Genomic DNA, 230,686 nt, shown 5'->3' on the forward strand with positions numbered 1-230,686 from the left:
AGCCGTTGCTGGGGAAGGCGAACTGCGCCGCCTCGTGGCTGGCGCGCTGCGGCCAGCGCTGGGTGATGGCCTTGCGGCGGGTGTAGAAGCGCACGCCGTCCGGGCCGTAGGCGTGGAGGTCGCCGAACAGCGAGCGCTTCCAGCCGCCGAAGCTGTGGTAGGCCACCGGGACCGGCAGCGGCACGTTGACACCGACCATGCCCACTTCGATCTCGTCGCAGAACAGGCGGGCGGCTTCGCCGTCGCGGGTGAAGATGCAGGTGCCGTTGCCGTACTCGTGGTCGTTGATCAGCTGCATGGCGTCTTCCAGGCTGCCGACGCGAACGATGCAGAGCACCGGGCCGAAGATTTCTTCCTGGTAGATGCGCATGTCGGCTTTGACGTGGTCGAACAGGGTGCCGCCAACGAAGTAGCCATCTTCATGGCCGGCCACGCGGTAGCCACGGCCATCCACCACCAGCTTGGCGCCGGCAGCGACGCCGTCGTCGATGTAGCCGACCACCTTGTCGCGGGCAGCGGCGGTGACCAGCGGGCCCATGTCCAGGCCGCAGTTGGTGCCGGCGCCGATCTTCAGGCCCTTGATCTGCGGAACGATCTTGTCCACCAGGGCATCGGCGATCTGGTCGCCTACGCACACGGCTACGGAGATGGCCATGCAGCGCTCACCGCAGGAACCGTAGGCGGCACCCATCAGTGCGCTGACCGCGTTGTCGAGGTCGGCGTCGGGCATCAGCACAGCGTGGTTCTTGGCGCCGCCCAGGGCCTGCACGCGCTTACCGCGCTTGGTGCCTTCGGCGTAGATGTATTCGGCGATGGGGGTAGAGCCGACGAAGCTCAGGGCCTTCACTTCCGGGGCTTCGATCAGCGCGTCCACGGCTTCCTTGTCGCCGTTGACCACGTTCAGCACGCCCTTGGGCAGGCCGGCCTGATGGAACAGCTCGGCGATCAGCAGGGTGGAGCTCGGGTCACGCTCGGAGGGCTTGAGGATGAAGGTGTTGCCGCAGGCGATGGCCAGCGGGTACATCCACAGCGGCACCATGGCCGGGAAGTTGAACGGGGTGATGCCGGCGACCACGCCCAGCGGCTGGAAGTCGCTCCAGGCGTCGATGTTCGGACCGACGTTGCGGGTGTATTCGCCCTTGAGGATTTCCGGGGCGGCGCAGGCGTACTCGACGTTCTCGATGCCGCGCTTCAATTCACCGGCGGCGTCTTCCAGGGTCTTGCCGTGCTCTTCGGCGATCAGCTTGGAGATCACCGCTTCGTTCTGCTCCAGCAGTTGCTTGAAGCGGAACAGCACCTGGGCGCGCTTGGCCGGCGGGGTGTTGCGCCAGGCCGGGAACGCGGCCTTGGCGGCGTCGATGGCCTGCTGGATGGTGGCGCGGCTGGCCAGGCCGACCTTGCGGTGGGCTTCGCCGGTGGACGGGTTGAACACGTCCGCGGTGCGGCCTTGGTCGTCGATGCGTTCGCCGTTGATCAGGTGCGGGATGAGGCTCATGGGCGGGGTCTCTTGTAGGGCTTTTGTCCGGTAGGTCCGCAGGGGAGGTGGCTTCCCTCACCCCAGCCCTCTCCCAGAGGGAGAGGGGGCAGACCGTGCATTACTTGATTTCGGTTTCCACGAAGACGACTTCGTGGTCGCTGGCGTTGATCACGTTGTGTTCGACGCCTGCCTTGCGGAAGTAGCTCTGCCCGGCCACCAGGGGGGCGTGTTTGTCGCCCTCCGGGGTTTCCAGCAGCAGGGTGCCGTTGGTCATCGGCACCACGACGTAGTCATAACCATGGCGGTGGCGACCGGTTTCGGCACCGGGGGCGAAGCGCCACTCGGTGACGATCACTTCGTCGTTATCCACCTGCACAGTGGGTACGGCCTGGGGACGCTGGCTCATCAGTTCACGCCCTGCAGGGCCTGGCCGACGGCATCGAACAGGCGGTCGAGTTCTTCCGGCTTGGCGTTGAAGGTCGGGCCGAACTGCAGGGTGTCGCCACCGAAGCGCACGTAGAAGCCAGCCTTCCACAGAGCCATGCCGGCCTCGAACGGACGGACGATGGCGTCGCCATCACGCGGGGCGATCTGCAGGGCACCGGCCAGGCCGCAGTTGCGGATGTCGATGACGTGCTTGGCACCTTTCAGGCCGTGGATGGCTTTCTCGAAGTGCGGGGCCAGTTCGGCGGATTGCTGCACCAGGTTTTCCTTCTCCAGCAGGTCCAGGGCGGCCAGGCCAGCGGCGCAGGCGACCGGGTGTGCGGAGTAGGTGTAGCCGTGGGTGAACTCGACGGCGTATTCGGGCGTCGCCTGGTTCATGAAGGTCTGGTAGATCTCGCGGCTGGCGATCACCGCGCCCATGGGGATGGCGCCGTTGGTGACCTGCTTGGCCACGTTCATCAGGTCCGGGGTCACGCCGAAGTATTCAGCACCAGTCATGGTGCCCATGCGGCCGAAGGCGGTGATCACTTCGTCGAAGATCAGCAGGATGTTGTTCTGATCACAGATTTCGCGCAGGCGCTGCAGGTAGCCGGCCGGCGGCACGATCACACCAGCGGAGCCGGACATCGGCTCGACGATCACTGCGGCGATGTTGGACGCGTCATGCAGTTCGATCAGTTTCAGCAGTTCATTGGCCAGCTCCACGCCGCCGGTTTCGGCTGCGCCCTTGGTGAAGGCCATGCCCGGCTGCAGGGTATGCGGCAGGTGATCGACGTCCATCAGTTGGCCGAACATCTTGCGGTTGCCGCCGATGCCGCCCAGGGCAGTGCCCGCGACGTTCACACCGTGGTAGCCGCGGGCGCGGCCAATCAGCTTGGTCTTCTGCGGTTGGCCTTTCAGGCGCCAGTAGGCGCGGGCCATCTTGATGGAGGTGTCGGCGCACTCGGAGCCAGAGCCGGTGAAGAACACGTGGTTCAGCTCGCCGGGGGTCAGGTTGGCGATCTTCTCGGCCAGTTGGAAGGACAGCGGATGGCCGTACTGGAAGCCCGGGGAGTAGTCGAGGGTGCCGAGCTGCTTGGCCACGGCTTCCTGAATTTCCTTGCGCGAGTGACCGGCACCGCAGGTCCACAGGCCGGAAAGGCTGTCATAGATGCGGCGGCCTTGGTCGTCGATCAGCCAGCTGCCTTCGGCGGCGACGATCAGGCGCGGGTCGCGCTGGAAGTTGCGGTTGGCGGAAAACGGCATCCAGTGAGCGTCCAGCTTGAGCTGGCTGGCGAGGGGAAGCTGGGCGGTCTGCGGCATGTTCATGTATGGCCTCGAAAGTGTCTTGTTCTGAGGAACGACGCGCTACTTGCTGCCGACATTGCCACGGGCATAAAGTCACGAAAATCCAACTTTACTTATCTTTAGATCAGAGGTTACTAAACCATGAGCAGCCGCCGCCCCGAGCCGCTGGCGCAGGTCAGCGATTTCGACATCCGCCTGCTGCGCATCTTCCGCAGCGTGGTGGAATGCGGCGGTTTCTCCGCTGCCGAGAGCGTGCTGGGCATCGGCCGCTCGGCCATCAGCCAGCAGATGAGCGACCTGGAGCAACGCCTCGGCCTGCGCCTGTGCCAGCGTGGCCGCGCCGGCTTCGCGCTGACCGAGGAAGGTCGCGAGGTGTTCCAGTCGTCGATGCAGTTGCTGGCGGCACTGGAAACCTTCCGCACCGAGGTCAATGGCCTGCACCAGCACCTGCGCGGCGAGCTGAACATCGGCCTCACCGACAACCTGGTGACCCTGCCGCACATGCGCATAACGAACGCCCTCGCCCGCCTCAAGACCCTCGGGCCAGATGTGCAGATCAACATCCGCATGACGCCGCCCAGCGAAGTGGAGCAAGGGGTACTCGACGGGCGCTTGCATGTCGGCGTGGTACCGCAGACCGCCGCCCTCTCCGGCCTGGAGTATCAGCCGCTGTACAGCGAGCGTTCGCTGCTCTACTGCGCCGTCGGCCACCCGCTGTTCTATGCCGACGACGCGCAACTGAGCGACGAACGCCTGAACCAGCAGGACGCCATCGCCCCCACCTTCCGCCTGCCGGCGGATATCCAGTCGCACTACCAGGTGCTCAACAGCACGGCCAGCGCCTCGGACCGCGAGGGCATGGCCTTCCTGATCCTTACCGGGCGCTACATTGGCTACCTGCCGGACCACTACGCCAGCTTCTGGGTGCAACAGGGGCGCCTGCGGGCGCTGAAACCGGCGAGTCGCTTCTATGACCTGTCCCTGGCCTCGGTAACCCGCAAGGGTCGCCGGCCGCACCTGGTGCTGGAGAGTTTCCTCGAAGCGCTGGCCGCAACCAGTTGAGGAACCGGGTCTCGTAGGGTGGATCACGCTTCACCGATCCACCTTCAGCGCCTGGCCTGGCCTCGCTGGTGGATGTAAAAAGCGACATCCACCCTACCGCCTTATGCGGATTCATGTGGGATCCGGCCCTATTTCGGTGCAGCCCCGAAAAATCCGTGGATAACCTGACCGGCGCAACAGTTTTGGCTTGTCGGACAGGCCAGGCTTGGGGTATCTGTGCAGACGCCATTTCCCTATAAGAATCAGGAAGCCTATGACCTCACTGGTGCCCGCCCACAGCCCGAATCCTTCCGCGAAACCCGTCGGACGCATCCGTCAGAAGAACGAAGAACTGATACTTGCGGCTGCCGAGGAAGAGTTCGCCCGCCACGGATTCAAAGGCACCAGCATGAACACCATCGCCGTGCGCGCCGGGCTGCCCAAGGCCAACCTGCATTACTACTTCAGCAACAAGCTGGGGCTGTACATCGCGGTGTTGAGCAACCACCTGGAACTCTGGGACAGCACTTTCAACGCCCTCACCGCCGAAGATGATCCGGCCGAGGCGCTGGCCCGCTACATCCGCGCCAAGATGGAGTTTTCCCGTCGCCATCCACTGGCCTCGAAAATCTTCGCCATGGAGATCATCAGCGGCGGCGGCTGCCTGGCTGAGCACTTCGATCAGGACTATCGCATCTGGTTCAAGGGGCGCGCGGGCGTGTTCGAAGCCTGGATCGCCGCCGGCAAGATGGACCCGGTGGACCCGGTCAACCTGATCTTCCTGCTCTGGGGCAGCACCCAGCATTACGCCGACTTCAACACCCAGATCTGCCGCGTCACCGGCCGCAAGCGCCTGACCAAGGAAGACTTCGAAGCGGCCACGCAGAACCTCATCCAGATCATCCTCAAGGGCTGCGGCCTGACTCCGCCCGCGACCGCCTGATGCCTTACACGCTGTCCGCTCCCGCCGAATACCGCGAGGAGATCAAGAAGAGCCGCTTCATCGCCCACGCCGCTCCAGTGGCGAGCGTCGAGGAAGCGCAGGCCTTCATCGCACGCTTTTCCGAGCCCGGCGCATCGCATAACTGCTGGGCCTGGAAGCTGGGCAACCAGTACCGTTTCAGCGACGACGGCGAACCCGGCGGCACCGCCGGCCGCCCCATCCTCGCGGCCATCGAAGGCCAGGATTGCGACCAGGTGGCCGTACTGGTGATCCGCTATTACGGGGGCATCCAGCTCGGCACCGGCGGCCTCGCCCGCGCCTATGGCGGCAGCGCCGCCAAATGCCTGCAAGGTGGCCAGCGCGTCGAACTGGTGGCGCGCAGCCGCATCAGCTGTCACCCCGGCTTTGCCGAGCTCCCCCTGCTCAAGGCGCGCCTGAGCGAGTTCGAAGCCCTGGTGGAAAGCGAAGCCTTCGATGCCGAAGGCGCGGAACTGGTGCTGGCACTCCCCGAAAGCCAGATCACCAGGCTGGAGCAGGTCCTGCGGGATATCAGCCGGGGCCGGCTTGGCGTGAAGCGCCTGTAGGGGCGAATTCATTCGCCAACCGGACCGAAGGTTCGGCCATTCACCCTCCGAGGAGGCAGCTACGCCGCCCTTGTCGATTGAAATCGACCCCACGGGTGAGCGTGCCCCTATCTGCGCCACCCACATTTTCTGTGGAGCCCGCTGTGGATAACTCGTGGGCTTTTTCCTGGAACGCCGCAGCTGCGCGGCTTAGCGAGAACTGTTCGCTTTTTGCCCAGTAGCCGACTTATCCCCTGCCCCAAACATAAGCATCTGATTTGCGGTGCATTCCTCCGCGCACCAATGCAGAGCGGCAAGCGCTCGGCAGGTCCAACCTTGTCCACCCCCAACGGGGAAAAGACTGTGGATAAGCTTGGGAGTATCCGCCGCAGCCCAAGGCTGGCGAGCCTTGCGGAAGGCTGATCAAAAAACGAACAGAACCAACCAGACGAAGAGTGCCCGTCCCTGGCGAATGAATCTGCCCAAACAACAGGTAAACTTTCCGCCATCCCCGCCTGATGAAGAGAATCCACCATGTACGAATGGCTGAATGCCCTGCCCAAGGCCGAGCTCCACTTGCACCTGGAGGGTTCACTGGAACCCGAACTGCTGTTCGCCCTGGCCGAACGCAACAAGGTGGTGCTGCCCTGGGCCGATGTGGAAACCCTGCGCAAGGCATACGCCTTCAACAACCTGCAGGAGTTCCTCGACCTCTACTACGCCGGCGCCGACGTGCTGCGCACCGAGCAGGATTTCTACGACCTCACCTGGGCCTACCTGCAACGCTGCAAGGCACAGAACGTGATCCACACCGAGCCCTTCTTCGACCCGCAGACCCACACCGATCGCGGCATTCCCTTCGAAGTGGTGCTGTCCGGCATCCGCCAGGCCCTGGAAGACGGTCGCGAACAACTGGGCATCAGCTCCGGGCTGATCCTCAGCTTCCTGCGCCACCTCTCTGAAGACGAGGCACAGAAAACCCTCGACCAGGCGCTGCCGTTCCGCGACGCCTTCATCGCCGTCGGCCTGGACAGTTCGGAAAAGGGGCATCCGCCGAGCAAGTTCCAGCGGGTGTTCGACCGCGCCCGCGCCGAAGGCTTCCTCACCGTTGCCCACGCTGGCGAGGAAGGCCCGCCGGAGTACATCTGGGAAGCCCTGGACCTGCTCAAGATAGAGCGCATCGACCACGGCGTACGCGCCGTCGAGGACGAGCAACTGATGCAGCGCATCATCGACGAACAGATTCCGCTCACCGTCTGCCCGCTGTCCAACATCAAGCTCTGCGTGTTCGACCACATGCGCCAGCACAACATCCTGGACATGCTGGAGCGCGGCGTGAAGGTAACAGTGAACTCCGACGACCCTGCCTACTTCGGCGGCTACGTGACAGAGAACTTCGCCGCCCTGCACGAGCACCTTGGCATGACCGAGGACCAGGCGAAGCGCCTGGCGCAGAACAGCCTGGATGCGCGGCTGATCAAATAAGGCAGCCGCTGAATTCGTAGGGTGCGCACGGCGCACCCTACCGGATCGGCTTCGGCGTTTCCTACAACGAAGCTGCCGGACGCGGCGTCAGCAAACGCAGGATGCTGCCGAGCAACATGCCGTAGAGCGGCACGAAGAACACCAGGCTGATGGCCAGCTTGACGCCATAGTCGACGGTAGCGATCTCCACCCAGTGCTCGGCCATGAAGGGGTTGTCGCTGCGCCAGAAGGCCACGGAGAAGAAGGCGAAGGTATCCAGCAGGTTGCCGGCGATGGTCGAGGCCACCGGGGCTATCCACCACTGGCGCATCTGTCGCAGGCGGTCGAAGACCTGGATATCCAGCACCTGGCCCAGGACATAGGCGAGGAAGCTGGCCAGGGAAATCCGCGCGACGAACAGGTTGAACTCACCGAGAGCGACAAAGCCCTGGAAAGTCGCTTCCTGGAACAGGACCGACACCACATAGGACGCCAGCAGCGCCGGCACCATGACCCGCGCGATGACCCGGCGTGCCGCCACCTTGCCCATCAGGCGCACGGTGAGGTCGGTGGCCAGGAATATGAAGGGAAAGCTGAACGCGCCCCAGGTGGTGTGCCAGCCGAACAGGGTAATGGGCAGCTGCACCAGGTAGTTGCTGGCGATGATGATGAGGATGTGGAAAGCGATCAGGCCGGTCAGGGCCGGGCGCCAGATCGAGGGCGTTGCAGCGGGCATAGTGGTTCGCATCCTTTTTGCCGATGGGGTGAGGGAACCCATGTCGCGGCCCCCTGGCCGACGACGGCGCGCATTCTAACTTGACCCGCGCGTCAGGAAAAGACGCTTCGTCCGAGCCCGCATCCATTTGCGGCAAAAACGCTGTAGGGGCGAATTTATTCGCTGTGTGCATTAGGTGTTGTAAGTGGCTGCAATGCCCGTAGGAGCTGGCTTGCCAGCGATGGCCACTTTTCGCTAGCGAGCTAGCTCCTACAATGGCGAATAAATTCGCCCCTACAAAGGAGAAGGGCCGCGATGCGGCCCTCAGTCGCGAAGCGGCTTGCGTCGCCCCGTCACCATGGACCACGGCAGGTTCTCACGCAGGCGCACGCTTTCCACCAGCGCGGCCAGCACGTGCAGGCAGGCCAGCCAGAACAGGCTATCGGCCATGAAGACATGGATGTCGCGAGGCAGGTCGTCGCCCCAGAAGTAGTCCACTTCTTCCATCAGGAAACCGGTGACGCCGAGGCCGAACATCAGCAGCAGCATGAGGATCATCACCAGCCCGCCCAGGGGCGAGTGCCCCATGCGGTGCAGGTGGCCGCCGCTCAGCAGCGTCCTGGCATGGGCCGCCAGTTGCGAGGGACGCGGCGAGAAATCCGCCCAGCGCGCAGATGCGGGGCCGACGAAGCCCCACACCAGCCGCACCAGCACCACCGCCACGGCGTAATAGCCGAGCCAGCGGTGCCAGCCGTCACCTGCCTCGTTGAGGAAGTAGTCACCGATGAAGGCAGCCACCAGGGACCAGTGGCCAATCCTTATTATCGGGTCCCAGAGGCGAACGGTTTCGGTGCTCACGGATTAGTCCTCGATCTCCTGCTTGACCACCTTGCCGTCAACCGGGTTGAAGTAGATCTCGACTTTGCGCTTGTCCTTGTCCCAACCGTAGATCTCGTAGCAGTTGCCAGCGGTCACCTTGAACTTCTTGATGTCGTAGCCCTGGGCCTTGAGGTCTTCCTGGAACTTGGCCTGGTCTTGCCAGGTGGACTTATCGGCGGTGGTGCACTCGGTCTTGGCGAAGGTCAGGGGGCTGACGAGGGCCAGGGAAAGAAGGAGCAGCTTACGCATGGTAAAGACCTCGATTCGTACGTGGTAATGCGGGGGACATTGCAAGGCGTTCTCATTCACCGCCATGACAATGGAGCGTAGGTCAGGCCCTGCTGGCTGTCATTTGCCGGCCTGCCGATCTCAGCGAAGTTCGACCGCGAATTGACCCCTTCCTGCATGCTTGGCCCGGTAGCAAGCTGTATCAGCCTGTTTCAGGAGCTCCGCCGGCTGCGCGTTGGCACTGTGAATGCAGGCGATGCCAACGCTGGCGCCTACGCGGAATTCCTGGCCTTCCCACTCCAGAACCACGCCCTGGATCTGGGCGATCAGCCGCGCCGCCAGCAGTTCCGCCTGGGACAACGGGCAACTGCGCAGGATCAGTGCGAACTCGTCGCCCCCCAGCCGCGCCAGCTGGTCACCCGCGCGGACCTGGGCCTGCATCAGCCTGGCGAGCTGGCGCAGCAGCTCATCCCCGGCGGCGTGACCGGCGTTGTCGTTGACCTGCTTGAAGCGGTCCAGGTCGATGAAGCAGAGCACGCTGTTGCCATCGTTCTGCACGACCTCGCGACAGCTTTCGGCAAGGGCATCCTCGAAGGCCGAACGATTGAGCAGTCCGGTCAGCGCATCGTGGCTTGCGGCGTAGCGCAGGTGCTTCTGCATGGCGCGGGCTTCGCTGACGTCGGTGAGCACCAGCACACTGCCGAGCATTGTGCCGTCGCCCGCACGCATGGGGGCCGCCTGACCGCGCAGGGCGATGGTACCCCCGGCCGGGTGACGCAGCGAGGCGAGGCCCTGGAGACTGGCCGCGCTGCCACGCTCCAGACAATCGCGCACCGGGTTGGGCACCAGCCGCCCGTCCTCCCCTTCCAGCAGCAACACCTGTTCGATGGGCAGACCCCGGGCCTCGTCGCTGCTCCAGCCACTGAGGCGTTCGGCCACCGGATTAAGGAAGCTGACCCTGCCTTCCAGGTCGGAGGTGATGACGCCGTCGCCAATGGCATCGAGGGTCACCTGCAGGCGCTCGCGTTCATCACGCAGGCGCTCGGCAAGCTGGTGCAGCTCGCTGACGTCCCAGTTGGTGCCGACCATGCGCAGCGGCTGGCCGTTGGCATCGCAGACCAGTCGCGCATGTCCCTTGAGCACGCGATGGTTGCCGTCGCCACGACGAATACGGAACTCGATGTCCAGGCGCCGGCTGCCTTCCCGCGCGGCCAGCACTTCGCGTTCGGCGCGGTTGGCATCGTCCGGGTGCAGATGGGCCCGCCAGTCGGCGAAGGACAGTTCATCACCCAAGCTGCGGCCATACAGGCGATACATGCCCTCGTCCCAGAGCAGGCGATCGTTGACCAGGTCCCATTCCCAGACGCCGACACCGCTGGCCTCGGTCGCCACCGAATAGCGGCGCGCCAGTTCCGCCTCGCGCTCCTCGGCACGCTTGCGCCGGTCGATGTCCTCGATCTGCGCAATGAAGTACAGCGGCTCACCTTCGTGGTCGCGCACCAGGGATACCGCGAGCAATCCCCAGATCTCCCGCCCACTCTTGTGCAGATAGCGCTTTTCCAGGCGGTAACTGTGACGCCGCCCGGCGAGCACCTCGCGCACCAGTTCAAGGTCGCCTTCCAGATCGTCGGGGTGGGTGACGTCCTGGAAGTTCAGGCGGGCGAGTTCCTCTTCCGCATAGCCGAGCATGTCGCAGAGCGCCCGATTGACTCGCTGCCAGCGGCCATCCAGCCCCACCAGCGCCATGCCGATGGCGGAATGGTCCATGGCGTCACGAAAGCGTGATTCGCTGGCCGCCAGTTCGCGCCGGCGCCGACGCAGTTGTTCCAAAGCCGAGGCAAGCAACAGCGCCGGCAACAGCGCCAGCAGCAGCGGCAGGTAGATCAGCAGGTCGCGCCAGCCCTCCTGCGGAACCGGCAGCGCGAGCATGCCCATGGCAATGATCAGGCCGCCGCTCACCGACGCTAGCGCCACCAGCAGTGCGGTGCTGGCGAAGGTCAGGCGCACTGCGGCGATTATCAGCGGCAGGGACAGGTAGACGAAGGGGAACGGCAACAGCAGCAGGGCGAAGGGCGTGCCCAGCACCACCAGCCCCACGTAGAGCAGCAGTTCGTGGTGGCGGCGCTCGCCGATCAGCTCCCAGCCGCTGTGCTGGCGCAACCAGACGGCCAGGGGCAACACCGAGACGGCGCCGAGCATGGCGCCCTCGACCCAGTACATCCAGCCCCGTTCGAAGGAATCCAGCCCCTGCCAGGCGAGGATGCTGGCCCCCAGGCTGGCGCCCATCAATGGCGGTAGCAGGGCACCGAAAAAGATGAACTGGAGGAAGGCCCCGGGGCTTTCGTTCATCCGCAATGCCGCGCCGCTAACCCGCAACAGGGACGCCGCCAGCGCCACTTCCAGCAGGTTGGGCGGAATGAAGCTCGCCGCCCGTAAAAAGCCATCGCCGAAGGTCAGGTTGGCCAGAAGATCGGCGAGCATCGCCACCGCCAGCAAGGGCACCCAGCGGCGCAGTGGCTGGTCCCAGAGCAAGGCCACGGTGAAGGCGTTGGCGTACCAGAGGGTGGCAATGCTGCCGGGCTGGCGAGACAACCAGACAGCCCCCAGGGCCAGCAGCAGGTAACCGCTGAAGACCAGCAGCAAGGTCGGCAGGAAAGCACCGGGCTCGCGGTTACGCAGCATCAGCCGGCACTCCCACGGCAGGCGCCAGGCGCGGGCCCGGCAGGATTCAGGCAGGTCGGATACAAGTCAGCCACGGGAATCTCCACGCAGGCCACGGCTTATCCAGACGATAGCGGAACCTCAGGCCCGAGCAATTCGACGATCAGACGCCGGCATTGCCACGACCGACACTCAACTCCAGGGCGCGCCGACGAGTAGCGTGGCGCAGCGAACCTGGACGAACTCGCGGAGCAGCCGTACCGGCTTGCTGAGCTGGGCACGGTGGGCGCAAATGAGGTTCAGCGGCGTGGCCTGCCCACGGTACTGCGGCAAGGCCAGTTCCAGGCGCCCGGCCTGGATATCCCCGGCCACGTCCAGCCAGGACTTGTAGATGAGCCCCTGCCCGGCCAGTGCCCAACGTCGCACGACGTCGGCATCGTCGCAGATACGGTTGCCGCTCACGGCCACCACTTGCTCGCGCCGCCCTTCGCTGAAGCTCCAGCGATCATGCACGCGCCCGCCCAGCTGGTAGAGCAGGCAGTTGTGCCCCGCCAGGTCCTCAGGTTGCTGCGGCCGGCCATGACGGGCGAAGTAATCGGGGGAGGCGCAAAGCACTCGGCGATTGGCGGCGGCCAGAGGCAACGCCACCAGGCTGGAGTCTTCCGGCTCGCCGTAGCGGATGGCGATGTCCACCGATTGGCGGAACAGATCGGCAACCCGGTCGCTGAGGTGCAGGCGAATGGCCAGGCGCGGGTGCTCACGCTGGAAGTCATCAAGCCAGGGCACCAGCACATTGCGGCCGAAATCCGAGGGCACCGAGAGCTGCAGCACCCCTGCGATATCTTCGCGGCCGCCCGCCAGTTGCCGCTGCCCCTCTTCCAGGCTGGCCAGGGCATTGCGCGCATGGACGAGGAACTGCTCGCCCTCGGGCGTCAGGCGCAGGCTGCGGGTGGAGCGGGCGAACAGGCGCACCTCCAGCTGCTGCTCCAGGCGCTTGAGCGCGGCGCTGGCCACGGCCGGTGAGACATCCAGCTTGCGGGCAGCGGCCGAGAGGCTACCGTGGTCAGCGGTGCTGACGAACAGGGCGAGATCGTCGAGGCGCAGCATTTTCAAATTCTCATTGAAAGACTGTCGCTTTCTAGCCGATTTCTCTCGTCAGCGAAATAACCGACCATGCGGCGCATCAAGCCCCATGCGGAGAATCCCGATGAAAGCCGTCGCCTATTTCCAGAACCTGCCCATCGACAACCCCGAGTCCTTGCAGGACATCCTGTTGCCGGAGCCACAACCCGGACCGCACGACCTGCTGGTGGAGGTCCGTGCCATTTCGGTCAACCCGGTGGACACCAAGGTCCGCCGCAATGCGCCTCCCGAAGCCGGTCAACCCAAGGTGCTGGGCTGGGACGTGGCAGGTGTGGTCAAGGCGGTGGGCAGCGACGTCACCCTGTTCCAGCCGGGCGACCGCGTGTTCTACGCCGGCGACCTGACTCGTCCGGGCGGCAACGCGGAAGTCCATCGGGTGGATGAGCGCATCGTCGGCCACATGCCGGAGAGCCTGGACTTCGCCCAGGCCGCCGCCCTGCCGCTGACCTCCATCACCGCCTGGGAGCTGCTGTTCGACCGTCTGCAGATCGCCGAGGGAGCGGCCGACCAGGGCCAGAGCCTGCTGGTGGTTGGCGCTGCCGGTGGTGTGGGTTCGATCCTGGTACAACTGGCCCGACAACTCACCGGCCTGACCGTGATCGGTACCGCCTCCCGCCCGGAAACCCAAGCCTGGGTCCGCGAACTGGGGGCCCACCATGTGCTGGACCACAGCAAGCCCCTGGCCGAGGAACTGCGCCGCGCCGGCCTCACCCAGGTCACCCACGTGGCCAGCCTGACCCAGACCGATCAGCACCTGGATCAGCTGGTGGAAGCCCTGGCGCCCCAGGGTCGGCTCGGTCTGATCGACGATCCGGCTTCGCTGGACGTGGCCAAGCTCAAGCGCAAGAGCCTGTCCCTGCACTGGGAGTTCATGTACACACGCTCGATGTTCCAGACGCCGGACATCCTCGAACAGCACCGCCTGCTGGAGCGTGTCAGCCAACTGATCGACGCGGGCGTGCTGAAGACCACCGTGGGCGAGCACTTTGGCACCATCAGCGCCACCAACCTGCGCCGCGCCCATGCGCTGCTGGAAAGTGGCAAGGCCAAGGGCAAGATCGTGCTGGAGGGCTTCTGAGCCTGTCCGTGAGGGGACTTCTTTTCTGTAGGAGCGAGCTTGCTCGCGAAAGACCGCGCTCGGGCTGTTCGCGAGCAAGCTCGCTCCTACAAGACAGGCACCGCATCTCTTCTGTGGGAGCGAATTCATTCGCGAATCGCCGGCCCTGACCGGCGAGCCGATGCGCTGGCGAACGGTCCGGTACGCGAGTGCAGAGGGACTATGCTTTTTCTCGTCTCGCCAGCGGCCGGCCACGCCGCATCGCTTCAGCTCCGCCGGGGTTCAGGATGCATCCCACCGTCGTGCGGCCCGCCATTCGCGCAGGCCTTTACCTGTTATGCGCCGGCGCCTGGCTCCTGGTCCTTGGCGCGGGGCCGCTCAGCGTCTTCGTACTGATCCTGTTCAGCGCCCTGCTGATCTTCTTCCTCGAACGCCGCCACCGCCTGGGCCGCGAGCACCTGCGCCAAGGACTGAGGCGCACCAGCCTGCAACTGGAGCAGGCGCAGCGTGACGCGACCCTGGGCAATTGGGAGTTCGATCATCGTTTCGCCTGGAGCCTGGGCGCCCAGCGCATTCTCGGCTGCGGCGGCGAAGACAGCCTTGAAGACCTGCTGAACCGCTTCCACCCGGCCGACCGCGGCAACGTGCAACGCAGCCTCGAAGCGCTGTTCCAGCAAGGCGCGGCCCTTGCGGTGAATGCACGGCTGAACCTCCCCAGCGACCGGCAGACGGTGTGGCTGGCCTTGCGCGGCGAGGTCCAGCCCGATGGCCGCTCATTCGGCACGCTGCAGGACATCAGTACCCAGAAGCGCGACGAGGAGGCCCTGCGCGCCAGCGAACTACGCTTCCGCCAGTTGTTCGAGCAGACGCCCCGCATCGCGGTGCAGGGCTACGACCGTCAGCGCCGGGTGATCTACTGGAACCGCGCCAGTGAGCAGCTCTACGGCTACACGCTGGAGCAAGCCATGGGGCGTCATCTGGAGGAGCTCATCATTCCGCCTGCCATGCGCGAGCAGGTGGTGGCCGATATCAACAACTGGCTGATCGGCGGCCCCGCCGTCCCCGCCAGTGAACTGACCCTGCAACGCAGCGATGGCAGCCCGGTGACGGTGTTCTCCAGCCATCTGGTGCTGCGCAACCTGCACAACCAGTTGGAGCTCTACTGCGTCGACATCGATTTCAGCGCCCTGAAGTCAGCGCGGGACGCTTTGCGGCAGAGCGAGAATCGTTACCAGGAATTGCTGGAAAGCCTTGCCCAGCACGCCCCAGAGCGCCAATCAAGCAGCAGCGAACAGGGCTAGGACGAACGGTATCGACCACCAGTCGGCTGCTTGATACAGGTCATTTTCTGTCATCTGGCCGGGTCTACACTCAGCTTCCCCGCCACTTGATTGGGAGATGACCGAGGTGAAAATTCTTGTCCGTCCGACCGCCACCCCGCAGGGTTCCGGCTGGCAAGTCTGCCTTGACCAGCATGCGGTGAGCTTTCGTAGCGAGGCCGAAGCACGCCGATTCGTCAGCGTCCTCGAAGAGCGCCTGAAGGCGCCCCACGTCTTGCCTGACTGGTCTAGACGGATCGCGAGTTAACCCAGGGGCGCCTGGCCGTTACGGTCGAGGCGCCAGGTCAGCAACGAACAGGCGACTGCCGCGCAGCCGCACAGGCTGATGACCAGGGCCAGGGGCATGGCAGTGCCGTCGTGCAGCCACCCCACAAGCGCGGCAGCTCCCGCCGCCACTCCAAACTGCAGACTGCCCATCAACGCCGAGGCGCTACCCGCGTTCTGACCCTGGCCAGCCATTGCGCAGGCCGAGCCGTTGGGCAGGATGCACCCCAGGCTGGCGATGCAGCCGAACAGCGGTAACAGTAGCGGCCACAGCGATTGCGTTTGCAGGCTGGAAACCGCCAACAGCGCCAGCGCACACACCAGATAGACCCAGACCATCCGCCGCATCCAGAAGGACGGCCCGCGATGACGGAGCAGCACGGCATTGATCTGGGCCACCAGGATGAATCCCGCCGCGTTGGAGCCGAACAGCCAGCCGTAGTGCTCAGGCGGCACGCCATAGAGTTCGATGAAAACGAAGGGCGAGCCGGCGATGTAGGCGAACATCCCGGCGATGGCGAAACCACCGGTCATGCCATAGGCGAGAAACTGCCAGTCGCCGAACAACCGACGGTACTGCCCGAGCGCACCATTCAACGGCGCACGTGGCGTGACGTTGGAAAGCGTCTCCGGCAGCCAGGCGGCGATGCCCAGCAGCACCAGCGCGCTGAATAGCGTCAGGCCCCAGAAGATCGATTGCCAGCCGAACAGCTCCAGCAGAAGTCCTCCGCCCAGGGGCGCCAGGATAGGCGCCAACCCCATCACCAGCATCAACTGCGAGAAGGCCTTGGCCGAGGCGATGGGATCGCAGAGATCACGCACCACCGCCCGCGACACCACCATCCCCGCGCAGCCACCCAGGGCCTGGACGAAGCGCGCGCCAATCAGCCACTCCAGGCTGGGCGCCAGGGCGCAGGCGACCGAAGCCAGGGTGAAGATAGTCACCCCCACCAGCAACGGTGGCCGCCGCCCGAAGCGGTCCGCCAGCGGGCCATAGATCAGTTGGCCGAGCGCCAGGCCAATGAAGTAGGACGCCAAGGTGAGCTGCACATGCTCCACGTCGGTGGCGAAGGCTTTGGCGAGCGCCGGGAAACTGGGCAGGTAGAAGTCGATGGCCATGGGGCCAAAAGCGCTGAGGGCGCCTAGAAGGAGGAGGATGCGGAAAGTCATGGTGTATCGGGCGCCATCCATTGCGGACAAGGCGCCAGATAGTAACAGGGGTGAATGGGACTGCGGCGGAGCAGCTTTTCTGTGGGGGCGAATTCATTCGCTAACCGGACCGGCAGGTTTGGCGCTGCAGTCCGAAAGTGGGCGCTGCGCGCCCATCAGCGAATGAATTCGCCCCCACAATTCTCTATAGCCGACTAGCCCTCGTGGACCTCCTCGGCCTTGGGCGTCTTGGGCGCCTTCCTGCTTTCCAACCAGTCCGAAGCCTTCTCCACCAGCATGAAGAACATGGGGATGAGGAAGGTCGCCAGCATGGTTGCTGCAAGCATCCCGCCGATCACCCCGGTGCCGATGGAGTGGCGGCTCGCCGAGCCCGCACCGGAGCTGATGGCCAACGGCACGCAACCGAGGATGAAGGCCAGGGAGGTCATCACGATCGGACGGAAACGCAGCTTGGCCGCTTCCAGAGCCGCCTGCACCGGCCCCATGCCCTGTTCGCGGCAAAGCACCGCGAACTCGACGATGAGGATGGCGTTCTTCGCCCCGAGGCCGATCAGGGTCACCAGGCCGACCTGGAAGTAAACGTCGTTCTGGATGCCCCGCAACCACACCGCGAGGATGGCGCCGAACACCGCGAAGGGTACGGCGGTGACGACCGCCAGCGGCAGGGTCCAACGTTCGTACTGGGCGGCGAGGATGAGGAACACCATGATCAGGCCGAAGACGAATGCCGTGCTGCCGGAGCCGTGGGACGCGAGCTCCTGGTAGGCGGAACCGATCCAGCCGAGGCTGTAGTCCTCACCCAGCACTTCGTTCGCCACCTCCTGCATCGCCTCCAGTGCCTGGCCCGAGCTGTAGCCCGGTGCCGGCCCGCCGAGCACCTTGGCGGCCGGATAGACGTTGAAGCGCGCGTAGGAGTCCGGGCCGAGGATGCGCTCCACCCGCACCAAGGATGACAGCGGCACCAGATCGTCAGAGGCCGAACGCACATAGACTTGGTTGAGGTCATCCGGCTTGCGGCGGAACTCCGGCTCCGACTGCAGGCTCACCTGCCAGGTCCGCCCGTAGAGGGTGAAGTCGTTGACGTAGTAGCTGCCGAAGGTGGATTGCATGGCGGTGAAGACATCGTTGATCGCCACGCCCAGGGCACGCGCCTTGGTGCGGTCGAGGTCGATGTAGTACTGCGGCACGTTGGCGTTGAAGGTGGTGTTCACCCCCGCCAGTTCAGGACGCTTGGAAGCCGCCGCGACGAACTTCTGCACGACCGCCTGCAGTTGCTGCACGGTGCCGCCGCTGCGGTCCTGGATGTAGGACTCGAAACCGCCGGTGGTACTCATGCCGGTGATCGGCGGCGGGTTGAACGACATCACGATGCCGTCCTTCTGTCCGGCGCCCATCTGCATGAAGGTGTGGGTGAGGTTGCGCGCATCGAGTTCCGGTGTGGTGCGCTCGCTCCAGTCCTTCAGCGGCACGAAGGACACCCCGGCGTTGCTGCGGGTGCCGAAGGTGAGGATGTCGAAGCCGGCGAAGGTGACCACGTCCTGCACCGCCGGGTGCTTCATCAGCTCCTCGGTTACCGTGCTGGTGAGTTCTTCGGTGCGGGTCAGCGATGCCGCCGGCGGCAGGAAGTAGGCGTTGAGCACATAGCCCTGGTCCTCGTCCGGCACCAGCGCGCCAGGCACCCGCCCGAAGAGGATGACCAGCAGCGCGATCATCCCGCCGAACAGCAGCAGGCCAATCAGCGAACGCTTGAGGAAGAACTGCACCCCGGCGCCATAGCCATTGGTCATGCGCTCGAAGAAGGTGTTGAACCAGCGGAACGGCGCCGCCGGCTCACCATGGGTGGGCTTGAGCATCAGGGCGCAGAGCGCTGGCGACAGGGTCAGCGCGACGATGCCGGAAATCACCACGGATACCGCAATGGTGATTGCGAACTGCTGGTACATCTGCCCCGCCAGGCCCCCGAGGAAGCCCACAGGGATGAACACCGCACAGAGCACCAGCACGATGGCGACGATCGGGCCGGTCACCTCTTCCATGGCCTCGATGGCCGCTTCGCGCGGGCCGATCTTCTTGGCCGACATCACCCGTTCGACGTTCTCGATCACCACGATGGCGTCGTCCACCACGATGCCGATGGCCAGCACCATGCCGAACAGCGTCAGCAGGTTGATGGAGAATCCGAGCATGTACATGCCGGCGAAGGTGCCCACCAGGGACACCGGGATCGCCAGCACCGGGATCAGCGTAGCGCGCCAGTTCTGCAGGAAGATGAACACCACCAGCACCACCAGCAACAGCGCTTCGAAGAAGGTCTTGATCACCTCTTCGATGGAGACCTGGACGAACTTGGTGGTGTCGTAAGGGATCTTGTAGGCGATGCCCTCAGGGAAGCGCTTGGCCAGCCGTTCCATGGTCGACTTCACCGCGTCTGCGGTGTCCAGGGCGTTGGCGCCGGGCTGCAGGTAGATACCGAAGGCGGCGTTCTGCTGGCCATTGAGGGAGGTCATCAGGGAGTAGTCCTGGGCCCCCAGTTCCACCCGTGCCACGTCTTTCAGCAGCAGGCTGGCGCCGGTGGCGTCGGAGCGCAGGATGACGCCCTCGAACTCCTTGGGATCGGTGAAACGGCCCTGGGTGGTCACCGTGTAGGTGAAGTCCTGGGCCTGGTTCAGCGGTTGCTGGCCGAAGCTGCCGGCGGCGAACTGGGAGTTCTGCTCGCGGATGGCATTGACCACGTCGGTCGGCGTGAGGTCGTACTGCGCCAGCTTGTCCGGCCGCAGCCAGACGCGCATGGAATAGTCCTTGGAGCCGAACTGGCTGGCGTCGCCCACGCCGGGAATCCGCTTCAGTTCGTCGATCACGTTGATCAGCGCATAGTTGCTGATGAAGATCGGGTCGCGGGAGTTGTCCGGCGAGTAGAGGGTGACTACCTGGAGGATGTCGGATGACTTCTTCTCCACCTTCACGCCCTGCCGGCGCACCTCTTCGGGCAACTTGGCAAGTGCAGCCTGGACCTTGTTGTTGACGTCGATGGTGGCCTGGTCGGGGTCGCGGCCTACTTCGAAATACACGGTCAGGCTCATGGCACCGCTGCTGTCGGAGTTGGACAGCTGGTAGATCATGCCCTCGACGCCGTTGATTTCCTGCTCGAGGGGCGCGGCAACGGTTTCCGCGATCACCTGGGAACTGGCACCTGGATAAACCGCCGTGACCGACACCTGCGGCGGGAGGATTTCCGGGTACTGGGCAATGGGCAGCGCACGCATGGCGGCAAGGCCGGCGAGCACGATCACGATGGAGATGACCGCGGCGAATACCGGTCGGTCGATGAAGAAGCGCGAGATCACGTTAGGCGCTCCTTCAGGATTGCTTGGCAGCTTGCGCGGCAGGAGACTGGCTGGCCTCCACGGCCTTCACCGGCGAGTCAGGACGAACCTTGGGCAGGCCCTCGACTATCACGCGGTCGCCATCGGTGACGCCGGACTCGATCACCCAGCGGCCATCGCGGGTATCGCCGGTCTTCACCTGGCGCACCCGCGCCATGCCGTCCTTGTCCACCACATAGACGAAGGTGCCGCGCGGCCCTTGGGCCAGGGCACGTTCCGGCAGGGTGATGGCCTGGGGACGGGTGAAGCCTTTCACCAGCACGCGTACGAACATGCCGGGCAGCAGCTTCTGCTCCGGATTGGGCACCACGGCCCTCGCACTGACGGTGCCGGTGCCGGTGTTGACGAAACTGTCGGTGAAATCGACCCGGCCGGAGAGCGGGTAGGTGGAACCATCGCCGAACCTCAGATCAGCGCTGAGCAACCCATCTGGCGGCAGCTCGACCTTGCCCGTCTTCACGCCTTCGCGCAGGCGTTCGGCCTCTGTATCCGGGTAGGCGAAATTGACGTAGATCGGATCGAGCTGGGTCAGTTGGGTCAGCAGGCTTCCGTTCGGGTCACCCGCCACGATGAGGCTGCCCTCGGACCGGGTTTCCTTGCTGGTCATGCCGGAAATGGGCGCTTCCACCGTGGTGTAGTCGAGGTCGATCTGACGGGCCTTCACCTCGGCCTGCGCGGCCTCGACGTTGGCCTTGCTCTGCTCGAAGTTGGAAATCGCGTTGTCCAGTTCGCTTTCACTGGCAAAGCCCTTCTTCTGCAGCTCGCGGGTACGCTTCAGGTCGCGTTCCGTCTGCCGGTAGCGCGCCTGTTCCTGGGCGAGCGCACCCTTGGCCCGTGCCAGCGCTGCCTCGTAGGTGCGCGGGTCGATACGGAACAGGATCTGGCCCTGCTTCACGCGGCTGCCTTCTGTGTAAGTACGCTGCTGAAGGATGCCGCTGACTTGCGCCCGCACCTCCACTTCGCGAAAGCCCGCTGTCCGCCCTGCATACTCGAGGACCAGTGGCAGCGGCGCGGCCTTGGCGGTTTCCACTACCACCTCAGGCGCAGGGGGTGCGCCGCCGGGTGCATCAGCAGCGCCGGCGAGACCGGCGAAACTGGCACTTGCGGCGAGAAGTGCGAGGCTGAGGGGAAGGCTGCGGGTAAACGGCATAAGGTGTCTCCATACGGTGCCGAATCGGCAAATGAAGCAGGCGTTAAGCTATACATTCATTTGTGTTTGTAACGGTCATGTCCCGGCAAAATCGGTACACTCCGCTCCCCAAACAAGAAGCCTAGTCACTATTGGCCCAACTGCTATGCGCAGAACGAAAGAAGAAGCAGAGAAAACCCGAGGCGCAATCCTCGACGCCGCCGAACACCTGTTCCTGGAGAACGGCGTGGCGCACACGTCACTGGAACAGATCGCGCGCGCCGCCGGGGTGACCCGTGGGGCAGTCTACTGGCATTTCCAGAACAAGGCCCATCTGTTCCACGAGATGCTGTCCCAGGTGCGCTTGCCCCAGGAGCAGATGACTGAACGGCTGTGCGGCTGCAATGGCCAGGACCCGATGCTGTCGCTGCGCGATCTGTGCCTGGAGGCCATCGTCAACCTGGCGCGGGACGAGCAGCGCAAGCGCATCTTCAACATCCTGCTGCATCGCTGCGAATTCACCGAAGAACTGCGCGAGGCCGAGGAACGCCATTACGCCTTCGTCGACCAGTTCATCCAGCTTTGCGAAGCCTTGTTCGCCCGCCCCGCCTGCCGCGAGCGCCTGCGCCCGGGCATCACCCCGCTACAAGCGTCCCGAGCCGTACATGGACTGGTGATTGGACTCTTCAGTGACTGGACACGCGACCCCGCCCTGTTCGACCCGCTGATCGATGCCGAGCCGATGGTGGATGCGCTGTTCCGGGGACTGGTGAAAGACTGGGACTGAAATCCCGTAGGGGCGAATTCATTCGCCAAGGGCGGCGCAGCCGCCCCGCGAGGCCCGAATGGCGAACCTGCGGTCCGCTTGGCGATTGAAATCGCCCCCACAGGGTACGGACTTCAGGCTGCCTCGGCCTGATAGCCCTCTTCGCGAATCGCTTCCAGGACCTGCTCCTCCGCCAGCCGGCTGGCCACCCGCACTTCACCGGCCGCCAGGTCCACCTGCACTTCGGCGGCCTGGTCGCGGGCCTGCACGGCCTGGGTGATGGCACGGACACAATGTCCGCAAGACATGCCTTGAACCTTGAATACCTGCATGGTCGTTCTCCTTGTGAGTGGAACCTGTCGCCAGTCTCATCCTTTCCACCGTGGCAAGGTCAAGGGCTGGTCCTACACTGGTTGAACGTCCTGTAGGAGACTTCCGCCATGTACGGCTTCCGCCCCGCCCTGCTCGCCTTTCTGGCGGCTCCGCTGCTGGCCCAGGCCCAGCCTCCGGTCGACTATGGCGTGCTGATCGTCTCCCGGGAGCGCCTGGAACTCGCCACGGCCTGCGACGTCGGCCTCTATCTGGAAGACCAGTTGGCCGCGCGGCTGGTGCAGGGCCAGATAGTCTCCTTCAACCTGCCGCCGGGCCCCCTGTCGATCCGCCTGAGCCTGCTCGGTCCCGGGCGCTGCAAACCGGGCATCGAGCAGCTGCGCCAGCAGACCATTACCTTGTCGGCCGGCGAGGTACGCAAATACCGCCTGGCGCAGAGCACCGAAGGTCTCTACCTGGTACCGACTTCCGCCGTGCAATGACCGCTTGACCTTTCCCTTGTGTCAAGGTTGATCCTAGGCCCATGCCAAGGAGGATCGACCCATGACCAACCCAACTGCCTTCGACCTGCCCATAACCGGGATGACCTGCGCCAGCTGCGCCGGCCGCGTGGAGCGCGCCCTGGCCAAGGTGCCGGGCGTTGAGGCCGCCAGCGTCAACCTGGCCACCGAGCAGGCACGCATCCAGGCCTCGGGCGACAGCCTGCCGGCCCTGGTGGCAGCCGTGGAAGCCGCCGGCTACCAGGTGCCCGCTCAACGCCTGGAACTGGCCATCGGCGGCATGACCTGCGCAAGCTGCGTCGGCCGCGTGGAACGCGCCCTGCGCAAGGTGCCGGGGGTGGCCGATGTGACCGTGAACCTGGCCAGTGAACGCGCACACCTGGAATTCTTCGGGCAGCCCGACAACGCCCGCCTGATTCAGGCCGTGGAGGCTGCTGGCTACACCGCCAGCCTGGTGGACGAAGACCGGCCGCCAGCGGACGACGCCGAAGCCCGCTTGCACCGCGAACGCTGGGCCGTCCTGCTGGCCCTCGCACTCGCCCTGCCGCTGGTGGTGCCCATGCTGCTGGAATGGTTCGGCCTGCACTGGATGCTGCCGTCCTGGGTGCAGTTCGCCCTGGCGACGCCCGTGCAGTTCATCCTCGGTGCGCGCTTCTACCGCGCAGCCTGGAAGGCGGTGAAAGCCGGCGCCGGCAACATGGACCTGCTGGTGGCCATCGGCACCAGTGCCGGCTACGGCCTCAGTCTCTACCAGTGGTGGACCGCGCATCCCGGTCATACGCCGCACCTCTATTTCGAAGCCTCGGCAGTCGTCATCGCCCTGGTCCTGCTGGGCAAGTACCTGGAAAGCCGCGCCAAGCGCCAGACCAGCGCGGCCATCCGCGCCCTGGAGGCCCTGCGTCCGGAACGCGCTACCCGTTTGCGGGATGGCGTCGAGGAGGAGGTTGCCATCGCCGCCTTGCTACTGGGTGACTTGCTCGTGGTGAAACCCGGCGAGCGCTTCCCCGCCGATGGTGAAGTGAGCGAGGGCCAAAGCCACGCCGATGAAGCCCTGATCAGCGGAGAAAGCCTGCCCGTGCCCAAACAGCCCGGCGACCGCGTCACCGCAGGTGCCATCAATGGCGAAGGGCGCTTGCTGATACGTACCACGGCGCTCGGCGGCGAGACGGTATTGGCACGGATCATCCGCCTGGTGGAAGACGCCCAGGCGGCCAAGGCGCCGATCCAGAAACTGGTGGACCGCGTCAGCCAGGTATTCGTCCCGGCGGTGCTGCTGATCGCCCTGGCTACCCTCGCCGGCTGGTTGCTGGCGGGTGCGGGCATCGAAACCGCACTGATCAACGCCGTTGCCGTGCTGGTGATCGCCTGCCCCTGCGCCCTCGGCCTGGCCAATCCCACCGCGATCATGGCCGGCACCGGTGTGGCGGCACGCCACGGCATCCTGATCAAGGACGCCGAAGCGCTGGAAGTCGCCCATGCGGTGAAGGCCGTGGCCTTCGACAAGACCGGCACCCTCACCTCCGGTAGCCCTCGCATCGCTCACCTGGTGGCGGCGAATGGCGACGAGAACGAACTGCTGCAACTGGCCGGCGCGCTGCAACGCGGCAGCGAACATCCGCTGGCCAAGGCGGTACTGGATACCTGCGCCGAGCGGGGCCTGGAGGCTCCAGCCGTGGACGACAGCCGCGCGCTGGCCGGCCGCGGCATCGAGGGCCGGGTGAAGGGCCGCCTGCTCGCCCTGGGTAACCGCCGCCTGCTGGACGAACAACGGCTCCCGGCAGGCGACCTGGCCAGCCAGGCCAAGGCATGGGAAGCCGAGGGTCGCACCCTGTCGTGGTTGCTGGAGCTGAACCCCGAGCCACGTGTCCTCGGACTTTTCGCTTTCGGTGACACGCTCAAGGAGGGCGCGGTGCAGGCCGTGACCGCCCTGCGCGAACGGGATATCCACAGCCACCTGATCACCGGCGACAACCGCGGCAGCGCGCGAGTGGTGGCCGAGGCCCTGGGCATCGAGTCGGTGCATGCCGAAGTGCTGCCGGCGGACAAGGCCGCCACGGTGGCGGCGCTCAAGGCCGAGGGAGCGGTTGTGGCGATGGTCGGCGACGGCATCAACGACGCCCCTGCCCTCGCCGCTGCCGACGTCGGCATCGCCATGGGCGGCGGTACGGACGTGGCCATGCATGCCGCCGGCATCACCCTGATGCGCGGCGACCCGCGCCTGGTTCCGGCAGCCCTGGATATCTCCCGGCGGACCTATGCGAAGATCCGCCAGAACCTGTTCTGGGCCTTCATCTACAACCTGATCGGCATCCCCCTGGCCGCCGCCGGCCTGCTCAGCCCCGCGGTGGCGGGCGCGGCCATGGCGCTGTCCAGCGTCAGCGTGGTGAGCAACGCACTGCTGCTGAAAACCTGGAAACCGGACGAATGAAATTGGCACCGTGTTTTGTAGGGTGCGCTCCTGTAGGAGCCAGCTTGCTGGCGAAGGTTCGCGAGCAAGCTCGCTCCTACGGTCGAGAGCGTGCACAAGAGAGGAAATACCCATGAACATCGGCCAAGCCGCAAAGAAGAGCGGGCTGACCGCGAAGATGATTCGTTACTACGAAGGCATCGGTCTGTTGCCCGAAGCCGGGCGTAGCGACAGCGGTTACCGCCAATACAGCAGCCAGGACCTGCACACTCTGGCGTTCATCAAGCGCTCGCGGGACCTGGGGTTCTCACTGGAAGAGGTGGGCCGACTGCTGCAGCTCTGGCAGGACCGCCAACGCGCCAGCGCCGACGTGAAGGAACTGGCCCGCGACCATATCGAGGCGCTGAACCGCAAGATCGCCGAGCTCGCTGGCCTGCGCGACACCCTTCAGGAACTGGTGGACCATTGCCAGGGCGACCACCGCCCGGACTGCCCGATCCTCAAGGATCTGGAGTCAGGCGGCTGCTGCCACTGAAGACACGATCGATCACCGACTTGGGTAGCACCGTGATCGCGAGGCCGGCGAACACCAGTACGCAGGCGAGCCAGCCGCTCGTGCTGAGTTCTTCGCCCAGCAACAGCCAACCGGCCAGCAGGCCGGATACCGGCACCGCGAGGGCGAAGGGCGTCACCAGACTGGCCGGGTAGCGATGCAGCAGGAAACTCCACAAGCCGTAACCGACGGTGGTGGCGAGGAAGGCGACGTTGAGCAGCGCGCCAATCCCGCCCCAGCTGGGATGGGTCAGGGCCGCCACTATGGCCTCCGGCCCCTCCAGCAGATAGGAAAGCGCCAGCAGCGGTAACGGCGGGATCAGGCTGACCCAGCAGATCAGCCGCAGCATGTCCGTCGCACCGCTGCGCTTGGTGGCGATGTTGGAGAAAGCCCAGGCCAGCGCGGCGGCGATCACCATCATGAACGCCACCAGGCTATTCCCCATCGGCCGGTCGAGCCCGATCAGCACCAGGCCAGACGCCGCCAGCACCAGCCCCACCAGGCTCCGAGGGCTGGGACGCTCGCCGAGGAACAGGGCGGCAAGCAGGATGGTGAAGAACACCTGGCTCTGCAGCACCAGCGACGACAGGCCCGCCGGCATCCCCATGTGCATGCCCACGAACAGGATGCCGAACTTGATCACTCCGAGCAGGACGCCAATCTGCACGATGCGCCAGAACGGCGCCGGCATCGGCCCGCGCAGGAACAGCAGCGGCAGCGCCGCGAGGGCGAAGCGCAGGGCGCAGAACAGCAGCGGCGGGAAGTCCTCCAGGCCTACCTTGATGAACACGAAGTTGACGCCCCAGATCAGGGTGACCAGCAGGGCCAGGAGAATGTGCGGGAGAGGCATCGCGAGAGCTCCGGAAGTTCAGGCACACGCTAGCAGCCGGGCGCGGAAATGTATGGATACAGATGGGCGGGAAAATTGTGGTGGGCTGTGTGGGGTCTTGTGTGGGGGCGAATTCATTCGCGGCTGCCCTTCGAGACCGTGCCACTCCCACCTGCCCTCACCCCCGGCCCCTCTCCCGCACGCGGGCGAGGGGTGACTCGCGCCGGCAACTGCGAGCGCACCTGCCGCTCCCTCCCTGTGGGAGCGAATTCATTCGCGAAAGGCGGCGGAACGACGCCCAAAAAGAAAGGGCCGCGTTTGCGGCCCTTTCTTTCAACCTGAAACCCTCACACCTGCGATTGCAGGTAATTCTGCAGGCCGATGCGGTCGATCATGCCGAGCTGCTGTTCCAGCCAGTAGGCGTGATCTTCTTCGGTGTCCTTGAGCTGGGCGGCGAGGATGTCGCGGCTCATGTAGTCCTTGTGCTTCTCGCACAGGGTGATGCCCTTGCTCAGCGCGGCACGGACTTCGTACTCCAGCTTGAGGTCGGCGCGCAGCATGTCCGGCACGGTCTGGCCGGGATGGATGGTGCGCGGGCGCATGTCCGGGGTGGCTTCGAGGAAGAGGATGCGCTGCAGCAGGGCATCGGCGTGCTGGGTCTCTTCTTCCATCTCATGGTTGATGCGCTCGAAGAGCTTGTTGAAGCCCCAGTCCTGGTACATCCGCGAATGCAGGAAGTACTGGTCACGGGCGGCCAGCTCGCCGCGCAACAGGTCCTTGAGGTAGTCAACCACTTCGGCTTGGCCTTGCATCTGCACATCTCCTGAAAAAACCAATGAGCAAGGATCGTGCGGCGATCCTGCCAGGTCAAGTGACGCTCAGCCGCGCATCCAGGGCGGGGTCGGTTCTTCGACCACCTGCGGCGCGTCCAGCTCGGCCAGCGCGGCCTGGCGCCGGGCTTCGTCGGCCAGGGCAGCCTTGATCTCGCGCATCACCGCATCCAGGTCGGCAGCATCCTCGGGTTCGTCGAACTGGCCGGTGAGCGGGCTTTCCGGCGTCAGCTTGCCCTCCTCGAAGAGCGCCCACATTTCCTTGGCATAGCGGGTGAACTTCAACTCGGGGGCGAACTGGCCGAAATACTCGGCCATGTTACCGACATCTCGCTCCAGCATGCGGAAGGCGTGGTTGTTGCCGGCGGCATCCACGGCCTGGGGCAGATCGATGATCACCGGACCATAGGGGTCGAGCAGCACGTTGAACTCGGACAGGTCGCCATGGACCAGGCCGGCGCAGAGCATCTTGACGATCTCGCCGATCATGAAGCCGTGGAATTCGCGCGCGTCTTCAGGCGTCAGGTCGACATCATTCAGGCGCGGCGCGGCATCGCCTTCACCGTCACTGACCAGTTCCATGAGCAACACGCCGTCGAGGAAATCGTAGGGCTTGGGCACCCGCACCCCGGCGTTGGCCAGGCGGAACAGCGCGGCCACCTCGGCGTTCTGCCAGGTTTCCTCGCGTTCGCGACGGCCGTACTTCGAGCCCTTGGCCATGGCCCGGGCATCGCGGCTGTTACGCACCTTGCGGCCTTCCTGGTACTCGGCGGCCTGGCGGAAACCGCGCTTGTTGGCCTCCTTGTAGACCTTGGCGCAACGCAGCTCGCTGCCGCAGCGCACCACGTACACGGAGGCTTCCTTGCCGCTCATGAGCGGGCGCAGGACTTCATCGATCAGGCCATCTTCCAGCAATGGCTCAAGGCGTTTCGGGGTCTTCATGCAGGTGCAGCGAGTGCCTAAAAAGGGACGGAGAGGATGGGCCGACGTTATACGGCATGCGGGCAGCGGCGGCTATCCACGACGCAAAAGACCGCGACGAAGGGCTTCGATGGCGTAACGCACCTTGGCCGGCAGCGCATCACGACGCGGGGTGACGATGTACAGGCCGACGGGCCTCGGCTGCCATTCCGGCAGCAGTGCCAGCAGCCGGCCGCTGGCCAGTTCCTCGCGGACTTCCGGTTCGGGTTGCAACGAAATACCCAGCCCGGCCAGGGTGAAGCTGCGCACTGCGAGGATGTTGTTGCACGCGACGCGCGGTTCCAGGCGCAGCCGCTGCTGCTCGCCAGCGGAGCCGGTGAACGTCACCTGGTGCTGCTGGCGCTCGCCGTTGAGGCTGATCCAGTCCAACTCCAGCAGCCGCTCAGGGCGCTGGATCGGGCCACTCCGGGCCAGGTAGGCCGGTGCGCAACAGAGCACCGCCGGCCAGTCGGCGAGATGCCGGGCCACCAGGCTGGAATCGTCCTGAGGACCGACGCGGATGGCGAGATCGATGCGCTGCTCCACCAGGTCGATCTGCTCGTCGTGGAAGAACAATTGCAGGCTCAGGCCCGGATGGGCTTCCAGCAGTGGCGCCAGCGCCTCGGTCAACATGCCGGTGGAGAAACCCACCGGGGCGGCGATGCGCAGCTCGCCCACCGGCGCATCGCGCAGCTCCGCCAGGCGCTGCTCGGCCTGCTGCGCCAGCTCCAGCACCTGGGCGCAGCTCTTGTAGAACACCGCGCCGGCCTCGGTCAGGGTCAGCTTGCGCGTGGTGCGATGCAGCAGGCTGACCTGGGTTTCGTCTTCCAGCTTGCGTATCTGTTGGCTGACCGCCGAGGCCGTCATGCCCAGCACTTCGGCCGCGCCCACCATGCTGCCGCGTTCCACCACGGTGGCGAACACCGCCATGCGCTTGAGCTGCTCCATTCGTAAGCCCTGCTTAATTGTGAAAGCACCTTTCGGTACTTTTTCCGCCGATTATCCAGCAGCGATTATGCGCCACCTCGCAACCCTGCATGGAGATGCACATGAAAATCGCCCTGATCGGTGCCACCGGTTTCGTCGGCTCCGCCGTCCTCAGCGAAGCCCTGCAGCGCGGCCATGAAGTGACCGCCATCGTCCGCCACCCGGAAAAACTCCCGCAGCACGCCAACCTCGACGCCGTGAAAGGCGACGCCTATGACGCCGCCAACATCGCCCGAGCCGTGAGCGGCCACGACGCCGTGGTGCACGCCTTCAATCCCGGCTGGGGCAAGGCGAAGATTCGTGAGCTGTTCATCGAAGGCACCCAAAGCATTTTCGCGGGCGTCCGTCAGGCCGGCCTGAAGCGCCTGCTGGTGGTCGGCGGAGCCGGCAGCCTCTATGTCGCGCCCGACCTGCAACTGATCGATACCCCGGAGTTCCCTGCCGCGTACAAGGAAGGCGCTGAAGGTGCACGCCAGGCGCTCAACCTGATCCGCGAAGCTCACGACCTTGACTGGACCTTCATTTCCCCGCCTGCCCTGCTGGAGCCGGGCGAGCGTACCGGCCGCTTCCGCGTCGGAGGCGACCAGCTGCTGATGAGCGGCGACCATCCGGCGCGCATCTCGGTGGCTGACCTCGCCGTCGCCATCGTCGACGAGCTGGAGCAACCCCAACACATCCGCCAACGTTTCACCGTTGGCTACTGAGGAACCTGCCCATGACCCTGACCGCATCCGCCCACGTCGCCACCGCCACCCCGGCGCGCTACATCACCCGCCTGTGCAAGCACTTCGCCCACCGCGTGCCGGTGAGCCATGACGACCAGCAGGGCCGCATCGAATTCGACCTAGGCCTCGGCCTGCTGCGCGCCGAAGGCGATGGCCTGACCCTGGCCGTGGAAAGCGAATCCAGCGAAGGCCTGGAACGCCTGAAGGACATCGTCGGCAGCCACTTCGTGCGAGTTGCCTGGCAGGAAGAGCTGACGCTGGAGTGGACCTGATCCCTTCCTGTGGGGGCGAATTCATTCGCTAAGCAGGCCGAAGGACTGCCCTGGAATCTATTGGGGCAGCTACGCCGCCCATAGCGATTGAAATCGTCCCCACAAATGCACAATCCATCGCCTGCACCTACCGAAACAACTCACCCGGGGTCACGCCGAACAACCCCTTGAATGCGGCAATGAAGGCCGACGGTGATTCGTAGCCGCTGGCCAGGGCCACCTCGGTGACGCTGGCGCCGCCCTCCAGGGGCTGCAAGGCAGCCAGCAGGCGCAGGCGTTGGCGCCATTGCCGGAAGCTCAGTCCCGTCTCGCGCTGGAAGGCACGGGTCAGGGTCTTCTCCGATGTATTCAGCCGCAGCGCCCATTCCCCCAGGCTATGGGCAAGATCGGGCTGCGCCACCAGTTCGCTGCACAAGCGCAAGAGGCGCGCCTCGGCCGGCATCGGCAGGGAAAAGCCTGCCTCGGGCAGCGCCTGGAGCTGGTCCAGCAGGACCGCCACCAACCGCGCCTCCGTGCTGTCGCCCTCGGGGTACTCCACCGGCAGCTCACAGAACGACTTGATCAGCTCCCGCGCCAGCGGCGTCACTTCCAGCACCCGGCAGCGCTCCGGCGCCCAGGCACTGGCGTCGCGGCGCACGTAGAGGCTGCGCATTTCGGCGTTCATCGAGCTCACCACCTCATGATCCAGCCCGGCCGGCACCCAGATCGCCCAGTGCGGCGGGGCGTAGAAGCTGCCCGCGGCGGTGTGCACGCCCAGCACGCCGCTGATGGCGTAGGAGAGCTGCACCCAGTCGTGGCTGTGGCGAGCCGTCCAGGAGCCGGCGCGCAGGCTCTCCGCGCGGGCGTACAGAGGCCGCGGCAAATGTTCGAGCCGAGGAATCTGGCGTTGCAGGTCATGTTGTCCGTTTGGCGACATCTGTTGATCCCATGTCGTTAGACGGCCGAATTCTGCGCCCGCTAGTCTCCGGCCTCAAGTTCGCGCGAATCCGGAGGCTCCATGTCGGCACTCAAACCCCTGAAACGCCTGGTCACCGACTGGTTCCTCGGCGGCATGCTGCTGGCGGTCACCCTGGCCTGGTTGTTCCCCAACGTCGGCAAGCATGGCGGCACCCTGCATGCCGGCAGCCTGATCAATGCCGGGGTCTTCCTGGTGTTCTTCCTCCATGGCATCAACCTCTCCACCGAGCAGATCAGGAAAGGCCTGGGCAACTGGCGCCTGCATGTGATGGTGCAGGTCTTCACCTTCGCCATCTTCCCGCTGTTCTGGCTCGCCGCGAACAAGTTGCTGGGAGGCCAGGTACCGCCTGCGCTGATGCTTGGATTCTTCTACCTCTGCGCCCTGCCCTCGACCATTTCCTCGTCCGTGGCACTCACCGGCAGCGCAGGGGGCAATGTCCCGGCGGCCATCCTCAATGCCAGCCTGTCGAGCCTGCTGGGGGTGTTCCTGACGCCCTGGCTGATCAGCCTGGTGGCCGACGCCAACGGCGGCATCGACCTCGGCCAGACCCTGCTCGACCTCAGCCTCCTGCTGCTCTTTCCGCTGGTGCTGGGACAGATACTGCGCCCGCTGTGGGGCAAGTTCTTCGCCCGCTACAAACGCTACACCGGCATCTTCGACAAGCTGGTGATCCTGCTGCTGGTGTTCGCGTCCTTCAGCGATTCGGTGGCCGGTGGCGTGTGGCAGCAGCAAGGCCCGGAAACCCTGGTCGTGGCGTTCGTCGGCTGCGCCCTGCTGCTGGCCCTGATGCTCTGGCTCACCACCCGCTCGGCGCGCAGCCTGGGTTTCAACCATGAAGACGAGATCGCCGCCGTGTTCTGCGCCACCAAGAAATCCCTCGCGGCGGGCGCGCCCATGGCCGCCATCATTTTCGGCGCCAGCCCGGCCCTCGGTCTGATCCTCCTGCCGATCATGCTCTACCACCAGATGCAGCTGATCGTCTGCGCCGTCATGGCCGAACGCTATTCGCTGCGTGGACAGGCCCCGACCGCCGCCGCAGCCTGATCAGCGCCCCCTCACCCCGCCGGGGGGTGAGGGTTGCCCCACTCCTGAGTCCCAATCCCCAGTCCCGGCGCGGCAAAGCGCCCCGCCTCCCCTGCAAGCCCCAGCCCAGAGCGGTGCGGCGCTTGTGGCACAGCCATTGCTCTGCACCTGTTGCAACGGTGATACACCCAGCTCCAGGCCCGGACGGCAACCCGCGTCCAAACGCAATCGTGCAATAGGGAGGTTGTTTCGAAATGACTGACCCCAGGCTGCTGTGCGAACACGAACCAAGCCTTACCGAGTTGCTGTTCCCCGAAGAAACCATCTTCAAGAGCAGCCTGCCGGCCGCGGCCGACCGTAGGGAAATACCCGACGCTCCCTGGATCGAGTACGTCGCCGGTCAGTGGGTGGTGCTCAAGCGCCGCCGCGACGTGCCGCAGGAAAGACGCGGCTTTCACGTCATGCGCAAGCACATCGAAAAGCTGCTCGACCAGGGCTGGAGCATCACCGGCCGCGATCCGGTGCGCCTTGAGCGCCATCAGCAGGTGAAGATCGTCAAGGGCGGCGTGTTGATCGATGGCTGAAAGCCGTCCCACCCGCCCGACAAAAAAAAGGGCGGCCCCGACATTGCGGGCCGCCCTAAATCACGGAGTTGCTTACATCGCGTGGCGGCGATGACTTGCCGCCACGGGTATTGGATTACTTTTCCAGGATCGCGGTCACACCCTGGCCGCCTGCAGCGCAAATCGAGATGAGTCCCCGCCCCTCACCCGCCACCGAAAGCAGCTTGGCCAGGTTGGCGACGATGCGCCCGCCAGTAGCCGCGAAGGGGTGTCCGGCGGCGAGCGAGCTGCCTTTGACGTTCATCTTGCTGCGGTCGATGGACCCCAGCGGATTGTCCAGACCGAGACGGCTCTTGCAGTAGTCGGCGTCCTCCCAGGCCTTGAGGGTGCAAAGCACCTGGGCCGCGAAGGCTTCGTGGATCTCGTAGTAATCGAAGTCCTGCAGGCACAGGTTGTTGCGCGCGAGCAGGCGCGGCACTGCGTAGACCGGTGCCATCAACAGGCCTTCCTCGCCACTGACGAAATCCACCGCCGCCGCTTCGCCGTCGCGGAAGTAGGCCAGGACCGGCAGCCCGCGTGCCTTGGCCCACTCTTCGCTGGCCAGCAGCACCACCGAGGCGCCGTCGGTCAGCGGCGTCGAGTTGGCCGCCGTGAGGGTGCCGCGCGGGCTGGGCTCGAACACCGGCTTTAGGCCCGCCAGCTTTTCGGCATTGATGTCCGGGCGCAGGTTCTGGTCGCGGTTCAGGCCACGGAAGGGGCTCATCAGGTCGTTCTGCCAGCCTTCGGCATAGGCCGCCGCGAGCTTCTGGTGGCTGGCGATGGCCAGTTGGTCCTGCTCATCGCGGGGGATGGCCCAGGTCTGCGCCATCAGCTCGCAATGCTCGCCCATGGACAGCCCGGTACGCGGCTCGCCATTGCGCGGGATGTTCGGCGCCAGGTGACGCGGACGCACCTTCAGCAAGGTCTTGATCTTGTCGCCGGTGGTCTTGCCACGGTTGGCTTCCAGCAGGATCTTGCGCAGCTCCTCATGCACGCCGATGGGCGCGTCGGAGGTGGTGTCCACCCCGCCGGCGATGCCGCATTCGATCTGGCCCAGGGCGATCTTGTTGGCCACCAGGATGGCGGCCTCCAGGCCAGTGCCACAGGCCTGCTGGATATCGTAGGCCGGAGTTTCCGGCGCCAGGCGCGAACCGAGCACGCATTCACGGGCCAGATTGAAATCGCGGGAGTGCTTGAGCACCGCACCGGCGGCGAACTCGCCCACGCGCACGCCGTGCAGGTTGAAGCGTTCCACCAGGCCCTCCAGGGCGCTGGTCAGCATGTCCTGGTTGCTCGCCGTGGCGTAGACGGTGTTGGAGCGGGCGAAGGGGATGCGGTTGCCGCCGACGATGGCGACCCGGCGAAGCTGGGCCATGGTGACTCCTTGCGATGAGGGTTTGCGGGATGCAGTGTCGGGTACAAGACTAGACGGCTGGATTGGCCGCCTCGCCGCTCGGCAGGTCAGCGCGGTCAATTGCGCTCAACGCGTGTCTGCGTAGAGTGAGCCCACTTCCGATTGACCAGCAGGAGCTACCCCATGAACGACCGTTACCTCGCCTTCGCCAACTCCAACACTGGCCGGCGCCTGGTGGGCGCCTTGGGCTTGCCGGCGCCGGATCGCCTGGAGCGCTGGATGGCAGGCCGGGCACGGCCGGTTGACGGAGCCCTGCTGATTGGCGGCCAGGGTGCGCTCGCCGATGCGGCCAGCGGCGTGCTGAACAAGCTCACGGACCAGAATTTCGCCGACGAAGACGGACGTTTCGGCCTGTCGCGCTGGACGGCCGAGCACGGCCCGAAACTCAAGTCGCTGATCTTCGATGCCAGCGGGCTGACCCGGTTCGAGCAACTGATCGAGCTGCGCAACTTCTTCCAAACGGCCATGAAGGGGTTGGGTAAATGCCCGAAAGTGGTGGTCCTGGCCCGCGCCCCCGAAGCGACCGAGGACCTGGTAGCCGCCAGCGTGCAGCGCTCCCTGGAGGGGTTCACCCGCTCCCTCGGCAAGGAAATCCGCCGCGGCGGCAACGTCCAGCTGATCTACGTGGGCACCGGCGCGGAGGACCAGCTCGAAGGCGCTCTGCGCTTCTTCCTTTCGCCCAAGAGCGCCTACGTTTCAGGCCAGGTGCTGCGCCTGACAACCTGCGCCGAGAAGGTCCACGACTGGACCCGACCGCTGGCCGGCAAGCGCGCGCTGGTGACCGGCGCCTCCCGTGGCATCGGCGCCGCCATCGCGGAAACCCTGGCCCGCGACGGCGCCGAGGTGGTGCTGCTGGACGTCCCCCCGGCGAAGGACGCCCTCGACGGCCTGGCCGCACGCCTGGGCGGCCACAGCGTCGTCATCGACATCACCGCCGAGAGCGCTGCCAGCCAACTGGTGGAAGCCCTGCCGGAAGGCGTGGACATCCTCGTGCATAACGCTGGCATCACCCGCGACAAGACCCTCGCAAAGATGAGCGACGACTTCTGGAACTCGGTGCTCAACGTCAATCTGCGAGCCCCGCAGGTGCTCACCCAGGCCCTGCTGGACGCCGGCAAGCTGCACGACAACGGCCGCGTGGTGCTGATCGCCTCCATCAGCGGCATTGCCGGCAACATGGGCCAGACCAACTACGCGACGAGCAAGGCCGGCGTGATTGGCCTGGCGCAGAACTGGGCTCCGCTGCTGGGCCAACGCGGTATCAGCATCAACGCGGTGGCGCCGGGCTTCATCGAAACTCAGATGACTGCCGCCATTCCCCTGACCATCCGCGAAGCGGGCCGCCGCATGAATTCGATGAGCCAGGGTGGCCTGCCCCAGGACGTGGCCGAAGCCGTCGCCTGGTTCGCCCAGCCGGGCTCAGGCGCCCTGACCGGGCAGGTGATGCGGGTGTGCGGGCAGAGTCTGTTAGGGGCTTGAGTCTCGAGGGCGGAACTGACTTGTAGGGGCGAATTCATTCGCGAAAGGGCGGCGCAGCTGCCCCAATAGGTTCTGCTAGGCAGACCTTCGGCCTGCTTGGCGAATGAATTCGCCCCTACAGGAAGAGCATCCACCTGACGCACCAAGTTTCACTTGTGGGAGCGAATTCATTCGCGAAAGGGCGGCGCAGCCGCCCCTATAAGTCCAGCAGGCAGACCTTCGGCCTGCATAGCGATTGAAATCGCCCCCACAAGAAGACCGTCCACCTGAAACACCTGGTTCAGGACAGAACCCTGTGGGGGTGAATTCATTCGCCAAGGGCAACGCAGTTGCCCCAATAAGCCCAGCGAGCAGACCTTCGGCCTGCACAGCGATTGAAATCGCCCCCACAGGAAGATCGCCGACCTGAAACACCTGGTTCAGGACAGAACCCTGTGGGGGTGAATTCATTCGCGAAAGGGCGCGCAGCGTCCCCAATAAACCCAGCAGGCAGACCTTCGGCCTGCACAGCGATTGAAATCGCCCCCACAAGAAGACCGCCCACCTGAAACACCTGGTTCAGGACAGAACCCTGTGGGAGCGAATTCATTCGCGAAAGGGCGGCGCAGCCGCCCCTATAAGTCCAGCAGGCAGACCTTCGGCCTGCATAGCGATTGAAATCGCCCCCACAAGAAGACCGCCCACCTGAAACACCTGGCTCAGGACAGAACCCTGTGGGGGTGAATTCATTCGCCAAGGGCAACGCAGTTGCCCCGATGACCTTCAGCCCTCGCCCTTCCCCTTCCGCCGAAACTCCACCGGCGTCTCGCCCACCCAGCGCTTGAACGCCCGGTAGAAGGTGCTCGGTTCAGAGAAGCCGGTGCGTTCGACGATCACCTCGATGCGTTCGTCGGTCTTCAGCAGCAGTTCCTTGGCCAGTCGGCAACGGTAGTCGGTGACCAGGTCGTTGAAGCGCACGCCGGCCGTGGCCAGCCGTTCGCGCAGGCGGCGGGCCGGCATGTTCAGGCGTGCGGCGACCTGCTCGAGGGTCGCGCCGCCATCCACCAGCAGTTCGCCGATCAACTCGCGCACCTGGCGCACGAGGTCCAGGCGTTCCACCTCCGCCAGTTGGCGACGGGCCAGGGATTCGTGCATGCGCAGCAGGTCAGGCGCAGCGTGGCGCGAGGGCTTATCCAGCACTTCGGCATCGAAGATCAGCGCGTAGCGATCAGCCCCCAGCCGCGCCGGGCAGCCATAGACCGAGTGGTAACGCTCGGCGGGAGCGCCTTCGGCGTGCATCAGTTGCACTTCGTGGGGTTTGAACTGCCCATCGGTCAGGGCATGGAAGAGGCGGATCACCGCACCCGCGAGCATCTCCGGGAAATGCCGGTTGCTGCCCGCGTGCCGGCCAAGGGAGAGCACGGCGCGATCATCTTCGACTTCGAGATGGGCGCTCAGGGTGTCGGAGAGCAGGCGCACATAGCGCAGGGCATGCCGCAGCCCCTCGCCGAAGGTGCCGCTGGAGAGGAACAGATACTCCAGCAGCAGCCCGTGGAAGGCCGGCAAATGACCCGCCAGGTAGAGGCCGACATGCTCCTCACCGCACTCGGCGGCGGCGGCCTTCCAGAACTGGGTTTGTGCAGCATGGGGAAAGCGACCCGCGGGCAGTCCGCCTGGCGGCAGGCCGACGCGCACCAGAACCTTGTCCGGGTCGGTACCGCTGGCACGCAGGGCGTCGATCACCGGGCGCATTAGCGCCACATCGTCGGTCAGATCACGCATCATTTTCGGAGAATTCTTATTGTCTGCGAGGCGCGGCCATCTTATTCGGCTTTTTCATCCCCGCTCAAGGCCGCGATTGACTGCCCTGCCGCACTGCCGAGACGGCCGGCCAATGTGCGACACAATCCGCTGACTATGCTGAGCCCCATTCGCCTCGAGGAGATCACGCATGGCCACCGACTGGCTCGACCTTTCCGCACCTCCCGCCCTTCCTGGCCTGTTCGCCCGCGCCGCCGTGCGCCGTGGCATGCGCGGCAAGGCCCTGCCCGACGTGGGCGTGCGCTGCCAGGTAAGCGTCGACCCTGATCATCTGGCGCGCTACCGCGCCGTCTGCGACTTCAGCGACAAGGGGCTGATGCCAGCGACTTACCCGCACATCCTCGCTTTCCCGCTGCAGATGCGCCTGCTCACCGACCCGCGTTTCCCCTTCCCACTGCTGGGCCTGGTGCACCTGGAGAACCGTATCCGCGTGTTGCGTGCCCTGGGTGGCCTGGGGCCTTTCGTTGCCAGCGTGCAGGTGAGCGATCTCCAGCCCCACGAGAAAGGCGCCACCTTCAGCCTGATCACCCGCCTGGAAGACCAGCTCGGTCTGGTCTGGGAGGGCGATAGCCGCATTCTCTTCCGCGGCCTTCGCCTGCCCGGCCAGCCCGCACCGCGCGCGGCCCTGGAAAGCCTGCCGCTGACGCACCTGGATCAGTGGTACGCAGCCGCGGACATCGGCCGGCGCTATGCCCGCGTGGCCGGCGACTACAACCCCATCCACCTTTCAGCCGCCAGCGCCAGGCTGTTTGGCTTCCCCCGCGCCATCGCCCATGGGCTGTGGAACAAGGCTCGTTGCCTGGCGGCGCTGGAAATCCACCTGCCCAGCGCCGGTTACGAAGTGGAAGTCCGTTTCCAGAAGCCGGTTCTCCTGCCCGCCGAAGTCACCCTGCTGGCCAGCGCGCCGGCCGCCGAAGGCCAACTCGCATTGCTCGGCAAGGGCGACCTCCCGCACATGGCGGGAAGCTGGCGCCCGCTGGGATAACCCTTGCGCGGCCGGGCGGCCAGCGGGACCATAGGCGGCTCAAGGAGAGCCCCATGAACCTCGACGAAATCACCGCCCGCCTGCATGCCATCCGCGATACCAACGACTGGCGGCAATTCCACAGTCCGAAGAACCTGGCCATGGCCGCCAGCGTGGAAATGGCCGAGCTGGTGGAAATCTTCCAGTGGCTGAGCGAAGACCAGTCGCGCCAGCTGCCCCCCGAAAAACTCGCCCACGCCGGCCAGGAAGTGGGCGACATCGTCCTCTACCTCCTGCTGCTCTGTGCCGAACTCGGCCTGGACATGGACGCCGTGGTCCGCGCCAAGCTGGCCGACAGCGAAAGGCGCTTCGCATGAGCGACCGTCACTTCGATGAACTGGCGACGCGCTTCGCCGAAAAGATCTACGGCGGAGCCAAGGGTGCCATCCGCCTCGCCGTGCTGCAGGCCGACCTCGCTGAAGTCCTGCCCGACCGCCCGTTGCGCGTGCTCGATGTGGGTGCCGGTCTGGGCCACATGGCCCTCTGGCTGGCCGAGCGCGGCCACCAGGTCACCCTCGCAGAGCCGGCCGAACCCATGCTCGAAGGCGCCCGCCAGCGCTTTGCCGAGGCCGGCCAGGCTGCCACCTTCATCCAGGCGCCCTGGCAGGAGCTGCTCGGCCAGCTCACCGAGCCCTATGACCTGGTGCTCTGCCACGCCGTGCTGGAATGGCTGGCCGACCCGCACGCCATCCTGCCGGTGCTGCATCAGCTCACCGCCAAGGACGGGATGCTGTCGCTGGCCTTCTACAACAAGGACGCGCTGATCTATCGCAACCTGCTCAAGGGACATTTCCGCAAGCTGCGCAAACACAAGTTCGCCGGCGAAGGGCAAAGCCTGACCCCGCAGCAGCCACTCGACCCGCGTGACCTGGCGGCGCAACTCGAAGGTCACTGGAAAGTCGAAAGCCAGAGCGGCGTGCGGGTGTTCCACGACTACATGCCCCAGGAGTTCCAGGCCAAGGCCGAACTGGTGGACCTGCTGGAAATGGAACTGGCCTACCGTCGCCACCCCAGCTATTCGGGATTAGGACGCTACCTGCACTGGATTTGCCGCCCGCTGTGAACGGAGGCCCCATGAAACAGCCCGCGCTGCTCGCCCTCGCCCTGCTGCTATCGGCCTGCCAGAGCCAAAACCCGTACAAGGCCGAGTCCCGACCGCTGCCGCCCGCCCCGCCAGGCGCGGCGACCACCTTCGACAGCAGCGCCTACCCCGCCGCGCCACGCGACTACGGCCGCTACCGCAGCTGGACCTGGCTCGATGGGCAGCTTCCCGCCGGTAACAACTGGGCGACGCCCGAGCAGATGGCGGACATGGTCAACTCCGGCCTCGACCAGCACGGCCTGCGCCAGGCACGCAATCCCGGCCAGGCCGATCTCAAGGTCAGCGCCAGCCTGCGCTACGAACGGCGCCTGCGGCAGTACGACGACTATGGCGGCGCCTACTACGGCAGCGGACCGTGGCGCGACCAGTACGGGGCATGGGCCACCGTGCCGGTCGTGCGCACCTATGAGGAACAGGTGGCCGTGGTCTACCTGGAGTTCTATGACGCCCGCGACAACCAGCCGGTGTGGAGTGGCAGCGGCGAAACCTACGCCAACGGCAGCCGCTCCGACGGCGTGGCCGCGCTGCGCGAAGCGGTGAAGGAAGCCCTGGACGACTATCCGCCGAATTGAGTGAAAGCCTCGGGATAGAGCGCCCTCAATTTCCCCTTGCCGACTGTCTTGCCTTGCGTTTCGATAATGATTCCGGCAGAGGAGATCTGATCATGACCCGCCTCACGCTACTCCTTTCCACCGTCCTGCTCCTGGCCGCCTGCCAGAACTACAACGTCAATCGCGATTACGACAGCTCTCGCGATTTCGGCGCGTACCGCAGTTGGAGCTGGAAAGAGCCCGCCCTGCAGTACAGCCCCGACGATCCGCGCATCAAGAGTGACCTCACCGAACAGCGCATCCGCGACGCCGTCGGCCAGCAGCTCGACCAGCGCGGCCTGCGCCCGGCCACCAGCGGCAAGGCCGACCTGGACGTGCAATCCTGGCTGATAGTCGATGAGCGCCAGCAGCAGAGCAGCTACAACTACGGCGGTTACTGGGGCGGATATTGGGGAGGTTACTGGGGTGGACCGGCCTACACCGAAACCCGCGTCTACACCTACAAGGTCGCCACCATCCAGGTGGACCTGTATGACACCAAGGACGGCAAGCTGGTCTGGCGCGGAAGTGCAGAACAGATCATGAAAAACTCGCCGCCGACTCCGGCTGAACGTGAAGCCGCCATCCGCGAAACGGTCGCCAAGGTGATCGCCCAGTACCCCCCGCACTGAGGACCTCATGCCCGCTGTTAATCCCCAACTGCAATACCGCCCCGCCAGCGCCGAAGACCTCCACGAAATCGTCCGCTTCCCCCAGGATGCGGACGAACTGTTCTTCGCCTACCCCAAGGCCAGCTGGCCGCTCACCGTCGGCCAACTCGCCGCCGCCATGGCCGAGCGACGCGGTAGTACCGTCGCCCTGCTGGACGGCAAAGTCGCCGGCTTCGCCAACTTCTACCAATGGCAGCACGGCGAGTTCTGCGCCCTCGGCAACATGATGGTGGCGCTCTGGGCACGCGGCCATGGCGTGGCCCAGTACCTGATCGGCGCCATGGAGCGCCAGGCCCGCGAGCAGTACAAGGCCAGGCTGATGAAAGTGTCCTGCTTCAACGCCAATGCTGGCGGCCTGCTCCTCTACTCCCGGCTCGGCTACCAGCCACGCGCCATCGTCGAACGCCTCGCCCCGAATGGAAGGCGCGTCGCCCTGGTGCAGATGGACAAAGCCCTCACGGATTGAGTCCATGACCATGCGCCGCGATCAGCCCTGAACCGGTCGGCACCTTTCGGTCCAACAGCCCAGCCCCTCACTAAACTTATCCACATGGCATCGGCCAGCGCCGATGCCGGGTGGGGAGCGGGAGGCTCCTCCTTGCGTGCCGGCAACGCAGGCTTATCGGGAGCGATGAGCCACCGCCTGGCAGGAGGTGTCCCATGACCATGATCACCCAGCTGCAAAGCAGCCTCATGCAGCACAAGACACGCTTCGACGTGCTCAATCACACCGCATCCATGACTACCCGCGAAGCCGCCCGCCGCGCCGGCGTGCCGCCGCAGCAAATGGCCAAACCGGTAATACTCGACGACTTCCAGGGCCACTGGATGATGGCCGTGGTGCCCGCGTCACGTCATGTCGACCTGGAAAAAGTCCACAAACTCACCCACCGCCATTGGCGCCTGGTGCGCGAACGGGACTTCGGCAAACGCTTCGCCAACTGCGAAACCGGCGCCATCCCCGCTGTGGGTAACCTGTTCGGCCTCGACACCCTCATCGACCAATCCCTGGCGGAACAACCGGACATCTACTTCGAATCCGGTCGCCATGACGAACTGGTGCACATGAGCGGCAAGCAATACATGGCGCTGATGCCGGAAGCCAAGAGCGGGAAACTCTGCGAGTAGCAGCTGCGTTGTGGGAGCGAATTCATTCGCGAAAGAGTTCGCTCCCAAAGCCAGCTCATTTGTGAAGTGGGCTTGCCAGTTTCCTACCGGATATCCCCACAGAAAATGTCGTAATTGCCATCTGCGGGCGTCGTCCGCAGTACGAGTGAGTAATCGCCCGCGCGTAACGCCGAGAATGGAACCGGCGCGGACTTCGACATTCGCCAGACATCACCCCGGAAATGGCGCTCGGTGGTCAGCGTATTGTTCAACTCATATGCGGGCGATGCCCCGGGATGCGCGCAACTTCCCGGGTAGATGAAGGTGTAAAGGCGGACGGGGCGGGTCGTGAAGGAAGGTACGCCGCTGATCACAAACGAAATGCTCGTCTCATCGCCCCGCGGCACCAGCGTCGCCTGGGCGATACGCCCGGCGTTCTTCGGCGTGGCGTTCAGCCTGACTTCGAGCAACTCTTTCCTGGCGTCGCCTGTCGGGCCCGCGCACGCGCACAGTCCGAAAACGGCAAAGATCAGTACCAGATACCTTGCTGCATTCATCGCTGGCCTCCCACGCTGAGAAGCGCCGTTGCTCACTAATCCACTATAAGCGGGCGTTTGGAGGCAGCCGTGCCTCTCGACCCAACGGTCGAGAACGCAAGAAAAGAGCAGAGAAAAGCCCCGCAAATCGGGGCTTCTAGAGAGGTACGGAGGAAGTTGATACCTTCCTCCGCGATCGAGACGAACTCAGGGTTTGTATTGGGTCTGCGCAACGCACCACTTGCTGGCTGGATCCTTGGCCTTGGTGCAAGAGTTGCGGAAGATCACCTGAGCATGCTGCTGGCAATTACGGAACTGCTTGGTGCCTTTCTCGTTCTTGCTGCAGACGGTATCCAGCGCGATGGTGCCGTTTCGTTCCTGCCAGTTCAGGTAATAGTTATCGCTGTCTTTCTTGGCTGCGGGAGCCCCGGCAAATGCCACGCTCGCCATAAGGACCAGCGCGCTGCCGAATGCGAATCGGATAGTCATGTCCAACTCCTGATAATCGCTTGCTTCAGTGCGCCTTCTCAGAGGCGCTGCCTTGGAGCGGTGATACCTGTGTCATTGCGGTGCGTTCAATTGAATGAGCAGCAAACTGCCGGCTGCCCGCTCCCCATGAAGCGACTGCGAGAGAACTGCATTGAATAGTGATGAGCACGACGCAAGCCTGCAAGAACCACACGCACAAGCGGACTGACCGTTTGTCTAAATGTCAGGATCGACACTAAGAAGCGGGCGCAAGCCACGGAAACTCATGAAAAAAACCGAGGGTCGAATTTCGCTCCTGAAAAGCTCAAGCGTTATCCGTATGTGCTTTTCCATATCGACCAGAACGAGAGGTAGATGTTTGGCGGGAAACGGCATGGAATGATCGGTATTCAGGGTGAATCGCTACCGTTGCCAACATGCTTTGGCAAATTTTGACAAAAAGTGAGTACCCATGAGCACCATGAATATCTCCCTGGCCGACGCCCTCAAGAGCTTCGTCGATGAGCAAGTCAGCCAGCGCGGCTATGGCACCAGTTGCGAATATGTCCGCGAGCTGAACCGCAAGAACCAGGATCGCCAGCGTCTGCGCCACCTGCTTCTGGAAGGCGCCGCGTCCTCTCCCGCCGCCCCGGCTAATGACAACTACTTCGAAGCACTGCGCAATCGGGTACGGAGCGCCAAGGCATGAAGGCCAAGCCCATCATCCCCCGGGCACTGGCCAACCAGGATATCGACGACGCCATCAGCCACTACCTGAGCGAAGCAACCGAGCACGCTGCACTTGGTTTCATCGACGCCCAGGAGCGGAGCTACAAGCACATCAGCCGGCATCCAGAGTCGGGCTCATCGCAATACGCCCACGAACTCGATCTGCCGGGATTGCCTTCCTGGAAGTTGAAGCGCTATCCCTACCTGGTCTTCTACATCGAGCGTCACGATCACATCGATGTGTGGCGCGTCTTGCATGGGATGAGCGATATCCCGGCCTGGATGCAGCAGAGCGACAGGAAATACATCTGTTCCCATTCTTCGCTGACAGGCACTGGCTTCAATTGCTAACCAAGCAGGAGCTCGAGGACGGAGGCTCGGGCATAAATACTATGGGATTTAGAGTCGCAACGAATGGTAATGTTGGCACCTTTCAACGAATCGCCAACGGGCATTTAAAGTGGTAAGAGAGTTCGAGTTCGTCAATTTTTTCAGGGCCATTGCGGCACTTTGGGTATTAGTGGCGCACTGCATGATCTGGGGTGGCTGGTACTGGGAAGCACTTCCGGCGGCGAAGATCGCGGTCAACCTGTTCATGCTGATTTCCGGTTTCCTGATGATGGCGAATGCCACAGCTCGGAAGGACTCGGAGCCAATGACGACAGGGAAGAGTTGGGCGCGCTTTTGGGTCCGGCGTTATTTCAGGCTGGCTCCGGCCTATTACCTGTCACTCGCCCTGGCAGTGCTATTCAGTTCTTATTTTCTTCTCGGTTATAAAGAGCTCCAGAACCTCAATCCAGCGTGGGTTGGCAGTGACGGTGGCGTCTACGATCCGATGCGGATCAAATACACTGCCATGAATGTATTTCTACATCTCACGCTGCTGTTCGGACTGCACCCGGAATACTCATTTTCGACATTCTTACCGGACTGGAGCCTCAGCCTGGAAATTCAGTTCTATTTAGTCTTTCCGGCTTTATTCCTAGTATTCCGCCGGATTGGCGTTGCAAAAGCGTCTTTGTTTATCGGCGTCCCCGTGTTTCTCGTCGGAGCGTGGATCTCTTCGAAAGTCCACTATTTCGAGCCAGCGCTCATAGTCCTGAGACTGAACTACTTCCTCGCTGGCATGGTTCTTTTTTCTGCCATGGAGACAGAGGTTTCCAAGAGGCGACGGGCAGGACTCATCGCTTGCGCCATGGCGCTCGTTTATATCGGTTCAAGGGTTGAACCAGACCCCCTCGTGTTGCCGAGTATCTTTCTTTTGATGCTTGTCATCGGTCTTGCCGAGAAGTCTGGCCGGGCACCTTCCTGGTTGTTCAGCTTGATCAACAACAAGGCCGTGCGATTCGCATCGGACACATCCTATGGCGTATATCTCTTTCACGGATTCTACATTGCGGCCTCCGGGCTTATCATAACCCGCGCCCCATTCCTTCTTGATCTGCCTCCACAGCAGCGCGTAGGTGTCATGCTGGTATTTGTTCTGACTGGGGCGTACCTGACCGCTTACTTGGTCTACAAGGCTGTTGAGCTTCCAGGTATTCGGCTTGGCGGCAAGATAAACCGCTCTTTGTTCCCATCAGCGCAGAAGCCAGTAACTGCTTGAATCGAAGAACGCTGAGTGGCCAGCGATCAATCCCACTACTAAAACTGAGCGATGCCGAAACCATCAGGTTCGCCAGTGTAATCGCCTTGCCACTAATGATGTGCGGCTGTAAGTCCTTCTCGACACAGACTCAACCGCTATCTATTCAGTGCAAACCGGTACTACTGCCGCCGGCGTAGTTATGGCGCCGCAAGAGCCCAACTTGATGCAATGCATGCTCAACGAATTGTCGCTATCACCGACGCCGGAGACCACTTCTCGTTCCACACAAGGAGATTTCTGTTCCCCTATGTGGCGCCAAATGCGCTCTCATCGCTGTGCTCTCCTCTCTCAATCGCCCGAGGAGAACCCCATGCAAGCCCACGAAGGTGAGTGTCGGGAGGGTGATGTTCTGTCGCTGAATGTCTTGGAAGGCAGAGCGAGTGAGGAGTTGATGAGGTTGTTGCTCACACCCACGGGATAGAGATCGAGGCTGCGGCGATCCATGGCGACGCGGTGAGTCTGACCATCAAGCGACTGCCTGACGGCCGCTGGAAAGTCGATACCGAACCCATCAAACGCCGCCGCTTCGCAAGACGTTTAAGACCAAGGATGAAGCGCAGCGTTTCGAAGCCACCTGCCGCGCCAAGGTGATTGATTCTCCCGACTGGCTCCCCCGCCCCAAGGACACACGACGGCTCCTAGACCTGATCGATCGCTGGCGACTGCTCCACGGCCACGCCCCGTCGGACATCTACCGCACCGAGCTGGTACTGCGGCGCATGGCCGAAGGCATGGGCAACCCCATCGCTTGCCAATTGAATGGCGCCCAGTACACCGAATACCGCGCGAAACGCCTTGCGGCGGGCATCACCGGCAAGACGGTGAACACCCAACTCGGCCACCTCTGCGCCGTCGTCAACATCCTCCAGGAACTGGGGGAGATCGCCCCCCCCAATCCGCTGGCCAAGGTGAAGCCGCACAAGCTCCATGAACGGGAGCTGTCCTACCTGAGCCGGGAACAGATCGAGGTGCTGTTCAACGCCATCCGCGAGCATTGCCGAACGCCGCATGCCGCGATGGTTGCGACCGTCTGCCTGGCTACCCCGGCCAAGTGCTGCGCCACAGCTTTGCGTCGCACTTCATGATGAACGGCGGCAACATCCTCACGCTGCAGAAGATCCTGGGCCACGCCTCGCTGAACATGACGATGCACTATGCACACCTGGCCCCCGATTACCTGCGCGAAGTGATCAGCCTTGGGCCAATTCGGGATTTTCGACACTTCTTCGACACCCAAGCCGAACCGGCACCGGGCCAATAGCTGAAAGCCCCGTAATACGGGGCCTCTAGCGTGGGGATTGGCGGAAGGCAGTGAGAGTCGAACTCACCCAGGAACGGCTGCCGTCCCCCACCGGGTTTGAAGCCCGGCCACGCCACCGGGCGTGCTTGCCTTCCATAACTCGTGATCAGGGGCTGGGCGCTTGGGCCAGTGCGGAGTCTTCCCTGATCTTGCGTTGGTCGCCGATGCGGCGGGTGTAGCCGATGCGGTCGAAGTATTCGAGTAGCTGGATGCTGCGCTTGCGGCCGATGGCGAGGCGGTCGCGCCAGGCGGCGGCTTTGATGGTGCCGTGTTCGTCTTGCAGTTGCCGGGCCAGTGTAGCCAGTTGGTGGATGGTCGTGTCGAGGTAGAACAGGTCCTTCACGATCTGGTGCAGAAGGCCGAGGCGGGCGAGTTTGCGTTGCAGCAGGCGCATGGCGCCCTCCTCTACTCCCAGCTCCTTGGCCAGGTCGCGAACCCAGGGCGGGTCATATCGGCCGGCCTCCAGGAGCGGCCAGATGCGTTGGCGCAAGGCTTCGTCGGCCTCGTTCAGTTGGACCTGATGATCGGGCAGATGCAGCCACGGCCCGCTGGATTGGACAGTGCCTGCGCTCAGGTGCTGTTCCAGCAGGGTGATGAAGACGGGCCGTTCAAGTTCGGAGAGCGCGTAACGGCGCAGACGGTCGCGGTCGGGGCCGAGTTCGTCGGGGAGTTCGGCGTGGAAGCGTGCCAGGCCGTCGAGCAGTTGCTGTTTCAGTGCCTGCCAGCGTTCCCTGGCGAACAGTCGCTGACCGATACGGGTGGTGATTTCTACCGCCTCAGGAGGCAGCGTCCAGCCGGTGCGAGGTTGGTTGAACTGCCGCTCCAGCAAATGCGGAGCGAGGCCGTTGCTGGCCGTCCCAAGGAGGGCGGGCAAGGCGGCTTCCAGACCTTCGCCGCGCAGCGCTTGCAGTTGCGCCAATCGCTCCGGCGTACGGCGATTACGCGCAGGCGCGAAGGGGTCGAGTACGCGGCCGCCGCCGAGGGTTCGCTGGGCGGACTGGTCGCGCAGAACCAGGCGATCACCGTGCACCGCATGGACAGGCGCATTCAGCAGCAACTGGGCGAACATGCGACGGCCTGGCAGCAGGCTGTTGCCTTCCAGCAAGGCCACGCGGCCGGTGACATCCTGGGCGCCGAGGTGGATATGCACCGGCGTCCAGTGAGCGAAGTCATGGGGCTCGCTGGACAGTAGGCGCAGATCGATGTCCACCCGCGTGGTGGGCGCCAGCAAGGCTGGGGCCAGTAGCCAGTCGCCCCGATGAATCTGGTCCAGGCTCAGGCGGTCGCCCGTGATGTTGAGGGCCACGCGTTGCCCCGCATGGCCCTCTTCGACTTGCTGATTGCGTGCATGCAGGCCGCGCACGCGCACCGTCTTGCCTGAGGGGCTGAGGACCAGTTCATCGCCCACTTTCACCTGCCCCGCGAAGGCGGTGCCGGTGGCCACCACTCCCGCTCCGGAAACGCTGAAAGCGCGGTCGATCGGCAGGCGGAAATACCCGTCCGTGCCGCCCTCGGTGCGGAGCGCGGCTTCCGCCAGCAGTGCCTTGCGAAGGTCTTCGATGCCCTTGCCGCTCAGGCTATCCACAGGAAATATTTCGGCGCCTGCCAAGGGCCCCGGCGCCAATAGCGCAGTGACTTCAGCGCGCACCTGGTCCACACGTTTGGCATCGACACGGTCGAACTTGGTCAACGCGACAACGGCCCTGCGAACCCCCAGCAGCTCGGCGATGGCAAGGTGTTCGCGGGTCTGCGGCATCACGCCGTCATCGGCGGCCACGACCAGCAGCAACAGGTCGATACCGCAGGCACCGGCCAGCATGTTGTGGATAAAGCGTTCGTGACCGGGCACATCGATGAAGGCGGTGGGCTGGCCGTCACCCAGGTCTGCATGCAGGTAGCCGAGGTCGATGGTGATGCCGCGCTCGCGCTCAGCCGGGCGGCGGTCGCCTTCCAGGCCGGTGAGGGCCTTCAGCAATGCCGTCTTGCCGTGATCGATATGGCCTGCGGTGCCGACTATCACTCCACGGCCCCCTGCAATTGCGGCAGTTGGGCGAGGAAGGCGGGTTCGTCGTCGAGTTGGCGCAGGTCGAGCCAGAGGGCGTCATCGTCGAGACGGCCGATCACCGGGATGGGCAAAGTGCGCAGACTTTCTTCCAGCAAGCGCAGGGCGCGACCGCGCAGGCGTTTGGGCTGTTGCGGGCGCAGGCACAGGGCTGCGCTGGGCAGCCGTGCCACCGGCTGCGCGCCACTGCCGATCATGCCGAGTGCCGGCGCCGCGCTCACCAGCCAGCCGGTACCAAGTTGCGCAGCCAACGGTGGCACAAGGCGTTCGGCCTGAGCCTGGATGTCCTGCTGCGGGCGAATGAGCAGGCGCAGGGTGGTGAGGCGTTCAGCGAGGCGTTCCGGGTCGCGATACAGGTCGAGCACGGCCTCCAGTGCAGCAAGGGTCAGTTTATCCACGCGCAGGGCGCGCTTGAGCGGGTTCTTCTTGATCCGGCCGATCAGCTCCTTGTTGCCGAGGATCAGCCCGGCCTGGGGTCCACCCAGCAGTTTGTCGCCGCTGAAGGTGACGATGTCGGCGCCGTCGCGCAGGGCCTCCTGCACAGTGGGTTCCTTGGGCAAGCCCCACCGTGTGAGGTCCACCAGGGTGCCGCTGCCAAGGTCCTCCAATAGCGGCAGGCCATGGGCGTGGGCGATGGCCGCCAGCTCTGCCGTGGGTACGCTGGCGGTGAAGCCCTGCACGCTGTAGTTGCTGGTGTGAACCCGCATCAGCAGGCCGGTGCGCGGGTTGATGACGGCCTGGTAGTCCTTGGCGTGGGTGCGGTTGGTGGTGCCCACTTCAACGAGCTTCACACCGGCTCGGGCCATGATGTCGGGAATGCGAAAGGCGCCGCCGATCTCGATCAGTTCGCCTCGGGAAATCACGCCTTCCTTGCGCGCGCCAAGGCTGTTCAGCGCCAGCAGCACCGCCGCGGCGTTGTTGTTGACCACGGTGACCGCTTCGGCACCGGTCAGCTCGCGGACCAGGCCGGTGATGAGATCGTCGCGGTCGCCGCGCTTGCCGCTGGCGAGGTCGAATTCCAGGTTGAGCGGGAAGCGTGCGGCAAGGGCGATGGCTTCGATGGCTTCATCCGGCAGCAGGGCGCGGCCGAGGTTGGTGTGCAGCACGGTACCGGTGAGGTTGAACACCCGCCGCACCCGACTGGAGTGGGCTGCGGCAAGGCGCTCGCCAGCGCGGCCGGCGAGCACTGCATCAGTCAGTTCGATGGCAGCGAGCTGACCATGGCGCGCCGGCTCGCGCAATTCGTCGAGCAGGTCACGCAGGGTCTTGAGCAGGGCCTCGCGGCCGTAACGCTGTTGCAGTGGGGCGCAGGCCGGGCTGCGCAGCAGGCGGTCGACAGAAGGCAAGCGAGCGGCCGACATGAGCATTCCTTAGCGTGGGGCATTGGGTCCGTGCTTGAGTCTAGGTGCTTATTCCGATCCGGGGGCCAACAGGAGGTTGGGCGCGCGGCGCAGATAGCCCTCCTCGCTCAGGCGTACGTCGAGGTCGAGACTGGCCAGGTCATCGGCCTGGGCTTCGGCCTCGGCATCGAACTCCAGGTAGCACTGTTTGAGGTAGCCCTGGCAGCTTGGGCAGGTCTCGGCGCGGATGGCTGCCTGCTCACCCTTCACGCCGTCGCGTTCGAGGGAGAGGTGAGCGAGGTGTTTGCTTTCCTGGCAATGGCTGCATTTCAGGCGCACGTAGTGCCATTCGCACGAGCACAGCGAACACGCCAGGTAGCGCAGGCCGTTGTGCTTGCCGCGATGACGGATCATGCCGCTGACCGGCGGAGAACCGCAGGCCGGGCAAAGGACCTTGGCTTCGTTCTCGACGATGGCACCATCCGGCAGGGCCAGCATCCAGTGGCTGAAGGCGACTTGCAGCGCGGCGCCGACAAAGGGCGCGATGGCCGGTGGCAGGAGGTCGAACTGGCCGCTGAGCAGGCCCACGCCCCAGGTCTTGCGCTGGGCGGTATCGGCTTCGCCCAGCTGTTGCAAGGCATCGGCGACGGCCGCGTTGCTGGGCACCGGGAAGCACTCCAGCAGGGCATCCAAGACGGCAAGCCAGCCATCGGCGCGCACCAGTGCTTCATAGGCAATGGGCGGCATGCCGTGTTCGCGGCTGCGCGCCAGGGCTTCGGGGGCCGGACCGGGAAGTGGCGGTGGATTGTCCAGCACCTGCTGCTGGGCATCGCAGAGTGCAGCGACCAGCAGCAGGTAGCCGGCAAGCGGATGGCCTTCGGCGAGCTGGCGCAGGCGTGCCGCGCGAATGCGGAACAGATCGGGCCCCGGCAGGTGGAGAAAGGGCGGGATGTTCGCGGCGGCTTCGATCTGGCCGGGTTCGAGAATCTGGGCTGGCACGCAGGACTCCTTCGGTGGATTGGTTGAGGCTTGTGTAGGGTGGGTGGAGCAACGCGATACCCGCCGTTTGCGCCGAATTGATGGGTATCGCTACGCTCGCGGAGCGCCGCCCGACCCACCCTACGAACCTGTGCTTGGGATCGTTGGGCTTCGCGGAGCTCAGCCCAACCTACGGGGCCGCTTCGCGGCCCTTGGCGAATGAATTCGCCCCCACAGAAAAGCGGTCCCGAGGTCCACTGCTCAGCGTTTGCCGCTCTCTTCCTTGCTGATTTCCTTGTACCAGGCGCCGTGGTGTTTGCGTGCCCAGCCCCTGCTGACCCAGCCGTGGAGCATCGCGCTGATGGAGCCCTTGATCCAGATACCGGCATAGATGTGGACGATGATGCTGCAAATGAGCACCCAGGCCGCGACGGCATGCAGCAGGGCGGCAAGGCGGATGATGTCGATGCCGAACAGATGGCTGAAATACTGCCGCCAGATCACCACGCCCGTGGCCAGCAGCACCAGCATGCTGAGCAGCAGGACCCAGAACAGCATCTTCTGCCCGGCGTTGTAGCGCCCCACGTCCGGCAATCGGTCCTCGCGGTTGTTGACCACGTCCTTCCATTGCCTGAGCCATTGGCTATCGGACTTTTCCCAGCGGTTGTGGTGGGCGAAGCGCATCACCAGCCAGATGAAGAAGAGGAACATGGCGACGCCGAGGAAGGGGTGCAGGATGCGTGTCCAGGGACCGCCGCCAAACAGGTTGGTCAGCCAGAACAGGGCCGGATGGAACAACGCCAGGCCGGACAACCCGGCGAGGAAGAACAGGATGGCCACCGCCCAGTGATTGCTGCGCTCGGAGGGGGTGTAGCGTTCGATGTCTTTGTTCATGTCGGGCTCCATGCTCGGGGCAAGCCACCCTCACCCCGGCCCTCTCCCACAGGGAGAGGGAGTAAAAAGCACATCAACTCGGTGCCTTGGGATCGAAGCTGTGCACCGTTGGGTCGACCTTGTGCACGGCCGGGTCAGCGCGCGGGGCTTCGTCTTCCTCCACCTTGTTCGGGCCGACCCGCACGTAGTGGAAGAAACCGAACAGCGCCACCACGCCCATCCCCAACAGGGCCAGGGGCTTGGTCACGCCTTTCCACAGGCTGACCATGGGGCTGATGGCCGGGTCGTTCGGCAGGCCGGCGTAGAGCGACGGCTGGTCGGCGTGGTGCAGCACGTACATGACGTGGGTGCCGCCGACGCCCTGCGGGTCATACAGCCCGGCGTTCTCGAAGCCGCGGGACTTGAGGTCAACGATGCGCTCGGCGGCGTGCTCCTTCATGTCTTCCTTGCTGCCGAAGACGATGGCGCCGGTGGGGCAGGTCTTCACGCAGGCCGGCTCCAGCCCCACGGACACGCGGTCCGAACACAGGGTGCACTTGTAGGCCTTGTGGTCCTTTTGCGAGATACGCGGGATGTTGAAGGGGCAGCCGGTGATGCAGTAGCCGCAGCCGATGCACTTGTCCTGGTTGAAGTCGACGATGCCGTTGGCGTACTTCACGATGGCGCCCGGGCTCGGGCAGGCCGCCAGGCAGCCGGGCTCATCGCAATGCATGCAGCCGTCCTTGCGGATCAGCCACTCCAGGTTGCCAGCCTCGTTCTCATGCTCGGTGAAGCGCATCAGGGTCCAGGTGTTGGCGCTGAGGTCCGCCGGGTTGTCGTAGGTACCGTGGTTCTGGCCGACCTCGTCACGCAGGTCGTTCCATTCCGAGCACGCCACCTGGCAGGCCTTGCAGCCGATGCACTTGGATACGTCGATGAGCTTCGCCACTTCGTCCATCTCGCGAACGGACGGCATGGGCGTCGTGGTGGCGGAGCGGGCGATGATGTCTTGTGATGCCATGGCTCAGCTCCTCATGCCTTTTCCACTTTGACCAGGAACGACTTGAATTCCGGCGTCTGAGTGTTGCCGTCACCCACGAAGGGTGTAAGCGTGTTGGTGATGTAGCCGGCCTTGGCCACGCCGGAGAAGCCCCAGTGCAGCGGGATGCCGACCTGGTGCACGGTCTTGCCGTCGACGGTCAGCGGCTTCAGGCGCTTGGTCACCACCGCCACCGCCTTGATGAAGCCGCGGTTGGAGGAAACCTTGACCCGGTCGCCAGCGGCGATACCCAGTTCCTTGGCCAGGGCCTCGCTGATTTCCACGAACTGCTCGGGCTGGGTGATCGCATTCAACCGGCAGTGCTTGGTCCAGAAGTGGAAGTGCTCGGTGAGCCGATAGGTGGTGGCGGCGATGGGGAACTGGTCCGCCTTGCCGAACATTTCCCAGTCGCCCTTGAACACCCGCGCTGCCGGGTTGCTGGTGACCTTGGCGTTGTCCGGGTGCAGCGGGTTGCGTCCGATCGGGGTTTCGAAGGGCTCGTAGTGCTCGGGGAATGGCCCCTCGTTCATCTTGTCGAGGGCGAAGAAACGCGCCACGCCTTCGGGGTTCATGATGAACGGGCTCATGCCGGCTTCCGGCGCGAGATCGGCCTTGTAGTCGGGCACATCGGTGCCGGTCCAGGCCTTGCCGTTCCACCACACCAGGCGCTTCTTGTCCGGGTTCCACGGTTTGCCGGACGGGTCGGCCGAGGCGCGGTTGTAGAGGATGCGCCGGTTGGCCGGCCAGGCCCACGCCCAGCCCAGCGTCTGGCCCATGCCGTAGGGGTCGGCATTGTCGCGACGGGCCATCTGGTTGCCCGCGGCAGTCCAGCTGCCCGCGAAGATCCAGCAGCCGCTCGCGGTGGTGCCGTCGTCCTTCAGCACGGCGAATCCGGGCACTTGCTCGCCGGCCTTGAGCAGCACCGCGCCGGTTGCCGGATCGGTGAGATCGGCCAGGGCCTTGCCATTGAACTCGCGGGCGATCTCATCGGGCCCCGGCTCGTCCGGGCGCAAGTAGCTCCAGTCCAGGCCCAGGATCGGGTCGGGGAAAGCGCCGCCCTCTTTTGCGTACGCCGCCCGCAGGCGATGGAACAGGCCGCCCATGATGGCGATATCGGTGCGCGCCTGGCCGGGTGGCTCGGCACCCTTCCAGTGCCACTGCAGCCAGCGCCCGCTGTTGACCAGGGAACCGTCTTCCTCCGCGAAGCAGGTGACCGGCAGGCGGAATACCGTGGTTTGGATGCTCGCGGTGTCGACGTCGTTGAATTCGCCGGCGTTACGCCAGAACTCGGAGGTCTCGGTGGCGAGCGGGTCCATGACCACCAGGTACTTCAGCTTGCTGAGACTGTCGGTGACCTTGGCCTTGTTGGGGAACGATCCGATGGGGTTGAAACCCTGGCAGAAGTAACCGTTCACCTTGCCCTGGTACATCAGGTCGAAGTAGCGCAGCACGTCGTAGGCCGGTACATCGAGCTTGGGCAGCCAGTCGTAGCACCAGTTGTTCTCGACGGTGGCCGACTTGCCGAACCAGGACTTCATCAGGCTGACGTGGAACTTGCCGTAGTTCTGCCAGTAGGACATCTGCCCCGGTCGCACCGGCTTGGCGGCGCGCTTGTCGATATAGGCGGCATAGTCCTGCTCGGCGTCGGCCGGCAGGGTCAGGTAACCCGGCAGGGAGTTGGAGAGCAGGCCGAGGTCGGTCAGGCCCTGGATGTTGGAGTGACCACGCAAGGCGTTCATGCCGCCACCGGGCATGCCGATATTGCCGAGCAGAAGTTGCACCATGGCGCCCGTGCGGATCATCTGCGAGCCCACCGAATGCTGGGTCCAGCCCAGGGCATACATGATGGTCATGGTCCTGGTCGGGTCCGATGTCTCGGCGATCAGACTCCAGACCTTCTCCAGCAGCTCCTTCGGCGTGCCGCAGATGCTGCTGACCAGGTCCGGCGTGTAACGGCTGTAGTGCTGCTTCATCAGCTGGAACACGCAGCGCGGGTCTTGCAGGGTCATGTCGGAACTGACGTAGCCGTCCTCGCCCTTGGCGTAGCTCCAGGTGGACTTGTCGGGGTAGGCGCGCTTGGCTTCGTCGTAACCGCTGAACAGGCCGTCCTGGAAGGTGAAGCCTTCGTTCACGATGAAGGGGGCGTCGGTGTAGTTGCGCACGTATTCGTGCTGGATCTTGTCCTGGGTGATCAGGTGGTTGATCAGTCCGCCAAGGAAGGCGATGTCGGTCCCGGTGCGGATCGGCGCGTAGTAGTCGGCGACGGAGGCCGAACGGGTGAAGCGCGGATCGACCACGATCAACCGGGCGTTGTTGTGCGCCTTGGCTTCGGTGACCCATTTGAATCCACAGGGGTGGGCTTCGGCGGCGTTGCCGCCCATGATCAGCACCAGATCGGCATTCTTGATGTCGGTCCAGTGGTTCGTCATGGCTCCTCGGCCAAACGTCGGGGCAAGACCTGCCACCGTCGGGCCATGTCAGACACGCGCTTGGTTATCGAACCCCAGCATGCCCAGGGAACGCACCACCTTGTGGGTGATGTAGCCCGCCTCGTTCGAGGAAGCCGACGCAGCGAGGAAGCCCGTGCTCAGCCAACGATTCACGGTCTGGCCCTGGTCGTTCTGCGTGACGAAGTTGGCGTCGCGGTCGGCCTTCATCAGCTTGGCGATGCGGTCGAGGGCGTCATCCCACTCGATGCGCTTCCATTCGCTGGAGCCGGGCTCGCGAATCTCGGGGTACTTGAGACGGTTGGGGCTGTGGACGAAATCCAGCAGTCCCGCGCCTTTCGGGCAGAGGGTGCCGCGGTTCACCGGGTGATCCGCGTCGCCTTCGATATGGATGATGTTCTGCGCGACGTTCTTCGCGGCATCGCCCTGGCTGTACATGATCAGGCCACAGCCGACCGAGCAGTAAGGGCAGGTGTTACGTGTCTCGATGGTGCGCGCCAGTTTGAAATGACGTACCTGGTCGGCGAAGGCTGCCGGGGGGGCGACCCCCAGAGCCGCCAGGCTCGATCCTCCAAGGCCCACGGCACAGACCTTGAAGAACTGTCGACGGTTCATGTCCATCGTGTTCTCCCTTATCAGGCAGGCGGTACCCGGTACATGCCGGGCATACCTCTTGAAAGGTTAGTCAGGTTCGGGGGTATTGCCAGAATGGGGAGGACCACCCGGGCCCCCTCAGCCCGTACTTCTGCAGCCATGACAGTTCACGCAACAGCCATCGACAATCTTCGACTTGGTAATAACAGTCTGTATAAGGCGCTGTAAGCCCCGATTGGCTCGGGCTTCAGCGGATAGGCAGCATTTCGTCCGGCGATCGACGCGCTAACCGGTAAGGGCCTCGGGCATACTAGGCGCCCCTCGAATTTCCCCCGGAGATCGCCATGCCCAAGGCCTGGTGGCTGCTCGCCCTGCCCTTCGTCGCCGGTGCCTTCCTGCCCCTGCAGGCCGGTATCAATGGCCAGTTGGCCAAACAGATTTCCAGCGTCATGAGCGCTGCCCTGGTGTCCTTCGTGGTGGGCACCCTGGCCTTGCTCACGGTGGTACTGATCCAGCGCGAGTTGCCGACCTTCGATGCACTCAAGGGCGTGAGCTGGTGGCAGTGGAGTGGTGGCCTGCTGGGCGCCGTGTTCATCGCCACCGCCGCCTTTGCCGGCCCGCGTATCGGCGCGCTGCTGTTCATGACGCTGGTGCTGGCTGGCCAACTGAGCATGGCCCTGACGCTGGATCACTTCGGCTGGGCCGGCTTCCGCGAGGCCCCCGTCAGCATCGGCAAACTGGCCGGTCTGGCGCTGATCGTGGGTGGCGTCTGGCTCATTCGTCGGGGATAAACGGCGGCGAGAGGGCTGACCCCGAATTCGCTCGGTTGGAGCTGGGCAGCCCTGCGACTGCCCATTTGCCACTCACAACCTGAACTTGCCCACCTGCTGCGCCAGGTCCCCGGCCAGGCGGCTCAAGGTCTGGCATTCCTCGCGGCAGCCACGTACTTCGCTGGCCGTCGCATGGGCCAGGTCGGCAATGCCCTGGACGTTGCGGTTGATTTCCTCGGTGACCGACGACTGCTCCTCGGTGGCCGCCGCGACCTGATGGTTCATGTCGCTGATGCGCTCCACCTGATCGGTGATGGCGCCCAGGGAGGTGCCGGTACGCTGGCTGGCCTCGACCCCGGTACCGGTCGCCGCCTGGCCGGCGTGCATGGAATGCACAGCGGTTTCGGCGCCGTGCTTGAGGCGCTGGATCATCTGCTGGATTTCATCGGTGGAAGCCTGGGTGCGGCTGGCCAGGGTCCGCACCTCGTCGGCGACCACGGCAAAGCCCCGCCCCATTTCGCCGGCACGCGCGGCCTCGATGGCGGCGTTCAACGCCAGCAGGTTGGTCTGTTCGGAGATGCCACGAATCACCGCCAGTACCTGGTCGATGGAAGCGACCTGGCTGGCCAGCTCGCTCACCGCCGAGGCGGCGACGCCGATTTCGTTGGACATCTTCTCGATGTGTCCGACGGACTCGCCCACCACGTGGCGCGCCTGCAGGGACTCGTCGCGGGCTTGCTGCGAAGCCTGGGCGGCGGTGCCGGCGTTGCGGGCAATCTCCTGCACGGTGAGGCCCATCTCGTGCACGGCGGTGGCGACCATGTCGGTCATTTCCTGTTGCTGGCTGGAGCGGCTGGCCGTGTTGTCCACCACCTGGGCCACCTGGCCTACCACCTTGTGCAGGCGTTGGCTGGTGTCGAGCACTTCGCCGATCAGGCTGCGCTGGCTTTCCAGGAAGCGGTTGAAGCCACGGGCGAGGTCGCCCAGTTCATCGGCACGGGACTCGTCCAGGCGACGGGTGAGATCGCCGCCACCGCCACCGATTTCCACCAGCGCCGCAGTGACCTGGCGAATGGGCCGAACCAGGCCGCGCGCCAGCACCACCACCAGCAGCAGGCAGAGGGCGAGCACACCGAAACCGGCGAAGCTGCTGGTCCACATGGCCTTGCGCGCTTCGGCGTAGATTTCCGCCTCGGGCACTTCGCTCACCAGTTGCCAGCCGAGGCTTTCCAGGGGTCGGGCCAAGGCCAGGTAATCCTCGCCATCGCGGCTGAAGTGAATGGCCTTGCCGCCGGACGCCAGCAGTTGGGCGGCGGAGTCGGCACCGAAGACATCGGCCAGGCGTGCACTGCCATTCAGGGCGGCGTCAGGGTGCACCTTGATGTTGCCTTCGCGGTCCATCAGGAAGACGCGACCGCGCTCACCGAAGCGGAAATCGCGGATCATCTCGGACATGGACTGCAGGCTGTAGCCCAGGCCGGAAACACCCAGCGTCTTGCCGTTGCGGCTGATGCGCTGGTTGATGAACAGGGTCGGCAGGCGGGTGCCCTTGTCGATATCGATCTCCAGCACCCGGCTCCGGTCGCTGTCCACCAGCTTGTAGAACCACTGGTTCTCCGGCTGGCTGCGGGAAATGGTGCGCGCCAGGCCCTGGCCCGTGTAGTAGTGACCACTGTCCAGCACCGCGATGGAGGTGGTGGTGGCGTTCTGCTGAGCGCGCACGCCTTCCAGGTAGCGGGCAAAGGCCTCGGCGCGGGCCGGGTCTTCGCCTTCGGCCAACCAGTCCTGCACCAGCGCGTTCTCGGCGATGCCGGCGTTGGCGGTAATGGGAGCGGCCAGGGTGCGTTCCAGGGAGTTGCCGATCGCCTGCACGCGGGCAGGCAGGGCTTCATCCAGCAGGAAACGTTCGGTCAGGCGGTTCATCAACACCGAGTAGATGCCAATGACGATGAGAATGCCGGCGAGCAGGGCTGCGCCCATGCTGAGGATCAGCTGCCACTGAATACTGCGTTGCCAGAGGCGCATGGAGTTGTCTCCTTGGAGTGCTTGTTGGAGGCGAGACGAGGGCGGGAGATTGTATACAAACTGTTCAACAATATTCCCACTCTTTGCCAACAAGACTTATCGGCGCGCCAGCGAAAACTTGAACGAGTGGTCAGTCCGTAACCGCGAACTCCAGACGAGCGGTTTGCCCGGCCTCGTCGAGCACGCTCAGTTGGTGCCGGCCGCTGCGCCGGAACTCCTGGTTGAAGCTCTCCTCCGGGGCAGTGGCGGTGAGCGGCGCGCCGTCGAGGAACCACCATCGCCGGCCGCTGCCGCCGAGGGTGGAGAGCTGAAGGCGCAAGGGTCCGGCGCTGCCCGATGGGCGGCGCAGCTGGTCGCCTTCACGAACCCCGACGATGGAGAGCGGTGCGGCGGGCGGCGGCAACTGCGGCGGGCAGGCCGGGTCCACCACCGGCAGGCGCGCGGCCCGACGTTCGCGGCGGGGTAACCAAGGCTCCAGAGGTGCGGGCCAGAGCACCAGCTCGCGAGCCTGGGCGCCGCTGCAACCGGGGGCTACCTGACGGCCCCCGGCGTCCACCCAGAGGGGCTGGCGCAGCCCCAGGCCGAGTGGCTGGTCGGCCGCCAGCAGGGTCGGTGGCGTGGTGCCTTCGAGGGTCCAGGCGAAACGCTGGCGACGACAGTTCGGATCACCCTTGGCCATGGGCTGGCCAAGAGGCCAGCAGATGGCGGCGACGCCGACTTCAGGGGGTTGCGGGTCCACCGGCTGGGCGATGCCGCGCTGCGTATCGCGGTTCACCAGTAGGTCATGCACCTGCAACAACAAGGGGGCTGCCGAAGCCAGGCCGAACTGGCCGGGCACCGGTGTGCCATCGGGGCGGCCGATCCAGATGCCGATCAGGTAGCGCGGACCAACGCCAATCGCCCAGGCGTCGCGGAAGCCGTAGCTGGTGCCGGTCTTCCAGGCCAGCACCGGCCGTTGCGTCAATCGTGCGCGCGGGTCGCGGTCCGGACGCGCTTGACCGGCGAGGATGCGGCGGATGATCCAGGCGGCGCCGGGCGACAGCAGGCGGCGTTCCTGCAGCGCATCCTGGGGCTGCAGGCGCAGATGGGCGACGCGCCCCTGGCGGGCGAAGGCGCTGTAACCGCTGACCAGTTCTTCCAGCTTGCTGCCGGCGCCACCGAGGATCAGCGCCAGGTTCGGCTCACTGGCCGCCGGCAGCACCAGCGGCACGCCGACATTGCGCAGCTCACCGGCGAAACGCTTCGGTCCGTAGGCCTCCAGCAGTTGCACTGCCGGCAGGTTGAGGGACATGCCCAGCGCCTCGCTGGCGGACACTGGGCCGATGAAGCCCGCAGCGAAATTGCCGGGGCGGTAGTCGCCGTAGCGCCGGGGCACATCCTGCAACAGGGACTCGGAATGAATCAGCCCGGCATCCAGGGCCATGCCATAGAGGAACGGCTTGAGGGTGGAACCGGGCGAGCGCAGCGACTGGACCATGTCCACGTGACCGAAGCGGCGCTCATCGGCGATATCCACAGAGCCCAGGTAGGCGCGCACGGCCATGTTCTGGTGCTCCACCACCAGGATGGCCGCCGAGGTACGCTCCGGCAGGCGTGCGCGCCAGCCCAGCAGCAGGTCTTCCAGGCGGCGCTGCAACGCGGCATCGAGGGTGGTGCGGATCAGCGGCGGGCTCTTGGGAGTATTCAGCCGCCGCGCCAACAGCGGCGCCAGGCTAGGCTCCTGGCGCGGAGCCAGGAGCACCGGCTCTTCCATGGCTTCCTTCACTGCGCCTTCGGGCCAGACGTCGAACTGCGCCAGGCGCCGCAGCACCTTGTCACGCGCCTTTTGGGCAAGCTCGGGGTGGCGGTCCGGCCGCAACCGGCTGGGCGCCTGGGGCAATACCGCCAACAGTGCGGCCTCGGCACGGGTCAGTTGAGACGGTGGCTTGCCGAGGTAGGCCCAGCTGGCCGCCGCCACGCCTTGCAAGGTGCCGCCGAAGGGCGCGCGGTTGAGGTAGAGCGCGAGGATCTCATCCTTGGACAGGTGCCACTCCAGCTGCGCGGTGCGCCAGAGCTGACGCAACTTGCCGGCGAAGGTCCGCGAATGCGGGTCGAGCAGCCGCGCCACTTGCATCGACAGGGTGCTCCCCCCGGAAAGCACGCGTCCGCCGGTGAGGTTGAGCCAGGCTGCACGTGCCAGGGCCAGAGGATTCACACCGGGGTGCTGATAGAACCAGCGGTCCTCATAGGTCAGCAGCGCCTCGAGGTAAAAGGGCGACACCTCGTCCTGGCTGATCGGGTAGCGCCAGACGCCCTCGGCATCGGCGAAGCGCCAGAGCGGCGTGCCGTCTTCGGCCAGCACCACCCGCGCCAGGTCATCGTCCGGCAGCGGCAACGGGAACAGGCGGTCGGCCGACCAGAGCAGCGCCAGCATCAGCAGCGGTATCAGCAACGAGGGCCGGCGCAGGACGCGCCAGGGGCGGCCAGACCCTATCCACGCCATCCTGGCGGATACCGGGTCGACCTGTGGGTGCCGGGCCATGTCTTCTCCAGGGCAGGGCCGAATCAAGGGGCAGATGGTCGTCCCATCCGGGTTTCACTACAAGTCACCGTTCTCCGCGAGCGGGGCGTCATCACACCGTCAGTCAAATTCCCGACTCCAATTCGCCGTTCGTCGTGATTTTGACCGTCAGTACTCCTCGCCCCAGGCCGTTCCTTTACAGCGGCTCGGGCCCCTCCTAAACGAGTATCAAACTGACATCAGTGCTTTGGCCGTCGCTGTAGTCGGTGCCCTTCTTCTTCACGGTCCCTTACTCAATTCAGGAGTCCCTTGCATGGGTGCTCGCAGCTTCCTGCGCGCTGCCTTCGGGCTTCGTGCGTCCCTTTCGCAGCGGGCGGCTCAGGGTCCGCCTGGCGCCGCTGGATGCCCCTGGTAACGCCCACAAGACCAACAAATTCAGCGAAAGGAAGTCAGCATGGCCATCTCCACCGTCTCATTCAGCAATACCCCCCAAGCGAACGGCGACAGCTTCCTCTACGAGGACCTGGTGCGAGACGGCCTCGACTACATCTGCCTGGATGTCATGGCGAATGACCTCGGTGGCAAGGCCAAGACGCTCTACTCGCTGGACGACGGCGTTACGGCCGATGGCAGCACGGCGACCCGGACGGAGATACAAGCGGATCTGCTGGCCCGTGACCAGGATTGCTGCAGCGCTTTTGGCGCCCGCATCTGGATCGGCCAGGACCAGTCGGACGGGAAGATGAAGGTCCTTTACAACCCCAGCGAGCTTCTCCAGAGCGAGGCATACCGGAGCCTCTCGGTTGGCGAGTACCTGATCGACAGCTTCACCTATGCCATCCGCCTGGGTAATGGCACCCTGAGCTGGACCACAGCGACAGTGCGGATTGCCGGTGTAAACGACGCTCCAGTGGTTAGCAGCCCGGTAACCCTGGCGGCCATTGCCGAAGACAGCGGCGCACGTCTGATCACCCAGGCCGAGCTGCTGGCCCATGCCTCGGATATCGACGGTGACGGGCTCACCGCCAGCAACCTGCAGATCAGCGCTGGCAGCGGCTCCCTGATCAACAATGGCAACGGCACCTGGACGTACACCCCGGCGCTGAACGACGACACTCAGGTGTCCTTCACCTACACCGTCAGCGACGGTTCCCTCAGCGTTGCCGGCAGCGCCACGCTGGACATCACCCCGGTCAACGATGCGCCGACTACTACCCCGGTAACTCTCGCCGCTATCGCCGAGGACAGCGGAGCCCGTCTGATTACCCAGGCCCAGTTGCTGGCCAATGCAGCGGATGTCGACGGCCCTGCGTTGACTGCGACCAATCTGCAGATCAGCGCTGGCAGCGGCTCCCTGGTCAACAACGGCAACGGTACCTGGACCTACACTCCGGCGCTGAACGACGACACTCAGGTGTCCTTCACCTACACCGTCAGCGATGGTTCGCTCACTGCGTCTGGCAGTGCCACGCTGGATATCACCCCGGTCAACGATGCCCCCACCACCACTCCGGTAACTCTGACTGCCATCGCCGAAGACAGTGGCGCTCGTCTGATCACACAAGCCCAGTTGCTGTCCAATGCGGCGGATGTCGACGGCCCTGCGTTGACGGCAGTCAATCTACAGATCAGCGCTGGTAGTGGTTCCCTGGTCGATAACGGCAATGGCACCTGGAGCTATACGCCGGCCCTGAACGACGACACTCAGGTGTCCTTTACCTATACCGTCAGCGACGGTTCACTCAGCGCCGCTGGCACCGCCAGCCTCGACATCACCCCGGTCAACGATGCGCCGACGACCAGCGCCGTGACGTTGGACGCCATCGCCGAGGACAGCGGTGCCCGCCTGATTACCCAGGCCCAGTTGCTGGCCAATGCAGCGGACGTCGACGGCCCTGCCCTGACCGCTACCAACCTGCAAATCAGCGCCGGCAGCGGCACATTGATCGACAACGGCAATGGCACCTGGAGCTACACCCCAGCCCTCAATGACGACACTGCAGTCAGCTTCAGCTACTCGGTTACCGACGGTTTGCTCAGCGCCGCTGGCACGGCCAGCCTCGACATCACCCCGGTCAACGACGCACCGACAACCAGCGAAGTAACCCTTGCGACTATCGCCGAAGACAGCGGCGTCCGCGAGATCACCCAGGCTGAACTGCTGGCCAATGCCGATGACATCGAGGGCGACGAACTCACCGCCGTGGACCTGGCGATTGCGTCGGGCAACGGCAGCCTGGTCGACAACCTCGACGGCACCTGGACCTATACCCCGGCACTGAACGACGACTCCGAAGTGAGCTTCAGCTATACGATTAGCGACGGCGACCTCACCGTCGCCGGCAGCGCCAGCCTCGACATCACCCCGGTCAACGACGCGCCGACGACCAGCGAAGTAACCCTCGCGGCCATCGCCGAAGACAGCGGCGTACGCGTGATTACCCAGTCCGAATTGCTGGCCAACGCTGAGGACATCGAAGGCGACACGCTCACCGCCAGCGGGCTGACGATCAGCAGCGGCGGAGGCACCCTGACCGACAATGGCGACGGCACCTGGAATTACGCCTCGGACGAGAACGACGACTCCGAAGTGAGCTTCAGCTACACGATCAGTGACGGCGATCTTACCGTCGCCGGCAGCGCCAGCCTCGATATCACTCCGGTCAACGATGCGCCGACAACCACGCCGGTAAACCTAGTGGCCATCGCCGAAGACAGCGGCGTCCGCGTGATTACCCAGGCTGAACTGCTGGCCAATGCCGATGACATTGAGGGCGACGAACTCACCGCCAGCGGGCTGACGATCAGCAGCGGTGGCGGCACCCTGACCGATAACGGCGATGGCAGCTGGAGCTACACCCCGGACGAAAACGACGACACGGCGGTGAGCTTCAGCTACACGATCAGCGACGGCGACCTCACCGTCGCTGGCAGCGCCAGCCTCGACATCACCCCGGTCAACGACGCCCCCACCACCGCCCCGGTAACCCTCGCCTCCATCGCCGAAGACAGCGGCGCCCGCCTGATCACCCAGGCCCAGTTGCTGGGCAATGCAGCAGACGTCGACAACCCCGCCCTGACGGCTACCAATCTGCAAATCAGCGCTGGCAGCGGCAGCCTGGTCGACAACGGCGACGGCACCTGGAGCTACACCCCGGCGCAGAACGACGACACGTCCGTCAGCTTCAGCTACTCGGTGACCGACGGCTTGCTCAGCGCCGTTGGCAGCGCCAGCCTGGAGATCACCCCAGTCAACGACGCTCCCACCACCGCCCCGGTAACCCTCGCCTCCATCGCCGAGGACAGCGGAGCCCGCCTGATCACCCAGGCCCAGTTGCTGGGCAATGCAGCAGACGTCGACAGCCCCGCCCTGACCGCTAACAATCTGCAAATCAGCGCTGGCAGCGGCAGCCTGGTCGACAACGGCGACGGCACCTGGAGCTACACCCCGGCGCAGAACGACGACACGTCCGTCAGCTTCAGCTACTCGGTGACCGACGGCTTGCTCAGCGCCGTTGGCAGCGCCAGCCTGGAGATCACCCCAGTCAACGACGCCCCCACCACCGCCCCGGTAACCCTCGCCTCCATCGCCGAAGACAGCGGTGCCCGCCTGATCACCCAGGCCCAGTTGCTGGGCAATGCAGCGGACGTCGACGGTCCTGCCCTGACCGCTAACAATCTGCAAATCAGCGCTGGCAGCGGCAGCCTGGTCGACAACGGCAATGGCACCTGGAGCTATACGCCGGCACTGAACGACGACACGTCCGTCAGCTTCAGCTACTCCGTAACCGACGGTTCGCTCAGTGCAAGCGGCAGCGCCAGCCTCGACCTCACCCCGGTCAACGATGCACCGGTCAACACCCTGCCCGGCCCCCAGACCACCCCGGCAGGAGCCCCCAAGAGCATCAGTGGCCTGAGCATTGCCGATGTGGACGCCGCCTCGAACAACCTGACCGTGACGCTGCAGGTCGCCCACGGCACGCTCTCCGCGCAGTCCATCGTGGGCGGGGCCTCCATTGGGGGGCTCAACACCTCGACACTCACGCTCAACGGAACGCTCGCCCAGATCAACGCGACGCTGGCCGCCAATATCGGCTACCTGTCCGCCGCCAACTTCAGCGGCGACGACACGCTGACCATGACCACCAGCGATGGTGCAGCCAGCGACGTCGACAACCTGGGGATCATGGTCACGGCTACGCAGGTGAACGCTGCCCCCGTTGCGGTCAACGATGTGCTCTACGTGTCCAACAACACGGCGGCCTTCAATACAACCAATGGCACGGGCATCGTCTTCTCGGTCGCCGCCTTGTTGGGCAATGACTCCGATGTCGATGGGGCGTTCCTGTCCATCACCGGTCTTGGCCTGGGAGCAGGCGCGATCTCCGACGTGAAATTCGTCGAAGGCTCGAACAACAGCCTGATCACCTTCGCCAGCGGCAATAACCCGTCCGCCCCTACCGGCACATTCACCTACACCCTTTCGGACAATGCCGGCGGAACGGCCACGGGAACCGTGACGGTAAATCTCGTCTCCACCAATGGCGCGTCCAGCGTCAACCTGTCCGGCAACAGTTATCAGGCAGCCTTTCTCGACGGCGGCAGCAACGTGGACGCCCTGACCGGAGCGGCCGCAAGTGATCTGTTCGTCGGCGGGAATGGGGTGGACACGCTCATTGGCGGTAGTGGCGAAGATCGCCTTCGCGGGGGCGAAGACAACGACACACTCGATGGTGGCAACGGCATCGATATGCTCGATTTCTCCGATGCCACCGGCTCACTCACCTTCACGCTCAACCAGGGCAGCAATCCGGCTGCTGGCACCAACGGTTTCTGGAGCACGGGAGCCCTGGCCGGCATCGGAACAGACACCTACAAGAACATGGAAGGGGTGATCGGCTCTCGCTTCGACGACAACCTGACCGGTAGCAGCGGCAATGACATTCTCCGCGGCGGCGGTGGAAGCGATGTCCTGGATGGCGGTGCAGGTAGCGACCTGCTCGATCTGTCCGACGCCACTGCGGCGCTCAGCCTCACGCTGGTGCAGAGCAGCAGCAACACCACCGTCGACTTGTCCACCGTTGGGCTGGGGTTCGACACCTACAAGAACATGGAGGGGCTGATCGGATCGGCATTCAATGACAGCCTGACCGGCAGCGGCGGCGCCGACGAACTGCGCGGCGGTGCCGGCAATGACACGCTTGATGGCGGTGCCGGCAATGATGTGCTGTACGGGGGCCTGGGTGCGGATGTGCTGATTGGCGGCGGCGGCGCGGACCTGTTCAGGTTCAACAGCCTCAGCGAGGCCGAGGACCGCATCTCCGACTACAGCGCAGCCCAGGGCGACAAGCTCGATTTCTCGGGGCTGCTCGGCAACAGCGTGCTGCCACAGGCGATCGCCAACTACGTCAAGGCGGTGCAGGTAGGCGGCGACATCTCCGTTCAGGTGGATGTCGACGGCAATGGCGCAGGAGCTACCTTCGTTGAGGTGGTCACCATTACCGGAGTCCAGCAGGTAACGGCGATCTTCGGGGGTGGCGACCACATCATTCCGAGCTGACGGCGTTCCCCCTCTCCCCGAAAGGGAGAGGGGGTTCCGGTTCGGTCCTTACTTGCCGCGCACCACCAGGTGCTCCGGCGCATCGCCAAGCGCCTGCCAGTTCGGCCGGTACATGGATTCCACCGTGGGCGGAGGCACGCGGTATTTGCCGGGGGTGACGGCACGGGCCAGGTACAGCAGGTGGGTGGTGCCGTATTCGCCGACATCCAGCGCGGCGACGTAGCGGTCGTCACGGAATTCCTGGTGCTTGATGGCGGCGTTCTGCATGGACTTCTGCCATTCCTTCACAGCGCTGCTGGCGTCGTCGAGGCTGGCGGCGCTCTGGGCGAGGTTCTGGTTTTCCAGCTCCAGGCCCGCAGGCAGCAGGTCTACCACCAGGGCGTCAGGCACACGCTCCTTCGCTTCGATCGTCAGGTGCACCAGCACCAACTCGCCGCTGTCCAGAGCGTTGAGGTCGAGACGCTCGCCATTCGCGCCGAGGAACTCGCGGTGGATGGACAGGTTCTCGCCGCCAGGCGCCGGCGCGGCCAGTGGATAGCCGGACAGGGTGAGTTGCTGGTACAGCGGCTCGCTGCCGGCGGACGCGATGCTCAGCGGTTCGGCCAGCAGGTCACCCTCCAGCTTGAGTCCCGGCTGCTGATTGTTCAGCTCGCGCTGCTGACCGCCCGTGCTGAGCTGCGCGCTCCAGTTCGGCTCGGGCTTGCCCAGCAGGCCACGGCCAGCCAGGTACAGCGCGTTGCGCTCCTGGGTCGACAGCCAGCGCTCGCCGGCCACCAGATCGGCGAGGTCGAACAGGCGATGTTCGCGGGCACCGGTGGCCAGGTCGTGTTCTTCCAGCAGGGCGAGGATCAGTGCCTGATCGCGCAGCGGGCTGCCGTAGTCGGCCAGCCAGTCGTGGCTATCGCGCTGGAAGCGCAGGCCCAACTCCAGAGCCTCGTCGGCGCGCGGCGCATCGCCCATCAACTTGAAGGCCACCGCCAGCTGCACCAGCGGCAGGCCGGAGCGAGCATCGGCACGGCGTTCCCACAGGCTGCGCAGCGCGCCCAGCGGCGCCTGCTGGCTGCGCGCCAGGACGTAGCCGGCGTAGGCCTGCACGGCAAAGCGGGTGTGGTCGGCGTTCTGGCTGTAGCTGACCTCGATCAGGCTGCGCTCCTGCAGGTAACGCAGCAGGCGCTCGCTGGCCTTTTTCAGGGCTTCCGGTGGCACGGCGAAGCCCTGGTCGCGGGCGCGCAGGAGGAAGTCGGTGACGTAGGCGGTCAGCCAGTATTCCTCTTCGCTGTCGGCACTCCACAAGCCAAAGCTGCCGTTGTAGCGCTGCATGCCGAGCAGGCGTTCGATGCCGAGTTCGATGGACTTGCGGCGCGCATCGTCCGGCTCACCTTCCAGGCCGAGGCGCTTGAGCGACGCGGCGTCGGCGTACAGCGACGGGTACAGGCCGCTGGTGGTCTGCTCGGCACAACCGTAGGGATAGGCCTTGAGCGCGCGGATCTGCTCGCCGAGGTTCAGCGGCGGGCGACTGGACAGCTGCAGCAGGCCCTCGCGGCCGTCCGGCTCGTAAGCATCCAGGGTGCCAGCCGGCAGGCTCCAGCTATCGCCCTTGAGCACCGCGCGGAATTGTTTGAGCTGCGCCGGATAGGCCGGACGCACCCCGAGGGTCCATTCGCGGCTGAACGGCGGCAGGTTCTCGCCCGGCAATTCCAGGCCGTTCACTGTCACCTTGAATTGCCCCTGGCCGTAACCACCCACCGCACGCACAGGAATGCGCAGGGTTGTGCGCTGGCCATCCTTGAGCTGGATGGGTGCGGTCTGGCCACCGGCGCTCTGGGCGAGGTCCAGTTGGCCGCTGCTTTCCAGTAGCACGTCCAGGCGCTGGGGCTTGCCGGAGAGGTTGGTCAGGTCCAGCGCCAGGGTGGTCTGGTCGCCACCGGCGAGGAAGCGCGGCGCCGCGAGTTCCGCCACCAGCGGTGCGGCCACCACCGTCTTCGCTTCGGCCATGCCGTAGCGTTCGTCGGTCCAGGCCTGGGCCATCAGGCGCAGCTCACCATTGAAGTCGGGAATGTCGACGCTGATTTCGCCCTGGCCCTGGTCGTCCAAGGTGACCGGTGCACTTTGCAGGGCGACGATGGTGACGCTGGTCTGCGGACGCTTTCCGCCACCGGCCAGGGCGGCGTCGCCACCGAAGGCCATGGTGGCCAGACGGCCTTGGCCGGCCTCGATCAGTTGGCCGTAGACGTCGAGCTGGTCGGCGCCGTAGGCCTTGCGGCCGAACAGGCTGGCGAAGGGATCGGGCGTGGCATAACGGGTGATGTTGAGGATGCCCACGTCCACCGCGGCCACCAGCACATTCACCGACTTCGGCACACTGCCATCGGCGTTCTTCGCCTGCACCTGGACTTTCAGCGGTTGCTTGGGACGCATCTTCTCCGGCGCACTGAGGGTCAACGCCAGCTTGCGCGGCGCCCGCTCCAGCGGCAGGTGCAACAGGCCCACGGCGCGCTTGGGCGTGACGCTGGCCTTGCGCTCACCGGGACGGATAACCAGCGCGCTGACATACAAATCGTGGCGCGCCCAGTCCTTGGCGACCGGGATATCGAAGCTCTTGCCTTCGGCGGGCACCTCGATGGGTTGCCACCACAGCGGGCCCTCGGCGGATTCCACCAACAGGTAGCCGCTGCCCGCGCTGGGCGGCGTGACGGTGACCTTGGCGGTGTCGCCTGCGGCATAACCCGGCTTGTCCAGCGCCAGCTTGACCTGGTCGGGGCGTACTGCGCCGCCTTCGGCGTTGTCCTGCCAGCGATAGCCGGCCCAGAAGCGCAGGCTGCTGGTGATACCGGTGGCCGGGTCTTCCACTTCCACGCGGTAGGGGCCCCACTCCACCGGGAAGCTGACCTTGGCGGTGCCGCCGGCGGCAACCTGCACCTGCTCTTCGGTGAGGTTCAGGTACTTCTCGTTGTAGTGGTAGGTCCAGCCATCGCTCTCGGAGTAGTTCCAGTAGTAGTCGCGGCGCTCGCGCACCAGGCGCACCTTGAGGTTGTCGGCGGCCAGCTTGTTGCCTTCGGGGTCGGCCACCAGCAGCTCGAACTCGGCCACGCTGTCGGCGTCGGTTTCTTCACCGTCGAACAGGGCGCGCAGGCCCGGCAGGCGCTTGGCCGGCCACACCGGCTGTACCAGGCGGCGAGTGATCGGACGGCCACCGGACTCCTGCAGGCTGGCCTGGAGGATCAGTTGCACGGGCGACTTGGCCTCGGCCCAGCGGGTGTCGATATTCAGCTCGGTCTTGCCGTCGGCATCCAGCTGGGTTTCGTCGAGTTCGATGTCCTGGCTCAGTTCACCCTCCATCACCGAGCCGAACTGGTAGCCGGGCAGCGCCTTCACCGCTTCGCGCAGCGGACGCACGTAGAGCTGGCCGGTCAGGCGGTTGCCGGAGGCCGGTGCGCCATAGAGGTAGCGGCCGCTGACCTGGAAGCGGGCATTGTCGGACGGGGCGAAGGGATGATCGCTGCCCTTGAGTTCCAGCGCCATGCGCTCGGGCAGGAAGTCTTCCACGAGGAATTCATAGAGCTGCGGCTTGCCATCGCCCAGGTCGAACAGCAGTTGCCAGCGGCCGGTGGGTGCCTCGGCGGCGAGCGGCAGCTGGTACTGGTAGAAACCACCCTCCCCGGCTGCCCAGACGAAGCGGCGGCTGACCTGTTCATCGGGCCGACGTACTTCGACGGTGACGGGCTGATCCTTCACCGCACGGCCATCGGCGTCCCGCAGCAGGGCATTGAGCAGCACGGTCTCGCCCGGACGGTAGAGATCGCGCGGGCCGAAGACGAAGAACTGCAGGGCATGGCTGGCCGGGCCGGCAATGTCGAACTCAGCCAGGTCCAGCGCTGGCGCGGACAGGCGCAGCAGGCTGGTCTGTTCGTCCTTGCGGGCGATCAGCACTTCGGCCTTGGGCGCCAGGGGAATTTCAGCGTGGCCCTTGCCGTCGGTCTTGCCTTCGGCCAGCACGCGGCCTTCGCCATCCAGCAGTTCCAGGGCGATATCGGCCTGCGCGGCGCCGCCTTCCAGGGCCTGGGTGAAGACATCCAGGCGGTCGCTGTAGCGGTGCGCGGAAAGGCCGATGTCACTCAGGGTGAACAGCGTCGCCGGATTGGAATAGGCGTAGCTGCCGGACTCTTTCATCACCGCCAGGTAGACGCCCGGCTGCTTCATCGGCTCGAGGCCGGCGATGGGCAGCAGCAGGGTCTCGCGGGTATTGCGGGCGGGCTTGAGATCGAAGCGGCCGGTGTAGACCAGGTCCGCCATCTTCAGCAGTTCGCGCGCCTCCCAGACGTCCAGGGCGCCGCGCTTGCCCCAGCGGGCGAGGAAGCCCGGTAGGGATTCGGTCTTCACGCGGAAGAAGTCCACATCCACCTTGTCGACGTTCAACGCGATCACCGGCAGGCCTTCGGCGAGGCGGGTGGGCAGCAGCGAACCCCGGCTGGCGAAGCCGACGGTGGCCTGCAGGTCGCGGGTTTCCAGGCGGGTGACATGCTCTTCGGCGAGACGGGCGTCGTTCACCGCACGCAGGCCAGGGTCGATGGTCAGCACCAGCTTGCGCTTGGGCTCCAGGTGGCGCAGGCGCAGCTCCATCAGGTTGTCGGAGAGTTCCCAGGCGCCATCCACCTTGCCATCCTTGCTGTCCACCAGGTGCAGGCGCTCGGCGAAGGTCTGCTCCGGGTCGAGCGGCACCGAGAAGGTCACCGACAGCGCGCTGGCGCCGTCGAGCTGCACTTCGGATACGTCGATCACCTGCAGCTCGCGGCCTGCGTAGCGTTTGGCCAGAGCGGCGGTATCGACGGCCGCGCGCGCCGCGTCCTGGGTAGCGGCGGGTGGCGACTTGCTCGCCGCCTGCTCGGGGGTGGAGGAATCGCAGGCGCTGAGCAGGCTCAGCACCACGGCCAGAAGTAGTCCTTTCTTCGGCATGGCAGGCTCTCGATGGGGAGTGCGTATAGGCGGCGAACTATAGACCAGCCGGGCGCTCCGGTGGCAGCTGGATGACGGCAGGAGCGATGCGCCTCACGAAACGTCGCGCCGCTATACTGCGCGGCCTGACTGGAGCCCTGCATGAGCCTGTTCCTCGACGCCTGGCGGCATAGCCCGACCCACCGGAAGGTCTGGGCGCTGGCCGCCCCGATGATCCTCTCGAACATTTCCGTACCCCTGGTCGCCCTGGTGGACAGCACGGTGGTGGGCCATCTGCCCCACGCTCACCAGTTGGGCGCCGTGGCCGTGGGCAGCACGTTGTACATGCTGTTGCTCGGCGTGTTGGGCTTCCTGCGCATGGGCACCACCGGTTTCGCCGCCCAGGCCGCAGGCCGCGCGGATGGCGGCGCCCTGCGCCAAGTGCTGCTGCAAGGGCTTGGACTGGCGCTGGGCCTGGCGCTGTTGCTGGGCCTGCTGGCGGTCCCCTTCAGCGACTTGGCGCTGGGGCTGATGAACCCCTCTGCGGAACTGGACGCGCTGACCCGCGACTTTTTCCATCTGCGACTGCTCGGCCTGCCGGCCGCACTGGCCAACTACGCCCTGGTGGGCTGGTTCCTGGGTACCCAGAACGCCCGCGCGCCACTGGCCATCCTGCTGGGCACCAATCTGGCGAACATCGCCCTGGCGCTGTGGTTCGTCCTCGGACTGGACTGGGGCGTAGTCGGCGCGGCGCGGGCGGCGGTGATCGCTGAATGGTGCGGCGCACTGATCGGCCTGGCGCTCACTCGCGGCGCGCTACGGCGCTATCCCGGACATATCGACTGGCCGGCGCTTCAGCTGTGGCGCAACTGGCGGCCACTGTTGGCGGTGAACCGCGACATTTTCATCCGCTCACTGGCGCTGCAACTGGTGTTTTTCCTGCTGACGGTGCAGGGAGCTCGCATGGGCGACGCCACCGTGGCGGCCAACGCCCTGCTGCTCAATGGCCTGCTGGTGACCGCCTACGCCCTGGATGGCCTGGCCCATGCCGTGGAAGCCCTGTGCGGCCACGCCATCGGTGCCCGTGACCGCCTGACCCTGCACCGATCGCTGCTGGTGGCCGGGGGCTGGTCGCTGCTGGCGAGCCTGGGTTTCGCGCTGTTCTTCGCGTTAGCCGGCGGGCTGTTCATCGACATGCAGAGCGATATCGCGACGGTCCGCGAGGTGGCCCACACCTACCTGCCCTACCTTGCGCTGCTGCCTCTGGTCGCCGTCTGGAGCTACCTGCTGGACGGCCTGTTCATCGGCGCCACGCGGGCCCGCGAGATGCGCGACGCCATGCTGGTCGCCGTCGTTCTTAGCCTGCCGCTGGGTTGGGGACTACAGTTTCTCGGCAATCACGGCCTCTGGCTGGCGTTCCTCGCCTTCATGGCGGTGCGCGGGCTCAGCCTGGGGTACCTGGCGTGGCACCTGCAACGTCGCGACGCCTGGTTCGCCGCACGATAACGACAACGAAAACTTGATGACCTGAAGGAGTTTCCATGGGACAAGCCGTCGCCGCCTATCTGCATTTCCTCTCGATCTTTGTGCTGTTCGCCCTGCTCGTTCTTGAGCACCGCCTGTTCAAGCTGCCGCTCGATCTGGAGCGCGCCCGCAGCCTGGTGCGCATCGACCTGATCTACGGCCTGGCCGCTGGAGCGGTGATCGTCACCGGCCTGGCGCGGGTGTTCTGGTACGGCAAGGGCCTGGATTACTACCTGCACAACTCGATGTTCCACGCGAAGATGGGGCTGTTCGTGCTGATCGCCCTGCTCTCCGGCTTCCCGACCTTCGTCTTCCTCAACTGGCGCAATGCGCTGAAGGCTGGCCGCGTACCCGAGGTCAGCCCCGGCAAGGCCAAGGCGGTGATCATGGTGATCCGTCTGGAATTGCTGCTCGCTCTGCTGCTGCCGCTGTTCGCGGTGCTGATGGCACGGGGTTATGGGGTGATCGGGAGCTGAAACGAGGGCGGTGCAAGCACCGCCTTGTTGGGCTTCGCTTAGCTCTGCACCAACCTACGGTCGTAGGGTGGACCACGCTTCACCGGTCCACGGCATCGAACCTATAGCTGTACGTCGGGGAAGGGTTCGGAGGCGAATACCGGGTTGAAGGACAGGCGTTCCCGCGCTTGTTGCAGCGCTGCTGCCACCACTTCCTCGCCGTCGGCCAGGCCCTGCAGGTGGATGTACTCCACGTGGTGCAGGCCTACGATGCCCAGCACATGGCGCAGGTAAGGCGAGAGGAAATCCATCTGCTTGGCCTTGGCGCCCAGGTAGTGGCCGCCTGAACTCAGCACCACGAAAGTCGGCCGATCCTCCAGCAGGCCAATGCGCTGGCCGTTGTGCATTTCGAAGGTGCGGCGGATGCGCACCACGTAGTCCAGCCAGAGTTTCAGCGCCGCCGGCACCATGTAGTTGTGCATGGGCGTGGAAATGATCAGGTAATGGCTGCGCTCCAGTTCGCCGATCAGTTGCTCGGACAGGGCGAAATGTTCGTCCGAGCAATCTGACTTGCCCACCACCGCCTCGGCGTAACCCGCACACAGTGGCGGCAGTGGTTCACGCACCAGGTTGCGGACGATCACCTCGGCCTTGGGGTGGATGCGTCGAGCCATTTCCCGGGCCAGTTGCCCACCGGGTGAGGCCTGGTCATTGGGGCTGCATTCGAGCAGGAGGACGCGTGGCATTGGAGAGGCTCCCGACAAGTTGAAAAATGCACGCAAGCATGAAAGCGCCGGATCGGGATTTTCGCCAGCGATTTTGGTCGGGTGCGCGCAGGTTGGCGCCCATGAAAAAGCCCGGCGCACGGCCGGGCTTTTTCATTCGCGTAACGATCAGGAAGAAAGATACGAAGAGCGAGTCAGTCCGAGGCGCAGGGCGTCGACGTACTGGGTGCGCTCGCGCGGGCTCAGCTTGGCGCTGGAGACCTTGTCGCGATACAGCGCCATCAGCTCATCGGGAGACAGGTGCACATAGCGCAGCATGTCTTCGATGGTGTCGTGGGTCTCGATGCCGGCGTGGTAAACGCTGCCGTCGTCGTGCTGGTAGACGTTCACCGAGTCGGTGTCGCCGAACAGGTTGTGCATGTCACCGAGGATTTCCTGGTAAGCGCCCACCAGGAATACTCCCAGCAGGTAGTCCTCGCCTTCGCGTACCTCGTGCACGGGCATGCTGGTCTCGATGCTCTGCTCGTCGACGTACTGGTTGATCTTGCCGTCGGAGTCGCAGGTCAGGTCCTGCAGTACGGCGCGACGCAGCGGTTCTTCGTCGAGGCGGTGCAGCGGGATGATCGGCAGCACCTGGCCGATGGCCCAGGTGTCCGGAAGGCTCTGGAACACCGAGAAGTTGCAGATGTACTTCTCCGCGAGCTTGTCGTTCAGCTCATCCAGCACCTGACGGTGGGAGCGCTGACGCGCCTTGAGCTGGTTGTGCAGGCGGCGGCAGATGGCGAAGTAGGTCTGCTCGGCCAGGGCCTTCTCGGCGAGCGTGAGCTTGCCCTCGGCATACTGAGTAGCGGCGTCGCCCATGTAGTGGGTCGCGCGCCAGTAGGTTTCGGTGACCATCTCGGCGTCGGTCGGGCCCAGCAGCTCGGCCAGCCAGCGAACGATTTCCGGCTGCTCTTCCAGATTGGCGAACTTCGGCACTTCGTCGTTGTGACGCTCGACGTCGGTCACCTGCATGACCAGCACGGCGTGGTGTGCGGTCATGGCGCGGCCGCTCTCGGAGAAGATGTGCGGGTGCGGCAGGCCCTGGGCGTCGCAGAACTCCTTGAGCATGCCCACCACCACGCCGGCGTAGTCGTCCATGTCGTAGTTGATGGAGCTGGCGTTGCGCGAGTGGGTGCCGTCGTAGTCCACGCCCAGGCCGCCGCCGACGTCGATGTGGTCGACCGGCAGGCCAAGGTTGCGCAGCTCGGCGTAGTAGCGGATGGCTTCCTTGAAACCGTGCTGGTAGTCGGCCAGGTTGGCGATCTGCGAGCCCATGTGGAAGTGCAGCAGGCGCACGCCCTGGTCGAGGCCGGCCTTGCGGAAGCGCTCGACCACCGAGAGGATCTGCGCGGCGGAGAGGCCGAACTTGGATTTCTCGCCACCGGTGTCGGCCCACTTGGACGAGGCCAGGGACGACAGGCGCACGCGCAGGCCGACTTGAGGCGCGACCTTGAGCTCGGCGGCGACGTCGATGACGTACTCCACCTCGGCTTCTTTCTCGATGACGATGAAAACGTTATGGCCGAGCTTCTGGCCCATCAGCGCCAGACGGATGAACTCGCGGTCCTTGTAGCCGTTGCAGACGATGGTGCCGCCCTTCGGCGCCAGCGCCAGTACGGCCAGCAGCTCGGGCTTGGAACCGGCTTCCAGGCCGATGGAGACGTTCTGGGTGGCGATGATGTTTTCCACCACCGCTTCCTGCTGGTTGACCTTGATCGGGTACAGGGCGGTGTACTTGCTCTGGTATTCCAGGCGCTCGATGTTGGCGTCGAAGGCACCGGTCAGCTGGCGTACGCGGTCCTGCAGGATGTCAGGGAAACGCACCAGCAGCGGCAGGGACAGGCCCGCTTCGCGCAGGTCGCCGACGATGTCGAAGAAGTCCACCGGCTCGCTGCCGGCACCACGCGGGCGCACTTCGACGCGGCCCGCTTCGTTGATTGCGAAATAGCCGGCCCCCCAATGGCGAATACCATAGACACTGCGGCTGTCGGCCACGGTCCAGCTGGTGCCATCGTCCTTGCGCGTGCGTCGTGCAGACATCGGTTTCCCCCTATGGGATAGAAAAGCGCCATGCCCGCCGGATCATGCCGGGGGCCTGGACAGGTTAATTCGGTCGTATGACGTTGGAGTGTTGACCGCCGCTCTGACGGTCAGTTTAGAAAGCCGTGGCTCAGCCGCCGGATTTCTTGGCCTTGAAGCCGCGCTTGGCGAGTTCTTCAAGCAACAGGTCCACGTGGTCGCCCTGGATCTCGATCACGCCGTCCTTCAAGGCTCCACCCGTCCCGCAACGACGCTTGAGCGCCGTGGCCAGTTCCTTCAGGGCATCTTCGGCCAGCGGCACGCCGCTGACGGAGGTGACGGTCTTGCCGCCACGGCCCTTGGTTTCTCGGCGCACGCGGGCAATGCCATCGCCAGCAGGCACGACGGCTTGCTTGCAGATGCACGCATCGATGGGTTGGCGGCAATCCGGGCAATGCCGGCCGCTGTCGGTGGAGTACACCAGGCCGCCAAGGGCGGCAAAGGACGAAGCTTTCTTGACCACCGGCTTTCCTCGTAGGGGTCAGGATAGCGACTGGTCGGCGGGAGCCGACCGCGAAGCCCCACTCTGGCAGGGGCAGCGCAACCCGGTGTGTGGCCGGGCTTGAAAGGCGGCGAAATTTATCAGCATTCGCGGCGAATGCTAAGTACGAAAATGCGCCATTGATCGACAGATTGGCGACCTCGTGCAGCATCCCGCACGAAAAGGTCCGAAATATTGCACAAACCCGCGCTGGGCGCGGGTTTGGAGGGGTAAAAGGCGCATTTCATTGTGGGGGCGATTTCAATCGCTGAGGGTTGCGCAGCGACCCCAATGGCTGGTGAGGGCAACCCTGCCGGCTGCTTAGCGAATGAATTCGCCCCCACATCGGTCCCACAACCTAAAGCGTGGCGAGGTACAGCCGCAACGCCTTGAGCGAATCCGGGCAGCACGGACTCTGGGCCAACGCCTCGCCCACGCTCATGAAGCGCGCTTCCAGCACTTCTTCCGGCTGCAGTGTCAGCGGCACATCGGATACGGCGGAAAACACCGCGCCCCAGAGGCGATTACCCGGCTCGTCGAAATAGAAGCGGCCATGCTCACGCAGCGGCACGCCGCCAACACCGAGTTCCTCTTCCAGTTCGCGGGCGGCGGATTCGGCGTAGTCCTCGCCTTCCTGCACCATGCCGCCGGCCGCCACGTCCCAGTAGCCGGGATACAGCGCCTTGCTCAGGGTGCGGCGATGCACGCAGAGCTGGCCGGCGGAGTTGAACAGGAGAATGAAGGTGCCGCGGGAGATCAGCCCGCGCTCGCGCAACTCGCCGCGGGGCAGGCCGCCGAGGGGGCGGTCCTGCTCATCGACCCAGGCCACCCGCTCAGCGTCGGAGGCAGCGCGGTGGGCCGCCTCGCGATCGTCGATGGCCATCAGCCCTGCTCCAGCAACTGGCGCAGGTCGATCACGGCGGCGTTGGCGCGGGAGATGTAGTTGGCCATCACCAGCGAGTGGTTGGCCAGCACACCGTAGCCGCTGCCGTTCAGCACCATCGGGCTCCACAGCGGCTCCTGGGCGGCCTCCAGTTCACGAATGATCTGGCGCACGCTGATGGTGGCGTTCTTCTTCGCCAGCACGTCGGCGAAATCGACTTCGATGGCGCGCAGGATGTGGGACAGCGCCCAGGCCTGGCCGCGAGCTTCATAGAAGACGTTGTCGATCTGCAGCCAGGGCGTCTCGACGATCTCCTCGCTCACCTCCGGCACCTTGCCAGTGGCGGCGGCGGCTTCGGGGCTGATGTCGGTGTTCAGGCGCACCCGGCCAACGCTGGCCGACAGGCGCTGGGACAGCGAACCGAGACGGGTAGCGACGTCGCCCAGCCAGTTGTTCAGGTTATCGGCGCGGCTATAGAACTGCGCGCTGGGCTGGTTCGGATTGGCCAGGCGGGCCAGGTAACGATCCAGCGAGCGGATGCCTTCCTTGTACTCGGACTCGGAGGCAGGCAGCGCCCAGCTCTTGTTGTCGAAGTTGAAGCGCGGCTCAGCCTTGGCCAGGTCCGGGTCTTCGGTGGACTGCGACTGGGAACGGGCGAAGTCCTTGCGCAGGGCGCGGGACAGGTCGCGCACCTGGACCAGCACGCCGTATTCCCAGCTGGGCATGTTGTCCAGCCAGAGGCCGGGTGGGGCGAGGTCGTTGGAGAGGTAACCGCCGCTCTTGTCGAGCAGGGTCTGCCCCACGGTCTTCAGGGTTTCCACGGTGGTGTAGCCGCTGACCATCTGCCGGCCCGCGCGCTCGGCGGCCGCCTGGGCGTTCTGCTGTACGGGGAAGAGATCGGGCTCGCGGCTCCAGTACCAGCCCACAATCACGCTGCCGATCAGGTAGATCGCCAGCAGGCTGCCGAGGGCACGACTCAGCCAGATGCCACCGAGGTAGCTGCGTACATCGTCCACCGAATCATCGACGCGCTCGCGCGCATCCCCCATACGCTTCTTCCAGTCCAGCATGGCAGTGTCCTTCGAATTTCGATCAGCACGGAAAGGTTCGACCACGATCCGCAAAGAGCGTTGCGGTCGAATCCAGCAACTATAAGGGATGCGCACGCCCGGTGCAGTGTCGTCGCACCAAACCAACCTCCGGTGAGTTCAACGCTTTCGGGGCCTTGGCTGCGGGCTGAGGATATTTATCTGACATATCCCGCAAAATCGGGACAGATGGCACTGGCGTACCGCTCGCGAGGTGATAGCATGGCGCCATCACTTAGATCGTCTCCAGGCGACCTCCCCGGCCATGACCGAGCACGAAGATCCCAGCCGCGACCGGCTCAAGAACCACTTCGCCCAGCGGGTAATCAACCAGGCGCGGCACGTTCTGGAGATCTGGCAGCGCCTGCAGCGCAGCGAATGGAGCTCGGCCTGCATGACCGAGCTGGCCGAGGCCAGCCTCTACCTGCAACGCTACGCCGAACGCTTCGATCAGCCGGAACACACGCGCCTGGCGGTGGCCATCGGCAACTGCCTGCGTGGCGTGGAAGAGAACCGCGGACGGCTGTCCAGCGACCTGATCACCGAACTCAGCCTGTTGATGCAGCGCCTGTCGCGCACCGGGCTGCGGCATGGCGATCAGTTCGAGCAGACCTTCCTGCCGCCCCTGCGCAAGCCGGTGTACCTGGCGCTGCAGAGCAAGGACCGCGCCGAGCGCCTGACCCAGCAACTGGAATTCTTCGGCCTCAACGCCCAGCTCTTCGAAAGCGCCAACGCCTTCCGCTCGGCCATGGCCGAACGGCATCCGGCAGCGATCGTTCTGGAAGTGGATTTCGCCGGTTCCGGCAAGGGCCTGGAGCTGGCGCGCGAAGCCCAGCAGGGGCTGGAGCAGAAGCTGCCGATCATCTTCTTCAGCCATGAAGAGGCCGATGCCCCGACACGCCTGGCGGCAGTACGTGCCGGCGGCCAGGAGTTCTTCACCGGCGCCCTGGATGCCTCCAGCCTGCTGGAAAAACTGGAGACCCTGACCCGCACCGCGCACTACGACCCCTTCAAGGTGCTGGTGGTGGACGATTCCCGCGCCCAGGCCACCCACACCGAGCTGATCCTCAACTCCGCCGGCATCGTCACCCGCGTCATCACCGAGCCGGTGAAGACCCTGCTGGCCCTGGCCGAATTCCAGCCGGACCTGATCATCCTCGACATGTACATGCCGGAGTGCCTGGGCACTGAGCTGGCCAAGGTGATCCGCCAGCACGAGCGCTATGTGAGCGTGCCGATCATCTACCTGTCGGCCGAGGATGACCTCAATAAACAGCTGGATGCGATGAGCGAAGGCGGCGACGACTTCCTCACCAAGCCGATCAAGCCGCGCCACCTGATCGCGACCGTGCGCACCCGCGCCAAGCGTGCACGCAGCCTGAAGGCGCGCATGGTACGCGACAGCCTCACCGGGCTGTTCAACCACACCCATACGCTGCAACTGCTGGAAGACGCCAGCTCCCGCGCACGTCGGGAAGGCAAGCCGCTGTGCTTCGCCATGCTCGACATCGACCACTTCAAGAAGGTCAACGACACCTACGGCCACCCCATGGGCGACCGGGTGATCAAGAGCCTTGCCCTGTTCCTCAAACAGCGCCTGCGCAAGACCGACCATATCGGTCGCTACGGCGGCGAAGAGTTTGCCGTGGTGCTGCCCGATACCGACCTCGAATCGGCCCATCGCGTGCTGGAGGAAATCCGCCGGCGCTTCGCGGAAATCCGCTACCCGGCGCAACCCCACGACCTGTCTTGCACCTTCAGCTGCGGCATCGCCCAGTTGCATGACGATCTCGACATCAATCAGCTTTCCAAGCAGGCGGACGAAGCGCTCTATTGCGCCAAGCACGCCGGTCGTAACCGGGTAGAGCTGTACCGCGACTGACCCCGCCGTCACAGGACTGTCACCAAACGGCAATATCATCTGGCCATCCCCTCAGTTGTCTGTCGAGGACGCGATGCGCCTGAAACTGCTCACCAACCTGATCACCTTGCTGCTGGTCACCGTCTGCCTGGCATTGGGCGCCACGCTGTGGTGGTCGCAGCGGGCGCTGGAACGGCCCTATCAACTCATGGAGCAGTACCTGGACCTGGCCCAGCGCTTCCAGGGGGAAGTGGAGGACAACGTCCAGGCCTACCTGAACAGCGGCGATGCGCTGCGTCACAGCGCCGCCACCCAGGGCATCGACAGCCTGGAACAGCGCCTCGCCCAACTCCCGGGCGAACTGACACGGGACCTGCTGCCCAGCTTCTACGAGCTACGCGAATTCACCCGTGATGAACTGCTCGCCGCCGGCAAGCTGGCAGGCGATCCACAGGGTTTGCTGATCCAGGCCGAACGGGAAATCGCCGGCTCCCTCGACCAGCTCGCGCAGTACGCCGACTCGGCAAACGCGCCGTCTGCGAGCGATTACCGCGCACCCTTGTTCGCCGCTGCCCAGCACCTCAACCGCCTCAGCCAGGCCCGCGCCAAGCTGGTGGCCAGCGGTCGCGACGAGCTGGCCGCCGACGTCGAGCGCGAGCTGGAGGCCCTGGGTCGCGACAGCGCCCGGCTGGACCAGTTGCCCCTGCTCGGCGTGGCCGACAGCAGCAGCTCCGCCGCCGACGACTTCGCCGCGATGATGGGCCTGGAAAGCAGCAACGAAACCAGCCAGGCCGAAGATCGCGGCATCGCCCTCAAGCGCGAACTGGGCGGCCTGCTCAAGCGCTACCCGGGAGAACTGGCGCGCACCCGCGAGCTGATCCAGCGGCGCAACGAGCTCGCCGCGGCCACTGCCCAGCGGGTGGATGCCCTGCAGACCGCACTGGCCGCCCTGGAGCCCGAAGTGCGCGCCGAACACGGGCGCATCCAGGCTGAAGTGCGCATCATGCAAGGCCTGATGATCGGCTTGATCCTGCTCATCGCCCTGTGCATCGACCGCATCCAGCGCCGTCTGACCCAGGTGCTCGGACGCCTGGTCAGTGCCCTGGGAGCCTGGGCCGCTGGCGATTTCAGCCGCCCTATCGCCCTGGGCTCCAGCACGCTCGACCTGCGCCGCATCGAAGACTCGCTCAATCGCCTGCGCGACTACCTTGGCGAACTGGTGGGCACCATTCGCCAGCACGCCGAGAAAGTCGCCGGCAGCAGTAGCACGCTGGCCGATCTGAACAACGGTCTCCACGCCGGCGCCGAAGACCAGGCCGGTGGTACCGCGCAGATTCGCGACGCCCTGGGCGAACTGGAAAACACCATCCAGCAGGTCGCCGGCGATGCCAGCCTGGCCGCCGATGCCAGCCGCGCCGCCGGACTGGCCGTGGAGCAGGGGCAGAGCGTGATCGACCAGAGCCTGGCCGGCCTGCACCAGCTGGTGGGTGAAGTGCAGAACAACGCGCAGGCCGTTGAACGCCTGGCGGAAGAGACCGAAACCATCGACAAGGTGCTGACGGTGATCCGCGGCATCGCCGAGCAGACCAACCTGTTGGCGCTCAACGCCGCCATCGAGGCCGCCCGCGCGGGTGAAATGGGCCGGGGCTTCGCGGTGGTCGCCGAGGAAGTACGCTCCCTTTCCCAGCGCACCGCAGGCGCCACGGCGGAAATCCAGCAGCTGATCGCGCGCCTCCAGCAGGCCGCTCGGCAATCGGTCGATGCCATGCGCATCCAGGTCGAACACGCCGAGGCCAGCGCCGAACAGGCTGCCGCCGCCGATGGCGCACTGGTGGAGGTGGTCAGCGCGATTCGCACCATCGCCAGCATGGCCGAGCGCATTGCCGACGCGACCGCGCAGCAGACCGGCGCGGTCAGCGACATCCGCGACCATAGCGAACAGATTCATCAACTCGGCGGCAGCAACCTCGCCCGTATCGACGAAAGCCGCAGCCAGGGCGAACGTCTGCTGCGCCTGGGTGGCGAACTCCATACGGCCGTGCAGGCTTTCCGCGTCTGACCAAAGGTCACACGTGGCTTCTCTGTAGGAGCGAGCTTGCTCGCGAAATACGCTTCGCGAGCAAGCTCGCTCCTACCATCTGGCACCCGACCTTTCACGCCGAGGACAAAACCGCTTACAGCGGGGAGCCTGCAGGAAGCCGTCGAGGTCCGCTATGATGCGGGCATTTTCCACCCAAGAGACCTCCATGCGCCGTCTGCTGAGCCTGATCCTTCTGCTGGTGGCCCTGCCCGCCGCCGCAGGGTTGCTGGACAACCGCCCGAGCCCGACCCTGGGTGCCTCCCTCAATAACAGTGGCGACTTCCTGCCGGTTCGCGAGGCCTTCCGCCTCAGCCTCGTGGAAAGCACGCCGACCCTGGTGAAGCTGCGTTTCACCAACGCCGAGGGCTACTACCTCTATCGTCATCGCTTCCAGTTCCGCGCCGAGCCGGCCGACAGCGGCCTGGGCCAGCCGGTGCTGCCCGCCGGCAAGCACAAGACCGACGAATACTTCGGCGATGTCGAGGTTTATTACGGCGTCACCGACGTCAACCTGCCGGTGGACCCGTCACGCAAGGCACCCACCGAGTTGCGGGTGACCTACCAGGGCTGTGCTGACAAGGGACTGTGCTATCCGCCGGAGACCGAGGTCATCAAGCTGGCCGAATCCGGACCGGGCAGCGGCATCGCCGAACTGGGCAGCAGCACCGCCGGCAAGGGCTGGAGCTGGCACGAACTGGCCCTGTTCTTCCTCGCGGGCCTCGGCCTGACCTTCACCCCCTGCGTGCTGCCGATGCTGCCGATCCTCTCCGGCGTGGTCCTGCGCGGACAGGCGGGCGGCGGGCGCGGCCTGGTGCTGTCGCTGGCCTACGTCCTGCCGATGGCCGCCTGCTTCGCCCTGCTGGGGGCGCTGATGGGCGTGTTCGGCGCCGAACTCAATCTTCAAGCGCGCTTGCAGTCGCCCTGGGTACTGGTGCCCTTCGCGGCGTTCTTCACCGCCTTCGCCCTGGCCATGTTCGGCCTCTATGAATTGCGCCTGCCGCGCTTCATCAGCGCCCCCCTGGATTCCCTGGCCGGCAGCACCAAGGGCGGTTCGATCTGGAGCGCCGCACTGCTCGGCGTAGTTTCCAGCCTGCTGGTCTCGCCCTGCGTCTCCGCGCCGCTGGCGGGAGCCCTGCTCTATATCAGTGCAAGCGGTGATGCGCTGGGTGGCGGCCTCAAGCTCTTCGCCCTCGGCCTGGGCATGGGTGCCCCGCTGGTCCTGTTCGCCACCGGCGGCGGCGCATTGCTGCCCAAGGCCGGGCAGTGGATGGTCAGCGTAAGAAATGCATTCGGCGTACTGCTGCTGGCGGTCGCGGTGTGGATGCTCGAACGCGTCCTGCCCGGCCCTCTGGCTCTGGGCCTCTGGGGCCTGTTGGCCGGCGGCGTGGCGCTGTTCCTCGGCGCTCTGGAGTTCACCCCGAAGGCGCCGCGCGAGCGCCTGGGCCAACTGGCGGGGCTGGTGCTGCTGGTGTACGCGGTGGCTGCCTGGTCGGGCGCGCTCAAGGGCGAATCCGATCCGCTGCGTCCGCTGGGTCGCGCGCCCCTGGCTGGTGCACCGTCCGTCGCCCCAACCGCTGGCGAATGGCAGACGATCACGACCCCGGCGGAACTCGCCGGGGTGCTCGCCGAAGCCAAAGGCTCTGGCCAGCCCTTGCTGCTGGACTGGTATGCCGACTGGTGCATTAGTTGCAAGGTGATCGAGCGTGAAGTCCTCACTGCCACGGAGGTTACCTCGCAGCTGGGCGGCTATCGCCTCATCCGCTTCGACATGACCGAGAGCAACGCCGAACAACGCGCCCTGCTCGACCGCTACAAGCTGTTCGGGCCGCCGGCCATCCTGTTCTTCAACGGCAAGGGTGACGAATTGGCCGATCTGCGTGTCGTAGGTGAAGTCGATGCCAAGGCCTTCGCCGCCCGCCTGCAACAGGCGAATGCATCGCGCTGATGCAGCAACGTCATATATTTGCCGTAAACACCGGGCATCTTGTCGACTATTGTTGGCAACTGGACAGCCTTTTCGGCTATCCGGCATAGTGCCGCCTGGCCTCCAATAAGGAACAAACAGCATGGCCACCCTGCTCGTCCTGCATGGTCCCAACCTCAACCTGCTGGGCACCCGCGAACCCGATAAGTACGGGGCCACCACCCTGGCCGAGATCAACCAGGACCTGGAGCGCCGCGCTCGCGAGGCTGGCCATCACCTGATGTACCTGCAAAGCAATGCCGAGTACGAATTGATCGACCGGATTCATGCGGCCCGTGGTGAAGGAGTGGACTTCATCCTCATCAATCCTGCTGCTTTCACGCATACAAGTGTCGCCCTACGTGACGCATTGCTCGCAGTGAGCATCCCATTCATCGAAGTGCACCTGTCCAACGTGCACAAACGTGAACCTTTCCGCCATCACTCCTACTTCTCCGACGTAGCCGTGGGAGTGATCTGCGGTCTGGGTGCCACCGGCTACCGCCTGGCCCTGGACGCGGCGCTAGAACACCTTGAACGCCCCTGACCTCACCCCGGGAGTTGATGATTAATGGATATCCGTAAAGTCAAGAAACTGATCGAACTGCTGGAAGAGTCCGGTATCGACGAACTGGAGATCCGCGAGGGCGAAGAGTCCGTGCGCATCAGCCGTCACAGCAACAAGGCCTTCGCGGGCCAGCCGATCTATGCCGCCGCCCCCGCGCCGGTTGCAGCCCCCGTCGCCGCTGCCGCTCCGGCCGCCGCTGCTGAAGCCGCTGCCCCGGCAGCACCGAAGCTGAACGGCAATGTCGTGCGTTCGCCGATGGTCGGCACCTTCTACCGCGCGGCCTCCCCGACCTCCGGCAACTTCGTCGAAGTCGGCCAGAGCGTGAAGAAAGGCGACATCCTCTGCATCGTCGAAGCCATGAAGATGATGAACCACATCGAAGCCGAAGCCAGTGGCGTGATCGAATCCGTCCTCGTGGAAAATGGTCAGCCGGTTGAGTACGACCAGCCGCTGTTCACCATCGTCTGAACCGCGGAGAGCCTGCGATGTTGGAAAAAGTCCTGATCGCCAACCGTGGCGAGATCGCCCTGCGCATCCTGCGCGCCTGCAAGGAGCTGGGCATCAAGACGGTGGCGGTGCATTCCACGGCCGACCGTGAACTGATGCACCTGTCCCTGGCCGACGAGACCGTTTGCATCGGCCCGGCTTCGGCAGCCCAGTCCTACCTGAACATCCCGGCGATCATCAGCGCCGCCGAAGTCACCGGCGCCACTGCTATCCACCCGGGTTACGGCTTCCTCGCCGAGAACGCCGACTTCGCCGAGCAGGTGGAGAACTCCGGTTTCGCCTTCATCGGCCCGAAAGCCGACACCATTCGCCTGATGGGCGACAAGGTATCGGCCAAGGACGCCATGAAGCGCTCCGGCGTCCCGACCGTGCCGGGTTCCGACGGCCCGCTGCCGGAAGACGAGGAAACCGCCATCGCCATTGCCCGTGAAGTGGGCTATCCGGTGATCATCAAGGCCGCTGGCGGCGGCGGTGGTCGCGGCATGCGCGTGGTGTTCGAGGAAGAAGAGCTGATCAAGTCGGCCAAGCTGACCCGCACCGAAGCCGGTGCTGCGTTCGGCAACTCCATGGTCTACCTGGAGAAGTTCCTCACCAACCCGCGCCACGTCGAAGTCCAGGTCCTTTCCGACGGCCAGGGCAACGCCATTCACCTCGGTGACCGTGACTGCTCCCTGCAGCGCCGCCACCAGAAGGTGCTGGAAGAAGCCCCAGCTCCCGGCATCGACGAGAAGGCTCGCGCCGAAGTGCTGGACCGCTGCGTCCAGGCCTGCATCGAGATCGGCTACCGCGGCGCCGGCACCTTCGAGTTCCTCTACGAGAACGGTCGCTTCTACTTCATCGAGATGAACACTCGCGTGCAGGTGGAGCACCCGGTTACCGAAATGGTCACCGGCATCGACATCGTCAAGGAAATGCTCAGCATCGCTGCCGGCAACAAGCTGTCGATCAAGCAGGACGACGTGGTCATCCGTGGCCATGCGCTGGAATGCCGGATCAACGCCGAAGACCCGGACAACTTCATGCCGAGCCCCGGCAAGGTGACCTACTTCCACGCCCCGGGTGGCAACGGCGTTCGCGTCGATTCGCACCTGTACAGCGGTTACGCGGTTCCGCCGAACTACGACTCGCTGATCGGCAAGCTGATCACCTATGGCAAGGACCGCGACGAAGCCATGGCGCGCATGCGCAATGCGCTCGACGAGATCGTCGTTGACGGGATCAAGACCAACATCCCGCTGCACCGCAACCTCACGCGCGACAAGGGTTTCTGCAAGGGTGGGATCAACATCCACTACCTTGAAAAGAAACTCGGCATGGACAAGCACTGATCCAGGGTGCCTGATCCACGACACAGGGGCTGCCATATGGCGGCCCTTGTGTTTTTCCGGCCTGTGCTCAAGTAAGCTTGCGCGCCTGCCGCACGTGCACGCTGAATTTTCAAGAGGTCCCGCCATGCCCTGGTTACAAGTTCGACTCGCCATCACCCCGGAACAGGCGGAAACCTACGAGGACGCGCTGCTGGAAGTGGGCGCCGTCTCGGTAACCTTCATGGACGCCGAAGATCAGCCGATCTTCGAGCCGGACCTCGGCACTACCCCGCTCTGGTCCAACACCCACCTGCTCGCCCTGTTCGAGGCCGATACCGACGAAACCAGCCTGGTGGCACACCTGGAACTGCTGACCGGCGGCGCGCTGCCGGAGCACCAGATCGAACGCATCGAGGACCAGGACTGGGAACGCAGCTGGATGGACAACTTCCAGCCCATGCGCTTCGGCCGTCGCCTGTGGATCGTGCCGAGCTGGCACGATGCCCCCGAACCGGGCGCGGTGAACCTCCTGCTGGACCCGGGCCTGGCCTTCGGCACCGGCACGCACCCGACCACCGCCCTGTGCCTGGAATGGCTGGACGGCCAGGAACTCGGCGACTGCGAAGTGCTGGACTTCGGCTGCGGCTCGGGCATCCTCGCCATCGCCGCCCTGCTCCTGGGCGCGCGCCAGGCAGTCGGCACCGACATCGACCCGCAAGCCCTGGAAGCCTCCCGCGACAATGCCTCGCGCAACGGCATCGACCCGGCGCGCTTCCCGGTCTACCTGCCAGCCGACCTGCCAGCCAAACCCGCCGAAGTGGTGGTGGCGAACATCCTCGCCGGCCCGCTGGTCTCGCTGGCTCCGCAGATCACCAGCCTGGTTGCGCCCGGCGGACGCCTTGCGCTGTCTGGCATCCTTGCCGAGCAGGCCGAGGAAGTACGCGCCGCCTACACCGACGCCTTCGACCTCGATCCCACCGCGGAGAAGGACGGCTGGGTACGCATCAGTGGCGTGCGCCGCTGAAAGCCAGCAGATCGAGTAAAATAGCCTTTCGTTTCGACCGGATCGCCGCATGACCGACAGCTTCGTCACCCAGTGCCCGCATTGCCAGACCAGTTTCCGCGTCAGCCGCGCACAGCTGGCCGTTGCCCACGGCGCCGTGCGCTGCGGCGCCTGTCTGCATGTGTTCAATGCGGCTCAGCAGCTGTTGGCGGCCAAGGGCCAGGCGGCGATCCCAGCAGCGCCGAAGCCCAAACCTGCGGCACCGGCAGTGCCACCCAGACCGGCAGCTCCCCCGGCACCCGCAACCCCAGTGCCCAGCGTCGCCACCGTCCTCAAGCAGCCGGTTGCGCCGCAGACGCCGCCAGCCACAGCCGCCAGTAGCGATACGCTGTGGATTCACGACGACCTGGACCTCGACAGCCTCGACCTGGACGAAGAACTCGCCAAGCTGGAACAGGAAGAACAGCGCCTGTCCCGCGACCTGCTGGGTCCCGCCGCACCGCAACGAGCAGAAGCGCAACCCGCGCCGCGCCACGACGAAGGCTGGGCCGAAGCGCTGCTGGAGGCCGAGGAACGCAAGCCGTCTGCGGAACTGGCAGCCGAGCGGGACGACGATTTCGAAGCCGAACCTGAGACCGATTTCGACCTGCGCGCCGAGCCTGTTGCCGAGCCGGTGAGTCGCACTCCGGCGGAACCGCCCAGGCCTGCCCCCGTGGAGCGCACCGAGCCCAGCCTGTCCATGGACCTCGTGGAAGACGAGCCCGGTCCGGAATTCAGCCTGGGTTCCGCCCGCGACGACGAACCCGAAGACCTGCGCGACGACTTCGACGATGAGCCGGACGCACCGCCGGCGACCGAACCCGTGCGCCCACAGCACCAGCGCAACGAACCCGCCCTTCGCGAGGACGGCCTGCTCGACCTGAACGAGGAACCGCTGCAGCTGGACTGGCAGGAAAGCAGGCGCCCCTGGGGCCGCTGGATCGGCTGGCTCCTGCTGAACCTGATCGCCATCGGCGCACTGGCCACCCAGTACATCTGGTACCACTTCGATGAACTGGCCCGACAGGACCAGTACCGCCCCTGGTTCCAGCAGATCTGCCCGGAAATCGGCTGCCAGCTGCCCTCCAAGGTGGATATCGACCTGATCAAGAGCAGCAACCTCGTGGTGCGCAGCCATCCCGAGTTCTCCGGCGCGCTGGTGGTGGACGCCATCCTCTACAACCGTGCCACCTTCGCCCAGCCGTTCCCGCTGCTGGAGCTGCGCTTTGCCGACATCAATGGCCAACTGCTGGCCAGCCGTCGTTTCAAGCCGGGCGAATACCTTTCCGGTGAACTGGCCGGACAGGCGGAAATGCCTCCGCAAACCCCAATCCACATCAGCCTGGACATCCTCGATCCGGGCACCAAGGCCGTGAACTACAGCCTCAGCTTCCACTCCCCCGAATAAGCTGGAGACGCCGGATTCCGCAGTCTCCAGGCAATTCCTAACTCCCGGTGATAAGCACAGGGCTGTTCAGATTTTGTTCAAAACAGCCTTTATCCAGTCACCGAGAGCGGGTATCATGCCCACCCTTTTTCGAACTCCCCCAGCACTCAGCAGGCCCCAAACAGGGAAGACCTATGTCGGCGGTTAGCATTGGCCCTTATGCCTTGCCCAATCCGGTGATTCTCGCCCCCATGGCGGGCGTGACCGACAGGCCGTTCCGCCTACTCTGCCGCCGCCTCGGCGCCGGCATGGTGGTATCGGAGATGGTCACCAGCGACGTGCGCCTGTGGAACAGCCGCAAGTCGCGGCTGCGCCTGCTCCACGAGGGAGATCCGGAGCCCCGCTCCGTCCAGATAGCCGGTGGTGATCCGGACATGCTGGCGGAGGCGGCCAGGGCCAACGTTGAACTCGGTGCGCAGATCATCGACATCAACATGGGCTGCCCGGCGAAGAAGGTCTGCAACAAGGCCGCCGGCTCGGCGCTGATGAAGGACGAAGCCCTGGTGGCCGACATCCTCAACGCCGTGGTCAAGGCCGTCGACGTGCCGGTCACCCTGAAGATCCGTACCGGTTGGGACAGATCGAACAGGAACGGCATCAACGTGGCGAAGATCGCCGAACAGGCTGGTATCCAGGCCCTGGCCGTCCACGGCCGGACCCGTGCCGACCTGTACACCGGCGAAGCCGAGTACGACACCATCGCGGCGATCAAGCAGGCGGTGTCGATTCCGGTCTTTGCCAACGGCGATATCGATTCGCCACAGAAAGCCAGGCAGGTCCTCGACGCCACCGGTGCCGATGCCCTGCTGATTGGTCGAGCGGCCCAGGGGCGACCCTGGATCTTCCGCGAGATCACGCATTACCTGGCGACCGGTGAACTTCTGCCGGCGCCGGGCTTGATCGAGGTGGAACGGATACTGCTGGAACACCTGGCCGCATTGCACGCCTTCTATGGCGACGAGATGGGCGTTCGCATCGCCCGCAAGCATGTCGGCTGGTATCTGGCAACCCTGCCGGGCGCCAGGGAGTTTCGCGCCAAGTTCAATCGTTTGGAGTCCACGGACGCGCAGTGCGCCAACGTTCGGGAGTTCTTCGCCGAGCGTCACAACGAAGGGGAAAGGGCCGCATGACGACGATGACCGAGAATTTTTTTGATGGGGCAACACCCGTGATTGACAACGCCAACCTGAAGCAGCATCTGACGGCGCCGACCGCTGAGGGCCAGACCCTGCGCGGTAGCGTCGAGAAAGCGCTGCATAACTATTTCGCCCATCTTGAGGGCGCCGCCGTCACGGACGTGTACAACCTGGTGCTTTCCGAAGTGGAAGCGCCGCTCCTGGAATCCGTGATGAATTACGTCAAGGGTAACCAGACCAAGGCTTCCGAAATGCTCGGCCTCAACCGGGGCACGCTGCGCAAGAAGCTCAAGCAATACGACCTGCTCTGAAAGGCGGGAACCTGAAGCCGGAAGCCTGAAGCGGGAACACCACCCGACGCTCAGCCTTCCGGCTTCCGGTTTCAGGCCCAACCGCTAAATCTTCTCCCACTCGAATGGTTCCGAAATGACCGACCAGACCACCCGCCTTCCCGTTCGCCGCGCCCTGATCAGCGTTTCCGACAAGACCGGCATCGTCGAGTTCGCCCGTGAACTGGCTGCCCTCGGCGTAGAGATCCTCTCCACCGGCGGCACCTACAAGCTGCTCAAGGACAACGGCATCGCCGCCGTGGAAGTCGCCGACTACACCGGCTTCCCGGAAATGATGGACGGCCGCGTGAAGACCCTGCACCCGAAGATCCACGGCGGCATCCTCGGTCGTCGCGACCTCGACGGCGCGGTGATGGAGCAGCACGGCATCAAGCCGATCGACCTGGTCGCGGTCAACCTCTACCCCTTCGAAGCCACCGTCGCCAAGCCTGACTGCGACCTGCCGAACGCCATCGAGAACATCGATATCGGCGGCCCGACCATGGTCCGCAGCGCCGCGAAGAACCACAAGGACGTCGCCATCGTGGTGAATGCCAGCGACTACGCCGGCGTCCTCGAAGGCCTGAAGAATGGCGGCCTGACCTACGCCCAGCGTTTCGATCTGGCCCTCAAGGCGTTCGAGCACACCTCCGCCTACGACGGCATGATCGCCAACTACCTGGGCACCATCGACCAGGCTCGCGACACGCTGTCCACCGAAGACCGTGGCGCCTTCCCGCGCACCTTCAACAGCCAGTTCGTCAAAGCCCAGGAAATGCGCTACGGCGAGAACCCGCACCAGAGCGCGGCGTTCTACGTGGAAGCGAAAAAAGGCGAGGCCAGCGTCTCCACCGCCGTGCAGCTGCAGGGCAAGGAACTCTCCTTCAACAACGTGGCTGACACCGACGCCGCGCTGGAATGCGTGAAGAGCTTCGTCAAGCCGGCCTGCGTCATCGTCAAGCACGCCAACCCGTGCGGCGTCGCCGTGGTACCGGAGAACGAAGGCGGTATCCGCAAGGCCTACGACCTGGCCTACGCCACCGATACCGAATCCGCCTTCGGCGGCATCATCGCCTTCAACCGCGAGCTGGACGGTGAAACCGCCAAGGCCATCGTCGAGCGCCAGTTCGTCGAAGTCATCATCGCCCCGAAAATCTCCGCCGCCGCCCGCGAAGTGGTCGCCGCCAAAGCCAACGTCCGCCTGCTGGAATGCGGCGAATGGCCGGCCGAACGCGCTGCTGGCTGGGACTTCAAGCGCGTCAACGGTGGCCTGCTGGTGCAGAGCCGCGACATCGGCATGATCAAGGCTGAAGACCTGAAGATCGTGACCCAGCGCGCGCCGAGCGAGCAGGAAATCCACGACCTGATCTTCGCCTGGAAAGTGGCCAAGTTCGTCAAGTCCAACGCCATCGTCTACGCAAAGAACCGTCAGACCGTCGGTGTCGGCGCCGGCCAGATGAGCCGCGTCAACTCCGCCCGCATCGCCGCCATCAAGGCCGAGCATGCCGGTCTTGAGGTGAAAGGTGCGGTCATGGCTTCCGACGCCTTCTTCCCCTTCCGCGACGGCATCGACAACGCGGCCAAGGCCGGCATCACCGCCGTGATCCAGCCGGGCGGTTCCATGCGTGACAACGAAGTCATCGCCGCCGCCGATGAGGCCGGAATCGCGATGGTGTTCACCGGTATGCGCCACTTCCGCCACTAAGTGGCACGAGGGCGGGCGGCCTCAGCCGTCCGCCCTGCCGCGTTCCGCGCGCATGTCTTTCGTAGGGTGGATAACGCTCTTCCTATCCACCAAACGGGCCGCAGGCCCGCCTCCTGAAGGAGAATTCAATGAACGTACTCATCATCGGCAGCGGCGGTCGTGAACACGCCCTGGCCTGGAAAGTGGCCCAGGACCCGCGCGTCGAGAAGGTCTTCGTCGCCCCGGGCAACGCCGGCACCGCGACCGAAGCCAAGTGCGAGAACGTCGCCATCGACGTACTGGCCCTGGAACAACTGGCCGACTTCGCCGCCAAGAACGTGCAGCTGACCATCGTCGGCCCGGAAGCGCCGCTGGTGAAAGGCGTGGTCGACCTGTTCCGCTCGCGCGGCCTGGATATCTTCGGCCCCACCGCCGGCGCAGCCCAACTGGAAGGCTCCAAGGCCTTCACCAAGGACTTCCTGGCGCGTCACAAGATCCCCACCGCCGACTACCAGAACTTCACCGAGGTTGAGCCTGCGCTGGCCTACTTGCGCGAGAAAGGTGCCCCGATCGTGATCAAGGCCGACGGCCTGGCCGCCGGCAAGGGCGTGATCGTCGCCATGACCCTGGCCGAGGCCGAAGACGCCGTGCGCGACATGCTCGCCGGCAATGCCTTCGGTGACGCCGGCTCACGTGTCGTGATCGAGGAATTCCTCGATGGCGAGGAAGCCAGCTTCATCGTCATGGTCGACGGCCAGAACGTGCTGCCCATGGCCACCAGCCAGGACCACAAGCGCGTCGGCGACGGCGACAGTGGCCCGAACACCGGCGGCATGGGCGCCTACTCCCCGGCCCCGGTGGTCACCGCCGAAGTGCACCAGCGCGTGATGGACGAAGTCATCTACCCGACCGTGCGTGGCATGGCCGAGGAAGGCAACGTCTACACCGGCTTCCTCTACGCCGGACTGATGATCGACAAGAGCGGCGCGCCCAAGGTCATCGAATTCAACTGCCGCTTCGGCGACCCGGAAACCCAGCCCATCATGGTGCGTCTGGAAAGCTCCCTGGTCCTGCTGGTCGAGGCCGCCCTGGCCAAGGCCCTGGACAAGGTCGAAGCCACCTGGGACCCGCGCCCAACCGTAGGCGTGGTACTGGCCGCAGGCGGCTACCCGGGCGACTACGCCAAGGGTGACGTCATCGAAGGCCTGGCTGATGCCGCAGCCCTGGACGGCAAGGTGTTCCATGCCGGTACCGCGCTGAAGGATGGCAACATCGTCACCGCCGGCGGCCGCGTGCTCTGCGCCACCGCCATTGGCGCCAGCGTGTCCGATGCCCAGCAGCAGGCCTATCGACTGGCGGAGAAAATCCGCTGGAACGGCTGCTTCTATCGCAAGGATATCGGCTACCGGGCCATTGCCCGGGAACGTGGCGAAGGGTAAGAAGTCAATTAATAGTGCTCACCAAGGCGGCCCGATGGCCGCCTTGGTCATATTCCGCACGAGAAGGCCTTGACTATAATCCGGCCACTCACCCACGAAGGGACCTCGAACGTGCCCCGGCTCAGGATTGCCACAGGATTGATCGCCAGCCTGCTGCTGGCCCTGTTTTATCTGCTGCCCGCCCAAGCGGCCGGGGAGCGGCAGTGGAGCATGCTGCTCGATCCGAGCGCCAACCTGCAGCTGCAGGAAATCCGCACCCAGCAGGCCCTTTCCCAGTTCACCCCGGTCGACCTCGACCAGCTCTATACCCCTGGTGGCACCAGCGCACTCTGGTTGCATTACCGCCTTCCCGCGAGCCAGCACGAACAGCTGCTACGGGTCTTCGCACCCTATCTGGCCTATCTCGACCTCTACGTCCTCAAGGGCGATGAACTGGTCGCCCACACGCGTACCGGCAGCCGCCTGCCCTTCAGCGAGCGCCCGTTGCCCAGCCGCGACTTCCTCCTGCCGCTTCCGGTGCAACAGGAGCCGCTGGACATCTACCTGCGCATGGCCTCGGAACATGCCTTGCGCCCGACCGTAGAACTGCGTTCCTCGGCGCTGATGGCAGCGGACGACACCCGCCCACTGCTCTTTGGCCTGCTGCTCGGCGGCCTGGCCATGCTCGTGTACTACAACCTTGTGCGCTACGCGTATTCCCGCGCCGCCGTCAGCCTCTGGCTCGCCGCTGCGCAAGGCTGTCTGATGGTCACCGGCGTCAGCCTGCTGGGCATCAGTTCGCCCTGGCTGGGTGACTGGCAGAGCGCACAACCGCAGATCGCCAACCTCTCCATGCTGATGGCCATGGTCTGCGCCCTGGCCTTCACCCTCAGCTTCTTCCGCAAGGTCTGTCCGAGCACGCCGCTGTCCGGCCTGCTGCTGGGTGAGATCCTGCTGATCAGCCTCACCGCCGCCCTGCTGCTGATCGTCACCGAGTTGCAGTTCAACCAGCTGGTCTATGTGATGGCGGCAATCGCCAGCCTCAGCATGTTCGTGTTCGCCATCCTCCACTGGCGCCAGGGCTATCGCCCGGCACGGCTGTTCAGCCTGGCGCTGGGCGTGTTCTGCGTGGCCATCCTCGGTGCCCTGCCCGCCCTGTTCGGCTACTGGCAACTGCAGTCCGACTGGCTGGCCTACTCCCTGCTGGCGATCTCCACGATCAGCGGCGTGCTCCTCAGCATGGCCCTGAGCGAACGCCAGCGGCGCATCCAGAACGAGGTCTTCAGCGCCAGCCGTGCCCTCGCCGCCAGCTCCGCCGAACTCAAGGCCAAGGGTGAATTCCTCGCCAAGATCAGCCACGAAATCCGCACGCCGATGAACGGCGTCCTGGGCATGACCGAGCTGCTCCTCGGCACCCCGCTGTCGGCCAAGCAGCGTGACTACGTGCAGACCATCCACAGTTCGGGCAATGAACTGCTCACCCTGATCAACGAAATCCTCGACATTTCGAAGCTGGAATCCGGGCAGATCGAACTGGACGACGTGCAGTTCGACCTCAATGCCCTGATCGATGACTGCCTCGACATCTTCCGCGCCAAGGCCGAGCAGCAGCGGGTCGAACTCATCAGTTTCATGCAGCCCCAGGTTCCCCGCGTGATCAGCGGCGACCCCACCCGCCTGCGACAGATTCTCCTGAGCCTGCTGGACAACGCCTTCAAGCAGACCGACGAAGGTGAAATCCTGCTGGTGGTGGCCCTGGACAACAGCAGCACGCAACCGCGCCTGCGCATCGCCGTGCAGGACAGCGGCCGTCCGTTGGAGGCCGGTGAGCGCACCGCCCTGCTCAATGCTGAAGTGCAGAGCAGCGACTTCCTCGCCTCCTCCAAGCTCGGTGGCCGACTCGGCCTGGTCATCGCCCGCCAGCTGGTGCGCCTGATGGAAGGCGAATTCGGCATCCAGAGCGGTGCAGGACAAGGCAGCACCCTCTGGCTCACCCTGCCGCTCGACGCCCAGCACCTGATACGCCCCACCGCCGACCTCGACAGCCCGCTGGAAGGCGCGCGCCTGCTCGTGGTGGACGACAACGACACCTGCCGCAAGGTGCTGGTCCAGCAATGCGGCGCCTGGGGCCTGCAGGTCAGCGCCGTGCCGTCCGGCAAGGAAGCCCTGGCCCTGCTGCGCACCAAGGCCCACCTGCGCGAGTATTTCGACGTGGTCCTGCTGGACCAGGACATGCCCGGCATGACCGGCATGCAGCTGGCCGCCAAGATCAAGGAAGACCCGAGCCTCAACCACGACATCCTGATCATCATGCTCACCGGCATCAGCAACGCGCCGAGCAAGATCATCGCGCGTAACGCCGGCATCAAGCGCATCCTCGCCAAGCCGGTGGCGGGCTACACGCTGAAGACCACGCTGGCCGACGAACTCAACCAGCGCAAGGACGGCGGCTCGATCTCCCTGCCGGGTTCCCAGGTCAGCGAACCGCTGCACGTACCCACCGACTTCCGCATCCTGGTGGCGGAAGACAACAGCATTTCCACGAAGGTCATTCGCGGCATGCTGAGCAAGCTCAACCTCGAACCGGACACCGCCAGCAACGGCGAGGAAGCCCTGAGCGCGATGAAGAACCAGCACTATGACCTGGTGTTGATGGATTGCGAGATGCCGGTGCTGGATGGCTTCACCGCCACCGAAATGCTGCGCCACTGGGAAAACCTGGAGCAGCGTCCGCGCACCCCGGTGGTCGCACTGACCGCCCATATCCTCAGCGAACACAAAGAACGCGCCCGCCTCTCCGGCATGGACGGCCACATGGCCAAGCCGGTGGAACTGTCGCAACTGCGCGAGCTGATCGAGTACTGGGTGGCCGAGAAGGAAATGCGCGACCGCCACGCGATGCACAGCTGACGGTTCCCCAGCGGCCTCAATGGTGGGCTGAAGCCCACTATGGGGGCGATTTCAATCGCTATGCGGACCGCAGGTTCGCCCTTCAAATCTTCCAAGGGGCGGCTTCGCCGTCCATAGCGAATAAATTCGCCCCCACAATAGGCTGCTGACCGGCCCCGCTACCCCCACCTCACCGCAAAAATCGGCGGCAAATGCCCCGCCACCAGCTTCCAGCTGTCACCCTGATCCTCGGACACCCACAGATGTCCGGTGGTGGAGCCCATCGCCAGGCACTGCCCGCTACCATCCGCATCCAACCCGTGGCGGTACACCAGGTCGTAGCAGAGCTGGTGTGGCAGTCCCTGCTCCAGCACATCGAAATGCTTGCCGCCATCGCGAGTACGGGTGACCCGCAGGCGTTGGTCGGCTGGGACGCGGCATTCGTCCTTCACCGCAGGCACGAACCAGGCGCAGTCGGGGTCGGACGGATGCACTGCAACAGCGAAACCGAAGGTGGAGGGTCCGGCCTGCTGCACTTCCCGCCAGTTCAACCCGCGATCAGCGCTCACGAAGATGCCGTTGTGGTGCTGCACCCAAAGTCGTTCCGGGTCCGCCGGACAGGCCACCATGCGGTGCGGGTCCTGGATGTCCGGCTCCTCGGCGCGCTCTGGCGGCATATAGGCCGCGCGCATGCCACGGGTGCGGTAGTTCCAGCTGCCGCCCTCGTCCTCGCTGTGCCAGACGCCGCCACAGGACACTGCCAGGGTCAGGTGCCGGCTGTTGCGCGGATCGACGCAGATGGAGTGGATGCCCGGCTGGTCGTAGCCGCCGCCGAACCAGTTGGCCCGCTCCGGACGGTTCCAGAGGCTGTCCACCAGGCTCCACGAAGCACCATGGTCGCGGGACCGGAACAGCCCGCCGGGAATGGTCCCGGCCCACAGCGTTCCGGGTTGGTCCGCTCCACCCGGCTCAAGGCACCAGATCATTTCGACCGAGGGCCCATCCTCGCCCTCGTCCGCCTGGGCAAAGGCAGGGGCGGCGATCTCCTCCCAGTTCTGCCCGCCATCTGCCGAGCGCCACAGCTTGGGGCCGAAGTGCCCGAGATGCAGGGCCGCGTAGAGGCGTCCATCGCGCGGGTCAGCCAGCAACATGCTCACCGGCTCGCCGAGAAAATCCTGGCGCGCGAGGCGCCAGTCGTCCCCCTCCTTCTCGAATCGCAGCAGGCCCTTGCGGGTCGCCACATGGATGCATCGGCTCATTGGTCCTTCTCCTTGTACGGCTCAACCGCCGGACAGCGCCTGGACAACGAAGATGTCGCTGGCCGGCCCCACCGGGTCGGTGAGGCGGCGACGGTCGCTGACCTGCTGGGCATCGACGAAGATCGCCACATGCCGGCGCAGCCTGCCCTGGTCGTCCAGCAGGTAGCTGCGCAGGCGCGGGTTGGCGACGAAGGCGGCTTCCAGCGCTTCGGCCACGGAAACCGCCGTGACGTCCAGCTCGGGGACGTCGAGGTGACGTTGCAGGTTGGGAGTGAAGCTCATGTGCGCCATCAACGGCTCCCTGCGCGACGAAACGACCCAGTGGGGGAAGGTATAGCCGACCCCGGTGGCGCGGTTATAGTTGTGCGCCCAATGGCAGGGCAGCCTCTACACTCATCAGCGGCCCTCGCAGTCACGAACGGATGCCCCCATGCTCGAAAGCCTTTCCAGCCTGTACCTGAAGATGCTGGTGCTCTACAGCCCCTTCTTCGTGCTCTCCTGCTTCATCAGCCTGACCCGTGGCTACACGGTGAAGGAGCGCAAGAAGCTCGCCTGGAAAGTCGCCCTGGGCACCTTGATCGCCAGTGCCCTGCTCTACCTGTTCGGCCAGGCCATCTTCAATGTCTTCGGCATCACCATCGACGCCTTCCGCATCGGCGCCGGCACCGTGCTGTTCATCTCCGCCCTCGGCATGGCCCAGGGCAAGCCGGCAGTGCAGGCGGACAACGTGCAGCAGGACGTCACCATCGTGCCGTTGACCATTCCGCTGACCGTCGGCCCCGGCACCATCGGCGCGATGCTGGTGATGGGCGCGGGCCACGTGCACTGGAATGACAAACTCACCGCCCTTATCGCCATTGCCATCGCCGCGGCCACCGTCGGAGCGATCCTCTACCTGTCCGACCGCATCGAACGCATCCTCGGCGACCAGGGCCTGCAGATCGTCAGCCGCCTGATGGGCCTGTTCGTCTGCGCCCTGGCTGCGCAGATCATCTTTACCGGGGTGAAGAATTACCTGGTGCTGTAGCTCCGTACCCTCTAGCGCAGTCCCCCGTAGGATGGGTTGAGGTACGAAACCCATGCGGGCCGTGGTCGATGGGTATCGCTGCGCTCAACCTCCGCACATTGCACCAGCCAATGACCCTTGCGCCCTCGTGCGCCCCAGCGCGGTGCGCCAAAGGCCCAGGGCAAAACCCGACTCTTCGCGCCCGACGCCAGCAACCACGCGGTTTTCCCGAACCTGGCACCTGCTTTGCTGTGGAGAATTCCAACTTGGATACAAGATGGAACTCCAGAGCATGTCCGACGCCCCTCTCGCCTTCACCCTCGCCGAATGGCAACAGGCCTACCGCGACCAACTGCAACCCGCCAACCTGCTGCACGCCCTGCTCCAGCACCTCGACGCGGACGACAATGCCTGGATCAGCCTGGCCAGCGCCGAGCAGCTAGACGCCCAACTCATCGAACTCGCCGCCCTTTTGGCCGTCGCCGAAGGCCAGCGGGAACGCCTGCCCCTCTACGGCGTGCCCTTCGCCATCAAGGACAACATCGACGCCGCCGGCTGGACCACCACTGCAGCCTGCCCGGCCTTCGCCTATGAAGCTGCCGAAGACGCCACCGTCGTCGCCCGCCTGCGCGCCGCCGGAGCGATCCTCATCGGCAAGACCAACCTCGACCAGTTCGCCACCGGCCTGGTAGGCACGCGTTCCCCCTATGGCGCCGTAGCCAATGCCTTCGACCCGGACTACGTCAGCGGCGGCTCCAGCTCCGGCTCCGCCTCGGTAGTCGCCCGTGGCCTGGTGCCTTTCGCCCTCGGCACCGATACCGCCGGCTCGGGTCGAGTACCCGCCGGCTTCAACAACATCGTCGGCCTGAAGCCCACCAAGGGCTGGCTGTCCACGACCGGCCTGGTGCCGGCCTGCCGCACCATCGACTGCATCTCGGTGTTCGCCCTGACCGTGGCCGACGCCGAAACCGTGGCACGCATCAGTGGCGGCTACGACGCCCGCGATCCTTACTCCCGGCAGAATCCCAACAGTGCCCCGGTGGGCATGGCCGCCAAACCGAAACTGGCGGTGCCGGACACACTGGAGTTCTTCGGCGACGAGCAGACCCGTACCGTCTTCGAAGCCGCGCTGGACAGGCTCCGCGCCCTCGGCGCCGAGATCACCCCGATCGACTTCAACCCCTTCCGCCAACTGGCGGCCCAGCTCTACCAAGGCCCCTGGGTGGCGGAACGCACCGTGGCGGCCGGGGCGATCTTCACCGACCAACCCGAAGCCATGGACCCGGTGGTGCGCGGCATCCTCGGCAACGGCCCGAACTACAGCGCCTGCGACGCCTACCGCGCCGAATACCTGCGCGCTGAGCTGGCACGACGCATCAACGACGCCCTGGCGCCCTTCGACGCCCTGGTGGTGCCCACCTCACCGACCATCCGCCGCATCGCCGAGATGGCCGAGGAGCCCGTGCTCTTCAACGCCCAATTCGGCACCTACACCAACTTCACCAACTTCTCCGACCTCAGCGCCCTGGCACTGCCCGCAGGGCTCCGCGCAGACGGCCTGCCCGCCGGCATCACCCTGCTCGCCCCGGCCTGGCACGACGCAGCCCTGGCCAGCTTCGGCAAACGCTGGCAAGCCAGTCTCGACCTGCCCCTTGGTGCCACTGGCCGCGCACTGCCGCCCCTGCCCGCCGCCGCGCAGGCGCCTGGGTGCGTACGCGTCGCGGTGGTCGGCGCGCACCTCACCGGCATGCCGCTGAACTTCCAGCTCACCAACCGCAACGCGGTGCTGGTGGAAGAAACCCGCACCGCCGCCGACTACCGCCTGTTCGCCCTGCCCGGCACCGTACCGCCCAAGCCGGGCCTCGCCCGCAGCCAGGATGGCGCCGAGCTGATCGTCGAACTCTGGGATATCCCATTGGCGCGCTTTGGCGAGTTCGTCGCCGAAATCCCCCCGCCGCTCGGCATCGGCAACTTGCAGCTGGCGGATGGGCGCTGGGTCAAGGGTTTCATCTGCGAGCCCTACGCACTGGAAGGCGCCCGCGACATCACCGCCTTCGGTGGTTGGCGCGCCTTCATCGCCAGCCAGGTGCGCTGACGCCATGGAACTCGCCAGCCCGCGCAGCAGGCGCCAGGAACGCCCCGACAGCCTGGCCGGGCGCATCTACGCCCGGCTCAAGGACGACATCAGCGAATTTCGCCTGCTGCCTGGCGACCGCTTCAGTGAGGGGGACGTGGCCGAGCGCATGGACGCCAGTCGCACGCCAGTGCGCCAGGCCCTGCATCGTCTGGAGCGTGAGGGCTACCTGGAGGTGCGCTTTCGCAGCGGCTGGCAGGTGAAGGCCTTCGACTTCGATCACTTCGAGGAGCTGTACGAACTGCGCATCGTCCTCGAGATGGAGGCGGTACGTCGCCACTGCACCCGCCCTGCCGAGGAGCAACCCGAAGCACTGCAACGGCTCGGTCGCACCTGGATGGTGCAACCGCGGCTGGAAGACGGCTTCGAGGTGTCGCGCCTGGACGAGGATTTCCACTGCCAATTGGTGGAAGCGGCCGGCAACCGCGAGATGGCTCGAATCCACCGCGAAGTCAGCGAAAAGATCCGCATCATCCGCCGCCTGGACTTCACCCAGGCGCCACGCATCGACGCCACCTACGCCGAACACGCGGCGATTCTCCAGGCCATTGCGGGTCGTCGATGCGAAGAGGCACAGCAATTGCTGAGGACCCATATCGAAACCAGCAAGGCCGAAGTACGCAAGATCACCCTGCACATGTTGCACAGCGCTCGGCAGAGACCGCAGCCAGACCAAGGGTGACGAGGAAGCCCCTTTGAAAACTGCCCGGACAACAGCCCCATAAACGCAGTCATTTCAAAAACTTGGATAAGAACGGAGATCGACCCATGCAACGTCGCAGCCTGATCAAGGCGTTCACCCTTTCCGCATCCATCGCCGCCATGGGCATGTCCTGGACCCTCCAGGCAGCCGAGACCATCAAGGTCGGCATCCTGCACTCCCTCTCCGGCACCATGGCGATTTCCGAGAACTCGCTGAAAGACATGGCGCTGATGACCATCGACGAGATCAACGCCAAGGGCGGCGTGAACGGCAAGCAGCTCGAACCGGTGGTGGTGGACCCGGCGTCCAACTGGCCGCTGTTCGCCGAGAAGGCCCGCCAGCTGCTGACCAAGGACAAGGTGGATGTGGTCTTCGGTTGCTGGACCTCGGTATCGCGCAAATCCGTGCTGCCGGTCTTCGAGGAGCTGAACGGCCTGCTCTTCTACCCGGTGCAGTACGAGGGTGAAGAACTCTCCCCCAACGTCTTCTACACCGGCGCCGCGCCGAACCAGCAGGCCATCCCGGCGGTGGAATACCTAATGAGCGAGGACGGCGGCAGCGCCAAGCGCTTCTTCCTGCTGGGCACCGATTACGTCTACCCGCGCACCACCAACAAGATCCTGCGCAGCTTCCTGCACAGCAAAGGCATCGCCGACAAGGACATCGAAGAGGTCTACACCCCCTTCGGCCACAGCGATTACCAAACCATCGTCGCCAACATCAAGAAGTTCTCCGCTGGCGGCAAGACTGCGGTGATCTCCACCGTCAACGGCGACTCCAACGTGCCCTTCTACAAGGAACTGGCCAACCAGGGCCTGGAAGCGACCGACGTGCCCGTGGTGGCCTTCTCGGTAGGCGAAGAAGAACTGCGCGGCATCGACACCAAGCCGCTGGTGGGCCACCTGGCCGCCTGGAACTACTTCGAGTCCGTGGATAACCCGGTCAACGGCAAGTTCGTCGAGCAGTGGAAGGCCTACGCCAAGGCCAAGAACCTGCCCAACTACCAGACCGCAGTGACCAACGACCCGATGGAAGCCACCTACGTCGGCATCCACATGTGGGCCCAGGCCGTGGAGAAAGCCGGCACCACCGATGTGAACAAGGTCCGCGAAGCCCTGGCCGGCCAGTCTTTCGCCGCGCCGTCCGGCTACACCCTGACCATGGACAAGACCAACCACCACCTGCACAAGCCGGTGATGATCGGCGAGATCCAGGAAGACGGTCAGTTCTCCGTGGTCTGGCAAACCGAAGGCCCGTTGCGCGCCCAGCCGTGGAGCCCCTTCATTCCTGGCAACGACAAGAAGCCGGATTACGCGGTGAAGACGAACTGACCGACCTCCCCTCTCCCGCTTGCGGGAGAGGGGCCGGGGGAGAGGGCCGTTCCGAGCGCACCCTCTCCCCAACCCTCTCCCTGAAGGGAGAGGGGGCTAACGGTGCCACGAAGGAATTCCTCATGTCCGCCGCCCTATCCCGAATCCTCCTCGCCCTGGCCCTGCTGCTCCCCCTCGCAGCCCAGGCCGGCGACGCCAACGACTTCGCCGCCGCCAACCCGGCACAACAGGCGAAGCTGCTGGAGCACTGGGCCACCGAGCCCGACGCCGTGCGCCAGCCCCTGCTGGACGCCCTGCAACAAGGCCGCTTCGCCATCGACAGCAAGCTCGCCTTCATAGAACAGGGCGGCACCTTCATCGCCGCCGAAGGTGATGCCACGGTCACAGGCACACCGAAAAAGCTGCGCCTGAACAATCGCCTGCGCGGTCTTCTGATCACCGCCCAGGCCAGCCACCAGTTACTCGCCGCCAAACCCGCCGCGCGCCTGGAGGCCGCCCGGCAATTGCAGAAGAGCGCCAAGCCCGCGCAATTGCCGTTGCTCAATCAGCGCATGGTGGCCGAGGAAGATAGCGGCGTACGCGATGCCATCAGCCTCGCCCTGGCCAACCTGCAGTTGGTCGACCCTGATCCGGCCATCCGCCTCAACGCCGTGCGCCTGCTCGGCGAGACCGGCGATCCGCTGGCCCGCACCCGCCTCGAAGCCCTGCTCGACCCGAGCGTGGAAGCCGACGCCAGCGTGCGCACCGCCGCCGAAACCAGCCTGGCCCAGGTCAAGCGCCGGCTGCTGGTGGGCGAGTTGCTCGGCCAGGCCTTCAGTGGTCTGTCCCTCGGTTCCATCCTGCTGCTCGCGGCCCTTGGCCTGGCCATCACCTTCGGCCTGCTCGGGGTGATCAACATGGCCCACGGCGAAATGCTGATGCTCGGTGCGTACACCACCTACATGGTGCAGCTGGGCTTCCAGCGCCTCGCCCCGGAACTGCTGGCGCTCTATCCGCTGGTGGCGCTGCCGGTGGCCTTCTTTGTCACGGCCCTGGTGGGCATGACGCTGGAGCGCACGGTGATCCGTCACCTCTATGGCCGTCCGCTGGAAACCCTGCTGGCGACCTGGGGCATCAGCCTGATCCTGATCCAGCTGGTGCGGGTGATCTTCGGCGCGCAGAACGTCGAGGTCGCCAACCCCGCCTGGCTGTCCGGGGGTATGCAGGTGCTGCCCAACCTCGTGCTGCCGTACAACCGCATCGTGATCATCGGCTTCGCCCTGTTCGTGGTCGCCCTGACCTGGCTGCTGCTGAACAAGACCCGCCTGGGTCTCAACGTCCGCGCCGTCACCCAGAACCGCAACATGGCCGCCTGCTGCGGCGTGCCCACCGGTCGCGTGGACATGCTCGCCTTCGGCCTCGGCTCGGGCATCGCCGGCCTCGGCGGCGTCGCCCTGTCGCAGATCGGCAACGTCGGCCCCGACCTCGGCCAGGGCTACATCATCGACTCGTTCCTGGTGGTGGTACTGGGGGGCGTCGGCCAGCTTGCCGGCAGTGTCATGGCTGCCTTCGGCCTCGGCGTGGCGAACAAGATCCTCGAACCGCAGATCGGCGCCGTGCTGGGCAAGATCCTCATCCTCGCGCTGATCATTCTCTTCATCCAGAAGCGGCCCCAAGGTCTCTTCGCCCTCAAAGGACGGGTGATCGACTGATGACTCAACCCCTCAACCAGACCCTGCTCGCCCGCGCCACGGCCACCCTCGGCCCGCGCACTTCGCTGGCCATCGGCATAGCGGTGCTCGCCCTGCTGCTGGCCCTGCCGCTGCTGCACCTGCTGCCGGCGGACAACCCGCTGCAGGTCTCGGCCTACACCCTGACTCTGGTGGGCAAGATCCTCTGCTACGCCATCGTCGCCCTCGCCCTGGACCTGGTCTGGGGCTATGCGGGGCTGCTGTCCCTCGGTCACGGGCTGTTCTTCGCCCTCGGCGGTTACGCCATGGGCATGTACCTGATGCGCGAAGCGGCCGGCGACGGGCTGCCGGCCTTCATGAGCTTCCTCGCCTGGACCGAGCTGCCCTGGTACTGGGCCGGCACCCAGCACTTCCTCTGGGCCCTGTGCCTCGTGGTGCTGGCCCCCGGTCTACTGGCGCTGGCGTTCGGATTCTTCGCCTTCCGCTCGCGGATCAAGGGCGTGTACTTCTCGATCATGACCCAGGCGCTGACCTTCGCCGGCATGCTGCTGTTCTTCCGCAACGAGACCGGTTTCGGCGGCAACAACGGCTTCACCGACTTCAAGCGCATCCTCGGCTTCGACATCACCGCACCGGGCACCCGCGCCGTGCTGTTCCTGGCCACGGTGACGCTGCTGATAGGCAGCCTGCTGCTCGGCTGGCTTCTCGCGCGGAGCAAGTTCGGCCGCGTGCTCACGGCGCTGCGCGATGCCGAGAACCGGCTGATGTTCTGCGGCTACGACCCGCGCGGCTACAAGCTGTTCATCTGGGTGCTGTCGGCGGTGCTCTGCGGCCTCGCCGGCGCGCTCTACGTGCCCCAGGTGGGCATCATCAACCCCAGCGAGATGTCGCCCACCAACTCCATCGAAGCGGCCGTGTGGGTGGCGCTCGGCGGTCGCGGTTCGCTGGTCGGTCCGCTGCTGGGCGCGGGTCTGGTCAACGGCATGAAGAGCTGGTTCACCGTGGCCTTCCCGGAATACTGGCTGTTCTTCCTCGGCGCTCTGTTCATCCTGGTCACGCTGTACCTGCCCAAGGGCGTGATTGGCCTGGTCAAACGGGGAGACAAGTAAATGCGTGCAGCCCCGGTACCCGAACTCATGCTCGAACCCGCCTTCGATCCCAACCGCGACGCCGGCAGTGGGCGCGACTCCCTGGGTATTGGTCGCGTCGCCGGCCAGGGCCTGGACGTACGCCACGGCACCATCCTCACCCTGGAAGACATCAGCGTCAGCTTCGACGGCTTCAAGGCGCTGCGCGACCTCAACCTCTACATCGGAGTCGGCGAGCTGCGCTGCATCATCGGCCCCAACGGCGCAGGCAAGACCACGCTGATGGACGTGATCACCGGCAAGACCCGCCCCGACACTGGCAAGGCCTGGTTCGGAGAAACCCTCGACCTCACCCGCATGAGCGAAGTGGAAATCGCCCAGGCTGGTATCGGTCGCAAGTTCCAGAAGCCCACCGTGTTCGAAGCGCTTTCAGTGTTCGAGAACCTGGAGCTGGCGCAGAAGACCGACAAGTCCGTGTGGGCCAGCCTGCGGGCGAAGCTCACCGGCGAACAGAAGGACCGCATCGACGAAGTGCTGGCGGTGATCCGTCTGGAGGCCTCGCGCAATCGCCCGGCGGGCCTGCTCTCCCACGGCCAGAAGCAGTTTTTGGAGATCGGCATGCTGCTGATGCAAGACCCGCAGTTGCTGCTGCTCGACGAACCGGTGGCGGGCATGACCGACGCCGAAACCGAATTCACCGCCGAGCTGTTCAAGGGCCTCGCCGGCCAGCATTCGCTGATGGTGGTGGAGCACGACATGGGCTTCGTCGGCAGCATCGCCGACCACGTCACCGTGCTGCACCAGGGCCACGTGCTGGCCGAAGGCTCGCTGTCCGACGTCCAGGCCAACGAACAGGTGATCGAGGTCTACCTGGGCCGCTGACCCGGTCGAAGGAAAAATACTCCGTAGGGTGGATGACGCTTTTTTCATCCACCAGGCAAGGCACGGTGGATCGATGAAGCGTGATCCACCCTACGCAAAGACAAGGACATCGACATGCTGATAGTCGACAAGCTCCACCAGTACTACGGCGGCAGCCATATCCTTCGCGGCCTGTCGTTCGATGTGAAGATCGGCGAAGTCACCTGCCTGCTCGGGCGCAATGGCGTGGGCAAGACCACCCTGCTCAAATGCCTGATGGGCTTGATCCCGGCCAAAGAAGGCGCAGTGAACTGGGAAGGCCGCTCCATCACCGGCTTCAAGCCGCACCAGCGGGTGCATGCGGGCATCGCCTACGTGCCCCAGGGCCGCGAGATCTTCCCGCGCCTGACGGTGGAAGAGAACCTGCTGATGGGGCTGTCACGCTTCAGCGCGAAAGACGCCAAGGCAGTGCCGGAGTCCATCTACGAGCTCTTCCCCGTGCTGCGGGAGATGAAGCATCGTCGTGGCGGTGACCTCTCCGGTGGCCAGCAGCAACAGCTCGCCATTGGCCGCGCCCTGGCCAGCCAGCCGCGCCTGCTGATCCTCGACGAGCCAACCGAAGGCATCCAGCCCTCAGTGATCAAGGAGATCGGCGCAGTGATCAGGAAGCTTGCCGAACGCGGCGACATGGCCATCCTGCTGGTGGAGCAGTTCTACGATTTCGCCGCCGAACTGGCCGACCAGTACCTGGTGATGAGCCGGGGCGAAATCATCCAGCAAGGCCGCGGCGAGAACATGGAAGCCGAAGGTGTGCGCGGCCTGGTGACCATCTGACGCAAGCACGACGAATGAAGCCATGAACGCACCTGTCGACACCGCCCTCTTCACCCCCAGCTGGCACGCCGAGCTGGAACTGGCCTACGCCCTCGACGGCGCCACTACACGGCCCGTGCAGCGCCGCCACAAGGGCCCGCTGCGGGTACAGAAACACCTGCACGCCGAAGGTCCGCAGGTGTGCCAGCACATCATCGTCCACCCGCCCGGCGGCATTGCCGGTGGTGATCGTCTCGACCTGACCGCACGCGTTGGCGAAGGCGCCTGGGCGCAGCTCACCAGCCCCGGCGCGGCCAAGTGGTATCGCGCCACCAGCCCGGCGTTCCAGGAGGTCGAACTCAAGGTCGAAGGCGGCGCCACACTGGAATGGCTGCCGCAGGAAACCATCGTCTACTCCGGTGCGCGTGCCGAATTGGCCACCCGCATCGAACTGACCGACGACGCCCGGCTGTTCTACTGGGACATGGTCGCCCTCGGCCGACCCGCTGCTGGCGAGCGTTTTGCCGAAGGTCACTTCCAGGCCCACCTGGATATCCACCGCAACGGCACCTTGATCTGGCACGAGCGCCAGCGCGTCGAAGGTGACGACGGCCTCCTCGATTCCCCCATCGGCCTCGCCGGCCAGCCGGTATTCGCGACCCTGATCGTCACCGGCGAAATCGACGCCGAACTGCTCGAACGCTGCCGCGAACGCCCCTGTGCCGGGCGCGGCGACCTGACCCAATTGCCCGGCCTGCTGGTGGCCCGCTGCCTCGCCTCCGAGGCGCTGCACGCCCGCGCCTGGCTGATCGACCTCTGGCGCCTGTTGCGCCCTGCCTTGCTTGGCCGCGAAGCCAAGCCTCCGAGAATCTGGAGTACCTGATGGATCTCACCCCAAGAGAGAAAGACAAGCTGCTGATCTTCACCGCCGGCCTGGTAGCCGAACGGCGACTGGCTCGTGGCCTCAAGCTCAACTACCCCGAAGCCATGGCGTTAATTTCCGCCGCCCTTCTGGAAGGCGCCCGCGACGGCCAGACCGTTGCGGAACTGATGCACTTCGGCACCACGCTGCTGACTCGCGGTCAGGTGATGGAAGGGGTGCCGGAGATGATTCCCGAGATCCAGATCGAAGCCACTTTCCCGGACGGTACGAAGTTGGTCACCGTCCACCAGCCAATTGCCTGAGGCCTGCCATGTCCTACGTCATTCGCGATGCTGCCGAAGCCGACCTGCCCGGCATCCTCGCCATCTACAACGACGCCGTGGAGAACACCACGGCGATCTGGAACGAAACCCTGGTGGACCTGGCCAATCGCCGCGCCTGGCTGGCCGATCGCGCAGCCGCCGGCTTCCCGGTGCTGGTAGCGGTGAACGATGCCGGCGATGTGCTCGGCTACGCCAGCTACGGCACCTGGCGCACCATCGAAGGCTTCCGCCACACCGTGGAGCATTCGGTGTACGTGCGCGGCGACCAGCGTGGCCAGGGCCTCGGCCCCGCGTTGATGCAGGCGCTGGTCGAGCGCGCGCGCCAGGCGGGACTGCACGTGATGGTCGCCGCCATCGAGAGCGAGAACACCGCCTCCATCCGCCTGCACGAGCGCCTCGGCTTCGTCACCACCGGGCAGATGCCCCAGGTGGGGCGCAAGTTCGGCCGCTGGCTGGATTTGACCTTCATGCAACTGATCCTGGAGTGACGCGATGATCCCCGGCGAATACCAGATCCAGGACGGCGAGATCGAACTCAACGCAGGCCGCCGCACCCTGAGCCTTTCCGTGGCCAACACCGGCGACCGCCCGATCCAGGTGGGCTCGCACTACCACTTCTTCGAATCCAACGACGCGCTCGCCTTCGACCGCGCCAGTGCACGCGGCATGCGCCTGAACATTCCGGCAGGCACCGCCGTGCGCTTCGAGCCGGGCCAGAGCCGCGAGGTGGAGCTGGTGGAACTGGCCGGACTGCGCCGCGTGTATGGCTTCGCCGGCCGGGTGATGGGCGAGCTGTGAAATAGCTCCCCTCTCCCTCTGGGAGAGGGGCCGGGGGTGAGGGAAGCCTCGCCCCGCACGGAGTAGACGGAAACACACAATGAAGATCAGCAGACAAGCCTACGCCGACATGTTCGGCCCCACTGTCGGCGACAAGGTGCGCCTGGCCGATACCGACCTGTGGATCGAAGTCGAAAAGGACTTCACCACCTACGGTGAAGAAGTGAAATTCGGCGGCGGCAAGGTGATCCGCGACGGCATGGGCCAGGGTCAGCTTCTGGCTGCGGACGTGGTCGACACCCTGATCACCAACGCCCTGATCATCGATCACTGGGGCATCGTCAAAGCTGACGTCGGCCTCAAGGACGGCCGCATCAAAGCCATCGGCAAGGCCGGCAACCCGGACATCCAGCCCGACGTCACCATCGCCGTGGGTGCCAGCACCGAGGTGATCGCCGGCGAGGGCATGATCCTCACCGCCGGCGGCATCGACACGCACATCCACTTCATCTGCCCACAGCAAATCGAAGAAGCGCTCATGAGCGGCGTCACCACCATGATCGGCGGCGGCACGGGCCCGGCCACCGGCACCAACGCCACCACCTGCACGTCCGGCCCCTGGCACATGGCGCGCATGCTCCAGGCCGCCGACGCCTTCCCGATGAACATCGGCTTCACCGGCAAGGGCAACGCCAGCCTGCCGGAGCCGCTGATCGAACAGGTGAAGGCCGGCGCCATCGGCCTGAAGCTGCACGAAGACTGGGGCACCACCCCGGCGGCCATCGACAATTGCCTGTCGGTCGCCGACCTGTACGACGTGCAGGTGGCCATCCACACCGATACGCTGAACGAATCGGGCTTCGTCGAAACCACCCTCGGCGCGTTCAAGGGCCGCACCATCCACACCTATCACACGGAAGGCGCCGGCGGCGGCCACGCTCCGGACATCATCAAGGCCTGCGGCTTCACCAACGTACTGCCCAGTTCGACCAACCCGACCCGGCCCTTCACCCGCAACACCATCGACGAGCATCTGGACATGCTCATGGTCTGCCACCACCTGGACCCGAGCATCGCCGAGGACGTGGCCTTCGCGGAAAGCCGCATCCGCCGCGAGACCATTGCCGCCGAAGACATCCTCCATGACCTCGGCGCTTTCAGCATGATCAGCTCCGACAGCCAGGCCATGGGCCGCGTCGGTGAAGTCATCACCCGCACCTGGCAGTCCGCCGACAAGATGAAGAAACAGCGCGGCGCCCTGCCCGAGGACGCACCCGGTAACGACAACTTCCGCGCCAAGCGCTACATCGCCAAGTACACCATCAACCCGGCCATCACCCACGGCATCAGCCATGAAGTGGGCTCGGTGGAAGTGGGCAAGTGGGCCGACCTGGTGCTCTGGCGCCCGGCCTTCTTCGGCGTGAAGCCGAGCCTTATCCTCAAGGGCGGGGCCATCGCCGCCAGCCTGATGGGCGACGCCAACGCCTCCATCCCCACCCCGCAACCGGTGCACTACCGCCCGATGTTCGCCAGCTACGCCGGCAGCCGCCATGCCACCAGCCTCACCTTCATCAGCCAGGCGGCATTCGAGGCGGGCGTGCCGGAGCAATTGGGTTTGAAGAAGAAAATCGGCGTGGTGAAGGGCTGCCGCGACGTGCAGAAAAAAGACCTTATCCACAACGGCTACACGCCAACCATCGAGGTCGACCCGCAGAACTACCAAGTGAAAGCCGACGGCCAACTGCTCTGGTGCGAGCCAGCGGAAGTGCTGCCGATGGCGCAGCGGTATTTCCTGTTCTGACCCAAAGGCCGCTACCTGGCACCGTAGGTTGCGGCTGAGCTAAGCGAAGCCCAACAGCTCATGTAGATCGCCCAAGCGTTGGGCTTCGCTGCGCTCTTCCCAACCTACAAGAGCATGTCAGCGCTCGCCGAAGACACCTTCACCGTGCTCGCAGGCCCAATCGGCGCTCATCACACCGGCGCGAATGAATTTGTGGATCGATGAGTGCGGCCACTCCACCGCGCGCTGAACATACCCGTGCTTCACGGGATTGATATGGATGTAGTCCATGTGCCGCTCCAGATCCTGCTCATCACGAATCTGATGCTCCCAATAGCGCCTCTGCCAGATCTGCCGCTCCCGCTTGCCATGTCGCGTATCGGTTACGGGCTCATGCACGGGTAGGTAGCGTGAAAAGGTCGCCTTGATTTGTCCCCAGCGCAACGGGTAGTCCGCATCACCTTCCGGCAGCACCCAAATCGCATGCAGGTGCTCAGGCAAAACGACCATGGCGGGAATCTCAAAGGGATGCCGCTGCTTCACTCGCCGAAAGGCGAAGCGCAGAACATCAACGTGCTCCGTCAGAAGCCGCTGCGAGCGATCCGCGAGATTGACCGTGAAGAAAAACGTGCCGCCCGGCACGAAAGCGCGTCGATAGCGCACGCCCCTGCCCTCCCTGGTACGAATGCCGAGTGGGCAGTCTAGGAAGCGGTGTGCGGATACGGCTCCGATATGGAAAGTGGAAATGGCTTGCCGGGAGGTCGGATTGTTGGGCTTCGCTGCGCTCTGCCCAACCTACGGGATCGAGCCCGGCTCTACCGCAACTGACTATCCTTGCTCCCTCGCCGGTTATACCCGGTAAAGGCGGCGTTTTCCTTGTCGTGCTCGGTCTGGCAGGCGACGCACAGGTGCACGCCGGGGATCGCCTTGCGGCGGGCTTCGGGAATGGGGGCGTCGCACTCTTCGCAGTGCGTCAGGCTTTCGCCCTTCGGCAACTGGCTGCGCGCGCGCTGGACGGCATCTTCGATGGTGCTGTCGATCTGTTCCTGGACGGCGCCATCGCCGGCCCAACCACTGGCCATGCTGACCTCCCGCTTGCTCAAGGCTCAAAGGAAGATTTGGGCTTTCTTCCGACCTTTTGCAAGGGGGGCGGTCGTCAGGCGACAAGTGGAGGTCGCGCTACTCCTTCACGTTCATGAATTCCTCGGCCCAGACGATGTAGTCCTCGGGCAAGGTGTACTTGTGGGTCAGCTCGGTGGCGTTGAGTTCGGTGCCGGTGGCGACCTGGCGCTGTTCGCGCAGGCAGTCGTAGGTCGCCTTGATGGCGGCGAAGTAAGCCGCGTGTCCATTGACCACAATGCGCACGCCAAGGCGGGCGAGGCGTTCGTTATCGCGCAGCTTAGGGTTGCCGTAGGTGACCAGCATCAGCGGGATGCTCAGGTGTTCGGCGATCTTTTCCAGGTGCTCGAAGTCGGCCACGCCGACCATGCAGATGCCATCGGCGCCGGCGGCCTCGTAGGCCTTGGTGCGCTTGATCACTTCTTCGGTGCTGAGCACGCCGGCGTGGGTGCGGGCGATGATCGCCAAGTCCGGATCGACGCGCGCCTCCAGGGCTGCGCGGATCTTGCCGACGCCTTCTTCCACCGGGATCAGGTCGGTGGACTTGCGGCCGAACTGGGCCGGCAGCAGGGTGTCCTCGATGGTCAGCGCGGCGATGCCGGCACGCTCCAGTTCGACCACGGTGCGCATCACGTTGAGGGCGTTGCCGTAGCCGTGGTCGGCATCGGCGATCACCGGGAGGCGCGAGACGCGGCCGATACGGGTCGCCTGTTCGACGAACTCGCTGAGGGTGATCAGGGCGAAGTCAGGTGCGGCGAGCACCTGCAGGGACGCGACCGAACCGCCGAGGATGCCGACTTCGAAACCGAGGTCAGCGGCGATGCGAGCCGACATGGGATCGAACACCGAAGCGGTGTGAAAACAGGAATCCGAGTCCAGCAGCGCACGAAAGGCCGTGCGCAACTCGTGATGAGAAGCTCTACGCATAAAGGGCACCAAAGATCAGAAGGGGGTCAGGATGAAGCCGGCTCCGTAACTCTGGAGTCGGCGCCCCCGTTTTTCCATTGTCAGACTGCACCCATTCTAACGGATCAGTCTTTCAGTTCGCTTAACAGCCACGCGGCTTGTCCGGCACTTCGTCGGCCGCCACACTGACGCCCCCTTTTTCGAGACGCTGCCGTGCTGGCACTCACCGCCTACCTGGGCCTGTTCCTCTCTGCCTTCGGCGCCGCCACCCTGCTGCCCCTGCAGTCAGAAGCCGTGCTGGTCGGGCTACTGCTGGGCAAGGCCCAGCCAGCCTGGGCGCTGGTGGCGGTGGCGACCTTCGGCAATGTGCTGGGATCGCTGGTGAACTGGTGGTTGGGGCGCTACCTGGAGCACTTCCGCGAACGTCGCTGGTTCCCGGTGAAACCGGCGCAGATGGAGCGGGCGCAGGCCTTCTACCACCGCTACGGGCGCTGGTCGCTGCTGCTGGCCTGGGTACCGGTGATCGGCGATCCGCTGACCCTGGTGGCCGGGGTGATGCGCGAGTCCTTCTGGGTATTCCTGGCCCTGGTGACCCTGGCCAAGGCAGGACGTTACCTGGTGCTGACAACGTTGACCCTGGGTTGGATGGGCTAACGGCAACACACCTGTAGGAGCGAGCTCTGCTCGCGAAGCGGTTCGCGGCCCTACCAAGCGCTGCCATTGTGTTTCGGGATACTGCCCCGGCGACGTTGCGTCGCTGGAGCGCCTACGCTTTCCGGGTCGCTGCCTGGAGGCAACCCATGAGAAAGCTCGCCCTGCTGATCGCCTTCTTCGCCCTGGTACTCGGCGCCACCGCTGCGTTCGCCCACCATGGCTGGAGTTCCTATGACGCGGACAAGACCCTGACCATAGAGACACCGGTCAAGACGCTTTCCTATCGCAATCCCCATGCTCACATCACCATCGACTACGAAGGCCGCGAATGGCACGTGGTGCTGGCCCCCCTCAGCCGCATGGAGTCGCGCGGGCTGCCGGAAAAGGACCTGGCACCGGGCAAGACGGTGACCGTGGTCGGCTACCCGCGCAAGGACGGTACGGCGGAGATCCGCGCAGAGCGGGTGATCGTCGACGGACATACCGTGGAGCTGCGCTGAGGCGGTGATAGAGCTCGTCCTGCCCTGGGTGGAACAACTGGAGGCTTCGCCCTTCGGCGCGCTGATGCGCGAGTCCACGCTGTTCTACCCGGCAGCCAATCTGCTGCACCTGCTCGGCCTGGTGATGCTGCTGGGCTCCATGCTGCTGCTCGACCTGCGCCTGCTCGGGTTCGCCCGCGAAGTGCCGCTGCTGGAAGCCTCGCGCCGCCTGACGCCGATCGGCATTGCCGGGCTGCTGCTCCTGCTGCTCACCGGCTTTTGCCTGTTCGCCGCCGACGCGGGGCCGTTGACGAAGAACTGGTTGCTGCAACTCAAGCTACTGCTGGTTGCCGTGGGTGCCACCAACGCCTTGCTGTTCCGTGCCCTGTGGAGCGCACGGCTGGCGGATTGGGACCAGCGGCCACCCACCAGCGGAAGGCTGCAGGTGGCGCTGTCGATCCTGATCTGGTGCGGGGTGATGTCGGCCGGCCGATTGCTCGCGTACGTCTAGTGCCAGCGCTAGTCCTTCTTCAGGCACTGGCTCATGAAGGCCTTGCGCTCATCGCCTTTCAGAGCCTTTTCCGATGCGCCCTTGTTGCAGGCCGTCATGCGCTCCTGCTGGGTCATGCTCAAGCATTTGCTCATGAAGGCTTTGCGTTCGTCGCCTTTGAGGGCCTTGGCCGAAGCGTCGGCATTGCAGGTCTTCATCTTTTCCTGCTGGGTGGCGGCGAAGCCCTGGCCGGCGGCCAGCAGGGCGATGAACATCACGGGCAGGCATAGTTTCTTCATGGAAGGGTCTCCCTGTTTATCCACAAGGGCAGTCTAGCCAGCACGACGAACTGTGCCGGACAACCCGAGTCCGCTCGCGTAAACTGCGCGGCCGTTTTTTCCGGAACACCCGCGACATGAGCAACGTCCTCTCCGCCCAGGCCCTGGGCATCGACTTCGGAACCTCCAACTCCACCGTCGGCTGGTGGCGCCCGGATGCGGAGCCGCTGATCACCCTGGAGGACGACAAGTTCACCCTGCCTTCGGTGGTGTTCTTCAACACTGAGGAGCGCCGCCCGGCCTATGGCCGCCAAGCCCTGCACGAGTACCTGGAAGGCTACGAAGGCCGCCTCATGCGCTCGCTGAAAAGCCTGCTGGGCTCGCCCCTGCTCAAGAGCGAAACCACGGTGCTGGGCAGCGCCCTACCCTTCAAGGATCTCCTCGGCCTGTTCATCGGCCAGCTCAAGCAGCGCGCCGAGGCCTCCGCCGGCCGCGAGTTCGAGCAGGTGGTACTGGGTCGCCCGGTATTCTTTGTGGATGACGATCCGGAGGCGGACCAGGAAGCCCAGAATACCCTGGTCGCCGTGGCGCAGAAGCTCGGTTTCAAGGACGTGTCCTTCCAGTTCGAACCCATTGCCGCCGCGTTCGACTACGAGCGCGACATCGAGCGCGAGGAACTGGTGCTGATCGTCGACATCGGCGGCGGTACCTCGGACTTCTCGCTGGTACGCCTCTCGCCCGAACGCCGTGACGTGGCCGAGCGCCAGGACGACATCCTCGCCACCGGCGGCGTGCACATCGGCGGTACCGACTTCGACAAGCAACTCAGCCTGCAAGGCGTGATGCCGCTGTTCGGCTATGGCAGCCGGATGAAGAGCGACGCGCTGATGCCCACCAGCTACCACCTGAACCTGGCCACCTGGCACACGATCAACGCCGTGTACGCGCAGAAGTCGCAACTGGCGCTGAAGAACATGCGCTACGACATCGTCGACGCCACCGGCATCGACCGCCTGTTTAGCCTGATCGAGCAGCGCGCCGGCCACTGGCTGGCCATGCAGGTGGAAGACAGCAAGATCGAGCTGACCGAGGCCGAAAGCCGCCGCATCGACCTGGCACGCATCGAGCCGGGCCTCGATGTGCAACTGACCCGCGCGCTGTTCGAGAGCGCCATCGACGACCTGCTGGTGCGCATCCGTGCCAGCGTCGATGGCCTGCTGGCCCAGGCCGGTGTGCGAGCCGACCAGGTCGACACGCTGTTCTTCACCGGCGGCTCCAGCGGCATTCCGGCACTGCGTCAGAGCGTGGCGGCGATGCTGCCCAATGCGCGCCAGGTGGAAGGCAACCTGTTCGGCAGCATCGGCAGCGGCCTGGCCATCGAAGCGAAGAAACGCTACGGCTGACCTCATCTGCCCGCCGGCCCGGTATCCCTTGCCGGGCCGCGCGATCCCTCCGCCGCAGGTAGATTCTCGATGGCCTGCTAGGCTCAATCCCACCGCGGGACGAGCCCGCGCCAGATAGGGAAGTTCTGCCATGAGCAAGCACGCATTGCTGCTGGCCTGCACCCTGGCCTCGATGGTCGGCTGCGCCAGCAAGATGGAAAACCCCACCGACTACTACACCTACCGCGACCAGCCGCTGGTCAAGCAGGTCGACGAAGGCATGACCGAGTCGCAGGTGCGCACCATCGGCGGCCCGCCATCGTCTTCTATGCGTCGCAAGGTCCATGCGGGCATCTGCAACGATTACATCCTCAACCAGGACGGCCACCAACAGGCCTACCACGTCAGCTTCGACGGCAGCGGCCGCGTTGAGGAAAAGGGTTTCATGACCTGCCAGCAACGCGAGCAGGCCGAGCGCGAGAAAGCCGAGAAGCAAGCGAGCGACGGCGGCTATTGATCAGCCTTATCGCTTCTGAACGGCGGCATCCGGCAGTTCGCCATCAGACAAACTGAAAGCCGCGCCTGGCGCGGCTTTCAGCTCCTCCCCCAGGCATTTCGCCAGCTGCTGGCGGAATGCCGTCCATCGCCTGAACCGTCTCGCGGCGAACTCGGGCGAACTCTCCCCAGTCTTCGATGTTCCAAGCGCAGTGTTTCAACAGCGTTAACCCATGAGGACCCATGATGTACAAGCAAGCGCTTGTCATGGCTTGTGCCCTGGCATCGATGGCGGGCTGCGCCAGCAAGATCGAAAACCCCACGGACTATCTCACCTTCCGCAACCAGCCCCTGGTAGAGGATGTCGAACCCGGAATGAGCCGACAGCAGGTGCTGATCATCGGCGGACGCCCCTCTTCCGTCGTCCAGCGCAGCGTGCACCCCGGTTCCTGCAACAACTACATCCTCAACGAAGAGGGCCACCAGCAGCCCTACCACATCAGCTTCGACAGCACCGGCCGCGTGCACCACAAGGGCTTCATGACCTGCGGCCAGCGCGAGCAGGCGGAGCGCGACCAGCTTTGAGTCCGGTCAGGCAGACGCACCAGCACGACCTTGGCAAGGCACCCGCCTAGGGTTTGTGCATCTGTTGTAACAGGGGCTGGCAGGCATTGCCCTCCTCGCCTCCGGCCGCCGGAGCCACCAGCGCCAGCAAGGCAGCCGCCGGGGCCACCGCCACCCCCAGCGCCAGCATGCCGGCTCCGCGCACTACCAATGGCACCGTCTGCACCCCGGCCTGGGGATTCTTGAAGGTGCCGCGCACATAGAGCGGCGAGCGCAGCGAGAACACCCGCACCCCCTTGGAATCCGGATTGACGCTGAGGTCCAGGCGCTCAGTGCGGAAGTTGGCATTGCCGTCGATCCGCACCAGCGCATTCTCGGTATCGAAGACGAACAGGCGCGGGGTCATCAGGCCATCCTTCAGCCCCAGATCCGCCGCCGCGCAGTTGATCTTCACTTCCTCGTCGCCGAACAGCCGCCCCACCAGGTAATTGCCCACATTGAGCCCGGCGATCTCCATCAGGTTGCGACTGATGGTGCCGTCGTTGACCAGCATTTGTACGTCGCCATTGGCCGTGCCCAACAGCGCCGCCACCGAGTTGCCGGTGCCGGACAGGTCCGCCGTGCCGTTCAGCTCGCCCAGGCTGTTGCGCATGGCTTGGACGTTCGGGAACAGCTCCTTGAGCTTGAAATGGCGCGCCTTGATCTGGGCCTTGCCACTCAGCGGTGTCCGCCGCCCATCGAGACGGAGGGTGGTGTCCAGGTCGCCGCCGGCCACGCCGAAGCGCAGGGGCGCGAGGCTGAGCATCCCGTCATCGAGCCGCACATGGGTGGAGAGGTCGGTGAAGGGCAGCTTCTCGCTGTGCTGGATGCGCTTGCCGGTGAAGCTGACGTCGGCATCCATCGCCCGCCAGCGTTCGGTGCGGAATTCCTCCACCGGAAGCACCTTGTCCGTTGGCTGCCGGGTGGCGACACCACGCGCCTGCTGCCCCGCCCGCGAATCGATGCCGATCAGCGGGCCGAGATCGGCGAAGCGCAGTTGCTCCGATGTCAGGGTGCCCGAGAGCTTGGGTCGCGGCTGGCTGGCAACGTAAGTGAGATCGCCATGGATATCGCTGGCGCCGATGCGACCGTTGAACCCCTGGTAGTGGAACCTTGCCCCGCCGGGCTCCTGCAGTTGCGCAACCAGCCGGCCATCCGTGGAGTAGGCCGGGGTTTCCGGCAGCGTGACGCCCGTCAGTGGATAGAGCTGGGCCAAGCTCTTGCCGGATAGCTGCAGACGCAGGTCGAGGGCGCCAAGTTCGCGCGGATCGGTCAGGGTTCCCAGCAAGACGATGCGGGTGTCGCCAGCCTTGATTTCAGCCTGCAGCGGGAAGGGCAGGTCGGCATTCTGCAGCGCCAGCAGGCCGCCCACCTTGCCTTTGCCATCCAGCGGCTGGCCCTTGTAGCGGCCTTTCGCCTTCCAGCCGAAGGCGTAGTCCTGGGCGGTCGCCGTCGCAGGCCTCGCCCCCTTGGCGGGCAGCAGTTCGCTGAAGGGAATGGGTTTGCCCAGTGGATCGACGAGGATGTCGAGCCGGGTGCCGGTCTGCGCGTCGTCCACCTTCACCTGGCCTTTGTCGAAGCCAATGGTGCCGATGTCCAGGCTCCAGTTGGAGGGTTGCTGCTGTTCGTCCTGCGGCTTTTCCGGCAGGTCGAAGGTCCAGTTGTTGCGACCATCCGCCAGGCGCCGGACGCTGGCCTGCGGACTGCCCAGGTCGATGCGCGGAATGCTCAACTGCTGCCAGAGCAACGGCAACGGCGCGACACGAAACTCCACCCGTTCCAGGCTGACGAAGTCGCCGTCCTTGGCCCACTCGGGATTCCCCAGACGCAGTTTCTCGGCCACGAAATGCGGCCACGGCACCAGGGCGCGCCAGCCCCCCTCGCCTTCTTCGCGCTGCCATACGACGCTGAGGCTCCCTTCGATGGCGAAGTCACGTCCCAGCTCGGTGGATACCCGCTGGTTGATGGCCGGTTTGATGCGGTTCCAATCGAAGGTGGCGACCAGCACCAGCAAGGCCACCAGCAGCAGCGCCAATGCCAGGACCGTCCTGGCCAGGATGCGAAGACCTCGCGTCATGCACTTCTCCCCTTTACTCACGCAACCCTTTGGCAGACGACGTGATGTCCATGCCTTATCGACCCGTGAATGGGCCGGGATGCTCCATCGAAACGCAGCACTTCGACCACCGGCCATCCCGCCAACCCACCTGCGATTGATGCAAGGCATTGATTATAAAAGGCGTCGCAATCATTAACGGCGTTGATGTTCTCTATCTGGAGTGATCACTTTTTAATCGACCCCAGATCCGTAAGATTGGCTCCGTACCCAGTTTCCAGCCCCCTTCGAGGAGCACACGATCATGAAAACCCAAGCCTTCGCCGCCCTGTTCATCGCCGCCCTCAGCACCAGCGCTTTCGCCCTGCCGTCGGATTACCAGCCGGTACTGGGTGAGTCGAAGGAAGGCTCCAGCATTCAGGTCGTCGAACCGGTTGCTGCGGAAGGCAGCTTCATGGTCCTGGACCGCGTGGCCGAAGGTGGTTCTGATCGCACTGGTGCCAATCGCATCGCCGAAAGTGGTGCCGATCGCACCGGGGCTAATCGCATCGCTGAAAGTGGCTCCGATCGCACTCAGGGCTTCCGCGTAGCCGAAGGCGGTTCTGATCGGAGCAACGCCCTCCGCGTCGCCGAAGGTGGTTCGGACCGCACTGGCGCCAACCGTATCGTCTGATCGCAGACTACAAAACCTCAAAGCCCGGCAGATGCCGGGCTTTGTGTTTATGGGCACCCATACCCTGTAGGGGCGAACTCATTCGCCAAGGGTCGCAGCGCGCCCCCGTAGGTTGGTCCGAGCAGAGCGAGGCCCAACGAAGCATCGCTCGACCCCGCACCGTTGGGCTTCGCTGCGCTCTGCCCAACCTACAAGAGCCAATTCATTCGCCAAGGGGCGCAACGCGGCCCCACAAGAGCGAATTCATTCGCGAAATCAGGCCAACCGGTACTTCCAGATTCGCCTCATCACGCTACCGAACTGCACCGACAACCGCCCGCTGTTGTAGACCTGCCCATAACGCCGCGCGATCTCCCGCACCGCCACGGCCATTTCGGCATAGCGTCGTGCCGGCAGGTCGGGGAACAGGTGGTGTTCGATCTGGTGGCTGAGGTTGCCGGTCAGGATGTGGAACAGCGGCCCGCCTTCCAGATTGCTGGAGCCGCGCAGCTGGCGCAGGTACCAGTGACCACGGCTTTCCCCTTCCAGCACGCTGGGAGGGAAGACTGCCGCGCGCTCCGTGAAGTGGCCGCAGAAGATCACGGTGAAGGTCCACAGGTTGCGGATCAGGTTTGCCAGCAGGTTGCCCACCAGCACGGCCGTCACGCTCCCGCCCACCGGCAACGCCAACAAGGGGAACAGCAGGTAATCCTTCACGGATTGGCGCAGCACCTTGGCCTTGAACTGGCGCAGTCGCGGTCGCAGTTCATCGGCGCTCATGCGGCCCTTGAAGTACTGGTCCAGGCGCAGATGCTGCACGGCCACCGAGTACTGGAACAGCACCGCCTGCAGCGTCACCCACAACGGCTGCCAGCGGTAGAAGGGCCTCCAGCGCTGCTCGGGAAACAGCCGCACCACGCCATAGCCCACGTCGTCATCCATGCCGAGCACGTTGGTGTAGCTGTGGTGGATGTGATTGTGGGTATGCCGCCAAAAGTCCGAAGGTCCGGCGATGTCCCACTCGTAGTGGGTGCCGCGCAGCTCCGGGTCGTTCATCCAGTCGTACTGGCCGTGCATGACGTTATGGCCCAGCTCCATGTTCTCGAGGATCTTGCCCAGTCCGAGCAGGGCCACGCCCAGCAGCCAGGTGGGCGGGAACCAGCCGAGCAGCAGCATGGCGCGTCCGCTCCAGCAGCAGAAGCGGACGACCGCGCGGATTCGGCGGATGTAACGGGCGTCGGCTTCGCCGAGGTCGTCCAAAGTGCTCTGTCGCAGGGCATCCAGCTCGGCGCCGAAAGCATCGAGTTCGGCAAGGGTGAGTTCGCGGTCGAATCGCATCACAAGACCTAGAGTTCCAGTTCCACATCGCCGAGCGGCGCGCTGACACAGAGGCGGATAGGCAGCCCGGGCCCGGCCGTCACGGCGCCGGTGCGCAGGTCACGCACGCTGCCGGCCAGGAGTTGGCAAGTGCAGCCGATACAGATGCCCTGGCGGCAGCCATGGGGCGGACGCAAACCGTGGGATTCGGCCTGGTCCAGCAGATTGACGGCGCTACTGCCCGGCAACTCCCGATGGGAGCGGGCGAAACGCAGGCGAACCGCTGTGCCGCTCCCGCTGATCTGCGGGGGTGGCGTGAAGGCTTCCAGTTGCAGGCGGCCGTCGCGTGGCGATGCCTGCCACCAGTCACGCACGCCCTCCACGAAGCCATGCGGCCCGCAAGCCAGCAGGCTGTGTGCGGGCAACCCGGCCACATGCTCCGCCTGGAAGCGCCCCGCCAGCTCATCCGCCAAGGGCGCTTCGCCGCTGATGGCCCAGCGCGCCTGCAGATTGGGATGGCTCCGCATCAATGCTTGCAGCTCTTCGCTGAAGGCGCGCTGGCCGCGCTGGCGCACGTAGTGCAGCAGTGTGACCGGCGCGCTGAAGCCGCGTGCCAGCGCCTGGCGCAGCAGACCGAGCAAGGGGGTGATGCCTGAGCCGGCTGCCAGCAGCAGCACCGATGCCGCGTCAGTCGGCCAGACCAGTTCGCCCTGGGCCGGGTCCAGCTCCAGCTCCAGCACGCTGCCCACCGCCAAGCGGTCCAGCAACCAGGGGGACAGGCGTCCTTCCGGCTGGCGCTTCACCGCCACCTCGATGCACCCGTCGGCCTCCGCTGCCAGCAGGCTGTAGCTGCGTCCATGCCGCACGCCAGCCAGTTCCTGGTAAAGCCTTACATGCTGGCCGGGCCGCCAGCCACGCGCATTGCCATTGGTGCGCAGACCGAGGGCGAGCATGTCATCGGCCACCCAGCGACGGGATTCGACCCGGGCGAATACCCGGTTCAGGCGCAGGACCGGATGAACGCGGCGCAGCAAGCAATCCAGCTCGGGCTCCCGCAGCCAGCCGCCAGCGACCAGCGCACGCAAGGGCCCGAGCGCGGGGCCGAGATGGCGCGCCAGGGAAAGGGACAAGAGGGGCATGGAAAGACTCTAGTGAACAGTTGTGCACTAGGCTGCATGAATCAGCGAATTACAGTCAACACTTGTTCACCGAAGCGGGTTCGACGCCTCCCAAGCCCTTTGTTAGAGTGCGCCGCACATTCGCCAACGGCCCTGCCCCATGACCCAACGCTCGGAACAGAAGCAGCAGACCCGCCACGCCCTGATGGACGCCGCGCGCCTCCTGATGGACAGCGGCCGCGGCTTCGGCGGCCTGAGCCTGCGGGAAGTGGCGCGCAATGCCGGCATCGTGCCCACCGGCTTCTACCGCCATTTCAACGATATGGATGAACTTGGCCTGGCCCTGGTCGAGGAAGTGGGCGAGACCTTCCGCGCCACCATCCGCGTGGTCCGCCAGAACGAGTTCGAGCTGGGCGGCATCATCGAAGCCTCGGTGCGTATCTTCCTCGATGCGGTTGCCGCCAACCGTGGCCAGTTCCTCTTCCTCGCCCGCGAGCAGTACGGCGGCTCGCAGCCCGTGCGCCAGGCCATCGGCGCCCTGCGCCAGCGCATCACCGACGACCTGGCCGCCGACCTCAAGCTCATCAACCGCATGCCGCAACTGGACGACGAAGGCGTCGACCTGGTGGCCGACCTGGTGGTGAAAACGGTATTCGCCACGCTCCCGGAACTGATCGATCCGCCGGCGGACAACCTGCCGCCGCATCTCCTGCCCGCCGCCAAGATCACCCAGCAGCTGCGCTTCATCATGATCGGTGGCAAACACTGGCTCGGGCCGGGCAAGCCGAAAAGCTGACCGCTCCGCCAATACAGCCGCACCACTCGGGTGCAACTCGCACCATCACGGACCACCCTCACGCCCCACAGGCAGGCATGGCCTGGCGAAAGCCCCGCTGAACGGGCGCCCGGCGATCTTGGCAAGGGCCTTGCTCTGCACCCGGCATTGCACACTGCCGGATTCGCCCGATGCTGGTCATCCACGAACGAACAGAAACCCAGTCGAGCTGGGACGAAGAGCTGCTGCTGACCTATGAAGCGCGCAGCAAGAGCCGCTTGCGCTGCTTCACCGTCAAAGGCGAAGACGTCGGCCTGTTCCTCGAACGCGGCCAGCCGCCCCTGCGTGACGGCGATTGCCTGCGTAGCCAGGACGGCCGCGTGGTCAAGGTCAGCGCCCGTCCCGAAGCCCTGCTCCATGTCACCTGCGCCAGCGCCTTCGAACTGACCCGCGCCGCCTACCACCTCGGCAATCGCCACGTCGCCCTGCAGCTCGGCGAGGGCTGGTTGCGTCTGCTGGATGACTACGTACTCAAGGCCATGCTCGAACAGCTGGGCGCCACGGTGAAAAACATCGAGGCCGGCTTCCAGCCCGAACACGGCGCCTACGGCGGGGGCCATCACCATTCCCATCAGCTCGAAGCCGACTTCAGCTACGCGCCGCGCCTGCATCAGTTCGGTGTGCGCACGTGAACAAAGCCTGGCAGCTACTGAGGCTTGCCAGTCCGCAGCTGCCCATTGGCGGCTACAGCTATTCCCAGGGACTGGAGCTGGCGGTGGACTCGGGCCTGGTGCATGACCCCAACAGCGCCGCGCGCTGGATCAGGGATCAGCTGCTGCTCAACCTTTCACGCTTCGAGGCGCCATTGCTGCTGGCCCATTGCGAAGCGGCGGCATGCGATGACTGGAACGAGTTGAAGCACCTCGCCGAGCGTCACCGCGCCAGCCGCGAAACCCGCGAGCTGCAGCTGGAAAGCCGGCAGATGGGCTACTCCTTGCAGCAACTCCTGCATGACCTCCCCGAGCAGGACGACGCCGCACGCCAACTGCTTGGCGAGCTGGAAGAACCCGGCCTGGCCGTGGCCTGGGCCCTGGCTGCACGGGCCTGGGCCATCGCGCCGCAAGACGCCCTCGCCGCCTGGATCTGGGGCTGGCTGGAGAACCAGCTGGCAGTGCTGATGAAGACCTTGCCGCTGGGCCAGCAAGCCGCCCAGCGCCTGACCTCCGCCCTGCTGCCCAGCCTGGAGCAGGCACAGCGCGAAGCCAGTGAAATCCCCCCGACCCGCTGGGGCAGCGCCGCCTTCGGCCTGGCCCTGGCGAGCATGGCGCACGAGCGCCAATACAGCCGTCTGTTCCGTTCCTAGGAGATGCACAGCACATGAACAGCCAACCTTTGCGCGTCGGTATCGGCGGCCCGGTAGGTTCCGGCAAGACCGCCCTGACCCTGGCCCTCTGCCGTGCCCTGCGCGAGCGCTACAACCTGGCGGTGGTGACCAACGACATCTACACCCAGGAAGACGCCCAGTTCCTGGTGCGCAACGAGGCCCTGGCGCCGGAACGCATCATCGGCGTCGAGACCGGTGGCTGCCCGCACACGGCGATCCGCGAAGATGCCTCGATCAACCTCGAAGCCGTGGAGCAGCTCAATCGACGCTTCCCCGGCCTGGACCTGATCCTGGTCGAATCCGGCGGCGACAACCTGTCCGCCACCTTCAGCCCGGAACTCTCCGACCTGACGATCTACGTGATCGACGTTTCCGCTGGCGACAAGCTGCCGCGCAAGGGCGGCCCCGGCATCTGCAAGTCGGACCTGCTGGTGATCAACAAGGTGGACCTCGCGCCCATGGTCGGCGCCTCCCTGGAAGTGATGGACCGCGACGCGCGCAAGATGCGCGGCGAGCGGCCGTTCGTGTTCAGCAACCAGAAGGTCGGCCAGGGCCTCGACGAGATCATCGCCTTCATCGAGAAGCAGGGGCTGCTCACCGCCTGACGCCCCTCTCTGCCTACAGGATTCGCCTTCAAGGAGATTCACCATGAACCTGCGCAAATCGCTCTTCGCCATCGCCCTGTTCCTCACCCCGGCCATGGCCTTCGCCCATGCCGGTCACGACCACGCTGGCGTGATGTCGGGCATGGCCCACCCGGTCACCGGACTCGATCACTTGCTGGCCATGCTCGCGGTCGGTCTCTGGGCTGCCCAACAGCATGGATCGGCACGCTGGGCACTGCCGCTGACCTTCGTCGGCACCATGTTGCTGGGCGGCTTGCTGGGCTTCGCCGGTGCGGAAATGCCGTTGATGGAAAGCGGTATCGCCGGCTCGGTATTCGCCCTCGGCCTGCTGGTGGCCGTCGCGGTGCGGCCGCCGCTGTGGCTCGCCATGGGCCTGACCGCGCTGTTCGCCATGGCCCACGGCGTCGCCCACGGTCTGGAACTGCCGGACCTGGCCAGCCCCTGGGGCTACGCCGTCGGCTTCATCGCCGCCACCGCCACCCTGCATGCCGCCGGCTATGGCCTGGTTCGCGCCATGCCGCAGACCGCTGCGCCGCTGGTGCGGATTGCCGGCGGTGTGTCCGCGGGTGCCGGGGTGTGGTTGCTGGCGAGCTGAGCACGGCCTGTCACCAGACGCTGTGGGGGCGATTTCAATCGCTAAGCAGACCGCAGGTCTGCCATTCGGCCTCGCAACTGGGGCAGCTACGCTGCCCTTTGCGAATGAATTCGCCCCCACAAGAAAAGCGCGATGCCCCCAGGCGGCATCGATTTCCTTGCCCACATCCCATCCCCATCACCTCCCCCTCGCCTCACCGTCATCTCTTTGTCATAGTCCCCGCGTTTGATTCGGCACGCCCGTCCACGTCTTACGGATAAGAACAACATGAAGCGCTTCGCCCGATTCTTTCTCGCTCCCCTCTTCCTCCTCGTCGTCGCCTTGCTGGCGCTGGCCCTGACCAGCCGCACGGCGGAACGCCCCGCGGTACTCGCTGGCCTGGGCGACCACCCCCTGGTCATCGCCCATCGCGGCGGTCGCGGCCTGTGGCCGGAGAACACGCTGTTCGCCTTCGAGCGGGCCGCCGCCCTCAAGGTGGACATGCTGGAGATGGATGTACGCCACACACGCGACGGCGAGCTGGTGGTTCTGCATGACCCGCGGGTGGATCGCACCACCAACGGTGACGGCAAGGTGGCCGACCTCGCCCTGGCGGATGTACAGGCCCTGGATGCCGGCTACCGCTGGAGTGCCGACGGTGGCGAGAGCTATCCCTACCGTGGCCAGGGCATTCGCATTCCCACCTTCGCCGAGGTGCTGGAACGCTTCCCGGAGCAACCCAAGGTTGTCGAGATCAAGGTGCCGGACGTGGGCATGGAGGAGCAGCTCTGCGCCCTGCTGGACGAGCACCAGCAGCGCCAGCGGGTTCTCGTGGGGAGTTTCTACGAACGCAGCCTCAAGCGCTTCCGCAAGGTCTGCCCCGGCGTCGCCACGTCGGCAGGGCCGACTTCAGTGCGCCTGCTGGTGGCCTTGAACTGGATCGGCCTGGGCAGTCTGGTCAGTCCCTCCTACCAGGCCTTGCAGATTCCCGAAAGCAGCGGCGGCCTGCAGGTGGCCAGCGACAGCCTGATGAAGACCGCCCTGCAGCGCGGACTGGCGGTGCAGATGTGGACCATCAACGAGCAACCGGCCATGCGCCACCTGCTGGACATGGGGGCGAATGGCCTGATTACCGATTACCCGGATCGCGCCCTGCAGTTGCTGGGGCGCTCGACGCGCATCACTTCGCTGAACGATTGACCGCGAAGCCCGCCCAGGTCTGGCTCACGGGCATCAGCTCCAGGCTGTTGATGTTCACGTGGGCCGGCTGGTTCATGATCCAGAAGATGGTTTCAGCGATGTCTTCCGGCTGAATGGCTTCGGCGCCGGCGTAGGTGGCGTCGTACTTGGCCTGGTCGCCGCCGAAGCGCACCAGCGAGAACTCGCTCTCGCACAGGCCCGGCTCGATGTTGGTGACACGTACGCCGGTGCCCACCAGGTCGTTGCGCAGGTTCAGCGAGAACTGGCCGACGAAGGCCTTGGTGGCGCCGTACACGTGGCTGCCGGGATAGGGCCAGTTGCCGGCCACCGAACCCAGGTTGACGATGCTCGCACCACGGCCATGGGCGATCAGGTGCGGCAGCAGCAGGCGGGTGCTGTACATCAGGCCCTTGATGTTGGTGTCGACCATAATGTCCCAGTCATCCAGGTTGCACTGGGTCGCGGGCTCGGCCCCCAGCGCCAGGCCGGCGTTGTTGATCAGGCCACGGATCTTTTCGTACTTCGCCGGCAGACCGGCAATCGCGGCTTCCATGGCTTTGCGATCACGCACATCCAGCTCCAGGGTGTGCACGTCGGTCTGCGCCGAGAGCTCATCCTTGAGTGCCTGCAGGCGCGAGGCGCGGCGGCCGGTCAGCACCAGCGACCAGCCGGCCTGGGCGAAGCGCCGGGCACAGGCTTCGCCAAATCCCGAGGTGGCGCCGGTGATGAAAACGGTGGAAGTCATGCTGTTCTCCTTGCTCTGGGGCACGGGCCCGTTGCGATAGACCGGCATAGGTTACGCCATCCACAGGGACGAGCTGATGGCGAAAAAACCAGCAGCTCCATGCAGCCCTCGCCGGTACTGGGCCGCAGCCGTTACTCCCAAGCTTATCCACAGCTTTCCACACAGTAGTCGGGGACAACTCGATAGCCGGGGAGACGCCGCCAAGGAACTGTATAAGCCACTGTTTATCCGGCATAAAGCGCACCTGAACAATTTCTGAGCAGGGCTTTTCGAGCTGCGGACTGCGGGGCGTGGAAGCAACTGCTCCCAAGTTATCCACAGATCGCTGCACAGAGATTGTTATCAACTCCGGCGAATTTATTCGCCAAGCAGGCCGGAGGGCTGCCCTTGATCGTCAGTGGGGACAGCTGCGCTGCCCTTGGCGAATGAATTCGCCCCTACAAATGCCAGTGGATATCTCCACTTCGGACAAGCGGGGCTGACGCCCTCTTCCATCGGCCTAGACTTGCCTGCCTAGCCACAGAGGAGATCGGGCCATGGTCCAAGTCGCGTTGCTGGTACGTCTGGAAGCCAAGCCAGGCAAGGTCGCCGAAGTGGAGGATTTTCTCCGTAGCGGCCTGCAGCGGGTGCAGGAAGAGCCGGATACCACGGCCTGGTTCGCCCTGCGCTTGGGCCCGACGACCTTCGGCATCTTTGACGCCTTCGCCAACGATCTCGGGTTGCAGGCGCACATGGCCGGAAAAGTGGCGGAAGAGCTGATGGAGCGCGCGGACGAGTTGCTCAGCGAGCTGCCGCAAATCGAGCGCATCGAAGTGCTGGCGGCGAAGCTGCCTGTGGTCAACGAAGAGGATGAACTGTAAATCTGTGGGGGCGAATTCATTCGCTGAGCAGACCGCAGGTCTGCCACGGGGGCCGCAGCGCGCCCATTAGCGATTGAAAACGCCCCCACAAGGAACGCTACCTACGCGGTACGGGACAACATCACCTGCGCCGCAATCAGGTCTTCCAGGGCATAGCCCACGGACTTGAACAGGGTGATCTCGCTGTTGGTCTGGCGATGGCCCCGGCCGTGCAGCAGGTCGGCAAGTTCGATGTGGATGGCCTGCTCCGTGATGGCGCCGTCGGCGATGGCGAGAATCAGGTCCCCGGCCTCTTCCAGCGCGCCGGCACGGGTATCGACGACGATCCGTGAGCGGGCCACGGCGGCGCTGTCGGTTTCCCGCATGGTCGAGAGGAAGGCGCCCACCAGGTCCAGATGGGTGCCCGGCCGCAGCCAGTCCCCGAGAATCAGCGGCGACGTGGACGTGGTGACACAACTGATGCAGTCCGCCTGCTGGGCGCAGGTCTGCAGGTCAGGCGCCACCTGCACCGGATAGCCCTCCCCGGCGAGGGAGCGCACCAGTTCGTCGGTCTTCTCCGGATGACGACCCCAGATATCCACACGCTCGTACTGGCGCACCACGCAATGGGCACGGACCATGTGCGCGGCCAGGGTACCGGTGCCCACCACCAGCAGCCGGCTGGCGTCATGCCGGACCAGTGCGCTGGCGGCCAGGGCCGACGTACAGGCGGTGCGGCGAGCGGTGAGCTCGGAGGCTTCCAGCACCGCCAGCGGCCGGCCGGTGGCGTCGTCGAAGAGGGTGAAGAGCGCGGCGACCGAGGGCAGGCCCTTTTCGCCGTTGTGGGGATACACCGTCACCAGCTTCACGCCGACGCCCTGCCCCTGCTGCCAGACCGGCATGCAGAGCAGCGTGGCGTCTTGTGGCAGGGCATGACAGGCGCGCACCGGGGCTTCGGCCGGATTGGCCAGGCCTTGGCGCAGGGCCTCGATCAGTTGTGGATAATCCAGCGCCGCAGCGACATCGGCGTTGGTGAAGAAGCGCAGGGTTTGCATCTCCGGACTCCTTTTGGAATCGAGTGCGAGCGAATTACCCTCTCCCCCGGCCCCTCTCCCTGAAGGGAGAGGGGAGACGCTCGGGGAAAGGTTGGAGGCGGCGGGTCAGTGCCCGCCGAGGTAGGCGTTGCGGACTTCCTGGTTACCCAGCAGTTCCTCGCCCGTGCCGCTCATGCGGATTTCCCCGGTGACCATCACATAGGCGCGGTCGGAGAGCTTGAGCGCATGGTTGGCGTTCTGCTCGACGAGGAAGATGGTCATGCCGGTCTGGGCCAGTTCCTTGAGGGTCTGGAAGATCTGCTTGACCACGATGGGCGCGAGGCCCAGGGAGGGTTCATCGAGCAGCAAGAGCTTGGGTCGGCTCATCAGCGCGCGGGCGATGGCGAGCATCTGCTGCTCGCCGCCGGACATGGTCATGGCGCGCTGGTTTCGCCGTTCCTTCAGGCGCGGGAAGAGGTCGAACATGCGCTGCATGTCTTCGTCCGCATGGTCCGTGCCGATGGGGATGGTGCCCATCAGCAGGTTCTCTTCCACGCTCATGTCAGGGAACACCCGACGGCCTTCCGGCGACTGCGCCACGCCATTGGACGCCACATAGTGCGCCGACCGGTGGGTGATGTCGGTGCCCTGGTAGACGATCGCGCCATTGGCCGCGCGCGGCTGGCCGAAAATCGACATCAGCAGCGTGGACTTACCCGCGCCGTTGGCGCCGATCAGGCTCACTGTTTCACCTTCGTTGATGTGCAGGCTGACCTTGCGCAGGGCCTGGATGGGCCCGTAGAAGACGTCGACGTCCTTGAACTCCAGGAGGGGTGCACTCATGCCACTTCCTCCTCTTCGGCGCCGAGGTACGCCGCGATCACCTTGGGATCGTGGCGGATGTCGTGGGGGTTGCCTTCGGCAATCACTTCGCCGTGGTCCAGCACCACGATGTGGTCGGAAATGCTCATCACCATGCCCATGTCGTGTTCGATCAGCAGAACGGTCTGGTCGTGTTCGTCGCGCAGCTTGCGGATGATCCGGCTGAGCGCTTCGGTTTCGGCCGGGTTGAGGCCGGCGGCGGGTTCGTCGAGGCAGATCAGTTGCGGCCGGGTGCACATGGCGCGGGCGATTTCCAGGCGGCGCTGCTGGCCGTAGGAAAGCTCGCCGGCCAGGCGGTTGGCGCAATCCACCAGGTCCACCACTTCCAGCCAGTAGAACGCATGGTTCAGCGCGTCGTCCTCGGCCTTGCGGAAGCCCGGGGTGTTGAACACACCGGCCAGCAGATTGCGGTTCACCCACATGTGCTGGGCTACCAGCAGGTTCTCCACCACCGACATTTCCCGGAACAGGCGGATGTTCTGGAAGGTGCGCGCTAGTCCGGCGCGGTTCACCAGGTGGGTACCGCCGAACATCTTGTAGTGCAGGCGGTTGGCGAACTGCGCCGGATTGACGAAGTCGGTGGGCTGGAAGGGTTCGCCCAGCACCTTGATCACGTCGGTGCTGCCGCCGCGGGTGTTGAGCTGGATGCGTCCGCCAGTGGCTTTGTAGAAGCCGGTCAGGCAGTTGAACACGGTGGTCTTGCCGGCACCGTTGGGGCCGATCAGCGCGGAAATGGAACCGCGCTTGATCTTCAGGCTCACGTCATTGAGCGCCTTGATGCCGCCGAAGTGCATCATCAGGTGCTCGACGCTGAGGATGTTTTCGTCGCTCATGGGGCTACTCCTTTACGCGGGGTGAAGCCGACACGGCTGATACGGATCAGCCCGCGCGGCCGCCAGATCATCATCACCACCATGAGCACGCCAAACAGCAGCACACGGTAGTCGGCGAAGGTGCGCAGCAGCTCCGGCGCGACAGTGAGGACGAACGCGGCGATCACCACCCCGACGGTGGAACCCATGCCCCCGAGCACGACGATGGCGAGGATCAGCGCCGACTCGAAGAAGGTGAAGGACGAGGGGTTCACGAAGCCCTGGTAGCTGGCGAAGAACACCCCGGCCAGGCCGGCGGTGGAGGCGCCCAGCATGAAGGCCGAGAGCTTCACCAGCACGTGGTTCAGGCCCATGGCGCGGCAGGCGATCTCATCTTCGCGCAGCGCCTCCCAGGCCCGGCCGACCGGCATGCGGGTCAGGCGATGCTTGATGTACAGCACCAGCAGTACCACCAGGAAGAGCACCACGTAGATGAACAGGAACTTCAGGTTGGGGTTGTAGGCGAAGCCGAGGAACTCGTGGATCGGCACCCCGCCATCCTTCGCCCGGCGGCCGAACTCGAGGCCGAAGAAGGTGGGCGACGGCACCGACATGCCGTTCGGCCCCCCGGTGAAGCTCAGCCAGTTGTTGAGGATCAGACGGATGATCTCGCCGAAGCCGAGGGTCACGATAGCCAGGTAGTCACCGTGCATGCGCAACACCGGGAAGCCCAGCAACGCGCCGGCCAGCGCCGCGGCAAGGGCCGACAACGGCAAGGCGGACCAGAAGCCGAGACCCAGGTGTTCGTAGCCCAGCGCCAGGCCATAGGCACCGATGGCATAGAAGGCCACGTAGCCGAGGTCGAGCAGGCCGGCGAGGCCGACCACGATGTTCAGGCCCAGGCCCAGCAGCACGTAGATCAGGCCGAGGATGACCACCGTGAGCAGGTACTTGCTGGCGAAGAACGGGAAGATCACCGCGGCGACGACCAGCAGCGGGATGATCCAGCGCAGCCGGCTAACGTGGTCGGGCTCGCGCACGTGCACGCCAGAACCCGTTGTTTCGAAGCGCTGCATCAGCACTTCGCCGCGCGGGGTCTGCAGGTAGAGGCTGAGGAAGAAGCGGCCGATCATGACCACGGCCATCATCACGCCAACCCGGTTGAACTCCAGGTTGAAGCTGTAGCCATCGAGTACCACACCCATGATGGGGCCGAAGACGATAAGGGCGAGCAGACCGGCGATCACGGCGTCGATCAGGCTCTTCTTGAAATCCAGGGGCTTCCTGGCAATGGCAGAAGTCATGATTACACCTTGGCGACGTGCGGGCGGCCGAGCAGGCCCTGGGGACGGAAGATCAGGATCAGCACCAGCAGGGAGAAGCTGAACACGTCCTTGTAGTCGGTGTTGACCATGCCGGAGAACTGCGCCTCGGCGATGCCCAGGATGATCCCGCCGAGCATGGCGCCAGGCAGCGAGCCAATGCCGCCGAGCACTGCGGCGGTGAACGCCTTGATGCCGATGATGAAGCCGGCATAGAAGTCGAAGGTGCCGTAGTTCATGGTGATCAGCACACCGGCCAGGGCCGCCATGGCAGCGCCGATGACGAACACGTAGGAGATCACCCGGTCAGTGTTGATGCCGAGGATCGACGCCATCTTGCGGTCCTGCTGGGTCGCGCGGCACATGCGGCCGAGCTTGGTGCGCTGGATGATGTAGGTCAGCACCGCCATGCCGAGGAAGGCCGCCACCAGGATGAACACCTTGGTGTAGGTGAGCTGCACGAAGCCGTCACCGATGTGGAACTTCAGCGCGCCGTCGAGCAGGGTGGGCACGCCTTGCTGGCGGGCGCCCTGGCTGAGCTGCACGTAGTTCTGCAGGATCAGCGACATGCCGATGGCGGAAATCAGAGGTGCCAGGCGGGTGGAGTTGCGCAGCGGCTTGTAGGCGATGCGCTCGATCACGAAACCGTATACACCGGTCACCAGGATGGTGAACAGCAGGGTCCCGAGGATCAGCAGCGGGAAGGATTCGAGTCCGAAGAAGGCCAGGATGGCCAGGGTGATCGCGGCGATGTAGGCGGAGATCATGTACACCTCGCCGTGGGCGAAGTTGATCATGCCGATGATGCCGTAAACCATGGTGTAACCGATGGCGATCAGACCGTAGACCGACCCGAGGGTCAGCCCGTTGATCAGCTGTTGCAGGATAATACCGTCCATCACTCTGTCTCGTCTTTTGGGGGTCCGGCCTTGGGTTCGGCCAGCTCCCGCGAGTGGAATCAGACGGGCACCACTGAAAAACCATGTCAAATCGAGCGGTTCCCCGCCCGGCTCAAGCAGAAAAGGACTTCAGCAGTTTCCCGGAATACACCGACCGGCCAGATGCGGGTGGCATCTGGCCGGTCAGCCGAGCTATGTCCAGTGTCGGATCAGGATCGAACGAGCTAGAGCCGGACAAGGCGGAAAGGGTTGAGGGACGCGGAGTTTACGACTGTAAATGAGCAGTCCCGAGACCCTTTCCAACGCTGGCCGGCCGACGCGCAGGCGATCCTGACCGACACTTACTGCTGGGCGTACTTACCCTTGTCATCCCACTCGTAGATCACGTAGTCGGAGACTTTCAGGTCGCCCTTGGAGTCCCATTCCTTCTTGCCCATCACGGTCTGTACCGGATGGCCCTTCAGCCATTCGGATGCCTTGGCCGGGTCGTTGGAACCGGCGCCATTGAAGCCGGCAGCCAGGGCTTGCAGGGTTGCATAGGCGTACAGGGTGTAGCCTTCCGGCTCGAAGCCGCCAGCGCGGAACTTCTCGATGACAGCCTTGCCGTCCTCGATCTTGCGCGGGTCGGCGCCGAAGGTCATCAGCACACCCTTGGTGTATTGCGGGCCGCCGGCGGTGGTGACCAGTTCGTCGGTCACGATGCCGTCGCCGGAGAGGAACTTGGCGGTCAGACCCTGTTCACGCATCTGGCGAACCAGCGGGCCGGCTTCCGGGTGCAGGCCGCCGAAGTAGACGACCTCAGCGCCGGAGGCGCGAATCTTGGTAACCAGGGCGTTGAAGTCTTTCTCGCCGCGGGTCAGGCCTTCGTACAGGACTTCCTTCACGCCGCGCTTGGCCAGCTGCGCCTTGGTGGCGTCGGCCAGGCCCTGACCGTAGGTGTCCTTGTCGTGGATGATCGCGACCTTCTTGGCCTTCAGCACGTCGATGATGTAGTCGCCGGCGACGATGCCTTGCTGGTCGTCACGGCCGCACATGCGGAACATGCCGGACAGGCCGCGCTCGGTCACTGCCGGGTTGGTCGAGCCGGGGGTCATGGCGATGATGCCGGCCTCGTCGTAAACCTCGGAAGCGGGAATGGTGGAGGAGGAGCAGAAGTGACCGACAACGGCGATGGCCTTGTCCTGGTCGACGAGACGGTTGGCAACGGCTACGGCCTGTTTCGGCTCGCAGGCGTCGTCGGCTTTCACCAGTTTGATCTTCTCGCCGTTGATACCGCCGGCGGCGTTGAGATCTTCAGCGGCCTGGGAGGCGCCGCGCCAGTATTGTTCACCGAACGAGGCGTTCGCGCCGGTGTGCGGCCCGGCAACGCCAATGACTACATCAGCCTGTACAACGGAAGAAATGCCCAGCGCGGTGGTAACCGCCAGAGCCAGAAAGCCTTTTCTGAAAATCTTCTGCGACATGGAGTTTTGCTCCTGAGGTTTTTTAGGGTTAGCGCTCGTGTTCAGCAAGTGGCGTGCCATTAATTCTTGTAGTTGCTCCGCGCCCTGAAAGGCTGCTCCCACCTCCTTCGCTTCTTATTTTTATTCTTTTAAATCAATAACTTCCAAATAATTCCGATTAATCTTCAGACGTGTCTGGAAGCCCCACGGCATCAGTGTGCCAGCAGATTCGCTAACAATAGACTCGCGGTACTTATTTGCACATCACTGGTGCGCGAATTTTCCCACTCCGCACTGTTACCGTTCCCCCAATCCTGCAAGAAAGTTCCTACTCTCCGAAAGCCGTGCAGTGAATTTTTTTGCTACCCGCGTCACGCGTTCAATAACCACTCCGAGCTTTTGTAGGGTGGAAATCGCTTTTCATTTCCACCATTCGATGCCGGCCCTGACGCCCATGGTGGACCGGTGAAGCGTGGTCCACCCTACGCCAGCCCGCCCTTTCAGCTAGATCACCACACGCAGGCACTGACCCGCGTGGTAGAGCGAAAAGCCTGCTTCGTAGAGCGAACTGCGCAGCCCCACCGCCGCCACCGCGCGCATCGGCTGGAAAGGCATCGGCAGGACCGTCTCGTCACCGCTGAGCAGATAGTCGGCGAACGCCTTGCCCACCACGCTGCCGGTGGTCACGCCGCGACCGTTGTAGCCGGTGAAGGCCAGCAGGCCGGGCGCTGGCTCGTAGAGGCGCATGAGGTGGTCGGGGGTGAAATCGATGCAACCGGTCCAGGTGAATTCCCAGTCCACCTTGCCCAGATACGGGAAGTAATGGCGCTGGATGCGATCGGCCCAGGCGCGCAGGAACCAGTCCGGCTTGCGCGAACCGTTGCCCAGGCTGCCGAGCAGCAGGCGGCCGTCGGCATCGCGGCGGATGCTGCTGAGCACCTGGCGGGTATCCCAGGAACCCTGCCCGCCCGGCAGGATGCGCGCGGCGGCCTCGCCAGAAAGCGGCGTGGAAGCCACCTGGTAGTAAAAACCGGGGAAGAAATGGCGGCGCAGTTCCGTCCACTCGCCTTCGGTGTAGGCATTGGACGCGATCACCACTTGCGGCGCGATGGCCACGCCGTGTTCGCTGACCACGCACCAGTTGGCGCCTTGACGCTCCAGACGCAGCACGGGCGAATGTTCGAAGAGCTGGCCGCCGAGGTATTTCACCGCACGGGCCAGGCCACGGGTGTAGCCCATCGGATTGAGGGTGCCGGCGCGGCGATCGAGCAGCGCGGCGGCGATCTTGTCGGTGCCGGTGGCTTCGCGGCAGGCGTTGCCGGTCAGCAGTTCAACCGGCGCACCACGGCGCTGCCACTGCGCGCAACGGCTGGCGAGGTCGGCCTGGCCACGGGCGTTATGGGCCATGTGCAAAGTGCCTTCGCGGCGCAGCTGGCAGTCGATGTCGTAGCGGTCCACCAGGGAGAACACCAGTGACGGCGCAGCGCCCAGGGTGCGATTGAGGCGCTCGCCGACGGTTTTGCCGAGGCCGGCTTCGATCTCATCCGGCGGAATCCACATGCCGGCATTGACCAGTCCGACGTTGCGCCCGGAACCGCCATGACCGGCGGTGTGAGCCTCCAGCAGGCAGACACGCTTGCCCGCCTCCAGCAGGTGCAACGCAGCGGAGAGGCCGGTGAAACCGGCCCCGATCACGCAGACATCGACCTTGACCTCGCCGTGCAGCACGGGGCTTTCCGGCAGTTGTGGCGTCAGATATTCCCAGAGGCATTCCTGGCGCAGGGTCATGGAGTGCAATCCTTAATCGAAGGTGATGCCCTGGGCCAGCGGCAGTTCGTGGGAGTAGTTCACGGTGTTGGTCTGACGGCGCATGTAGGCCTTCCAGGAATCCGAGCCAGATTCGCGACCGCCGCCGGTTTCCTTCTCGCCACCGAAGGCGCCACCGATTTCCGCGCCGCTCGGACCGATGTTGACGTTGGCGATGCCGCAGTCGCTGCCCACCGCCGACTGGAACAGCTCGGCTTCACGCACATCCGTGGTGAACACGCAGGACGACAGGCCCTGGGGCACGGCGTTGTTGAGGGCGACGGCGTCCTCGAAATCGCTGTAGCCGACCACGTAGAGAATCGGGGCGAATGTCTCGTGGCAGACCACCGCACTCTGGCCTGGCATTTCGACGATGGCCGGGGATACGTAGTAGGCATTCGGGAACTGCCCTTCGAGCTGGCGTTCACCGCCGAATACCTTGCCGCCTTCAGCGCGGGCCTGCTCCAGCGCGCGCTGCATGCCCTCGAAGCTCTGCTTGTCGATCAGCGGGCCGATCAGGTTGCCCTCCAGCGGATGACCGATGCGCACCTTGGAATACGCAGCCTTCAGGCGCTCGACGATCTCGGCCTTCACCGACTCATGGGCGATCAGGCGGCGCAGCGTGGTGCAGCGCTGGCCGGCGGTGCCGACGGCGCTGAAGAGGATGGCACGCACCGCCAGGTCGAGGTCGGCGCTGGGGGCGAGGATCATGGCGTTGTTGCCGCCCAGCTCCAGCACGCTGCGGGCGAAGCGCGCCGCCACGCGGGGTGCGACTTCACGGCCCATGCGGGTGCTGCCAGTGGCGCTGACCAGTGCAACGCGCGGGTCATCCACCAGGGCTTCGCCGGCTTCGCGGGCGCCAATCACCACTTGGCTGAGGTTGGCCGGGGCCTCACTGAAATTCTTCGCCACGCGCTCGAACAGCGCCTGGCAGGCCAGCGCGGTGAGCGGGGTCTTCTCCGAGGGTTTCCACACCACCGGGTTACCGCAGACCAGCGCCAGCGCGGTGTTCCACGACCACACGGCAACAGGGAAGTTGAACGCGCTGATGACGCCGACCACGCCCAGCGGATGCCAGGTTTCACGCATGTGGTGGCCGGGGCGCTCGGAGGCGATGGTCAGGCCGTAGAGCTGCCGCGACAGGCCGACGGCGAAGTCGCAGATGTCGATCATTTCCTGCACCTCACCCAGGCCTTCCTGGGTGATCTTGCCGGCTTCCCAGGACACCAGCTCGCCCAGTTCGGCCTTGTACTCGCGCAGCACTTCGCCGTACTGGCGGATCAGCTCGCCGCGACGGGGCGCCGGCACCTTGCGCCAGGCCTGGAAGGCTTCGGCAGCGCGGGCGATCTTCGCTTCGACTTCGTCGCGGCCTTCCAGGCGCACGGTGCCTATACGGCTGCCGTCGATGGGCGAATGAACGGCGTGATCGCCTTGCTGGTAGAGGGATGAATCGACACCGAGGCGGTCAAGCAGTGCGGCAACCATGGGAACTCCTGTCTCAACGAACTTATAGCGCCCTCTGTAGGAGCGAGCTTGCTCGCGAAGCCTTCGCCAGCAAGCTGGCTCCTACAAGTTGGGAGCCAGATGGGAATGGCACCAGTAATAGCCGCGAAAAGGGCTTGCCAACAAACGACCTTTCCGACACATATCATTCCGTTTATTCATGTTCCGGCCCGCCCCGAGAATCCGCGATGCTCAAACGCCACATGCCCTCGATCACCGCCCTGCAATGCTTCGAAGCGGTGGCCCGGCACCTCAGTTTTACCCGTGCTTCCGAAGAGCTGAACCTGACCCAGAGTGCAGTGAGCAAGCAGGTGGCGCAGCTGGAGGAACTGCTCCAGCACCTGCTGTTTCGCCGCGTACGGCGGCGTCTGCAACTGACCCCGGCAGGCTCGCTGTACCTGACCGAGGTGCGCAAGATCCTCGCCCAGGTGGAGATGTCCACCCACTACATGCTGTCCTACGGCGGCGATACCGAAGTGCTGCGGGTTGCCACGCCGCCGACCTTTGGCGCGCGCTGGCTGATCCCTCGGCTCAAGGGCTGGCGCCTGCGCCACCCGAACGTGCACCTGGACCTGCGCAATGAGCTGGAGCCCAACGCCCTGGTCCAGGGCCGCTGCGACGTAGCCTTCTACTTCGGCCATGGCGCCCTGCCCGGTGCCGAGTGCATTCGCCTGTTCAGCGAGGAGGTGGTGCCGGTCTGCGCGCCCGGGGCGATGCCGGACGAACCTTTCACCGAGCCGACCCAACTCACCGACCTGGTGTTGCTGCAAAACGCCACCCGCCCCGAAGCCTGGCATGAGTGGTTCCAGAGCCAGGACCGGCACACCGAGCACAGCTACCACGGGCCGCGCTTCGACACGTCCTACATGTGCATCCGCGCCGCCCAGGCGGGCTGCGGTGTGGCCCTGCTGCCGCGTTTCCTGGTGGAGGAGGAGCTGGCCGAAGGCAAGCTGGTGATCCCCTGGGATCACCCCATGCCCAGCCGCAATGCCTATTACCTGGCCTACTCCGAACACGCCGCGGAAGTGCCGAAGGTGAAGGATTTCGTGCGCTGGATGCTGGAGCAGTTGGATCAGGAATAGCCCTGACAGGAGGGCTGCTCTTGTGGGGGCGAATTCATTCGCTATGGGCAGCGCAGCTGCCCCGCGGAAGTCCTAGAGGCAGGCCTTCGGCCTGCAAAGCGAATGAATTCGCCCCCACAGGTGGAGCCATCAGATGCACGGCGCAGCATTCAGGAAAAAACGGAATGAACCCACCGGTTTTTTTCGTTTGCCCCGCCGCCGCCGGGCTGCTTGGATAGGCTCACCTTTCTTCAATCCCGGAATCGCTCCATGTCCGCCAACCAACGCCTGTTTGCCCTGGTCGCCAGCGTGATCGGCGAGCCCGCCGCCCGCTGGGTCGAATCCCATGTGGAAGTTCCCGCCGGCCTCTCCGCTTTCCCCTTCAGCGAGACCGCCGTGCATCGTGCCTGGCTGGCCGAAGCGCTGAATCTCTGCCTGTTCCACAAGCTGGTGGAGGCGGTGCCGATTGGTCGCACCTATGTGGAAGAACAGCAGGCGAAGGGCCGTCAGGTGGTGTTCGATCACGGCGCCATCCGCACCGTCGACTGGCCGGACAGCGGCGCCCTCCCCCGTGGCCGCCAGGCCTTTGCCCGACTGCTGGAGCCCCTGGGATTCGCCGATGTCCGCACCTATCCGCTGACCCGGCTGAAGATGACCGGCTATGCCTACCGGCAGATGGACCTGCCCGAAGACATCGCCCAGTTCTTCGTTTCCGAACTCCATCCGGGCCGCTTCGGTGAAAGCTTCCAACTGGCGGTAAGCCGCGTGGTAGGCGATAGCCGAGACCCGCTGGACGCCAGCCACAAGGCCATCCTCGACACCCTCTGGCGCCAGCGCCAATGCAGCGAGACCGAGGCCCGGCACCTGCTGCCCGCGCTCTATCGCGCTTTCGACCGCCAGCACGGCGTGGTGCAGGAAAGCGACTATCAGCAGCTGCGCGACGAAAGCGTGGAAATGGCCTGGATCGCCACCGAGGGCAATATGTTCAACCACCTCACCGACCGGGTCGCCGACCTGCAGTCCGTGGTGGACGAGCAGAACGCCAAGGGCCGGCCCATGAAGGCCAGCATCGAAGTCTCGGCATCCGGCCGGGTGATGCAGACCGCCTACCGCGCCGTCCAGGTGCAGCGCGACTTCATCGACGACAGCGGCCGTGCCGTACAGCGCGAAGTACCGGGGTCGTTCGTGGAATTCATCCAGCGCGAGATCGATCCGGAAGAGGCCCGGCTGGACTTGAACTTCGACAGCGGCAATGCCCAGGGCATCTTCAAGATGACCGCCGGGAAGAGCGCTTAGGAACAGTTGTAGGGGCGAATTCATTCGCCAAGCAGGCCGAAGGTCTGCCCCTGGGACTATCAGGGGGCAGCTTCGCTACCCTTGGCGAATGAATTCGCCCCTACAGAGATGCATGCCCATACAGGCCCAGGCATGAAAAAAGGCCGCTACACGGAGCGGCCTTTTTCGTGTTCACCTGAAGGTCAGTCGACCAGGACCAGGGTGCCCTTCATCATCGACACGTGCCCCGGGAACGAGCAGAAGAACTCGTAGCTTTCACCGGCAGCCAGCTTGGCCACATCGAAGGTTACGCTGTCGCTCTCGCCACCGCCGATCATCTTGGTGTGGGCGATGATGCGGGCGTCGTCGGCCTTCAGGTAATCCTTGTCGAGGCCGGCGGTCATGCCTTCGGTGGCAATGGCCTGGGCATCAGCGGTCTTGCTCAGCACCCAGTTGTGACCCATCACGTTCTTGGCCAGCTTGCCGGAGTGTTTGAGGTTCACGGTGAAGGTTTTGCAACTTTTGCTGACCTTGATCTCTTTGGTATCGAAAGTCATCTGATCGGTGGCCTGCACATCCACGGTACATTCAGCAGCCAGCAGAGGTGCACTGGCCAGGGCCAGCACGGATGCAACGACGAGCTTGCGAATCATGGGAGTCTCCTTGGCAGAAAGGGCAGAAATGCCCCAAGAAGGGAGACTGCACCATTTATCCACGAGTTCCCATATCGTGCGGCAACAAGCCGCAACCCGTCTGAAACAAGGAATTTCAAGGCTCATGTTGTCCTTCTTCATTGCCGCGATGCTTCTCGGATTCGTGTTCAACGCAGCACCCGGCGCGGTGTTCAGCGAAACCCTGCGGCGCGGCCTGCGCGACGGCTACAGGCCCGCGCTGATGGTGCAGATCGGCTCACTGGTGGGCGATGCCACCTGGGCCGCATTGGGCCTCACCGGCCTCGCCCTGTTGCTGGACAGCGCCACCGTGCGCTACCCCCTGACCATCGCCAGTGCCCTGTATCTGGGCTGGCTCGGCCTGCAATCTCTGCGTGACGCCCATCGTCCGCCGCAGCCCTCGACCGAAGAGCAAGGCGCCAGCGGCGGGGCCTTCGCCTCTGGCGCCGCGCTGTCACTGACCAACCCGCAGAACATCGTCTACTGGGCCGCGATGGGCGGGGCCATGGCCGCAGTGGGCGTGGCCGAGCCGACACCGACCCACCTGGCGGTGTTCTTCGGCGGCTTCATGCTGTCGTCGCTGCTCTGGTGCTTCATCTGCGCCGGCCTGGTGGACTGGTTCCGCCGCGCCGCCTCCACCCTCTGGCACCGCCTCACCTACCTGGCCTGCGGCTTGTGCCTGCTGGGGCTGTCAGGGATGACGGCGGCGGAATTGCTGAAGCTGGCCTGATCTGCCGAATGGCGCCATTCGTCCAGAAGGTGATGCGCCATCCACACCGCTGAAGTCTGCTCGCCGCCCATCCCACCGGGGCTTGCGGCGGCGGTCCAGACTGATTCCAGCACCTACCGTTCGGAAGCTGACCGCTCGAACAGCTTGGAGCCCAGGCACTAAATCGGTACCCTTGCGCGCTTTTTTCGCCCGAGGAGTCCCCCATGTCCTTGCGTTCCATCTGCGTGTTCTGCGGCGCCAGCCCCGGCGCTAAGCCGATCTACCGTGAAACAGCCGCCCTTCTTGGCCACACCCTGGCCGAGCGCGGTATCACGCTGGTCTACGGCGGCGGCGCAGTTGGCCTGATGGGCACCGTGGCCGATGCGGCCCTGGCTGCCGGTGGCGAAGTCATCGGGGTGATTCCGCAGAGCCTGATGGACGCCGAGATCGGCCACAAAGGCCTGACTCGCCTGGAAGTGGTGGACGGCATGCACGCCCGCAAGGCCCGCATGGCCGAGCTGTCCGACGCCTTCATCGCCCTGCCCGGCGGCCTGGGCACCCTGGAAGAGCTGTTCGAGATCTGGACCTGGGGCCAACTGGGCTACCACAGCAAACCGCTGGGCCTGCTGGAAGTGAACAGCTTCTACGACAAGCTCACCGACTTCCTCGACCACCTGGTGGAAGAGCGTTTCGTCCGCGACCAGCACCGCGGCATGCTGCAGGTCGGCGGCCACCCGGAAATCCTGCTCGACCGCCTGGAAGCCTGGCGCCCGAGCAGCGCGCCCAAATGGGTCGACCGCAAGCCCCACTGACCCCGCGCCCGTCCCGGCTTTAAACTGTCCGGGACAACCCCAAGGCCAGGAGCGGCCCATGGCAGGCGAAGAGCGGATCAAGGTCTATTTCAACAGCGCATGCCCGGTGTGCAAGGCCGGCATCGAAGGCCAGAAAGGCAAGACCACCGCCTGCCAGGTGGAATGGGCCGATGTCCATCAGGACAACAGCGCGGTAGACGAAATCGGCGAGAACCTGGAATACGTCCGCGAGCGCCTGCACCTGGTGGACGAACACGGCGTCAAGCGCATGGGGATGGACGCCTTCATCGTGCTCTGGCGCCACTCGCCCGGGGAACGCTGGAAAGCCCGACTCTTTTCCCTGCCGCTGATCCACGGCCTTGCGCAGCTCGGCTACAAGCTATTCGCCCGCCTGCTCTACCGCTGGAACAGAGCCAAACATCACTGGTGACATGGATGCCCCCTTTCGTCGAAACCCTGAATACCCTTTCCCCTGCCGACCGCCGGCGCCTGATCGAAATCTGGGAAGGCGCCGTGCGCGCCACCCATGACTTCCTCACTGAAGACGACATCCAGTTCTTCAAACCCCTGGTGCGCGATGCTTACCTGGACGCGGTGCAACTGGCCTGCCTGCGCGATGCCGCCGGCAGCATCAGCGGATTCATCGGGACCGATAGGGAAAAGGTGGAGATGCTGTTCGTCGACCCAGCGCAGCATGGCCAGGGCATCGGCCGCAGGCTGATGGAGCACGCAATGGCCCACGGTGCGCGATCGGTCGATGTGAACGAACAGAACCCGCAAGCGGCGGGGTTCTACCTGCACCTGGGATTCGTGCAGTACGACCGCTCGCCCGTGGATGGCTCGGGGAAGCCATTCCCGATCCTGCATCTGCGCAAGGGCTGATCGGGCTTCCCTCTCCCCAACCCTCTCCCTGAAGGGAGAGGGGGCAGTTCGTGCGGGAGATTGGCCAGGCGCTCCACCTGTGGGGGCGAATTCATTCGCGAAAAAGTTCAGCGCCGAGCTAGCCGCCTGGCACAGCCCCTCACCCCAACCCTCTCCCAGAGGGAGAGGGGGTCGATTGTGCCGGCATCAGCCGAGCGTTTTTCCTGTAGGGGCGAATTCATTCGCCAAGCAGGCCAAAGGCCTGCCGCAGGTCAAGCCTGCGGCTGTTGCACGATGATGGTCTGCGCCGGCATGGGCGCCGGGAAGTCCGTGCCCAGGGCTTCCTTGATGGTGCGGTTGGTATCGAAATACACCTGCCAGTAGTTGTCGTTGTGGCAGTAAGGTCGTACCGCCAGCACCGGTCCCACCAGGTTGAACTCAAGGATTTCCACATCCACCGGCGGCTCGGTGAGCACATTGGGGATGGCGGCGATGCGGGCCTTGAGAACAGCCGCGGCTGCGTGCCAGTCGGCGGCGCCGGAGAGCTGAGCCTTGAGTTCCACGCGGCGGAAGTCGTTGTGGCTGAAGTTCTGGATGGTGTCGCTGAAGATCTTGTTGTTGCCCACCAGGGTCATGACGTTGTCGGGCGTGTTGATCGTGGTGGCGAACAGACCGATCTCCTTCACTGTACCGGTCACGCCGCCAGCGCTGATCATGTCGCCCACCTTGAACGGCCGCAGGACGATGATGAAACCGCCTGCCGCCAGGTTCGCCAGCAGCCCCGACCAGGCCATGCCGATGGCCAGGCCGACCGCCGCGATCAATGCCGCGAGGCTGGTGGTCTGGATGCCGAAGAAGCCGAGGATGCCCACCACCAGGAGGACGTTCAGGGTGACGGTGATGAACGACCCGACATAGCGCAGCACGGTCGGGTCCACTTTCTGTCGCTCCAGGGAGCGCTGGACCAGTCCGACCGCAAAACCGATGAGCCAGCGACCCACCACCCAGAAGGCGATGGCCGCGAGAATCTTGACGCCGAAGGTTGTCGCGTACTGCATGACCGTGGTCATAAACGCACTGACCTTCTCAGTACCCACATTGACGATGGTTGTTTCATCCATGGCAAAGCACCTTGCAGGAGAGAAGTGGCCCCGAAAAAGCTAGCACGGCGCCGGCAAAGTGCTTGTTCGGCACACCCCCGTAGGTTGGGTAGAGGTACGAAACCCAACGATGCGGCGCATGAAATGGATGACGTTGCGCCTCGCTGAGCTCGGACCAACCTACAAGAGCGGCAAGAGGGTCAGACGGCGAGTTCCCAGAGCGGCATGACGGTCACGCGGACTTCCGGGTCGTGGCTGCCGCCACCGAGAATGACCCCGCGCAGGGGCGAGACATCGGAGAAGTCGCGACCCCAGGCCAGGGTGATGTGTTCCAGGTTGGGCAGGATGTTGTTGGTGGGGTCGAAGTCCACCCAGCCATTGCGCGGGCAGTAGACCGAGACCCAGGCGTGGGACGCGTCGGCACCGATCAGGCGCGGCTGGCCGGGTGGCGGTTGGGTGAGCAGGTAGCCGCTGACGTAGCGCGCCGCCAGCCCACGGGAGCGCAGGCAGGCCATCATCAGGTGCGCGAAGTCCTGGCAGACGCCACGCCGCCGCTCCAACACCTCGGTCAGCGGCGTCGCCACCTGGGTGGCTTCGGCATCGAAGGCGAACTCGCTGAAAATCTTCTCCATCAGCGCCGCCGTGCCCTGAAGCAGTGGCCGGCCGGCCGGGAAACAGCCCGCTGCGAATTCGGCGAACTGGCGCTTGATGCGCACATAGGGCGATTCCACGCGATAGCGGCAGGCGTCCAGTTCGATGGAGGACAGGGCGCGGCCGGTGAAACCCAGGGTGGCCGGGACCTGCTCCCAGGCCGGTGAGGCGGCGAGGTCCAGCGGTGCATGGGGCAGGACTTCGATCTGCAGGCGGGCGTTGACCTGTAGCTCATCATGGGGGCGTTCGAAGGCCAGGCGCGTCAGCGGGTTGCCGAAGACGTCCGTGAGGTCCTGGCGCAACGTCGGTTCGGGATTGATCAGCAACTGCTGCCCGCCGCACACCTGCCAGGAGCACTCTCGTGGCCAGAGGTGCACCAGTTGCTGGGACAGCGACACCGGCGCCGAATAGCGGTAGTGGGTGTCGTGGAACACCTGGTAGCGGGCGCCCTGCACAGGGGCGATGGATTGGGCTTGCGCGTGCATCAGGTCGATACCGTTTGCTGGCTGACGTCGTCGACGTGGGCAAAATAGCGCAATCCGAGACGATCGGAGACCTGTCCGACGTTCTGTGCGATATCCCGCAGCAGTCCGGCCAGTCCGGCCAGCACCTCGGCCAGGCTGTCACTGCCGAACAGCGGGTCTTCCAGGGTGGCCAGGTCGAAGGCGAGCAGACGTCCGATCAACCCGCTCAGCACCAGCTCCTGGGGCGCGCCGAACTCCTGGTGCAGGCGCCCGAGGGAGCGTTCCAGGGCCTGCAACTGGAAACGCAGGGCGTGGGGGTTCTGGTCATGCAGCAGGAGCAGGTCGAGTACCGGGATCAACTGCGGTGAGGCCAGGTAGCGCGAACGGTAGGTGATGGTGCTGTTGCCCAGCTCCAGCAACCACTCCAGGGCGCCCTGGTCCCAGGAATCGCCCCCTTCGAGGAAGCCGGCAATGGCGTCGGCATAGAACTGCACCCGCTCGATGCGCCGGCCGATCATCAGGAAACGCCAGCCATCGTCGCGGGTCATGTCGTCCAGGGCGAAGCCGGAGAGGGCCGCCAGGGACATCAGCAGGCGATTGAGGAATTCCATCGCCTCGCCGAGATCGGTGCGTTGCGGGTCCAGGGCTTGCGCCTCGCGATGCAGCTCCAGCACCGCGTGCCAGTTCTCCCGCGACAGCCTCCCGCGCACCTGGGCCGCCGCCCAGTGCAGACGACGCAGGTTCGCGCTGACGCTGCTCGGCCATTCGTCGTCCAGGAGGGCCGCCAGCAGGCGCTGCTCCAGGGGTTCCTTGCCGACGGGCACGAGACCGATGGCGCTGGCCAGTTGCAGGGCCGAGCGCAACGCCTGCTCGTCACCATCGGCGTCCACGTAGCGCGACAGCACCACCCGCAGCAGCCGCGCGCCATCGTCGCAGCGCTCGCCGTAGCGACCGAACCAATAGAGGTTTTCCACAACCCGCGAGGGCAGATAGGGGTCCTGGCGGATCAGGTCGCGCGCGCCGATGGTACGGGGCCGCAGCGGCTCGCCCACCACCGGCAGATCGGCGATCACCCAAGTGTCCTTGCTGGCGCCGCCGCGCTGCATGGAGACCACCTCGGCATCGGCCTCTGAAGCCACTCGCGTCAGGCCGCCCGGCATCACCCAGTAGCTGCCGTCTGCCCCTGCCACAGCGAACACGCGCATGCCAATGGCCCGCGAATGCAACTCACCGCCTGCTTCGTCGCCGAGCCACACCGGCGCCTGGGAGAGCTGCGCCAGCCGCTGGGCGACATAGGCATGAGGATGGGCCTGCAGGCGCTTGCGCAGCGCCAGCAGCGCGCCGTCTTCAAGCGCATGGCCGAACAGCGGCTCGAAGCTCTGGCTGGGGAAGGCCGGTTTGATCACCAGCCCGGCCAGTCCCTCCGGGGATTTGCTCAGCACCTGCCCCTGGCCGCACCACCAGGTGCCGACGGTGGGCAGGAGCAGGTCTTCGCCGAGCAGCCGTTGGCTGACCTTCGGCAGGAAGCCCAGCAACCCCGGCGACTCCAGCACGCCACTGCCCAGTGCGTTGGCCACCAGCACTCGCCCCTGGCGCACCGCGTCCAGCAGGCCGGGCACGCCCAGCGCCGAGTCGGTGCGCAGTTCCAGTGGATCGCAGTAGTCGTCGTCGAGGCGGCGCAACACGGCGTGTACGCGCTTCAGGCCGCCCAGGGTCTTGAGGTAGAGGGTGGCGTCGCGCACGGTCAGGTCGTGGCCTTCCACCAGCGGAAAACCGAGCTGGCGAGCCAGGTACAGATGCTCGAAATAGGTTTCGTTGAAGCGCCCGGGAGTAAGCAGCACCACCAGCGGCGTCTCGCCATCGCTAGGCGCCTGGCGGATCAGGGTTTCCTGCAGGGTACGGAAATAGCCGGCGAGGTACTGCACCCGCAGGTCGCGATAGAGCTCCGGCAGTGCGCGGGACACGATCTGCCGGTTCTCCAGGGCGTAGCCGGCACCGGAGGGCGCCTGGGTGCGATCGGCCAGCACATGCCAGCGGCCATCGGCATCACGGGCGAGATCCACCGCGTAGCTGTGCAGGAAGATGCCGCCGGGAGGCTGCACGCCCTGGCAGGGCCAGAGGAAGTTGGGATGGCCGTAGACCAGTTCGCTGGGCAACAAGCCTTCAGCCAGCAGCTGCTGCTCGCCATAGAGGTCGGCCAGCACCGCGTTGAGCACGCGCGCCCGCTGGGCAACGCCTGCGGCGATGGGCTGCCATTCCCCGGCCGAGAGCAGGTTCGGCAGCAGGTCCAGCTCCCAGGGCCGGTCGGTGCCCTTGGGATCGGCATAAACGTTGTAGGTGACGCCGTTCTCCTGGATCTGCCGCGCCAGCAGGTCCTGGCGCTGCCGAATCTGCGCCGGGCTGCTGCGCTCGAGCTGCTGGAACAAGCGCTGCCAATGAGGACGCACCTGCCCCTCGGCATCCAGCAATTCGTGGTAGGCCGTGGCGGTCAGTGGATAGTTGGCTAGCAGCTCGGACATCAAAAGACTCGGCAGTTGGTCGGCAGGGAAACTTTAGCGGACAGCGCGACGCCCGGCCGCTGTATCGGCGGCCGGGCGCCCTTGCCCAAGCTAGCGGCGGCGCAGATCCAGGGTCAGGGGCAGTTCGTCGTCGACCACCGGTTTGCCGACCTGCAGCTTGCCCGGCGTATGCCCGTGACGGAAGAAGCGCGCCAGCCGGCGGCTTTCGGCCTCGTAGGCGTTTACCGGGAAACTGTCGTAGCTGCGCCCGCCGGGGTGGGCGACATGGTACTGGCAGCCCCCCAGGGAGCGCTGCATCCAGGTATCCACCAGGTCGAACACCAGGGGCACCTGCACGCCGATGGTGGGCTGCAGGCAAGCAGCCGGTTGCCATGCGCGGTAGCGCACGCCGGCGATGAACTCGCCGCCCCGGCCGGTGGACTGCAGCGGCACCGGCTCACCGTTGCAGGTCAGCACGTAGCGATCCGGCGCCATGCCGTTGACCTTGACCTGCACCCGCTCCAGCGACGAATCCACATAACGCACGGTGCTGCCGGCCGAACCCTCCTCGCCCAGCACGTGCCAGGGCTCCAGCGCCTGGCGCAGTTCCAGGTCGATGCCCTTGACCTGGTAGTCGCCGTATTTCGGGAAGCGGAACTCGAAATGCGGGGCGAACCATTCGCTGCGCAGCGGATAGCCGGCGGCATTGAACTCGTGGACCACGTCGTCGAAATCCTGCTGGACGAAGTGCGGCAGCAGGAAGCGGTCATGCAGCTCGGTGCCCCAGCGCACCAGCTTCGGCGGCTGGTAGGGCTCGTTCCAGAAGCGCGCCACCATCCCGCGCAGCAGCAGTTGCTGGGCCAGGCTCATGCGCGCATGGGGCGGCATTTCGAAGGCACGCAGCTCCAGCAGGCCGAGGCGCCCGCTGCTGCTGTCCGGCGAGTAGAGCTTGTCGATACAGAACTCGGCGCGGTGCGTATTGCCGGAGACATCCACCAGCAGGTTGCGCAGCAGCCGATCCACCAGCCAGGGCGGACAGTCGGCGCCCGGCTGGGGCATCTGCGCAAAGGCAATTTCCAGCTCGTAGAGGGCGTCGTTGCGCGCCTCGTCCACGCGCGGCGCCTGCGAGGTCGGGCCGATGAACAGGCCGGAGAACAGGTAGGACAGTGATGGATGGTTGTGCCAGTAGCTGATCAGGCTGCGCAGCAGGTCCGGACGGCGCAGGAAGGGCGAATCCGCCGGAGTGGCGCCCCCCAGCACAAAGTGGTTGCCGCCACCGGTGCCGACGTGGCGTCCGTCGACCATGAACTTCTCGCTGGACAACCGGCTCTGCCGCGCCGCCTCGTAGAGGAATTCGGTGCGTTCCACCAGTTCGTCCCAGTTGGCCGAGGGGTGGATGTTCACCTCGATCACGCCCGGATCAGGGGTGACGCGGAAATTGGTCAGGCGCGGGTCGCTGGGCGGCTCGTAGCCTTCCAGCAGCACCGGGCAGTCCAGCTCACCGGCCGTGGCTTCGATGGCGGCCACCAGTTCCAGGTAGGACTCCAGTTCGGAAAGCGGCGGCATGAACAGGTAGAGCCGGCCTTCGCGGGGTTCGGCGCAGAGGGCGGTGCGGATGATGCCGGCGGCGGACTGGTGCACGCGCGGCTCACGGGCATCGCCACGGGCCCCGGGACCTCCATCGCGCAATTGCTGGCGGATCAGCGCGGCGCGGCGCAGCGGCGGGAACTGCTGGCTGGGGTCGGCCGGGTTGACGTAGGGATAGTCCGCTTCGCTGACCCAGGGCTGGGAATCCAGCGGCAGGCGATAGCCCATGGCGGAATCGCCGGGCAGCAGCCGGCAATGTTCGTCGCGCAGGAACCAGGAGCCACTTTCCCAGGCGTCGCCGGCGGCGCTTCGTGCCAACGGCAGTATCTGCCCGACGACTTCTCCCAGGCCGCGTTCGAACACGCGGCGCAGGCGCTCACGCTCCATCGGGTCGGCCAGGCGGGCATCTTCCGGAGTCACGTTGACGGGCAGCTTCCGCTCGCGCCAGAGGTAGTAGTACCAGTCCTCGAACGCCGGGAACTGATGGTCGCCCGTCACCCCCAGCCGATTGGCCAGCCGGCTGAGGAAGCGAGCCGCCAGAGGGGCGTCGGCACCGTAGTTGCGACTTTCGTTGGCGTAGAGGGCCGGGTCCTGCCAGATGGGTTCGCCGTCCTTGCGCCAGTAGCAGTTCAGCGACCAGCGCGGAAGTTGCTCACCGGGGTACCACTTGCCCTGGCCGAAGTGCACCAGCCCGCTGGGTGCGTAGTGGCTGCGCAGGCGATGGAACAGGTCGGCAGCCAGGCGGCGCTTGTTGGCGCCCAGTGCAGCAGTGTTCCACTCCGGATCATCGGGGTAGTCGATGGCGATGAAGGTAGGTTCGCCGCCCATGGTCAGGCGCACGTCGCCCGCGAGGAGATCGGCGTCAATGCGCGCGCCGAGCTCGCGGATCGCCTGCCACTGTTCATCGCTGTAGGGCTTGGTCACCCGGGGTGCTTCCCAGACCCGCTCGATGCGCATGTCGTGGGAGAACTCGCACTCGCACTCTTCCACTCCGCCGCTGATGGGCGCCGCCGAGGTCGGTTCCGGGCTGCAGGCCAGCGGAATGTGGCCCTCGCCGGCGAACAGGCCGGAGGTGGGGTCAAGACCGACCCAGCCAGCGCCCGGCAGGTAGACCTCGCACCAGGCGTGCAGGTCGGTGAAGTCGACCTCCGTGCCGCTTGGGCCGTCGAGGGACTTCTGGTCAGCGGTGAGCTGGATCAGGTAGCCGGAGACGAAGCGTGCGGCCAGGCCCAGGTGCCGCAGCAGTTGCACCAGCAGCCAGGCCGAGTCGCGGCATGAACCGCAAGCCTTCTCCAGGCTTTCCTCCGGCGTCTGCACGCCCGGCTCCATGCGAATCAGGTAGCGGATGTCCCGCGACAGCTGCTGGTTGAGCGCCACCAGGAAGTCGACGCTTCGCTTGGGCGTCAGATCGATACGCGACAGGTAGTCCGCGAATAGCGGGCCGGCGGGAAGGCGGCTGAGGTACGGCGCCAGTTCACGCTGGTCATCGGTCGTATAGCTGAAGGGAAACTCCTCGGCATAAGGCTCGAGGAAAAAGTCGAACGGATTGAACACCGCCATTTCGGCGACCAGGTCCACTTCCACCTTCAGTTCACGGGTCTTCTCCGGGAACACAAGGCGCGCCAGGTAGTTGCCCTGGGGGTCCTGCTGCCAGTTGATGAAGTGCTTGCCCGGCGCCACCTTCAGCGAATAGCCGAGGATGCGCGAGCGGCTGTGGGGCGCCGGCCGCAAGCGGATGACCTGCGGGCCGAGATTGACCTCACGATCGTAGCGATAGTGGGTGACGTGATGCAGTGCGACATGAATCGACACGGCGTGCCTCCTGCGAGCCTGGGCGATAGCGGGAGTTGCGCAAGACTTGTGCCAGCCCCCGAACCGCCAATTTCGGCCCTTCCAAGCACCGGAAAAGAGCCACCTTCGCACCCGGATGGTCCGGCCGCACAAAAATGGTTCACGGCGGACCAACTGGTGAAATTGAAGCCTAGCGGTCGAAGATGAAGAAGAAGGGAATTCGCATCGGGCTGGTTAGGCCGATTGGGTATAACTGGCTATCAAGGGCGATGACCAGTGCACTAGCATCCGCCGGGCAAACCGGCGATCCAGCGCGTCAGCAGCTCCACCCCTTCACGATGTGCCGTGGAGCGCCCCAGCTCAGGCATCATCACGCTGGGGTCGATGCTCTGGACTCGGTAGATCAGCACTGAGGCATCCGGCTGGCCGGGGTGGATGTCCACCAGGCGGTCGCCTGAGCCCTTGCCCGCCGCCACAGGCTGCTTGCACAAGCCGTAGGGAATACCGAGCGGCGTAGCGGGATCGAGGTAGAGGCCGGAGGTGCGCGCCGGTCCCTTGGGGTTGTGGCAGTGGGCGCAGTTGATATCGAGGTAGCTTCGCGCCTGCTGCTCCAGGTCCTCCCCTTTACGGGGTGCGCTGGCCAGGGCGTTGCGTGGGATGCTGTCCGACACTGGCAGCCCTTGGAGCAAACCCAGGCGCTGCCAGTGTTGCAGCTGGTTTTCCACAGCCTCCGGATAGGTCAGGTCGCGATTCAGATGGCGTGCCTTCGGCCCCAGGGGGAGCAGCCCTTCTCCACGGCTCTCCTCATGACAACCGGCGCACTGGTTGGCGTCGGGCACCTGGTAGTCCACCTGCAATGAGCCGCCCTGCTCGTCGTGCAGTTGCAGCGCTGCACTGGCACCGGCCCATTCCAGGGTCGCGTCCCCCTGCGCCTCATCCCATACGTACGGCAGCGCAACCCAGCCCTGCTGCTGACGCAACAGCACGCGGGTTTCCACCAGCCTTACCTTGGCCAGGGCCAGCCCCTTGGCCGGATCGCGGTCATCCGTAGTGTTCTTCAACAACCGGCCCTGCTCGTCCTTCGGGTAATAGAAGGTCTTGGTCAGCACGGTGCCGACAGGAAAGTCGAAGCGCTCCTCGCCGTAGCGTGCAGCCTGCCCTGCCGGCATCCACAGGGTGCGCAGCTTGTGGGCGTAGTCGCTGAACAGTGGGGTATTCAGGTCATAAACCAGCGCTTCCGTCGCGGGCTGCAGATGACCATCGACCCGCTGCAGCATGCCCCAGCCACTGAGCTTTTCCGGGTAGTTCTCGCCTTCGGGCAGGTAGAGCGCCTCCTGCTGCTGGCCACAGCCGGACAGCAGCAGGAGCAGCAGACACAGCGCTACCCTCATGCCTCCTGCCCCGCCGCTGCCAGGACCACTTCCGGCAGCGGTGGCAGCGTGCAGCGGTGATTGGCCATGTCGGTGCTGATGTTCTTGAAGTTGTTGGGGCCGTCGACGTTGACCAGGGTTGCCGCGCCGTTGTCGACGCAGATGCCCAGTTCGGCCGGCAGCTTGCCGTCTACCACCTTCGCGGGGTTCACGTAGCCGTCCCAGAGGATGTCCGGCAGGCGGCCGTTGAGGCCGAACTTGGCGACCTTGAGGGCCTTCAGTTCGAGGTGGTCGGGGCTGTCGCCGCCCGGCCCGAAGCGATTGCCACGGATGGCGATGCGCTCTGGATAGGGGTCGAAGTCTTCGCTGGTGGATTGGTCGCTGTAGCCGGTGCTGAAGTAACTGCTGACGATGACGTTGGCGGTGCGGTGATTGCCGATGTCGTTGTCGAAGATTTCCACATCGTCGTTGGAGTTGATCACCACGCCAGAACCGGCCGGTACGCTGGCCACCGGTGTGCCCTTGTGGCCGAAGTTGTCGTGGTTGTTGCCCTCCACCTTGTTGCGGTAGATGCGCGTGCCGTGTCCCGGCTGCTGCAGGTTGGGCATGTTGAACACCAGGATGCCGCCAGTATTGCCGGTGGCGACGTTGTCGTAGACGTCGGCGCCGATGGTGTTCTCGATCTCGATGCCGGCGACGTTGCGTTCGGCGCGGCTATTGCGCACCACCACGTTGCGGGACTGGCCGACGTAGATGCCCGCATCCGACGCGCCGATGGCCACCACGCCTTCGATCAGGGTGTTTTCGGTCTGCACCGGGTAGATGCCGTAGGCGCCATTCTCGGTGGCCGGGCCATTGGTCCACTCGGTGCGTACGTTGCGGATGATGATGTTCTTGCCACCCACCACCTTGAGGGCATCACCCTTGCTGTCCTCAAGGGCGAGGTCTTCGATGGTGAAGTCCGAGGCGTCAACCAGCAGCCCTTCGGCACCGGCCTTCTGGCCCTTGAAGCTGAGGATGGTCTTGTCCATGCCGGCGCCCTTGAGCGTTACACCGCTGACCTTGAGGCTGAGGCCGCGATCCAGTTGCCATTTGCCGGCGGGGATTTCGATGACGGAACCGGGCTTGGCCTTGATCAGGCGGGCCTGCAAGTCCTTCTGGAAGTCGGCGTGGGTAACGGGAGAGTCAGCCTGGTCGCCACAGCCGGCGAGCAGGAGGGCAAGAGCCAGTAGAGAGAAGGGGCGCATGGGGCGGTACCGGGTTCTTCTTGTGATTTTGGCACTATAGTGCCAAGCATCATTCTGTAGGAAGAAGCCGACAGACGACAGCGTAGGAGCGAGCCATCGCGAGCAGAGCTCGCTCCTACCAAGAGCCCGGATACGAAAACGCCAGCGCGAAGGCTGGCGTTTTCATCAACGCGGCGCGACTGGCCGCTTGGCGGGCTTCTTCTTCCCGCCTTTCTCCGATGCAGCGGCCTTGTTCTCGGCCTGCTTGCGGGCAAAGGCGGCGGCCTTGGCCTGCTCGCGCTTGTCCCAGGGATTGCTGCCGTCGCTGGCGCGGGGCGGCAGGCCGGTGTGCTGGGTAAGCATCTTGCCGACTTTCTTGCTGCCGGCCGGGGTGGAGTTCTTGCGGCGGGCGCTCTGGTACTCGCCAGTTTCCGGCTGGTAGGTCGGAATCAGCTGGTGCTTGCCGTTGCCTATCAAGTCGGCGCGGCCCATGCGCTCCAGTGCGGCGCGCAGCATCGGCCAGCCCTTCGGATCGTGGTAGCGCAGGAAAGCCTTGTGCAGACGGCGCTGTTCCTCGCTCTTGACGATCGTCACCCCGTCGCTCTTGTAGGTGACCTTGCGCAGGGGGTTCTTGCCGGAGTGGTACATGGCGGTGGCGCTGGCCATGGGAGACGGGTAGAAGGCCTGCACCTGGTCCGCGCGGAAGCCGTTGCGCTTGAGCCAGAGGGCGAGGTTCATCATGTCCTCGTCCGTGGTACCCGGATGGGCGGCGATGAAGTACGGGATCAGGTACTGCTCCTTGCCCGCTTCCTTCGAGAACTTCTCGAACATCTGCTTGAAGCGGTCGTAGGAGCCGATCCCCGGCTTCATCATCTTGTCCAGCGGACCGCGCTCGGTGTGCTCCGGAGCGATCTTCAGGTAGCCGCCGACATGGTGGGTGACCAATTCCTTGACGTATTCCGGCGACTCCACCGCGAGGTCGTAGCGCAGGCCCGAGGCGATGAGGATCTTCTTCACCCCCGGCAGGGCGCGAGCCTTGCGATACAGCTCGATCAGCGAGCTGTGGTCGGTGTTGAGGTTTTCGCAGATGCCCGGGAACACGCAGGACGGCTTGCGGCAGTGTTTCTCGATCTCCGGGTCCTTGCAGGCGATCCGGTACATGTTCGCGGTCGGCCCGCCGAGGTCGGAGACCACGCCGGTGAAGCCCGGGACCTTGTCGCGCATCTCTTCGATCTCACGAATGATCGAATCATGCGAGCGGTTCTGGATGATCCGCCCTTCGTGCTCGGTGATGGAGCAAAAGGTGCAGCCGCCGAAGCAGCCACGCATGATGTTCACCGAGAAGCGAATCATCTCGTAGGCCGGGATCTTTTCCTTGCCGTACGCGGGGTGCGGAACGCGGGCGTAGGGCATGCCGAAGACGTAGTCCATCTCTTCGGTGGTCATCGGGATGGGCGGCGCGTTGAACCACACGTCCACCTCGCCATGGCGCTGCACCAGCGCGCGGGCGTTGCCGGGGTTGGTCTCCAGGTGCAGCACGCGGTTGGCGTGGGCATAGAGCACCGGGTCGTTGCGCACCTTCTCGAAGGACGGCAGGCGGATCACGGTCTTGTCGCGAGTCAGGCGCGGGTTGGGCAGCAACTGCACCACCTTGGCCTCCTCCGGATCGTCGACCGGCCCTTTCTCCTGCTCGATGGCGCAGGCGGCGGTGTCCTGGGTGTTGACGTAGGGGTTGATGATTTTGTCGACATGACCCGGGCGATCAATCCGGGTGGAGTCGATCTCGAACCAGTCCGCTGGGGTGTCGCGGCGAATGAAGGCGGTACCACGCACGTCGGTGATGCTCTCGATGGACTCGCCCCAGGACAGGCGCTGGGCGATCTCGACCACGGCACGTTCGGCATTGCCGTAAAGCAGGATGTCTGCGGTGGCGTCCATGAGGATGGAGCGGCGCACCTTGTCCTGCCAGTAGTCGTAGTGGGCGATGCGGCGCAGGGAGGCCTCGATGCCGCCGAGAATCACCGGCACATGGCTGAAGGCTTCCTTGCAGCGCTGGCTGTACACCAGGCTGGCCCGATCAGGGCGCTTGCCGGCAACGCCGCCAGGGGTATAGGCATCGTCAGAACGGATCTTCTTGTCCGCGGTATAGCGGTTGATCATGGAGTCCATGTTGCCCGCCGCCACGCCGAAGAACAGGTTCGGCTCGCCGAGCTTCATGAAGTCGTCTTTCGAGCGCCAGTCCGGCTGGGCAATGATGCCCACGCGGAAGCCCTGGGCTTCCAGCAGGCGGCCGATGATGGCCATGCCGAAGGACGGATGGTCGACGTAGGCATCGCCGGTCACGATGATGATGTCGCAAGAGTCCCAGCCGAGCTGATCCATCTCTTCCCGGCTCATCGGCAGGAAGGGTGCGGGACCGAAACATTCGGCCCAGTACTTCGGATAGTCGAACAGAGGCTTCGCAGCTTGCATATTTTTTGACCAGCGGGCTTTTTCACGGGGCGCGGAATATAGCACAAATTTTGAGCAAATCCGACGATGACGCTGGGTTTCTTCAAGGCCTGAATGCAACGCTGTAGGAAATCGCGTACAAAGTGATCACAGATTCTCCGGCTCGCTATACTTCGGCCGACCTACAAACCGCCAAGCCGCAGTAGTAAATAACTTACAAGGAGCGTGTGCGGTGCGACGTCCGATCCTTTCCCTCCTCCTGCTCCTCTGCTGGCTGGGCCTCGGCCTGCCTGTGCAGGCAGCTTTCGAACTGACGCCCAAAAGCAGCGGCGCAACGCTCAATGAAGCGATCGACCTGCTGGAAGACCCGGACGGCACGCTGGATATCCAGGACATGGCCAGGCCGGAGGTGCAGCAGCGCTTCGTTCCGGCCGACGGCCGCGCCACCGTCGGCCAGAGCCGCAGCGTGTGGTGGGTGCGCGTGCAGCTCAACCGTACCAGCGACGCCCCTGCGCAATGGTGGCTGGAGAACGCCGGCATCACGGTGTACCGAGTCAGCCTGTTCCTGCCGGACGGCAGCGGTGGCTGGAGCCAGCGCGAATCCAGCGAGGTACTGCCCTTCGCCCAGACTCGCGACTATTCCTACCGGCGCATGCTGTTCAAGTTGCCGGAAATCGGCACCGACCCCCTGACCCTGTACTTCCGCAGCTACGATCCGGCCGGCAACTCCTTCCCGCTCAAGATCTGGCAGGCGGATGACCTGAAAGAACTGAAGTCGACTGAAAACCTCGGCTTCGGACTGGTCTACGGAGTGGTCCTGGCGCTGTTCCTTTACAACCTGTTCATCCTCGCGGCACTCCGCGACAAGGCCTACCTCTGGTACGTGCTGGCCACCGCCTCCGCGCTGGTGTTCATCCTCAGCATGACCGGCCACGGCTTCCAGTACTTCTGGCCGGACCAAGCGGTGCCGATCTGGCTGGACCGCATCACCCTGCCCTCGCTCTGGGGCATCTTCGTGATGCGCTTCACCCAGGAGCTGCTCTACACGCGCCGGGGCCTGCGCTGGGCCGACCGGCTGTTCAATGTGGCCTGCGTGCTCTACGCCCTTGCCATCGTGATCAATGTCTTCGGTTATCGCGCCGAAGGCGCCCTGCTGATCGCCATCACACCCATCGTGACCGTGCCGACAGCCCTGATCAGCGCCGTGGTCCGTTGGCGCCAGGGGTTCATTCCGGCCCGTTTCTATCTGGTGGGCTACGGCACCGTGCTGATCAGCACCGCTGTGCTGGTGATGCGCGCTGCCGGCCTGATCCAGCCGATCAACTTCACCGCCTACATGTTCCCGGTGGCCGTTGCGGCCGAATCGATCCTGTTCTCCTTCGCCCTGGCCTACCGCATCCAGATGCTCAAGCAGGAGCGCTCTGCCGCCCTCGAACAGGCCGACCGCGAAAAAGCCGCACGTCTCGCGCAGATGGAGGCCAGCGCCGATGAACTGCAAGCGGCGGTCACCACCCGTACCGCCGAACTGGCCGCCGCCAACCAGCGTCTCAGCGAGCGGGAGCGCGCCCTGGAACATGCTGCCTTCCACGATGCCCTGACCGACCTGCCGAACCGCCGCTACCTGATCGAGCGCACGGAGTCGGCGCTGGCCAATGCCAAGCGTCATGAGGAACAGCTCGCGCTGATGCTGATCGACCTGGACCACTTCAAACCCATCAACGACCGTTTCGGCCACGACGCCGGCGACGAGATGCTGCGCACCATCGGCCAACGTCTGCGCGAGCATGTCCGTGGTGGAGACGCGGTAGCGCGCCTGGGCGGCGACGAGTTCGCCGTGCTGATCGGCGGGCCGGATGCCGAGGCCGAGGCCTGCAAACTGGCCCGGCGCCTGCTGGAGGAACTGGCGGCGCCGATGTGCTACGGCGCGGAGAAACTGTCGGTGAGCATCAGCATCGGCATCGCGCTCTACCCGCGCCATGCCCGGCATTTCTCCGGGCTTTACCAGACGGCCGACCGGGCGCTGTACAAGGTCAAGGCACGCGGCCGCTCAGGCATGGTGCTGTTCGGTGAGGATGGCGAGCTGTCTTCCGAGACCAGCCTGCAACTGGACGTCCTCAAGACGCCCAGCGGATTGCTGTAAAGGCAGCTTTGCGGGGATCAGGCCAGGTAGCGGCGCGGTACGCGCGCGGTGACCTTGGTCAGCAGCTCGTAGCCGATGGTGCCGCAGGCCTGGGCCAGTTCGTCCACCGGGAGCTGCGCGCCCCAGAGTTCCACGGGGTCGCCAACACGCGCCTCGGGCATCTCGCTGAGGTCCACCGCCAGCATGTCCATGGACACACGCCCCACCAGCGGCACGCGACGGCCGTTGACCACCACCGGGGTGCCACTGGGCGCGTGACGCGGATAACCGTCGGCATAGCCGCAACTGACTGTGCCGATGCGCGACGGCCGCGTGGCTTCCCAGGTCGCGCCATAACCCACGGTTTCTCCGACCTCGATTTCACGTACGCCAATCAGCTGGGCGCTGAGGCTCATGGCGGGCTTCAGGCCCAATTCGGCTGCGCTGAGATCGGCCAGCGGCGTGGCACCGTAGAGCATGATGCCGGGGCGCAGCCAATCCATATGGGATGCCGGCATGGTCAGGATGGCGGCGGAGTTGGCCAGGCTGCGCTGATCGAAGCCGAGTTCCAACAGGTCGAGGAAGGCTTCCAGCTGGACTTCGTTGAGCGTGTGGCCACGCAGGTCGGCGCAGGCGAAATGACTGATCAGGTTGAGCTCCGCCACCTGGGCGGCAGTGCGCAGGCGGGCATGCCAGTGACGCAGGGCATCCGCGGTGAAGCCCAGGCGGTGCATGCCGGAATCCAGCTTGAGCCAGACATTCACGGGGCGACCGATGGCGGCGGCGAGCAGTGCTTCGGCCTGCTCCGGCCCTTGCACCACCAGGTCCAGTCCGAGCTGGGCGGCGAGATGATACTCGGCCGGCTCGAAGCAGCCTTCCAGCAACAGCACCCGCGCCTCGTCGTCGAGGGCGCGCACTTCGGCGGCCTCTTCCAGACAGGCAACGGCAAAGCCATCGGCTTCCCCACGCAGGCTGGCGACCACTTCACGCACGCCGTGGCCATAGGCATTCGCCTTGACCACCGCAAAGGCCTGGCGCCCCGGCGCACAGCGCTTGGCGAGGGCATAGTTGTGGCGGATGGCGGAAAGGTCGACGGCAGCGATCAGCGGGCGCATTGAGACAGGCTCATGAACGAAAACGGGCGCCCATCATACCGCCTGGACGCCCGCATTCATTGACCTGCAGCTTATTCGTCGTCGAACTGATACGCGCCAGGCGCGAGGTTCTCGAAACGCGAGTACTTGCCGAGGAAGGCCAGCCGCGCGGTGCCCAGCGGACCGTTACGCTGCTTGCCGATGATGATTTCGGCCACGCCCTTGAACTCGGTCTCGGGGTGGTACACCTCGTCGCGGTACACGAACAGGATGATGTCGGCGTCCTGCTCGATCGCCCCGGATTCGCGAAGGTCGGAGTTGATCGGGCGTTTGTTCGGGCGCTGCTCGAGGCCCCGGTTCAACTGGGACAGGGCGATAACCGGGCAGTTGAACTCCTTGGCCAGAGCCTTGAGCGAGCGCGAGATCTCGGAGATTTCGTTCACCCGGCTATCGCCGCTGGAACCGGGAATCTGCATCAGCTGCAGGTAGTCGACCATGATCAGGCCGATCTCGCCGTGCTCGCGCGCCAGACGGCGGGTACGGGCGCGCATCTCGGAGGGCGAGATGCCGGCGGTGTCATCGATGAACAGCTTGCGGTCATTGAGCAGATTGACCGCGGAAGTCAGGCGCGGCCAATCGTCGTCGTCCAGGCGGCCGGCGCGGACCTTGGTCTGGTCGATGCGACCGAGGGACGCGAGCATACGAATCACGATGGATTCGGAGGGCATCTCCAGGGAGTACACCAGGATCGCCTTGTCGCTGCGCATCAGGGCGTTTTCCACCAGGTTCATGGCGAAGGTGGTCTTACCCATGGACGGACGGCCAGCGACGATGATCATGTCGGCCGGCTGCAGGCCGCTGGTCAGGTTGTCGAGGTCGTTGAAACCGGTGGACAGGCCGGTGATGGCATCGCCGTTGTTGAACAGCTCGTCGATGCGGTCGATGGCCTTGACCAGGATGTCATTGATACCCACCGGGCCGCCGGTTTTCGGGCGCGCCTCGGCGATCTGGAAGATCAGGCGCTCGGCTTCGTCGAGGATCTCTTCGCCGGTCCGCCCCTGGGGGGCATAGGCGCTGTCGGCGATTTCAGTGCTGATGCCGATCAGCTGGCGCAGCGTGGCGCGCTCGCGAATGATCTGGGCATAGGCCTTGATGTTGGCCACCGACGGGGTGTTCTTCGCCAGTTCGCCGAGGTAGGCGAGGCCGCCGACCTGGGACAGTTGGCCTTCCTTGTCCAGCTGCTCGGACAGGGTGACCACGTCGAACGGCATGTTGCGTTCGGCCAGCTTGAAGATGGCGCGGAAGATCAGCCGATGATCGTGACGATAGAAGTCGCCGTCGGACACCTGGTCGAGCACGCGCTCCCAGGCATTGTTGTCCAGCATCAGGCCCCCGAGGACGGCCTGCTCGGCCTCGATGGAGTGCGGCGGCACCTTGAGGGAGGCGGTTTGCAGGTCGAACTGTTCCGGGGCGGTGATTTCGTTCATGGGCTCGGAAAATTCTCGGGCTGGAAAGACATCGGGCACGTCACCGCTTTCGCAATGACGTGCCCGATGTTAGCGAGCCCGCACCTGAGTGCAAGCTCACTTCGACGGCTTGCTTAGCCGGCAACCACGATCAGCTTGACCGCAGCTTCAACGTCGGTGTGCAGGTGCAGAGCAACGTCGTATTCGCCAACTTGGCGAATGGTGCCGTTCGGCAGGCGGACTTCGGCCTTGGCAACCGGAACGCCAGCGGCGGTCAGGGCGTCAGCGATGTCGTGGGTGCCGATGGAACCGAACAGCTTGCCTTCGTCGCCGGCGCTGGCAGTGATGGTCACTTCCAGTTCGGACAGCTGGGCAGCGCGGGCTTCGGCAGCAGCCTTCTTGTCGGCAGCCTGCTTTTCCAGCTCAGCGCGGCGGGCTTCGAACGCAGCAACGTTCGCAGCGGTAGCAGCGGTGGCCTTGCCTTTCGGCAGCAGGAAGTTACGGCCGTAGCCGGACTTTACGTTCACCTTGTCGCCCAGGTTGCCCAGGTTGGCGATTTTTTCCAGCAGGATGACTTCCATTTGGGTCTTACCTCTTAACTTTTAACCTTCACCGTTCGCGGGACCGGCGCCATTCTTGCGCGCCTTGCGACCGCGAAAATCAATCAGACTGTCGACGATGGCCAAAACCACCAGCAACGGATAGATCAACTGCATGAACAGCAACAGCGACACGTACAGACCGACCAGCCAGAAACCGGCCAACCCACCCTGCTTCGCCAGACCGTGCACCAGTGCCAGGCCGGCGAAAGCCAGCGGCACGCTGCAGATCGGTGTCAGCATCGCCAGCTCCAGGCCCAGGTTCGGCCCCAGCAGCATGGCGGCCAGCAGGCCGAAGGCCAGTGCCGGCGGCAGTTTCAGCGCGCGGAACTCGCTGCCGAAACCACCAGGGTTGTACAGGGCTGCCTGCCAGTAGCGACCGAGCGTCAGGCTCAGCACGCTGACCAGCTGCAGCAGCGCAGCGATCAGGCCGGTCAGGACCGGCGCGACCATGGCTCCCAGACGCGCTCGCTCGTCATCCGCCAATTGCGAATAGACGCCCCCCATCACCTGCGGCATGAGCTTCTGCAGCTCACCCGCCATGGCGGCAATGGGTTCGCGGAACACCGCGCCCAGCACCAGGCCGTACAACAGACCAAGCGCCACGCTGATCATCAGCACCCGCGTCCAGGACACGCTGGAACGCAGTACCAGAGCCAACCCCAGCGCACCGAGCAGTACCATCAAGGTGCGCGGTTCGCCGAAATACCACCAGCCAAGAGCTGGCAGAAGGGCCCAGGCAATGATGCCGAGAGCATCGTTCACACCACGCCGCAGGAGCACCAGGCAACCTGCGGCTGCGCTCAGCCAGAACATCAGGGGCAGAGCCGCTGCACCCACCACCACGAGGGTGGCCTGCATACGGCCGCGCATGATGAATTCCGCCAGAGCGCGCATTGCGATCTATCCCTTACCTAGGTCGACCGACCGAGATCAACGGCCGTGGCTGTCGGTGTAGGGCAGCAGGGCCAGGTAGCGGGCGCGCTTGATAGCGGTAGCCAGCTGACGCTGATACTTGGCTTTGGTGCCGGTGATACGGCTCGGAACGATCTTGCCGGTTTCGGAGACGTATGCCTTCAGGGTGTTGAGATCCTTGAAGTCGATCTCTTTCACGCCTTCAGCGGTGAAACGGCAGAACTTACGACGACGGAAGAAACGTGCCATGAACTTGGCTCCTCAATAGATCCGTGGATTACTCGTCAGCGTTGTCGCTGTCTTCGCCTTCGGCGACAGCGTCAGTCTCAACGCGCTCACGGCGCTCACGGCGCTCGTTGCGGTTTTCCTCGGCCTTGAGCATCTCGGACTGGCCAGTGATGGCTTCGTCGCGACGGATGACCAGGTTACGGATGACGGCGTCGTTGTAGCGGAAGTTGTCTTCCAGCTCGGCGAGGGCTTTGCCGCTGCACTCAACGTTCAGCATCACGTAGTGAGCCTTGTGAACGTTGTTGATGGCGTAGGCCAGCTGACGACGGCCCCAGTCTTCCAGGCGGTGAATCTTGCCACCGTCTTCTTCGATGAGCTTGGTGTAGCGCTCAACCATGCCGCCAACCTGCTCGCTCTGGTCCGGGTGAACCAGGAAGATGATTTCGTAATGACGCATAAATGCTCCTTACGGGTTGTAGCCTGCCAACATCGTGGTCAGGCAAGGAGTGAATATCTCGTTTGGGCTTGCCGGGTCGGGGACGTGCGCGAGCCTGCCCCCACGGCAAGGGGCGACATTCTAGAGAAGGGTCGAATGCCGCGCAAGATGAATTGGTGAAACTTTGAACAGCCCCGGACAGCAGGAAAGCTATCCGGGACAGACAGGCCTCAGGGGCGACTGCGGCGCTGGCGCACTGCCTCGAACAGGCAGACGCCGGTGGCCACGGAGACGTTGAGACTGCTGACGCTGCCGGACATGGGCAGCTTGACCAGGTAATCGCAATGCTCGCGAGTCAGGCGGCGCATGCCCTTGCCTTCCGCGCCCATGACCAGCACGGTCGGACCGGTCATGTCCTGTTCATAGACTTCCTGCTCCGCCTCACCGGCAGTGCCGACTACCCACAAGCCCTTCTTCTGCAGCTTCTCCAAGGTACGCGACAGGTTGGTCACCGCCACCAGCGGCATGACTTCCGCCGCGCCGCAGGCAACCTTGCGCACGGTGGCGTTGAGGGTGGCGGACTTGTCCTTTGGCACGATCACCGCGAGCACGCCGGCGGCATCGGCGGTGCGCAGGCAGGCACCGAGGTTGTGCGGATCGGTGACGCCATCCAGGGCGAGCAGCAAGGGTGCGCCCGGGCTGCGCTCAAGCAGCTCGTCGAGCATGTTCTCGCCCCAGACCTGGCTGGGACTGACCTCGGCCACCACGCCCTGGTGGACGCCTTCGGCCCACTCGTCCAGCTCGTGGCGATCCTTGTGGCCAACCGCGATGCGATGCTGCCCCGCCAGGTCGAGAAGGACCTGGATCCGCGGATCATGTCGACTTTCCGCCAGCCAGAGCTGCTTGACGCGTTTGGGGTGATGGCGCAGCAGCGCCTCCACGGCATGTACGCCGTAGACCTTTTCCAACTGACTCATTTCTGGACCTTGCTACCAGGCGCCTTGGGTTTTGGCGGACCTTTGCGGTGTTTCGTGGGTTTGCCGGTGGACTTGGCTTTCGCCGCCTTGGATTTTTTCTTCGGCGGCTTGGAGCCTGTCCTGGCGGCATCGTTAGCCGGTTTTTCCAGCGTTTTCTGGGCCGGGCGCGTACCTTTGCTGGCCTTGGCCCCCTGACGTGCCTCGCTGAGCAGCGCCTGTTTCATGGCCCTGCTCTTGTCCACATCGGTATTGCCAAGCATGTCTTCTGCCTGGGCGAGCATTTCCGGTGGCACTGCCGGCAACGCCTGGACCTTCCCAGCGCGGTGGCGACGCGGCGCCACGGCTGCCCGCGGCTCCTGCTGGAGGGTTGAAGTATCTCGCTGGGCGTGGCGGGCAGCGCCCTTGGCACCCCGACTGCGGCCCTTGCCGACCGTGGGCTCGGCAGCCTTGGCCTTGCCTTTGACCGGAGCGGACTTGTCGGTGCCGCGATTCTTGCGACCAACCGGTGCGGTGAGGACGTTGTCGGAGAGTTCGAAATCGATCTTGCGCTCGTCCAGATCGACCCGAGCGACCACCACTTCCACCTCGTCACCCAGACGGAAACTGCGTCCAGAGCGCTCGCCGGAGAGGCGATGATGGATGGGATCGAAGTGATAGTAATCGCCCGGCAATGCGGTCACGTGCACCAGGCCTTCGACATAGATGTCGATCAGCTCGACGAAGATGCCGAAGCCGGTCACTGCCGATATCACACCGGGGAAGGTCTCGCCCACGCGATCACGCATGTACTCGCACTTGAGCCAGTTGGTGACATCGCGGGTCGCTTCGTCAGCACGCCGTTCGGTCATCGAGCACTGCTCGCCGAGCTGGACCAGGCGCGCTTCGTCGTACGGGTAGATGCGCGCCTTGGGCATGCTCGCCGCGCCGGCCCGCTGCACATGGGCGCTTTCGCGCTTGGAGCGGATCAGGCTGCGAATGGCGCGATGCACCAGCAGGTCCGGGTAGCGCCGGATGGGCGAGGTGAAGTGGGTGTACGCGTCGTAGTTGAGGCCGAAGTGCCCCTCGTTGTCCGGGCTGTACACGGCCTGACTGAGGGAGCGCAGCATCACCGTCTGGATCAGGTGATAGTCCGGGCGCTCGCGAATCTTCTCGAGCAGCGCCTGGTAGTCACTCGGCGTCGGCTCGTTCTTGCCGCGATTGAGGGACAACCCCAGCTCGGCGAGGAACTGTCGCAGCTTGTCCAGACGCTCGCTCGGCGGACCGTCGTGGACACGGTAGAGCGCCGGAATCTCGTGCTGCATAAGGAAGCGCGCGGTGGCCACGTTGGCGCACAGCATGCACTCCTCGATCAGCTTGTGGGCGTCATTGCGCTGGGTCGGCAGGATCTCGGAGATCTTGCGGTCGGCGCTGAAGACGATGCGGGTTTCCTGGGTCTCGAAGTCGATGGCTCCACGCACCTGGCGCTGCGCCAGCAAAACCTTGTAGAGCTTGTAGAGTTGCTGAAGCGGCTTGACCAGATGCGGCAGCTGCCCGGCGAACTGTTCCGCTTCGGCGGAATCCGGGGTTTCCAGGAACTGGCTGACCTTCGTATAGGTAAGCCGCGCATGGGAATGAATGACCGCCTCGTAGAACTCGTACCCGGTCAACTTGCCGGCGCGGGAAATGGTCATATCGCAGACCATCGCCAGGCGGTCCACCAGCGGGTTCAGGGAGCAGAGGCCGTTGGAAAGCACCTCGGGCAACATCGGAATGACCTTCTCCGGGAAGTACACCGAGTTGCCACGGTTGCTCGCTTCTTCATCCAGCGCCGAGCCCACCTTTACATAGTGGGAAACGTCGGCGATGGCGACGACCAGGCGCCAGCCGCCACCTTTGCGGGCCTCGGCATAAACGGCGTCGTCGAAGTCACGGGCGTCTTCGCCGTCGATAGTGACCAGGGGCAGGTCGCGCAGGTCGATGCGCTTCTCCTTGTCCTTCTCGGCCACCTCGGGCTTGAGCTTGGCCGCTTCCTTGATCACAGCCGCCGGCCATTCGTGCGGGATGTCGTAGCTGCGCAGGGCGACTTCGATCTCCATGCCCGGCGCCATGTATTCGCCCAGCACTTCGATCACTTCGCCCTGGGCCAGGCGGAAGTTGCTCGGCCACTGCTCGATCTTCACCTGGACGAACTGGCCGTGCTTGGCCGCGCCCTGCTTGCCCTGGGGCACCAGGACTTCCTGCTGGATCTTCGGATTGTCGGCCACCACCCGGGCGATGCCGCTTTCTTCAAAGAAACGGCCGACCAGGGTTTCGTGGGCGCGCGCGATCACTTCCACCAGGGCACCTTCGCGACGGCCACGGCGATCGACGCCGGAAACCCGCGCCAACGCGCGGTCGCCATCGAACACCAAGCGCATCTGCGCGGGGCTGAGGAAGAGGTCTTCGGAAGCGTCGTCAGGAATGAGGAAGCCGAAACCATCGCGGTGACCGCTGATGCGACCACAGATAAGGTCGAGCTTGTCCACCGGTGCATAGGTTCCGCGACGTGTATAGATAAGCTGGCCATCGCGCTCCATGGCGCGGAGTCGACGACGCAGAGCTTCGAGCTGCTCGTCGGTGGTCAGGCCGAACTCTTCCACCAGCTGCTCCCGACTGGCCGGGGCGCCGCGTTCGTCGAGGCGCTGCAGGATCAATTCGCGGCTGGGGATGGGGTTCTCGTATTTTTCCGCCTCACGAGCGGCCTCGGGGTCGAGGTTCTGCCAATCGGCCATTAGGGGGTGATCACCTTTTTATCCATAGAGGGATTTGCCATGTGTCTTATTGAAGCGCGAATTCCGATTGTCGGTCAGCTTAGTCCGAAGAATAATTTTTTTCGCGCTCAGGGGTTTACAACACAAAAGTCGGCTCGTATAGTTCGCGCCCACAGCGTCGCTGAGACGTTGTGAAGGAAGTGAATGAGCAATCATCGCATCCTAAAGTGCCCAGGTGGCGGAATTGGTAGACGCACTAGGTTCAGGTCCTAGCGGTGGCAACACCGTGGAAGTTCGAGTCTTCTCCTGGGCACCATTTTCAAAAACCGAGCCGCGAAGCTCGGTTTCGTTTTAACGGACTGTACGGTTCCGTGTCGTTATACGATGAACACCGTATAAGTCGATGAGCGATCATCGCAATGTGCCCAGGTGGCGGAATTGGTAGACGCACTAGGTTCAGGTCCTAGCGGTGGCAACACCGTGGAAGTTCGAGTCTTCTCCTGGGCACCACTCTTCAACAAAGCCGAGCTCTGCTCGGCTTTGTGCTTTCTGGCTTCCGGCAATTCCGCGACTGCCACCCGATAAAGAGGCGAGCTTGCGCCCGCCCCTTCCTTAATCCCTTTACGCCTTGAACTGCCCCAGGCTGGCCTTCAACTGATCAGCCAAGCCGGCGAGCACGCGCCCGCTGCTGGCAGTCGCCGCTACCGCTTCGGCCGCCCGACTGGCCTCGATGTGAATCACATCGACCCGGCCACGAACACCGTCGGCCCCGGTCGCCTGATGCTCCGCCGCACGAGCCGCCGCCTGCACCGCACCATGCACCTGCTCCACGGCCTGCTGCACGTTCTGCTGCAGGCGCTCGCTGTCACGCAACGCCTCCAGCCCCTCCACTGCACGCTCGCGCGCCTGGGAAATCGCCGACACGGCCTCACGCGCACCGGTCTGCAGGGCCACGATGTGTTCCTGGATATCGCCGGTGGACTGCTGGGTCTTGCTGGCCAGCGCCCGCACCTCATCGGCGACGACGGCAAAACCACGCCCGCTCTCCCCCGCTCTCGCCGCCTCGATGGCTGCGTTCAACGCCAGCAGGTTGGTCTGCTCGGCAATGCCATGAATCACCGACAGAACCATTTCTATCTGCTGACTCTGCCGCGCCAGTCGCTCGATCACTTCGGAGCCGTTCTGGACCCGCGCCTCCAGATTCTCGATCAGGCCTCCCACCTTGCGCGCGATGGCAGCATTGTCCTGCGCCGCCTGGCGAATCTCGCCCACCTGACGCAAGGCATCCTGCATCGCCTGGCTTTCAGCCTGGGCTTCCGCCGCCATCCCGGCCAACGCACTCAGGCTGCCTTCCACCTCACTGCGCTGGCGGTGTGCCGCGGCCTCGGCGGACTGGCTGCGCTCGGACAGCGCCCGGATTTCCACGCCAGTGCGCTGCGCCACATCCCCCGCCTCACGGACGATGGGCTGCAGCTTGTCGACGAAGCGGTTTACCGCGGTGGCCATTTCGCCGACCTCATCACGACTGTCGAGTTTGACGCGACGCGTCAGGTCGCCTTCGCCCGCAGCCAGGTCGTTCAGGGCATTGATCAGCAGGCGCAGTCGCACCACCACGCGGCGCCCGAGCACCACGGCCAGCACCAACAGGACGCCGAGGCCGACCAACGCCAACCCCAGGCCGATGCGCCAGCGCAACTCAGCCGCCGCCGACTCCACCGCCTGACGGGTACCCACATTCATGCTGCCAGCAGCTTCCCGGGCAGACTGCAGGCGAGCCGTCAGGACCGCACTGCTTTCGCTGGCAGCGCCGGAGAGGCTTTCGCTCACCAGCTCGCCTCCGCTAGCGATCAGCGCGACGAAGCGCTGATCCAGCGCCTTCAACTGCTCCTCCACCGCGGCAGTCGAGACACCCATGCGCACCTTGCCGATTTCCACGCCATTGGGACTGATGGGCGCTTCCACCAGGTAGACGGTGGGATCGCTGGCCGCTGCATTCAGCACCTTATCCAGGGCGCGATCACCCTGCCCTTTAGCCAACAGCGCCTTGATCTGCGGGTTCTCGCGATTGAGGTAACGCGTCAGGTGCTGACCATTGGCATCGTCGTAGACGACGAAGAGCACATTGGGATTGCGCTGGGCACGACGGGCGAACTCGGACAGGGTGGGCACATCGTTGTCCCACATGGCCCGCGGCGCTACGGCCGCCAGCAATTGAGCCAGGTCGTTGGCCGACTCCTTGAGGCTCTGTTCCAGGGTCTGACGTAACTGGCCCTGCTCCTGCTGAAGCCGCTCGCTCAGGGCCGCCCCCAAACGCTCACGGGTCTTCGCGGAGAGGGCACTCAGACTGCCGGAAACTTCTTGCCCGGCCTGCTCGAGATCGCCCGCCAGGCGCTGGGTGTCGCCACCCAGGCGCACGCCCAGCTCTTCCACCAGCGAGTTCACAGTGCCCCGCGTAAGAGCAACCGCGACCAGCACCTGCACCAGGAGGGCAATGCCCAGCGCTATGAAGACCGGACGAAGCAAACGGCTTTGCAACAAAGACAGGATGGCTGACACGACTTGTGGCTCCTTTACGACCGTTACCGCTATAACGGCGACAACCCGGATTTATAAAGTGCCAGCAAGGTACGTGCCGACCGGTAGCGCGACATTCGCGGTCACTGAAACGACGAAGGGCCGCACATGGCGGCCCTTCGGGGGAGTCAGGAGACTCAGGCGTAGGGGTGGCGCAGGACGATCGTCTCGTTACGGTCAGGACCGGTGGAGATGATATCGATGGGCGCACCCACCAGCTCTTCCACGCGCTTGATGTAGGCGCGGGCGTTGGCCGGCAGTTCTTCCAGGCTCTTGGCGCCGACGGTGGACTCGGTCCAGCCCGGCATTTCCTCGTAAACCGGCTGCAGGCCGATGTAGCTGTCGGCATCGGTCGGCGCATCGACCAGAACCTCGCCGTTCAGGTCCTTGTAGCCGGTGCAGATACGGATGGTTTCCAGACCGTCGAGCACGTCCAGCTTGGTCAGGCACAGACCCGAGATGCTGTTGATTTCGATGGCGCGACGCAGGATCACGGCATCGAACCAGCCGCAGCGACGGGCACGACCGGTGGTGGAGCCGAACTCGTGGCCACGCTTGGCCAGGAAGGCGCCGGTTTCGTCGAACAGCTCGGTCGGGAACGGGCCGGAACCCACGCGAGTGGTGTAGGCCTTGGTGATACCGAGGATGTAGTCCAGGTACAGCGGACCGAAGCCGGAGCCGGTGGCGGTGCCGCCAGCGGTGGTGTTGGAGCTGGTGACGTACGGATAGGTGCCGTGGTCGATGTCCAGCAGCGAGCCTTGCGCGCCTTCGAACATGATGTAGGCGCCTTGCTTGCGCAGCTGGTGCAGGCGTGCAGCGACGTCGACCATCATCGGCTTGAGCAGCTCGGCGTAGGCCAGGGCCTCGTCCAGGGTCTTCTGGAAGTCGACCGCCGGCTCCTTGTAATAGTGCTGCAGAACGAAGTTGTGGTAGTCCAGCAACTCGCCCAGCTTGGCGGCAAAGCGCTCGCGGTGGAACAGGTCGCCGATACGCAGGCCGCGACGAGCGACCTTGTCTTCGTAGGCCGGGCCGATGCCGCGACCGGTGGTGCCGATCTTGGCGTCGCCGCGGGCCTTCTCGCGAGCCTGGTCCAGGGCCACGTGGTACGGCAGGATCAGGGTGCAAGCCGGGCTGATGCGCAGGCGCTCACGCACCGGTACACCCTTCTCTTCCAGCTTGGTGATTTCGCGCATCAGCGCATCGGGCGCGACCACGACGCCGTTACCGATCAGGCACTCGACATTTTCGCGCAGGATGCCGGACGGGATCAGGTGCAGCACGGTCTTCTCGCCGTCGATCACCAGGGTGTGACCGGCGTTGTGGCCGCCCTGGTAACGCACTACGGCGGCAGCCTGGTCGGTCAGCAGATCGACGATCTTGCCCTTACCCTCATCACCCCACTGGGTGCCCAGGACTACGACATTCTTACCCATAACACTTGTCCTCTTCGCAGAAGCTCGGAGCCGGCAGCCGCCGGCGGAAAACACGGATAATCGTTAGCGGCCGGCAGTTCAGCACCGGCCTTGAAACGTCTCAGGAAAGCGCCGCCACCTGCCAACGCCCACCGCTCAGAACAAGCTGGCGGTCACAGCCGGCTTCCTGTGCGCTTGCCACTTCCTGGCCCGGCAGGGCCTGCACCACGCGCTGGCCATCAGCGCGAAGGCGCTTGACCTCGTACCACAGGTACGGGTCATGGCTGTCCGGCGCCCAGATGCCAGAAATCTCTTGTTCCAGCGACATGTTGCCCAGGGTCACCAGGGTCTTCAGGTCGGTGGAGAAACCGGTGGCCGGGCGCGCCCGGCCGAAGTCGGCGCCAATATCGTCATAGCGACCGCCCTGGGCGATGGACTGCCCAACGCCCGGCACGAAGGCGGCAAAGACCACCCCGGTGTGATAGTGGTAACCGCGCAGCTCGCCCAGGTCGAAGTACAGCGGCAACTCTGGATAGCGCAGTTCCAGCGCATCGGCGATGGCGATCAGCTCGTCCAGTGCGCGATGCACATCCTCCGGCGCATCCATCAGCACGCCCTGAGCCAGATCCAGCACTTCGCGGCTGCCGCAGAGTTCGGCCAGGGAGCGGAGCATGGATGCCAGTTCGTGAGGCAGGTCTTCGGTGAGCTCGGCCACCTCGTCCACTGCCTTGCGCTGCAGGGCGTCGAACAGGCTGCGCTCAACCTCGCCGGAAAGACCCGCGGCCTTGGCCAGCCCGCGATAGATCCCGACATGGCCGAGGTCCATATGCACGTCCGGCACGGCGGCCAGTTCGAGCATCTCCAGCATCAGGCTGATGACCTCCACGTCGCTCGCCGGACTGGCGTCGCCGTAAAGCTCAGCACCCAACTGGATCGGGCTGCGCGAAGTGGATAGCGCTCGCGGCTTGGCGTGCAGCACGCTGCCGGCATAGCACAGGCGATTCGGGCCTTCACGACGCAGGGTGTGAGCATCGATGCGCGCAACCTGCGGCGTGATGTCTGCGCGGAATCCCATCAGGTGGCCCGACTGCGGGTCGGTCACCTTGAAGGTGCGCAGGTCGAGGTCCTGACCGGCACCGGTCAGCAGGGACTCGAGATATTCGATGTGCGGAGTGACCACGAAGTCGTAGCCCCAACGCTGGAACAGATCCAGCACCTGGCGGCGGGCTGCCTCGATGCGTGCCGCCTCGGGCGGCAGTACTTCTTCGATACCGTCTGGCAGCAGCCAGCGATCTACCGTTGCCATTTCGCCAATCCCCTCTCAACCGGGCGGCAAGCCATCAGTGAAGCAGATAAAGGAGGCCGGTCCCCAGCAACATGCTGGACAGGCCCATCAGGCGGAGATGACGGTCTTTGAACTCCGCCACCCCAAGCACCGCGGCGCGCCAACGGCGCGGATAGAGGAAGGGCAGGATGCCTTCCAGCACCAGCATCAGACAAAACGCAATGCCGAGTTCCTGCCACATGATTCCCGCGGACGCAAAAAAGCCGGGATTTCCCGGCTGACCCATGATAACACGTTTTCCCTGACGGTCACCCCGGCGGACGATGAGCGTCCGCCGGGGGACTTGTATCAGCGTGCGGCCTTGTCCAGATAGCGGAAGAAATCGCTATTGGGATCCAGCACCATCACGTCGCTCTTGTTGGCGAAGCTTTCACGGTAAGCCTGGAGGCTGCGGTGGAAAGCGTAGAACTCCTGGTCCTGCCCGTATGCCTTGGCGTAGATCGCAGCGGCCTTGGCATCGCCATCACCGCGGGTTTCCTCGGCTTCGCGATAGGCTTCGGCCAGTAGCACACGACGCTGGCGGTCGGCATCCGCACGGATACCCTCAGCCAGTTCCGAACCCTTGGCACGGTGCTCACGAGCCTCACGTTCCCGCTCGGTACTCATCCGCTCGAACACGCTGCGGTTGACTTCCTTGGGCAGGTCGATGGCCTTCACCCGAACGTCCACGACCTCGATGCCCAACTCCTTGCTGGCCATGCGATTGAGGGCGGAGGTGATGTCAGCCATCAGCGCATCGCGCTCACCGGACACCACTTCATGCAGCGTGCGCTTACCGAACTGGTCGCGCAGGCCTGCTTCCAGGCGGCGGGACAAGCGCTCGTCGGCGATTTGCTTCATGCCGGAGGTGGCGGTGTAGAAACGCTCGGCATCAGCCACTCGCCATTTGGCGTAGGCATCCACCATCACTGCCTTCTTCTCAAGGGTGAGGAAGCGCTGTGTGGGCGAGTCCAGGGTCAGCAGACGCGCGTCGAACTTGCGCACCTGGTTGACGTACGGAATCTTGAAGTGCAGGCCGGGCTGGACATTCGCCTCGACGATGCGGCCGAACTGCAGCAGCACTGCCTTCTCGGTCTGCGACACGATGTACAGGCTGCTCCACAGGAGCAGGGCCACCACCACGCCGCCGATCAGGGCAAACAGCGATTTATTGCTCATCAGCGACTCTCCCTGGAACGCGAATTGCGCTGCTGCAAGTCAGTGGCGACACGCGAACCGAGATCACTGCCGCTCGCGGCGGCCGACGCTGCCGGAGCACCCGGAGCCTGGCTGGCACCTCGGTTATCGATCATCTTGTCCAGCGGCAGGTAGAGCAGGTTGCTTTGCCCATCCTTGCCGGAAACCAGAACCTTGCTGGTATTGGCCAGCACATCCTGCATGGTTTCCAGGTACAGGCGCTGGCGGGTAACTTCCGGCGCCTTCTGGTACTCCGTGAGCAGCTTGATGAAGCGGTCAGCCTCACCTTCGGCGCGCGCAACGACTTCATCGCGGTAACCGTTGGCATCCTCGATGATGCGCTGGGCCTGACCACGAGCCTCGGGAACCACGGCATTGGCATAGGCCTCGGCCTGGTTCTTGGCGCGCTGCTCGTCCTCGCGAGCTCGGATCACGTCGTCGAAGGCTTCCTGCACTTCGCGCGGCGCGGCCGCACTCTGTACGTTGACCTGGGTGACGGTGATACCGGTGCGATAGGTATCGAGGAAGCGCTGCAGGCGCTCCTTGATTTCGCTGGCCATCAGCTCACGACCTTCGGTCAGCACCTGGTCCATCTCGGTAGAACCGACCACATGGCGCAAGGCACTCTCGGTGGCATGCTGCAGGCTGACCTCAGGCTGGTCGACGTTCAGCACGAAGTCCTGGAGGTTGCTGATCTTGTACTGGACGGTAAGCGGTACTTCGACGATGTTCTCGTCCTCGGTGAGCATCTGCCCCTGCTTGCTATAAGCGCGCTCGCGGGTGACGTTCTCCTGGAACTTGCGGTCGATCGGCGGGAAGTAGATGTTCAGGCCAGGACCGACAGTCTCGTAGTACTTGCCGAAACGCAGCACCACGGCCTGCTCCTGCTCGTCCACAACATAAACCGCGCTGTACAGCCAGACCACGGCAAGCAGGGCCAGGCCGATGCCAAGCAGGCCGAAACCGCCCGACCTGCCGCCACCTTCGTCGCCGCCGCCACGTTTCTTGCCGCTGCCGAACAATCCGTTCAGGCTGTCCTGCAGCTTGCGGAAGGCCTCGTCCAGGTCCGGTGGCCCTTTGCGGTCGCCGCCACGGCGCCCACCCCAGGGGTCCTGGTTATTCGAGTTGCCACCCGGCTCGTTCCAAGCCATAGCGCTCTCCATACTGATAAAGCAAAGACGCGCCCACGGCGCGCCCGCCCATGCTACCCAAGCCCGCGGCCCGCCGCAAAATCACCTCAGCGGGCTTTATTGCAAAGTGTGTTGCTCGAGAAACTCGCTCGGCTGCCAGCCTTCTCGGCTGACCAGTCGATTCAGCTCAACGCGCGGCAGACGCACTGCAAGCAGAGCATCCCCCGCCTCGTTGTGATCCTCGGTCTGTACCGCACCCAAGGCAAAGAACTGTGCCCGCAACCGACCAAAACGCTGTGGCAGACGCAGGGTACCCACGAAGAGGTCATCACCCAGCAACTCGGCCACAGCCTGTTCCAGCAACTCGAGACCGCTACCATCACGCGCCGACAACCAGACCCGCTCGGGCTTGCCATCCTCGTCGCGCTGGATATGCGGCTCGACGTTCGCCAGCAGGTCGACCTTGTTGTAAACCTCCAGCATAGGCAGGCCTTCAGCACCGATCTCACCCAGCACCGCCAGCACCTGTTCGATCTGCGCCATGCGTTCGGGCTCGTGAGCATCGATCACATGCAGCAGCAGATCGGAGTTGGACGATTCTTCAAGGGTAGCCCGGAAGGCTTCGACCAGCTTGTGCGGCAGGTGTCGAATGAATCCTACCGTGTCGGCCAGGACGATCGGCCCGAGGTCATCCAGTTCGAGCCGGCGCAGGGTCGGGTCGAGGGTGGCGAACAGCTGGTCAGCGGCATAAACCTCGGACGTGGTCAGCGAATTGAACAGCGTGGACTTGCCAGCGTTCGTATAGCCGACCAGGGACACCGAGGGAATATCCGCACGCTTGCGCCCACGACGGGCCTGCTCGCGCTGGCTGCGGACCTTTTCAAGACGCTGCTTGATCTGGCGAATGCGCACACGCAGCAAGCGACGGTCGGTTTCCAGCTGGGTTTCACCGGGACCGCGCAGGCCGATACCGCCTTTCTGCCGCTCAAGGTGAGTCCAGCCGCGTACCAGACGCGTACTCATGTGATCCAGCTGGGCCAGTTCGACCTGCAGCTTGCCTTCATGGGTACGTGCACGCTGGGCGAAGATATCGAGAATCAGACCGGTACGGTCGAGCACCCGGCATTCAAAAGCGCGCTCGAGGTTGCGCTCCTGACTGGGTGTGAGGGTGTGATTGAAGATGACCAGCTCAGCCTTCTCGGCCCTGACCAGGTCATGCAACTCATCGACCTTGCCGCTGCCGATTAGATACTTCGCCGTTGGCTGGTGACGGGAAACAGAGACGAATGCCACTGTATCCGCACCGGCCGAACGAGCAAGTTCCAGGAACTCCTGCGGGTCTTCGCGCGCCTCGGGATTTTGGCCTTCCAGATGAACCAGAATGGCTCGTTCACCACCACCAGGGCGTTCGAAAAACAAAGCAGTCTCCTATCAGGCGTTACCCGGCTCAGGCTGCTCTTGCTCGGAAGCGCTGGGCAGACGTACGGGGCGGCTCGGTACCACAGTGGAAATGGCGTGTTTGTAGACCATCTGGCTGACAGTGTTCTTCAGCAGAATCACGAACTGGTCGAACGATTCGATCTGGCCCTGCAGCTTGATGCCGTTCACCAGATAGATGGAAACCGGTACGCGTTCCTTACGCAGGGTATTGAGGTAAGGGTCTTGTAGCGAATGCCCTTTTGACATGTGCCGCACTCCTTTAGGGAAAAGTTTTTAGTTTTCAAATGACAAGAAAGATGACTGGTCCCGCCCTACCCCCAAGGATAGACGGTAACCGGTGAGGTCTCAGTTCAATATGGAGACCGACTTCAGGTATTTCAAGGTACGCGGCAGATTGTCGCAAGCAAGACTGTCCAACCAGTGCAGATCGGACCAACTGCGCAACCAGGTGAACTGTCGCTTGGCGAGTTGGCGGGTGGCGATAATGCCGCGCTCTTCCATCTCGTTCCGGGTCAGCACGCCATCCAGGTAATCCCAGGCCTGGCGATAGCCGACCGCCCTTATCGACGGCAACCCTGCATGCAAATCACTTCTGCAGCGCAGCGCTTCGACCTCTTCGATGAAACCCTGTTCCAGCATCAAACGAAAACGTTGCGCAATTCTTTCGTGCAACACCTGACGCTGGGCCGGCGCAATAGCCAAGTGCGCGACAGTATACGGCAAATGCGCCGTTCCTGGCGTGTTCTCGGCCGTATTTTGCGCAGCTTGCCGCTGTCGGTGGGCGGTCATGGTGAGCCCGCTGACCTTGTAGACCTCAAGCGCCCTTGTCAGACGCTGCGGATCGTTGGGATGGATGCGCGCCGCGGACTCCGGATCGATCGCTGCCAGCTCCCGATGCAGCGCATCCCAGCCCTCGCGAGCCGCCCGGGCCTCCAGTTCGGCACGCACATCGGGATCGGCGCTGGGCATATCCGCCAACCCTTCCAGCAATGCCTTGTAATAAAGCATGGTGCCCCCCACCAGCAGCGGAATCCGCCCCTTGGCAGTGATTTCCGCCATCGCAGCCAGGGCATCAGTGCGGAATTCCGCGGCCGAATAGCTCTCTGCCGGATCACGGATATCGATGAGGCGATGGGGAAACTCGGCCAGGGTGGCCTTATCCGGCTTGGCGGTACCGATATCCATGCCGCGATAGATCAACGCCGAATCGACGCTGATCAGCTCGCAAGGCAGGGTTCGCGCCAGCTCCAGCGCAAGATCGGTCTTGCCGGCGGCCGTGGGGCCCATGAGGAAGATTGCCGGTGGCAGCCTTTCAGCCATGCTCAGCGACCACGAAGGAACAGTTTATCCAGGTCATCCATGCCCAATTGGGTCCAGGTCGGACGCCCGTGGTTGCATTGGCCGCTGCGCTCCGTGTGCTCCATGTCGCGCAGCAGGGCATTCATTTCCGGCTGGGTCAGGCGACGATTCGCCCGCACAGCACCGTGACAAGCCATGGTGCCCAGAAGCTCGTTGAGGTGCGCCTGGATACGGTCGCTCGTGCCGTATTCCAGCAGATCAGAAAGCACATCACGCACCAACTGGGAGGCCTCGGCCTGTTTCAACAGTGCCGGGATCTGGCGGATGGCCAGGGTTTCCGGACCCAGGCGCTGCAGCTCGAAGCCAAGACGGCGGAACCACTCGCCATGCTCCTCGGCGCAATCCGCCTCGCGCTGGCTGACTGCAATGGATTCCGGCACCAGGAGCGGCTGCCCCTTGAGCCCTTCGCTGGCCATGGCCACTTTCAGGCGCTCGTAGGTAATGCGCTCATGGGCCGCATGCATATCCACCAGCACCAGCCCCTGGGCGTTCTCCGCGAGGATGTATATGCCCTTGAGCTGCGCCAGGGCGTAGCCCAGCGGCGGCACATCGCCCTGGGACTCCGGCAGCGCAGCCGGTGCAGAAGCCGTCGACAGCGGCGCGAAAAACTCGCGATAGGCGCCCTGAGCCTCGGCAATTGGCACGACTGGTTGCGGACGTGGCGCCTGGTAGCCACCAACAGGCGGATTCCAGGCCGGCTGGGACGACGGGCGCTCCAGGACGTTGGCCGCCAGGCTCATTTCGCCCTGGGGACCGAATTCACCTGCGGCAAGACCACTCGGCCGGACAACCGCGTCGGTAGCGGCAGGCGCAGCGAGCTGGTCCTCCGGACGCACTTCACCCAAGGCGCGGTGCAGCGTGCCGTAGAGGAAGTCATGAACCATGCGGCTATCGCGGAAGCGCACTTCGTGCTTGGTCGGGTGCACATTGACGTCGACCACTGCAGGATCAACCTCGAAGAACAGTACGAAGGTCGGATGCCGGCCGTTGTAGAGCACATCCCGGTAGGCCTGGCGTACAGCGTGGGCCACCAGCTTGTCGCGCACCATGCGGCCGTTCACATAGAAGTACTGCAGATCGGCCTGGCTACGGGAAAAGGTAGGCAGGCCCACCCAACCCCAAAGATGCAAGCCATTGCGCTCGACCTCGATGGGCAACGCCTGCTCCAGGAAGGCAGGACCGCACACCGTAGCGACCCGGCGGGCGCGGGCGATGGCGTCGCGTGCTTCATGGAGCGCGAAGATGGTCTTGCCGTTGTGCCGCAGGTGGAAAGCCACATCGAAGCGGGCCAGGGCCAGGCGCTTGATGACTTCCTGCAGATGGTCGAACTCTGTTTTCTCGGCACGCAGGAACTTGCGCCGCGCCGGGGTATTGAAGAACAGGTCACGAACCTCCACCGAGGTGCCCACCGGATGCGCAGCGGGCTGGACCCGCGCCTCCATGTCGCGCCCCTCGGTTTCCACCTGCCAGGCCTGGTCGGCATCGGCGGTGCGCGAAGTCATGGTCAGCCGCGCGACGGAACTGATCGAGGCGAGCGCTTCGCCGCGGAAGCCCAGGCTCATCACCCGCTCCAGGTCTTCCAGGTCGCGAATCTTGCTGGTGGCGTGGCGCGCCAGTGCCAGGGGCAGGTCGTCAGGGGGAATACCGCCGCCATCGTCGCGAACCCGCAGCAGCTTGACGCCACCCTGCTCGACTTCGACGTCGATACGGCGCGCGCCAGCATCCAGGCTGTTTTCCAGAAGTTCCTTGATGACGGACGCGGGACGTTCGACCACCTCACCGGCGGCAATCTGGTTCGCCAGCCGCGGACTCAGCAGCTGGATGCGCGCCGGCTCGCTCATGGCTGTGCCGCCAGGGTCGCGGCAGGAATGTTCAGGACCTGACCGACCTTGACGTTGTCGTTGGACAGCGAATTGGCCTTGCGCAGTGTCGCCACGCTCACTTCGTAACGCTGGGCGATCAGCGCCAGGCTCTCCCCGGAGGTGACAATATGCTCACGCGGGCCTATGGCGATCTTGCCCTGATCACGCAGCCAGGCGATGTAGGTACCGGGCGGCGGGTTCTGCTGGAAGAATTGCTTCACCCCGGTCCTGATCGAGCGCGCCAAGGCCTGCTGGTGGCCCGGCGATGCCAGCTTCTGGGATTCGTTGTGGTTGGAGATGAACCCGGTTTCCACGAGGATCGAGGGGATATCCGGCGACTTCAGCACCATGAACCCTGCCTGCTCCACCCGGCGCTTGTGCAAGGAAGTGACCTGGCCGACGTTGGACAGCACCTTCTGCCCGACATTGAGGCTGGAAGACAACGTTGCCGTCATCGACAGGTCGAGCAGCACGCCAGCAAGCATCCGATCCTTGTCGTCGAGGCTGACACTGCCCACACCGCCGATCAGGTCGGAGCGGTTTTCGTTATCGGCCAACCAACGGGCGGTTTCCGAAGTGGCACCGCGGTCCGACAGGGCGAACACCGAGGCACCGAAGGCACTGCGGCTGGGCGCAGCGTCGGCATGAATGGAAACAAACAGGTCAGCGCCTTTCTTGCGGGCGATCTCGGTGCGTTTACGCAACGGGATGAAATAATCGCCAGTACGCACCAATTCGGCGCGGAAGCCTTTCTCCTGGCTGATCTGGCGCTGCAGTTCCTTGGCGATGGCCAGGGTCACGTTTTTCTCGTGCTGGCCCTTGGGCCCAAGGGCACCGGGGTCTTCGCCGCCGTGGCCGGCGTCGATTGCAACCACGATGTCGCGCTTGCCACCCGGTGCTGGCGGCAGCTTGCTGGGTGCCGGCTGGGTAGGAGTCACGGGCGGTTGCGGCGTAGTCGGCGCAGTGGCCACCTGGGGCGCGCTGGCCTCTTTGGCGGCGGCTTCCTGATCGAACAGGTCCACTACCAGGCGGTTGCCGTACTGCTGGTTGGGCGCCAGGAAAAAGCTTTTCGGCGTCACGGTGGACGATATATCGATCACCACCCGCAGGTCGGTGGGGGTGCGCTGGGCAGAGCGAACACTGGTGATCGGCGTATTGCTGAGCGACAACTGCTCCAGCTTGGTAGCCAGCTGGGCGCCATTGATATCGATGACGATGCGGTTGGGAGCCGTCAGGGTGAATACGGAATGTTGCACCGGTCCGGATAGATCGAAGACCAGGCGGGTATTGTCAGGCGCGCGCCAAAGCCGCACCCCGCGGACCTCCGCGGCAGCCAGGACATCAGCGGCGAACGCCGCGAGCAGAACCCCAATCCCGGCAAACAGTGCGCGCGAGCGCATACCCCACCCCATCTTTGTTTTCATGCTCCCAAGGCCAGGGCGGCACACCATGCTTCGCCACGTTTGGTATGTGGCGAAAAACGCAGCGAACGGCCGCCCGCTTGCGGCGTAATGTTAATGTCCAGGTCGGCCTTTGGCAAAATGCCGGCGCCCCGCTGAGGCCACTCGATCAGACACAAGGCGTCGCCTTCGAAGTAGTCGCGGATACCCAGAAATTCCAGTTCCTCCGGGTCGGCCAGGCGGTATAGATCGAAATGGAAGGCGCGCTTGTCACCTATTTCATAAGGCTCCACCAGGGTGAAGGTGGGACTTTTCACCGCACCGGCATGACCCAACCCCCGCAGGAGGCCGCGAGATAGCGTGGTTTTGCCCGCTCCCAGATCCCCGTGCAGATAGAGAATGCCGTGCCCTTCGGTCAGGGTCGCCAGACGGGCGCCGAGGGACATCATGGCGTCCTCGCCTTCGGCATACAGGATCACTTCAGGCACGGTGCAAACTCCTCGAGCAACTGACGAATGGTCGGAATCAGATCGCTGGCCGCCAGCCCCCGGCCCGCGCGGGCCAGGTTCTCGCCCGCATTGGCATGCAGCCAGACCGCAAGGCAGGTGGCGGCATAGCCGTCCATCCCCTGCGCCAGCAGGGCGCCGATCAGCCCGGCGAGCACATCGCCCAGCCCTGCCCCGGCCATTACCGGATGACCACGATCACAGAGTGCGAGACGGCCATCGGGGGCCGCCACCAGACTGCCAGCGCCCTTCAACAGGACGACAGCATTGAATTTCTGCGCCAGCGCGAGGGCCGCGCGCGGCCGATCAGCCTGCACCTCGGCTGTCGGAACGCCGAGCAGGCGCGCAGCCTCGCCCGGATGCGGCGTGATCACCGAACCCGCAGGCAGTTCGGCCAGATTGTTCGCCAGCAAATTGAGCGCATCGGCGTCCCAGACCTGGGGAGCCTCCAGGCCGACCACGACGCTGAGCAGGCTGCGCCCCCAGGCGCCCTGCCCCAGCCCCGGCCCCACCACCAGCACATCGGCCTTCTCGGCCAAGGCTAGCAATTGATTGGCGGAGCTGATCCCGGCACACATCACCTCCGGACACCTCGCCAGGGCGGCTGCAACATGCTCCGGCCGGGTCGCCAGGGATACCAGCCCGGCGCCGCTGCGCAGCGCACTCTCCGCCGATAGCAGTGCCGCTCCGCCCAGTCCGCGATCACCGCCCACGACCAGCAGGTGCCCGAACTGCCCTTTGTGAGCGGTACGCGGCCGCGGCGCCAGGCGTTGCAGACTGCCCGCCGCCATGCGCTCGGCGACACGGGGCGTTGCAGCGACCAGCGAGGCGTCGGCCTGCAGATCATCGAACACCAGTTCGCCGACCTGGTTCGGCGCATCCGCCGTGAAAAGGCCCAGCTTGAGCCCGATAAAGGTCACCGTCAGATCCGCGCGCACCGCAACACCCAGTACACGACCGGTATCGGCACAGAGGCCGGACGGAATATCCACAGCCAGCACCGGCAGGCCGCTGGCATTGAGCAGGCGGATGGCCTGCGCATAGGGCTCGCGCACTGCGCCAGCAAGGCCGGTACCCAGCAGCGCATCGACTATGACGCCTTCGAGCACGGCGCATTCGCTCCAGGGCTGGATGGCGATCCCGGCGGCAACGGCTTCGTCCCGTGCCAATGCGGCATCCCCAACCAACGCATCCGCAGCGCCCACAGCCAGGACTTTCACCCGCCAGCCAGCGCGCAGGGCCAAGGCAGCGACCAGATAACCATCGCCGGCATTATTGCCACGCCCGGCCAGCACGCTGAGGCTACCCGCCTCCGGCCATCGTCGGCGCAAGGCACGCCAGGTCGCATGGGCGGCGCGTTGCATCAGTTCGAAACCCGGGGTACCCGCCGCAATCAGACGGGCATCGAGGCCCCGCACCTGGGCGGCGCTATGAAGTGAAAGTGGCAGGTCGTCGCGGGAGGAAAGCATCGGATTCGGTTACGGCTGCGAGGTCTGGCAGAATTATATCCACCTCGCCACCGGTTTCCCGCCCCAGCATGATCCTTTCCACGCAAGATCTCGCCTCCCTCGCCCAATCCATCAAGGAATGGGGCCGAGAGCTGGGCTTTCAGCAGGTGGGCATCACCGATGTGGAACTCGGCGAACACGAGCACCATCTGCAGCGATGGCTGGACGCCGGCTACCAGGGCGAGATGGACTATATGGCCGCGCATGGCAGCAAGCGCTCCCACCCTGACGAGCTGGTGCCGGGCACTTTGCGCGTGATTTCCCTGCGCATGGATTACCTGCCCGGCGACACGCGCATGGCCAAGGTGCTGGGCCAGCCGGAAAAGGCCTATGTATCGCGCTACGCCCTGGGCCGCGACTATCACAAGCTGATCCGCAAGCGCCTGCAGCACCTGGCCGAACGCATCGAGAAGGCGATAGGACCGTTCAGCTATCGCGCCTTCGTCGACAGCGCACCGGTACTGGAGAAAGCCATTGCGGAGAAGGCCGGCCTGGGCTGGATCGGCAAGAACACCCTGGTTCTCAATCGCAAGGCGGGGAGCTACTTCTTCCTCGGCGAGCTGTTCGTCGATGCCCCGCTACCGGTGGACGCACCGCACGGCAGCGAACATTGCGGCCGTTGCTCGGCCTGCATGGATATCTGCCCGACCGCCGCGTTCACAGGCCCCTATCAGTTGGACGCGCGGCGCTGCATCTCCTACCTGACCATCGAATACAAGGGCAGCATTCCCGAAGATTTGCGCCCGCTGATCGGCAATCGGGTATTCGGCTGCGACGATTGCCAGATGGTCTGCCCGTGGAACCGCTTCGCCCGCCCGTCGGATGAAGGCGATTTCCAGCCGCGCCATGGCCTGGACAACGCCGAGCTGGCGGAGCTTTTCCGCTGGAGCGAGGAAGAATTCCTGAGTCGCACCGAAGGCTCGCCACTGCGCCGCGCCGGCTATGAGCGCTGGCTACGCAATCTGGCGGTGGGACTGGGCAATGCTCCTTCGAGCATTCCGGTACTGGAGGCGCTCAACCTGCGCCGCGAGCATCCCTCGGCGCTGGTTCGCGAGCATGTGGAGTGGGCGCTTGCCCGGCACAGGGCAAGCGGCGCCTGAATCAGATCTTGAAGAAGTGCTCGCGGTAGTGCTGAAGCTCCGCGATCGAATCACGGATGTCGTCCATTGCCAGGTGGCTGCTGCTCTTCTTCACCCCTTCACGCACTTTCGGCGACCAGCGCGCGGCCAGTTCCTTGACGGTGGAAACGTCCAGGTTGCGGTAGTGGAAGTAGGCCTCCAGTTGCGGCATGTGCCGATAGAGGAAGCGGCGGTCCTGGCAGATGCTGTTGCCACAGATCGGCGACTTGCCCTTGGGCACCCATTGTTCGAGGAAAGTCAGGGTCTGCGCCTCGGCTTCCGCCATGCTGATACGGCTCTCGCGTACGCGCTGGGTCAGACCGCTCTGGCCATGTTGACGGGTGTTCCACTCATCCATGCCAGCAAGAATCTCATCGCTCTGATGGATCGCAATGGTCGGACCTTCGGCCAGGACGTTCAGCTCGCTGTCCGTCACGATGGTGGCCATTTCGATGATGACGTCCGTATCCGGGTTCAGGCCGGTCATTTCCAGATCGATCCAGATCAGGTTCAGGGCATTCTGCATATTCGGTCTCCAGGGCAAGACGCGCATTCTAGCTTAGAGCCTGCTGCTGCGGGCTGCGTGCTAAACTCGCGCGGTTTTTTCCAAGCGGAACCACCATGGCCAAACGCCAACTTACCCGCCGGCAGAGCTGGCGCATCGAGAAAATTCAAGAGGAGCGCGCCGCCCGCGCAGCCAAGCGGGAGTCGCGCGCACTCGAAGAGCTCGAGGGTGGCGACCTCGGCCCCGAGCAGACGGGCCTGGTGATCGCCCACTTCGGCGTCCAGGTGGAGGTCGAAGCCCTGGACGGCGAACAGGCCGGCGAAGTGGTGCGCTGCCACTTGCGCGCCAACCTGCCACCCCTGGTGACCGGTGATCGCGTCGTCTGGCGCCACGGCAATCAGGGCAGCGGCGTGATCGTCGCCCAGCTGCCCCGCAGCTCCGAGCTGTGCCGACCGGACATGCGAGGCGTGCTCAAGCCGGTGGCGGCCAACGTCGACCAGATCGTCATCGTCTTCGCCCCGCTCCCGCATCCGCACGCCAACCTGATTGACCGTTACCTGATCGCTGCCGAGCACGCTGGCATCCACCCGCTGCTACTGCTGAACAAGGCCGATCTGGTGGATGACGAAAACGCCGCCATGCTCGACGACCTGCTCGGCGTGTATCGCCAGCTGGGCTACCCGCTGCTGGAAGTATCGGCGCGCGAAGGCGGCGGCATGGAAGACCTGATGGCCCGGCTCGACGGCCACATCAGCGTGTTCGTCGGCCAGTCCGGCGTGGGCAAGTCGTCGCTGGTCAACAGCCTCTTGCCGGGCGTGGACACCCGCGTAGGCGCGCTGTCCGAACTCACCGGCAAGGGCACCCACACCACCACGACGGCGCGCCTGTTCCACTTCCCGGGCGGCGGCGAGCTGATCGACTCCCCCGGTATCCGCGAGTTCGGCCTAGGGCATGTCAGCCGTAGCGATGTCGAGGCCGGCTTCGTCGAGTTCAACGAGCTACTCGGAACCTGTCGGTTCCGCGACTGCAAGCACGACCGGGAACCTGGATGTGCCCTGCTGAAGGCCCTGGAAGACGGCCGCGTGCATCCGCAGCGAATGGCCAGTTACCGACACATCCTTTCCAGCCTGCCAACCGACGAGTACTGAGCCGGCAGCTAACCCGCAAAAAAAAGGCCACGCATTGCGTGGCCTTTCAGTTTTTCGGATGGATCACTGCCCTTTGGGCTCGTCCATCTTCAGCACGCCATCCTCGAAGATATTCAGCTTCTCCCGCAGTTCACGCGGCTGGGTGGGCACTGCCGGCTCGTTCGATGGTGCTTCCGGCGCGACACTTCCACTGGCGGGTGGTTCGGGCTGCACCGGCGGTTCCTCAGGCTTGGCGGCATCGCCCTGCTCACCCTCGATGGCGCGCTGCGCCTTCTTGGTCAGGACGATGATGTCGATACGGCGGTTCACGGGGTTGAACGGGTCCTTGCGGTCGAACAACGCCGACGACGCATAACCCACCACCCGCGCCACCTGCTCGTCCGGGTAACCACCGGCGATCAGGGTCCGTCGCGCAGCATTGGCACGACCAGCGGAAAGCTCCCAGTTGCCGAACTCGCCATCCCCCGCATAGGGCTTGGCGTCGGTATGCCCGCTGATGCTGATCTTGTTGGGCACCGCCTTGATGGTCTCGGCGAGGATCAGCAGGATGTCTTCGAAGTACGGCTGCAGGCGCGCGCTGCCGAGGTCGAACATGGGCCGATTGGCCGCATCCATGATCTGGATACGCAGGCCGTCCTGGGTGATCTCGAAGAGGATCTGGTCTTTGAATTTGCGCAGTTCGGGGTTCTCTTCGACCTTGTTCTGCAATTCCTGCAGCAACAATTCCAAGCGTTCCCGCTCGATCTGGTCGGCCAGTGTTTCCACCTGGCTGGCATCCACCGGCGCCTTTTCTGTGGAATCGATCGCCGAATCCTGGGAGTCAGGGGCGTCCTTCAACTCCGGATTGAGCGTGCGGTCAGGTGCAGGCGTCGGCGTACCACCCAGGTCGATGACATAAGGACTGGCGCTCTCGGTAAAGCCGATGGGGTCTTTGAAGTAGCCGGAAATGGCCTTCTTCTGCTCCGGAGTGGCCGACGACATCAGCCACAGCACCAGGAAGAAGGCCATCATCGCGGTGGCGAAGTCGGCGAAGGCGATCTTCCATGCGCCGCCGTGGTGCCCGGCGGCGTAGCGCTTGACGCGCTTTACGATGATGGGCTGATTGTTCTCCATGACTCAGCCTTCAGCTGCCGCGTACGGCCTGCTCCAGCTCGCTGAAGCTCGGGCGGTGGGCCGGGAACAGCGTCTTGCGGCCGAACTCCACTGCCAGGGACGGCGGCATGCCGGAAGCCGAGGCTACCAGGCAGGCCTTGATGGACTCGAACACGTTCAATTCCTCGCGAGCGTCGTGCTCCAGCGACACTGCCAGCGGGCCGAAGAAGCCGTAAGCCGCGAGAATACCGAGGAAGGTACCCACCAGCGCCGCCCCCACGTGCTGGCCCAGCGCTGCCTGCTCGGCCTCGCCCAACATGGCCATGGTGACCACGATGCCGAGTACCGCCGCGACGATACCGAAGCCCGGCAGGCCGTCGGCGATGCGGTTGACCGCGTGGGCCGGGTGCTCCAGCTCTTCCTTCAGGCTGGCCAGCTCCATGTCGAACAGGCCTTCCAGTTCGTGAGGCGCCATGTTGCCGGAGGACATGATGCGCAAGTAGTCGCAGATGTAGGCAGTCATCCGCTCATCCTTGAGGATGCCGGGATACTTGCTGAAGATCGGACTGGCGGGCGCGTCTTCGATGTCGGCCTCGATGGCCATCATCCCTTCGCGACGGCTCTTGTTGAGGATTTCGTAGAGCAGCCGTAGCACTTCCAGGTAGAACCCGTGAGTGAAGCGGGAACCGAACATCTTCAGCGACTTCTTGAACACGATCATTGTCGTGCTGCCGGGGTTGGCCTGCAGGAAGGCACCCAGCGCAGCACCGCCGATGATCATTACCTCGAAGGGCTGGATCAGTGCGGCGATCTTGCCGTGGGACAGGATGTATCCGCCGAGCACGCTGGCGAATACGACGATGATGCCGATGATTTTTGCCATAGGAAGGGAGCTTGAAGAGTCAGTAGAAAGGGTTATGAAAAGAGCCCCTTCTAATTATCGGAAGATATGCGCCAGACTATAGCCTGTTCAGGCGAAAAGCCAGATTGGCGGCCCCCTATGTCAACCGCAAAGCCCATGCCACGCAGCCTCGAAGGCTGGATCAAGCACCTTGATGGGGTTCGCCTGCCCGTTCCCGCCGCCGCCCATGAAAGAGTCCGCCGCGCCTTGGGCGACAACCGCCGCTCCCTGCGCGATATCGCCGATCTCACCCAGGACAGCCCTGCCCTTGCGCTCAGCCTGCTGCGAGAGGCCAACGCCAGCGCCAATATGCTGAGCAGTCCAGCGGAAAGCCTGGAAGTCGCTCTGAGCCGACTCGGCCTGAAACGCGCGGAAGTGCTGCTCGGCCGCCTGCCGGCCGTGCCCGAAGAAGAAATCCCTCACGGCCTGCGGCAACTGCAATTGATCAGCCAGCATGCCGCCCAGCAGGCCAATGGCCTGTTCGCCGCCCGCCTGGCCCGCCTCTGGCAGGAAATCCACTGGTGCAGCCTGCTGTTCCTTTCTCCCCTGTGGCCGTTGCTGGCCAGCCACCCGGAACTCCTCGATACCTGGGAGAAACGCGTGCTGGGCGAAGGCGAGCCGGCCCGCAAGGTCGAACGCGAATTGCTCGGGGTGCCGCTGCTGCGCCTCTGCCAAGCGCTGGCCACGCACTGGAAGCTGCCTGACTGGATCATCCAGGGCTATCGCCTGCTGAACGAGGACCGCCGCCTGCTGGTGCAGGCCTTGCACATCGCCCGCGACAATGAACATCCGCTGCACCAGCAGCAGCAACTGGACAGCAACCCAACCCTGGCTCGCTGGCTGACCCAGCCGGGCAACACTGTCCTGCTGGCCAACGGCCTGGCGATGTCCGCCCATGTCGGCTGGGGCGACGGGCACAGTCTGCGCTGGCAGCGTCTCACCGGCTTGTTCATGAAGGTGCCGCTCGCCGAACTGCAACAGCAGGTCCACCAGCACGCAGCGCAGAGCGGGCGCCTGCATGGCCGCAGCGACCTCTGGCACCCGGCCGAAGCCCTGCTCTGGCCCTGGAACCAGCATCGCCTCAAACGTGAACCGGCCGCCGCGCCGCCGCCTGACAGCGCCGCACTGGTAGACTGGCGCCGGTTCTGCGGTGAACTGCTCCGCGACCCCAGCCCCTTCACCAACGTCGTGCAACTCGCCGCATGCGCGCGCGACGCCCTGCAAAGCGGTGGCATGCGCCGTGTCCTGCTGTTGCTGGCTGATCGCAATCACAGCCGCTTGCTCGCCCAGCACCAGGCGGGGTTGCCGAAAGAAGCCAACGGACTGCAACTGGACCCCAGCCAGAGCCAGCTGCTGCGGCGTTTGCTGGCGCAACCCGGTCAGCTGCGCCTGGGGCCTGACAACATGGCGCAATTCTCCGCGCTGTTACCCGGCCAGCTGAAAAGCCTGTTCCCGGGCCACCACATCCTGCTCCGCTCCATCGCCGTGAATGGCCGGGTGGCCATGCTGGTGGTGGCCGACCAGGACGGAGCCCCCTTCGCCGAACTCAGCCTGCGCGCCTTCGCCAAGACCGCGCAGTGCATCGAGCGCGCCCTCGCCAGCTTCGCCAGCCGCGGGCGCTAGGCTTTCCTATACAATCTGCCACTTTGCCCATTACTGGAGGCTTCCATGTCCGCCTTCTCCAACCTGCCGCTGGTGATCGAACCGGCCGAGCTGGCGCCCCTGCTTGGTGCCGACGAGCTGATCCTGGTCAACCTCACCAGTGCCGCCCGTTACGCGGCGGGCCATGTTCCGGGTGCTCGATTCGTCGATCCTAAGCGCACCCAGCTCGGCCAGCCGCCGGCACCGGGCCTGCTGCCCGCCAAGGCCGACCTCGAAGCGCTGTTCGGCGAACTGGGTCATCGCGCCGATGCCACCTATGTGGTCTACGACGATGAAGGTGGCGGCTGGGCCGGCCGCTTCATCTGGCTGCTCGATGTCATCGGCCATCAGCGTTACCACTACCTGGACGGCGGCCTGCATGCCTGGCTGGCCGAAGGCCGGGAAACCAGCGATGTCGTTCCGGCTGCGGTCGGCGGCCCGATTCCCTTGACCTTGCATGACGAGCCCACCGCGACTCGCGAGTACATCCAGAGCCGCCTCGGCGCCGCCGACCTGGCCATCTGGGATGCCCGTGGCCCCGGCGAATACAACGGCACCAAGGTGCTGGCCGCCAAGGGTGGGCATATCCCCGGCGCGGTCAACTTCGAGTGGACCGCTGGCATGGACCCGGCACGCGCCATGCGAATTCGCACCGATATGGCCGAGATCCTCCAGTCCCTGGGCATTACCCCGGACAAGGAAATCGTCACCCATTGCCAGACGCACCACCGCTCGGGCTTCACCTACCTGGTCGCCAAGGCCCTGGGCTACCCACGCGTGAAAGGCTACGCCGGCTCGTGGTCCGAGTGGGGCAACCATCCGGACACCCCGGTCGAGCTCTGAAGCTCACCATCAAGGAAAACCAATGAAAGAACGCCTCTTCATCATCAGCCAGTACCTGCTGCCGCATAACCTGATTTCGCGCCTGGCCGGCTGCATCGCCGAGTGCCGCGTGCCCTGGTTCAAGAATGCCTTCACCGCCTGGTTCGCCAAGCGCTACCAGGTGAACATGGGCGAAGCGCTGGTCGAGGACCTCACCGCCTACCAGCACTTCAACGATTTCTTCACCCGTGCGCTGAAGCCTGGCGCCCGTCCGCTGGACGAAACCCCCGGCGCCATCCTCTGCCCGGCCGACGGTGCCATCAGCCAGATCGGCCCGATCGAGCACGGCCGCTGCTTCCAGGCCAAGGGCCACAGCTTCAGCGTGCTCGAACTGCTGGGCGGCGACGCTGATCGCGCTGCGCCCTTCATGGGCGGCGAGTTCGCCACCGTGTACCTGTCGCCCAAGGACTACCACCGCGTGCACGCACCCCTGGGTGGAACGCTGCGGGAAATGGTCTATGTGCCTGGCCGTCTGTTCTCCGTGAACCAGAGCACCGCCGAAAACGTGCCCGAACTGTTCGCCCGCAACGAGCGGGTCGTGTGCATCTTCGACACCGAACGCGGCCCGATGGCCGTGGTGCTGGTGGGGGCGATGATCGTCGCTTCGATCGAAACCACCTGGGCCGGCCTGGTCACGCCGCCCAAGCGCGAACTGAAAACCTTCAGCTACGACGAAAGCGCGCGCGCACCCATCACGCTGGAGAAGGGTGATGAGATCGGCCGCTTCAAGCTGGGCTCCACCGCCATCGTCCTGTTCGGGCCGGATCAGGTGAATTGGGCCGAAAGTGCCTGGCCCGGTAGCCAGGTACGCATGGGCCAGCTTCTGGCCACGCCGAAGAGTGCCTGACCTGGCGCTGATCCCGGTCGAACCGCTGGGTTCGATCGGGGTCGGATCAGGAATGCGGCACAGGTCCACAGGAATCTGCCAACGCCTCTACAGCCCGGCCATGGATAGGCTGCGACCGGCTAAAGATGCTGATAGAGTGCTGAGATTCAACCTTTTCCCCCGTATGAGAATTCGGAGAAACTGATCCGAATGGAGCACCAGAGCCCTCACCTGCTGTTGCGCGTACCAGCGCCTAGCAAACAGAGCCTGTCCTTCTGCGATGCCACCCCTCGTGAGCTGAAACGCTGGATCTCCCACCTGCCCAAGGCCAATCTCGGCGAAACCGCTCGCCAGCTTTATCAGGCACTGGTGGAACTCAACCAATTCGTCACTCCGACCGAAAACCGCCTGCAATTGCTGGAACTGATGCGCCCAGAGGTGCACTTCGTCTGCCAGCACCTGGAACGCCACTTCCTCGGCCAGTCGATCGTCCTGGATGAGCGTCCGCGCAAAGTCGCCAACCTCTGCCAGGCCCTGCAGAACCATCTGGCGATCGGTTACAAACTGATCATCGTGCAGGAATCGCCTCGCCCGACCCGCGACCGCGAGCGCGCCCAGTTCCTCGCCATCGCCCTGCAGCGCGCAGTGCACAGCCTGAACGGCCCCCTCATTCGCTCCAGCCAGCTTTATTGTCCGGTCCCCGAAGGCCTCTGGCTGGAACTGCACCAGCTCTACCAACTGGCCCAGAGCCGTCAGCTCCATCGCGTGACCGTGCGCGACCCGCTCGCCCGCCATACCGCTGGGCTGAGCGTCGAGCAGACCTACCTGGTCGCCCTGCTGCTGGGTTGCGCCCGCTGCAACCAGATGCGCCAGAACGGTATCGCGCGCCTCGCGGAAATTCTGGAGCCCTGGAGTGCGCTGGTAAGACTGCAGCCGGCGGAACTGCCTTCCAGCCTCTTCGCCGTGGCGCCGCAGCTCGACGGCCCGCCCCGCTACAAGTCGCTGTTCCAGGAAGTCGAACCGCGCACCTTGCTCGGCCTCGATCCGCTGCCGCTGGTGGATGCCATCAAGGAATACCTGCTGCTGCCGGCCGAGCAGCGCAACCAATCGCGCCTGCCGATGGCCGAGGGCCTGACCCTCGACCTCCTGCAGCATGTGAGTTCGGCCTGGGGCGACATTTCCGAGCGCACCTTCCAGCGCAATCCCGGCCAGGGCAGCCTGACCCTGTGCATCGGCATGAGTGCGCTGCACTTCTTCCTCGCTGGCAGCCGCCCCTTCAGCGAAGTGCTCAAGCTGCAGGAAGATATCGGCCAGGCGGTGTTCGATATGGCCACCAAACAAACCGCCAAAGATATCTGGGCCAACGCTTTCGACGCCCAACCCACGCAAGGTTGGCAGCCGGGCATGCCGCTGGAAGAAATCGAGTACTCCAGGCCTGCGGCTGAGAGCGGCGCCCCGCCGCCCCAGAGCAGTAACGCACCGGAAAGCTATCCGACATTCAATGTCGCCGTGGTCAACCACAGCCCGGGCGGCTACTGCCTGAGCTGGCCGAAGGAAGTTCCCAGCCAGTTGCAGGCCGGCGAACTGCTCGGCGTGCAGGATGCACCCGGCCAGGGCTGGAGCATTGCCGCCGTACGCTGGATTCGCCAGGTACGCGGTGGCGGCACGCAGATGGGCATCGAACTGGTGGCACCCCAGGCGCAATCCTGTGGCGTGCTACTGCTACGCAAGGGCGAGCAGAACAGTCACTACCTGCGAGCCCTGCTGCTCCCGGCCATCGGCGCCATTTCCCGCCCCGCCACCCTGATCACTCCGCGACTACCCTTCCAGGAAGGCAACAGGGTGCAGATCAATCTGCATGGCGACGAGCACCGTGCCGTCCTGACCCGGCGCCTCACCAGTACGGGCAGTTTCAACCAATTCGAGTACCGGACTTTCGAGCAGCCGACACCTCCACAAGGGAAACCGGCAACCGGTTCGGGAACCCAGCCACAGGGTGGCGAGGAAGATTTTGACTCACTATGGAAGTCACTGTAGATTCCGGACTCATCACCATTCGTCGCCTATTCGCGCTCGTTCGGCGCTAAGCACAGGCCATGGCCATCGAAAAGAAAACGATCCGTCTGCTGATCCTGGAAGACTCGCAGAACGAAGCCGAGCGCCTGGTCAGCCTGTTCCGCAACGCCGGTCGCGCGACGCGAGTCCATCGCATTGTTTCCGCCGACGACCTCAATGAAGTCCTGCAGCAGAGCTGGGACCTCTTGATAGCCGCGCCCAGCAGCGAACACCTGAGCCCCGGCGAAGCCCTCGGCAGCATTCGGCGCCAGTCCAAGGACATCCCCTTCATCCAACTGGTGCAGGACAACGACTCCGACCTCATCACCGAGGCCCTGGCCCTGGGTGCGCAGGACGCCCTGCCCCAAGGCGAGGATGAACGGCTTGTGCTGGTGGCCAACCGTGAGCTGGCCAACCTCGAGCAACGCCGCGCCCGTCGCGCCGCCGAGGTCAGCCTGCGGGAAGCGGAGAAACGCTGCCAGTTGCTACTGGACAGCTCGGTCGATGCCATCGCCTACGTACACGACGGCATGCACATCTATGCAAACCGCGCCTACGTGGAGATGTTCGGCTACGACGACGGTGACGAACTCGAAGGCATGCCGATGATCGACCTGATCGCCGGTGCCGACCAGGCCGGATTCAAGGACTTCCTGAAGAATTATCGCGAAGGCGAAGGCAGTGGCGAGCTCACCTGCAACGGCTGCAAGGTCGACGGCCAGAGCTTCCAGGCACGCATGAACTTCTCCCCCGCCACCTACGATGGCGAGCCGTGTATCCAGGTGGTGATCCGCGCCGAAACCGACAGCACCGAACTGGAAGAGAAGCTTCGCGAGATCAGCAGCCAGGACCTGGTCACCGGCCTGTTCAACCGCTCCCACTTCAACGAGATGCTCGACGCCGCTGCCGAGCGCGCAGTCAAGGCCAGCCAGCCATCGAGCCTCGCGTACATCCGCGTCGCACGCTATTCCAGCCTGCTGGCCGAAATCGGCATCGCCGGCGTCGACCTGCTGCTCACGGATCTGGCCAACCTGCTGCGCGCCCACTTCGCCGGCGATGCGCAACTCGCCCGCTATGGCGACGACGTCTTCAGTGTCCTGCAGCAGGGAATCACGCCGGAACAGGCGGCAGAAGGACTGCAGGGCCTGCTGAAGAAGATCGACATCCATCTGTTCGATGTCAGCAGCCGTACCGTGCAGCTCAACCTGTGTATTGGCGTTGCCGGTCTCAGTGAGACCACGCCGAAGGCCCAGGACGTGGTGGACCGCGCCCACCGCTGTGCCGACGAGCTGGGCGACGCGAACGGTCTCAAGCTTTACAACCCTGCCGATGAGCTCGCGGCGGCGGCCAACCGGGGCAGCCTCGTGGCCATGGTCCAGCAGGCCCTGGAGAACAACAGCTTCCGACTGCTGTTCCAGCCGATCATCAGCCTGCGCGGTGACAGTTTCGAGCACTACGAAGTGCTGCTGCGCCTGCTCAACCCGCAAGGCGCGGAAGTACCGCCGGTTGACTTCCTCGACGCGGCGAAGGAAGCCGGCCTCGCCGAGAAGATCGACCGCTGGGTGATCCTCAATTCTATCAAGCTGCTCGCCGAGCACCGCACCAAGGGCCACAACACGCGGCTCTTCGTTCATCTCTCGGGCGCCAGCCTGCAGGACCAGACCTTGCTGCCCTGGCTCAGCGTGGCCCTGAAAGCGGCGCGACTGCCGTCCGACGCGCTGATCTTCCAGTTCAGCGAACCGGATGCCATCGCCTACCTGAAACAAGCCAAAGCGCTGACCCAGGGTCTCGCCGAGCTGCACTGCCAGGTGGCGCTCAGCCAGTTCGGCTGTGCCCTCAACCCGTTCAACACCCTCAAGCATCTCTCCATCGACTTCGTGAAAGTGGACGGCTCCTTCACCCAGGACCTCAGCCGCGCCGAGAACCAGGAAGTCCTCAAGACCTTGCTGGCCAGCCTGCATGCCCAGGCCAAGCTGACCATCGTGCCCTTCGTCGAGACCGCCAGCGTACTGGCGACCCTCTGGCAGGCCGGCGTCAACTACATCCAGGGCTATTACCTGCAAGGGCCCAGCCAGGCGATGGACTACGACTTCTCGTCCGGCGACGAGTAACCCGCCTGCAACGAAAAAGCCGCCCGAAGGCGGCTTTTTCATGTCCAGCTGGACGATCAGTCCTTGCCGTCGCGGTCGCGGAAACCGAGCAGATAAAGGATGCCGTCCAGCCCTAGGGTGGAGATGGCCTGCTTGGCCGACTGCTTGACCAGCGGCTTGGCACGGAAGGCCACGCCCAGCCCCGCCAGCCCCAGCATCGGCAGATCGTTGGCGCCATCGCCGACGGCGATCGTCTGCTCCAGACGCAAGCCTTCTTTCTGCGCCAACTCGCGCAGCAGATCGGCCTTGCGCTGGGCGTCGACGATCGGTTCGATGGCCACGCCGGTCAGCTTGCCGTCGACGATCTGCAATTCGTTGGCGAATACGTAGTCGATCCCGAGCTTTTCCTGCAGTTGCTTGGCGAAATAGCTGAAGCCGCCGGAGAGGATCGCAGTCTTGTAGCCCAGGCGCTTGAGCTCGGCGAACAGGGTTTCCGCCCCTTCGGTCAGGCGCAGGGAAGCACCTATTTCTTCCAGCACGTCCTCAGACAGCCCCTTGAGCAGCCCCAGGCGCTCCTTGAAGCTGGCGCGGAAGTCCAGCTCGCCACGCATGGCACGCTCGGTAATCTCGGCGACCTGCTCGCCCACGCCAGCGGCCTTGGCGAGTTCGTCGATCACCTCGGCTTCGATCAGGGTCGAATCCATGTCGAACACGGCCAGGCGGCGGTTGCGGCGGAACAGGGAGTCGCGCTGGAAGGCGATGTCGACATTCAGCTCCTGGGCCACGCTGAGGAATTCGGCGCGCAGGGCCACGGGATCCGCCGGCTCGCCGCGAACGGAGAACTCGATGCAGCCCTTGCCTTGGTCAGCAGGCGTATCCAGCGGCATGCGACCCGACAGACGGTCGATGTGGTCGATGTTGAGGCCGTACTTGGCGGTAATCGAGCTCACTCGCTGCAGCTGCTCGGCGGTGACCTTGCGGGTCAGCAGGGTGACGATATAACGGCTCTTGCCCTGGCCATCGACCCACTGCTGGTAATCCGCTTCGGGAACCGGGGTGAAACGCACCTGCTGGTCCAGCTTGTAGGCAGTGAACAGCACGTCCTTCAGCACGGCCGAGGCCTCGGCGTTATCCGGGATTTCCACCAGGATGCCGAACGACAAGGTGTCGTGTATCACCGCCTGGCCGATATCCAGGATATTCACGCCGCCCTGGGCCAGAGCACCGGTAATGGCCGCGGTCAGGCCGGGGCGGTCCTCGCCAGTGATGTTGATCAGGACAATTTCGCGCAAGGCGCACCTCACTCAACGCATGAAAAGGCGCACATTCTACCCACTTTCGCAGCACTCGTAGCATGCCCGGCGCTATGCCCTGCAAGGGGCGCTCGCTATACTGCGCCACAATTTCGTCCGAGAAGAGCCGCGCTCTGTGAACCGGCCCACGCCTGTCAAACCCGACAATTTCTTCCTGTTGATCTTCCACGCCCTGCGCCAGCGCCGCGTGCCGATCGCCCTGCGCATCGCCAGCCACAGCCTGCTCCTGGTGGCGCTGGCACTGGTGATCTACGCCTGGGTCATGGGCATGCAGTTCAAGCAGGCCATGCAGCAGCAGGCCGACGCCCTGGGCCAGAGCCTGACGGCGCAGACCGCCGCATCCGCCACGGAGCTGCTGGTGTCCAACGACATCCTCAGCCTCAACGTGCTGCTGAATAACCTGGTGAAGAACCCGCTGGTGGCCCACGCTGCCATCTACAGCGTGGACAACCGCATCCTCGCCGAAGCGGGGTCACGTCCAAAGCAGGGCCTGCTGGGCGAGACCGAGGGCCTGTATTCCACCCCCATCACCTTCCAGGAAGTGATTGCCGGCCACCTGCGCCTGAGCCTGGACATGGAGCAGTTCCAGCAGCCCATGACCATCAGCCTGCAGAGCATGGGGCTGCTCAGCCTGATCCTGCTGGCGTTGACCCTGTCCCTGAGCCTGCGCCTCGGCCGCCATATCTCCACGCCGCTGCTGCAACTGCGCGTATGGCTGCGCGACCCCGACGACCCCGCCCCAGGGGCCGGTCGCCAGGACGAAATCGGTGATCTCGCCCGCCAGTTGCAAGCCCGCCTCGTACCGGAAAAACCGGAACCCGAGCCGGAACTGGAGTCCATCCCCGAAATGGACTTCGCCGAAGCGGACGAAGACTACCTGGACGAAGAGCAAGACGAGCAGGACGAGCAGGATCACTTCGAAGTCCGCGACCTGCGTGACGACAGCTTCGACGGCGAAGACGAAACGCCGAGCAAGCTGTTCACCCCGGACGACGAAGGCCCGTTCTCCGAGCTGCGCGAGGAATCGGCCGAGCCGACCCCGGCCCCCGCCCCAGTCGCAGAGCAAGAGCCCCAGAACAGTGCCGTCCTGGCCATCCAGCTGGGTGCACAGGACCAATTGCGCCGCCTGCCGCGCACGCGCTTGATGGACCTGCTGCAACGCTATCGCGACTGTCTCGACCAGGCCGCCCGCCTTTATCACGGCCAGTTGCTGACCCTGAACGACGGCAGCAGCCTGATGCTGTTCCACAGCCAGGACGGCGGCGAGGACTACCTCACCCACGCCCTCTGCTGCGGTGAGCTCATGCGCGCCCTTGGCCACGCCCTGCAGATCGAGGTCGCCGACAGCGGCATCACTCTGCAGCTGCAACTAGGCCTTACCCTGGGTGACGACCTTTCCAGCCTCGGCCAAGGCGACCTCCTGCTCAATGACACCACCCAGAGCGCCCTGGCACTGAGCCAGCACAGCCGCAACCTGCTGCTGGTGGAGCGCGCCATCGCCGACGACGAACTGGTCCGCCAGCGCGCGCGCATCCGCGCCATCACCAGCCCGGAAGGCGCCTGCTGCGTTGAACGCCTGCTGGAGCCTTATCCCTCGCTGCTCGAGCGCCAACTGGCGCGCATGCATGAAGCCCGTGCGCATTGAATGCACGAATGACGAAAAAGCCCGCTTGATGCGGGCTTTTTTTTGTAGCCGATGCCCGGACTTTCCAGAGTGAACCCCGCTTCGCTCCTACAGATAGGATGCGGCGTTAGCTCAGCGGACTCAGGAAACCGGACGATCAGGCAGAAAAAAGCCCGCATTGAGCGGGCTTTTTCACAATCCAGCGATCAGAAGCGGAAGACTTCCACATCCGTGCGCACCGGAGCCGCCATGGGGATCTTTGGCGGCTGCGGTTCCTTGGCCTTCGCCGGGGCTGGCGCTGCAGGTTTGCGCGGCGCCTCGACGACAACCGGCTGGCCTTCCAGGGGTTTAACCGCAGCAGCCAGCTGCTCGGCCAGCTGTTGCAGCAATTTGCTCTGCGCGCGCACCTGGTCGGCAGCGGTACCGGCATGGGCCTCTTCCAGACGCACCAGGCGGCTGTCACGCAGCTGACCCGCACGATCCAGCAGGCGCCATTGGGCTTCCAGCACAGCCGGGCGTTGCGGACCCGAGTCCAATCGGCTGATGGTCAGCAGGACTTGCACTTCAGGTGTGAAGCCAGGATTACCCGGTGCCAGCACCAGGCGCTGGCTGTCCAGGCGCCAGGACAGCTGACGCAGCAGTACCTGATCGATATCCGCTGCCAGACTGCCGGCCCAGCGACCATCCGGTGCGGCGGTCAGGGTGCCGTCGGCCTGGCGCTGCAGGAGGGTTTCGCGCTGAAGATAGTCGGCCACGGTCACCGGACCGAGCAGAACTTGCATCCCAGCCTTCTTGGAGGGCACCTCCGGGGTGCCCGCGTCCAGCTGGAACATCGGAATAGGGGGGCTATGTACGCAGCCAGTAAGCCCAAGCAGGCTCACCAGCATCAATGCCACGGGGAAACGCAAAGTCATCAATCTCACCCACGGCCGCCTTGTGGGCAGCCTGCAGTCGAATTCATTCGTCTTGGCCATCATCAGTGAATGGCGAGGGGACATATCATCCGTCAATGTGACGCAGGACTCCATAGCCCCACGTCAATTCGCCGTCGTCAGCGTCAGGCCAGCGGTTCCACCTGCAGTGCATCGACCCGCTGGAAGCCACGCGGCAGCTTGTTGCCCCGGCGTCCACGCTCGCCCTTGTAGTGCTCCAGATCATCCGCCTTGAGCGAAAGGGTGCGCTTGCCGGCCTGGAGGACCAGGGTTGCACCGGCCGGCAGCACCGCCAGGTCGGTGAGGTATTCCTCGCGGCTGGCCACGCGATCGCCGGGTATACCGATGATCTTGTTGCCCTTGCCCTTGGCCAGCTGAGGCAGGTCGGCCACCTTGAACAGCAGCAGACGACCTTCGGTGGTGACGGCCGCCAACCAGTCTTCTTCGACACTCTGCACGGGCCGTGGAGCAACCACCTTGGCCCCATTGGGCAGGCTGAGCAGGGCCTTGCCGGCCTTGTTCTTGGCCTGCAAGTCGGCACCTTTTACCACGAAGCCGTAACCGGCATCCGAGGCGATGACATAGGTGGCATCGTCTTCTGGCAGCATCACGCAGTCGAAGCTGGCGCCCGGAGGCGGCGTCAGGCGGCCGGTGAGCGGCTCGCCCTGGCCACGCGCCGAGGGCAGCGTATGGGCCGCGAGCGAGTAGCTGCGACCTGTGGAGTCGATGAACACCGCATATTGGTTCGAACGTCCGGGGGCGGCCGCCTTGAACCCGTCACCCGCCTTGTAGGACAGGCCGGTGGCATCGATATCGTGGCCTTTGGCGCAGCGCACCCAGCCCTTTTCGGACAACACGACGGTCACCGGCTCGGTGGGCATCAGCTCGGTTTCCGACAAGGCGCGGGCCTCGGCACGGGCGACTATCGGAGAACGACGGTCGTCGCCGTAGGTTTCGGCATCCTTGATCAGCTCGTCGCGCACCAGCTTCTTCAGCTTGGTATCGCTGCCCAGCAGCGCCAGCAGCTTCTTCTGCTCTTTCAGCAATTCATCCTGCTCGCCACGAATCTTCATTTCCTCGAGGCGCGCCAGCTGACGCAGGCGGGTGTCGAGGATGTAGTCCGCCTGGATTTCGCTGAGTTCGAAGCGCGCCATCAGCACCGGCTTGGGCTGGTCTTCGGTGCGGATGATGTGAATCACTTCGTCCAGGTTGAGGAAGGCGACCAGCAAGCCGTCCAACAGGTGCAGGCGCTTCTCTACCTTGTCCAGGCGGAACTGCAGGCGACGGCGCACCGTGCCGATGCGATAGGTCAGCCATTCACTGAGCAGGGTGCGCAGGTCCTTGACCTGGGGCTTGCCGTCCAGACCGATGACGTTGGTGTTGACCCGATAGCTGGATTCCAGGTCGGTGGTGGCGAACAGGTGCTGCATCAGCTCATCGGCGTCCACTCGGTTGGAACGCGGGATGATGACGATGCGCGTCGGGTTCTCGTGGTCCGACTCATCTCGCAGGTCGGCCACCATCGGCAGCTTCTTGGCCTGCATCTGACCGGCGATCTGCTCGAGCACCTTGGAGCCCGAGACCTGGTGCGGCAGCGCGGTGACGACGATATCGCCGTCCTCCACGCGGTACACGGCACGCATGCGCACCGAGCCACGACCGGATTCGTAGATCTTCAGCAGTTCGGCACGGGGGGTGATCACCTCGGCCTCGGTGGGGAAGTCCGGGCCGAGAATGTGTTCGCAGAGTTGCTCCACGGTGGCGCTCGGCTCGTCCAGCAGACGCACGCAAGCAGCGGCGACTTCACGCAGGTTGTGCGGCGGTACGTCGGTGGCCATGCCCACGGCAATGCCGGTGGTGCCGTTGAGCAGCAGGTTGGGCAAACGCGCCGGCAAGGTCGCGGGCTCATTCAGAGTGCCGTCGAAGTTCGGCACCCAGTCCACAGTGCCCTGCCCCAGTTCGGACAGCAGGACCTCCGAATAGCGCGACAGGCGCGCCTCGGTGTAACGCATGGCGGCGAATGACTTGGGATCGTCCGGAGCACCCCAGTTACCCTGGCCGTCGACCAGCGTATAGCGGTAGCTGAAGGGCTGGGCCATCAGCACCATCGCTTCATAGCAGGCGGAGTCGCCATGGGGGTGGAACTTGCCGAGCACGTCACCGACGGTACGCGCCGACTTCTTGTGCTTGGAGTCGGCGTCGAGGCCCAGTTCGCTCATGGCGTAGATGATGCGGCGCTGTACGGGCTTCAGACCGTCGCCGATATGCGGCAGGGCGCGGTCCATGATCACGTACATGGAGTAGTTGAGGTAGGCCTGTTCGGTGAAGTCGGCCAGGGAGCGGCGCTCCACGCCTTCCAGGCTCAGATCGAGGGATTCGCTCATGCGTGCCTCACGGAGAAGTGACTTGGCGCAGCACCAGGGTGCCGTCGCGCTGGGTGAATTCGAGTTGTTTGAGGGCGCTCATGCCAAGCAGCACCTCTTCGCCGTCCATGCCCGGCACGATGATTGCCGGCACCTGGGTCAGGCGGATGTCGCCCAGGCGCAGGTCCTGCAACTGGGTGCGATGGCCGGTGACGCGGCCGTTGGCGGTACTCAGGGTGACCGCCGCGCCGGGTTTCAGTCCAAGGCGTTCAGCCAGCCGCGCCGGTACGGCCACCTGGGTGGCGCCGGTATCGAGCAGGAAGGTCACGCCCTGGCCGTCGATGCGGCCATCCAGCAGGTAATGCCCTTGGCGGCTGCTGGCCAGGCGCACTTCCACATAGCCGTCGCCCTTCACCGACTCGGGTGCACGATTGGGATTGTGCTGCTGGTCCTCCCAGACGCCGAAGTAACGCGTGGCCAGGATCAGGCCGATGCCCCAGGCGAGCACCAGCATGACCCTTCCCACACGTTTGCCCGGCGTCTGTGTGGTCATTTCGCGCTCCAGCCGCCCTTCGGCGCGGTGAAGCGCCAGACGATCGGGCGCCGCTCGCCGTCGCCGCGGGCCTTGCCGCCGTTGTCGAGGCCGATCCAGGCCCCTTCGGCATCTATCCACAGACCCTCGGCCACCCCGAAAGGCACACCGTATCGACGGGTATCGGCCAGCGCTTCCTCGGCGAAGGACCAGCAACGCTCGACTTCGCCATTGCTCAGCTTGCGCCGGCAGACCTGATGCGCCAGGCGCTCCAGGGTGAAGAGTTTCTCTTCGTGGAAGGCGACGTCGGAGAAATCCCGCGGCATCTGTTGCTCGCTGCCGACGGGTGCTGGCGGACGTTCGGTACCCCCCTCGCTCAAGATCACGCAGCCGCCGGTGCAATTCCAGGTGGACTGCTGCTTGTGGACCACCATCAGGCCCCGGCGCTCGCGTTCGGCGGCCAGCCAGAGGCGCTCGCCCTTGGGATCGATGGCAATACCTTCAAGCAAGGCATTGAAGTGCAGCAGCATGCCACTGGCGCGGGCCTGACGGATCAGGTTGTCCGGCAGCAGCAGCCAGCTGGGCTCACCGGACACCGGCAACTGCAGAACCGCCGCATTGGCCTCGCTCACCAGGTAGCGATTGCCGGCGGCATCGCAGCTGATGCCTTCGAAATCCAGGTCGTTGCCCCGCAGCAGGCTGATGACCCAGGAACGTGCGCGCACACCCCAGGGCAGGCTGCTCTGGGGAGGTGGCGGCGCATGGAAGGTCTCGGCTTCGGCCTGGAGTACGCCACCGATGGGTTTGAGCCGGTAAAGCTGGCTATCCACCCGATCGGAGACCGCCACCAGGTCGTCGCCGCAGCGGGCCAGCCCTGAAAGGTTGCCCTGGCGCATGCCTTCTACCGGGTATTCGAAGGCCAGCCTCAGTTGTTCCGGATCGTCGGCGGCCCAGAGCGGTGCACAGGACAACAGGCCGAGGAGGAAAAAGACTCCCCTCACGCCATGACCTCGGCCAGGTTGCCCTTGGACTCCAGCCAGGACTTGCGATCACCCGCGCGTTTCTTCGCCAGCAGCATGTCCATGACTTCCACTGTGCCCTCCGCGTCCTCGAGGGTCAGCTGGACCAGGCGACGCGTGTTCGGGTCCATGGTGGTTTCGCGCAGCTGCGGCGGGTTCATCTCGCCCAGGCCCTTGAATCGTGTGACCTGCGGTTTGCCACGCTTCTTCTCGGCCACCAGGCGATCGAGAATGCCGTCGCGCTCGGCTTCATCCAGGGCGTAGTAGATCTCCTTGCCCAGGTCGATACGGAACAGCGGCGGCATCGCCACATAGACGTGCCCGGCTTCCACCAGCTGGCGGAAGTGGCGAACGAACAGCGCGCACAGCAGCGTGGCGATGTGCAGGCCGTCGGAGTCAGCGTCGGCGAGGATGCAGACCTTGCCATAGCGCAGCTGGCTGAGATCGGTCGCGCCGGGGTCGACGCCGATGGCGACGGCGATGTCATGCACTTCCTGGGAGGCCAGCACTTCGCCGCCATCCACTTCCCAGGTGTTCAGGATCTTGCCTCGCAGCGGCATGATCGCCTGGAATTCCTTGTCCCGCGCCTGCTTGGCCGAACCGCCGGCGGAGTCACCTTCCACCAGGAAGAGCTCGGATCGCATCGGGTCCTGGCCCGCGCAGTCTGCCAGCTTGCCGGGCAGCGCCGGGCCCTGGGTGATCTTCTTGCGCTCGACCTTCTTACCCGCCTTGAGACGGCGGCCGGCGTTGCTGATCGCCAGCTCCGCCAACTGCATGCCCAGGTCCGGGTGCTCGTTGAGCCAGAGGCTGAAGGCATCCTTGACCACGCCGGAGACGAAGGCCGCCGCCTCGCGGGAGGACAGGCGCTCCTTGGTCTGGCCGGAGAACTGCGGCTCCTGCATTTTCATCGAGAGGACGAAAGCGATGCGCTCCCAGACGTCTTCGGGCGCCAGCTTGACGCCGCGCGGCAGCAGGTTGCGGAACTCGCAGAACTCCCGCATGGCGTCCAGCAGGCCCTGGCGCAGGCCGTTGACATGGGTGCCGCCCTGAGCGGTCGGGATCAGGTTGACGTAGCTTTCCTGGACGCTGTCGCCACCTTCGGGCAGCCAGAGCAGCGCCCAGTCCACCGCCTCCTTGTTACCCGCCAGGCTGCCGCAGAAGGGCTCGCTCGGCAGTCGCTCGAACTCGCTGACGGCATCCACCAGGTAGGAACGCAGGCCATCTTCGTAATGCCATTCGACGCGCTCGCCGCTGGCCTTGTCTTCGAAGGTGACGGAAAGACCCGGGCAAAGGACGGCCTTGGCCTTGAGCACATGCTTGAGGCGGCTGACGGAGAATTTGTGGGAGTCGAAATACTTGGCATCCGGCCAGAAATGCACGCTGGTACCGGTGTTGCGCTTGCCGACACTGCCGATGACGTCCAGCTCGCTGGCCTTGAAGCCATCGGCGAAGGTCATCATGTATTCGCTGCCCTCGCGCTTCACCCGCACTTCGACGCGGGTGGACAGGGCGTTCACCACCGAGATGCCCACGCCATGGAGGCCACCGGAGAACTGGTAGTTCTTGTTGGAGAACTTGCCGCCGGCGTGCAGCTTGGTGAGGATCAGCTCGACACCGGGCACCCCTTCCTCGGGGTGGATATCCACCGGCATGCCGCGGCCATCGTCGATGACCTGCAGCGAGTTGTCCTCATGGAGGATCACCTGAACGCTGCGGGCGTGGCCTGCCAGGGCCTCGTCCACGCTGTTGTCGATGACTTCCTGGGCCAGGTGATTGGGTCGGGAGGTGTCGGTGTACATGCCCGGGCGCTTGCGCACCGGGTCGAGGCCGGAGAGGACTTCGATGGCATCCGCGTTGTAAGTAGCCATGGATTCCCTTTCAGTCAGAGGTCGGAAAAGTCGATGTCACGCCACAGCTGCGCGGGAAAGCCGGCAAAGGCCAGCAAGGCGGGCAGATGGGCAGGGAAGTTCTGGAAACCGTGGTCGCCGCCCGCTTCGATACGCAAGGCGCAGGCGCGGTAGTAGCGCTCAGCCTGGCGGTAATCGAGGGTTTCATCGGCCGTCTGCAACCACACCTGGTAACGGGCCGGGTCCTGTGGGGGCGGCACTTCCAGTTCGGCCAGCGCCATCACATGCTCCAGCGTCAGCTCCCAGATTTCGTCGCTGTAATAGTTCTTCTGTGGGCCAAGCTGGCCGTCGAACAACCGATACGGGGCGACCGCGGGGTTGATCAGCACGGCCTTCAGGCCGTGGCGTTCGGCCAGGTGGGTCGCATAGTAGCCGCCCAGGGAGCTGCCGACCAGCACCGGGCGCCCCAGTTCGGCGATCGCGTCCTCGAGCTGGCCGAGGGCCAGTCGCGGATGATGATGCAGAGCCGGAACTTGCAGGCGTTCGGCCAGGCCGAGGTGCTGCATGAGCGTGCCGAGCTGGCGCGCCTTGAGCGACGCCGGCGAGCTGTTGAAGCCGTGTATATAAAGGAGGCTGGGTTGCGAGCTGGACACGCGGTTTCCTGGCAGATCGAGGGAAAGTTGTACTTCTTGCCGTGCCGCGGCGCGAAGGTCAATAACCCTTGATGCTGTAGTCCACTTCGAAGGTGATCCCGGTGACCCGCGAAACGCCGGTTTCCACGCGACCATCACGGGTCAGGCGCAACCAGCGATAACCCGGTGCCTCGTTACCCACGCAGAAATCCTCGCTGCCCGGCGCGAACTGCACGCAGGTGGATGGCGACGCCAGCAGGCGTACGCCATTGCGGACCTGGTCGAACTCCTGGTGAACGTGGCCCCAGAGCAGCGCCCGCACCTGTGGATAACGATCCAGCACGGCGAACAGGCTGTCGGGGTTGCGTACGCCGATCGGGTCCATCCAGGTGCAGCCGATGGGCACCGGATGATGATGGAAGCTGACCAGCACATGGCGCTCGCCGGCCCCTTCGAGGGCACTTTCCAGAAATGCCAACTGCTCGGCGGGGAAATGTCCGGGGACCGCGCCGGCAATGGTGGAATCCAGCAAAACCAGACGCCAATGGGGGAAGTCGACGATGGGTTCCAGCTCGGCGGTGCCAGCGCACACATCACGCATCACCGGAACTTCATCGTGATTGCCCGGGAACCAGCGGGCAGGCGCGGGAATGACCGCAGTCAGATCCCGGAATGCTTCGTAGGACTCGACCGAGCCGTCCTGGGACAGGTCGCCCGTAGCCAGTACCAGGTCGATGCGCGGCTGCTCCCGGAGCACCTGATCGATCACCCGCAGCAAGCTGTCGCGGGTTTCCATGCCCAGCAGCTTGCCGTCCGCCTCGGCGAACAGGTGGCTGTCGGACAGCTGCACCAGCAGCACCGACTCGTCAGCGGCAGGGGGGAATGGATTGGGCAAGGCCTTCTCCTCGGGCAAGGTGTTCCGATTATGGTTGCTGCGCGCGCAATGGGTAAACCCGCGAAGCGGGAATGGTTCACATTTGGCGGCTGCGGATCAAGCTGGCCGACCAGTCGCAGGCGCTTGCAGACAAAAGCAGGACCTGCGGGAGCCCGTCGATCGCGGGGCGTTTCGCCCAGAGTTTAGAGGACGACCGGTTCCAGTTCGTGGCCACAAGCCAGGCAATGGCTCAGCCACTCACCGAGGAAGAGATTGAGCTGACTCTTCTCATCAGGCTGGTGCATGTCGGCGTTGGGATAGGAATACACGCTGCGGAATCGCCGTGCATTCTCGGCACCGACCACTTCCGCCATGCGCGCGTCATGGTAGACGCGCACTTCCAGCTGTGGCGACGGCAGCCAGGGCAGGCTGTGCTCCTGGCGCACCTGCAGCGTGGTGGTATAGGGGCAGGCTTCGACCACTTCCAGGGCCAAAACACCGAGCAGGCGCTCGCCCTGGCTCAGCGCGACGCGGCGGGAACCACGCACCTCGCGCATCTGCGGAAGCAGACGCATCAGGCGCGCGTAGTTCGCCTCACAGGCTGCTTGCAGCCCGATGAGATCGACCCGGTAGCGATCGCGCAACAGATTCACGTCCACAACCCCCTGACTTCAGCACGGTTCAGCGCCAGCCACTGCAAGGCCAGCATACTCGCGGCGTTGTCCAGCCGCCCTTCACGCATCAGGGCCAGGGCGTCTTCCAGCGGCAGCACGTGCACGCGGATATCTTCGCCCTCCTCCGCCAGCCCGTGTACGCCGCCCGCGCCGTTGCTGTCGCAACGTCCGAGGTACAGGTGCACACGCTCGTTGGAGCCCCCTGGTGAAGGATAGTAGGTGGTGATCGGCCACAGCGAAGTCAACTGCAGATCGGCTTCTTCGACGGCTTCCCGACGGGCGACCTCCTCCGGTTCCTCGTCCTTGTCGATCAACCCCGCCACCAGTTCCAGCAGCCACGGGCTTTCGCTCTTGCCGAAGGCACCGACGCGGAATTGTTCGATCAGCACCACCGCATCCCGTTGCGGATCATAGGGCAGCACGCAGACAGCATCGTGACGAACGAAGAGTTCCCGATGGATGACCGGTCCCATGTCGCCGGAGAACAAGCGATGGCGCAGGCTCAGGCGGTCCAGGCGGTAGAAACCTTGGAAACAGGTTTCTCGTTCGACGATCTCGACAGCGTCGGGGCCCGGCTTGAAGGTTTCGGTCATGGGTGGGTCTCACTGCTGCGGAAGGCTTCGATTCGCGCATCCTACCCCTTGGTCGAGCAGGCTGCAGCCTCTTTGCAGACGGGGCACGGACTGGGAAGATGCGCGGCGAAAAGCTGCCCGGGAAACGCGAACTCACGGCCCCGATGGCAGTCGAAGCCTGCACTTTTTCGGAATCCGCCCCTGAATGATGAAGCCGATGCCCCTCGCCCGACTCCTCGCCGCTGCCAGCCTCGGCGTCCTGCTCAGCGCCTGCCAGATGCTGCCCGGCGGCAGCGCCAAACTGGAACCGCAGCGCCACGCCTGGGAACACCTGAAGCCCGGCTGCCAGGGCGAAACCTGTCCGCTGGTGAACATCGACACCATCAGCTTCGCCGATGAGCCGCAGCTCAATTCGCTGATCAACCAGCGATTGCTGAAGATGACCCAGAACGGCCCCGGCGAGCCGCTTCCGGCGTCGCTCGAATCCTACGAGAAGGACTTTCTCGCCAGCGCCGAACCGGGCTGGAGCAGCTACCTGCAAGCCAAGGTGCTGGAGCAGCACGACAAGCTCGTGCTGGTGGAGCTGTCCAGCTACCTCTTCACCGGTGGTGCCCATGGCATGCCCGGACGCGGTTTCATCAACTACGACCGCAAGCTGGAGAAGCCGCTGAGCCTTGGCGACATGTTGCTTCCCGGTCAGGAAGAAGCCTTCTGGCAAGTCGCCGAGCAGGCCCACCTGCGCTGGTTGGCGGCCAACAAGTTCGACCAGGACCCCGACTTCATCAAGACCTGGCCGTTCGAACGCACCGCCAATGTGGGCCTTGGCTACGGTGCGATGCTGCTCAAATACGACGTGTACAGCATCGCACCCTACTCCAGCGGGCACCCGGAGATTCGCATCCCCTACCCGCAGCTCAACGGAATACTGAAGCCCCAGTATTTCCCCGGACGCGGCTGAAGCGTCCCAGCAGCAATTGCAACCCGCCGGCTGCCAGCAGGGCTGGCAGGGTTGCACCCAGCTCCGGCCAACGATTGGCCAGCAGGTGGTAGATCGCGACACCGCAGCCCCAGGCAACCAGCGTGTCCCAGCGCAATGCCACGCGCGGCGCCAGATCGGCGCGGCGGCGACGCAGGACGAAGTGATCCACCAGCACCACGCCGAACAGTGGCGCGAATACCGAGCCGATCAGCAGCAGGAAGTTCTGGTAATCGGCCAGCGGCGCGAACCAGGCGATCAGGGTGCAGAGCAGGCCAATGGCGAGTGCCAGATGCTCGACCTTCAGCGGCAGCAGGATGCCGCTGGACACTGCCGCCGAGTGGATATCGGCAAAGGCCTTTTCCGACTCGTCCAGCAGGATCAGCAGCAGCGGTATCCCCATGCCCGCGCCGGCCAGGGCCAGCAGCAGTGCGTTGGCATCGGTGCCCTCGGCGAACGCCAGGGTGTAGGCCACGCCCAGGCCCATCAGCCACAGGCAGCCGATGAAGAAGCCCAGGGCCGAACCGGCGAAGACGCCGCCACCACGACGGCCGAAGCGCGAGTAGTCGGCGATCAGCGGCAGCCAGGACAGCGGCATGGCGATGGCGATATCGAAGCCCAGGGCGAAGCTCATCGAACCGTCACCGGCCCGCGCCATCAGGGCCGAGAAATCAGCGCGGTTGAACAGATCCCAGGTCAGCCAGACACAGGCGCCCAGCAGCAGCCAGATGCCCCAGCGGCGCAGGATGCGACGTACGAAAGCGAGCGGACCGGCGACCGCGAGCAAGGTGGCCAGGGCGCCGAACACCAGGGTCCAGAGCGTGGGTGAAGCCCACAGGCTGTCCTCGCCCAGGCCACGAGTGATCAGGACGCTGGCCGCGTCGCGCATCACGATGATCTCGAAGGCGCCCCAACCCACGAGTTGCAGCAGATTGAGGAAGGCTGGCAGGGTCGCGCCCGCCGAGCCGAGGCTGAGCTTCATCGCCGCCATGGAGGCCAGGCCGGTGTCGCTGCCGATCATCGCGGCCGCACCCAGCAGCAGCACGCCGACGCCGGTGCCGAGGAATATAGCCAGCAGTGCGTCGCTGGCACCGAGGCCCGGCGCCAGCAGCGCGCCGGTCTGCAGCACCATCAGGCCAAGGCCGAGGGAGAACCAGAGGGAAAACAGATCGCGCGTGCCGAGAACGCGCTGGTCGAAGGCGACCGGAATGGACGGCGAGTAGCTGGTCGGGGTGTTCACGTTGGCAGTTGCCCTGATGGACTGTAGTTATGAATTGGCCACAAACCGGAAAGCCGGGCACGAGGCCCGGCTTCCAGCGTGGGGATGACAGGTCAGTGCCTGTTCATCGTTCCAGAGCTGACGCTCACACTTGCTTGTAGATCACCGATCCCTCGTCCTTGAAGCGCCCGGACTGCTCGGCGAAGCCGGCCTCGATGGCCTTCTGTTCGTCGGTCAGGCCATTTTCCTTGGCGTAGTCACGCACTTCCTGGGTGATTTTCATGGAGCAAAACTTCGGTCCGCACATGGAGCAGAAGTGCGCCACCTTGGCCGAATCCTTCGGCAGGGTCTCGTCGTGGAAGGACCGCGCGGTGTCCGGGTCCAGGCCGAGGTTGAACTGATCCTCCCAGCGGAACTCGAAGCGCGCCTTGGACAAGGCGTTGTCGCGGATCTGCGCGCCCGGATGCCCCTTGGCCAGGTCGGCCGCGTGGGCGGCGATCTTGTAGGTGATGATGCCGGTCTTCACGTCATCCTTGTTCGGCAGACCCAGGTGCTCCTTCGGGGTCACGTAGCAGAGCATGGCGCAACCGAACCAGCCGATCATCGCGGCGCCGATGCCGGAAGTGATGTGGTCGTAACCGGGGGCGATGTCGGTGGTCAGCGGGCCGAGGGTGTAGAACGGCGCCTCGTCGCAGCATTCCAGCTGCTTGTCCATGTTCTCCTTGATCAGGTGCATCGGCACGTGGCCGGGGCCTTCGATCATGGTCTGAACATCGTGTTTCCAGGCGATCTTGGTCAGCTCGCCGAGGGTTTCCAGTTCACCGAACTGGGCGGCGTCGTTGGCATCGGCAATGGAACCCGGACGCAGGCCATCGCCGAGCGAGAAGCTGACGTCGTAGGCCTTCATGATTTCGCAGATTTCCTCGAAGTGGGTGTAGAGGAAATTCTCCTTGTGGTGAGCCAGGCACCACTTGGCCATGATCGAACCGCCGCGCGAAACGATGCCGGTCACGCGCTTGGCGGTCAGCGGCACGTAGCGCAGCAATACGCCGGCGTGGATGGTGAAGTAGTCCACGCCCTGCTCGGCCTGTTCGATCAGGGTGTCGCGGAACAGCTCCCAGTTCAGGTCTTCGGCGATGCCGCCAACCTTTTCCAGGGCCTGGTAGACCGGCACGGTGCCGATCGGTACCGGCGAGTTGCGGATGATCCACTCACGGGTTTCATGGATGTGCTTGCCGGTGGACAGGTCCATCACGGTGTCCGAACCCCAGCGGATGCCCCAGGTCAGCTTGGCCACTTCTTCTTCGATGGACGAACCCAGGGCCGAGTTGCCGATGTTGCCGTTGATCTTCACCAGGAAGTTGCGGCCGATGATCATCGGCTCCAGCTCCACGTGGTTGATGTTCGCCGGGATGATGGCGCGACCGCGGGCGATTTCCTCGCGGACGAACTCCGGGGTGATTTCCTTGGGGATGCTGGCGCCGAAGCTCTGCCCCGGATGCTGCTCCTTCAGCAGGCCGGCAGCGCGCGCCTCGGCCAGTTTCATGTTCTCGCGGATGGCGACGTATTCCATCTCGGGCGTGATGATGCCCTGCTTCGCGTAGTGCATCTGGGTGACGTTGCGGCCGGCCTTGGCGCGGCGCGGGTTGCGCACATGGGCAAAACGCATGGCCGACAGCTCGGCATCGGCCAGTCGACGCTGACCGAACTCGGAGGTCAGGCCCGGCAGACGCTCGGTGTCGTTGCGGTCTTCGATCCAGGGCGAACGCACGTCGGCCAGACCCTTGCGCACATCGATGCTGACGCTCGGGTCGGTGTACGGGCCGGAGGTGTCATAGACAGTGACCGGGGCGTTGATCTCGCCACCGAAGGCGGTAGGCGTCACGTCCAAGCTGATTTCGCGCATGGGCACGCGGATATCCGGGCGGGAGCCCTGCACATAGACTTTCTGCGAACGGGGGAAAGGCTGGATGGATTGCTGGTCGACCTGGGCGCTCTCGCTCAGGTTCTTTTGTTGTTTTGCGGTCATCGGGCTGGCTCCTGGGATGATGTCGGAGCGAACCTGAAAGAGAGTGCACCGGGGCTGGTGCCGAGAGGGGCCTCCCGGAATGCGGGTTGGGGAGGCACATCTTGTTCCCTACGCAGGCTTTAACCTGATCAGGTTCAACGGGATCCGGAACTCTCCGATCTCAGCCTCCGATTCGAGGCACCCCGACAAGAACTCGCGCAGTCTAAACAAGCTCGCCCGAGAAAACCAACCCGGTGGTCAGAATAATGTGACCGGCGCGTCGACAAATGACGCAAGTACCTCAATAGGAAAGGATTGTTGCAGGCAAGCAACATAGCTTGTCGCAAACTACACTGAGGCCGCCTGTGGGGCGTCTTGACCCGCCCCCAGCGCCCCCGTAGCCTTGCCCGACACCTCAGTATCCAGGATTGATCATGCTGCGCAGACTCTCGCTGGCCATCGCCGTGGCTTCCGCCTTTGCCGGAACCGCCTGGGCCGTAGATGCACCCCTGTCAGCCAAGACGGACCTCGTGACCGTCTACAAGGACGCCGTCGACAACAACGCTGACCTCGCCGCTTCCCGCGCCAACTACGAGGCGCAACGCGAGGCCGTACCCCAGGCTCGTTCCGGCCTGCTGCCGCAGATTAACGGCGGTGCCACGTCCAACGACACCCGGACCAAGCTGGACGATCCCTCCAACACCTTTTCGCGCAGCGGCATCGCCTACCAGGCGACCCTGAGCCAGCCGATCTTCCGTGCCGACCGCTGGTTCCAGCTGAAGGCCGCGGAGTCTCTCACCGAGCAGGCCTCGCTGGACTTCTCCGCGATTCAGCAGGATCTGATCCTGCAGACTGCGGAAACCTACTTCTCCGTGCTGCGCGCCCAGGACAACCTGGCCTCCACCAAGGCCGAGGAAGCAGCGTTCAAGCGCCAGCTCGACCAGGCCAATGAGCGCTTCGATGTAGGCCTGTCGGACAAGACCGACGTGCTGGAAGCCCAGGCCGGTTATGACACCGCCCGCGCCAACCGGATGATCGCCGAGCGCAATGTGGAAGACGCCTTCCAGGCGCTGGTGACCCTGACCAACCGCGAGTACCCCTCCATCGAGGGCATTCGCCACACCCTGCCGGTCGTGGTGCCCGCGCCCAACGACGCGAAGGCGTGGGTCGATACCGCCGCCCAGCAGAACCTCAACCTGCAGGCCGCCAACTACGCCGTCGACGCCGCCGAAGAAACCCTGCGCCAGCGCAAGGCCGGCCACGCGCCGACCCTGGATGCGGTGGCCAGCTACCAGAAGGGCGACAACGACAGTCTCGGCTTCAGCAATAGCGGTTCCACCCTGCCTGGCCAGGACCCGTTCAGTGGCGATGTGGAGCAACGCAGCATCGGCCTGCAGCTGAACATCCCGATCTACAGCGGCGGCCTGACCAGCTCGCAAGTGCGTGAGTCCTATCAGCGCCTGAACCAGACCGAGCAGCAGCGTGAAAGCCTGCGCCGCAACATTGTGCAGAACACCCGCAACTTCCACCGCGCGGTGAACACAGACGTGGAACAGGTGAAAGCACGCAAGCAGTCGATCATCTCCAACCAGAGCGCACTGGAAGCCACCGAGATCGGCTACCAGGTGGGTACCCGCAACATCGTCGACGTGCTCGACGCCCAGCGCCAGCTGTACAGCTCGGTACGCGACTACAACAACGCGCGCTATGACTACATTCTCGACAACCTGCGTCTGAAGCAGGCCGCCGGCACCCTGAGTCCGGGCGACCTGGAAGCCCTGGCTGCCTTCCTCAAACCCGACTACGACCCGGACAAGGACTTCCTTCCGCCGGACCTGGCCAAGGCCGCAGAGGCCAGCCTGAAAGGCGACCCGGAGTACTGAGTTCCGCTCCAGACGAAAAAGCCCGGCATGAATGCCGGGCTTTTTCATTGGATTGTCGGAGCGCCGCCAGTCGTAGGATCGAGCTCAGCTCTGAGAAAGGTTATTTGGCCGCCCAGGCGTTGAAGCGCTGCTCGAGGTCTTCGCCGTGGTCTGTCCAGAACTCCACATCCATCGGCAGGGCCTGCGCCATGTTCTGCGGCGCGCTGGGCAGCCAGCCGGTCAGCGCCGGGTCGAGACGCTCGAAGGTCTGCTGGTTGACCGGGCCGTAGGGAATCCGTTTGACATAGTCGGCCTGGTTATCGGCCTTGTTGATGAAGGCGATCAGCTGGTGGGCACGTTCGACGTGTTTCGAGCCCTTGATGATCGCCCAATAGTCCATGCCATAAAGGCTATCCGGCCACACCACGGCGAACTTGTTGCCTTCCTGATGGGCCGCGGCAATGCGCCCGCTGTAGACCGAAGTCATGGTCACGTCGCCGGCGGCCAGCCATTGCACGGGCTGGGCCCCCGCCTCCCACCACTGGATATGGGGCTTGAGCTGATCCAGCTTGGCGAATGCCCGCTCCACCCCTGCCGGCGTACCCAGCACCTTGTAGACATCCTCGCGCTTGACGCCATCGGCCAGCAGCGCGAACTCCAGGTTGTACACCGCCCGCTTGCGCAGCCCGCGCTTGCCGGGGAAGCGCTGCACATCCCAGAAGTCCGCCCAGGACTTCGGCGCCTCAGCCAGCTTGCCTGCGTCATAGGCCAGCGCCACGCTCCAGACCATGGTGGCTGAACCGCACTCCTGAGCCGCATCGGCGATCAACTGGTCGGCACCGCCAATGCGCTGCCAGTCCAGGCGCTCGAACATGCCTTCCTCGCAGCCACGCACCAGGTCAGGCGCCTCGATCTCCACCAGGTCCCAGTCGACGCTGCCGGTATCGGCCATCACCTTGATACGCGCCATCTCGCCGTTGTATTCGCCCTCCGTCAGCGGGGCTCCGCTGGCCTTGGCGAAGGGCTTGAAGAAGGCATCACTCAGGGCTTTCTGCCCTGCCCCGCCGTAGCCCACCACCACCATGTCAGCCGCCTGGACGCTTCCCAGGCTACAAGCGAGCGCCAAGCCAGCGAGCAGACGGCCGGCGTGGCTGGAAGCAGGAACGGAACAAAGATGTGAACGGTTGCTCAGGTGAGGGACGAAAGACTGCCGCATTGGTGCTTCTCCTCTTGTTGTTGTCATGAAGCCTGCCCGTGTCGGGCTGACACGAAGCTAAGCCAGAGCAAAGTAAAAAAACAAGTTGATTTTTTACTGCAGGTAAATTTCCATGGGTCAACAAGAACAAGCGGGCCGCCAGGCCCTCAGGAGCCTCCATGTCCAGTGCTACCTTCCCGCACCTTTTCGAGCCCCTGGAAATCCGCGGCAAACGCCTGAAGAACCGGATCATGTCCAGCGGCCACGACACCTCGATGCCCGCCGACAACCTGGTCAACGACCAGCTCGTCGCCTACCACCGTGCTCGCGCCAAGGGTGGAGTCGGCCTGATCGTTCTGCAGGTGGCCGGCGTGCATGACAGCGCGCGCTACACCTCCCACGTGCTGATGGCCACCGATGATGCGTGCATCGAGGGCTATCGCCGCCTGGCCGACGCCTGCCATGCCGAAGGCACGGTGGTGCTCTCCCAGGTCTTCCATCCCGGCCGGGAAATCATGGAGTCCAGCGATGGGCTGCTGACGGTGGCCTGGTCCGCGTCGGCGTCACCCAACGAGCGTTTCCGGGTAATGCCGCGAGCCCTGGACCAGCGAATGATCGACGAGATTGTCGCCGGCTACGGCGCAGCCGCCCGCCGGTTGTCCGAGGCGGGTCTGGACGGCGTCGAGATCGTCGCCAGCCACGGCTATTTGCCCGCGCAGTTCCTCAACCCGCGCGTCAACCGCCGGGAAGACGGTTACAACGGCGACCTGAACGCCCGCCTGCGCTTCGTCCGCGAAGTGATACAGGCCGTGCGAGCCAACTGCCCGGAGGACTTCATCGTCGGGATGCGCATCTCCGCCGACGAACGCGACCCGGAAGGCCTGACCGAAGACGAATCCCTGACCGCCGCTCTCGCCCTGCAAGGGCAGCTCGACTACCTGCACCTGGTGGCCGGCACTTCCGCCTCCATCGGGGGCGCCATCCATATCGTGCCGCCCATGGCCATCGAAGCCGCCTACCTGGCTTCCACCGCCGGGACCTTCAAGTCGCGCCTGGACATCCCGCTCTTCGTCACCGGGCGGATCAACCAGCCCCAGGAAGCCGAGAGCATCCTCGCCCGCGGGCAGGCGGATGTCTGCGGCATGACCCGTGCACTGATCTGTGATCCCCAGATGCCGAACAAGGCCGCCAATGGTCGCAGCGACGATGTGCGTGCCTGCATCGCCTGCAACCAGGCGTGCATCGGCCACTTCCATCGCGGCTATCCCATCTCCTGTATCCAGCACCCGGAAACCGGTCGTGAACTGACCTACGGAGAACGCACACCTGCCACCGTGCGCAAGCGCGTGATGGTGGTGGGCGGAGGGCCGGCGGGCATGAAGGCCGCCACCGTGGCAGCCCAGCGCGGCCATGAGGTAACCCTCTTCGAGGCGGCAAACCAGCTCGGTGGGCAAGTGTTGCTGGCCCAGTTGCTGCCGCGCCGCGCGGAATTCGGCGGGGCGGCCACCAACCTGCAACGGGAGATGGAGCTGGCCGGCGTCCAGGTGCAGCGCAATGTCCGCGTCGACCGCCCCCTGGTGGAACGCGAGCGTCCTGACCTGGTGATCCTCGCCACCGGCGCGAAACCCTACTGGCCGCCCTTCGAGCGCGGCGGCGAACTGCAGGTGGTCGACGCCTGGCAGGTCCTGCGGGACGAAATGCAACTGGGCCGTTCGGTTGTGATCACCGACTGGCGCGGCGACTGGATCGCCCCCGGCATCGCCGAACGCCTGGCGCGCAATGGCCACCAGGTGCGCCTGGCGGTGAGCGGCCCCCATTGCGGCGAGAGCCTGCCTCTTTACGTGCGCGACCAGATGGCCGGAGAACTGCACAAGATGGGCATTCCGATCACCCCCTATGCACGCCTCTATGGCTGCGACGACAACACCGTGTACATGACGCATGCCGCCTGTGGCGAACCGATGCTGTTCGAAGAGGTGGACACCCTGGTGCTCTGCCAGGGCCACCAGCCGGTGGACGATCTGGGCAGTGAGCTGGAAGGCCTGGTGGAATTTCGCCGGATCGGCGACTGCCTGGCGCCCCGTACGGTGGAAGAGGCAATTTACGAGGGACTGAAGCTGGCCTGGAGCATCTGAGTGTCGCCGGCGATCGCGGCTGCAATACAATGCCGCGATCCTGTCCCATGGAGGGAACCATGAGCCCCAGCCTGCCATCGCCGAACGCCAACGCCGAGAGCCAGTTCCTCGGCACGCGCATCCGCGCGCTGCGCAAACGCCGCGGCCTGACCCTCACCGAGCTGGCCGAACAGAGCAAGCTCACCGCCGGCTACATCAGCCAGCTGGAACGCAACCTGGCTTATCCCTCGATTCCCGCGTTGTTCAATATCGCCCGCAGCCTGGGCGTGACCATCCAGTGGTTCTTCGCCAGCGAAGCGCCCACCACCGAAGCCGATCGTGGCTACGTCGTGCGTCGCAACGCCCGCACCAGCCTTCACTACGAGGACGGCATCACCGACGAGCTGCTCAGCCCGCAGCCGCTACGCCAGTTGGAGATGCTCCACTCGCGCTTCCCGCCGGGTACCTACAGTGAAGAAAGCTACAGCCACGAAGGCGAAGAAGCCGGCTACGTGCTGAGTGGCGAATTCGAACTCTGGGTCGGCGATCGGCACTTCCACCTGCAGGAAGGCGACAGCTTCAGCTTCTCCAGCCAGGAGCCGCATCGCTACGGCAACCCCGGCGAAAAGGATGCGCTGATCCTCTGGGTCATCACGCCGCCGACGTTCTGATTCGCGCAATCTTTCAGGGACTTTTCCTGTAGGGGCGAATTCATTCGCCCCTACAACAAGGCGTCCCCTACTTCAGCAGCCGCGCAATCCCACCCAACAATCGCTCCAGCGCACCCTGATTGGCCCTGAGCACGCCCAAGCCCGCGTCGCGCATAGACTCCGCGCGCCCCGGCTCGGCCCAGAGTTCGCCAACCTGTGCGGCCAATTCTTCCGCATCCGCCACCTCGGCCAGCGCCCCGGCGTCTCTCAGCTGCGCGGCGATTTCGAGGAAGTTGAACAGGTGCGGGCCGCTGAGCACAGGTTTGCCCAAGGCTGCCGGTTCCAGCAGGTTGTGACCGCCATTGGGCACGAGGCTGCCGCCCACGAAGGCGATATCGGCCAGCGCGTAGAGGAACAGCAACTCGCCCATGGTGTCGCCGACCAGCACCGCATCAGTCGCAGCGACAGGCGCACCGGTGGATCGGCGCACCGTTGTCAGCCCTTCGCGACGACTCAGCTCGAACACCGAACCGAATCGCTCCGGGTGACGCGGCACCAGGATCAGCAGTGCGTCCGGCCGCTGCTTCAACAGTGCCTTGTGGGCAGCCAGGACGATTTCATCCTCCCCGGCATGGGTGCTCGCGGCAATCCACACCGGCCGCGAATCGGCGCCCCATTGGCCACGCAGCTCCGCGGCGCGCTGGAGCAGCGCCGGGTCGATGCGGAGGTCGAACTTGATCGAGCCTGTAACGCCCACGCATTCCGGACGCGCACCCAGGGTGCGGAAGCGCTCGGCTTCAGCTTCCGTCTGCACGGCGATCCAGCTCAGTTCGGCCAGCATGGGCGCGGTGAGCTTGGCGAATCGCGCATAGCCACGAGCCGACCGCTCGGACAGCCGGGCATTGGCCAGCACCACCGGGATGCCGCGACGGGCGCACTGGTGGATGTGATTCGGCCAGAGCTCGGTCTCCATGATCACCGCCAACTTCGGCCGCACCTTGTCGAGAAAGCGGGCAGCCGCCCAGGGCAGGTCATAGGGCAGGTAGCAATGCTGCACCTTGTCGCCGAACAGCGCGCGGATGCGCTCGGAACCGGTGGGCGTCATGCAGGTGATGGTGATGGGCAGGTCCGGGTGGCGCTCCAGCAAGGCGCGGACCATGGGAGCGGCGGCGATGCTCTCGCCCACCGACACGGCATGGACCCAGATACCGCCCGGCTTGATCGCCGGCAGGCCAAAGGCAAAACGCTCGCCGATTCGCCGCGCATAGGCGGGCGCACGCCAGGCGCGCCAGGCCAGGCGCACAGCTACCAGCGGCAGGCCGAGATGGAACAGCAGGGTATAGAGGGTGCGATTCATGGGCGCGGAGCTTAGCGTGACTCGCCTTCGATCGCACTAACCCATGGCTTGCAGGTGATCCGCCAGGCTATCGGCCAGCCAGAGCGCCGCCGGCCCCAGCGCCGCGTCGCGACGGCAGACGAGCTCCACCACCAGCGATGGCGGCGTCCAGTCGCTGCGCAGCTCCACCAGTTGCCCCTGGTAAGCCGGGTACTGGGCCACATGGCGCGGCAGCCAGGCCCAGCCGAGTCCACGCATCAGCAGTTCGGCCATCACGTAGAAGCTGTCGGCACGCCAGACCTGCGGGCCGATCTGCTCGCCACCCGGGTAATGGCTGTCCTGGGGAGACATGAGGATCTGCCGGTGCCGCGCCAGTTCGCTGCGATCGGCGTAGGTTTTTTCGGCCAGGGCGTGGCCGGCACCGCAGACCGTGACCATTTCGATGGTGCCCAGGCGCTGGCGCTCAAGGGCATCGGGCATCTGCTCGTGGTGGAACAGCAGTCCGAGGTCGGCACGACGCTCCAGCAGCTTGCGCGCCACTTCGCCTTGCGCGCTGGCAGCCAGTTGCACCTCCAGCAGGGGAAACGCCTTGCCCAACGCCTCGAGGCTGGCCAGCACGGGCTGATAGGGCATCGCCTCATCCTGGGCCAATCGCAGGCGGGCTTCCTCACCCTTGGCCAATCCCTGCGCCTTGCCTTCCAGGCGCTGGCACTGGCGCAAGACCTCGCGCGCCTCCTCCAGCAAGGCTACGCCGGCCGCAGTCAAGCGCGGCTGGCGACCGCTACTGCGTTCGAACAGCTGCACACCAAGATCATCCTCCAGCGCGGCGATCCCACTGCTGACGGCGGACTGGGCCCGCCGCAGCTTGCGTGCGACGGCAGAAAAGGACTGGCTCTCGGCCACTCCGACGAACAGGCGGATCTGCTCAAGATTCCATTGCATGGCCATCAACCTATCTTCCACACAGATAGGTAATGACTTTATCCCATCATCCGGAAGTCTAGAATCCGCCCATCGCACAGGAGGCCCGACCATGACCGGCTACGTCTATCTCGCTATCGCAATTGCCGCCGAAGTGATCGCCACCACCTCGATGAAGGCCATCGACGGCTTCAATAAACCGCTGCCCCTGATCCTGGTGATCGGCGGCTACGCCATCGCCTTCTGGATGCTGACCCTGGTGGTGCGCAGTATTCCCGTGGGCATCGCCTACGCCATCTGGGCCGGCCTCGGCATCGTGCTGGTCAGCGTCGCCGCGCTGGTGCTTTATCAACAAAAGCTGGATGCCCCCGCCGTGGTCGGCATGGGAATGATCGTTTCGGGGGTGGTGGTCATCCAACTCTTCTCGAACAGCACCGGGCACTGAGAGCCTGCTGTAAGTCGGCATCACGACAGGGGCGCTATACTGCGCCCCTGTTTTTTTCGAGGCGCCTGCGACCCATGGCCGAATCCCTTTCCACTGATGTGCTCATTCTTGGCGGCGGCATCGCCGGCCTCTGGCTCAACGCCCGCCTGCGCCAGCAAGGCTTCGCCACGCTGCTGGTGGAAAAGGCCAGCCTTGGCGGCGAACAGAGCGTCAAATCCCAGGGGATCATCCACGGTGGCGCCAAGTACGCCCTGCACGGTGCCCTGACCGGTGCCTCCGAAGCCATCGCCGACATGCCCCGCCGCTGGCGCGAGGCGCTGGCCGGTAACGGCGAACTGGATCTTCGTGGCGTGCGCCTACTCTCCGAAGCCCACTACCTCTGGTCGCCCGGCACCCTGGCGGGCAATCTCACCAGCTTCTTCGCCAGCAAGGCCGTACGCGGCCGCGTCGATCAAGTGAAGGGCAACGAGCTTCCTCCCGCGCTGCAGCACCCCAAGTTCAAGGGCAAGGTCTATCGCCTGGCCGAACTGGTACTGGACGTGCCGAGCCTGATCAGCCGACTGGCGGAACTGGCCGGCGATGGCCTCATGGCCGCCCATGAGGTCGAGCCCCTGCTGGAGGACGGTCAACTCACCGGCCTGCGTCTTGACGGCCGTGAAGTCCGCGCGCAACGCATCGTGCTCAGTGCCGGTGCCGGCAACCAGGGGCTGCTCGAAACCCTGGGCCTGAGCCAGCCGGCCATGCAACGCCGGCCGCTGCACATGGTGATGGTCAAGGCGCCCAGCCTGAAGCCGCTGTATGCCCATTGCCTGGGTGGCGGGCCGAAGCCGCGCATTACCGTCACCAGCCACCCGGCCGCCGACGGCCAGTGGGTCTGGTACCTGGGCGGCGATTTGGCCGAAGCCGACGGAGTAGCCCGCAGCGAAGCCGAACAGATTGCCGCCGCCGAACAGGAACTGCACCAGCTGGTGCCCTGGATCGACCTGTCCACCGCCCAGTGGGCAACCCTGCGGGTGGACCGCGCCGAGCCGGCGCAGAGCGGCCTGGTACGTCCGGACAACGCATTCCTCAGCGAACAGGGCCGTCTGCTGGTGGGCTGGCCGACCAAACTGGCCCTGGCACCCGACTTCGCCGACCGCGTGCTGGCCGCCTTCGAGCGCGACGGCCTGCGTCCGGCTGCCAACCCGCCGTTGCCGACCCTGCCCCGTCCGCCTGTGGCACAACCTGCGTGGGAGGAATTGCTGGGATGAACAGCCTGCACAGCCTCCACCGCCCGCTAGGCGACACGGGCCTGATGGTATCCCCCCTGGGCCTTGGCACCGTGAAACTGGGTCGTGACCAGGGCGTGAAGTACCCCAACGGCTTCACTATCCCCGACGACGCCGAAGCCCGTCAGTTGCTGGCGCTGGCCAGAGATCTCGGCATCAACCTGATCGATACCGCCCCCGCCTACGGGCGCAGCGAGGAACGTCTCGGCCCACTGCTGCGCGGGCAGCGTCAGGACTGGGTGATCGTCAGCAAGGTCGGTGAAGAGTTCGAGGCCGGCGTTTCCCGCTTCGACTTCAGCCCCGAACACACGCGATTCTCCATCGAGCGCAGCCTGAAGCGCCTGGAAACCGACTTCATCGATCTGGTGCTGGTGCACTCCGACGGCAATGACGTGGCCATCCTGCGGGACAGCGGTGTCTACGAAACCCTTGCCGAGCTCAAGCAGGCCGGCAAGATCCGCGCCTTCGGGCTGTCCGGCAAGACCGTGGACGGCGGGCTCCTCGCCCTGGAGCGGGGCGATTGCGCCATGGTCACCTACAACCTGAACGAGCAGGGCGAGAAGCCGGTACTGGACTTCGCGCTGCAACAGAACAAGGGCATCCTGATCAAGAAAGGCCTCGCCAGCGGCCACGCCTGCCTCGGCGCCGGCGTCGATCCGGTGCGCGCCAGCTTCGAACTGATCTTCGGTCATTCCGGGGTGACCGGCGCGATAATCGGGACCATCAATCCGCTGCATCTGTCCCATAATGTCGCGACGGCCGCCGCCGTTATCGGAGCCCATCGCCACTAACCGAGCCCTAGCCGACCCCTGCCAGAAGGAGCCGACATGCCGCGAATCCTCGCCCGCAAGGACCCCAGCGCGTTCAAGACCCTGCCGCTGCATGTCGAAGCCAGCGCTGATAGCCTCAGCTATCAGAGCCTTGGCAGACCCTTGAACTTCACCCAGATGCTCGAGCGCCGCCGCCCCGTGCAGGTGAGTGACTCCCAGCGTTTTGCGGTGGAACTGGCGAACCTGGGCGTTTCGGTGAGGCTCACCCTGAACCTGCATGGCCGCGACTACTGGCTGTTGGTACGCCAGCGCCGGCAGGATCGGGGCGACACCGTGTTGAAGCTGATTTCCGGCTATGTCCCAGCCCATGAGCTGAACCTGCCGCTGCTCACGGCGATCCAGGAAGTGGCCGAGGAATGCCTGATCGAAACCCCGGAGGGCTGGCTGGGAGGACGCTTCGCGGATACCTGGCTGCCCACGCCCTACCAGCGTGAATTGCGCTACCGTGATGCCAACCACTTCCGCCTCAGCCCGCTGTCCGGTGCCGCGCGCCCGGTACACAACGGCAAGCTGATCCTGCTGGAGCGGCCCGAAGCCTACGTGCACCTGCCAACGGCCTCTCTGCAACTGGTCTATGACCTGCGCCTGGACCTGCCTCGGGACAGCCATCAGATCAGCCTTTTCCATGTGGACGAAGTACTGCAGGGTGGCCAGCTCGTGGCCAGCCTTGAGCGGCGCCGGCCCGATATCTACTTGTTGCCGCTGCACCAGGGACTGCCGACCGGCGATTTGCTGACCGTGCGCAATGGCGAGTTCAAGGCGGCCAGCACCCGCGGTATCTGGTTATCGGAGAGCTTCGCCGAACAGGATGGCTGGCTGGTGCACGAGGAGCGCGTACGCTGGCGCGACTGGCTGGCGCGGGTCGGGACGGCCCGGCCGATGGGAAAGAAGATCGCCTGCTGACAACCAGGGCGCCCAAGGCGCCCCGCCCTCATTAAGCTCGCCCGCTTTGCGTCGTCACTTCAGCTCACTGGAGCTCTTGCCCAGCAGTCGCCTGGCGACGATCAGCAACTGGATCTGCTGGGTGCCTTCGAAAATGTCGAGGATCTTCGAATCCCTCGCCCATTTTTCCAGCAACTCGTCCTCTCCGTAACCCAAGGCTCCTGCCAATTCCACGCATTTGAGCGTGAGCTCATTGGCCACCCGCCCGGCCTTTGCCTTGGCAATGGAGGCCTCCTTGGAGTTCGGCAGACGGTTGTCGGCCATCCAGGCAGCCTTCAGGGCCAACAATCGCGCCGCTTCCCATTCGGCCTCAAGGCGATAGAGCGTGGCTTCAGCATGGCTGACGACCAGCAGCGGCTTCGCATAGTCGAATCTGCAACCCGCCTTGACCAGCAACTCACGGGTCCGATCGAGCGCGGCCTTGGCCACGCCCACAGCCATTCCCGCCACCAGTGGACGCGTGTTGTCGAAGGTCTCCATCACCCCGGCAAAACCCTTCTGGACGTTAACCTCGGCATTACCCAGCAGATTGGCCGCTGGAACCCGGCAGTCGCTGAAGCTGATGGAGGCGGTATCGGAAGCCTTGATGCCGAGCTTCTTCTCCAAGCGCGTCAGGTTCATGCCAGGCGTGCCTTTCTCCACCACGAAGGACTTGATTGCCGCACGCCCCAAGTTGCGGTCCAGTGTGGCCCATACCACCACCGCATCGGCACGCTCCCCCGAGGTGACGAATATCTTTTCGCCATTCAGCACGTAGTGATCGCCGTCCTTCACCGCAGTGGTGCGAATGGCGGCCGAGTCCGAGCCGCAACCGGGTTCGGTGATGGCCATGGCCGCCCAGGTGCCGCCAAAGCGCTTGAGCTGCTCCTCATTGGCAACGGCAGCGATGGCCGCATTTCCCAACCCTTGGCGCGGCATGGCCAGCAGGAGGCCGACATCGCCCCAACACAGCTCCATCACGCCAAGCAGGGCAGCGAGGTTGCCGCCGTTACGCACGCCCTCCTCGGCTCCTGCACCACGCTTGCTGGCAGAGCCAGCGCCAATGGTTTCCGGCGAGCCGGCGTTCATGCCATCAAGCAGCGCCGCCAGCAGGTCCAGCTCGCGTGGATAGGCATGCTCGGCCTTGTCGTACTTGCGTGACAACGGGCGAAAGTAGTGCGCCGCCACCTGATGAGCCTGATGGCTCAGGCCGCGGAATTTCTTCGGAATTTCCAGGTTCATGCTGCCTTCCTCACAAATGCAGGCCGCCGCTCATCACGGCAATGGCACGCAGGTCGCGGTACCAGCGCTCGGCCGGGTGTTCCTGGGTGAAACCATGGCCGCCGAGCAATTGCACGGCGTCGGTGCCGATCTTCATCGCCTTTTCGGCGCAAAGCAGGCGCGCCAGGTAGGCCTCGCGCTGGAACGACTCCCCACGATCGGCACGGGCACAGGCGCGCCAGACCATCAGGCGCATCGCGTCGAGTTCGACGGCGATGTCCGCGACCATGAAGGCCACGCCCTGGCGATGGCTGATGGGTTCACCGAAGGCCATCCGTTCGTTGCAGTACCCGATCACGTAGTCCAGGGCCGCCTGGGCGGTCCCCAGGGCCAGGGCGCACCAGGCCAGGTGGCCGAGATCGAGGAACGCCTGGTAGTCGAAATCGAGGCCAGCCAGGCGACGCTCGAGCGGAACTTTCACGCCCTTCAGGCGAATGCGGGCAGTGCCACAACCCTTCAAGCCCATGGCAGGTTCCGGGCGCAGCTCCAACCCCTCGCTGCCGGCATCGACCAGGAACAGCGCGGTGCCTTTTTCAGTGCGGGCAGCGACGATGATGCGGCTGGCATCCACACCGTCGAGCACCAGGGATTTCTCGCCATTCAGCAGGAAGTGACTCTTTTTGCGCTGCGCCCGGGTGGCCAGCGTGTGGGGGTCGAACAGGACCGTCGGCTCGTCCACTGCGATGGCCATGCGCGGCGTGGACTGCCCATCGACGAAAGCCGGCAGCCAGGCGGCCTGCTGTTCAGGTGAGGCCCAGCGACGGATGCAGTTGGCGGCAGACAGCGGTGCCAGCAGTGCGGCCGCCAGGCTCAGGTCGCCTTTGGACAGCGCTTCGGCCATCAACGCGTTGGTGAGGATCGCGCCCTCGCCCGCCATGCCACCCAGATCCTCGCCGACGCCGTAATGGGTCAGCCCGAGCGCCTGGGCCTGGTTGAGCAACGCGGCCGGCACCGCGCCCCGCGCATCTGCTTCGTGGGCCGCAGGACGCAGGGCTTCCAGGGCGAAAGCCTCGAGCATCTCCACCAACATCCGCTGCTCGTCGGAGAGGGTGAGGTCGAACAGATCGTTCGCGCTGGCCGCGCGCGGGAGTTGGCGGGAACGCCGTGCCGCGAGCTTGAAGCCGGCACGGGTACCGCCGTAGAGCAACTTTTCCAGCGTCTTGCGCAGTTTGAGGCTGTCAGGCCAATGGGACTGGGCTACGCGATTGAGCACAGCCAGGGCGCGGCCCTGTGCGTTGGGGAACATCGGCATCGCACTCCATGCAGGATGAGGATGCTGGGATGATGTTCGGCATCGACCCGGTCGCCTATGACCGGGCCGACATCTGTGACTGGCAGAGTTGCCAGTCGGTAGGGATCACTTGCTGCGGATCTTCTCGACAATCGCCGTGGTGGAACTGTTTTCCACCAGGCCGAGCACCCTGACCTCGCCGCCGTAGGCGCGGACGATATCGGCACCCACAACCTGGTCGATGCCATAGTCGCCGCCCTTCACCAGGACATCCGGCTTGACCTGGCCGAGCAGGCGTTCGGGGGTGTCCTCGGGGAAGCTGACGACCCAATCCACCGCGCCCAGGCCAGCCAGCACGGCCATGCGGCGCTCGACGCTGTTGATCGGACGACCCGGCCCCTTGAGGCGGCTGACCGACGCATCGTCATTGACCGCCAGCACCAGGCGATCGCCTTGTGCGCGGGCTTGCTCCAGGTAAGTCACGTGGCCGGCGTGGAGAATGTCGAAGCAGCCATTGGTGAAGACGATCTTCTCGCCGTGGGCGCGGGCATCTTCGATGGCCAGCAGCAACTGGTCCAGGCTCAGCACGCCACGCTCGGAACCCTGCTCGCGCTGCACGGCACGACGCAATTCCGGCGCGCTGATGGCGGCGGTACCCAGTTTGCCGACGACGATGCCTGCGGCGAGGTTGGCGAGCGCCACAGCCTGCGGCAGCTCCTCACCAGCGGCCAGGGCGGCGGCCAGGGTGGAAATCACGGTGTCGCCGGCACCCGTGACATCGAACACTTCGCGGGCGCGGGCCGGCAGGTGCAATGCGGAATGACCGGGACGCAGCAAGGTCATGCCATGCTCGCCACGCGTGACCAGCAGGGCCCCCAGCTCCAGTTCCTGCATCAGGGCCGCCCCTTTGGCGACCAGCTCCGCCTCATCGGCACAGCGACCGACGATGGCTTCGAACTCATTGAGGTTCGGGGTGATCAGGCTCGCACCGCGATAGATGCTGAAGTCCTTTCCTTTCGGGTCCGCCAGTACCGGCACGCCAAGACGGCGGGCAGCCTGGATCAGTACCTGGTGGTTCTTCAGTGCGCCCTTGCCATAGTCGGACAGCACCAGGACGCGGGTTTGGGGCAGCAGGCGCTCGACTTGTACGGCCAGAGCTTCGGCGTCGGTGCCGAAGGCCTCTTCGAAGTCCATGCGCAGCAGTTGCTGGTGACGGCTCATGACGCGCAGTTTGACGATGGTCGGGTGCTCGGCGAGACGCTGGAAATGCACGTCCACGCCCGCGGCGTTGAGGCTGTCGGTCAGGCTGTCTGCCGCTTCGTCGACGCCGGTGATGCCCACCAGCATGGCAGGAGCGCCGAGTGCGGCGATGTTCAGCGCAACGTTCGCGGCGCCGCCGGGTCGATCCTCGATCTGCTCCACCTTGACCACGGGTACCGGGGCCTCGGGCGAGATTCGCGAGGTGCCGCCATGCCAGTACCGGTCAAGCATGACGTCGCCCACCACCAGAACGGGGGCCTGATCGAATCGGGGCATGGACAGTTTCATGGAGTCTCCGGACGTCAAAATCGGCGCGGATCATACCATAGCAGGTCAGTTGGCCTGACCTGCTCAATTGGACTCCGGGTGCAGCAGAACGGCCCGGTGCGGAGATGACCCCTACCAGGACCGGGCGGCTCAGCTCGCTTCCGGCTGAGCCTCTTCGACGAACTGATTGGCGTGAAGCCGGGCGTAGTAGCCGTTCATCGCCAGCAGTTCCTCATGACTGCCCCGCTCGACTATGCGCCCCTGATCCATGACCAGGATCAGGTCCGCCTTTTCGATGGTGGACAGGCGGTGAGCGATGACGAGGGTGGTGCGACCGTCCATCACGCGGTCCAGCGCGGCCTGGATGTGCCGTTCGGACTCGGTATCGAGCGCCGAGGTCGCTTCGTCCAGCACCAGCACTGGCGCGTTTTTCAGCAATGCACGGGCAATCGCCAGACGCTGGCGCTGGCCGCCGGACAGAAGCACGCCGTTCTCCCCGACTTCGGTATCGAAGCCCTGCGGAAGCTTGTCGACGAACTCCTTGGCATACGCCGCCTCGGCTGCCCGCTCAACGTCCTCACGCGGCGCTCCGGCGAGGTCGCCATAGGCGATGTTATTGGCCACCGAGTCGTTGAACAGCGTCACCTGCTGCGTCACCAGCGCGATATGGCGACGCAGGTTGCGTAGGCGATATTCCTCGATATCGACACCATCCAGCAGGATCTGCCCTTGCTCATGGTGGTAGAAGCGCGGAATCAGGTTGGCCAGCGTGGACTTGCCGCTGCCGGAACGCCCCACCAGGGCGACCATCTGACCCGGCTCGGCATCGAAACTGATGTCCTGCAGCACCGGTTTGTCGGTGCCGGGGTACTGGAAGCTGAGATTGCGTATTTCCAGGCGGCCGCTGACGTGTTCCAGCTCGATGGTTCCATTGTCAGCCTCCGGCTTCTCGTCGAGTTGCTCGAAGATACTCTCCGCGCCAGCCAGCCCCTTCTGAACAGTCGAGCTCACCTCGCTCAACTGGCGAATGGGTTTCGGCAAGAGTCCCGCCAGAGTGATGTAAGCGACCAGGTCGCCCGCGGATGCATCACCCCGCAAGAACAGCACCAGAAACATCAACAGGGCCATGGCGGTGTAGATGACCAGTTGCAGCATCGGGGTATAGACCGCCCCGGTCTTGATCATTTTCAGCTGCTTGTCGGTGTTGCCTATGCTGGCATCCAGGAAGCGCTTCTGCTCGTAGGGCTCACCACCAAAGCTGCGCACTACACGATATCCCTGGATGGCCTCCGAGGAGATGTGCATCACATCGCCCATCGCGACCTGGATCTTTTTGCTCTGCTTGCGAAATTTTCGACTGGCACTGCTGACCATCAGCGCGATCAGCGGGAGGATCGCAACCATCACCAGGGTCAGTTTCCAGTTCATCCACAGAAGCGAGGCGAACAGGAAGATCACCGTCATGCCTTCGCGGAACACCACTTTGATCGCATCGGTAGCGGCACCCGTGACCATCGTCACGTTGAACGTGATGCGCGAAATCAGGTGGCCCGAGTTGTTGCTGTCGTAGTAGCGGTTCGGCAGCTGCATCAACTGGTTGAACAGCGCCACCCGCAAGTCATGCACCAACCCCAGTGAAACCTTGGCCAGGAAGAAGTTGCCGAGAAACGAACCCACACCCTGCCAGATTGCGATCAATACGATCAGCATCGGAACGGCCTGTATCAGGTTCATATCCTTGAGGTAGGGAACATGCGGCAGCAACGCGGCGTGCGGATCGGCCAGGCCATCGACAAAATACTTGAGCACGTAACCCAGCATTGGCTGACTCGACGCGAAGATCAGGAATCCGATGATGCTGAGAATGAAAAAACCAACATACGGCCTGACATAGCGCAGCAACCGCAGATAAACCTGGAGATCCGATTGCTGGTTAGAATTAGCCACTCTCGTTCCCTATTGCTACTCAGAGAAAATTGATGCGGATTGTACCAGCGAACGAAATGCAGCAGTG

198 protein-coding genes, 3 tRNA genes, 1 pseudogene and 1 riboswitch (1 of these 203 cut by a window edge) are annotated in these 230,686 nt (G+C 64.7%); of the genes and pseudogenes, 97 read left to right on the forward strand and 105 right to left on the reverse strand.

The features are described 5' to 3' along the window. The 3 genes from E8E95_RS25380 to E8E95_RS25390 all read right to left on the reverse strand — a co-directional run. A partial coding sequence (locus tag E8E95_RS25380) for a CoA-acylating methylmalonate-semialdehyde dehydrogenase (protein ID WP_280348325.1) occupies positions 1–1,495 on the reverse strand: 1,495 nt, incomplete at its 3' end. A gap of 100 nt (positions 1,496–1,595) precedes the next feature. Further along, the gene (locus tag E8E95_RS25385) at positions 1,596–1,883 is read right to left on the reverse strand and encodes a cupin domain-containing protein (RefSeq protein WP_120654413.1); all 288 of its coding nucleotides are present in this window, start codon (positions 1,881–1,883) and stop codon (positions 1,596–1,598) included. Then, positions 1,883–3,229 carry an aspartate aminotransferase family protein gene (locus E8E95_RS25390; protein WP_280354809.1) on the reverse strand — a complete coding sequence of 449 codons (1,347 nt, stop codon included), beginning with the start codon at positions 3,227–3,229 and terminating at the stop codon, positions 1,883–1,885. Before E8E95_RS25390 ends, E8E95_RS25385 begins: the two co-directional genes overlap by 1 nt. A gap of 120 nt (positions 3,230–3,349) precedes the next feature. On the opposite strand from E8E95_RS25390, the gene E8E95_RS25395 reads away from it, so the two are divergent. The 4 genes from E8E95_RS25395 to E8E95_RS25410 all read left to right on the forward strand — a co-directional run bounded on the left by E8E95_RS25395 (position 3,350) and on the right by E8E95_RS25410 (position 7,240). Further along, positions 3,350–4,270 (forward strand): LysR family transcriptional regulator, encoded by a 921-nt coding sequence (locus E8E95_RS25395; RefSeq protein WP_280354811.1) that lies wholly within the window; start codon positions 3,350–3,352, stop codon positions 4,268–4,270. Between the two features lie 253 nt (positions 4,271–4,523). Further along, positions 4,524–5,192: a TetR/AcrR family transcriptional regulator gene (locus E8E95_RS25400; protein ID WP_280354812.1), complete on the forward strand. Its 669-nt coding sequence runs from the start codon at positions 4,524–4,526 to the stop codon at positions 5,190–5,192. Continuing rightward, on the forward strand, positions 5,192–5,776 hold the full coding sequence (locus tag E8E95_RS25405; RefSeq protein WP_280354813.1) for a YigZ family protein: 585 nt from the start codon (positions 5,192–5,194) through the stop codon (positions 5,774–5,776). Before E8E95_RS25400 ends, E8E95_RS25405 begins: the two co-directional genes overlap by 1 nt. A 513-nt stretch (positions 5,777–6,289) precedes the next feature. Then, entirely contained in the window at positions 6,290–7,240 is a 951-nt protein-coding gene (locus tag E8E95_RS25410) for an adenosine deaminase (RefSeq protein WP_280354815.1), read from the forward strand. A gap of 61 nt (positions 7,241–7,301) precedes the next feature. Here the strand turns inward: E8E95_RS25410 and E8E95_RS25415 are convergent, their stop codons facing one another. From E8E95_RS25415 to E8E95_RS25435, 5 genes are all read right to left on the reverse strand, one after another. Further along, positions 7,302–7,955, reverse strand: coding sequence for a 7-cyano-7-deazaguanine/7-aminomethyl-7-deazaguanine transporter (locus E8E95_RS25415; protein WP_280354816.1), 654 nt, complete (start codon positions 7,953–7,955; stop codon positions 7,302–7,304). Between the two features lie 303 nt (positions 7,956–8,258). After that, entirely contained in the window at positions 8,259–8,792 is a 534-nt protein-coding gene (locus E8E95_RS25420; RefSeq protein ID WP_280354818.1) for a cytochrome b/b6 domain-containing protein, read from the reverse strand. Between the two features lie 3 nt (positions 8,793–8,795). Continuing rightward, positions 8,796–9,062 (reverse strand): PepSY domain-containing protein, encoded by a 267-nt coding sequence (locus tag E8E95_RS25425; protein ID WP_179059695.1) that lies wholly within the window; start codon positions 9,060–9,062, stop codon positions 8,796–8,798. 120 nt (positions 9,063–9,182) lie between these two features. Further along, a complete protein-coding gene (locus E8E95_RS25430; RefSeq protein ID WP_280354821.1) occupies positions 9,183–11,723 on the reverse strand; it encodes a PAS domain S-box protein in 2,541 nt (846 codons plus the stop codon). Between the two features lie 171 nt (positions 11,724–11,894). Continuing rightward, positions 11,895–12,809 (reverse strand): LysR family transcriptional regulator, encoded by a 915-nt coding sequence (locus E8E95_RS25435; protein ID WP_280354822.1) that lies wholly within the window; start codon positions 12,807–12,809, stop codon positions 11,895–11,897. A 100-nt stretch (positions 12,810–12,909) separates the two neighbouring features. On the opposite strand from E8E95_RS25435, the gene E8E95_RS25440 reads away from it, so the two are divergent. The 3 genes from E8E95_RS25440 (at position 12,910) to E8E95_RS25450 (ending at position 15,489) form a co-directional block, all read left to right on the forward strand. Next, on the forward strand, positions 12,910–13,923 hold the full coding sequence (locus tag E8E95_RS25440; RefSeq protein ID WP_280354823.1) for a zinc-binding alcohol dehydrogenase family protein: 1,014 nt from the start codon (positions 12,910–12,912) through the stop codon (positions 13,921–13,923). Positions 13,924–14,189: 266 nt separating this feature from the next. Beyond that, the gene (locus E8E95_RS25445; protein ID WP_280354825.1) at positions 14,190–15,203 is read left to right on the forward strand and encodes a PAS domain S-box protein; all 1,014 of its coding nucleotides are present in this window, start codon (positions 14,190–14,192) and stop codon (positions 15,201–15,203) included. A 106-nt stretch (positions 15,204–15,309) separates the two neighbouring features. Beyond that, positions 15,310–15,489 carry a hypothetical protein gene (locus tag E8E95_RS25450; RefSeq protein WP_120655344.1) on the forward strand — a complete coding sequence of 60 codons (180 nt, stop codon included), beginning with the start codon at positions 15,310–15,312 and terminating at the stop codon, positions 15,487–15,489. Here the strand turns inward: E8E95_RS25450 and E8E95_RS25455 are convergent. The 3 genes from E8E95_RS25455 to E8E95_RS25465 all read right to left on the reverse strand — a co-directional run bounded on the left by E8E95_RS25455 (position 15,486) and on the right by E8E95_RS25465 (position 21,209). Continuing rightward, positions 15,486–16,676 carry a Bcr/CflA family multidrug efflux MFS transporter gene (locus E8E95_RS25455; RefSeq protein WP_280354827.1) on the reverse strand — a complete coding sequence of 397 codons (1,191 nt, stop codon included), beginning with the start codon at positions 16,674–16,676 and terminating at the stop codon, positions 15,486–15,488. The two genes, E8E95_RS25450 and E8E95_RS25455, sit on opposite strands and share 4 nt — an antisense overlap. A gap of 194 nt (positions 16,677–16,870) precedes the next feature. Further along, positions 16,871–20,020 carry an efflux RND transporter permease subunit gene (locus tag E8E95_RS25460; RefSeq protein ID WP_280354829.1) on the reverse strand — a complete coding sequence of 1,050 codons (3,150 nt, stop codon included), beginning with the start codon at positions 20,018–20,020 and terminating at the stop codon, positions 16,871–16,873. 13 nt (positions 20,021–20,033) lie between these two features. After that, positions 20,034–21,209 carry an efflux RND transporter periplasmic adaptor subunit gene (locus tag E8E95_RS25465; protein ID WP_280354831.1) on the reverse strand — a complete coding sequence of 392 codons (1,176 nt, stop codon included), beginning with the start codon at positions 21,207–21,209 and terminating at the stop codon, positions 20,034–20,036. A gap of 145 nt (positions 21,210–21,354) precedes the next feature. Here E8E95_RS25465 and E8E95_RS25470 point away from each other — a divergent pair, with 145 nt between their 5' ends. Continuing rightward, entirely contained in the window at positions 21,355–21,975 is a 621-nt protein-coding gene (locus tag E8E95_RS25470) for a TetR family transcriptional regulator (protein ID WP_077525455.1), read from the forward strand. 113 nt (positions 21,976–22,088) lie between these two features. On the opposite strand, the gene E8E95_RS25475 is transcribed toward E8E95_RS25470, so the two are convergent. Continuing rightward, positions 22,089–22,286, reverse strand: coding sequence for a cation transporter (locus E8E95_RS25475; RefSeq protein ID WP_069085773.1), 198 nt, complete (start codon positions 22,284–22,286; stop codon positions 22,089–22,091). Positions 22,287–22,394: 108 nt separating this feature from the next. Between E8E95_RS25475 and E8E95_RS25480 the strand changes: the two genes are divergently transcribed. The 3 genes from E8E95_RS25480 to cueR all read left to right on the forward strand — a co-directional run bounded on the left by E8E95_RS25480 (position 22,395) and on the right by cueR (position 25,726). After that, positions 22,395–22,766, forward strand: a complete 372-nt coding sequence (locus E8E95_RS25480; protein ID WP_280354834.1) for a hypothetical protein — start codon at positions 22,395–22,397, stop codon at positions 22,764–22,766. Positions 22,767–22,827: 61 nt separating this feature from the next. Next, positions 22,828–25,212, forward strand: coding sequence for a heavy metal translocating P-type ATPase (locus E8E95_RS25485; protein WP_280354835.1), 2,385 nt, complete (start codon positions 22,828–22,830; stop codon positions 25,210–25,212). Positions 25,213–25,324: 112 nt separating this feature from the next. Beyond that, entirely contained in the window at positions 25,325–25,726 is a 402-nt protein-coding gene (gene cueR, locus E8E95_RS25490; protein WP_280354836.1) for a Cu(I)-responsive transcriptional regulator, read from the forward strand. Here cueR and E8E95_RS25495 read toward each other — a convergent pair. From E8E95_RS25495 to E8E95_RS25510, 4 genes are all read right to left on the reverse strand, one after another. Continuing rightward, on the reverse strand, positions 25,692–26,594 hold the full coding sequence (locus E8E95_RS25495) for an EamA family transporter (protein ID WP_280354838.1): 903 nt from the start codon (positions 26,592–26,594) through the stop codon (positions 25,692–25,694). The genes cueR and E8E95_RS25495 overlap by 35 nt on opposite strands. 326 nt (positions 26,595–26,920) lie before the next feature. Then, positions 26,921–27,385: a bacterioferritin gene (gene bfr / locus E8E95_RS25500; protein WP_280354839.1), complete on the reverse strand. Its 465-nt coding sequence runs from the start codon at positions 27,383–27,385 to the stop codon at positions 26,921–26,923. A gap of 66 nt (positions 27,386–27,451) precedes the next feature. Further along, on the reverse strand, positions 27,452–28,345 hold the full coding sequence (locus E8E95_RS25505) for a PA4780 family RIO1-like protein kinase (RefSeq protein WP_280354840.1): 894 nt from the start codon (positions 28,343–28,345) through the stop codon (positions 27,452–27,454). Between the two features lie 72 nt (positions 28,346–28,417). Beyond that, complete coding sequence (locus E8E95_RS25510) at positions 28,418–29,311, reverse strand: LysR family transcriptional regulator (protein WP_280354842.1); 894 nt, start codon at positions 29,309–29,311, stop codon at positions 28,418–28,420. Between the two features lie 101 nt (positions 29,312–29,412). Between E8E95_RS25510 and E8E95_RS25515 the strand changes: the two genes are divergently transcribed. Together E8E95_RS25515 and E8E95_RS25520 are read left to right on the forward strand one after the other, a co-directional pair. After that, positions 29,413–30,054, forward strand: a complete 642-nt coding sequence (locus tag E8E95_RS25515; protein ID WP_280354843.1) for an NAD(P)-dependent oxidoreductase — start codon at positions 29,413–29,415, stop codon at positions 30,052–30,054. 11 nt (positions 30,055–30,065) lie between these two features. Continuing rightward, a complete protein-coding gene (locus tag E8E95_RS25520) occupies positions 30,066–30,347 on the forward strand; it encodes a DUF2218 domain-containing protein (protein WP_280354844.1) in 282 nt (93 codons plus the stop codon). A 127-nt stretch (positions 30,348–30,474) separates the two neighbouring features. On the opposite strand, the gene E8E95_RS25525 is transcribed toward E8E95_RS25520, so the two are convergent. Further along, positions 30,475–31,263, reverse strand: a complete 789-nt coding sequence (locus tag E8E95_RS25525) for a helix-turn-helix transcriptional regulator (RefSeq protein WP_280354847.1) — start codon at positions 31,261–31,263, stop codon at positions 30,475–30,477. Positions 31,264–31,344: 81 nt separating this feature from the next. Between E8E95_RS25525 and E8E95_RS25530 the strand changes: the two genes are divergently transcribed. Next, on the forward strand, positions 31,345–32,349 hold the full coding sequence (locus tag E8E95_RS25530) for a bile acid:sodium symporter family protein (RefSeq protein WP_280354848.1): 1,005 nt from the start codon (positions 31,345–31,347) through the stop codon (positions 32,347–32,349). 233 nt (positions 32,350–32,582) lie between these two features. Next, positions 32,583–32,912, forward strand: coding sequence for a hypothetical protein (locus tag E8E95_RS25535; RefSeq protein WP_280354850.1), 330 nt, complete (start codon positions 32,583–32,585; stop codon positions 32,910–32,912). A 115-nt stretch (positions 32,913–33,027) separates the two neighbouring features. On the opposite strand, the gene E8E95_RS25540 is transcribed toward E8E95_RS25535, so the two are convergent. Further along, complete coding sequence (locus E8E95_RS25540; RefSeq protein ID WP_280354852.1) at positions 33,028–34,305, reverse strand: acetyl-CoA C-acetyltransferase; 1,278 nt, start codon at positions 34,303–34,305, stop codon at positions 33,028–33,030. Between the two features lie 162 nt (positions 34,306–34,467). Here E8E95_RS25540 and E8E95_RS25545 point away from each other — a divergent pair, with 162 nt between their 5' ends. Next, positions 34,468–35,823: a 3-oxoacyl-ACP reductase gene (locus tag E8E95_RS25545; protein WP_280354854.1), complete on the forward strand. Its 1,356-nt coding sequence runs from the start codon at positions 34,468–34,470 to the stop codon at positions 35,821–35,823. A gap of 762 nt (positions 35,824–36,585) precedes the next feature. Here the strand turns inward: E8E95_RS25545 and E8E95_RS25550 are convergent. Further along, complete coding sequence (locus E8E95_RS25550) at positions 36,586–37,584, reverse strand: AraC family transcriptional regulator (RefSeq protein WP_280355428.1); 999 nt, start codon at positions 37,582–37,584, stop codon at positions 36,586–36,588. Between the two features lie 169 nt (positions 37,585–37,753). Here E8E95_RS25550 and E8E95_RS25555 point away from each other — a divergent pair, with 169 nt between their 5' ends. The 7 genes from E8E95_RS25555 (at position 37,754) to E8E95_RS25585 (ending at position 42,138) form a co-directional block, all read left to right on the forward strand. Beyond that, positions 37,754–38,608: a MaoC/PaaZ C-terminal domain-containing protein gene (locus E8E95_RS25555; RefSeq protein WP_280354856.1), complete on the forward strand. Its 855-nt coding sequence runs from the start codon at positions 37,754–37,756 to the stop codon at positions 38,606–38,608. Positions 38,609–38,661: 53 nt separating this feature from the next. Then, positions 38,662–38,964, forward strand: a complete 303-nt coding sequence (locus tag E8E95_RS25560; RefSeq protein ID WP_280354858.1) for a MazG-like family protein — start codon at positions 38,662–38,664, stop codon at positions 38,962–38,964. Continuing rightward, complete coding sequence (locus E8E95_RS25565) at positions 38,961–39,710, forward strand: methyltransferase domain-containing protein (RefSeq protein ID WP_280354859.1); 750 nt, start codon at positions 38,961–38,963, stop codon at positions 39,708–39,710. The genes E8E95_RS25560 and E8E95_RS25565 overlap by 4 nt, the downstream gene beginning before the upstream one ends. A gap of 11 nt (positions 39,711–39,721) precedes the next feature. Then, positions 39,722–40,321 (forward strand): DUF4136 domain-containing protein, encoded by a 600-nt coding sequence (locus tag E8E95_RS25570; RefSeq protein ID WP_280354860.1) that lies wholly within the window; start codon positions 39,722–39,724, stop codon positions 40,319–40,321. A 92-nt stretch (positions 40,322–40,413) separates the two neighbouring features. After that, positions 40,414–40,971, forward strand: coding sequence for a DUF4136 domain-containing protein (locus E8E95_RS25575; RefSeq protein ID WP_179059672.1), 558 nt, complete (start codon positions 40,414–40,416; stop codon positions 40,969–40,971). Between the two features lie 7 nt (positions 40,972–40,978). Beyond that, positions 40,979–41,476, forward strand: coding sequence for a GNAT family N-acetyltransferase (locus E8E95_RS25580; protein WP_280354862.1), 498 nt, complete (start codon positions 40,979–40,981; stop codon positions 41,474–41,476). A 194-nt stretch (positions 41,477–41,670) separates the two neighbouring features. After that, positions 41,671–42,138 carry a YbaK/EbsC family protein gene (locus E8E95_RS25585; RefSeq protein WP_077523645.1) on the forward strand — a complete coding sequence of 156 codons (468 nt, stop codon included), beginning with the start codon at positions 41,671–41,673 and terminating at the stop codon, positions 42,136–42,138. Between the two features lie 83 nt (positions 42,139–42,221). Here the strand turns inward: E8E95_RS25585 and E8E95_RS25590 are convergent, their stop codons facing one another. Further along, positions 42,222–42,674, reverse strand: coding sequence for a hypothetical protein (locus E8E95_RS25590; RefSeq protein ID WP_280354864.1), 453 nt, complete (start codon positions 42,672–42,674; stop codon positions 42,222–42,224). Between the two features lie 186 nt (positions 42,675–42,860). Beyond that, a complete protein-coding gene (locus tag E8E95_RS25595; protein WP_280354866.1) occupies positions 42,861–43,142 on the reverse strand; it encodes a hypothetical protein in 282 nt (93 codons plus the stop codon). Between the two features lie 451 nt (positions 43,143–43,593). Here E8E95_RS25595 and E8E95_RS25600 point away from each other — a divergent pair, with 451 nt between their 5' ends. The 4 genes and pseudogenes from E8E95_RS25600 (at position 43,594) to E8E95_RS25615 (ending at position 46,759) form a co-directional block, all read left to right on the forward strand. Next, a complete protein-coding gene (locus tag E8E95_RS25600; RefSeq protein ID WP_280354868.1) occupies positions 43,594–43,830 on the forward strand; it encodes a type II toxin-antitoxin system ParD family antitoxin in 237 nt (78 codons plus the stop codon). Beyond that, the gene (locus E8E95_RS25605) at positions 43,827–44,201 is read left to right on the forward strand and encodes a type II toxin-antitoxin system RelE/ParE family toxin (protein ID WP_280354870.1); all 375 of its coding nucleotides are present in this window, start codon (positions 43,827–43,829) and stop codon (positions 44,199–44,201) included. The genes E8E95_RS25600 and E8E95_RS25605 overlap by 4 nt, the downstream gene beginning before the upstream one ends. Positions 44,202–44,310: 109 nt before the next feature. Further along, the gene (locus tag E8E95_RS25610; protein ID WP_280354871.1) at positions 44,311–45,456 is read left to right on the forward strand and encodes an acyltransferase; all 1,146 of its coding nucleotides are present in this window, start codon (positions 44,311–44,313) and stop codon (positions 45,454–45,456) included. 501 nt (positions 45,457–45,957) lie between these two features. Beyond that, positions 45,958–46,759, forward strand: a pseudogene (locus E8E95_RS25615) (tyrosine-type recombinase/integrase). Between the two features lie 38 nt (positions 46,760–46,797). Here the strand turns inward: E8E95_RS25615 and E8E95_RS25620 are convergent. The 7 genes from E8E95_RS25620 to fdnG form a co-directional block, all read right to left on the reverse strand. Then, positions 46,798–46,893 (reverse strand) — tRNA-Sec (locus E8E95_RS25620). A gap of 11 nt (positions 46,894–46,904) precedes the next feature. Next, positions 46,905–48,818, reverse strand: a complete 1,914-nt coding sequence (gene selB, locus E8E95_RS25625) for a selenocysteine-specific translation elongation factor (protein WP_280354872.1) — start codon at positions 48,816–48,818, stop codon at positions 46,905–46,907. Continuing rightward, positions 48,815–50,221 carry an L-seryl-tRNA(Sec) selenium transferase gene (gene selA, locus E8E95_RS25630; RefSeq protein ID WP_280354873.1) on the reverse strand — a complete coding sequence of 469 codons (1,407 nt, stop codon included), beginning with the start codon at positions 50,219–50,221 and terminating at the stop codon, positions 48,815–48,817. The genes selB and selA overlap by 4 nt, the downstream gene beginning before the upstream one ends. A 48-nt stretch (positions 50,222–50,269) precedes the next feature. Beyond that, positions 50,270–51,199 (reverse strand): formate dehydrogenase accessory protein FdhE, encoded by a 930-nt coding sequence (gene fdhE, locus E8E95_RS25635; protein WP_280354874.1) that lies wholly within the window; start codon positions 51,197–51,199, stop codon positions 50,270–50,272. A gap of 240 nt (positions 51,200–51,439) precedes the next feature. Beyond that, the gene (locus E8E95_RS25640) at positions 51,440–52,072 is read right to left on the reverse strand and encodes a formate dehydrogenase subunit gamma (protein ID WP_280354875.1); all 633 of its coding nucleotides are present in this window, start codon (positions 52,070–52,072) and stop codon (positions 51,440–51,442) included. Positions 52,073–52,145: 73 nt separating this feature from the next. Further along, the gene (gene fdxH / locus E8E95_RS25645) at positions 52,146–53,072 is read right to left on the reverse strand and encodes a formate dehydrogenase subunit beta (protein ID WP_280354876.1); all 927 of its coding nucleotides are present in this window, start codon (positions 53,070–53,072) and stop codon (positions 52,146–52,148) included. A gap of 11 nt (positions 53,073–53,083) precedes the next feature. Further along, positions 53,084–56,158 carry a formate dehydrogenase-N subunit alpha gene (gene fdnG / locus E8E95_RS25650; protein WP_280354878.1) on the reverse strand — a complete coding sequence of 1,025 codons (3,075 nt, stop codon included), beginning with the start codon at positions 56,156–56,158 and terminating at the stop codon, positions 53,084–53,086. A gap of 317 nt (positions 56,159–56,475) precedes the next feature. Between fdnG and E8E95_RS25655 the strand changes: the two genes are divergently transcribed. Beyond that, positions 56,476–56,922, forward strand: a complete 447-nt coding sequence (locus E8E95_RS25655) for a DMT family transporter (RefSeq protein ID WP_280354880.1) — start codon at positions 56,476–56,478, stop codon at positions 56,920–56,922. Between the two features lie 72 nt (positions 56,923–56,994). Here the strand turns inward: E8E95_RS25655 and E8E95_RS25660 are convergent, their stop codons facing one another. Further along, complete coding sequence (locus E8E95_RS25660; protein WP_280354882.1) at positions 56,995–58,926, reverse strand: methyl-accepting chemotaxis protein; 1,932 nt, start codon at positions 58,924–58,926, stop codon at positions 56,995–56,997. Positions 58,927–59,056: 130 nt separating this feature from the next. Further along, positions 59,057–61,408: a peptidoglycan glycosyltransferase PbpC gene (pbpC, locus tag E8E95_RS25665; RefSeq protein ID WP_280355430.1), complete on the reverse strand. Its 2,352-nt coding sequence runs from the start codon at positions 61,406–61,408 to the stop codon at positions 59,057–59,059. A gap of 472 nt (positions 61,409–61,880) precedes the next feature. Here pbpC and E8E95_RS25670 point away from each other — a divergent pair, with 472 nt between their 5' ends. Continuing rightward, positions 61,881–66,986, forward strand: coding sequence for a cadherin-like domain-containing protein (locus E8E95_RS25670; RefSeq protein WP_280354884.1), 5,106 nt, complete (start codon positions 61,881–61,883; stop codon positions 66,984–66,986). Between the two features lie 48 nt (positions 66,987–67,034). On the opposite strand, the gene E8E95_RS25675 is transcribed toward E8E95_RS25670, so the two are convergent. After that, a complete protein-coding gene (locus E8E95_RS25675; protein ID WP_280354886.1) occupies positions 67,035–71,939 on the reverse strand; it encodes an alpha-2-macroglobulin in 4,905 nt (1,634 codons plus the stop codon). 141 nt (positions 71,940–72,080) lie between these two features. Between E8E95_RS25675 and E8E95_RS25680 the strand changes: the two genes are divergently transcribed. Then, complete coding sequence (locus E8E95_RS25680) at positions 72,081–73,424, forward strand: MATE family efflux transporter (RefSeq protein WP_280354887.1); 1,344 nt, start codon at positions 72,081–72,083, stop codon at positions 73,422–73,424. Positions 73,425–73,459: 35 nt separating this feature from the next. Continuing rightward, complete coding sequence (locus E8E95_RS25685; protein WP_280354889.1) at positions 73,460–73,918, forward strand: DUF2214 family protein; 459 nt, start codon at positions 73,460–73,462, stop codon at positions 73,916–73,918. 101 nt (positions 73,919–74,019) lie between these two features. Here E8E95_RS25685 and E8E95_RS25690 read toward each other — a convergent pair whose 3' ends face one another. The 5 genes from E8E95_RS25690 to E8E95_RS25710 form a co-directional block, all read right to left on the reverse strand. Continuing rightward, a complete protein-coding gene (locus tag E8E95_RS25690; protein WP_280354891.1) occupies positions 74,020–74,643 on the reverse strand; it encodes an NAD(P)H-dependent oxidoreductase in 624 nt (207 codons plus the stop codon). 147 nt (positions 74,644–74,790) lie between these two features. Then, a complete protein-coding gene (gene speA / locus E8E95_RS25695) occupies positions 74,791–76,704 on the reverse strand; it encodes an arginine decarboxylase (protein ID WP_179062347.1) in 1,914 nt (637 codons plus the stop codon). A 130-nt stretch (positions 76,705–76,834) separates the two neighbouring features. Further along, the gene (locus E8E95_RS25700; RefSeq protein WP_120654324.1) at positions 76,835–77,206 is read right to left on the reverse strand and encodes a translation initiation factor Sui1; all 372 of its coding nucleotides are present in this window, start codon (positions 77,204–77,206) and stop codon (positions 76,835–76,837) included. Positions 77,207–77,582: 376 nt separating this feature from the next. Next, on the reverse strand, positions 77,583–78,107 hold the full coding sequence (locus E8E95_RS25705) for an NUDIX hydrolase (RefSeq protein ID WP_280354894.1): 525 nt from the start codon (positions 78,105–78,107) through the stop codon (positions 77,583–77,585). After that, positions 78,107–79,177, reverse strand: coding sequence for a DUF2333 family protein (locus tag E8E95_RS25710; protein ID WP_077523668.1), 1,071 nt, complete (start codon positions 79,175–79,177; stop codon positions 78,107–78,109). Before E8E95_RS25710 ends, E8E95_RS25705 begins: the two co-directional genes overlap by 1 nt. Positions 79,178–79,460: 283 nt before the next feature. On the opposite strand from E8E95_RS25710, the gene E8E95_RS25715 reads away from it, so the two are divergent. The 13 genes from E8E95_RS25715 (at position 79,461) to E8E95_RS25775 (ending at position 97,447) form a co-directional block, all read left to right on the forward strand. Beyond that, a complete protein-coding gene (locus E8E95_RS25715; protein ID WP_280354896.1) occupies positions 79,461–81,077 on the forward strand; it encodes a PleD family two-component system response regulator in 1,617 nt (538 codons plus the stop codon). 73 nt (positions 81,078–81,150) lie between these two features. Next, positions 81,151–83,115 carry a methyl-accepting chemotaxis protein gene (locus E8E95_RS25720; RefSeq protein ID WP_280354898.1) on the forward strand — a complete coding sequence of 655 codons (1,965 nt, stop codon included), beginning with the start codon at positions 81,151–81,153 and terminating at the stop codon, positions 83,113–83,115. A 187-nt stretch (positions 83,116–83,302) separates the two neighbouring features. Then, positions 83,303–85,081 (forward strand): protein-disulfide reductase DsbD, encoded by a 1,779-nt coding sequence (locus E8E95_RS25725; protein WP_280354899.1) that lies wholly within the window; start codon positions 83,303–83,305, stop codon positions 85,079–85,081. A gap of 121 nt (positions 85,082–85,202) precedes the next feature. Further along, positions 85,203–85,646, forward strand: coding sequence for a type II 3-dehydroquinate dehydratase (gene aroQ, locus E8E95_RS25730; protein ID WP_280354901.1), 444 nt, complete (start codon positions 85,203–85,205; stop codon positions 85,644–85,646). Positions 85,647–85,670: 24 nt separating this feature from the next. Beyond that, positions 85,671–86,135: an acetyl-CoA carboxylase biotin carboxyl carrier protein gene (gene accB / locus E8E95_RS25735; protein WP_280354903.1), complete on the forward strand. Its 465-nt coding sequence runs from the start codon at positions 85,671–85,673 to the stop codon at positions 86,133–86,135. 17 nt (positions 86,136–86,152) lie between these two features. Continuing rightward, the gene (gene accC / locus E8E95_RS25740; RefSeq protein WP_077523673.1) at positions 86,153–87,502 is read left to right on the forward strand and encodes an acetyl-CoA carboxylase biotin carboxylase subunit; all 1,350 of its coding nucleotides are present in this window, start codon (positions 86,153–86,155) and stop codon (positions 87,500–87,502) included. Between the two features lie 124 nt (positions 87,503–87,626). Next, positions 87,627–88,505, forward strand: a complete 879-nt coding sequence (prmA, locus tag E8E95_RS25745) for a 50S ribosomal protein L11 methyltransferase (RefSeq protein ID WP_280354905.1) — start codon at positions 87,627–87,629, stop codon at positions 88,503–88,505. A gap of 49 nt (positions 88,506–88,554) precedes the next feature. Then, on the forward strand, positions 88,555–89,931 hold the full coding sequence (locus E8E95_RS25750; protein WP_280354907.1) for a DUF3426 domain-containing protein: 1,377 nt from the start codon (positions 88,555–88,557) through the stop codon (positions 89,929–89,931). A 173-nt stretch (positions 89,932–90,104) separates the two neighbouring features. Then, positions 90,105–91,100 (forward strand): tRNA dihydrouridine synthase DusB, encoded by a 996-nt coding sequence (gene dusB, locus E8E95_RS25755; protein WP_077523676.1) that lies wholly within the window; start codon positions 90,105–90,107, stop codon positions 91,098–91,100. Then, positions 91,097–91,417 carry a DNA-binding transcriptional regulator Fis gene (fis, locus tag E8E95_RS25760; protein WP_280354910.1) on the forward strand — a complete coding sequence of 107 codons (321 nt, stop codon included), beginning with the start codon at positions 91,097–91,099 and terminating at the stop codon, positions 91,415–91,417. Before dusB ends, fis begins: the two co-directional genes overlap by 4 nt. A gap of 115 nt (positions 91,418–91,532) precedes the next feature. Further along, complete coding sequence (gene purH, locus E8E95_RS25765; RefSeq protein WP_280354911.1) at positions 91,533–93,140, forward strand: bifunctional phosphoribosylaminoimidazolecarboxamide formyltransferase/IMP cyclohydrolase; 1,608 nt, start codon at positions 91,533–91,535, stop codon at positions 93,138–93,140. A gap of 128 nt (positions 93,141–93,268) precedes the next feature. Then, entirely contained in the window at positions 93,269–94,558 is a 1,290-nt protein-coding gene (gene purD / locus E8E95_RS25770) for a phosphoribosylamine--glycine ligase (RefSeq protein WP_280354913.1), read from the forward strand. A 111-nt stretch (positions 94,559–94,669) separates the two neighbouring features. Then, positions 94,670–97,447 carry a hybrid sensor histidine kinase/response regulator gene (locus E8E95_RS25775; RefSeq protein ID WP_280354914.1) on the forward strand — a complete coding sequence of 926 codons (2,778 nt, stop codon included), beginning with the start codon at positions 94,670–94,672 and terminating at the stop codon, positions 97,445–97,447. Positions 97,448–97,605: 158 nt separating this feature from the next. Here the strand turns inward: E8E95_RS25775 and E8E95_RS25780 are convergent, their stop codons facing one another. Together E8E95_RS25780 and E8E95_RS25785 are read right to left on the reverse strand one after the other, a co-directional pair. Next, positions 97,606–98,685 (reverse strand): exo-alpha-sialidase, encoded by a 1,080-nt coding sequence (locus tag E8E95_RS25780; RefSeq protein WP_280354916.1) that lies wholly within the window; start codon positions 98,683–98,685, stop codon positions 97,606–97,608. A gap of 21 nt (positions 98,686–98,706) precedes the next feature. Beyond that, positions 98,707–98,976 (reverse strand): MoaD/ThiS family protein, encoded by a 270-nt coding sequence (locus tag E8E95_RS25785; protein WP_280354917.1) that lies wholly within the window; start codon positions 98,974–98,976, stop codon positions 98,707–98,709. Between the two features lie 139 nt (positions 98,977–99,115). Here E8E95_RS25785 and E8E95_RS25790 point away from each other — a divergent pair, with 139 nt between their 5' ends. The 13 genes from E8E95_RS25790 (at position 99,116) to ureC (ending at position 112,075) form a co-directional block, all read left to right on the forward strand. Next, the gene (locus E8E95_RS25790) at positions 99,116–99,712 is read left to right on the forward strand and encodes a MarC family protein (RefSeq protein WP_077523682.1); all 597 of its coding nucleotides are present in this window, start codon (positions 99,116–99,118) and stop codon (positions 99,710–99,712) included. Between the two features lie 271 nt (positions 99,713–99,983). Next, positions 99,984–101,786 (forward strand): allophanate hydrolase, encoded by a 1,803-nt coding sequence (gene atzF, locus E8E95_RS25795; RefSeq protein ID WP_280354920.1) that lies wholly within the window; start codon positions 99,984–99,986, stop codon positions 101,784–101,786. Positions 101,787–101,790: 4 nt separating this feature from the next. Beyond that, complete coding sequence (locus tag E8E95_RS25800; RefSeq protein ID WP_280354921.1) at positions 101,791–102,507, forward strand: GntR family transcriptional regulator; 717 nt, start codon at positions 101,791–101,793, stop codon at positions 102,505–102,507. A gap of 86 nt (positions 102,508–102,593) precedes the next feature. Further along, the gene (gene urtA / locus E8E95_RS25805; RefSeq protein ID WP_280354922.1) at positions 102,594–103,859 is read left to right on the forward strand and encodes an urea ABC transporter substrate-binding protein; all 1,266 of its coding nucleotides are present in this window, start codon (positions 102,594–102,596) and stop codon (positions 103,857–103,859) included. A 122-nt stretch (positions 103,860–103,981) separates the two neighbouring features. After that, a complete protein-coding gene (gene urtB, locus E8E95_RS25810) occupies positions 103,982–105,550 on the forward strand; it encodes an urea ABC transporter permease subunit UrtB (protein ID WP_280354924.1) in 1,569 nt (522 codons plus the stop codon). After that, complete coding sequence (urtC, locus tag E8E95_RS25815; protein WP_280354926.1) at positions 105,550–106,638, forward strand: urea ABC transporter permease subunit UrtC; 1,089 nt, start codon at positions 105,550–105,552, stop codon at positions 106,636–106,638. Before urtB ends, urtC begins: the two co-directional genes overlap by 1 nt. After that, positions 106,639–107,499 carry an urea ABC transporter ATP-binding protein UrtD gene (gene urtD, locus E8E95_RS25820; protein ID WP_280354928.1) on the forward strand — a complete coding sequence of 287 codons (861 nt, stop codon included), beginning with the start codon at positions 106,639–106,641 and terminating at the stop codon, positions 107,497–107,499. Between the two features lie 114 nt (positions 107,500–107,613). Then, positions 107,614–108,312 carry an urea ABC transporter ATP-binding subunit UrtE gene (gene urtE, locus E8E95_RS25825; protein ID WP_280354930.1) on the forward strand — a complete coding sequence of 233 codons (699 nt, stop codon included), beginning with the start codon at positions 107,614–107,616 and terminating at the stop codon, positions 108,310–108,312. A 22-nt stretch (positions 108,313–108,334) separates the two neighbouring features. Beyond that, entirely contained in the window at positions 108,335–109,174 is an 840-nt protein-coding gene (locus E8E95_RS25830; protein WP_280354932.1) for an urease accessory protein UreD, read from the forward strand. Continuing rightward, positions 109,174–109,476 carry an urease subunit gamma gene (gene ureA / locus E8E95_RS25835; RefSeq protein ID WP_280354934.1) on the forward strand — a complete coding sequence of 101 codons (303 nt, stop codon included), beginning with the start codon at positions 109,174–109,176 and terminating at the stop codon, positions 109,474–109,476. Before E8E95_RS25830 ends, ureA begins: the two co-directional genes overlap by 1 nt. Before the next feature lie 8 nt (positions 109,477–109,484). Beyond that, entirely contained in the window at positions 109,485–109,985 is a 501-nt protein-coding gene (locus tag E8E95_RS25840; protein ID WP_280354936.1) for an N-acetyltransferase family protein, read from the forward strand. Positions 109,986–109,989: 4 nt separating this feature from the next. Beyond that, entirely contained in the window at positions 109,990–110,295 is a 306-nt protein-coding gene (locus E8E95_RS25845; RefSeq protein ID WP_280354939.1) for an urease subunit beta, read from the forward strand. A gap of 79 nt (positions 110,296–110,374) precedes the next feature. Continuing rightward, a complete protein-coding gene (gene ureC / locus E8E95_RS25850; RefSeq protein WP_280354941.1) occupies positions 110,375–112,075 on the forward strand; it encodes an urease subunit alpha in 1,701 nt (566 codons plus the stop codon). A 117-nt stretch (positions 112,076–112,192) separates the two neighbouring features. Here the strand turns inward: ureC and E8E95_RS25855 are convergent, their stop codons facing one another. The 3 genes from E8E95_RS25855 to E8E95_RS25865 form a co-directional block, all read right to left on the reverse strand. Beyond that, complete coding sequence (locus E8E95_RS25855) at positions 112,193–112,717, reverse strand: transposase (RefSeq protein WP_280354942.1); 525 nt, start codon at positions 112,715–112,717, stop codon at positions 112,193–112,195. Between the two features lie 152 nt (positions 112,718–112,869). After that, positions 112,870–113,136: a DksA/TraR family C4-type zinc finger protein gene (locus tag E8E95_RS25860; protein ID WP_179062379.1), complete on the reverse strand. Its 267-nt coding sequence runs from the start codon at positions 113,134–113,136 to the stop codon at positions 112,870–112,872. A gap of 97 nt (positions 113,137–113,233) precedes the next feature. Then, positions 113,234–114,100 carry an oxaloacetate decarboxylase gene (locus E8E95_RS25865; RefSeq protein ID WP_280354944.1) on the reverse strand — a complete coding sequence of 289 codons (867 nt, stop codon included), beginning with the start codon at positions 114,098–114,100 and terminating at the stop codon, positions 113,234–113,236. A 192-nt stretch (positions 114,101–114,292) separates the two neighbouring features. Between E8E95_RS25865 and E8E95_RS25870 the strand changes: the two genes are divergently transcribed. From E8E95_RS25870 to E8E95_RS25880, 3 genes are all read left to right on the forward strand, one after another. Then, a complete protein-coding gene (locus tag E8E95_RS25870) occupies positions 114,293–114,733 on the forward strand; it encodes a YqaA family protein (protein ID WP_280354945.1) in 441 nt (146 codons plus the stop codon). A gap of 146 nt (positions 114,734–114,879) precedes the next feature. Next, complete coding sequence (locus E8E95_RS25875) at positions 114,880–115,233, forward strand: DUF6152 family protein (RefSeq protein ID WP_280354946.1); 354 nt, start codon at positions 114,880–114,882, stop codon at positions 115,231–115,233. 4 nt (positions 115,234–115,237) lie between these two features. After that, on the forward strand, positions 115,238–115,723 hold the full coding sequence (locus E8E95_RS25880) for a hypothetical protein (protein ID WP_280354947.1): 486 nt from the start codon (positions 115,238–115,240) through the stop codon (positions 115,721–115,723). Between the two features lie 8 nt (positions 115,724–115,731). Here E8E95_RS25880 and E8E95_RS25885 read toward each other — a convergent pair whose 3' ends face one another. After that, positions 115,732–116,001 (reverse strand): PsiF family protein, encoded by a 270-nt coding sequence (locus E8E95_RS25885; RefSeq protein WP_280354948.1) that lies wholly within the window; start codon positions 115,999–116,001, stop codon positions 115,732–115,734. Between the two features lie 116 nt (positions 116,002–116,117). Between E8E95_RS25885 and E8E95_RS25890 the strand changes: the two genes are divergently transcribed. The 3 genes from E8E95_RS25890 (at position 116,118) to osmE (E8E95_RS25900) (ending at position 118,442) form a co-directional block, all read left to right on the forward strand. After that, positions 116,118–117,383 carry an Hsp70 family protein gene (locus tag E8E95_RS25890; protein WP_280354950.1) on the forward strand — a complete coding sequence of 422 codons (1,266 nt, stop codon included), beginning with the start codon at positions 116,118–116,120 and terminating at the stop codon, positions 117,381–117,383. A gap of 130 nt (positions 117,384–117,513) precedes the next feature. Continuing rightward, entirely contained in the window at positions 117,514–117,879 is a 366-nt protein-coding gene (gene osmE / locus E8E95_RS25895) for an osmotically-inducible lipoprotein OsmE (RefSeq protein WP_280354953.1), read from the forward strand. A 224-nt stretch (positions 117,880–118,103) separates the two neighbouring features. After that, complete coding sequence (gene osmE / locus E8E95_RS25900) at positions 118,104–118,442, forward strand: osmotically-inducible lipoprotein OsmE (protein WP_280355432.1); 339 nt, start codon at positions 118,104–118,106, stop codon at positions 118,440–118,442. 46 nt (positions 118,443–118,488) lie between these two features. Here osmE (E8E95_RS25900) and E8E95_RS25905 read toward each other — a convergent pair whose 3' ends face one another. Then, positions 118,489–120,537, reverse strand: a complete 2,049-nt coding sequence (locus E8E95_RS25905; protein WP_280354954.1) for an AsmA family protein — start codon at positions 120,535–120,537, stop codon at positions 118,489–118,491. Between the two features lie 283 nt (positions 120,538–120,820). Here E8E95_RS25905 and E8E95_RS25910 point away from each other — a divergent pair, with 283 nt between their 5' ends. Then, positions 120,821–121,189 carry a phage infection protein gene (locus E8E95_RS25910; protein WP_280354956.1) on the forward strand — a complete coding sequence of 123 codons (369 nt, stop codon included), beginning with the start codon at positions 120,821–120,823 and terminating at the stop codon, positions 121,187–121,189. 255 nt (positions 121,190–121,444) lie between these two features. Here the strand turns inward: E8E95_RS25910 and E8E95_RS25915 are convergent, their stop codons facing one another. Together E8E95_RS25915 and E8E95_RS25920 are read right to left on the reverse strand one after the other, a co-directional pair. Then, on the reverse strand, positions 121,445–122,506 hold the full coding sequence (locus E8E95_RS25915; protein WP_280354958.1) for a fatty acid desaturase: 1,062 nt from the start codon (positions 122,504–122,506) through the stop codon (positions 121,445–121,447). A gap of 8 nt (positions 122,507–122,514) precedes the next feature. Then, complete coding sequence (locus E8E95_RS25920) at positions 122,515–123,624, reverse strand: ferredoxin reductase (RefSeq protein WP_280354960.1); 1,110 nt, start codon at positions 123,622–123,624, stop codon at positions 122,515–122,517. A gap of 139 nt (positions 123,625–123,763) precedes the next feature. Between E8E95_RS25920 and E8E95_RS25925 the strand changes: the two genes are divergently transcribed. From E8E95_RS25925 to E8E95_RS25950, 6 genes are all read left to right on the forward strand, one after another. Beyond that, complete coding sequence (locus E8E95_RS25925; RefSeq protein WP_077523708.1) at positions 123,764–124,399, forward strand: TetR family transcriptional regulator; 636 nt, start codon at positions 123,764–123,766, stop codon at positions 124,397–124,399. 170 nt (positions 124,400–124,569) lie between these two features. Further along, the gene (gene ureE / locus E8E95_RS25930; RefSeq protein ID WP_280354962.1) at positions 124,570–125,070 is read left to right on the forward strand and encodes an urease accessory protein UreE; all 501 of its coding nucleotides are present in this window, start codon (positions 124,570–124,572) and stop codon (positions 125,068–125,070) included. After that, entirely contained in the window at positions 125,067–125,741 is a 675-nt protein-coding gene (locus E8E95_RS25935; protein ID WP_280354963.1) for an urease accessory UreF family protein, read from the forward strand. The genes ureE and E8E95_RS25935 overlap by 4 nt, the downstream gene beginning before the upstream one ends. 14 nt (positions 125,742–125,755) lie before the next feature. Further along, positions 125,756–126,367 carry an urease accessory protein UreG gene (gene ureG, locus E8E95_RS25940; RefSeq protein ID WP_280354965.1) on the forward strand — a complete coding sequence of 204 codons (612 nt, stop codon included), beginning with the start codon at positions 125,756–125,758 and terminating at the stop codon, positions 126,365–126,367. Positions 126,368–126,410: 43 nt separating this feature from the next. Continuing rightward, the gene (locus tag E8E95_RS25945) at positions 126,411–126,983 is read left to right on the forward strand and encodes a HupE/UreJ family protein (RefSeq protein ID WP_280354966.1); all 573 of its coding nucleotides are present in this window, start codon (positions 126,411–126,413) and stop codon (positions 126,981–126,983) included. A gap of 267 nt (positions 126,984–127,250) precedes the next feature. Then, on the forward strand, positions 127,251–128,162 hold the full coding sequence (locus E8E95_RS25950) for a glycerophosphodiester phosphodiesterase (protein ID WP_280354968.1): 912 nt from the start codon (positions 127,251–127,253) through the stop codon (positions 128,160–128,162). Here E8E95_RS25950 and E8E95_RS25955 read toward each other — a convergent pair. Continuing rightward, complete coding sequence (locus E8E95_RS25955; protein ID WP_280354970.1) at positions 128,143–128,907, reverse strand: SDR family oxidoreductase; 765 nt, start codon at positions 128,905–128,907, stop codon at positions 128,143–128,145. The genes E8E95_RS25950 and E8E95_RS25955 overlap by 20 nt on opposite strands. A gap of 536 nt (positions 128,908–129,443) precedes the next feature. On the opposite strand from E8E95_RS25955, the gene E8E95_RS25960 reads away from it, so the two are divergent. Then, entirely contained in the window at positions 129,444–129,767 is a 324-nt protein-coding gene (locus tag E8E95_RS25960) for an antibiotic biosynthesis monooxygenase (RefSeq protein ID WP_280354972.1), read from the forward strand. 101 nt (positions 129,768–129,868) lie between these two features. Here E8E95_RS25960 and E8E95_RS25965 read toward each other — a convergent pair whose 3' ends face one another. The 8 genes from E8E95_RS25965 to E8E95_RS26000 form a co-directional block, all read right to left on the reverse strand. Beyond that, positions 129,869–130,801 carry an ornithine cyclodeaminase family protein gene (locus E8E95_RS25965; RefSeq protein ID WP_280354974.1) on the reverse strand — a complete coding sequence of 311 codons (933 nt, stop codon included), beginning with the start codon at positions 130,799–130,801 and terminating at the stop codon, positions 129,869–129,871. Between the two features lie 105 nt (positions 130,802–130,906). Beyond that, positions 130,907–131,623 (reverse strand): ABC transporter ATP-binding protein, encoded by a 717-nt coding sequence (locus E8E95_RS25970; RefSeq protein ID WP_280354976.1) that lies wholly within the window; start codon positions 131,621–131,623, stop codon positions 130,907–130,909. Further along, a complete protein-coding gene (locus E8E95_RS25975; RefSeq protein WP_280354978.1) occupies positions 131,620–132,495 on the reverse strand; it encodes an ATP-binding cassette domain-containing protein in 876 nt (291 codons plus the stop codon). Before E8E95_RS25975 ends, E8E95_RS25970 begins: the two co-directional genes overlap by 4 nt. Next, complete coding sequence (livM, locus tag E8E95_RS25980) at positions 132,492–133,778, reverse strand: high-affinity branched-chain amino acid ABC transporter permease LivM (protein WP_280354979.1); 1,287 nt, start codon at positions 133,776–133,778, stop codon at positions 132,492–132,494. Before livM ends, E8E95_RS25975 begins: the two co-directional genes overlap by 4 nt. 2 nt (positions 133,779–133,780) lie before the next feature. Beyond that, positions 133,781–134,695 carry a branched-chain amino acid ABC transporter permease LivH gene (locus E8E95_RS25985; protein ID WP_077523719.1) on the reverse strand — a complete coding sequence of 305 codons (915 nt, stop codon included), beginning with the start codon at positions 134,693–134,695 and terminating at the stop codon, positions 133,781–133,783. Positions 134,696–135,036: 341 nt separating this feature from the next. After that, positions 135,037–136,158 carry a branched-chain amino acid ABC transporter substrate-binding protein gene (locus tag E8E95_RS25990; protein ID WP_280354981.1) on the reverse strand — a complete coding sequence of 374 codons (1,122 nt, stop codon included), beginning with the start codon at positions 136,156–136,158 and terminating at the stop codon, positions 135,037–135,039. Positions 136,159–136,641: 483 nt separating this feature from the next. Beyond that, positions 136,642–137,925 carry an FAD-binding oxidoreductase gene (locus E8E95_RS25995; RefSeq protein ID WP_280354983.1) on the reverse strand — a complete coding sequence of 428 codons (1,284 nt, stop codon included), beginning with the start codon at positions 137,923–137,925 and terminating at the stop codon, positions 136,642–136,644. A 12-nt stretch (positions 137,926–137,937) separates the two neighbouring features. After that, positions 137,938–139,428 (reverse strand): aldehyde dehydrogenase family protein, encoded by a 1,491-nt coding sequence (locus E8E95_RS26000; protein ID WP_280354984.1) that lies wholly within the window; start codon positions 139,426–139,428, stop codon positions 137,938–137,940. Between the two features lie 206 nt (positions 139,429–139,634). Here E8E95_RS26000 and E8E95_RS26005 point away from each other — a divergent pair, with 206 nt between their 5' ends. Together E8E95_RS26005 and E8E95_RS26010 are read left to right on the forward strand one after the other, a co-directional pair. Continuing rightward, positions 139,635–140,528, forward strand: a complete 894-nt coding sequence (locus E8E95_RS26005; protein ID WP_077523723.1) for a LysR substrate-binding domain-containing protein — start codon at positions 139,635–139,637, stop codon at positions 140,526–140,528. Positions 140,529–140,777: 249 nt separating this feature from the next. Further along, entirely contained in the window at positions 140,778–141,803 is a 1,026-nt protein-coding gene (locus tag E8E95_RS26010) for a DUF1338 domain-containing protein (RefSeq protein ID WP_280354985.1), read from the forward strand. A 182-nt stretch (positions 141,804–141,985) separates the two neighbouring features. Here the strand turns inward: E8E95_RS26010 and azu are convergent, their stop codons facing one another. Further along, positions 141,986–142,435, reverse strand: coding sequence for an azurin (azu, locus tag E8E95_RS26015; protein ID WP_280354986.1), 450 nt, complete (start codon positions 142,433–142,435; stop codon positions 141,986–141,988). A gap of 124 nt (positions 142,436–142,559) precedes the next feature. On the opposite strand from azu, the gene E8E95_RS26020 reads away from it, so the two are divergent. From E8E95_RS26020 to E8E95_RS26035, 4 genes are all read left to right on the forward strand, one after another. Continuing rightward, entirely contained in the window at positions 142,560–143,183 is a 624-nt protein-coding gene (locus tag E8E95_RS26020) for a LysE family transporter (protein ID WP_280354987.1), read from the forward strand. Between the two features lie 203 nt (positions 143,184–143,386). Then, on the forward strand, positions 143,387–143,974 hold the full coding sequence (locus E8E95_RS26025) for a TIGR00730 family Rossman fold protein (protein WP_077523727.1): 588 nt from the start codon (positions 143,387–143,389) through the stop codon (positions 143,972–143,974). Between the two features lie 58 nt (positions 143,975–144,032). Continuing rightward, positions 144,033–144,404 (forward strand): DUF393 domain-containing protein, encoded by a 372-nt coding sequence (locus E8E95_RS26030; protein ID WP_280354989.1) that lies wholly within the window; start codon positions 144,033–144,035, stop codon positions 144,402–144,404. 5 nt (positions 144,405–144,409) lie between these two features. Further along, the gene (locus tag E8E95_RS26035) at positions 144,410–144,856 is read left to right on the forward strand and encodes a GNAT family N-acetyltransferase (protein WP_280354991.1); all 447 of its coding nucleotides are present in this window, start codon (positions 144,410–144,412) and stop codon (positions 144,854–144,856) included. 251 nt (positions 144,857–145,107) lie between these two features. Here the strand turns inward: E8E95_RS26035 and E8E95_RS26040 are convergent, their stop codons facing one another. The 7 genes from E8E95_RS26040 to E8E95_RS26070 form a co-directional block, all read right to left on the reverse strand. Then, positions 145,108–145,956 carry a mechanosensitive ion channel family protein gene (locus tag E8E95_RS26040; RefSeq protein WP_280354993.1) on the reverse strand — a complete coding sequence of 283 codons (849 nt, stop codon included), beginning with the start codon at positions 145,954–145,956 and terminating at the stop codon, positions 145,108–145,110. A gap of 179 nt (positions 145,957–146,135) precedes the next feature. After that, positions 146,136–147,071, reverse strand: a complete 936-nt coding sequence (locus tag E8E95_RS26045; protein ID WP_280354995.1) for a transglutaminase family protein — start codon at positions 147,069–147,071, stop codon at positions 146,136–146,138. Beyond that, on the reverse strand, positions 147,071–149,569 hold the full coding sequence (locus tag E8E95_RS26050; protein WP_280354997.1) for a circularly permuted type 2 ATP-grasp protein: 2,499 nt from the start codon (positions 149,567–149,569) through the stop codon (positions 147,071–147,073). The genes E8E95_RS26045 and E8E95_RS26050 overlap by 1 nt, the downstream gene beginning before the upstream one ends. A 90-nt stretch (positions 149,570–149,659) precedes the next feature. Beyond that, a complete protein-coding gene (locus E8E95_RS26055) occupies positions 149,660–152,947 on the reverse strand; it encodes a transglutaminase family protein (RefSeq protein ID WP_280354999.1) in 3,288 nt (1,095 codons plus the stop codon). A gap of 260 nt (positions 152,948–153,207) precedes the next feature. Further along, positions 153,208–154,317 carry an SO2930 family diheme c-type cytochrome gene (locus tag E8E95_RS26060; RefSeq protein WP_280355000.1) on the reverse strand — a complete coding sequence of 370 codons (1,110 nt, stop codon included), beginning with the start codon at positions 154,315–154,317 and terminating at the stop codon, positions 153,208–153,210. Then, on the reverse strand, positions 154,314–155,543 hold the full coding sequence (locus E8E95_RS26065) for a parallel beta-helix domain-containing protein (RefSeq protein ID WP_280355002.1): 1,230 nt from the start codon (positions 155,541–155,543) through the stop codon (positions 154,314–154,316). Before E8E95_RS26065 ends, E8E95_RS26060 begins: the two co-directional genes overlap by 4 nt. A 165-nt stretch (positions 155,544–155,708) precedes the next feature. Continuing rightward, positions 155,709–157,994 carry a YgiQ family radical SAM protein gene (locus E8E95_RS26070; protein WP_280355003.1) on the reverse strand — a complete coding sequence of 762 codons (2,286 nt, stop codon included), beginning with the start codon at positions 157,992–157,994 and terminating at the stop codon, positions 155,709–155,711. 211 nt (positions 157,995–158,205) lie between these two features. On the opposite strand from E8E95_RS26070, the gene E8E95_RS26075 reads away from it, so the two are divergent. Continuing rightward, the gene (locus E8E95_RS26075; RefSeq protein WP_280355004.1) at positions 158,206–160,113 is read left to right on the forward strand and encodes a diguanylate cyclase; all 1,908 of its coding nucleotides are present in this window, start codon (positions 158,206–158,208) and stop codon (positions 160,111–160,113) included. A gap of 17 nt (positions 160,114–160,130) precedes the next feature. Here the strand turns inward: E8E95_RS26075 and alr are convergent, their stop codons facing one another. The 8 genes from alr to rnr form a co-directional block, all read right to left on the reverse strand. After that, the gene (gene alr, locus E8E95_RS26080) at positions 160,131–161,207 is read right to left on the reverse strand and encodes an alanine racemase (protein WP_280355006.1); all 1,077 of its coding nucleotides are present in this window, start codon (positions 161,205–161,207) and stop codon (positions 160,131–160,133) included. 71 nt (positions 161,208–161,278) lie between these two features. Beyond that, positions 161,279–162,673 carry a replicative DNA helicase gene (gene dnaB, locus E8E95_RS26085; RefSeq protein ID WP_280355008.1) on the reverse strand — a complete coding sequence of 465 codons (1,395 nt, stop codon included), beginning with the start codon at positions 162,671–162,673 and terminating at the stop codon, positions 161,279–161,281. Positions 162,674–162,786: 113 nt separating this feature from the next. Continuing rightward, complete coding sequence (rplI, locus tag E8E95_RS26090; RefSeq protein ID WP_280355010.1) at positions 162,787–163,233, reverse strand: 50S ribosomal protein L9; 447 nt, start codon at positions 163,231–163,233, stop codon at positions 162,787–162,789. Between the two features lie 21 nt (positions 163,234–163,254). After that, on the reverse strand, positions 163,255–164,148 hold the full coding sequence (locus E8E95_RS26095; RefSeq protein WP_280355012.1) for a hypothetical protein: 894 nt from the start codon (positions 164,146–164,148) through the stop codon (positions 163,255–163,257). Between the two features lie 36 nt (positions 164,149–164,184). Then, entirely contained in the window at positions 164,185–164,415 is a 231-nt protein-coding gene (rpsR, locus tag E8E95_RS26100; RefSeq protein ID WP_016495030.1) for a 30S ribosomal protein S18, read from the reverse strand. Between the two features lie 28 nt (positions 164,416–164,443). Next, positions 164,444–164,851: a 30S ribosomal protein S6 gene (rpsF, locus tag E8E95_RS26105; protein WP_077523742.1), complete on the reverse strand. Its 408-nt coding sequence runs from the start codon at positions 164,849–164,851 to the stop codon at positions 164,444–164,446. A gap of 209 nt (positions 164,852–165,060) precedes the next feature. Next, a complete protein-coding gene (gene rlmB / locus E8E95_RS26110; RefSeq protein WP_280355015.1) occupies positions 165,061–165,807 on the reverse strand; it encodes a 23S rRNA (guanosine(2251)-2'-O)-methyltransferase RlmB in 747 nt (248 codons plus the stop codon). Next, positions 165,804–168,557, reverse strand: a complete 2,754-nt coding sequence (gene rnr, locus E8E95_RS26115) for a ribonuclease R (protein ID WP_280355016.1) — start codon at positions 168,555–168,557, stop codon at positions 165,804–165,806. The genes rlmB and rnr overlap by 4 nt, the downstream gene beginning before the upstream one ends. Before the next feature lie 208 nt (positions 168,558–168,765). Between rnr and E8E95_RS26120 the strand changes: the two genes are divergently transcribed. Both E8E95_RS26120 and E8E95_RS26125 read left to right on the forward strand, forming a co-directional pair. Further along, positions 168,766–168,852: transfer RNA gene (locus tag E8E95_RS26120), tRNA-Leu, on the forward strand. A 107-nt stretch (positions 168,853–168,959) separates the two neighbouring features. Next, a tRNA-Leu gene (locus E8E95_RS26125) sits at positions 168,960–169,046 on the forward strand. Positions 169,047–169,157: 111 nt separating this feature from the next. On the opposite strand, the gene E8E95_RS26130 is transcribed toward E8E95_RS26125, so the two are convergent. The 13 genes from E8E95_RS26130 to E8E95_RS26190 all read right to left on the reverse strand — a co-directional run bounded on the left by E8E95_RS26130 (position 169,158) and on the right by E8E95_RS26190 (position 184,209). Next, positions 169,158–171,092 (reverse strand): methyl-accepting chemotaxis protein, encoded by a 1,935-nt coding sequence (locus tag E8E95_RS26130; protein ID WP_280355017.1) that lies wholly within the window; start codon positions 171,090–171,092, stop codon positions 169,158–169,160. A 155-nt stretch (positions 171,093–171,247) separates the two neighbouring features. Further along, positions 171,248–172,543 carry an adenylosuccinate synthase gene (locus tag E8E95_RS26135; RefSeq protein WP_280355019.1) on the reverse strand — a complete coding sequence of 432 codons (1,296 nt, stop codon included), beginning with the start codon at positions 172,541–172,543 and terminating at the stop codon, positions 171,248–171,250. Between the two features lie 100 nt (positions 172,544–172,643). Next, positions 172,644–173,828 carry an ATP phosphoribosyltransferase regulatory subunit gene (locus tag E8E95_RS26140; RefSeq protein ID WP_280355021.1) on the reverse strand — a complete coding sequence of 395 codons (1,185 nt, stop codon included), beginning with the start codon at positions 173,826–173,828 and terminating at the stop codon, positions 172,644–172,646. A gap of 34 nt (positions 173,829–173,862) precedes the next feature. Beyond that, entirely contained in the window at positions 173,863–174,048 is a 186-nt protein-coding gene (locus E8E95_RS26145; RefSeq protein WP_077523748.1) for a DUF2065 family protein, read from the reverse strand. A gap of 107 nt (positions 174,049–174,155) precedes the next feature. Further along, positions 174,156–175,025: a protease modulator HflC gene (gene hflC / locus E8E95_RS26150; RefSeq protein WP_077523749.1), complete on the reverse strand. Its 870-nt coding sequence runs from the start codon at positions 175,023–175,025 to the stop codon at positions 174,156–174,158. After that, positions 175,025–176,194, reverse strand: a complete 1,170-nt coding sequence (gene hflK / locus E8E95_RS26155; protein ID WP_280355024.1) for an FtsH protease activity modulator HflK — start codon at positions 176,192–176,194, stop codon at positions 175,025–175,027. Before hflK ends, hflC begins: the two co-directional genes overlap by 1 nt. A gap of 96 nt (positions 176,195–176,290) precedes the next feature. Then, a complete protein-coding gene (gene hflX / locus E8E95_RS26160; protein WP_280355026.1) occupies positions 176,291–177,592 on the reverse strand; it encodes a ribosome rescue GTPase HflX in 1,302 nt (433 codons plus the stop codon). 12 nt (positions 177,593–177,604) lie between these two features. Then, positions 177,605–177,859, reverse strand: a complete 255-nt coding sequence (hfq, locus tag E8E95_RS26165) for an RNA chaperone Hfq (RefSeq protein ID WP_003453015.1) — start codon at positions 177,857–177,859, stop codon at positions 177,605–177,607. Between the two features lie 99 nt (positions 177,860–177,958). After that, positions 177,959–178,933 carry a tRNA (adenosine(37)-N6)-dimethylallyltransferase MiaA gene (gene miaA / locus E8E95_RS26170; protein ID WP_280355027.1) on the reverse strand — a complete coding sequence of 325 codons (975 nt, stop codon included), beginning with the start codon at positions 178,931–178,933 and terminating at the stop codon, positions 177,959–177,961. Between the two features lie 2 nt (positions 178,934–178,935). Further along, a complete protein-coding gene (gene mutL / locus E8E95_RS26175) occupies positions 178,936–180,813 on the reverse strand; it encodes a DNA mismatch repair endonuclease MutL (protein WP_280355029.1) in 1,878 nt (625 codons plus the stop codon). Then, positions 180,810–182,246 carry an N-acetylmuramoyl-L-alanine amidase gene (locus tag E8E95_RS26180; protein WP_280355434.1) on the reverse strand — a complete coding sequence of 479 codons (1,437 nt, stop codon included), beginning with the start codon at positions 182,244–182,246 and terminating at the stop codon, positions 180,810–180,812. Before E8E95_RS26180 ends, mutL begins: the two co-directional genes overlap by 4 nt. Positions 182,247–182,254: 8 nt before the next feature. Further along, positions 182,255–182,722, reverse strand: a complete 468-nt coding sequence (tsaE, locus tag E8E95_RS26185; protein WP_280355031.1) for a tRNA (adenosine(37)-N6)-threonylcarbamoyltransferase complex ATPase subunit type 1 TsaE — start codon at positions 182,720–182,722, stop codon at positions 182,255–182,257. Continuing rightward, positions 182,710–184,209, reverse strand: coding sequence for an NAD(P)H-hydrate dehydratase (locus E8E95_RS26190; RefSeq protein ID WP_280355033.1), 1,500 nt, complete (start codon positions 184,207–184,209; stop codon positions 182,710–182,712). Before E8E95_RS26190 ends, tsaE begins: the two co-directional genes overlap by 13 nt. A gap of 68 nt (positions 184,210–184,277) precedes the next feature. Here E8E95_RS26190 and queG point away from each other — a divergent pair, with 68 nt between their 5' ends. Further along, positions 184,278–185,348: a tRNA epoxyqueuosine(34) reductase QueG gene (gene queG / locus E8E95_RS26195; RefSeq protein WP_280355034.1), complete on the forward strand. Its 1,071-nt coding sequence runs from the start codon at positions 184,278–184,280 to the stop codon at positions 185,346–185,348. Position 185,349: 1 nt separating this feature from the next. Here the strand turns inward: queG and orn are convergent, their stop codons facing one another. Next, positions 185,350–185,892: an oligoribonuclease gene (gene orn / locus E8E95_RS26200; protein ID WP_179062433.1), complete on the reverse strand. Its 543-nt coding sequence runs from the start codon at positions 185,890–185,892 to the stop codon at positions 185,350–185,352. 95 nt (positions 185,893–185,987) lie between these two features. On the opposite strand from orn, the gene rsgA reads away from it, so the two are divergent. Continuing rightward, the gene (gene rsgA / locus E8E95_RS26205; RefSeq protein ID WP_280355036.1) at positions 185,988–187,019 is read left to right on the forward strand and encodes a small ribosomal subunit biogenesis GTPase RsgA; all 1,032 of its coding nucleotides are present in this window, start codon (positions 185,988–185,990) and stop codon (positions 187,017–187,019) included. Positions 187,020–187,082: 63 nt separating this feature from the next. On the opposite strand, the gene motB is transcribed toward rsgA, so the two are convergent. Both motB and motA read right to left on the reverse strand, forming a co-directional pair. After that, positions 187,083–188,132 (reverse strand): flagellar motor protein MotB, encoded by a 1,050-nt coding sequence (gene motB / locus E8E95_RS26210; protein WP_280355038.1) that lies wholly within the window; start codon positions 188,130–188,132, stop codon positions 187,083–187,085. 10 nt (positions 188,133–188,142) lie between these two features. Next, on the reverse strand, positions 188,143–188,994 hold the full coding sequence (gene motA / locus E8E95_RS26215; protein WP_077523762.1) for a flagellar motor stator protein MotA: 852 nt from the start codon (positions 188,992–188,994) through the stop codon (positions 188,143–188,145). 117 nt (positions 188,995–189,111) lie between these two features. On the opposite strand from motA, the gene E8E95_RS26220 reads away from it, so the two are divergent. The 5 genes from E8E95_RS26220 to E8E95_RS26240 all read left to right on the forward strand — a co-directional run bounded on the left by E8E95_RS26220 (position 189,112) and on the right by E8E95_RS26240 (position 196,527). Next, positions 189,112–190,635 (forward strand): HDOD domain-containing protein, encoded by a 1,524-nt coding sequence (locus E8E95_RS26220; protein ID WP_280355040.1) that lies wholly within the window; start codon positions 189,112–189,114, stop codon positions 190,633–190,635. 45 nt (positions 190,636–190,680) lie between these two features. Then, positions 190,681–191,496 carry a thiosulfate sulfurtransferase gene (gene rhdA, locus E8E95_RS26225; RefSeq protein WP_280355042.1) on the forward strand — a complete coding sequence of 272 codons (816 nt, stop codon included), beginning with the start codon at positions 190,681–190,683 and terminating at the stop codon, positions 191,494–191,496. A 22-nt stretch (positions 191,497–191,518) separates the two neighbouring features. After that, a complete protein-coding gene (gene asd, locus E8E95_RS26230; RefSeq protein WP_077523765.1) occupies positions 191,519–192,382 on the forward strand; it encodes an archaetidylserine decarboxylase in 864 nt (287 codons plus the stop codon). Between the two features lie 189 nt (positions 192,383–192,571). Continuing rightward, positions 192,572–194,398, forward strand: coding sequence for a molecular chaperone (locus tag E8E95_RS26235; protein ID WP_280355044.1), 1,827 nt, complete (start codon positions 192,572–192,574; stop codon positions 194,396–194,398). 59 nt (positions 194,399–194,457) lie between these two features. After that, a complete protein-coding gene (locus E8E95_RS26240; RefSeq protein ID WP_280355046.1) occupies positions 194,458–196,527 on the forward strand; it encodes an EAL domain-containing protein in 2,070 nt (689 codons plus the stop codon). A gap of 56 nt (positions 196,528–196,583) precedes the next feature. Here the strand turns inward: E8E95_RS26240 and serB are convergent, their stop codons facing one another. After that, a complete protein-coding gene (gene serB / locus E8E95_RS26245) occupies positions 196,584–197,798 on the reverse strand; it encodes a phosphoserine phosphatase SerB (RefSeq protein ID WP_179062445.1) in 1,215 nt (404 codons plus the stop codon). 136 nt (positions 197,799–197,934) lie between these two features. Here serB and E8E95_RS26250 point away from each other — a divergent pair, with 136 nt between their 5' ends. Then, positions 197,935–199,464 (forward strand): AhpA/YtjB family protein, encoded by a 1,530-nt coding sequence (locus tag E8E95_RS26250; protein WP_280355047.1) that lies wholly within the window; start codon positions 197,935–197,937, stop codon positions 199,462–199,464. A 185-nt stretch (positions 199,465–199,649) separates the two neighbouring features. Here E8E95_RS26250 and E8E95_RS26255 read toward each other — a convergent pair whose 3' ends face one another. From E8E95_RS26255 to E8E95_RS26295, 9 genes are all read right to left on the reverse strand, one after another. Beyond that, complete coding sequence (locus E8E95_RS26255) at positions 199,650–200,360, reverse strand: ABC-type transport auxiliary lipoprotein family protein (RefSeq protein WP_179062564.1); 711 nt, start codon at positions 200,358–200,360, stop codon at positions 199,650–199,652. Positions 200,361–200,500: 140 nt separating this feature from the next. After that, positions 200,501–202,759 carry a DNA topoisomerase IV subunit A gene (gene parC, locus E8E95_RS26260; protein WP_280355048.1) on the reverse strand — a complete coding sequence of 753 codons (2,259 nt, stop codon included), beginning with the start codon at positions 202,757–202,759 and terminating at the stop codon, positions 200,501–200,503. 7 nt (positions 202,760–202,766) lie between these two features. After that, positions 202,767–203,291: a TIGR02281 family clan AA aspartic protease gene (locus tag E8E95_RS26265; RefSeq protein ID WP_280355050.1), complete on the reverse strand. Its 525-nt coding sequence runs from the start codon at positions 203,289–203,291 to the stop codon at positions 202,767–202,769. Next, the gene (locus E8E95_RS26270) at positions 203,288–204,271 is read right to left on the reverse strand and encodes an esterase-like activity of phytase family protein (protein ID WP_280355052.1); all 984 of its coding nucleotides are present in this window, start codon (positions 204,269–204,271) and stop codon (positions 203,288–203,290) included. Before E8E95_RS26270 ends, E8E95_RS26265 begins: the two co-directional genes overlap by 4 nt. Beyond that, positions 204,268–206,157, reverse strand: a complete 1,890-nt coding sequence (gene parE, locus E8E95_RS26275) for a DNA topoisomerase IV subunit B (RefSeq protein WP_280355055.1) — start codon at positions 206,155–206,157, stop codon at positions 204,268–204,270. The genes E8E95_RS26270 and parE overlap by 4 nt, the downstream gene beginning before the upstream one ends. Before the next feature lie 14 nt (positions 206,158–206,171). Continuing rightward, positions 206,172–206,924: a YqiA/YcfP family alpha/beta fold hydrolase gene (locus E8E95_RS26280; protein ID WP_280355056.1), complete on the reverse strand. Its 753-nt coding sequence runs from the start codon at positions 206,922–206,924 to the stop codon at positions 206,172–206,174. Next, positions 206,848–207,663 carry a 3',5'-cyclic-AMP phosphodiesterase gene (gene cpdA, locus E8E95_RS26285; protein ID WP_280355058.1) on the reverse strand — a complete coding sequence of 272 codons (816 nt, stop codon included), beginning with the start codon at positions 207,661–207,663 and terminating at the stop codon, positions 206,848–206,850. The genes E8E95_RS26280 and cpdA overlap by 77 nt, the downstream gene beginning before the upstream one ends. Positions 207,664–207,845: 182 nt before the next feature. Continuing rightward, positions 207,846–208,301, reverse strand: a complete 456-nt coding sequence (locus E8E95_RS26290; protein WP_044870743.1) for a DUF1249 domain-containing protein — start codon at positions 208,299–208,301, stop codon at positions 207,846–207,848. After that, the gene (locus tag E8E95_RS26295) at positions 208,292–208,909 is read right to left on the reverse strand and encodes an NUDIX domain-containing protein (protein WP_179062452.1); all 618 of its coding nucleotides are present in this window, start codon (positions 208,907–208,909) and stop codon (positions 208,292–208,294) included. Before E8E95_RS26295 ends, E8E95_RS26290 begins: the two co-directional genes overlap by 10 nt. A gap of 196 nt (positions 208,910–209,105) precedes the next feature. Here E8E95_RS26295 and E8E95_RS26300 point away from each other — a divergent pair, with 196 nt between their 5' ends. Continuing rightward, positions 209,106–209,846 carry a DUF3298 and DUF4163 domain-containing protein gene (locus E8E95_RS26300; protein ID WP_280355062.1) on the forward strand — a complete coding sequence of 247 codons (741 nt, stop codon included), beginning with the start codon at positions 209,106–209,108 and terminating at the stop codon, positions 209,844–209,846. On the opposite strand, the gene cytX is transcribed toward E8E95_RS26300, so the two are convergent. Both cytX and thiC read right to left on the reverse strand, forming a co-directional pair. Continuing rightward, entirely contained in the window at positions 209,803–211,104 is a 1,302-nt protein-coding gene (gene cytX, locus E8E95_RS26305) for a putative hydroxymethylpyrimidine transporter CytX (RefSeq protein WP_280355064.1), read from the reverse strand. The genes E8E95_RS26300 and cytX overlap by 44 nt on opposite strands. Positions 211,105–211,228: 124 nt before the next feature. Continuing rightward, positions 211,229–213,112 carry a phosphomethylpyrimidine synthase ThiC gene (gene thiC, locus E8E95_RS26310; protein ID WP_280355066.1) on the reverse strand — a complete coding sequence of 628 codons (1,884 nt, stop codon included), beginning with the start codon at positions 213,110–213,112 and terminating at the stop codon, positions 211,229–211,231. Between the two features lie 88 nt (positions 213,113–213,200). Next, positions 213,201–213,307, reverse strand: a riboswitch (TPP riboswitch). Between the two features lie 218 nt (positions 213,308–213,525). On the opposite strand from thiC, the gene E8E95_RS26315 reads away from it, so the two are divergent. Continuing rightward, positions 213,526–214,974: a TolC family outer membrane protein gene (locus E8E95_RS26315; RefSeq protein WP_280355068.1), complete on the forward strand. Its 1,449-nt coding sequence runs from the start codon at positions 213,526–213,528 to the stop codon at positions 214,972–214,974. 100 nt (positions 214,975–215,074) lie between these two features. Here E8E95_RS26315 and E8E95_RS26320 read toward each other — a convergent pair whose 3' ends face one another. After that, on the reverse strand, positions 215,075–216,037 hold the full coding sequence (locus E8E95_RS26320) for an ABC transporter substrate-binding protein (RefSeq protein WP_280355436.1): 963 nt from the start codon (positions 216,035–216,037) through the stop codon (positions 215,075–215,077). A 290-nt stretch (positions 216,038–216,327) separates the two neighbouring features. Between E8E95_RS26320 and E8E95_RS26325 the strand changes: the two genes are divergently transcribed. Together E8E95_RS26325 and E8E95_RS26330 are read left to right on the forward strand one after the other, a co-directional pair. Beyond that, entirely contained in the window at positions 216,328–218,283 is a 1,956-nt protein-coding gene (locus E8E95_RS26325; RefSeq protein WP_280355069.1) for an FAD-dependent oxidoreductase, read from the forward strand. A gap of 29 nt (positions 218,284–218,312) precedes the next feature. Continuing rightward, positions 218,313–218,933, forward strand: a complete 621-nt coding sequence (locus tag E8E95_RS26330; RefSeq protein WP_190831407.1) for a cupin domain-containing protein — start codon at positions 218,313–218,315, stop codon at positions 218,931–218,933. A gap of 67 nt (positions 218,934–219,000) precedes the next feature. Here E8E95_RS26330 and waaA read toward each other — a convergent pair whose 3' ends face one another. Together waaA and E8E95_RS26340 are read right to left on the reverse strand one after the other, a co-directional pair. Continuing rightward, positions 219,001–220,269, reverse strand: a complete 1,269-nt coding sequence (waaA, locus tag E8E95_RS26335) for a lipid IV(A) 3-deoxy-D-manno-octulosonic acid transferase (RefSeq protein WP_280355073.1) — start codon at positions 220,267–220,269, stop codon at positions 219,001–219,003. A gap of 36 nt (positions 220,270–220,305) precedes the next feature. Further along, complete coding sequence (locus E8E95_RS26340; protein ID WP_280355074.1) at positions 220,306–221,190, reverse strand: LysR family transcriptional regulator; 885 nt, start codon at positions 221,188–221,190, stop codon at positions 220,306–220,308. 91 nt (positions 221,191–221,281) lie between these two features. Here E8E95_RS26340 and E8E95_RS26345 point away from each other — a divergent pair, with 91 nt between their 5' ends. The 4 genes from E8E95_RS26345 (at position 221,282) to E8E95_RS26360 (ending at position 224,615) form a co-directional block, all read left to right on the forward strand. Further along, positions 221,282–221,614, forward strand: coding sequence for a multidrug efflux SMR transporter (locus tag E8E95_RS26345; protein WP_280355076.1), 333 nt, complete (start codon positions 221,282–221,284; stop codon positions 221,612–221,614). A gap of 74 nt (positions 221,615–221,688) precedes the next feature. Continuing rightward, complete coding sequence (locus E8E95_RS26350) at positions 221,689–222,864, forward strand: FAD-dependent oxidoreductase (protein ID WP_280355078.1); 1,176 nt, start codon at positions 221,689–221,691, stop codon at positions 222,862–222,864. Next, the gene (locus E8E95_RS26355) at positions 222,861–223,673 is read left to right on the forward strand and encodes an aldo/keto reductase (protein WP_280355080.1); all 813 of its coding nucleotides are present in this window, start codon (positions 222,861–222,863) and stop codon (positions 223,671–223,673) included. Before E8E95_RS26350 ends, E8E95_RS26355 begins: the two co-directional genes overlap by 4 nt. 36 nt (positions 223,674–223,709) lie before the next feature. Further along, positions 223,710–224,615, forward strand: coding sequence for a metal ABC transporter ATPase (locus E8E95_RS26360; protein WP_280355082.1), 906 nt, complete (start codon positions 223,710–223,712; stop codon positions 224,613–224,615). A gap of 54 nt (positions 224,616–224,669) precedes the next feature. Here E8E95_RS26360 and E8E95_RS26365 read toward each other — a convergent pair whose 3' ends face one another. The 4 genes from E8E95_RS26365 to msbA all read right to left on the reverse strand — a co-directional run bounded on the left by E8E95_RS26365 (position 224,670) and on the right by msbA (position 230,619). Further along, complete coding sequence (locus tag E8E95_RS26365) at positions 224,670–225,875, reverse strand: acyl-CoA dehydrogenase family protein (RefSeq protein ID WP_280355083.1); 1,206 nt, start codon at positions 225,873–225,875, stop codon at positions 224,670–224,672. A 10-nt stretch (positions 225,876–225,885) separates the two neighbouring features. Further along, on the reverse strand, positions 225,886–227,160 hold the full coding sequence (locus tag E8E95_RS26370; RefSeq protein ID WP_280355084.1) for an acyl-CoA dehydrogenase family protein: 1,275 nt from the start codon (positions 227,158–227,160) through the stop codon (positions 225,886–225,888). Positions 227,161–227,271: 111 nt separating this feature from the next. After that, positions 227,272–228,693, reverse strand: coding sequence for a bifunctional D-glycero-beta-D-manno-heptose-7-phosphate kinase/D-glycero-beta-D-manno-heptose 1-phosphate adenylyltransferase HldE (gene hldE / locus E8E95_RS26375; protein ID WP_280355085.1), 1,422 nt, complete (start codon positions 228,691–228,693; stop codon positions 227,272–227,274). A 129-nt stretch (positions 228,694–228,822) separates the two neighbouring features. Next, positions 228,823–230,619 carry a lipid A export permease/ATP-binding protein MsbA gene (gene msbA, locus E8E95_RS26380; RefSeq protein WP_280355086.1) on the reverse strand — a complete coding sequence of 599 codons (1,797 nt, stop codon included), beginning with the start codon at positions 230,617–230,619 and terminating at the stop codon, positions 228,823–228,825. A gap of 32 nt (positions 230,620–230,651) precedes the next feature. Between msbA and E8E95_RS26385 the strand changes: the two genes are divergently transcribed. Then, positions 230,652–230,686 carry the 5' portion of a lipopolysaccharide kinase InaA family protein gene (locus E8E95_RS26385; RefSeq protein WP_280355087.1) on the forward strand. Its footprint extends 583 nt past the window's final position, so 35 of the gene's 618 nt are visible here — the first part of the coding sequence; it begins with the start codon at positions 230,652–230,654; its stop codon lies off the right edge, out of view.

Origin of the sequence: Pseudomonas sp. BN414 (assembly GCF_029871275.1) — a bacterium.
Taxonomy (GTDB): domain Bacteria; phylum Pseudomonadota; class Gammaproteobacteria; order Pseudomonadales; family Pseudomonadaceae; genus Metapseudomonas; species Metapseudomonas resinovorans_C.

Bases quoted from the DNA above. Each gene is read 5' to 3' on its own strand.
- E8E95_RS25385 (WP_120654413.1), bottom strand. From the start codon at position 1,883: ATGAGCCAGCGTCCCCAGGCCGTACCCACTGTGCAGGTGGATAACGAC.
- E8E95_RS25390 (WP_280354809.1), bottom strand. From the start codon at position 3,229: ATGAACATGCCGCAGACCGCCCAGCTTCCCCTCGCCAGCCAGCTCAAG.
- E8E95_RS25395 (WP_280354811.1), top strand. From the start codon at position 3,350: ATGAGCAGCCGCCGCCCCGAGCCGCTGGCGCAGGTCAGCGATTTCGAC.
- E8E95_RS25400 (WP_280354812.1), top strand. From the start codon at position 4,524: ATGACCTCACTGGTGCCCGCCCACAGCCCGAATCCTTCCGCGAAACCC.
- E8E95_RS25405 (WP_280354813.1), top strand. From the start codon at position 5,192: ATGCCTTACACGCTGTCCGCTCCCGCCGAATACCGCGAGGAGATCAAG.
- E8E95_RS25410 (WP_280354815.1), top strand. From the start codon at position 6,290: ATGTACGAATGGCTGAATGCCCTGCCCAAGGCCGAGCTCCACTTGCAC.
- E8E95_RS25415 (WP_280354816.1), bottom strand. From the start codon at position 7,955: ATGCCCGCTGCAACGCCCTCGATCTGGCGCCCGGCCCTGACCGGCCTG.
- E8E95_RS25425 (WP_179059695.1), bottom strand. From the start codon at position 9,062: ATGCGTAAGCTGCTCCTTCTTTCCCTGGCCCTCGTCAGCCCCCTGACC.
- E8E95_RS25430 (WP_280354821.1), bottom strand. From the start codon at position 11,723: ATGCTGCGTAACCGCGAGCCCGGTGCTTTCCTGCCGACCTTGCTGCTG.
- E8E95_RS25435 (WP_280354822.1), bottom strand. From the start codon at position 12,809: ATGCTGCGCCTCGACGATCTCGCCCTGTTCGTCAGCACCGCTGACCAC.
- E8E95_RS25440 (WP_280354823.1), top strand. From the start codon at position 12,910: ATGAAAGCCGTCGCCTATTTCCAGAACCTGCCCATCGACAACCCCGAG.
- E8E95_RS25445 (WP_280354825.1), top strand. From the start codon at position 14,190: ATGCATCCCACCGTCGTGCGGCCCGCCATTCGCGCAGGCCTTTACCTG.
- E8E95_RS25455 (WP_280354827.1), bottom strand. From the start codon at position 16,676: ATGACTTTCCGCATCCTCCTCCTTCTAGGCGCCCTCAGCGCTTTTGGC.
- E8E95_RS25465 (WP_280354831.1), bottom strand. From the start codon at position 21,209: ATGCCGTTTACCCGCAGCCTTCCCCTCAGCCTCGCACTTCTCGCCGCA.
- E8E95_RS25470 (WP_077525455.1), top strand. From the start codon at position 21,355: ATGCGCAGAACGAAAGAAGAAGCAGAGAAAACCCGAGGCGCAATCCTC.
- E8E95_RS25475 (WP_069085773.1), bottom strand. From the start codon at position 22,286: ATGCAGGTATTCAAGGTTCAAGGCATGTCTTGCGGACATTGTGTCCGT.
- E8E95_RS25480 (WP_280354834.1), top strand. From the start codon at position 22,395: ATGTACGGCTTCCGCCCCGCCCTGCTCGCCTTTCTGGCGGCTCCGCTG.
- E8E95_RS25485 (WP_280354835.1), top strand. From the start codon at position 22,828: ATGACCAACCCAACTGCCTTCGACCTGCCCATAACCGGGATGACCTGC.
- cueR (WP_280354836.1), top strand. From the start codon at position 25,325: ATGAACATCGGCCAAGCCGCAAAGAAGAGCGGGCTGACCGCGAAGATG.
- E8E95_RS25495 (WP_280354838.1), bottom strand. From the start codon at position 26,594: ATGCCTCTCCCGCACATTCTCCTGGCCCTGCTGGTCACCCTGATCTGG.
- bfr (WP_280354839.1), bottom strand. From the start codon at position 27,385: ATGCAAGGCCAAGCCGAAGTGGTTGACTACCTCAAGGACCTGTTGCGC.
- E8E95_RS25505 (WP_280354840.1), bottom strand. From the start codon at position 28,345: ATGAAGACCCCGAAACGCCTTGAGCCATTGCTGGAAGATGGCCTGATC.
- E8E95_RS25510 (WP_280354842.1), bottom strand. From the start codon at position 29,311: ATGGAGCAGCTCAAGCGCATGGCGGTGTTCGCCACCGTGGTGGAACGC.
- E8E95_RS25515 (WP_280354843.1), top strand. From the start codon at position 29,413: ATGAAAATCGCCCTGATCGGTGCCACCGGTTTCGTCGGCTCCGCCGTC.
- E8E95_RS25520 (WP_280354844.1), top strand. From the start codon at position 30,066: ATGACCCTGACCGCATCCGCCCACGTCGCCACCGCCACCCCGGCGCGC.
- E8E95_RS25525 (WP_280354847.1), bottom strand. From the start codon at position 31,263: ATGTCGCCAAACGGACAACATGACCTGCAACGCCAGATTCCTCGGCTC.
- E8E95_RS25530 (WP_280354848.1), top strand. From the start codon at position 31,345: ATGTCGGCACTCAAACCCCTGAAACGCCTGGTCACCGACTGGTTCCTC.
- E8E95_RS25535 (WP_280354850.1), top strand. From the start codon at position 32,583: ATGACTGACCCCAGGCTGCTGTGCGAACACGAACCAAGCCTTACCGAG.
- E8E95_RS25540 (WP_280354852.1), bottom strand. From the start codon at position 34,305: ATGGCCCAGCTTCGCCGGGTCGCCATCGTCGGCGGCAACCGCATCCCC.
- E8E95_RS25545 (WP_280354854.1), top strand. From the start codon at position 34,468: ATGAACGACCGTTACCTCGCCTTCGCCAACTCCAACACTGGCCGGCGC.
- E8E95_RS25550 (WP_280355428.1), bottom strand. From the start codon at position 37,584: ATGCGTGATCTGACCGACGATGTGGCGCTAATGCGCCCGGTGATCGAC.
- E8E95_RS25555 (WP_280354856.1), top strand. From the start codon at position 37,754: ATGGCCACCGACTGGCTCGACCTTTCCGCACCTCCCGCCCTTCCTGGC.
- E8E95_RS25560 (WP_280354858.1), top strand. From the start codon at position 38,662: ATGAACCTCGACGAAATCACCGCCCGCCTGCATGCCATCCGCGATACC.
- E8E95_RS25565 (WP_280354859.1), top strand. From the start codon at position 38,961: ATGAGCGACCGTCACTTCGATGAACTGGCGACGCGCTTCGCCGAAAAG.
- E8E95_RS25570 (WP_280354860.1), top strand. From the start codon at position 39,722: ATGAAACAGCCCGCGCTGCTCGCCCTCGCCCTGCTGCTATCGGCCTGC.
- E8E95_RS25575 (WP_179059672.1), top strand. From the start codon at position 40,414: ATGACCCGCCTCACGCTACTCCTTTCCACCGTCCTGCTCCTGGCCGCC.
- E8E95_RS25580 (WP_280354862.1), top strand. From the start codon at position 40,979: ATGCCCGCTGTTAATCCCCAACTGCAATACCGCCCCGCCAGCGCCGAA.
- E8E95_RS25585 (WP_077523645.1), top strand. From the start codon at position 41,671: ATGACCATGATCACCCAGCTGCAAAGCAGCCTCATGCAGCACAAGACA.
- E8E95_RS25590 (WP_280354864.1), bottom strand. From the start codon at position 42,674: ATGAATGCAGCAAGGTATCTGGTACTGATCTTTGCCGTTTTCGGACTG.
- E8E95_RS25595 (WP_280354866.1), bottom strand. From the start codon at position 43,142: ATGACTATCCGATTCGCATTCGGCAGCGCGCTGGTCCTTATGGCGAGC.
- E8E95_RS25600 (WP_280354868.1), top strand. From the start codon at position 43,594: ATGAGCACCATGAATATCTCCCTGGCCGACGCCCTCAAGAGCTTCGTC.
- E8E95_RS25605 (WP_280354870.1), top strand. From the start codon at position 43,827: ATGAAGGCCAAGCCCATCATCCCCCGGGCACTGGCCAACCAGGATATC.
- selA (WP_280354873.1), bottom strand. From the start codon at position 50,221: ATGTCGGCCGCTCGCTTGCCTTCTGTCGACCGCCTGCTGCGCAGCCCG.
- E8E95_RS25640 (WP_280354875.1), bottom strand. From the start codon at position 52,072: ATGAACAAAGACATCGAACGCTACACCCCCTCCGAGCGCAGCAATCAC.
- fdxH (WP_280354876.1), bottom strand. From the start codon at position 53,072: ATGGCATCACAAGACATCATCGCCCGCTCCGCCACCACGACGCCCATG.
- E8E95_RS25655 (WP_280354880.1), top strand. From the start codon at position 56,476: ATGCCCAAGGCCTGGTGGCTGCTCGCCCTGCCCTTCGTCGCCGGTGCC.
- E8E95_RS25660 (WP_280354882.1), bottom strand. From the start codon at position 58,926: ATGCGCCTCTGGCAACGCAGTATTCAGTGGCAGCTGATCCTCAGCATG.
- pbpC (WP_280355430.1), bottom strand. From the start codon at position 61,408: ATGGCGTGGATAGGGTCTGGCCGCCCCTGGCGCGTCCTGCGCCGGCCC.
- E8E95_RS25670 (WP_280354884.1), top strand. From the start codon at position 61,881: ATGGCCATCTCCACCGTCTCATTCAGCAATACCCCCCAAGCGAACGGC.
- E8E95_RS25675 (WP_280354886.1), bottom strand. From the start codon at position 71,939: ATGCCGAAGAAAGGACTACTTCTGGCCGTGGTGCTGAGCCTGCTCAGC.
- E8E95_RS25680 (WP_280354887.1), top strand. From the start codon at position 72,081: ATGAGCCTGTTCCTCGACGCCTGGCGGCATAGCCCGACCCACCGGAAG.
- E8E95_RS25685 (WP_280354889.1), top strand. From the start codon at position 73,460: ATGGGACAAGCCGTCGCCGCCTATCTGCATTTCCTCTCGATCTTTGTG.
- E8E95_RS25690 (WP_280354891.1), bottom strand. From the start codon at position 74,643: ATGCCACGCGTCCTCCTGCTCGAATGCAGCCCCAATGACCAGGCCTCA.
- speA (WP_179062347.1), bottom strand. From the start codon at position 76,704: ATGTCTGCACGACGCACGCGCAAGGACGATGGCACCAGCTGGACCGTG.
- E8E95_RS25705 (WP_280354894.1), bottom strand. From the start codon at position 78,107: ATGGCCATCGACGATCGCGAGGCGGCCCACCGCGCTGCCTCCGACGCT.
- E8E95_RS25710 (WP_077523668.1), bottom strand. From the start codon at position 79,177: ATGCTGGACTGGAAGAAGCGTATGGGGGATGCGCGCGAGCGCGTCGAT.
- E8E95_RS25715 (WP_280354896.1), top strand. From the start codon at position 79,461: ATGACCGAGCACGAAGATCCCAGCCGCGACCGGCTCAAGAACCACTTC.
- E8E95_RS25720 (WP_280354898.1), top strand. From the start codon at position 81,151: ATGCGCCTGAAACTGCTCACCAACCTGATCACCTTGCTGCTGGTCACC.
- E8E95_RS25725 (WP_280354899.1), top strand. From the start codon at position 83,303: ATGCGCCGTCTGCTGAGCCTGATCCTTCTGCTGGTGGCCCTGCCCGCC.
- aroQ (WP_280354901.1), top strand. From the start codon at position 85,203: ATGGCCACCCTGCTCGTCCTGCATGGTCCCAACCTCAACCTGCTGGGC.
- accB (WP_280354903.1), top strand. From the start codon at position 85,671: ATGGATATCCGTAAAGTCAAGAAACTGATCGAACTGCTGGAAGAGTCC.
- accC (WP_077523673.1), top strand. From the start codon at position 86,153: ATGTTGGAAAAAGTCCTGATCGCCAACCGTGGCGAGATCGCCCTGCGC.
- prmA (WP_280354905.1), top strand. From the start codon at position 87,627: ATGCCCTGGTTACAAGTTCGACTCGCCATCACCCCGGAACAGGCGGAA.
- E8E95_RS25750 (WP_280354907.1), top strand. From the start codon at position 88,555: ATGACCGACAGCTTCGTCACCCAGTGCCCGCATTGCCAGACCAGTTTC.
- dusB (WP_077523676.1), top strand. From the start codon at position 90,105: ATGTCGGCGGTTAGCATTGGCCCTTATGCCTTGCCCAATCCGGTGATT.
- fis (WP_280354910.1), top strand. From the start codon at position 91,097: ATGACGACGATGACCGAGAATTTTTTTGATGGGGCAACACCCGTGATT.
- purH (WP_280354911.1), top strand. From the start codon at position 91,533: ATGACCGACCAGACCACCCGCCTTCCCGTTCGCCGCGCCCTGATCAGC.
- purD (WP_280354913.1), top strand. From the start codon at position 93,269: ATGAACGTACTCATCATCGGCAGCGGCGGTCGTGAACACGCCCTGGCC.
- E8E95_RS25780 (WP_280354916.1), bottom strand. From the start codon at position 98,685: ATGAGCCGATGCATCCATGTGGCGACCCGCAAGGGCCTGCTGCGATTC.
- E8E95_RS25785 (WP_280354917.1), bottom strand. From the start codon at position 98,976: ATGGCGCACATGAGCTTCACTCCCAACCTGCAACGTCACCTCGACGTC.
- E8E95_RS25790 (WP_077523682.1), top strand. From the start codon at position 99,116: ATGCTCGAAAGCCTTTCCAGCCTGTACCTGAAGATGCTGGTGCTCTAC.
- atzF (WP_280354920.1), top strand. From the start codon at position 99,984: ATGTCCGACGCCCCTCTCGCCTTCACCCTCGCCGAATGGCAACAGGCC.
- E8E95_RS25800 (WP_280354921.1), top strand. From the start codon at position 101,791: ATGGAACTCGCCAGCCCGCGCAGCAGGCGCCAGGAACGCCCCGACAGC.
- urtA (WP_280354922.1), top strand. From the start codon at position 102,594: ATGCAACGTCGCAGCCTGATCAAGGCGTTCACCCTTTCCGCATCCATC.
- urtB (WP_280354924.1), top strand. From the start codon at position 103,982: ATGTCCGCCGCCCTATCCCGAATCCTCCTCGCCCTGGCCCTGCTGCTC.
- urtC (WP_280354926.1), top strand. From the start codon at position 105,550: ATGACTCAACCCCTCAACCAGACCCTGCTCGCCCGCGCCACGGCCACC.
- urtD (WP_280354928.1), top strand. From the start codon at position 106,639: ATGCGTGCAGCCCCGGTACCCGAACTCATGCTCGAACCCGCCTTCGAT.
- urtE (WP_280354930.1), top strand. From the start codon at position 107,614: ATGCTGATAGTCGACAAGCTCCACCAGTACTACGGCGGCAGCCATATC.
- E8E95_RS25830 (WP_280354932.1), top strand. From the start codon at position 108,335: ATGAACGCACCTGTCGACACCGCCCTCTTCACCCCCAGCTGGCACGCC.
- ureA (WP_280354934.1), top strand. From the start codon at position 109,174: ATGGATCTCACCCCAAGAGAGAAAGACAAGCTGCTGATCTTCACCGCC.
- E8E95_RS25840 (WP_280354936.1), top strand. From the start codon at position 109,485: ATGTCCTACGTCATTCGCGATGCTGCCGAAGCCGACCTGCCCGGCATC.
- E8E95_RS25845 (WP_280354939.1), top strand. From the start codon at position 109,990: ATGATCCCCGGCGAATACCAGATCCAGGACGGCGAGATCGAACTCAAC.
- ureC (WP_280354941.1), top strand. From the start codon at position 110,375: ATGAAGATCAGCAGACAAGCCTACGCCGACATGTTCGGCCCCACTGTC.
- E8E95_RS25860 (WP_179062379.1), bottom strand. From the start codon at position 113,136: ATGGCCAGTGGTTGGGCCGGCGATGGCGCCGTCCAGGAACAGATCGAC.
- E8E95_RS25865 (WP_280354944.1), bottom strand. From the start codon at position 114,100: ATGCGTAGAGCTTCTCATCACGAGTTGCGCACGGCCTTTCGTGCGCTG.
- E8E95_RS25875 (WP_280354946.1), top strand. From the start codon at position 114,880: ATGAGAAAGCTCGCCCTGCTGATCGCCTTCTTCGCCCTGGTACTCGGC.
- E8E95_RS25885 (WP_280354948.1), bottom strand. From the start codon at position 116,001: ATGAAGAAACTATGCCTGCCCGTGATGTTCATCGCCCTGCTGGCCGCC.
- E8E95_RS25890 (WP_280354950.1), top strand. From the start codon at position 116,118: ATGAGCAACGTCCTCTCCGCCCAGGCCCTGGGCATCGACTTCGGAACC.
- osmE (WP_280354953.1), top strand. From the start codon at position 117,514: ATGAGCAAGCACGCATTGCTGCTGGCCTGCACCCTGGCCTCGATGGTC.
- osmE (WP_280355432.1), top strand. From the start codon at position 118,104: ATGTACAAGCAAGCGCTTGTCATGGCTTGTGCCCTGGCATCGATGGCG.
- E8E95_RS25905 (WP_280354954.1), bottom strand. From the start codon at position 120,537: ATGACGCGAGGTCTTCGCATCCTGGCCAGGACGGTCCTGGCATTGGCG.
- E8E95_RS25910 (WP_280354956.1), top strand. From the start codon at position 120,821: ATGAAAACCCAAGCCTTCGCCGCCCTGTTCATCGCCGCCCTCAGCACC.
- E8E95_RS25915 (WP_280354958.1), bottom strand. From the start codon at position 122,506: ATGCGATTCGACCGCGAACTCACCCTTGCCGAACTCGATGCTTTCGGC.
- E8E95_RS25920 (WP_280354960.1), bottom strand. From the start codon at position 123,624: ATGCCCCTCTTGTCCCTTTCCCTGGCGCGCCATCTCGGCCCCGCGCTC.
- E8E95_RS25925 (WP_077523708.1), top strand. From the start codon at position 123,764: ATGACCCAACGCTCGGAACAGAAGCAGCAGACCCGCCACGCCCTGATG.
- ureE (WP_280354962.1), top strand. From the start codon at position 124,570: ATGCTGGTCATCCACGAACGAACAGAAACCCAGTCGAGCTGGGACGAA.
- ureG (WP_280354965.1), top strand. From the start codon at position 125,756: ATGAACAGCCAACCTTTGCGCGTCGGTATCGGCGGCCCGGTAGGTTCC.
- E8E95_RS25945 (WP_280354966.1), top strand. From the start codon at position 126,411: ATGAACCTGCGCAAATCGCTCTTCGCCATCGCCCTGTTCCTCACCCCG.
- E8E95_RS25950 (WP_280354968.1), top strand. From the start codon at position 127,251: ATGAAGCGCTTCGCCCGATTCTTTCTCGCTCCCCTCTTCCTCCTCGTC.
- E8E95_RS25955 (WP_280354970.1), bottom strand. From the start codon at position 128,907: ATGACTTCCACCGTTTTCATCACCGGCGCCACCTCGGGATTTGGCGAA.
- E8E95_RS25960 (WP_280354972.1), top strand. From the start codon at position 129,444: ATGGTCCAAGTCGCGTTGCTGGTACGTCTGGAAGCCAAGCCAGGCAAG.
- E8E95_RS25965 (WP_280354974.1), bottom strand. From the start codon at position 130,801: ATGCAAACCCTGCGCTTCTTCACCAACGCCGATGTCGCTGCGGCGCTG.
- E8E95_RS25970 (WP_280354976.1), bottom strand. From the start codon at position 131,623: ATGAGTGCACCCCTCCTGGAGTTCAAGGACGTCGACGTCTTCTACGGG.
- E8E95_RS25975 (WP_280354978.1), bottom strand. From the start codon at position 132,495: ATGAGCGACGAAAACATCCTCAGCGTCGAGCACCTGATGATGCACTTC.
- livM (WP_280354979.1), bottom strand. From the start codon at position 133,778: ATGACTTCTGCCATTGCCAGGAAGCCCCTGGATTTCAAGAAGAGCCTG.
- E8E95_RS25985 (WP_077523719.1), bottom strand. From the start codon at position 134,695: ATGGACGGTATTATCCTGCAACAGCTGATCAACGGGCTGACCCTCGGG.
- E8E95_RS25990 (WP_280354981.1), bottom strand. From the start codon at position 136,158: ATGTCGCAGAAGATTTTCAGAAAAGGCTTTCTGGCTCTGGCGGTTACC.
- E8E95_RS25995 (WP_280354983.1), bottom strand. From the start codon at position 137,925: ATGACCCTGCGCCAGGAATGCCTCTGGGAATATCTGACGCCACAACTG.
- E8E95_RS26000 (WP_280354984.1), bottom strand. From the start codon at position 139,428: ATGGTTGCCGCACTGCTTGACCGCCTCGGTGTCGATTCATCCCTCTAC.
- E8E95_RS26005 (WP_077523723.1), top strand. From the start codon at position 139,635: ATGCTCAAACGCCACATGCCCTCGATCACCGCCCTGCAATGCTTCGAA.
- E8E95_RS26010 (WP_280354985.1), top strand. From the start codon at position 140,778: ATGTCCGCCAACCAACGCCTGTTTGCCCTGGTCGCCAGCGTGATCGGC.
- azu (WP_280354986.1), bottom strand. From the start codon at position 142,435: ATGATTCGCAAGCTCGTCGTTGCATCCGTGCTGGCCCTGGCCAGTGCA.
- E8E95_RS26020 (WP_280354987.1), top strand. From the start codon at position 142,560: ATGTTGTCCTTCTTCATTGCCGCGATGCTTCTCGGATTCGTGTTCAAC.
- E8E95_RS26025 (WP_077523727.1), top strand. From the start codon at position 143,387: ATGTCCTTGCGTTCCATCTGCGTGTTCTGCGGCGCCAGCCCCGGCGCT.
- E8E95_RS26030 (WP_280354989.1), top strand. From the start codon at position 144,033: ATGGCAGGCGAAGAGCGGATCAAGGTCTATTTCAACAGCGCATGCCCG.
- E8E95_RS26035 (WP_280354991.1), top strand. From the start codon at position 144,410: ATGCCCCCTTTCGTCGAAACCCTGAATACCCTTTCCCCTGCCGACCGC.
- E8E95_RS26040 (WP_280354993.1), bottom strand. From the start codon at position 145,956: ATGGATGAAACAACCATCGTCAATGTGGGTACTGAGAAGGTCAGTGCG.
- E8E95_RS26045 (WP_280354995.1), bottom strand. From the start codon at position 147,071: ATGCACGCGCAAGCCCAATCCATCGCCCCTGTGCAGGGCGCCCGCTAC.
- E8E95_RS26050 (WP_280354997.1), bottom strand. From the start codon at position 149,569: ATGTCCGAGCTGCTAGCCAACTATCCACTGACCGCCACGGCCTACCAC.
- E8E95_RS26060 (WP_280355000.1), bottom strand. From the start codon at position 154,317: ATGAGGGTAGCGCTGTGTCTGCTGCTCCTGCTGCTGTCCGGCTGTGGC.
- E8E95_RS26065 (WP_280355002.1), bottom strand. From the start codon at position 155,543: ATGCGCCCCTTCTCTCTACTGGCTCTTGCCCTCCTGCTCGCCGGCTGT.
- E8E95_RS26070 (WP_280355003.1), bottom strand. From the start codon at position 157,994: ATGCAAGCTGCGAAGCCTCTGTTCGACTATCCGAAGTACTGGGCCGAA.
- alr (WP_280355006.1), bottom strand. From the start codon at position 161,207: ATGCGCCCGCTGATCGCTGCCGTCGACCTTTCCGCCATCCGCCACAAC.
- dnaB (WP_280355008.1), bottom strand. From the start codon at position 162,673: ATGAACGAAATCACCGCCCCGGAACAGTTCGACCTGCAAACCGCCTCC.
- rplI (WP_280355010.1), bottom strand. From the start codon at position 163,233: ATGGAAGTCATCCTGCTGGAAAAAATCGCCAACCTGGGCAACCTGGGC.
- E8E95_RS26095 (WP_280355012.1), bottom strand. From the start codon at position 164,148: ATGCGCGCTCTGGCGGAATTCATCATGCGCGGCCGTATGCAGGCCACC.
- rpsR (WP_016495030.1), bottom strand. From the start codon at position 164,415: ATGGCACGTTTCTTCCGTCGTCGTAAGTTCTGCCGTTTCACCGCTGAA.
- rpsF (WP_077523742.1), bottom strand. From the start codon at position 164,851: ATGCGTCATTACGAAATCATCTTCCTGGTTCACCCGGACCAGAGCGAG.
- rlmB (WP_280355015.1), bottom strand. From the start codon at position 165,807: ATGAGTCAGTTGGAAAAGGTCTACGGCGTACATGCCGTGGAGGCGCTG.
- rnr (WP_280355016.1), bottom strand. From the start codon at position 168,557: ATGGCCGATTGGCAGAACCTCGACCCCGAGGCCGCTCGTGAGGCGGAA.
- E8E95_RS26135 (WP_280355019.1), bottom strand. From the start codon at position 172,543: ATGGGTAAGAATGTCGTAGTCCTGGGCACCCAGTGGGGTGATGAGGGT.
- E8E95_RS26140 (WP_280355021.1), bottom strand. From the start codon at position 173,828: ATGGCAACGGTAGATCGCTGGCTGCTGCCAGACGGTATCGAAGAAGTA.
- E8E95_RS26145 (WP_077523748.1), bottom strand. From the start codon at position 174,048: ATGTGGCAGGAACTCGGCATTGCGTTTTGTCTGATGCTGGTGCTGGAA.
- hflC (WP_077523749.1), bottom strand. From the start codon at position 175,025: ATGAGCAATAAATCGCTGTTTGCCCTGATCGGCGGCGTGGTGGTGGCC.
- hflK (WP_280355024.1), bottom strand. From the start codon at position 176,194: ATGGCTTGGAACGAGCCGGGTGGCAACTCGAATAACCAGGACCCCTGG.
- hfq (WP_003453015.1), bottom strand. From the start codon at position 177,859: ATGTCAAAAGGGCATTCGCTACAAGACCCTTACCTCAATACCCTGCGT.
- miaA (WP_280355027.1), bottom strand. From the start codon at position 178,933: ATGGCTGAAAGGCTGCCACCGGCAATCTTCCTCATGGGCCCCACGGCC.
- mutL (WP_280355029.1), bottom strand. From the start codon at position 180,813: ATGAGCGAGCCGGCGCGCATCCAGCTGCTGAGTCCGCGGCTGGCGAAC.
- E8E95_RS26180 (WP_280355434.1), bottom strand. From the start codon at position 182,246: ATGGGGTGGGGTATGCGCTCGCGCGCACTGTTTGCCGGGATTGGGGTT.
- E8E95_RS26190 (WP_280355033.1), bottom strand. From the start codon at position 184,209: ATGCTTTCCTCCCGCGACGACCTGCCACTTTCACTTCATAGCGCCGCC.
- queG (WP_280355034.1), top strand. From the start codon at position 184,278: ATGATCCTTTCCACGCAAGATCTCGCCTCCCTCGCCCAATCCATCAAG.
- orn (WP_179062433.1), bottom strand. From the start codon at position 185,892: ATGCAGAATGCCCTGAACCTGATCTGGATCGATCTGGAAATGACCGGC.
- rsgA (WP_280355036.1), top strand. From the start codon at position 185,988: ATGGCCAAACGCCAACTTACCCGCCGGCAGAGCTGGCGCATCGAGAAA.
- motB (WP_280355038.1), bottom strand. From the start codon at position 188,132: ATGGAGAACAATCAGCCCATCATCGTAAAGCGCGTCAAGCGCTACGCC.
- motA (WP_077523762.1), bottom strand. From the start codon at position 188,994: ATGGCAAAAATCATCGGCATCATCGTCGTATTCGCCAGCGTGCTCGGC.
- E8E95_RS26220 (WP_280355040.1), top strand. From the start codon at position 189,112: ATGTCAACCGCAAAGCCCATGCCACGCAGCCTCGAAGGCTGGATCAAG.
- rhdA (WP_280355042.1), top strand. From the start codon at position 190,681: ATGTCCGCCTTCTCCAACCTGCCGCTGGTGATCGAACCGGCCGAGCTG.
- asd (WP_077523765.1), top strand. From the start codon at position 191,519: ATGAAAGAACGCCTCTTCATCATCAGCCAGTACCTGCTGCCGCATAAC.
- E8E95_RS26235 (WP_280355044.1), top strand. From the start codon at position 192,572: ATGGAGCACCAGAGCCCTCACCTGCTGTTGCGCGTACCAGCGCCTAGC.
- E8E95_RS26240 (WP_280355046.1), top strand. From the start codon at position 194,458: ATGGCCATCGAAAAGAAAACGATCCGTCTGCTGATCCTGGAAGACTCG.
- parC (WP_280355048.1), bottom strand. From the start codon at position 202,759: ATGAGCGAATCCCTCGATCTGAGCCTGGAAGGCGTGGAGCGCCGCTCC.
- E8E95_RS26265 (WP_280355050.1), bottom strand. From the start codon at position 203,291: ATGACCACACAGACGCCGGGCAAACGTGTGGGAAGGGTCATGCTGGTG.
- parE (WP_280355055.1), bottom strand. From the start codon at position 206,157: ATGGCTACTTACAACGCGGATGCCATCGAAGTCCTCTCCGGCCTCGAC.
- E8E95_RS26280 (WP_280355056.1), bottom strand. From the start codon at position 206,924: ATGGTCGCGTGGAAACCGGCGTTTCGCGGGTCACCGGGATCACCTTCG.
- E8E95_RS26295 (WP_179062452.1), bottom strand. From the start codon at position 208,909: ATGACCGAAACCTTCAAGCCGGGCCCCGACGCTGTCGAGATCGTCGAA.
- E8E95_RS26300 (WP_280355062.1), top strand. From the start codon at position 209,106: ATGCCCCTCGCCCGACTCCTCGCCGCTGCCAGCCTCGGCGTCCTGCTC.
- thiC (WP_280355066.1), bottom strand. From the start codon at position 213,112: ATGACCGCAAAACAACAAAAGAACCTGAGCGAGAGCGCCCAGGTCGAC.
- E8E95_RS26315 (WP_280355068.1), top strand. From the start codon at position 213,526: ATGCTGCGCAGACTCTCGCTGGCCATCGCCGTGGCTTCCGCCTTTGCC.
- E8E95_RS26320 (WP_280355436.1), bottom strand. From the start codon at position 216,037: ATGGTGGTGGTGGGCTACGGCGGGGCAGGGCAGAAAGCCCTGAGTGAT.
- E8E95_RS26325 (WP_280355069.1), top strand. From the start codon at position 216,328: ATGTCCAGTGCTACCTTCCCGCACCTTTTCGAGCCCCTGGAAATCCGC.
- E8E95_RS26330 (WP_190831407.1), top strand. From the start codon at position 218,313: ATGCCGCGATCCTGTCCCATGGAGGGAACCATGAGCCCCAGCCTGCCA.
- waaA (WP_280355073.1), bottom strand. From the start codon at position 220,269: ATGAATCGCACCCTCTATACCCTGCTGTTCCATCTCGGCCTGCCGCTG.
- E8E95_RS26340 (WP_280355074.1), bottom strand. From the start codon at position 221,190: ATGCAATGGAATCTTGAGCAGATCCGCCTGTTCGTCGGAGTGGCCGAG.
- E8E95_RS26345 (WP_280355076.1), top strand. From the start codon at position 221,282: ATGACCGGCTACGTCTATCTCGCTATCGCAATTGCCGCCGAAGTGATC.
- E8E95_RS26350 (WP_280355078.1), top strand. From the start codon at position 221,689: ATGGCCGAATCCCTTTCCACTGATGTGCTCATTCTTGGCGGCGGCATC.
- E8E95_RS26355 (WP_280355080.1), top strand. From the start codon at position 222,861: ATGAACAGCCTGCACAGCCTCCACCGCCCGCTAGGCGACACGGGCCTG.
- E8E95_RS26360 (WP_280355082.1), top strand. From the start codon at position 223,710: ATGCCGCGAATCCTCGCCCGCAAGGACCCCAGCGCGTTCAAGACCCTG.
- E8E95_RS26365 (WP_280355083.1), bottom strand. From the start codon at position 225,875: ATGAACCTGGAAATTCCGAAGAAATTCCGCGGCCTGAGCCATCAGGCT.
- E8E95_RS26370 (WP_280355084.1), bottom strand. From the start codon at position 227,160: ATGTTCCCCAACGCACAGGGCCGCGCCCTGGCTGTGCTCAATCGCGTA.
- hldE (WP_280355085.1), bottom strand. From the start codon at position 228,693: ATGAAACTGTCCATGCCCCGATTCGATCAGGCCCCCGTTCTGGTGGTG.